This is a genomic window from Daejeonella sp. JGW-45 (assembly GCF_029360805.1).
Lineage (GTDB): Bacteria > Bacteroidota > Bacteroidia > Sphingobacteriales > Sphingobacteriaceae > Daejeonella.
Map to the genome: position 1 here is coordinate 587,643 of NZ_JARKNC010000010.1, position 230,686 is coordinate 818,328.

Annotated in this window: 211 protein-coding genes and 1 pseudogene (2 of these 212 only partly in view); 120 read left to right on the forward strand and 92 right to left on the reverse strand. The window is 43.7% G+C overall.

The genetic code is table 11. From position 1 onward, the window contains the following. Positions 1–2,548 carry the 3' portion of a lantibiotic dehydratase gene (locus P2W76_RS16225; protein WP_276348946.1) on the forward strand. 305 nt of this gene lie to the left of the window's left edge, so 2,548 of the gene's 2,853 nt are visible here — the last part of the coding sequence; the start codon falls outside the window, past its left edge; the stop codon is at positions 2,546–2,548. Here the strand turns inward: P2W76_RS16225 and P2W76_RS16230 are convergent. Both P2W76_RS16230 and P2W76_RS16235 read right to left on the reverse strand, forming a co-directional pair. After that, positions 2,493–3,230 carry a LytTR family DNA-binding domain-containing protein gene (locus P2W76_RS16230; protein ID WP_276348947.1) on the reverse strand — a complete coding sequence of 246 codons (738 nt, stop codon included), beginning with the start codon at positions 3,228–3,230 and terminating at the stop codon, positions 2,493–2,495. The genes P2W76_RS16225 and P2W76_RS16230 overlap by 56 nt on opposite strands. Before the next feature lies 1 nt (position 3,231). Further along, complete coding sequence (locus P2W76_RS16235) at positions 3,232–4,308, reverse strand: histidine kinase (RefSeq protein WP_276348948.1); 1,077 nt, start codon at positions 4,306–4,308, stop codon at positions 3,232–3,234. Between the two features lie 635 nt (positions 4,309–4,943). On the opposite strand from P2W76_RS16235, the gene P2W76_RS16240 reads away from it, so the two are divergent. The 35 genes from P2W76_RS16240 (at position 4,944) to P2W76_RS16410 (ending at position 32,776) form a co-directional block, all read left to right on the forward strand. Continuing rightward, positions 4,944–5,522: a GNAT family N-acetyltransferase gene (locus P2W76_RS16240; RefSeq protein WP_276348949.1), complete on the forward strand. Its 579-nt coding sequence runs from the start codon at positions 4,944–4,946 to the stop codon at positions 5,520–5,522. A gap of 13 nt (positions 5,523–5,535) precedes the next feature. Continuing rightward, on the forward strand, positions 5,536–6,456 hold the full coding sequence (locus P2W76_RS16245; RefSeq protein ID WP_276348950.1) for a helix-turn-helix transcriptional regulator: 921 nt from the start codon (positions 5,536–5,538) through the stop codon (positions 6,454–6,456). A 194-nt stretch (positions 6,457–6,650) separates the two neighbouring features. Continuing rightward, entirely contained in the window at positions 6,651–7,532 is an 882-nt protein-coding gene (locus tag P2W76_RS16250) for an RteC domain-containing protein (RefSeq protein ID WP_276348951.1), read from the forward strand. A gap of 349 nt (positions 7,533–7,881) precedes the next feature. After that, a complete protein-coding gene (locus P2W76_RS16255; protein WP_276348952.1) occupies positions 7,882–8,850 on the forward strand; it encodes a toprim domain-containing protein in 969 nt (322 codons plus the stop codon). 187 nt (positions 8,851–9,037) lie between these two features. Further along, positions 9,038–9,637 carry a hypothetical protein gene (locus P2W76_RS16260; protein WP_276348953.1) on the forward strand — a complete coding sequence of 200 codons (600 nt, stop codon included), beginning with the start codon at positions 9,038–9,040 and terminating at the stop codon, positions 9,635–9,637. A 490-nt stretch (positions 9,638–10,127) separates the two neighbouring features. Continuing rightward, complete coding sequence (locus P2W76_RS16265; RefSeq protein ID WP_276348954.1) at positions 10,128–10,538, forward strand: plasmid mobilization relaxosome protein MobC; 411 nt, start codon at positions 10,128–10,130, stop codon at positions 10,536–10,538. Positions 10,539–10,541: 3 nt separating this feature from the next. Further along, positions 10,542–11,768, forward strand: coding sequence for a relaxase/mobilization nuclease domain-containing protein (locus P2W76_RS16270; protein ID WP_276348955.1), 1,227 nt, complete (start codon positions 10,542–10,544; stop codon positions 11,766–11,768). Positions 11,769–11,786: 18 nt separating this feature from the next. Next, positions 11,787–12,422: a ParA family protein gene (locus P2W76_RS16275; RefSeq protein WP_276348956.1), complete on the forward strand. Its 636-nt coding sequence runs from the start codon at positions 11,787–11,789 to the stop codon at positions 12,420–12,422. Continuing rightward, entirely contained in the window at positions 12,419–12,778 is a 360-nt protein-coding gene (locus P2W76_RS16280; protein WP_276348957.1) for a hypothetical protein, read from the forward strand. The genes P2W76_RS16275 and P2W76_RS16280 overlap by 4 nt, the downstream gene beginning before the upstream one ends. Continuing rightward, positions 12,775–13,119 (forward strand): hypothetical protein, encoded by a 345-nt coding sequence (locus P2W76_RS16285; protein WP_276348958.1) that lies wholly within the window; start codon positions 12,775–12,777, stop codon positions 13,117–13,119. Before P2W76_RS16280 ends, P2W76_RS16285 begins: the two co-directional genes overlap by 4 nt. Positions 13,120–13,173: 54 nt before the next feature. Further along, positions 13,174–13,497, forward strand: a complete 324-nt coding sequence (locus tag P2W76_RS16290) for a DUF4134 family protein (RefSeq protein WP_276348959.1) — start codon at positions 13,174–13,176, stop codon at positions 13,495–13,497. Between the two features lie 38 nt (positions 13,498–13,535). Beyond that, positions 13,536–13,850, forward strand: coding sequence for a DUF4134 domain-containing protein (locus P2W76_RS16295; RefSeq protein WP_276348960.1), 315 nt, complete (start codon positions 13,536–13,538; stop codon positions 13,848–13,850). Next, positions 13,850–14,158 carry a DUF4133 domain-containing protein gene (locus P2W76_RS16300; protein ID WP_276348961.1) on the forward strand — a complete coding sequence of 103 codons (309 nt, stop codon included), beginning with the start codon at positions 13,850–13,852 and terminating at the stop codon, positions 14,156–14,158. Before P2W76_RS16295 ends, P2W76_RS16300 begins: the two co-directional genes overlap by 1 nt. Further along, complete coding sequence (locus P2W76_RS16305) at positions 14,130–16,625, forward strand: TraG family conjugative transposon ATPase (protein ID WP_276348962.1); 2,496 nt, start codon at positions 14,130–14,132, stop codon at positions 16,623–16,625. Before P2W76_RS16300 ends, P2W76_RS16305 begins: the two co-directional genes overlap by 29 nt. Beyond that, positions 16,622–17,284 carry a hypothetical protein gene (locus P2W76_RS16310; protein WP_276348963.1) on the forward strand — a complete coding sequence of 221 codons (663 nt, stop codon included), beginning with the start codon at positions 16,622–16,624 and terminating at the stop codon, positions 17,282–17,284. Before P2W76_RS16305 ends, P2W76_RS16310 begins: the two co-directional genes overlap by 4 nt. Then, positions 17,281–17,940: a hypothetical protein gene (locus P2W76_RS16315; protein WP_276348964.1), complete on the forward strand. Its 660-nt coding sequence runs from the start codon at positions 17,281–17,283 to the stop codon at positions 17,938–17,940. The genes P2W76_RS16310 and P2W76_RS16315 overlap by 4 nt, the downstream gene beginning before the upstream one ends. A gap of 4 nt (positions 17,941–17,944) precedes the next feature. Then, a complete protein-coding gene (locus P2W76_RS16320) occupies positions 17,945–18,607 on the forward strand; it encodes a hypothetical protein (protein ID WP_276348965.1) in 663 nt (220 codons plus the stop codon). Positions 18,608–18,609: 2 nt separating this feature from the next. Then, positions 18,610–19,389, forward strand: coding sequence for a hypothetical protein (locus P2W76_RS16325; RefSeq protein ID WP_276348966.1), 780 nt, complete (start codon positions 18,610–18,612; stop codon positions 19,387–19,389). A 10-nt stretch (positions 19,390–19,399) separates the two neighbouring features. Continuing rightward, positions 19,400–20,542 (forward strand): plasmid transfer protein, encoded by a 1,143-nt coding sequence (locus P2W76_RS16330; RefSeq protein WP_276348967.1) that lies wholly within the window; start codon positions 19,400–19,402, stop codon positions 20,540–20,542. A gap of 66 nt (positions 20,543–20,608) precedes the next feature. Next, on the forward strand, positions 20,609–21,229 hold the full coding sequence (gene traK, locus P2W76_RS16335; protein ID WP_276348968.1) for a conjugative transposon protein TraK: 621 nt from the start codon (positions 20,609–20,611) through the stop codon (positions 21,227–21,229). After that, the gene (locus P2W76_RS16340; protein ID WP_276348969.1) at positions 21,207–21,632 is read left to right on the forward strand and encodes a hypothetical protein; all 426 of its coding nucleotides are present in this window, start codon (positions 21,207–21,209) and stop codon (positions 21,630–21,632) included. Before traK ends, P2W76_RS16340 begins: the two co-directional genes overlap by 23 nt. After that, positions 21,629–22,849 carry a conjugative transposon protein TraM gene (gene traM, locus P2W76_RS16345; RefSeq protein WP_276348970.1) on the forward strand — a complete coding sequence of 407 codons (1,221 nt, stop codon included), beginning with the start codon at positions 21,629–21,631 and terminating at the stop codon, positions 22,847–22,849. Before P2W76_RS16340 ends, traM begins: the two co-directional genes overlap by 4 nt. Positions 22,850–22,859: 10 nt before the next feature. Continuing rightward, entirely contained in the window at positions 22,860–23,693 is an 834-nt protein-coding gene (traN, locus tag P2W76_RS16350) for a conjugative transposon protein TraN (RefSeq protein ID WP_276348971.1), read from the forward strand. A gap of 18 nt (positions 23,694–23,711) precedes the next feature. Beyond that, on the forward strand, positions 23,712–24,482 hold the full coding sequence (locus P2W76_RS16355; protein ID WP_276348972.1) for a hypothetical protein: 771 nt from the start codon (positions 23,712–23,714) through the stop codon (positions 24,480–24,482). A 183-nt stretch (positions 24,483–24,665) separates the two neighbouring features. Further along, complete coding sequence (locus tag P2W76_RS16360; RefSeq protein ID WP_276348973.1) at positions 24,666–26,705, forward strand: TraM recognition domain-containing protein; 2,040 nt, start codon at positions 24,666–24,668, stop codon at positions 26,703–26,705. A gap of 100 nt (positions 26,706–26,805) precedes the next feature. Next, positions 26,806–27,234, forward strand: a complete 429-nt coding sequence (locus P2W76_RS16365; protein ID WP_276348974.1) for a hypothetical protein — start codon at positions 26,806–26,808, stop codon at positions 27,232–27,234. Between the two features lie 49 nt (positions 27,235–27,283). Continuing rightward, complete coding sequence (locus P2W76_RS16370; protein WP_276348975.1) at positions 27,284–27,712, forward strand: hypothetical protein; 429 nt, start codon at positions 27,284–27,286, stop codon at positions 27,710–27,712. Next, positions 27,709–28,245, forward strand: a complete 537-nt coding sequence (locus P2W76_RS16375) for a M23 family metallopeptidase (protein WP_276348976.1) — start codon at positions 27,709–27,711, stop codon at positions 28,243–28,245. Before P2W76_RS16370 ends, P2W76_RS16375 begins: the two co-directional genes overlap by 4 nt. Positions 28,246–28,250: 5 nt before the next feature. Further along, the gene (locus tag P2W76_RS16380) at positions 28,251–28,412 is read left to right on the forward strand and encodes a hypothetical protein (protein ID WP_276348977.1); all 162 of its coding nucleotides are present in this window, start codon (positions 28,251–28,253) and stop codon (positions 28,410–28,412) included. After that, positions 28,399–29,586: a zincin-like metallopeptidase domain-containing protein gene (locus P2W76_RS16385; RefSeq protein WP_276348978.1), complete on the forward strand. Its 1,188-nt coding sequence runs from the start codon at positions 28,399–28,401 to the stop codon at positions 29,584–29,586. Before P2W76_RS16380 ends, P2W76_RS16385 begins: the two co-directional genes overlap by 14 nt. 22 nt (positions 29,587–29,608) lie before the next feature. After that, positions 29,609–30,415, forward strand: coding sequence for a DUF4099 domain-containing protein (locus P2W76_RS16390; protein ID WP_276348979.1), 807 nt, complete (start codon positions 29,609–29,611; stop codon positions 30,413–30,415). Between the two features lie 266 nt (positions 30,416–30,681). Continuing rightward, positions 30,682–31,056: a hypothetical protein gene (locus tag P2W76_RS16395; protein WP_276348980.1), complete on the forward strand. Its 375-nt coding sequence runs from the start codon at positions 30,682–30,684 to the stop codon at positions 31,054–31,056. A gap of 31 nt (positions 31,057–31,087) precedes the next feature. Continuing rightward, on the forward strand, positions 31,088–31,420 hold the full coding sequence (locus P2W76_RS16400) for a hypothetical protein (protein ID WP_276348981.1): 333 nt from the start codon (positions 31,088–31,090) through the stop codon (positions 31,418–31,420). 46 nt (positions 31,421–31,466) lie between these two features. Beyond that, positions 31,467–32,345 (forward strand): hypothetical protein, encoded by an 879-nt coding sequence (locus tag P2W76_RS16405; RefSeq protein WP_276348982.1) that lies wholly within the window; start codon positions 31,467–31,469, stop codon positions 32,343–32,345. A 230-nt stretch (positions 32,346–32,575) separates the two neighbouring features. After that, positions 32,576–32,776 carry a hypothetical protein gene (locus tag P2W76_RS16410; RefSeq protein ID WP_276348983.1) on the forward strand — a complete coding sequence of 67 codons (201 nt, stop codon included), beginning with the start codon at positions 32,576–32,578 and terminating at the stop codon, positions 32,774–32,776. Between the two features lie 180 nt (positions 32,777–32,956). On the opposite strand, the gene P2W76_RS16415 is transcribed toward P2W76_RS16410, so the two are convergent. Then, the gene (locus P2W76_RS16415; RefSeq protein WP_276348984.1) at positions 32,957–33,184 is read right to left on the reverse strand and encodes a hypothetical protein; all 228 of its coding nucleotides are present in this window, start codon (positions 33,182–33,184) and stop codon (positions 32,957–32,959) included. A 231-nt stretch (positions 33,185–33,415) separates the two neighbouring features. Between P2W76_RS16415 and P2W76_RS16420 the strand changes: the two genes are divergently transcribed. The 9 genes from P2W76_RS16420 (at position 33,416) to P2W76_RS16460 (ending at position 44,520) form a co-directional block, all read left to right on the forward strand. Further along, on the forward strand, positions 33,416–33,559 hold the full coding sequence (locus tag P2W76_RS16420; RefSeq protein WP_276348985.1) for a hypothetical protein: 144 nt from the start codon (positions 33,416–33,418) through the stop codon (positions 33,557–33,559). A 192-nt stretch (positions 33,560–33,751) separates the two neighbouring features. Further along, on the forward strand, positions 33,752–34,750 hold the full coding sequence (locus tag P2W76_RS16425) for an ATP-binding protein (RefSeq protein WP_276348986.1): 999 nt from the start codon (positions 33,752–33,754) through the stop codon (positions 34,748–34,750). Beyond that, complete coding sequence (locus P2W76_RS16430) at positions 34,751–37,267, forward strand: S8 family peptidase (protein WP_276348987.1); 2,517 nt, start codon at positions 34,751–34,753, stop codon at positions 37,265–37,267. A 308-nt stretch (positions 37,268–37,575) separates the two neighbouring features. Further along, positions 37,576–39,552, forward strand: coding sequence for an N-6 DNA methylase (locus P2W76_RS16435; RefSeq protein ID WP_276348988.1), 1,977 nt, complete (start codon positions 37,576–37,578; stop codon positions 39,550–39,552). After that, positions 39,501–40,556, forward strand: a complete 1,056-nt coding sequence (locus P2W76_RS16440; protein ID WP_276348989.1) for a hypothetical protein — start codon at positions 39,501–39,503, stop codon at positions 40,554–40,556. Before P2W76_RS16435 ends, P2W76_RS16440 begins: the two co-directional genes overlap by 52 nt. Continuing rightward, positions 40,556–41,263, forward strand: a complete 708-nt coding sequence (locus tag P2W76_RS16445; RefSeq protein WP_276348990.1) for a hypothetical protein — start codon at positions 40,556–40,558, stop codon at positions 41,261–41,263. The genes P2W76_RS16440 and P2W76_RS16445 overlap by 1 nt, the downstream gene beginning before the upstream one ends. Before the next feature lie 214 nt (positions 41,264–41,477). Next, positions 41,478–42,335: a hypothetical protein gene (locus tag P2W76_RS16450; protein WP_276348991.1), complete on the forward strand. Its 858-nt coding sequence runs from the start codon at positions 41,478–41,480 to the stop codon at positions 42,333–42,335. Between the two features lie 16 nt (positions 42,336–42,351). Then, entirely contained in the window at positions 42,352–43,788 is a 1,437-nt protein-coding gene (locus P2W76_RS16455; RefSeq protein ID WP_276348992.1) for a hypothetical protein, read from the forward strand. A gap of 330 nt (positions 43,789–44,118) precedes the next feature. After that, positions 44,119–44,520 carry a hypothetical protein gene (locus P2W76_RS16460; RefSeq protein ID WP_276348993.1) on the forward strand — a complete coding sequence of 134 codons (402 nt, stop codon included), beginning with the start codon at positions 44,119–44,121 and terminating at the stop codon, positions 44,518–44,520. Positions 44,521–44,739: 219 nt separating this feature from the next. Here the strand turns inward: P2W76_RS16460 and P2W76_RS16465 are convergent, their stop codons facing one another. After that, on the reverse strand, positions 44,740–45,012 hold the full coding sequence (locus P2W76_RS16465) for a PAS domain-containing protein (RefSeq protein ID WP_276348994.1): 273 nt from the start codon (positions 45,010–45,012) through the stop codon (positions 44,740–44,742). Positions 45,013–45,505: 493 nt separating this feature from the next. On the opposite strand from P2W76_RS16465, the gene P2W76_RS16470 reads away from it, so the two are divergent. The 4 genes from P2W76_RS16470 (at position 45,506) to P2W76_RS16485 (ending at position 51,678) form a co-directional block, all read left to right on the forward strand. Beyond that, positions 45,506–46,099 (forward strand): TetR/AcrR family transcriptional regulator, encoded by a 594-nt coding sequence (locus P2W76_RS16470; protein WP_276348995.1) that lies wholly within the window; start codon positions 45,506–45,508, stop codon positions 46,097–46,099. A 67-nt stretch (positions 46,100–46,166) separates the two neighbouring features. After that, on the forward strand, positions 46,167–47,234 hold the full coding sequence (locus P2W76_RS16475) for an efflux RND transporter periplasmic adaptor subunit (RefSeq protein ID WP_276348996.1): 1,068 nt from the start codon (positions 46,167–46,169) through the stop codon (positions 47,232–47,234). A 15-nt stretch (positions 47,235–47,249) separates the two neighbouring features. After that, positions 47,250–50,360, forward strand: a complete 3,111-nt coding sequence (locus P2W76_RS16480) for an efflux RND transporter permease subunit (protein ID WP_276348997.1) — start codon at positions 47,250–47,252, stop codon at positions 50,358–50,360. A 43-nt stretch (positions 50,361–50,403) separates the two neighbouring features. Continuing rightward, positions 50,404–51,678, forward strand: coding sequence for a TolC family protein (locus tag P2W76_RS16485; RefSeq protein ID WP_276348998.1), 1,275 nt, complete (start codon positions 50,404–50,406; stop codon positions 51,676–51,678). Between the two features lie 974 nt (positions 51,679–52,652). On the opposite strand, the gene P2W76_RS16490 is transcribed toward P2W76_RS16485, so the two are convergent. Next, positions 52,653–52,994: a helix-turn-helix domain-containing protein gene (locus P2W76_RS16490; protein ID WP_276348999.1), complete on the reverse strand. Its 342-nt coding sequence runs from the start codon at positions 52,992–52,994 to the stop codon at positions 52,653–52,655. A 150-nt stretch (positions 52,995–53,144) separates the two neighbouring features. On the opposite strand from P2W76_RS16490, the gene P2W76_RS16495 reads away from it, so the two are divergent. Together P2W76_RS16495 and P2W76_RS16500 are read left to right on the forward strand one after the other, a co-directional pair. Continuing rightward, on the forward strand, positions 53,145–54,017 hold the full coding sequence (locus tag P2W76_RS16495) for an SDR family oxidoreductase (protein WP_276349000.1): 873 nt from the start codon (positions 53,145–53,147) through the stop codon (positions 54,015–54,017). Positions 54,018–54,067: 50 nt separating this feature from the next. Continuing rightward, positions 54,068–54,424 carry a nuclear transport factor 2 family protein gene (locus P2W76_RS16500; RefSeq protein WP_276349001.1) on the forward strand — a complete coding sequence of 119 codons (357 nt, stop codon included), beginning with the start codon at positions 54,068–54,070 and terminating at the stop codon, positions 54,422–54,424. Positions 54,425–54,760: 336 nt separating this feature from the next. On the opposite strand, the gene P2W76_RS16505 is transcribed toward P2W76_RS16500, so the two are convergent. The 10 genes from P2W76_RS16505 to P2W76_RS16550 form a co-directional block, all read right to left on the reverse strand. After that, on the reverse strand, positions 54,761–54,925 hold the full coding sequence (locus tag P2W76_RS16505) for a hypothetical protein (protein WP_276349002.1): 165 nt from the start codon (positions 54,923–54,925) through the stop codon (positions 54,761–54,763). A 19-nt stretch (positions 54,926–54,944) separates the two neighbouring features. Next, entirely contained in the window at positions 54,945–55,070 is a 126-nt protein-coding gene (locus P2W76_RS16510) for a hypothetical protein (protein WP_276349003.1), read from the reverse strand. A gap of 164 nt (positions 55,071–55,234) precedes the next feature. After that, the gene (locus P2W76_RS16515) at positions 55,235–56,359 is read right to left on the reverse strand and encodes an MBL fold metallo-hydrolase (RefSeq protein ID WP_276349004.1); all 1,125 of its coding nucleotides are present in this window, start codon (positions 56,357–56,359) and stop codon (positions 55,235–55,237) included. A 117-nt stretch (positions 56,360–56,476) separates the two neighbouring features. After that, on the reverse strand, positions 56,477–57,265 hold the full coding sequence (locus P2W76_RS16520; RefSeq protein WP_276349005.1) for a dienelactone hydrolase family protein: 789 nt from the start codon (positions 57,263–57,265) through the stop codon (positions 56,477–56,479). Between the two features lie 118 nt (positions 57,266–57,383). Then, positions 57,384–58,415, reverse strand: a complete 1,032-nt coding sequence (locus P2W76_RS16525) for an aldo/keto reductase (protein ID WP_276349006.1) — start codon at positions 58,413–58,415, stop codon at positions 57,384–57,386. Between the two features lie 276 nt (positions 58,416–58,691). Then, positions 58,692–59,468: an SDR family oxidoreductase gene (locus P2W76_RS16530; protein WP_276349007.1), complete on the reverse strand. Its 777-nt coding sequence runs from the start codon at positions 59,466–59,468 to the stop codon at positions 58,692–58,694. 4 nt (positions 59,469–59,472) lie between these two features. Next, on the reverse strand, positions 59,473–59,958 hold the full coding sequence (locus P2W76_RS16535; RefSeq protein ID WP_276349008.1) for a glutathione peroxidase: 486 nt from the start codon (positions 59,956–59,958) through the stop codon (positions 59,473–59,475). Between the two features lie 14 nt (positions 59,959–59,972). After that, the gene (locus P2W76_RS16540; protein WP_276349009.1) at positions 59,973–60,281 is read right to left on the reverse strand and encodes a hypothetical protein; all 309 of its coding nucleotides are present in this window, start codon (positions 60,279–60,281) and stop codon (positions 59,973–59,975) included. Between the two features lies 1 nt (position 60,282). Beyond that, on the reverse strand, positions 60,283–60,708 hold the full coding sequence (locus P2W76_RS16545; protein WP_276349010.1) for an organic hydroperoxide resistance protein: 426 nt from the start codon (positions 60,706–60,708) through the stop codon (positions 60,283–60,285). Positions 60,709–60,752: 44 nt separating this feature from the next. Further along, positions 60,753–61,181 carry a MarR family transcriptional regulator gene (locus P2W76_RS16550; RefSeq protein WP_276349011.1) on the reverse strand — a complete coding sequence of 143 codons (429 nt, stop codon included), beginning with the start codon at positions 61,179–61,181 and terminating at the stop codon, positions 60,753–60,755. Positions 61,182–61,606: 425 nt separating this feature from the next. Here P2W76_RS16550 and P2W76_RS16555 point away from each other — a divergent pair. Then, a pseudogene (locus P2W76_RS16555) lies at positions 61,607–61,762 on the forward strand (IS66 family transposase); the annotation flags it as partial. 212 nt (positions 61,763–61,974) lie between these two features. Here the strand turns inward: P2W76_RS16555 and P2W76_RS16560 are convergent. The 12 genes from P2W76_RS16560 to P2W76_RS16615 all read right to left on the reverse strand — a co-directional run bounded on the left by P2W76_RS16560 (position 61,975) and on the right by P2W76_RS16615 (position 73,190). After that, entirely contained in the window at positions 61,975–65,160 is a 3,186-nt protein-coding gene (locus tag P2W76_RS16560; protein ID WP_276349012.1) for an efflux RND transporter permease subunit, read from the reverse strand. A 363-nt stretch (positions 65,161–65,523) separates the two neighbouring features. Next, positions 65,524–66,594, reverse strand: coding sequence for an efflux RND transporter periplasmic adaptor subunit (locus P2W76_RS16565; RefSeq protein WP_276349013.1), 1,071 nt, complete (start codon positions 66,592–66,594; stop codon positions 65,524–65,526). Positions 66,595–66,612: 18 nt separating this feature from the next. Further along, positions 66,613–68,031 (reverse strand): TolC family protein, encoded by a 1,419-nt coding sequence (locus tag P2W76_RS16570; protein WP_276349014.1) that lies wholly within the window; start codon positions 68,029–68,031, stop codon positions 66,613–66,615. After that, complete coding sequence (locus tag P2W76_RS16575; protein ID WP_276349015.1) at positions 68,021–68,626, reverse strand: TetR/AcrR family transcriptional regulator; 606 nt, start codon at positions 68,624–68,626, stop codon at positions 68,021–68,023. The genes P2W76_RS16570 and P2W76_RS16575 overlap by 11 nt, the downstream gene beginning before the upstream one ends. Beyond that, a complete protein-coding gene (locus tag P2W76_RS16580; protein ID WP_276349016.1) occupies positions 68,614–69,231 on the reverse strand; it encodes a TetR/AcrR family transcriptional regulator in 618 nt (205 codons plus the stop codon). The genes P2W76_RS16575 and P2W76_RS16580 overlap by 13 nt, the downstream gene beginning before the upstream one ends. Before the next feature lie 182 nt (positions 69,232–69,413). Beyond that, complete coding sequence (locus P2W76_RS16585; RefSeq protein ID WP_276349017.1) at positions 69,414–70,010, reverse strand: TetR/AcrR family transcriptional regulator; 597 nt, start codon at positions 70,008–70,010, stop codon at positions 69,414–69,416. A gap of 130 nt (positions 70,011–70,140) precedes the next feature. After that, positions 70,141–70,374: a hypothetical protein gene (locus P2W76_RS16590; protein ID WP_276349018.1), complete on the reverse strand. Its 234-nt coding sequence runs from the start codon at positions 70,372–70,374 to the stop codon at positions 70,141–70,143. Positions 70,375–71,059: 685 nt separating this feature from the next. Continuing rightward, entirely contained in the window at positions 71,060–71,461 is a 402-nt protein-coding gene (locus tag P2W76_RS16595; protein ID WP_276349019.1) for a glyoxalase, read from the reverse strand. A gap of 11 nt (positions 71,462–71,472) precedes the next feature. After that, positions 71,473–71,922 (reverse strand): SRPBCC family protein, encoded by a 450-nt coding sequence (locus tag P2W76_RS16600; RefSeq protein ID WP_276349020.1) that lies wholly within the window; start codon positions 71,920–71,922, stop codon positions 71,473–71,475. A gap of 83 nt (positions 71,923–72,005) precedes the next feature. After that, positions 72,006–72,383 (reverse strand): DUF1801 domain-containing protein, encoded by a 378-nt coding sequence (locus P2W76_RS16605; protein ID WP_276349021.1) that lies wholly within the window; start codon positions 72,381–72,383, stop codon positions 72,006–72,008. Further along, positions 72,376–72,750: a DoxX family protein gene (locus P2W76_RS16610; RefSeq protein ID WP_276349022.1), complete on the reverse strand. Its 375-nt coding sequence runs from the start codon at positions 72,748–72,750 to the stop codon at positions 72,376–72,378. Before P2W76_RS16610 ends, P2W76_RS16605 begins: the two co-directional genes overlap by 8 nt. Before the next feature lie 11 nt (positions 72,751–72,761). Continuing rightward, a complete protein-coding gene (locus P2W76_RS16615) occupies positions 72,762–73,190 on the reverse strand; it encodes an SRPBCC family protein (protein ID WP_276349023.1) in 429 nt (142 codons plus the stop codon). A gap of 138 nt (positions 73,191–73,328) precedes the next feature. Here P2W76_RS16615 and P2W76_RS16620 point away from each other — a divergent pair, with 138 nt between their 5' ends. The 5 genes from P2W76_RS16620 (at position 73,329) to P2W76_RS16640 (ending at position 78,209) form a co-directional block, all read left to right on the forward strand. Beyond that, the gene (locus tag P2W76_RS16620; RefSeq protein ID WP_276349024.1) at positions 73,329–74,306 is read left to right on the forward strand and encodes a helix-turn-helix domain-containing protein; all 978 of its coding nucleotides are present in this window, start codon (positions 73,329–73,331) and stop codon (positions 74,304–74,306) included. Between the two features lie 174 nt (positions 74,307–74,480). After that, on the forward strand, positions 74,481–75,359 hold the full coding sequence (locus P2W76_RS16625) for a MerR family transcriptional regulator (RefSeq protein ID WP_276349025.1): 879 nt from the start codon (positions 74,481–74,483) through the stop codon (positions 75,357–75,359). A 36-nt stretch (positions 75,360–75,395) separates the two neighbouring features. Beyond that, positions 75,396–76,889, forward strand: a complete 1,494-nt coding sequence (crtI, locus tag P2W76_RS16630; RefSeq protein WP_276349026.1) for a phytoene desaturase family protein — start codon at positions 75,396–75,398, stop codon at positions 76,887–76,889. Continuing rightward, the gene (locus P2W76_RS16635; protein ID WP_276349027.1) at positions 76,873–77,709 is read left to right on the forward strand and encodes a phytoene/squalene synthase family protein; all 837 of its coding nucleotides are present in this window, start codon (positions 76,873–76,875) and stop codon (positions 77,707–77,709) included. Before crtI ends, P2W76_RS16635 begins: the two co-directional genes overlap by 17 nt. After that, a complete protein-coding gene (locus P2W76_RS16640; protein ID WP_276349028.1) occupies positions 77,709–78,209 on the forward strand; it encodes a hypothetical protein in 501 nt (166 codons plus the stop codon). The genes P2W76_RS16635 and P2W76_RS16640 overlap by 1 nt, the downstream gene beginning before the upstream one ends. 61 nt (positions 78,210–78,270) lie before the next feature. Here P2W76_RS16640 and P2W76_RS17930 read toward each other — a convergent pair whose 3' ends face one another. Continuing rightward, the gene (locus tag P2W76_RS17930) at positions 78,271–78,564 is read right to left on the reverse strand and encodes a hypothetical protein (RefSeq protein ID WP_346429840.1); all 294 of its coding nucleotides are present in this window, start codon (positions 78,562–78,564) and stop codon (positions 78,271–78,273) included. A gap of 158 nt (positions 78,565–78,722) precedes the next feature. Between P2W76_RS17930 and P2W76_RS16650 the strand changes: the two genes are divergently transcribed. Then, on the forward strand, positions 78,723–79,418 hold the full coding sequence (locus P2W76_RS16650; protein WP_276349029.1) for a lycopene cyclase domain-containing protein: 696 nt from the start codon (positions 78,723–78,725) through the stop codon (positions 79,416–79,418). Between the two features lies 1 nt (position 79,419). Then, complete coding sequence (locus tag P2W76_RS16655) at positions 79,420–80,202, forward strand: hypothetical protein (protein ID WP_276349030.1); 783 nt, start codon at positions 79,420–79,422, stop codon at positions 80,200–80,202. Between the two features lie 37 nt (positions 80,203–80,239). Here the strand turns inward: P2W76_RS16655 and P2W76_RS16660 are convergent, their stop codons facing one another. Both P2W76_RS16660 and P2W76_RS16665 read right to left on the reverse strand, forming a co-directional pair. Further along, the gene (locus tag P2W76_RS16660; protein WP_276349031.1) at positions 80,240–81,136 is read right to left on the reverse strand and encodes a hypothetical protein; all 897 of its coding nucleotides are present in this window, start codon (positions 81,134–81,136) and stop codon (positions 80,240–80,242) included. Positions 81,137–81,142: 6 nt separating this feature from the next. Then, positions 81,143–81,364, reverse strand: a complete 222-nt coding sequence (locus P2W76_RS16665) for a hypothetical protein (RefSeq protein WP_276349032.1) — start codon at positions 81,362–81,364, stop codon at positions 81,143–81,145. A gap of 128 nt (positions 81,365–81,492) precedes the next feature. Here P2W76_RS16665 and P2W76_RS16670 point away from each other — a divergent pair, with 128 nt between their 5' ends. Continuing rightward, complete coding sequence (locus P2W76_RS16670; protein ID WP_276349033.1) at positions 81,493–82,254, forward strand: DUF4382 domain-containing protein; 762 nt, start codon at positions 81,493–81,495, stop codon at positions 82,252–82,254. A gap of 74 nt (positions 82,255–82,328) precedes the next feature. Here P2W76_RS16670 and P2W76_RS16675 read toward each other — a convergent pair whose 3' ends face one another. The 4 genes from P2W76_RS16675 to P2W76_RS16690 all read right to left on the reverse strand — a co-directional run bounded on the left by P2W76_RS16675 (position 82,329) and on the right by P2W76_RS16690 (position 87,268). Further along, complete coding sequence (locus tag P2W76_RS16675) at positions 82,329–84,584, reverse strand: penicillin acylase family protein (protein WP_276349034.1); 2,256 nt, start codon at positions 84,582–84,584, stop codon at positions 82,329–82,331. Positions 84,585–84,676: 92 nt separating this feature from the next. Beyond that, positions 84,677–85,849, reverse strand: a complete 1,173-nt coding sequence (locus P2W76_RS16680) for a DUF4861 family protein (RefSeq protein ID WP_276349035.1) — start codon at positions 85,847–85,849, stop codon at positions 84,677–84,679. Between the two features lie 19 nt (positions 85,850–85,868). Beyond that, on the reverse strand, positions 85,869–86,822 hold the full coding sequence (locus P2W76_RS16685) for an SPFH domain-containing protein (protein WP_276349036.1): 954 nt from the start codon (positions 86,820–86,822) through the stop codon (positions 85,869–85,871). Positions 86,823–86,827: 5 nt separating this feature from the next. Further along, on the reverse strand, positions 86,828–87,268 hold the full coding sequence (locus tag P2W76_RS16690; RefSeq protein ID WP_276349037.1) for an NfeD family protein: 441 nt from the start codon (positions 87,266–87,268) through the stop codon (positions 86,828–86,830). 209 nt (positions 87,269–87,477) lie between these two features. Here P2W76_RS16690 and P2W76_RS16695 point away from each other — a divergent pair, with 209 nt between their 5' ends. Genes P2W76_RS16695 through P2W76_RS16705 form a run of 3 tightly spaced genes read left to right on the forward strand, consistent with a single transcriptional unit; the run spans position 87,478 to position 89,867 of the window. Then, positions 87,478–88,779, forward strand: coding sequence for a Gfo/Idh/MocA family oxidoreductase (locus tag P2W76_RS16695; RefSeq protein WP_276349038.1), 1,302 nt, complete (start codon positions 87,478–87,480; stop codon positions 88,777–88,779). Between the two features lie 19 nt (positions 88,780–88,798). Next, on the forward strand, positions 88,799–89,560 hold the full coding sequence (locus P2W76_RS16700; protein WP_276349039.1) for a DUF1080 domain-containing protein: 762 nt from the start codon (positions 88,799–88,801) through the stop codon (positions 89,558–89,560). Between the two features lie 22 nt (positions 89,561–89,582). Continuing rightward, entirely contained in the window at positions 89,583–89,867 is a 285-nt protein-coding gene (locus P2W76_RS16705) for a SelT/SelW/SelH family protein (protein WP_276349040.1), read from the forward strand. Here the strand turns inward: P2W76_RS16705 and P2W76_RS16710 are convergent. Both P2W76_RS16710 and P2W76_RS16715 read right to left on the reverse strand, forming a co-directional pair. After that, positions 89,855–90,193, reverse strand: coding sequence for a hypothetical protein (locus P2W76_RS16710; protein WP_276349041.1), 339 nt, complete (start codon positions 90,191–90,193; stop codon positions 89,855–89,857). The genes P2W76_RS16705 and P2W76_RS16710 overlap by 13 nt on opposite strands. A 129-nt stretch (positions 90,194–90,322) precedes the next feature. Further along, entirely contained in the window at positions 90,323–91,018 is a 696-nt protein-coding gene (locus tag P2W76_RS16715) for an SMUG2 DNA glycosylase family protein (protein WP_276349042.1), read from the reverse strand. Positions 91,019–91,039: 21 nt separating this feature from the next. Here P2W76_RS16715 and P2W76_RS16720 point away from each other — a divergent pair, with 21 nt between their 5' ends. Continuing rightward, positions 91,040–91,513, forward strand: coding sequence for a DUF1810 domain-containing protein (locus tag P2W76_RS16720; RefSeq protein ID WP_276349043.1), 474 nt, complete (start codon positions 91,040–91,042; stop codon positions 91,511–91,513). Between the two features lie 13 nt (positions 91,514–91,526). On the opposite strand, the gene P2W76_RS16725 is transcribed toward P2W76_RS16720, so the two are convergent. Beyond that, the gene (locus P2W76_RS16725; protein ID WP_276349044.1) at positions 91,527–92,240 is read right to left on the reverse strand and encodes a DsbA family oxidoreductase; all 714 of its coding nucleotides are present in this window, start codon (positions 92,238–92,240) and stop codon (positions 91,527–91,529) included. A 175-nt stretch (positions 92,241–92,415) separates the two neighbouring features. Continuing rightward, complete coding sequence (locus P2W76_RS16730) at positions 92,416–92,712, reverse strand: Dabb family protein (protein ID WP_276349285.1); 297 nt, start codon at positions 92,710–92,712, stop codon at positions 92,416–92,418. A gap of 203 nt (positions 92,713–92,915) precedes the next feature. On the opposite strand from P2W76_RS16730, the gene P2W76_RS16735 reads away from it, so the two are divergent. Together P2W76_RS16735 and P2W76_RS16740 are read left to right on the forward strand one after the other, a co-directional pair. Next, positions 92,916–94,703, forward strand: coding sequence for a c-type cytochrome (locus P2W76_RS16735; RefSeq protein ID WP_276349045.1), 1,788 nt, complete (start codon positions 92,916–92,918; stop codon positions 94,701–94,703). 77 nt (positions 94,704–94,780) lie between these two features. Beyond that, positions 94,781–95,632: a UDP-2,3-diacylglucosamine diphosphatase gene (locus tag P2W76_RS16740; RefSeq protein ID WP_276349046.1), complete on the forward strand. Its 852-nt coding sequence runs from the start codon at positions 94,781–94,783 to the stop codon at positions 95,630–95,632. Here the strand turns inward: P2W76_RS16740 and P2W76_RS16745 are convergent. Together P2W76_RS16745 and P2W76_RS16750 are read right to left on the reverse strand one after the other, a co-directional pair. Further along, on the reverse strand, positions 95,613–96,998 hold the full coding sequence (locus tag P2W76_RS16745; protein ID WP_276349047.1) for a GH1 family beta-glucosidase: 1,386 nt from the start codon (positions 96,996–96,998) through the stop codon (positions 95,613–95,615). The two genes, P2W76_RS16740 and P2W76_RS16745, sit on opposite strands and share 20 nt — an antisense overlap. Before the next feature lie 9 nt (positions 96,999–97,007). Beyond that, the gene (locus P2W76_RS16750; RefSeq protein ID WP_276349048.1) at positions 97,008–98,033 is read right to left on the reverse strand and encodes a glycosyltransferase family protein; all 1,026 of its coding nucleotides are present in this window, start codon (positions 98,031–98,033) and stop codon (positions 97,008–97,010) included. A 282-nt stretch (positions 98,034–98,315) separates the two neighbouring features. On the opposite strand from P2W76_RS16750, the gene P2W76_RS16755 reads away from it, so the two are divergent. The 7 genes from P2W76_RS16755 to P2W76_RS16785 all read left to right on the forward strand — a co-directional run bounded on the left by P2W76_RS16755 (position 98,316) and on the right by P2W76_RS16785 (position 108,093). After that, positions 98,316–99,662, forward strand: coding sequence for an amidohydrolase family protein (locus P2W76_RS16755; RefSeq protein WP_276349049.1), 1,347 nt, complete (start codon positions 98,316–98,318; stop codon positions 99,660–99,662). A gap of 64 nt (positions 99,663–99,726) precedes the next feature. Then, positions 99,727–102,153 (forward strand): TonB-dependent receptor, encoded by a 2,427-nt coding sequence (locus tag P2W76_RS16760; RefSeq protein WP_276349050.1) that lies wholly within the window; start codon positions 99,727–99,729, stop codon positions 102,151–102,153. Positions 102,154–102,367: 214 nt separating this feature from the next. Beyond that, positions 102,368–103,591, forward strand: coding sequence for a DUF1343 domain-containing protein (locus tag P2W76_RS16765; RefSeq protein WP_276349051.1), 1,224 nt, complete (start codon positions 102,368–102,370; stop codon positions 103,589–103,591). Between the two features lie 99 nt (positions 103,592–103,690). Then, positions 103,691–104,281, forward strand: a complete 591-nt coding sequence (locus P2W76_RS16770) for a TMEM175 family protein (RefSeq protein ID WP_276349052.1) — start codon at positions 103,691–103,693, stop codon at positions 104,279–104,281. Continuing rightward, a complete protein-coding gene (locus P2W76_RS16775) occupies positions 104,278–105,576 on the forward strand; it encodes an MFS transporter (protein WP_276349053.1) in 1,299 nt (432 codons plus the stop codon). Before P2W76_RS16770 ends, P2W76_RS16775 begins: the two co-directional genes overlap by 4 nt. Positions 105,577–105,681: 105 nt before the next feature. Continuing rightward, positions 105,682–106,716 carry a glutamate 5-kinase gene (gene proB / locus P2W76_RS16780; protein WP_276349054.1) on the forward strand — a complete coding sequence of 345 codons (1,035 nt, stop codon included), beginning with the start codon at positions 105,682–105,684 and terminating at the stop codon, positions 106,714–106,716. A 129-nt stretch (positions 106,717–106,845) separates the two neighbouring features. Continuing rightward, on the forward strand, positions 106,846–108,093 hold the full coding sequence (locus tag P2W76_RS16785; RefSeq protein ID WP_276349055.1) for a glutamate-5-semialdehyde dehydrogenase: 1,248 nt from the start codon (positions 106,846–106,848) through the stop codon (positions 108,091–108,093). Between the two features lie 5 nt (positions 108,094–108,098). Here the strand turns inward: P2W76_RS16785 and P2W76_RS16790 are convergent, their stop codons facing one another. The 4 genes from P2W76_RS16790 to P2W76_RS16805 all read right to left on the reverse strand — a co-directional run bounded on the left by P2W76_RS16790 (position 108,099) and on the right by P2W76_RS16805 (position 113,808). Further along, the gene (locus tag P2W76_RS16790; RefSeq protein WP_276349056.1) at positions 108,099–108,878 is read right to left on the reverse strand and encodes a GLPGLI family protein; all 780 of its coding nucleotides are present in this window, start codon (positions 108,876–108,878) and stop codon (positions 108,099–108,101) included. Between the two features lie 5 nt (positions 108,879–108,883). Further along, a complete protein-coding gene (locus P2W76_RS16795) occupies positions 108,884–111,676 on the reverse strand; it encodes an outer membrane beta-barrel protein (RefSeq protein ID WP_276349057.1) in 2,793 nt (930 codons plus the stop codon). Positions 111,677–111,895: 219 nt separating this feature from the next. Beyond that, complete coding sequence (locus P2W76_RS16800) at positions 111,896–113,434, reverse strand: M56 family metallopeptidase (RefSeq protein ID WP_276349058.1); 1,539 nt, start codon at positions 113,432–113,434, stop codon at positions 111,896–111,898. Positions 113,435–113,442: 8 nt separating this feature from the next. After that, a complete protein-coding gene (locus tag P2W76_RS16805) occupies positions 113,443–113,808 on the reverse strand; it encodes a BlaI/MecI/CopY family transcriptional regulator (protein ID WP_276349059.1) in 366 nt (121 codons plus the stop codon). Between the two features lie 202 nt (positions 113,809–114,010). Here P2W76_RS16805 and P2W76_RS16810 point away from each other — a divergent pair, with 202 nt between their 5' ends. From P2W76_RS16810 to P2W76_RS16835, 6 genes are all read left to right on the forward strand, one after another. Next, a complete protein-coding gene (locus tag P2W76_RS16810) occupies positions 114,011–114,601 on the forward strand; it encodes a TetR/AcrR family transcriptional regulator (protein WP_276349060.1) in 591 nt (196 codons plus the stop codon). Positions 114,602–114,646: 45 nt separating this feature from the next. Further along, positions 114,647–115,435, forward strand: coding sequence for a HipA family kinase (locus P2W76_RS16815; RefSeq protein ID WP_276349061.1), 789 nt, complete (start codon positions 114,647–114,649; stop codon positions 115,433–115,435). Next, positions 115,413–115,793, forward strand: a complete 381-nt coding sequence (locus P2W76_RS16820; protein WP_276349062.1) for a DUF3037 domain-containing protein — start codon at positions 115,413–115,415, stop codon at positions 115,791–115,793. Before P2W76_RS16815 ends, P2W76_RS16820 begins: the two co-directional genes overlap by 23 nt. Before the next feature lie 154 nt (positions 115,794–115,947). Beyond that, complete coding sequence (locus P2W76_RS16825; protein ID WP_276349063.1) at positions 115,948–117,777, forward strand: DNA mismatch repair protein MutS; 1,830 nt, start codon at positions 115,948–115,950, stop codon at positions 117,775–117,777. 422 nt (positions 117,778–118,199) lie between these two features. After that, complete coding sequence (locus P2W76_RS16830; protein WP_276349064.1) at positions 118,200–119,699, forward strand: ATP-binding cassette domain-containing protein; 1,500 nt, start codon at positions 118,200–118,202, stop codon at positions 119,697–119,699. A gap of 95 nt (positions 119,700–119,794) precedes the next feature. Then, positions 119,795–121,159, forward strand: coding sequence for an MFS transporter (locus P2W76_RS16835; RefSeq protein ID WP_276349065.1), 1,365 nt, complete (start codon positions 119,795–119,797; stop codon positions 121,157–121,159). Between the two features lie 82 nt (positions 121,160–121,241). Here the strand turns inward: P2W76_RS16835 and P2W76_RS16840 are convergent, their stop codons facing one another. Together P2W76_RS16840 and P2W76_RS16845 are read right to left on the reverse strand one after the other, a co-directional pair. Next, positions 121,242–122,309: a L,D-transpeptidase family protein gene (locus P2W76_RS16840; RefSeq protein ID WP_276349066.1), complete on the reverse strand. Its 1,068-nt coding sequence runs from the start codon at positions 122,307–122,309 to the stop codon at positions 121,242–121,244. A 71-nt stretch (positions 122,310–122,380) separates the two neighbouring features. Next, a complete protein-coding gene (locus tag P2W76_RS16845; protein WP_276349067.1) occupies positions 122,381–123,559 on the reverse strand; it encodes a PAS domain-containing sensor histidine kinase in 1,179 nt (392 codons plus the stop codon). A gap of 382 nt (positions 123,560–123,941) precedes the next feature. On the opposite strand from P2W76_RS16845, the gene P2W76_RS16850 reads away from it, so the two are divergent. Beyond that, positions 123,942–124,379, forward strand: coding sequence for a response regulator (locus P2W76_RS16850; protein WP_276349068.1), 438 nt, complete (start codon positions 123,942–123,944; stop codon positions 124,377–124,379). Positions 124,380–124,397: 18 nt separating this feature from the next. Here the strand turns inward: P2W76_RS16850 and P2W76_RS16855 are convergent, their stop codons facing one another. The 7 genes from P2W76_RS16855 to P2W76_RS16885 all read right to left on the reverse strand — a co-directional run bounded on the left by P2W76_RS16855 (position 124,398) and on the right by P2W76_RS16885 (position 134,303). Beyond that, positions 124,398–125,063, reverse strand: coding sequence for a response regulator transcription factor (locus P2W76_RS16855; RefSeq protein ID WP_276349069.1), 666 nt, complete (start codon positions 125,061–125,063; stop codon positions 124,398–124,400). A 126-nt stretch (positions 125,064–125,189) separates the two neighbouring features. After that, the gene (locus tag P2W76_RS16860) at positions 125,190–125,369 is read right to left on the reverse strand and encodes a hypothetical protein (protein ID WP_276349070.1); all 180 of its coding nucleotides are present in this window, start codon (positions 125,367–125,369) and stop codon (positions 125,190–125,192) included. 117 nt (positions 125,370–125,486) lie between these two features. Further along, on the reverse strand, positions 125,487–126,593 hold the full coding sequence (locus P2W76_RS16865) for an amidohydrolase family protein (RefSeq protein WP_276349071.1): 1,107 nt from the start codon (positions 126,591–126,593) through the stop codon (positions 125,487–125,489). A 56-nt stretch (positions 126,594–126,649) separates the two neighbouring features. Continuing rightward, positions 126,650–127,891, reverse strand: coding sequence for an amidohydrolase/deacetylase family metallohydrolase (locus tag P2W76_RS16870; RefSeq protein WP_276349072.1), 1,242 nt, complete (start codon positions 127,889–127,891; stop codon positions 126,650–126,652). A gap of 496 nt (positions 127,892–128,387) precedes the next feature. Next, positions 128,388–129,710 (reverse strand): RagB/SusD family nutrient uptake outer membrane protein, encoded by a 1,323-nt coding sequence (locus tag P2W76_RS16875; protein WP_276349073.1) that lies wholly within the window; start codon positions 129,708–129,710, stop codon positions 128,388–128,390. Positions 129,711–129,720: 10 nt separating this feature from the next. Beyond that, positions 129,721–132,981, reverse strand: coding sequence for a TonB-dependent receptor (locus P2W76_RS16880; RefSeq protein ID WP_276349074.1), 3,261 nt, complete (start codon positions 132,979–132,981; stop codon positions 129,721–129,723). 149 nt (positions 132,982–133,130) lie between these two features. Next, positions 133,131–134,303 (reverse strand): FecR family protein, encoded by a 1,173-nt coding sequence (locus P2W76_RS16885; protein WP_276349075.1) that lies wholly within the window; start codon positions 134,301–134,303, stop codon positions 133,131–133,133. A gap of 138 nt (positions 134,304–134,441) precedes the next feature. Here P2W76_RS16885 and P2W76_RS16890 point away from each other — a divergent pair, with 138 nt between their 5' ends. Further along, positions 134,442–135,029, forward strand: coding sequence for a sigma-70 family RNA polymerase sigma factor (locus tag P2W76_RS16890; RefSeq protein WP_276349076.1), 588 nt, complete (start codon positions 134,442–134,444; stop codon positions 135,027–135,029). A 104-nt stretch (positions 135,030–135,133) separates the two neighbouring features. Here P2W76_RS16890 and P2W76_RS16895 read toward each other — a convergent pair whose 3' ends face one another. The 4 genes from P2W76_RS16895 to P2W76_RS16910 all read right to left on the reverse strand — a co-directional run bounded on the left by P2W76_RS16895 (position 135,134) and on the right by P2W76_RS16910 (position 140,697). Beyond that, positions 135,134–137,350 (reverse strand): pyrroloquinoline quinone-dependent dehydrogenase, encoded by a 2,217-nt coding sequence (locus P2W76_RS16895; RefSeq protein WP_276349077.1) that lies wholly within the window; start codon positions 137,348–137,350, stop codon positions 135,134–135,136. A 138-nt stretch (positions 137,351–137,488) separates the two neighbouring features. Next, entirely contained in the window at positions 137,489–139,150 is a 1,662-nt protein-coding gene (pafA, locus tag P2W76_RS16900; protein ID WP_276349078.1) for an alkaline phosphatase PafA, read from the reverse strand. 317 nt (positions 139,151–139,467) lie between these two features. Continuing rightward, entirely contained in the window at positions 139,468–139,842 is a 375-nt protein-coding gene (locus P2W76_RS16905) for a polymer-forming cytoskeletal protein (protein WP_276349079.1), read from the reverse strand. A 6-nt stretch (positions 139,843–139,848) separates the two neighbouring features. Beyond that, positions 139,849–140,697, reverse strand: coding sequence for a M23 family metallopeptidase (locus tag P2W76_RS16910; RefSeq protein WP_276349080.1), 849 nt, complete (start codon positions 140,695–140,697; stop codon positions 139,849–139,851). A gap of 263 nt (positions 140,698–140,960) precedes the next feature. On the opposite strand from P2W76_RS16910, the gene P2W76_RS16915 reads away from it, so the two are divergent. From P2W76_RS16915 to P2W76_RS16930, 4 genes are all read left to right on the forward strand, one after another. Beyond that, positions 140,961–141,977, forward strand: coding sequence for a hypothetical protein (locus tag P2W76_RS16915; protein WP_276349081.1), 1,017 nt, complete (start codon positions 140,961–140,963; stop codon positions 141,975–141,977). After that, positions 141,974–142,597, forward strand: coding sequence for a polymer-forming cytoskeletal protein (locus tag P2W76_RS16920; RefSeq protein ID WP_276349082.1), 624 nt, complete (start codon positions 141,974–141,976; stop codon positions 142,595–142,597). Before P2W76_RS16915 ends, P2W76_RS16920 begins: the two co-directional genes overlap by 4 nt. A 207-nt stretch (positions 142,598–142,804) precedes the next feature. Further along, complete coding sequence (locus P2W76_RS16925; RefSeq protein ID WP_276349083.1) at positions 142,805–143,836, forward strand: LLM class flavin-dependent oxidoreductase; 1,032 nt, start codon at positions 142,805–142,807, stop codon at positions 143,834–143,836. A 27-nt stretch (positions 143,837–143,863) separates the two neighbouring features. Beyond that, positions 143,864–145,021 (forward strand): putative sensor domain DACNV-containing protein, encoded by a 1,158-nt coding sequence (locus tag P2W76_RS16930; protein WP_276349084.1) that lies wholly within the window; start codon positions 143,864–143,866, stop codon positions 145,019–145,021. A 58-nt stretch (positions 145,022–145,079) separates the two neighbouring features. Here P2W76_RS16930 and P2W76_RS16935 read toward each other — a convergent pair whose 3' ends face one another. From P2W76_RS16935 to P2W76_RS16950, 4 genes are all read right to left on the reverse strand, one after another. Next, positions 145,080–146,120 (reverse strand): agmatine deiminase family protein, encoded by a 1,041-nt coding sequence (locus P2W76_RS16935; protein WP_276349085.1) that lies wholly within the window; start codon positions 146,118–146,120, stop codon positions 145,080–145,082. A 2-nt stretch (positions 146,121–146,122) separates the two neighbouring features. Next, positions 146,123–147,007 (reverse strand): carbon-nitrogen hydrolase, encoded by an 885-nt coding sequence (locus tag P2W76_RS16940; protein ID WP_276349086.1) that lies wholly within the window; start codon positions 147,005–147,007, stop codon positions 146,123–146,125. A gap of 132 nt (positions 147,008–147,139) precedes the next feature. After that, a complete protein-coding gene (locus P2W76_RS16945; protein WP_276349087.1) occupies positions 147,140–147,526 on the reverse strand; it encodes a response regulator in 387 nt (128 codons plus the stop codon). Positions 147,527–147,609: 83 nt separating this feature from the next. Continuing rightward, positions 147,610–148,149: a hypothetical protein gene (locus P2W76_RS16950; protein ID WP_276349088.1), complete on the reverse strand. Its 540-nt coding sequence runs from the start codon at positions 148,147–148,149 to the stop codon at positions 147,610–147,612. Positions 148,150–148,261: 112 nt separating this feature from the next. On the opposite strand from P2W76_RS16950, the gene P2W76_RS16955 reads away from it, so the two are divergent. Then, a complete protein-coding gene (locus P2W76_RS16955) occupies positions 148,262–149,206 on the forward strand; it encodes an MBL fold metallo-hydrolase (RefSeq protein ID WP_276349089.1) in 945 nt (314 codons plus the stop codon). Between the two features lie 247 nt (positions 149,207–149,453). On the opposite strand, the gene P2W76_RS16960 is transcribed toward P2W76_RS16955, so the two are convergent. Further along, a complete protein-coding gene (locus P2W76_RS16960; RefSeq protein ID WP_276349090.1) occupies positions 149,454–151,880 on the reverse strand; it encodes an outer membrane beta-barrel protein in 2,427 nt (808 codons plus the stop codon). A gap of 204 nt (positions 151,881–152,084) precedes the next feature. On the opposite strand from P2W76_RS16960, the gene P2W76_RS16965 reads away from it, so the two are divergent. Together P2W76_RS16965 and P2W76_RS16970 are read left to right on the forward strand one after the other, a co-directional pair. Further along, a complete protein-coding gene (locus P2W76_RS16965; RefSeq protein ID WP_276349091.1) occupies positions 152,085–153,101 on the forward strand; it encodes a histidine kinase in 1,017 nt (338 codons plus the stop codon). Next, positions 153,102–153,734, forward strand: coding sequence for a LytTR family DNA-binding domain-containing protein (locus P2W76_RS16970; protein WP_276349092.1), 633 nt, complete (start codon positions 153,102–153,104; stop codon positions 153,732–153,734). A 652-nt stretch (positions 153,735–154,386) separates the two neighbouring features. On the opposite strand, the gene P2W76_RS16975 is transcribed toward P2W76_RS16970, so the two are convergent. The 4 genes from P2W76_RS16975 to P2W76_RS16990 all read right to left on the reverse strand — a co-directional run bounded on the left by P2W76_RS16975 (position 154,387) and on the right by P2W76_RS16990 (position 158,225). Beyond that, a complete protein-coding gene (locus P2W76_RS16975) occupies positions 154,387–154,782 on the reverse strand; it encodes a hypothetical protein (protein ID WP_276349093.1) in 396 nt (131 codons plus the stop codon). 372 nt (positions 154,783–155,154) lie between these two features. After that, positions 155,155–156,699, reverse strand: coding sequence for an FAD-dependent oxidoreductase (locus tag P2W76_RS16980; RefSeq protein ID WP_276349094.1), 1,545 nt, complete (start codon positions 156,697–156,699; stop codon positions 155,155–155,157). A 63-nt stretch (positions 156,700–156,762) separates the two neighbouring features. After that, positions 156,763–157,377 (reverse strand): alpha-ketoglutarate-dependent dioxygenase AlkB, encoded by a 615-nt coding sequence (locus tag P2W76_RS16985; RefSeq protein WP_276349095.1) that lies wholly within the window; start codon positions 157,375–157,377, stop codon positions 156,763–156,765. After that, on the reverse strand, positions 157,377–158,225 hold the full coding sequence (locus P2W76_RS16990) for a methylated-DNA--[protein]-cysteine S-methyltransferase (RefSeq protein ID WP_276349096.1): 849 nt from the start codon (positions 158,223–158,225) through the stop codon (positions 157,377–157,379). The genes P2W76_RS16985 and P2W76_RS16990 overlap by 1 nt, the downstream gene beginning before the upstream one ends. 147 nt (positions 158,226–158,372) lie before the next feature. On the opposite strand from P2W76_RS16990, the gene P2W76_RS16995 reads away from it, so the two are divergent. Further along, a complete protein-coding gene (locus tag P2W76_RS16995) occupies positions 158,373–158,549 on the forward strand; it encodes a DUF6496 domain-containing protein (RefSeq protein ID WP_276349097.1) in 177 nt (58 codons plus the stop codon). A gap of 44 nt (positions 158,550–158,593) precedes the next feature. Here the strand turns inward: P2W76_RS16995 and P2W76_RS17000 are convergent, their stop codons facing one another. Both P2W76_RS17000 and P2W76_RS17005 read right to left on the reverse strand, forming a co-directional pair. Continuing rightward, a complete protein-coding gene (locus tag P2W76_RS17000) occupies positions 158,594–160,645 on the reverse strand; it encodes a M56 family metallopeptidase (RefSeq protein WP_276349098.1) in 2,052 nt (683 codons plus the stop codon). Positions 160,646–160,652: 7 nt separating this feature from the next. Next, positions 160,653–161,048, reverse strand: coding sequence for a BlaI/MecI/CopY family transcriptional regulator (locus tag P2W76_RS17005; RefSeq protein ID WP_276349099.1), 396 nt, complete (start codon positions 161,046–161,048; stop codon positions 160,653–160,655). 193 nt (positions 161,049–161,241) lie between these two features. Between P2W76_RS17005 and P2W76_RS17010 the strand changes: the two genes are divergently transcribed. The 14 genes from P2W76_RS17010 to P2W76_RS17075 all read left to right on the forward strand — a co-directional run bounded on the left by P2W76_RS17010 (position 161,242) and on the right by P2W76_RS17075 (position 179,377). Then, complete coding sequence (locus P2W76_RS17010; RefSeq protein ID WP_276349100.1) at positions 161,242–161,619, forward strand: transmembrane 220 family protein; 378 nt, start codon at positions 161,242–161,244, stop codon at positions 161,617–161,619. A 112-nt stretch (positions 161,620–161,731) separates the two neighbouring features. Then, the gene (locus P2W76_RS17015; protein WP_276349101.1) at positions 161,732–162,661 is read left to right on the forward strand and encodes an EboA domain-containing protein; all 930 of its coding nucleotides are present in this window, start codon (positions 161,732–161,734) and stop codon (positions 162,659–162,661) included. A gap of 152 nt (positions 162,662–162,813) precedes the next feature. Further along, positions 162,814–163,800, forward strand: coding sequence for a TatD family hydrolase (locus P2W76_RS17020; protein WP_276349102.1), 987 nt, complete (start codon positions 162,814–162,816; stop codon positions 163,798–163,800). 1 nt (position 163,801) lies between these two features. Then, positions 163,802–164,683: a UbiA-like protein EboC gene (gene eboC / locus P2W76_RS17025; RefSeq protein ID WP_276349103.1), complete on the forward strand. Its 882-nt coding sequence runs from the start codon at positions 163,802–163,804 to the stop codon at positions 164,681–164,683. Positions 164,684–164,742: 59 nt separating this feature from the next. After that, positions 164,743–165,888 carry a 3-dehydroquinate synthase gene (locus tag P2W76_RS17030; protein ID WP_276349104.1) on the forward strand — a complete coding sequence of 382 codons (1,146 nt, stop codon included), beginning with the start codon at positions 164,743–164,745 and terminating at the stop codon, positions 165,886–165,888. Beyond that, entirely contained in the window at positions 165,888–167,099 is a 1,212-nt protein-coding gene (gene eboE, locus P2W76_RS17035; RefSeq protein ID WP_276349105.1) for a metabolite traffic protein EboE, read from the forward strand. The genes P2W76_RS17030 and eboE overlap by 1 nt, the downstream gene beginning before the upstream one ends. 150 nt (positions 167,100–167,249) lie before the next feature. After that, positions 167,250–168,611 (forward strand): nucleotide pyrophosphatase/phosphodiesterase family protein, encoded by a 1,362-nt coding sequence (locus P2W76_RS17040; protein ID WP_276349106.1) that lies wholly within the window; start codon positions 167,250–167,252, stop codon positions 168,609–168,611. A gap of 62 nt (positions 168,612–168,673) precedes the next feature. After that, on the forward strand, positions 168,674–169,240 hold the full coding sequence (locus P2W76_RS17045) for a sigma-70 family RNA polymerase sigma factor (RefSeq protein ID WP_276349107.1): 567 nt from the start codon (positions 168,674–168,676) through the stop codon (positions 169,238–169,240). Between the two features lie 89 nt (positions 169,241–169,329). Next, entirely contained in the window at positions 169,330–170,364 is a 1,035-nt protein-coding gene (locus P2W76_RS17050) for a FecR domain-containing protein (RefSeq protein WP_276349108.1), read from the forward strand. A gap of 96 nt (positions 170,365–170,460) precedes the next feature. Further along, on the forward strand, positions 170,461–174,174 hold the full coding sequence (locus P2W76_RS17055) for a SusC/RagA family TonB-linked outer membrane protein (RefSeq protein ID WP_276349109.1): 3,714 nt from the start codon (positions 170,461–170,463) through the stop codon (positions 174,172–174,174). A gap of 41 nt (positions 174,175–174,215) precedes the next feature. Beyond that, complete coding sequence (locus P2W76_RS17060) at positions 174,216–175,901, forward strand: SusD/RagB family nutrient-binding outer membrane lipoprotein (protein ID WP_276349110.1); 1,686 nt, start codon at positions 174,216–174,218, stop codon at positions 175,899–175,901. A gap of 103 nt (positions 175,902–176,004) precedes the next feature. Then, positions 176,005–177,300, forward strand: a complete 1,296-nt coding sequence (locus P2W76_RS17065) for an aminotransferase class V-fold PLP-dependent enzyme (protein ID WP_276349111.1) — start codon at positions 176,005–176,007, stop codon at positions 177,298–177,300. Positions 177,301–177,465: 165 nt separating this feature from the next. After that, positions 177,466–178,737, forward strand: a complete 1,272-nt coding sequence (locus P2W76_RS17070; protein WP_276349112.1) for an amidohydrolase/deacetylase family metallohydrolase — start codon at positions 177,466–177,468, stop codon at positions 178,735–178,737. 193 nt (positions 178,738–178,930) lie between these two features. Continuing rightward, positions 178,931–179,377: a cytochrome c gene (locus P2W76_RS17075; protein WP_276349113.1), complete on the forward strand. Its 447-nt coding sequence runs from the start codon at positions 178,931–178,933 to the stop codon at positions 179,375–179,377. Between the two features lie 46 nt (positions 179,378–179,423). Here P2W76_RS17075 and dinB read toward each other — a convergent pair whose 3' ends face one another. After that, positions 179,424–180,575, reverse strand: a complete 1,152-nt coding sequence (gene dinB, locus P2W76_RS17080; RefSeq protein ID WP_276349114.1) for a DNA polymerase IV — start codon at positions 180,573–180,575, stop codon at positions 179,424–179,426. 223 nt (positions 180,576–180,798) lie between these two features. On the opposite strand from dinB, the gene P2W76_RS17085 reads away from it, so the two are divergent. Then, on the forward strand, positions 180,799–181,737 hold the full coding sequence (locus tag P2W76_RS17085; protein ID WP_276349115.1) for a sulfite exporter TauE/SafE family protein: 939 nt from the start codon (positions 180,799–180,801) through the stop codon (positions 181,735–181,737). A 17-nt stretch (positions 181,738–181,754) separates the two neighbouring features. Here the strand turns inward: P2W76_RS17085 and P2W76_RS17090 are convergent, their stop codons facing one another. Beyond that, on the reverse strand, positions 181,755–182,087 hold the full coding sequence (locus tag P2W76_RS17090; RefSeq protein ID WP_276349116.1) for a hypothetical protein: 333 nt from the start codon (positions 182,085–182,087) through the stop codon (positions 181,755–181,757). Between the two features lie 291 nt (positions 182,088–182,378). Here P2W76_RS17090 and P2W76_RS17095 point away from each other — a divergent pair, with 291 nt between their 5' ends. Then, on the forward strand, positions 182,379–183,116 hold the full coding sequence (locus P2W76_RS17095) for a hypothetical protein (RefSeq protein WP_276349117.1): 738 nt from the start codon (positions 182,379–182,381) through the stop codon (positions 183,114–183,116). Between the two features lie 15 nt (positions 183,117–183,131). Here the strand turns inward: P2W76_RS17095 and P2W76_RS17100 are convergent, their stop codons facing one another. Then, positions 183,132–184,310, reverse strand: coding sequence for a glycosyltransferase family 2 protein (locus P2W76_RS17100; RefSeq protein ID WP_276349118.1), 1,179 nt, complete (start codon positions 184,308–184,310; stop codon positions 183,132–183,134). Next, positions 184,307–185,221, reverse strand: coding sequence for a glycosyltransferase family 2 protein (locus P2W76_RS17105; RefSeq protein ID WP_276349119.1), 915 nt, complete (start codon positions 185,219–185,221; stop codon positions 184,307–184,309). Before P2W76_RS17105 ends, P2W76_RS17100 begins: the two co-directional genes overlap by 4 nt. Before the next feature lie 207 nt (positions 185,222–185,428). Here P2W76_RS17105 and P2W76_RS17110 point away from each other — a divergent pair, with 207 nt between their 5' ends. From P2W76_RS17110 to P2W76_RS17130, 5 genes are all read left to right on the forward strand, one after another. Further along, a complete protein-coding gene (locus P2W76_RS17110; RefSeq protein ID WP_276349120.1) occupies positions 185,429–185,905 on the forward strand; it encodes a hypothetical protein in 477 nt (158 codons plus the stop codon). A 240-nt stretch (positions 185,906–186,145) separates the two neighbouring features. Further along, positions 186,146–190,534, forward strand: a complete 4,389-nt coding sequence (locus P2W76_RS17115) for an Ig-like domain-containing protein (protein WP_276349121.1) — start codon at positions 186,146–186,148, stop codon at positions 190,532–190,534. Beyond that, positions 190,535–191,467: a type IX secretion system membrane protein PorP/SprF gene (locus tag P2W76_RS17120; RefSeq protein WP_276349122.1), complete on the forward strand. Its 933-nt coding sequence runs from the start codon at positions 190,535–190,537 to the stop codon at positions 191,465–191,467. A 6-nt stretch (positions 191,468–191,473) separates the two neighbouring features. Further along, on the forward strand, positions 191,474–193,540 hold the full coding sequence (locus P2W76_RS17125) for an OmpA family protein (protein ID WP_276349123.1): 2,067 nt from the start codon (positions 191,474–191,476) through the stop codon (positions 193,538–193,540). Further along, positions 193,537–195,765, forward strand: coding sequence for an LruC domain-containing protein (locus P2W76_RS17130; RefSeq protein ID WP_276349124.1), 2,229 nt, complete (start codon positions 193,537–193,539; stop codon positions 195,763–195,765). The genes P2W76_RS17125 and P2W76_RS17130 overlap by 4 nt, the downstream gene beginning before the upstream one ends. Positions 195,766–195,804: 39 nt before the next feature. Here the strand turns inward: P2W76_RS17130 and P2W76_RS17135 are convergent, their stop codons facing one another. Both P2W76_RS17135 and P2W76_RS17140 read right to left on the reverse strand, forming a co-directional pair. Beyond that, positions 195,805–197,133 carry a flippase gene (locus P2W76_RS17135; RefSeq protein WP_276349125.1) on the reverse strand — a complete coding sequence of 443 codons (1,329 nt, stop codon included), beginning with the start codon at positions 197,131–197,133 and terminating at the stop codon, positions 195,805–195,807. 27 nt (positions 197,134–197,160) lie between these two features. Further along, positions 197,161–198,039 (reverse strand): glycosyltransferase, encoded by an 879-nt coding sequence (locus tag P2W76_RS17140; RefSeq protein WP_276349126.1) that lies wholly within the window; start codon positions 198,037–198,039, stop codon positions 197,161–197,163. 88 nt (positions 198,040–198,127) lie between these two features. Between P2W76_RS17140 and P2W76_RS17145 the strand changes: the two genes are divergently transcribed. Together P2W76_RS17145 and P2W76_RS17150 are read left to right on the forward strand one after the other, a co-directional pair. Next, positions 198,128–199,285, forward strand: a complete 1,158-nt coding sequence (locus P2W76_RS17145) for a glycosyltransferase family 4 protein (RefSeq protein ID WP_276349127.1) — start codon at positions 198,128–198,130, stop codon at positions 199,283–199,285. Next, positions 199,282–200,397 (forward strand): acyltransferase, encoded by a 1,116-nt coding sequence (locus P2W76_RS17150; RefSeq protein WP_276349128.1) that lies wholly within the window; start codon positions 199,282–199,284, stop codon positions 200,395–200,397. Before P2W76_RS17145 ends, P2W76_RS17150 begins: the two co-directional genes overlap by 4 nt. Positions 200,398–200,410: 13 nt before the next feature. Here the strand turns inward: P2W76_RS17150 and P2W76_RS17155 are convergent, their stop codons facing one another. The 11 genes from P2W76_RS17155 to P2W76_RS17205 all read right to left on the reverse strand — a co-directional run bounded on the left by P2W76_RS17155 (position 200,411) and on the right by P2W76_RS17205 (position 211,836). Further along, a complete protein-coding gene (locus P2W76_RS17155) occupies positions 200,411–201,304 on the reverse strand; it encodes a glycosyltransferase family A protein (protein WP_276349129.1) in 894 nt (297 codons plus the stop codon). Further along, the gene (locus P2W76_RS17160) at positions 201,286–201,903 is read right to left on the reverse strand and encodes an acyltransferase (RefSeq protein WP_276349130.1); all 618 of its coding nucleotides are present in this window, start codon (positions 201,901–201,903) and stop codon (positions 201,286–201,288) included. Before P2W76_RS17160 ends, P2W76_RS17155 begins: the two co-directional genes overlap by 19 nt. Continuing rightward, entirely contained in the window at positions 201,881–203,113 is a 1,233-nt protein-coding gene (locus P2W76_RS17165) for a glycosyltransferase (RefSeq protein ID WP_276349131.1), read from the reverse strand. Before P2W76_RS17165 ends, P2W76_RS17160 begins: the two co-directional genes overlap by 23 nt. After that, on the reverse strand, positions 203,100–204,530 hold the full coding sequence (locus P2W76_RS17935; protein WP_346429841.1) for an O-antigen ligase family protein: 1,431 nt from the start codon (positions 204,528–204,530) through the stop codon (positions 203,100–203,102). The genes P2W76_RS17165 and P2W76_RS17935 overlap by 14 nt, the downstream gene beginning before the upstream one ends. 202 nt (positions 204,531–204,732) lie before the next feature. Then, on the reverse strand, positions 204,733–205,920 hold the full coding sequence (locus tag P2W76_RS17175) for a glycosyltransferase (protein WP_276349132.1): 1,188 nt from the start codon (positions 205,918–205,920) through the stop codon (positions 204,733–204,735). Next, on the reverse strand, positions 205,920–208,115 hold the full coding sequence (locus P2W76_RS17180) for a lipopolysaccharide biosynthesis protein (RefSeq protein ID WP_276349133.1): 2,196 nt from the start codon (positions 208,113–208,115) through the stop codon (positions 205,920–205,922). The genes P2W76_RS17175 and P2W76_RS17180 overlap by 1 nt, the downstream gene beginning before the upstream one ends. A gap of 1 nt (position 208,116) precedes the next feature. Then, positions 208,117–208,794, reverse strand: a complete 678-nt coding sequence (locus P2W76_RS17185; protein ID WP_276349134.1) for a TolC family protein — start codon at positions 208,792–208,794, stop codon at positions 208,117–208,119. Between the two features lies 1 nt (position 208,795). Next, positions 208,796–209,887: a sugar transferase gene (locus tag P2W76_RS17190; RefSeq protein WP_276349135.1), complete on the reverse strand. Its 1,092-nt coding sequence runs from the start codon at positions 209,885–209,887 to the stop codon at positions 208,796–208,798. Continuing rightward, the gene (locus tag P2W76_RS17195; RefSeq protein WP_276349136.1) at positions 209,868–210,254 is read right to left on the reverse strand and encodes a response regulator; all 387 of its coding nucleotides are present in this window, start codon (positions 210,252–210,254) and stop codon (positions 209,868–209,870) included. The genes P2W76_RS17190 and P2W76_RS17195 overlap by 20 nt, the downstream gene beginning before the upstream one ends. Positions 210,255–210,544: 290 nt before the next feature. Then, positions 210,545–211,021 (reverse strand): rhodanese-like domain-containing protein, encoded by a 477-nt coding sequence (locus P2W76_RS17200; RefSeq protein ID WP_276349137.1) that lies wholly within the window; start codon positions 211,019–211,021, stop codon positions 210,545–210,547. A gap of 35 nt (positions 211,022–211,056) precedes the next feature. Beyond that, positions 211,057–211,836: a sulfite exporter TauE/SafE family protein gene (locus P2W76_RS17205; RefSeq protein WP_276349138.1), complete on the reverse strand. Its 780-nt coding sequence runs from the start codon at positions 211,834–211,836 to the stop codon at positions 211,057–211,059. A 273-nt stretch (positions 211,837–212,109) separates the two neighbouring features. On the opposite strand from P2W76_RS17205, the gene P2W76_RS17210 reads away from it, so the two are divergent. Then, on the forward strand, positions 212,110–212,409 hold the full coding sequence (locus P2W76_RS17210) for a hypothetical protein (RefSeq protein ID WP_276349139.1): 300 nt from the start codon (positions 212,110–212,112) through the stop codon (positions 212,407–212,409). On the opposite strand, the gene P2W76_RS17215 is transcribed toward P2W76_RS17210, so the two are convergent. From P2W76_RS17215 to P2W76_RS17235, 5 genes are read right to left on the reverse strand one after another with little or no spacing between them, the layout of a single operon-like run. Continuing rightward, positions 212,406–213,263, reverse strand: coding sequence for an N-acetylglucosamine kinase (locus P2W76_RS17215; protein ID WP_276349140.1), 858 nt, complete (start codon positions 213,261–213,263; stop codon positions 212,406–212,408). The genes P2W76_RS17210 and P2W76_RS17215 overlap by 4 nt on opposite strands. Positions 213,264–213,272: 9 nt before the next feature. Then, on the reverse strand, positions 213,273–213,665 hold the full coding sequence (locus tag P2W76_RS17220) for a response regulator (RefSeq protein WP_276349141.1): 393 nt from the start codon (positions 213,663–213,665) through the stop codon (positions 213,273–213,275). A gap of 53 nt (positions 213,666–213,718) precedes the next feature. Next, positions 213,719–215,029, reverse strand: a complete 1,311-nt coding sequence (locus tag P2W76_RS17225; protein ID WP_276349142.1) for a TolC family protein — start codon at positions 215,027–215,029, stop codon at positions 213,719–213,721. A gap of 27 nt (positions 215,030–215,056) precedes the next feature. Further along, on the reverse strand, positions 215,057–218,182 hold the full coding sequence (locus tag P2W76_RS17230) for an efflux RND transporter permease subunit (RefSeq protein WP_276349143.1): 3,126 nt from the start codon (positions 218,180–218,182) through the stop codon (positions 215,057–215,059). A gap of 5 nt (positions 218,183–218,187) precedes the next feature. Continuing rightward, positions 218,188–219,276 carry an efflux RND transporter periplasmic adaptor subunit gene (locus P2W76_RS17235; RefSeq protein WP_276349144.1) on the reverse strand — a complete coding sequence of 363 codons (1,089 nt, stop codon included), beginning with the start codon at positions 219,274–219,276 and terminating at the stop codon, positions 218,188–218,190. Between the two features lie 336 nt (positions 219,277–219,612). Here P2W76_RS17235 and P2W76_RS17240 point away from each other — a divergent pair, with 336 nt between their 5' ends. Further along, positions 219,613–221,388, forward strand: coding sequence for a PDZ domain-containing protein (locus tag P2W76_RS17240; RefSeq protein ID WP_276349145.1), 1,776 nt, complete (start codon positions 219,613–219,615; stop codon positions 221,386–221,388). Positions 221,389–221,429: 41 nt separating this feature from the next. Here the strand turns inward: P2W76_RS17240 and P2W76_RS17245 are convergent, their stop codons facing one another. Continuing rightward, positions 221,430–221,903, reverse strand: coding sequence for a hypothetical protein (locus P2W76_RS17245; RefSeq protein ID WP_276349146.1), 474 nt, complete (start codon positions 221,901–221,903; stop codon positions 221,430–221,432). A 531-nt stretch (positions 221,904–222,434) separates the two neighbouring features. Here P2W76_RS17245 and P2W76_RS17250 point away from each other — a divergent pair. Continuing rightward, positions 222,435–224,207: a long-chain fatty acid--CoA ligase gene (locus tag P2W76_RS17250; protein WP_276349147.1), complete on the forward strand. Its 1,773-nt coding sequence runs from the start codon at positions 222,435–222,437 to the stop codon at positions 224,205–224,207. Further along, complete coding sequence (gene ggt, locus P2W76_RS17255; RefSeq protein WP_276349148.1) at positions 224,200–225,900, forward strand: gamma-glutamyltransferase; 1,701 nt, start codon at positions 224,200–224,202, stop codon at positions 225,898–225,900. The genes P2W76_RS17250 and ggt overlap by 8 nt, the downstream gene beginning before the upstream one ends. A gap of 43 nt (positions 225,901–225,943) precedes the next feature. Here the strand turns inward: ggt and P2W76_RS17260 are convergent, their stop codons facing one another. After that, the gene (locus P2W76_RS17260) at positions 225,944–226,345 is read right to left on the reverse strand and encodes a hypothetical protein (RefSeq protein ID WP_276349149.1); all 402 of its coding nucleotides are present in this window, start codon (positions 226,343–226,345) and stop codon (positions 225,944–225,946) included. A gap of 261 nt (positions 226,346–226,606) precedes the next feature. Between P2W76_RS17260 and P2W76_RS17265 the strand changes: the two genes are divergently transcribed. From P2W76_RS17265 to P2W76_RS17280, 4 genes are all read left to right on the forward strand, one after another. Next, positions 226,607–227,038, forward strand: coding sequence for a MarR family transcriptional regulator (locus P2W76_RS17265; RefSeq protein ID WP_276349150.1), 432 nt, complete (start codon positions 226,607–226,609; stop codon positions 227,036–227,038). A 46-nt stretch (positions 227,039–227,084) separates the two neighbouring features. Next, positions 227,085–229,490, forward strand: a complete 2,406-nt coding sequence (locus P2W76_RS17270; RefSeq protein ID WP_276349151.1) for a 3-hydroxyacyl-CoA dehydrogenase/enoyl-CoA hydratase family protein — start codon at positions 227,085–227,087, stop codon at positions 229,488–229,490. A 95-nt stretch (positions 229,491–229,585) separates the two neighbouring features. Next, the gene (locus P2W76_RS17275; RefSeq protein ID WP_276349152.1) at positions 229,586–229,945 is read left to right on the forward strand and encodes a four helix bundle protein; all 360 of its coding nucleotides are present in this window, start codon (positions 229,586–229,588) and stop codon (positions 229,943–229,945) included. Between the two features lie 50 nt (positions 229,946–229,995). After that, positions 229,996–230,686, forward strand: partial view of an acetyl-CoA C-acyltransferase gene (locus P2W76_RS17280; RefSeq protein ID WP_276349153.1) — the 5' portion only. It continues 488 nt past the right edge of the window; only the first 691 of its 1,179 coding nucleotides appear in the window; the start codon lies at positions 229,996–229,998; the stop codon falls past the right edge of the window.

A 230,686-nucleotide genomic window follows, 5' to 3' on the forward strand; every position in this document is an offset into this window, starting at 1 on the left:
CGTTAGCGAGGATGCATTTGAGACACTGGTGATTAAAAAGAGCCTAACTGACCATCATTCCGGCATCTTGTTTGAGGAAAATCACTACAGGGTAAACCCATTTCTATATCCTTATGGGACAGATTACAGAGTTCTGAAGAAGGATGAAAAAGATAGGGGAAACACTTTTTCTATCGCAGAGATCTTTGCCTCTGATGTGATAAGGAACCTGGCAGATTGTAAACACACAATCAGCCGGGAATCACTTTTAGATTTACTTCATAACAGCAGCATTGACAAGAATGAACTCGATTGGTATGTAAATGAATTGATCGCCTTGCAGATCATTATGCCTCATAAATATCCATGTAGATCGTTTCCATATCCGTTAATGCCGGAACATAAAGAGCTTCCCGGATCTTCCTATGATTCTTATTGCCGTGTTTCAGTTACCGGCTCCCATCCCGTTGGTTTAAACCGGCAGCTTCAGGATGCTGTACACTGCCTTGAGAAATTAAGCAGCAGGTATGAGCCTAAGGCTTTGACCCATTTTAAGGATCGGTTCAGAAAGCTGTTTGACAGGAAAGAAGTGCCCCTTCTACAAGCGCTTGACCCGGAGATGGGTGTTGATTATGCAGGTCTGAGTAATGACCTTCTGATTGAGAAACAGACTAAAATGCCGGAACGTATAACCTGGACACCCATGCATGAACTGCTGCTTAGTAAATGGACAATGCAGTCCGGTTATGGTATACCCGAAATTGAACTGATTGATCAGGATCTTTCAAAACTGAACGTCACGCACAAAACTTATCCGCCGGGGGCCTCGGTGGTTTTCTCAGTGATTGGTGACAAGGTGTTCATAAGAGCGGCGGGTGGTGTGAGCGGGCTTAATATGATCGGACGCTTTACGGTTCTCGACCCCGGTATCCTGGATCTTGCAAAAGATATCGCGCAAATAGAAATGAAGCATAACCCGGATGTTCTTTTTGCGGAGATCTCTCATCTTGACAGCGCTAACCTTGCAAGCGTAAAGAGCAAGGCGATGGTTTATGACTATCAGATTCCCTTTTTTGATCATCCTGAAGTTCCTGATGATTTTGTGATAAAGCTGAACGATTTATACATTTCAATTGTCGATGATTGTTTGCATCTCAGATCTGCCAGGCTAAACAAGCGGATCATTCCCCGGTTCAGCAGTGCTTACAATTATCACAACAGTTCACTTCCCATCTTCCGGTTTCTCTGTGATCTGCAATACGAAGGAACTGATCCAATCCTGAATTTCAGTATGACTGATCTGTTTCCCGGATTACCTGCATATCCAAGGATCAGATATAAGAATATAATACTGGAAGCCGCCACCTGGTATCTTGATGCAAAACCCCTTGTTGAATTAAAAAGTTTAGATTCGCATTCCCAGATCCGGGGATTCAGATCAATTGCTGTCGAAATAGGTCTGCCGGAAGAATTTTGCTATGTGATGCATGATCATTTACTTTATATAAAGCTTTCCTGTGAGAAGGATGTTCTTTTATTGCTGCAAGAAGTCCCCTTTTCCGGAAAGATCATACTAAAAGAATATTACAAGGATCAGGAAACTTTGGTTAATGATAAAAAGGGAAATTCCTATACTCATGAATGGATTGCCTTTATGATGAACCGGGAAAAGTCGTATTCTTCTCACATTCACCGTCCGGGATTATTACCGTGGGGTATAACGAAAAAGGATAAGCTGTTCCCTTTTGATGAATGGCTGTATTTTAAGATCTACCTGCATCCGGCAGGGTATACCGACCTTTTAGTGAATTATATACACCCTTTTGTTTCGGAAAATTTCCGACAGGGCAACATATCTTCCTGGTTTTTCATCAGTTACTGCGATCAGAATTTCCATTTAAGGGTAAGACTGAAACAAATGCCGGGAAGAGAAATTATGGTTTTGAAAACATATAAAATACTGGAACAGAATTTTCGAGAATTGCCAAACTTGAAAAGGATTGAGCTATCAACGTATATACCAGAAATGGAAAGGTATGCTGTGATAGGAATTCAACGTGCAGAAGAGCTCTTTGAGTTAAGCAGTGAAATAGTATTATCCAGTCTTCGACAGTTCAAACTATCCCATTATTCGGTACGGGATAAGCTTTTTGTCGCAATAAAACACGTTTTTATGGGCTGTTTGAGTATCGGGCTCGACTATCATAAAATAGAAGAAGTTTCTAAATCAATTTCCTGTCATTTAACCAAAAGCCAAAAAGTTGAATTTGATTTAGAATTCCGAGAACACAAAAAGGATCTATGGGCATTGATGCTCGAAACAGAAAAGGGAATTGTCGAGAAAAAGTATATGATCCGGCTCCGCACAGTAGCAGAATCGCTTGAGCCTGATGAAAAGTTACACTTGATGACAGATCTAAACCACATGCATCTTAACAGGCATTACCTCCATGATCAGCCATTTTTTGAGGTTAAAACCTATTATTTTCTTTTTAAAATGACCAGAATGCTAATTAGCTATCAAACCCCTTTCTACGATCTGAAGAAAAAGTTCTGTTCTTTATCTTGAGATGAAGATTTTTTCTATACATAGGTCCGACTGATAAAACCGCATCGTTTTCCATAGTTAGCTCATTATTGATCATTCGACGTATCCTGTCAAGATTCACCACATAACTTTTATGGATCTTAAAAAAATTATTCCTGTTTAGTTTGAACTCAAATTCCTTGAGGGTCAGATAAGTGACATGCATACTCCGTTCTGTATAGAGCTTAACATAGTTTGACAATGATTCCACATATAGTACTTCTTCGAAATAAATTTTAATCACCTCGCCCTGATTGTTGCCCCGGATGAAAAAGTAGTTTTCTTCTACTACGTGGTTATTTTGTATCAGGCCCTGTACCTTGATGACTGCCTGTAAAAACCGCGAGTAAGAAATAGGTTTAACAAGAAAATCATAGGCTCCTTTATCAAATGCTTCGAGTGCATGCTCTATATGTGAAGTAATAAATATAACAGCCGTATGGGAGTTGATGAGGCCCGCCAGTTCAAGTCCGGTAATACCCGGCATTTCAATATCTAAAAAAGTGATCTTTGGTTTTCCTAGTTTAGTGATTACAGAAAAGATTTCCCTTGGATTAGTGGTAGAAAAAATAAGCCTGAGATCCGGTGTTTGGTTGATATAATCTTGCAAAATTTCAATTGAATCGACTTCATCGTCTACGATATAACAATTATAGTCTGCCATATTATTTGAGATTAATTACGAGTTTGAGATTAAATATATCCTGATCAGCAAAGTATTCAAGCACATACCGGTCCGGGTAATGAAGATCCAGCCGTTTACGTGTATTAGTCAGTCCTACCCCATTTCTTGGTGTGTTATCACCCCTTATATAATTCTTCGTTCGCAACCTTAACTCTCCCTGAAAAGTTAAAATTTCGATAAGTGGAACTGTTTGAGGATTTTGCAGGTCGCCATGCTGAAAAATATTTTCAATTAAGGTGATCAAAAGCATTGGAATAATCTTTAATTCGCAGTCATCAATGGAAGTATTGAAGTTAATAGCCGGGGAATAACGCATTCCTTGAAGCTCTATGTATCTATTAATATGCTCTATTTCAGATACAAGTAAAACTTCTTCTGTAGAATTCCGGGATTTAAGGGCAGAGCGCATGAGTTCGGCCATAGCCAGTAAATATTCAGCGCTGACCGTATCCTTTTTGCGTACACGGTTATAAATTGAATTTAAAAAACTGAAGATCAAATGCGGATTGATCTGTGAGCGCAGGAAGGCCAGTTCCGAACTGGCCAGTTCCATGCGCAGGGTTGCCTTTTCCTTTTCTGCGATCAGGGTTTGTGTATTATAATCGTGAATTCGCTGGCGGTTTCTAATTAGATTCAAGGTGACACGGTACGCAGTGCTCAAACCCATAATATAGATGCATCGGTATACAATTGCTAATTGAAATAATCTTGATGAGCTATCGGTAACATTAACCGGAATCCCTGAAGAAACCAGGAGCTTGTTTATCCCTACGCTAATAAGGTAATAACAGGAAATTACCAGCAGCAAATGCAACAACGACTTCCGGTAGTCGCTAATCTGTTTAAATCGCTTATTTCCGAGTACAACGTAACAGTGGACATAGAATAGTAAAATGTTAAGCAGATAATGAAGGAAGTAATCAGCAAAATGATTAAATCTTTCCCGTATAGCTGCCGCCAAAGTGATCTCGTAGAGTATAAAAATCGTCCAGAATAAAATGTGGTAATGAACGACAGTAATCCTTTTCCCGGTTACATTAAATATAATATCACGCATAACGCTCGCTTTATCACGCAAAAAAATGAGTTGATGTAAAAGATTCTTCTTGAATCAGTGAGAACGCTACTTTAAATAAAAATCTTATAGCTATGAAGACATTGAAAGTAACAAAGTCCCTAATGAAAAAGGAAAACTGCTTCACATTCGGTCAGGTCCGGCAGCAAAAAGCGCCAGGTATAGATCCTACAGTGATTATAACCACAACGGTTACACACATTTTCCCTCAACGTTAAGACAACGACAAAATCTTAAAGCTTCCAGCAGGAGGCTTTATTTTTTTGATCATAAAATAGCGTGGGACATTCAGGCGACCTGCTTCTGAGGTTCCGCGAGGGACCCGTTACACAAGATAAACTGAAGCCCACGCATAGCGTAGGCATACAATCTATTTCCCCTTGTGTAACTTAAAATTTCGCGGATTTCAGAAACAAGTTAAATAGCTATAGCTACTAAATATTTTAGTTCAAATATAGCAATAATGAATAAAATGGAACAAAGGTAATACTGATATTACCTCCTTCAGTGCAAATTGGAAATGTAGACTGGACGGTTTTTATGGCTTAGTCACTTTAAGTAAGGCATTTTTGTCATGCAGCCCTGTTCTGCCACAGGTTTTCATCTAACTAACTATTATGATAAAAGCGACTCTTGAATACAAATCTCTGGTATTAGATATACTGACAGCTTCTTTCATGGACAACAAGAGCGTTAATTATATTATTCCGCAAGGCGATCAAAAGCATAAAAGAATACGTTCGCTCATGGATTATTCTTTTGAGGTATGTTCTCTATTTGGAAAAGTCTTGCTTTCCGATGATCGCAAAGCCTGTGCTCTACTGGTTTATCCCGACCAAAAACGAACAACTCTGAAGTCCATCTGGCTTGACACCAAACTCCTCTTTACCTGTATTGGAATTGCAAACCTGTTTAAGACGATAGGTAGGGAAAGCAAGATCAGTAAGATCCAACCTAAAGAACGAATGTGCTATTTATGGTTCATAGGGGTCAATCCTATTGACCAGGGGTTGGGTATAGGAAGTAAGTTGTTAAAGGAACTCATTATGGAATGTGAAAAGGAGGAACGACCGATTTTCCTGGAAACATCCACCATGAAGAATTTGCCTTGGTATAAAAAATTCGGCTTTGAAACTTACGCTGAACTCAAATTAACCTATACCCTTTATTTTATGAAAAGAAATTTGGACACTTAAAGACTGGATATATATGCTGGTACTTGGAACAGAGATGCATGTAGTGACTTTCATCTTCGTGCTACTAGAACTGATCATGTTCGGTTACCAGCTCTTTCATTATTTGTCCAGGCCGCAGGACAAAGCCAGATTATGGTATCTGATCTTGTTATTTCTCCTGATTGTTTATAATATCACAGGAGGACTATTTCCAGACTCGAAAATTACCTCAATTCCTATAGTTACCCAGAACATCATAGCCTATGGAAGCGGTTTTTTAATGGCTTCCTACTTTCCTTATTACTTTTATAAAGGTTTTGATTTGAAGAAACTTCGCTTTCATGCAATTTATGGAGTTCTTTTATTTTTGATACTACCGTACCTTATTTTCTTTGTACTGGTGTATTCCATTGATAGAAATCTTGATTTTGCTATCAGGAATGGGATAATTGTTCCGTTCTTTTACTCTATTATAGTACTTTGGGCAATTTTAAGGGCTATCCGGTTAAAATATAAGGGTGACAGGAGCAGGGCAACATTCATCGAGGTCGTCGCGGTCTACCTAGCAGTTATTCCCTGGGTGATGATGACCGTAATCGCCTATTTTAATTTAGGACAGTTGATTGAAGTCATCTGTACAAACGGCGGCTTTGTGGTCATCACGATCATGTTCATCTCTAAATCAGTCACCCAGGCAAGACTTGAGTATCAGCAACTGATGGATATTACCATAAACGGAGTGAGGCCTTCTGCGTTCCAGGACAATTGTACAAAGTATAAGCTTACCAACCGGGAAATTGAAATTGTACAGCTGCTCAGACAGGGCAGTAAATATCAAACTATCGGGGAAAAGCTTTTTATCTCTGAACTGACGGTAAAGAAGCACGTCCATAATGTTTTCGAAAAAATGGGTGTTAATAATAAGGTTGAATTGATCCATAAGATGGAACAATAGCCCCTGCCCGTTGCATCAAACCCCTCATTACTCTTATACTTCGCGTGAAAATACTCCTTTTGATGTAGGTAAATACTCCTATTAGCGTATTTATACCCACACCCTATTTACTCAATTTTGTCCTAATATCCTGTCCATTGTGAGAGTTATCGCCAGTAAACAGGCAGGCGGGATTTACTTTAATCTACTGCTATATGTTAATCAAGTACACAGAAGAATTGTATGCTCAGATGGAAGCGCAATTGGAAAACATTAATGGATCATTGAAGGAAGCTATTCAGAATTTAACGGAATCGCTCTTTTGTATTACAACTACTTTAAATCATTTAAAGAAGTTTATACAGGAGCACCCTTTTAAAGATCCCGAGGATGAGATTGATTTTTTTAAGAATATTAAGCCAAGATTTTACTGCTGGTATATTTATGTGATTGAGCTATATCAGATACTTTCAGCCGTACCCAGCGGTACAGATCAGATGATCAGAGATTTTTTTATGGATGAGCTAAAGATCATTAATAGATATTTTACCATTCATCAGTTTTATTACCAGTACTTCCTACGGAGCGAGACCGCGCTGGATGACAGCTATTTTCTGCGTGTCAACCTCGTTCCTTTTCCAACGGGCTCTGAACAGACCGCTGTTGATCCTGAGTTCTCTACTAACCAGGATTATATGTTCTCCAAATTTCGAGCTTACGAGATGCTGAGATCATTCCTGATCAGGAGGCTAAAACTTCTTTACCAAAACCCGGATAATGTTTTTATCGCCGAGTTACTTGCCGGTAAAAGAAAATGTTGGTCTGGTGACAAAGTAGAACTGATTGAAGTTGCCTATGGGATCTATTATACCCATAGACTAAATGAAGGCAAAGCAGAAATCGGGGATGTTATTGAATGGCTGGAAGATAGTCTTCAAATTGATCTAAGCCAGGCTTACCGTATGTTCCTTGATATCCGCAGGCGAAAAACACTTAGTTATACGAAATATCTGGACGAAATGCGTGACTCAATCCACAAGCACATCGATGAAACGAACCGTTATAAACCAAAGACTCCCAAGCGACAAAATATGTAATTGCTTAGCGCTGTCAATAAATCTTTACCAATATTTTGAAGTTGGTAAAGCCCCTTCTGCATCATCCACAACTTTGTTCCCAGTGACAACACGATCTTTGACATTGGGGGACGAAACATTATCCTGCGAGAAGCGGGAAATTTTGCGAAGGTGAGATTATATCAATAATCTGAAAGCGCATTGGCAGGCGAGGGCCCGGTTCGTAGGAACCGACGTGAGTAATCCCGAATATATAGAACCAGTATCCGCATAAATTTGGTGCGGATACTGGGTTAACCAGGGGGCAATTTTGCCCCTTTTGTGTTTATATACTATTCAAAATACTATCAATAAACTTAATTTATATGTTATGTTCTTAAATGCAAATGAGATCCGGGAGAAAGTTTCCCTTGTGGATCTGTTAGGCCGTTTGGGCTATGCTCCGGCTTATAAATCCGGCAAAGAGCTATTCTATCTTAGTATGCTCCGGGAAGAAAAAACAGCATCGCTTTGCGTCAATGAGCAACTGGGATTATGGTACGATCATGGCGGGCCAAACCGCTCCGGTATTAAAGGAGGGAATGTAATCGACCTCGGGCTAGCCTACTGGTTCCCTCTTTCCTTTGCAGAAGTGCTTGAAAAGATTAAGGATACCTGTTCAGTTGAAATTTCAAAAACCCCTGCTCAGAGAGATCTGACTCAAAAAAGCAGGCCCAGGATTGCCGTTAAACTCCCAAATTATAAAATTGAAGAGATAAAACCACTGGGCAGCAATCCCGCCATTACCGGTTACCTACAATATAGAGGGGTATGGGAAACTGCTACGGAACATCTGAAAGAGATTTACTATTATATAGAGGACATGAAGAAAGATCGAAAGCTTTTCTTTACAGCAGGATGGAAAAATGAGAATGGTGGGTGGGAAGTGCGAAATAAGTATTTTAAAGGCTGCCTGGGTAAAAAGGGAATGAGCTTTATTCAGGGAGAAGATAATCGATTAGCCGTTTTTGAAGGATATTTGGATTTCCTAAGTTGGAAACATGAGCAAGCACTAAACAAGCCAACTGTTTTAATCCTTAATTCCTTGTCTTTTATCTCAGCTGCTATTGACCGTGCTTCCAAATTTGAAGTGGTGGATGTGTTTTTTGACCATGATCAATCCGGTAAGCAAGCCACGAAGCAACTGCTATCCGCCATTCCTCATGCCAAAGATCGCTCAGATCTATACAATGCATATAATGATTACAACGAGAAACATATGGCAGATCAAGCTTCGCTATTTCGCATGAAAACCTCCAACGATGTCTTTAAAAACCTTAAAGTTGGTTTTAGCAGGTGATTATTTATAATCCTGTTTTATACGGAAGGGATCAGGCCTTACCAGAACAGTTAGTTTTTTATCATGCAAAGGTATCCCAATCTGCTTTTAAACCGTCAAGGGTAGATAAACCCGATGAAGAATCGGGCCCTTGACATTTTAGCAGATCGCTTCTATACCATGCATTAAAAAACTAAATTTTATTGTTATGGAAAGCTTGATTTTAAACCTTCAGTCAGAAAAAGTAATAAACAATTACATAAACGAGAACCATCTTGTAAAGTATGAGAGGGGGATCTTAAACGAGATCTTAACTGCTATTAATGAAAGCGATTCCGGACTACTTTCCTGGTTTAACGGGTTTGGTACATCGTTAAGACATATCACCATGAATCTATATGCTTACCGTAAGCAACTGGAATTTGGCTTTACTGAAATCAGTTTTGACCAATACGGCTGGTTTTTAAGACCTGAATTTTTAGACCGCGAGGATCTGATCTTTGGAAATCCAGACCGGTATTCAGAGCACAGCATTATTCACTTAGGGAGAGGTATATACCATATATGGACATACTCTCTTAATTATAGCTACGGTATGGCAGGTGGAGGAAGTTTTATATCGGTTTATGATAAACACTTTAAGAACCGTCAGGATGCATTAACCGCTGGGCTGAATGAGCTAAAGGAAATGATGTCATCAAAAGTTGGTAATAGTGATAACTCAAATTACAATCAATCTATACTGACTGCTACACTGAAGGACATTGCAAAGTTTGAGGTTAGTATGATTCAACTTAGCCTGTTTTAAACAGCTTTTGTATTGTTAATTCCTGCTAATCCTTTATACAAGTTGCTGGATAGTCGTATATACGGATAGCTACCTATTTGTATAAACAACTTTTTAAATAGCCTGATAACTGAATAACCATATATACAATTACCGGCTTATATAACTAAGCTCATAGCGATATATATAAATAGATATTTAGAGGTTAATTTATATATCTGTTTATGCCTTAATCTAAATAGCCGATCATAATCATAGCCAGGAAGTCTAATCCAAGCCATAAGAAGAGCCCCAGAAAGCTTTAGCCTTTATATACATTAGCATACCATCTTCTTTAAACGGTATTAGCCCTAGTCTTTGTTTTTTTACCGGCAAGTTGTGTTTTTGGGTACCCAAAAACTCACTTGCCTTTGACCAGCCTAACCCCTGAAGGGGAAAGGCTGGACAAAGGAGTGAAAAACCGCGCAACTTGGTTTTTCTGCAAAGCGCCTTAAAGCCCATCCGAAGCCTAATGAAGAAAGCAACTAAGAAAGTCGGCAGGCCGGAAATGGCATCCGGAAAACGAACTAAGATCATTAAAGCCAGGCTGACAGAAGACGAATTTAATCAGATCTTGATTATTGAAAAAGGCCTCGGTATCACTCGTATGGAACTCATCCGGACCAGAGTGCTTTACAATTCAAATAAGGTTTTGGTTGATGCAGGGGAGCTTTTAAAACAGCTTGATGCTATCGGCGCAGAAATGGGCAGAGGTGGAAATAACATTAATCAACTGGCCAGACATGCTAATATACTCAATAATGAAGGGTTGCTCACTGAAAGCGTAGCCAGAGAATTTAATGAACTTTTTCGATCCTACATTAATATCCAACGAGAATTGGAAAAAGGGATCCGGCAAGTTATTCGACTGATGAAATCTTAATCTATGATTGTAAAAATCCTCGATAAATCCGCAGCCTTTAAAGGGGTAAGTTATAACACCAGCAAGGTCGAAAATGATAAAGGCGAACTCATGAGGGTACAAAACTTCGGGGCTCTACAAGGTTTGGATTGTTTACGGCCACAGGATTATATCAATTACCTTGAAGCTCAATCTGCCCAAAGCACCCGGACAAAGTTTCCGCAATTCCATGGTGTTATTTCGGCCAAAGGAAGATCGCACAGCAAAGAGCAGCTAACTGACATTGCAGAGCAATGGCTTAAAGGAATGGGCTACAGAAATCAGCCTTATCTGCTGATTTTCCATAAGGATACGAAGAACAACCACATACACATGGTTACCACTCGCGTGGGAAAAGATGGCAGGAAGATCTCTGATTCTTATGAAAAAATAAGAGCATACCAGGTATTAAACCGGGTATTAGGGATGGACGAAAACAAGGTTGCGATAGCAGATATTCAAAATGCTTTATTATATAGTTTTTCCACCCGGGCGCAGTTCATGATGATTTTAGAAGCACAGGGTTATGCCCTGACTTTAACAGTAACGGATTATAAGATCAGCAAGTTTGGTAAAGAACTGTCTCAAATGCCAATAAAAAAGATAGATGAGAAAATAGCTGACCATCAAAAAGATAAAGAGCGTATCAGCCAGCTGCGGTCGATAATTGAAAAATACAGGCTAAAAGTAAATCCAGAAATTTATACCGTAACTCATGATCTTCCCGGAGGAAAGAAAAAAACAATAACCGGCTATTCTTCTAACCTGGCTGAAATGCTTAAGGCTAAGTTCGGAGTTCAAATACTATTCCATGCGAAAGATGGTAACTCACCTTATGGATACACCATCCTTGATCATGCGCGGAAAGCTGTTTTTAAAGGTAGCGAAGTCATGTCCTTAAAAGAGTTTATTGACCCTTTACAACCCGGAATAAAACAGGAAACATACCCCGAATTTTCTGAAATAATGAAAGGGATTTCTCAAGACAATCTGTCTTTTGGTGAGGAAACTCTTAAGGAATATTCAAGTGAAAATCAAAATCCAGATGAATCTCATGCTTTGAATGCTGAAACTTCAGCCGATCCGTATGATACAGGAATATCAGGTGAGCTGCCTGAACTGCAAATAGATATTGCTACTGACATTGATGATGAAGCGATATACGGCCGGAATCGGCGCAAGAAAAGAAAATCAAGAACAAACACCCGATAACTTTATAAAATTTATGAAATGGTTATACTAATAGGCAACCAAAAAGGCGGCGCAGGCAAGAGTACGCTCACCCTGCTATTTGCCAATTATTTAGCTACCATTCGCAACCGAAGGGTAACTGTACTAGACATGGATTACCAGCAGTCCATCGTTTCCAAATCTGAAAAAGCGAAGATTTTAGAAAATGAACCGGACTATGAAGTGATCCCCTCAGATCTCAAACATTTTCCCATGCTGCTAAATGTGTTAAATAAGAATAAAGGGGAGATCGTACTCATCGACTTGCCAGGCAAGATGGACGATGATGGCCTGATCCCCGTGTTCCTGGCCGGAGATATGATTTTATGCCCGTTTAATTATGATGAATTTTCAGTAGACTCAACCCTGCTGTTTGCAATGGTCGCCCGGAAAATTAATAATCATGCGCCATTTATTTTTATTCCCAACCGTATCAAAAATACGGTGAAATACGAAACCAGGCTTGAAGTGGAAAAGGTATTACAACGTTTTGGTGTAATTACGCCCGGCATTGCTGACCGCGTAGACTTCCAAAGGATCAGTACGGTACATACACCTCTTATCCTGTTACCGGTAATCCTTCCGATCCTTGATCTGGTTTATGAAGCATATCTTTTGAAGGAGGAACAGCCATGACTGGTATTAAATCCCTTGCCGACGAACTTAGAGAAAAGATCCGATCACAGGACACAGAAAATGCGGTAACCCCGAAAGGAAACCCTCCTGAAAAATCTAAAAAGCCTTTTTCACTTAAAGCAACCGATAAGGAAATTACATCCCTGTTTGGTGCCCTTGATGCGTACGAGCTTTGCGGCTCTGACAAAATGCTTATTCGCCTTGATACCCGGACAACCAATTTGCTAAAGCAACTAAAGCTGGCAAAAGGCATTGACATGAACAAATTCATTGCCTACAGCCTGCAAGTTTTCCTGGAGCAGCATCCCTGGCTCAGCTCTTATATTAAAGAAACCCTTAAAAACACAGACTTATGACATGGACAAATTTTTTATTGATCTTACTAGTGATTTATCTTACCTACTATGGGCTGAATGTAATCTTTGATCTTTTTATGACCCGCAAACAACCAGGGTCCGAAAGTGATCAGGAGGTATTGTTTTTTAATGAAGATACCAGCCCTGAACTGATTACTTATGAAGAAGAGTCGGAAGCTCCAGCACCTCCTTCGGCACCGGAAAACCCAGAGCCGGACGCTCCAAAACAGTCCAACTTTACTTCGGGTCTGCTTAGATCAACCGGAGCCGTGGGCATCAAAGAGCTATTCAATCTGGCAAAGGATGACCTCATCGAATATACCAGAGCGATCCCTTATTAAACTTTATAGCTTATGCGCATGATTTCTTCACGTTCACCTTAATCAAATTCCAGGATGAAAATCATTCCTCAATTTTTGAAGGCAGCTTTGGCTGCCTTTTTTGTTGCCTTGCCTTTTTGTTGCTTTGCTCAACAACCACCAGGTATAAATGAATTCTATCAGGTAAGCGGCGAAATGCACCGCTGGTATTTCAGTCTGTCCGATCTGGTTTTGGTGATCGGTGCGATCAGCGGGATACTCGGAGGTCTGCGAATCTATACCAACTGGCAATCCGGCAAACATCATCACATCGATGCTCAAGTTATGGGCTGGTTCTTTTCCTGCTTGTTCTTAACGCTGATCGGTGCCTTTCTCAGAGCTCTGTTCGGGGTCAATTAACTCTTCATTTAAACATTAACCTTTTAATTCTTACTCTTATGACAGGTAAAACTCAAAAACTGTTATCATTTGCTGCGCTGTTTACTGTAGCAGTACAAACCGTCTTGGCTCAGGGCGGCGGCGGCACAACCGGAATCAATGCAGCAACATCTTCGCTGACAAGTTACGTGGATCCGGTATCATCACTGACCCTTGCGATTGGGGCGGTAGTAGGAATCATAGGAGGTGTACGAGTATACATCAAATGGAATTCCGGTGATAATGACATCAACAAAGAGCTTATGGGCTGGGGAGGATCCTGCCTATTCCTGGTTTTGGTGTCTGTGGTTATTAAGGCATTTTTCGGTGTCTGATGATCCGCAAATTTTCCATATACAAGGGGCTGCAGAAACCCCTTGTATATAAAGGATTTAAAGGAAAGTTTATTGCCTGGGGTATCGGGTCGCTGGCATTAGGGTTGGTATCAGGCGGCCTGCTGGGTGCCCTGACAAATATGTATCTGGGTGGGATCGTAACCATACTGTCCATTACCGGAGGACTTTCCTATACCTTTTTCCAACAGAAGAATGGCCTGCATTCAAAAACTCGCCACAAAGGAGTCTTTATACATCCCATCAATTTAAAAATAAAATATGCAAACACATCAAAAGACCGCATTTAAAATGCCCTATGCCGGTATTGATCCTGATGATGGTCATGCTGTACTGTATGGGGAAAGAGGTGATTTCTCAATGATCTTTCAGATACGTAACCCTGTTTTGCAGTACGGTGCAGATCCTGACGCTTATTCAGCTTACCATCACCTCTTGCTTAACATGATCAAAATTCTGGGTGAAGGATATATCATCCAGAAACAGGATGTATTCTCCCGTCAAAAATATCAGCCTAAGCCTGCCACAGAATTCCTGCAACAGAAATATAATGAACATTTTGAGGGAAGGGAATATACCAACATTAGCACCTACCTTATTCTGACACGTCAGGTTAAAAGAGGGGCATTTTATGTGTACGATAAGAAAGTGCTGAACGATTTTCATCAGCACCGGGGCAAAATATCTGACCTTTTGAACGGCTCAGGTTTGAGCCCTCACCTTTTGAATGAAACAGAGATCAATTGCTATATCACCGCTATCCTGGGTATGGAGTTTTCATCCGGACACGCTGTCCTGGATAACATCCTTTCCGGGGATCAGCAACTAGGAATTGGTACAAGGGCAGTTCGTAGTATTAGTTTAATCAATACAGATACGATAGACCTGCCGGAAAAGCTCGGCACATATACTGAAAAGCATGATGGTAAGAACCTTCGTGAATTCCCGGTTGATAACCTTTCCTTCCTGCATCAGGTACCCGGTTATCAATGCATCGTTTATAATCAGGTGATTGAGATTCCCGGACAACAGCTTACACTGAATAAACTGGAATTAAAACGTAAACGGCATTCCGGTGTGCCTGATCCGGCCAACCTGATTTGTGTGGAGGATATTGATCAGCTTCTTGTTGATGTGGCCAGGGAAAATCAGCTGCTGGTAAATGCTCATTATAATATTATAGTTTGCGCAGAGGCTTCCAAAATTAGCAAGGCCGCCAATTTTATTGAAGCAGCACTTTTCCAGCAAGGTATTATCCCTTCACGCAATGCCTATAATCAACTGGAGCTTTTTCGCTCTGCTCTTCCCGGCAATGCGGTAGAATTGAAAAAATACGACTGGTTTTTAACGACCTCGGACGCTGCGCTATGCTTTTTCTTCAAAGAATCCATGCTGACAGATGAGGACTCGGATTTTCTGATCCGTTTTACCGACCGCCAGGGAATCCCGGTAGGTATAGACCCGGCGGATTTACCGATGCGTACTAACCGAATAAATAATCGCTCAAAATTTGTTCTGGGAGGCAGTGGAAGCGGAAAATCTTTTTTTATGTGTGCGCTTCTTGAACAGTATATGCTTTACAATATGGATGTGGTCATTGTCGATGTAGGCCATTCATATTCCGGTTTGTGTGCCTACTTCGGTGGTAAATATTACACTTATACCGAAAAGAACCCTATTACGATGAACCCGTTCGCTATCAGCGAAAGTGAATATAACATTGAGAAAAAAGATTTTTTAAAAACCTTGATAGGGTTGCTTCTTAAAGGAGCCGAAGGCTCGATTTCTCAGATAGAAGATACCATATTTTCCAATGTGATCTCAGCATTTTATTCTGACTACTTCATACCGGAATCTAAAAAGAAAATAGATGCTCTAAATTTTGATTCCTTTTATCATTATTCGGTAGAGAAGATTAGAGAGATCAAAGATCATGAAAAGATCAGTTTTGACCTTGATGAATACCGTTATGTTTTAAAGAAATTTTGCAGAGGCGGTGAATACGGATCGCTCTTAAATGAAACCTCTGATGCTTCCGTATTTACTGAAAGGTTTATCGTCTACGAAATAGATTCCATCAAGGAGAATAAGGTTTTATTTCCCATAGTGACTCTGATCATTATGGATGTGGTTTTACAGAAGATGCGCCACCGCACAGGACAACGTAAAGCCCTGATCCTTGAAGAGGCCTGGAAAGCTATTGCATCACCCTTAATGGCAGGGTACATTCTTTATTTATATAAAACCATGCGCAAATTCTGGGGGGAACCTATTGTGGTCACCCAGGAGCTTGGAGATATTTTGGGTAATGCGGTGGTCAAAGACAGTATCCTGAATAACTCTGATACCATTTGCCTGCTGGATCAAAGCAAGTTCAAGGAGAATTACGATGATATCGCAAAACTGCTTTCATTAACACCAATTGAACAGAAAAAGATCTTCACCATTAATCAACTTGACAACAAGGAAGGTCGTGGAAAATTTAAGGAAGTGTATATCCGCAGGGGATCAACCGGCGAAGTTTATGGTGTGGAAGTATCGCTATTTCAATACCTGACGTATACCACCGAAAAGCCGGAAAAAAATGCCGTTGAAACCTACATGAGGGCTTACGGATCTTACCAGGCAGGGCTGGAAGCTTTTGTTTCCGATCTGGAGCGAAGCAGCTTGAAGCTTGAAACATTTGTCCGAAAAGTTAATCTGGAAGGGATACTCCCAGTTGGTTCTTTAGAATATTTTAAACCTGATTTTATATGAAAAAGCTAATCTCAATTTTAGGGTTTTGCCTGCTGGTTTTGCCAGGTTTTACCCAGATCTACATCGATCCGGCGACAGCCGGTGCAACGGCAGCCCATTCAGGAATCATTAATGGCCAGCTTAATAAAACCAACGATAACCTGACCCTGATACAGCGCGGACAACTGGCGGTAACAGGGCAACTGGTAATAGTAAACGACTTGCAAAACCAGATTTATAAAGGTTTGAGTGAGGTATCGGGCGTGGTCCGATCATTACTTGCGGTAAAGGATATTACCGAAATCAGTATTGACATAGTGGAAGATGTAAACAAGGCGGTCACTATTGCCCAAAGCAATCCTGCGCTGTTGCTATTTGCGGAAGGGGGTGCCAGGGAGTTTAAAACACGGGCTACAAACCTGGCCGCAGAGGTCAGTTCATTTGTATTACAAGGTGGTAAGAGTAACCTCATGGATTCGGGGGAAAGGGCAAAACTGTTGAACAGGATCGTTAATGAATTGATGATCTTACGGGGTGTGGCCTACGGTATGTACCGCTCCATGTACTGGGCAAAACAGCGTGGGATACTAAATTCTCTGAACCCCTATGCGGGGTATATCAATATCGATAAACAGATCGCTGATGATATTATCCGAAATGCCAAATACCTGAAGCAATGAAATATTTTATTCTCTTCTTGATCTTGTTGGGCATAGTGTCTGAAGGATCAGCCCAGATAAATGTACAACTCTTGCATCAGTTAGTGGCCGAAAGCAAATCAGAGCATAGCAAGCAAGAGGAAGCTAGAAATAAACAAGCCATTACATCTGCAAATGAAGAAGTGAACCGTTCTCAAATGAGCAAGCTTAAAACCAAATACCGCGAATTGCAGAGCCGCTTCCAAACGCTCGGATTGGCAATAGATGCTACACAGATTGGATTACAAGCTGCGCCTGTTATCACAGAAATCATCCAGCAGCAAAACCTTATTTTCCAGCAAGCAGGTAACGACCCATTATTGATATTGCTTGCCTATAACGCTGAAATGGACATGGCTGATCAGGCATATTTACTAAGTAACTACTTGTACGGACTGGCAATAAGTTTCGGTGATCTAAACCAGATGAAATCCAGCGACCGCAAAATACTGTTCAGCCATGTTTTGACAGAGTTGCGTAGGATCGCCGGGGCATCGAGAGGGCTGGCAGCAACGATGTACTACGCCAGCAGGAAAAAAGCACTTCAATCTATAAACCCCTTTGCAGACTTTATCAATGAGGATAAACGATTAGTTGATGACATCCTGCGAAAAGTCGAGCTTCTTAAAAACCCCTGATCTTATGAAACACCTTCTTTTTTTTTTACTATGGGTTGGCTGGTTGTCTGGTTTTGCCCAGGTTGTGGTTTTTGATCCCAGGCACTTTGCAACGGTTAATGAAAACGGAGCAGTCCGCCTAGTAGCCGAAAATACAAACAATAACTACCTGAATACGATCAATAACCGGCTGGATGATATTAACCTTAATATCACTTCCGTTGTAATGGTACAAACGCTCATCCGTAACTCTTTAACTCAAGTAAACCAGGCGCTCAAAAGCGGTTTGACAGTCATACAGATCGGGCAGATCTCCAACGAAATCATTCAGGAAAGCAACGATATGATTGCGATTGCAAAGTCAAATCCTGTATTGCTTTTGTTTGCCGAAGATGTTGCCCGGCAGATGAAATCGCGTGGCGTTAACCTGGTCAGCGAAGTATCCGGGTTCATCTTAAAAGAAGGTGATAATGTTCTGATGGATTTTGAAAAACGAGATGCGCTTCTCCGCAAAGTTATCCTGGAGCTAAGGGTAATGCGGGCTTTATGTTACAGTATGAGTCGATCCATGTACTGGGCAAAAGTGAATGGAGTACTGAAGACAGCCAACCCATACCGTGATTTTATCAACCAGGACACCAGACTGGTAAATGATATCCTGTTTAAATATAACCTCCTAAAAAAATAACGATGAAAATAATACGAATATTAATCCTGCTCCTCTTAGGCTGCAGGTTCGCTTTTGCACAAATGGTGATCAATGATGAATCTATCCGTTATCAGCAAGAGCGGATGGTGTTTAAACAGTGGGATAAGAATAAATTTACTCCAAAACCTGGTTTTTTAAGTCTTAATCCCTTGTACTGGCTAACCTGGGCCTGGTATCCTGATTACCAGAAAAAAGATCTGCGCCCCTTGGGACCAATAGGGCCCCAGACTCAACGTCTGATTTTTGTTGCTGCGATGCAAAACACGGAGAATACTTATAAATTACAAGCAGACACTTTGCGAAATACGGCAGTCACCGAAGCAGTCAACTATTCCGGCATAACCTCTGCTGCCGACCCATTATGGTTGTTGTACTATCGGCATGAATTCGATCCTCTAATAAATCAACAGGATGACGAATTACTAAACGGCCTTACCCAAAAAGAAAAGGATTATCTGAACCGTAGCGGGGTATTGAGTTGGTACCAGGAAGAAAGTCATGCCTTGAATGAACGGCTGGATGCTGCACGTAATACTACTGTAGATAGAGGATCCCGTATGTTAGCTTATCATCGCCTCCTGTCCGAATACCGCAAGCTGGCTGCAGCATGGGACACCAAGAAGCAAAATGCAAGACTATATCTTTCTCTAGCGGAGTCAGCGGATAAAGTTAAAGGGCGGGGCGTCCCGATTGAGAAAAATACTGGGTACAGAACGGATAAACAGATCGCAGATGATGTACTGAACAAATCCAAGCTTTAAACGAATAGCTATGACAACAATCCAAATAATAACCGGCCTCGCCGGTTTTTTTGTGCAGGGTCAGCCCGTGAATGTCCCGGACTCTTTCAAGGATACATTTAATTTTCTACAAGGGAATGGAGTATATGAGGAAGGAACAATGCACTTTTTAAAACAGATGAAGAACACTATGTGGACGCATTACGATGCTTTCGTTGCAGATGCACAGGCACTGTCAGCAATCTTTATGCTCATTTTCTTTGCTATCAAATCGTATGAGATGATGTCGGGCGATAAAAAGCTGGAGATTATGCCGCTCTTACGGCCTTTCGGCCTGGTAATGGTTATTCTCTGGTGGTCGACTTTTACAAGGGTGGTTGCTTTTCCGACTGATGTGATTGCCAATAAAACCGAAGCCATGTTTGACGGTAGCCAGACGGCAGTGAATGACCTTCGCCTCCAACGTGCCAAGCTCATGGTTGAAGTGTCTGATCAGTTGCTCACTATACAGGCCCAAACGGAAACGGCCAAAAAGGAGGCAGATACCTGGTATGAAAATGCTTGGGAATCCGTCAGGTCTTCTGTAAAGGAAGGATTCTCCGAAGTTTGGAACCCGATTGTAGAGATGCGCAACCGTTTACAGGTCGGTCTGCAACTGCTTGCAACTTCCTTATTGGAAACGATTGCTTTGTGGTTCTTGCGTATATGCGTTTATGTGATCTTTATTATCCAGATCATTTTTTCAACAATATTGATCATTCTCGGGCCTTTTTCAGTAGCGGTCAGTATTCTGCCTGCTTTTCGGGATTCGTTTAGCACATGGGTGGCACGCTTTATATCTGTCAATCTGTACTCTGGCATTGCGTATTTGGTAATGTATGTTGCATCCCTTTTTCAGCAATATGCTATGGAAGCAGAAATTACCCGTTACCAGGAACTGGTTGGTACATCAGGAGCTAGCATGGAGAAACTTAGTGTGTTTGCAGGAAATGGTGTCCTCTCTTTCGGGATTGTTATTGGAACGTTTATCATCGGGGCACTGACCATGCTTACCGTTCCCAGTATATCCACATGGATCGTTTCCACCTCTGGTATTACCTCCGCTGCTTCTTCAATGGGTAGAGGAGCATCCAATATGTCCCGCATGATGACCCGCATGATTACTAAAGCATAACACATTATTCTTTAACTCCGATTTGGCTGCTCTAACGGGTGGCCATTTATTTTAAATCCAATCTCGATGATCATCAAAAATATTGAAAGTAAGGTCAGGCTGGCCACATTCCTATCTGCGGGCAGTTTCTTTACGGCTATTATTATGGTATTAATTGTCTGCTTTTTTGCCTACAAACAGGTAGCCGATGCCCGTAAAAGTGTTTACCTTCTGGATGCAAACAGCGTTCCGCTTTTGGCCAGGCAAACGGATGTACAGATGAACCGGGCGGCAGAATACCGGGCACATATTAATCTGTTTCACACCCTCTTCTTTAATCTTACTCCCGACGATAAGTTTATTGAATATCAGATGAAGCAGGCCATGTACCTGATTGATGAAAGCGGTGCTGCCCAATATAATAACTTAAAGGAAAAGGGATATTTTAATTCGATCCTTTCCTCAAGTGCTGTACTTACTGTCCGTACAGACTCCATTTATGTGGATGAAGCAAAAAAGCACTTCCGCTATTACGGTACGCAAAAGATAGACCGCAGAAGTTCAACCATAATACGCTCTCTAATTACCGAAGGCTACCTAAGTGATCTTAAAAAACGCTCGGACAATAATCCGCATGCCGTACTGATTACGCGCTGGAAAACTTTGGAAAACCAAGACCTTGAAAATGTCCAGAAAAGCAATTTCTGAACAGGATAACCAGGTTACTCTGTTCAGTGAACTAAGAAAAGAATTCGCAGGGTACTTTACCCTGCTTTCACAGCGACGAAACCAGTTTTTGCAAAGATATCCAAGGCAAGTTTTTATGGGTATGCTGATCTGCCTCGTCATCTCTGTTGTGCTTGCATTTTCGGTAATGCGTCAGAAGAAGGCATCAACCCCATCAGGGATTGGGAAGGCCGGAGCCGAGATGACTTCCGGGTTGGGACAGATACTAAATACCGGCACTGCCTTGAAAGAAATACTGGAGCTGCAAAGTCAAGTTGAAATTATTCTTAAAAAAGACAGCCTGAATCAGGCCGATAGCCTTTTGTTAAAAGCGGCATTCGAAAGGCTGGAATCCATTAACAAAAAATTAAACCCCAAGCCATGAAGATAGATTTTAAAAAGCCACGGTACATTATACCGCTGATTATACTGCCTTTTGTGTGCATTTTCTTTTATGTCTATAAGAGCAGCTTTGGTAAAGAAACACCACCACAAGCAGGTAAAGACTCCCTGCAAGTAAACCTTGCCGGTGTATCTGATCAGGTCAGAAACCAGGCGCTAACAGATAAGCTGGATGCTTACCGTAATGAGTATAAAAAAGCAGATGGTTATACTGCTATCGGGCAGATCCAGGAAGAGCAGGCAAGTAATCAGGATCCAAATTCTTTATATAATGATAAAGAAAAGCGAATGCTTGACTCTATCGAAAAAGCCATGAACCGAAAATATGGAATGGCCTCACAGGAAAGGCCAATCGGTTCCAATACTAATTTTCCAGATGCTTCCCTCCCGATCAGGAAGTTAAGATCGCCAGAACAGCAGGATAAGGCTCTCGCAGAAGCTTTGGCAAAAATGAACCAACATCCTCCGGTTACCGGTTATCGCCAGACTGCACCTGAACAAACAGATCCTATGCAGCTATTCCGACAGCAAATGGCTTTAGTTGATAGTATGGGGAAAGCCAATGACCCCGATTACAAGGAAAAGCAGCAGCAGAAGCAACAAGCCGAGCTGTTGGAAAAAGACTTGAAGAGTAAGAAAAAATTGTCTGTCAGTAAATCTGATGCTAATGCCCATGTATTTAACACCATAAGTGCCGATCAAAGCGAAACTTTTATTACTGCGATCATTGACCAGGACATTACCGGCTATGCAGGCTCACGTTTAAGGATCCGCTTATTGGAGGATATGATGGCGGGACGCTTTTTGGTTAAAAAAGGCACTTATTTGTTTGCCCAGATCTCCGGTTTTAGTGGCCAGCGGGTTAACCTTACCATTACCACGATCATGCAGGGAAAAAATATCCTGCCCGTAAAACTGGATGTTTATGACAACGATGGGCTTCCGGGCCTGTATGTCCCGGCCTCAGCTTTCAGGGAATTTACCAGGGAATTAGGCGGCAGTACCAGCCAGGGCATTACGCTTCAACAACAAGCTGAAAATAACAATCAATTGGTTATGAGTATGGTTCAGAAAATGTTTCAGTCAACAACAACCGCTGTTAGCAAACTGATTCGCCAGAATAAAGCAAAGCTCAAATATAACACGATAGTCTACCTCATAGATCCCGACGAATTGAAAGCCAATCAAAACAACTATTAAATCTTTTTTTATGAAAACGATATATGTCATTTTACTGGTTGTGTTCAGCCTGTTCCAGGAAGTGTATGCACAAAGCGTACCTGGTATCTACCGAAAAGACTTGCCGGATATTTTTATTAGCGAGGGAATTTCACTTCATTTTATTTCGCCGGAACCTATTATTTATGTAGATATATCTACATCGGGGATAGCAGGCGATCTGCCAGTTAAGAACATACTTCGGATAAAAATTAAAACTGATTCCCTGAATGTTGAGGCAGGCTATATTGGCGTGGTTACCATTATAGGAGAAAGCTTTATCGCACAATATAACCTTCGGTATGCAGGTGTTCTGCATCCAGTGATTAGTTCGAAAGTGCAAATTTTACCAGAGCAAATGAGTCCATTGGACGTGCCAGGTATTAGCCTGACAGGACAGGAAATGAAAGGCTATGCTTTGGCAATATTAAAAGATCACAGCAGGTTTATTGTAAGGAAAGAAAATGCTTACGGGCTTAAAGCCACGCTGAACCATGTTTACACCATAGGCGATGATATATTCCTGGACTTAACGTATAAGAATGAGACGAACCTGGCTTACGATATCGATGAGCTGCGTTTCAAAATTGAGGATAAGAAGATTAATAAAGCTACCAACGTACAATCAATAGAAATTAAACCAGTCTGGCAGCTTTATCCCGGAACCAGCTTCAATAAAACCTTCCGAAATATTTATGTGCTTAAAAAGGTTACGTTCCCTGAAAACAAGGTGCTGAACATCGAGCTCACTGAAAAACAACTCTCCGGAAGGGTGATTACCCTTCCGGTAAAATACAAGGATATCCTGAAGGCAGATACATTCTGAATCCAACATCAAGAAATCATGGATACAAACCCCTTTAATATCTACCTGCCCAAAGTGGTAATCGGCGAACTGGGCGTGGTCTTCCTGATCGATGCTCCGCAGCGTACGCTTATTCAGAATGGAACTTTTCCGCCTAATACCATCGCACTCGACAAGCTACCCAAGTTCAGGGGCCAACACGTGATGATATACGACTGGGAGCAGCACAATCATCTTAGCGACGACCGTGAACTCATTCTGCTTCCTAAAGAATTGACGGCCTTAGCTCAAACGCCTTCGGACGAAGAATGCGACCGGATCAACCTGGAAAGCCGGGAGAACGGCTACGGGTTTCAACTGGCGAACCAGGAGCTGAATGACCGGCTCATGGGGAAACTCCCCACCATAGAAATGGCCGGCCATACCTTTTATATCGACGTTCGGCTCTGGCAATTGAGGCTCAAAGATGATCCGTTAACGTCCATATCCCTGAATGAGATCAGTCCTTACGAACATGATGTAAAAGCGACCTTTCTTTATTCCCCCTCGACGCGATCGGTCTTTCATCCCGACTGGCGGGCGACAGGGATCCCTGACGGGGTTTTGGCAGTACAGACCCCAAGTATTGTCCATTTAGACCCGGTAGGGCTGGCGCGGTACTTTAAAAAACAGGACGGCTATTACTTGGATCGCTATGATTTCCGTGCGGAACAAAGGGCAGCTATCGTTCCGCTGGCCGAGACCAATTTTGCTATCCTTTTTGAGGCGAACCGTGATGCCGGGCAAAACCACCAGCATCCCAAACGGTAAGGCATTACCCTGTGAATCAACCAGGGCGATCCCGGACGCCGACCGCTCCCTGATCGCTTTATATTAACCCTTAACAAATTGACTTTGGGGAACTGGTAGGCACAATAATGTCTATGCATTGGACATGCACCAGCAGCCCGGAAGGGGAATTTAAATTAATCGAACAATTCTAAATCACTTATTATGGAGGAAACAAAAGAGCAGCAGTCACTGCATCGCTTCCTGCAATTCGGTATTTACCTTTCGGTAGCCTTTGACATCCTGCTGTTCGTTTATGCGCACAAGATCATCGGCAATGCCGCGAGCGTGCGCTACGGCCTTTCCCATTTTTTAGAACGCATCGACAGGATCATTATCTACCACCATCCGCTGAACAGCAAACTGTTTACGCTGATCCTGATCTGCCTGGTGTCCGTTGGAACGCTCAGCCGGAAGAAAAAAGACCTGAACCCTAAAAATTCCATTGTATATCCGCTAACCGCAGGCCTGTTGATTTTTATTGGTGGACTTTGGTTCTATGGAAAAACCGCCGGAGTTCCTCTCCCTAACACGAACTGGTATGATATCGGGTATATAGCATCCGCTTTTTTGGGTGCCATCCTGATACATGTTGCAATGGATAATGTATCTAAGATCATAAGCTCCAATTTGGGCAAGGATAAATGGAATGTCGAGGGCGAATCCTTTATGCAGGCTACAAAACCAAAGATTACTCCCTATGCAGTTAATATTCCAACATTATTTTATTACAAGAAGAAAGTCCATAAAGGTTATATCGTACTGGAAAACGTATTTCGGGGAACGTTGCTTTGCGGAGTACCCGGCAGCGGTAAAAGTTTTGGCGTAGTAATGCCTGTGATCAGGCAATTTCTGGCCAATAGCTTCACGTTATGTTTATACGATTTCAAGTTTCCGGATCTGGGTAAAGTTGCTTACTATCATTATTTACTGGCTAAACAAAACGGAAAATGCAAGAATTATGAATTCCACGTAGTCAACCTTAGTGAACCAGAGAAAAGCAGGCGTCTGAATCCCTGGCGGGCAGCTTATTTATCTACCCTGGCTGATGCGTCTGAAACCGCTGAAGGTCTGGTCGAGGCGATGAAAAAAGGAGATAAATCAGGAGGTAGTGATCAGTTTTTTACCCAGTCAGCCATCAACTTCCTTGCCTCGTGCATTTACTTTTTCAGTAAGTATAATGGAGGGCAATACTCAAGTTTTCCTCATGTACTTGCTTTCCTTAACCTGTCTTATGAGGACATATTCAGCACCTTGTTTAGCAATAAGGAACTTGCTTCATTGCTATCCCCTTTTATGACTGCCTATAAAGCTCGTGCTTTTGATCAGTTGGAAGGTCAGGTTGGAACACTTAAGATCTTTATTAGCCGTCTGGCCACTAAAGAAACCTTTTGGGTATTTTCCGGTGATGACTTCGATCTGAAGATCAGCGATCCGGCACATCCGGGAGTCCTTGTACTAGCAAATGACCCAAATACTCAGAGTATAAACTCGGCTTGTTACTCGGTTATTCTTAACCGGATAACCCGGCTGGTCAATTCCAGAGGTAATATACCAGTAGGCTTGGTAATCGATGAGGCACCTACTTTATACTGCCATAAAATCGAAAATCTAATCGCCCAGGCCAGATCCAATTTGACCGCTGTTCTTTTGGGACTTCAGGAATTGCCTCAGCTAAAGCAGCAATATGGAAAGGAAACTGCCGCAACCATAACAGCTGTAGTAGGTAATGTACTTTCAGGGTCGGTACGAAATAAAGAAACGCTGGAATGGTTGGAGCGGCTGTTTGGCAAGGTTAAACAAGTAGGCGAAAGCCTCTCTATTGACAGGACTAAAACATCTGTATCCCTGAACGAAAAACTCGAGCCTTTGATTCCTGCCGGAAAGATCGCCTCTTTAAAAGCAGGAGAAATGGTTGGCATTCTTGCTGCCGATGCGGTAGAAAAGTTTACTGGCCAGTACGAAACCTCCGCTGTTAACTGCCGAATCCATCTGGATTTAAAAGCGATCAAAAAAGAAGAACAGGCATATCGTGAGCTTCCTGCTTACTATGATTTTAAAGGCCGGAAAGAAGAAGTACTGCTACAAAATTTCAATAAGATAAATAGCGAAGTACAGGAGATGGTCAGGCAGTTTAAACCTATGGCAGCGCCTCAGCCTGCCCCAACTTCAAAAGGATCTATGAAGCCTGGCTTCAGAAAATAAGTCTTTTTCCGGCTTAAGATACTCAATCATTTTTCACTTAAAAATTAAAGTTATGGAAGAACGGCGAAGCCCTCCTTCCAACCTTAAAAAACAAATTATCATGGAAGAATTAACTGGTACTGTAGTTCTGGTTCACCCAGAGCTTATGAATGATCCTGTGAACCGTCAGGGTCATGTTGGAATTGTTGCCACAGCAGATCTTGGACAAGATGAAGTATTTGTGGGTTTTGGCAAAGGGCCTTTAGGTCTGTATTCGGTCGATGCACTGCTTGTATTAAAACCACACAATGAAATCTATAAAGATCTGCTAAACCACGTTCAGGAACTGGATGCCCAGGATTTTAAGGCCATGCTACGGATCAGTATGCTCCTGGAAGCGGGTTCACCCAAACAGATTAAAGATGCAATGGAACTGGCTATGACCAGTTATCAGACTTTATCTCACAGCACAATACCCTTACAGGATAAGCTCAACCCAATCAGGGAACAAATCCAGGCTGAAGAGCGGGACTTTGTTCACGCTCGTTAGGTTGTTTTAATTATTAAAACTTATGAACTGCTATAAAGAATAAATTGTTATGGATGAATTGGTAGATAAAGTGGTTATGGTACATCCCAACCTGACCCAGGATCCTGCTAACAGGCAGGGGCAGACGGGAACGATTACAAATGTCGTGCATGAGAATGATGAGGTATTTGTGCGTTTTGATGACAATAATATAGGCTTATACAGCTCTGATGCTTTATTCTTATTAAAGCCAGCATCTTTAATACTGGAAAGCCTTCGTTCCGCTATTTATGGAATAGATTATCTGGACAGTAAGGATATTGTGGGAATTCTTGACGTCTATGCACTGCAAGCTTCAGGTCAGATAAAAGAAGCATTGGAACTTGCTATCAGTAATGAAACGGTGCGTATCGCTTCCATAGTATTCGTAGATGACTGGATCGACCGTGGCTATACCGATGAACAAGACCGTGGTCAAAGTCCAAATATAAGCCGATGAACTGGAACGCTGGGGGTAAAGGCGTTATCAACTGCATTACTTTTCTGCTTCTTTTGTCACCAGTAAAAATTACCGCCCAGGATATTCACCGGCCAGGCGTTCCTGGAGTCAATATCAGTCTGCCCTTAGCACATTTGATCGTCACTTCATCTTTTGGATGGCGTATTCAGCCGATACTTGGCAAACCAGATTTTCACCGTGCGGTGGACCTAGCCGCCCGAAATGACCCTGTTTATAGTATAATGGATGGTATAGTTTGTGAAACAGGCAAACATCCCATTCTGGGCAATTATGTGAGAATAGGCCACGGGAATATTCAAAGCATTTACGGGCATCTTTCTCATTCGCTTGTCAAAACTGATCAGACGATTTTGGCCGGTCAGCCGATTGGTATTACCGGATCCACAGGACGAGCGACCGGGGAACATTTGCATTTCAGTATCGTGTTCGGTGATAAGTATATCCATCCGTTGCTTTTTCTCAAAGGAGCAATGGAGCAACAGGTATCCAGCCCACCATTCACTAAAAACTAAGACTTATGAAACAATATTTAAAGAAAGCCCAGCAATCACTTGAGAATAAACTCAATCAATTGCTAGAGGGTGAAACTATCGATTTAAACCCAGATGAAGCAGCCGTTTATGGTGTAGATCAATCCGATTTTTTGCCCGCAGAAGAGGAGGTAGATGATGGCCGGTGAAAAAGCAAAAGCCCTGCATATTCAGGTCGCCGAAAAATTGATCGAACAGCTTAAGGCAGGAACTGCTCCCTGGCAAAAACCCTGGAGCAGCGAAAATCTGCCAGCTTTTGAATTGCCTTATAATGTCCAGACGGGTAATCGCTATAAAGGCATCAATACTCTAATGTTATTGCTGGCTGAACGGGAGGATCCTCGATGGATGACGTTTAAGCAGGCTGCAGCCAGTGACTGGCAAGTTAAAAAAGGTGAAAAAGGCACTATGATCCAATTTGTTAAAACGACGGATCAACAGACCAAGCGAGATGAAAAAGGGAAACCGGTATTGAATGAACAGGGGCAGGCCGTGAAAATAAATTTAAAACTCGATAAACCGATTATTACTTCGGCCTGGGTTTTTAATGCTGAACAGATAAACGGCATTCCTTCTCTTGAAAGGCAAGACACCAAGTCTTCAACCTGGAATCCTCTTGAGCGTGCAGAAAGCCTTATTAAACAATCCGGGGCTGTCATTCATCACAGGGCAGGAGACCGGGCTTTCTACAGCCCATTAGCTGATCAGATTACTATGCCTCTCCGCGAACAATTTGATGAGCCAAGTAAATACTACGCAACCATCCTGCATGAACTGGGGCACTGGACTGGGCATACAGACCGTCTGGATCGGAGTATCATGAACAGGTTCGGGACTGAAGATTATGCCCGTGAAGAACTCCGGGCAGAGATCGCCTCCTTATTGATTGGTCAGGAACTCCGGATCGGCCATGACCCAGCGCAGCATGCCGCTTACGTTGATAGCTGGATTAAGGTGTTACAAGAAACTCCCTTTGAGATCCATAGTGCAGCTGCTGATGCCGAAAAAATCTTTAACTACCTGAGCAGTATAGAAAGGAAGCAGGAAATAAAAGCAGAAATAAGCACCAAATTCTTATCTATAGGTGATGAAATTCCCTATAAGGAAACTGTATATAAAGTTCAGGGGCATTTAAAACACGGCCGCCTCCGCATGGAAGATCAGAGCAATGGAAACACTTTTATCCTTTCCAGGTCTGATGGTCTTTATGGGTCCTTACTTCATGCTAAACAGGAGTTGGCTACAGGTAAAACCGTCCAAAAAACTATCGAACCACTACAAACACCAGAGCCTGAGATTGCGGCTTATGGCATTAAACGTTAGACAAACCCTTTAATCCTTCTTTATGGAAACTATATTTTTTGAAAAGGAACTGCCAATAACTGATCTGGAAAAGCTGGGGCTTTACCGGGATGGTAGCCTAATACTTGAACGTGAAGATCTGGATGCCTTGCTATCCGGCAGGCGAACAGACCTCATTACTCTTAATGAACTGCAAAGTGATGGCTTTCGTATCGAAAGACTGGACGCCAAACTATCACTGGACAGAACGCCGGAAGGAAAGATAACAATTCAACTTCATCCAATTTACAAAGAAGCGCAGAAACATCCTTTACTGGTAGATGTAGAAGCCGACCAGTTGGAACTTGGTACGCTCAGCAATGTTCAAAAAACCTACCATACACCGGAGGGTAAGAAAAAGTCCTGGGTGATCGAATACGATCCTGAAACCAAGGAATTTATATCCTATGACCCCGATAGGGTCAAAGTACCGGAGAAAGTTAATGGGGAGACACTTTCGGATATTCAAAAGGAACTGTATCGGAATGGCGGCCCCGTACAGCTTTCCGATGGAACATTATTACAGCATCGGGCTAGTGAACGAAAAGGAATACTATCTGACCGTGCCGCACTGGTGCTTTCTGTACTATTAGATGGCGGTCTTTCCTATTTAGTTATAAGAGGTCTCCGGAATATCTTAAATAATCCTAATCCCCAAAAGGACGAATATTCTGAAGCCTATAATCAGGCAAGAAGGGAAATTGAAAAACAACGGATTGAGAACATGCCACCAAATCCTGATGTTCGGCTTCAGGACAATAATCGTAAATCACAGCATAATCGGGGGTACGGACGTGGAACCTCCAGGTAATCATGCTCCCTTTTTTAGCGGCTTTGGGTATCAAGTCCCCAGTGCAGCATTTTTTTGAACCTTGGCTGGAAGTAAGCTCTGAAACAGAATTACAGTTTTCCTATACAGATCAGGCAATTAACCGAAAAAAAAGGGAAGTCATAAATGCATATGGTAGCCTTATTCCGTCAACAACCGGGATTTGGTGTGCGGGTGCTCATCATCCACATACAGTCAAACATAACTTTCTTTTTTATTCAGCGATAGAAGTCCTAAGTTTTTGTAGCATGAATACAGACTGGCTGGCAAAGCCAGGTAACGTTGCATTTTCAGCGCTTGGTCTATGCCCTGTAGCCAGTCAGGTTGAGATGCTCCGATCCAGATTTCCTAACGCCCGTCTGCATACTGTTTTTGGAAATGATGTATTAGGAAGGATCGCGGACTGCAAAGTTGCTTTATGGGCTAAAGGAAAGGATGCTGATTTTCATATGCATCAGGATATAATTATTGCACAGTACAACAGTAAGACTTTCCGAATACCCGAGCCAATATTTTCTCTTCACTTCTTTGAACAGAAATGTAGTCTTCGGGCAGGCATCCGTACCCATAAACCAAAAGCAGGGTTTACCACTTTTCTTGAACTTCTCAAAGAAGCACCTTGATAAAAAGATAACAGCGCTAAACACTAAACTTATGATTCCAGAGCAATTTAAGATCAACACGTTGTTGAAAGTAAACATATTTGGCCATGCGGTTGATGTGAACTATGCCTATTACTGGCCAAGAATAAAAGAAGAGCAACTAAAGCTCAAAGATGAAGGTCCGCTGGTTAGCCACATCGAATTTCGCTCTGACTCTAAAATTATCAGCGAAACTGGATATCGTTCACATTTCTTTCACAGTGTCCTCCTGGAAGATACCACCAATGAAACAGTTCAGCAGCTTGTAACCGAAATTGGTGAGATGCTGGCCAAAGAAAACGGCTATGAGCCTAGATCTCCAACCAATCAAATGAGCCTCTTTTAATCATCACTCAATTTTCTATTTATTCACTTATTAAAATCAAATTATCATGAACGAAAAAAATCTCGATTACCTTAAAAAAGTTCTGGATAACCTGGGTTTTGGAACCCGGCTTAATGATGTCCTGGAAACTGCTATCCGCCGGGAGATTCCCCGGTTTACCTTGGGTTTAAACAATACTCATAGGCCCGCTGAAGTAAAAGATCAGAACATACCAAGAACAGACCATATTCGGTTTGAACTGAATTTTAACAAAGCCAAAGAAAGCGATATGTACTTCCTGAATGATTACCTGGTTACTCTCCGTAAACAAGGAGAGCCTGTGCCGCGCATACAAACATTTGACTTGGAAAGAGATCATCGTATCACGGCTTTACAGGCATGGAAACTATTATCTGGCTTATCTTTTGAAAAGGATGTTTATCCAAAACAGAACAGCGAAGAAAAAAATGCTGAAAAGCCAGAGAAAACAAAGGTGTGGTTTAAATTAAATCTTGACGTTACGGATGCTTACGGTAACCACCCATTACGTACATTCTACCCCGAATATCAATACAACTTGTCGGACAGCCTGGCTAAATATCCGTTGAAAGGCTTAGAAGATGCAATCAAAAAAGAAGAAGTATTAAAAACCTTGAAATATGGCAACTTCCAGGATGCGGAACTTACAATCGGAAAAAAATCAATACCGGTAATGCTTGCAGCTAACCCTCAGATGAAAACCATTGATATCTACGATAAAAACGGGAGAGAGATCCGCGATGAAGAGATCTTTCCTGAACGAGCGGCTGCTCAAAACGCAAAAGCGGAAACTTCAGCTGGGGTAAAAAATGAAAAAAATGCTGTAACCCAGTCAGCTCCGGAAAAGACGGAACAACCGTGGAAGCAAGAGCCGGAACTAGCAAGCGCCAAAACTATAGGGAGGTAAGTCCTAGTAATTTCCCTTGACTTGCAGGAGAGCGGATATCCCTTTGCGCATATGTACCATGTTTACGCTGGGTACGCTTTAGCGCCGGAAGTCCCGCACACCTTCAGGCACCCAAGCCTGGAAAGAACAGCCCTAAACTTCCCGTTTTTCAAACGGCTGGGCTGTTCATGCCAGGCTTTATCATTCCCGCCCGCCTGGACGCTGATCACTACCACTTTAAATCTTATAAAATGAAACGTTTACTACAAAAGGTCGACCGGGTCAGAGCATCCGGAACAGCTACGCTAAATCTGGATCCAGTCTCTCCCTATTATAATTTGTCAGGCAAAAGATTCAAGGTTGAAAGTATGGGTACCCCCGGTTACAATTGCCGGATTACACTGTTAATCGATGATAAGCCAGTGGATTTTACCATAAATGATATCCTCTGACCAAACTCAGATCTAGTTTACACTTAAGTTTTTCCAGCATGGGTACATTAAGATTACGAACTCCCAATAACTATTATGGGCTATGCAAAAACATTGCTCTGGGAGCAACAAAAAACGGGTGCTTACATGAGAAATTGGAAGGTGAATAAGAAAATTATTTACCAGCTAAAAAAAGAAAAATTAATATGAATGACGTTTCTTTTGGTCATAAATCCATTGCTCGAACTGACGCTCTTTCTGTTTACGCTGAGCGCGTTTTTTCGATCTGGAGTTAATATATAACACAAGCAGAAACAATACACCAAAAGCAACAGGTACAGCAATCGTGGAATTTTTCATGCTTATACCGGCCAGCATAATGCCGGTAACGATAATTGAGGTGAGTAGGAAAAGAAGTATTGTTCTCATAGCCTTATTGCTTTAATTAGCTAACCAAATTACAATAGATAACGCTTACTCAAATTTACGAAATTTAGTACAAACAACAAAGTAAATGGCTCATCGATACTCTGATTTTGTATTCTAAGGTGTTTGAAGAAAACAATAATTTATTAGAGACAATGATCCCCAGAGCATTGCCTGTTGATCACAGATACGGCAATGGACAATTGCTATTCAGAAAGCCGCCCCGTTAAATATATGACAAAAGTCTATATCGAAGCTAAGGGTGTTATCGAAATAAATAATCGTTCCTTACAGTGCGTCAATAAACTGTTAATAGCATCGGACGACTGGTATTTATCCCAGATCGCTGTAATAAATAACCCCAATAAGACTCAGTAATAGGCATGTTTACTAAATAAATATTCAGGGTGATAACAAATAAGTTGCGCGCGAAACATAGAAACGGTATTTAAATACTTGGTAATTTGGTCGCGATCTTGACCATTATAAAGTACCTTTGAGCTAGGTATAAAAAGGAAATTTTATATATTTAAAGAACGTTAAAATCATCGCTACAAGAAACATTTTATTATGAACCAGGACTTAATGATCAGATTGTTCCGTTCCATCGATGGGGAGCCAAAGGACGATATAGTTAAAGTCGCCGAGGTTATTATTGATGATGAACGCAAGAAGGGACACATGCGCTTAGCTGACCGTCTAAAAAACATACTTGACAAGAATATTAATTATCACCAGTCTTTTAAAGGTGAACTCAAAAACATACTTGGCAGTCACGTTAGCATCCCTACCGACAAAAGAAACAATATACCCTTAGCCAACGAGATACCCCGTGAGCAGCTTCGTTATGAAATGATCCTGTCTCCAGAGGTTGAAGAAAAGATCCAGCGCATAGAAAAGGAATACGTTGCGCGTGAGCGCTTGGCCCATTTTGGATTAAAACCGAGGAAAAGAATCTTAATGCACGGTTCTCCCGGCTGCGGTAAAAGTATGAGCGCAGAAAGGATCGCCTGGAATATCGGGCTGCCCTTTTTAAAGGTAAAATTTGAAGCCATCATATCCTCTTACCTAGGTGAATCGGCCTCTAATTTAAAGTTGCTGTTTGAAGCTATTAAAAGCTATCCTTGTGTACTGTTGTTAGATGAATTTGATTTTATAGCAAAAGCGCGTGACAACAAACAGGATGTGGGCGAAATGCACCGGGTAGTCAATATTTTATTGAATGTGCTAGAAGATTACGATGGCCCAGGAATCATTATTGCAACTACCAATTTGGAAGGTTCCATTGACAGGGCTTTATTCAGGAGGTTTGACGATATTATTGAGATGCCCAAGCCTGGCAGGTCTGAGATCACTGAAATTTTGAAATCCACTTTAGGATCTATCAAAACGTCCAAAGAAATAAAATGGAGTGTCTTAGCCGGAAAGATGGTTGGCTTCTCTGCTGCTCTGATCGTAAAAATAGCTAATGACGCGGCCAAGCTGTCAGTTATAAAAGGCAATGATAGCGTCGATGCTTGCTATTTTGACGAATCTTTAAAAGAGAATCAATTATATATCAAATCATAAATGGCAGAATTCCCGCATCTGCCATTAGTACAAACCATCACCGGTATCCATAAACCGCCGAAAGGTGGGGGCAACAACGCTCTTGATCCCCGAACCAGCAATAATCTTGCAAACAGAGGCCAGCACGGACAAAGCCTGAAGAACATCACTACGGGGCTGAGGGATGATCGGAGCAAGGTCATCGACGAGCGAAGAGCAGCAGGTTTACCGGACCTGCCGGGGCAGGACGCCATCCCCATATTTTTGCAGGTTGATACCAAGTTGTTTAACATCGAATCCCTTCGCGGCATGGGAATTGAGATCATCGCAGAAGAACTGGATGGATTTATAATCGGTGCCAGCAGTGATGGCTTTACTTCCTTACATGCCAAGATCGATAAATTCATTAACGAAGAAGGAAAATTCAAGAACCAGGCTGCACAGTTATGGCAGATCGTTGCTGGAAACCAATGGCGCGCCCAGCAAATCCTTTCTGAAGAGCTCTTTGCAAAATGGCCAAACATTGCGGACGATGATACGCTTATTGTGGATATCTCCGTCGCGTGTTATATAAATAAACCCCCTCAGCCTGTTATGGAGGAAGGGGAGGAAGAACAACACTACCAGGCGAAGCCGGCAAGATGGGAAGCCAAAATTCAGGAGATAGAGCTTCAGAAATCTGATCTTGCGGATGAACGGGCAGAATCGATCCAGGAATTTTTATCGGTATATAGTGCTGACATCAACCCTGAAAGTGTGCAATTTGAAGATAGCTTTTGTTTTCGGGTCACTTTGCCGGGACAGGCTTTAAAAGATTTTGTCCTGAACTATCCTTACGTCTTTGAAGTGATTGAATACGTTGAGGTTGATGCTCCTTTAATCATTGACGGGGAAGTGGTTGAAAATGATCTGGACATCGTAGCCCCGCAAGATAATGCCCCTAAAATATGTATTATTGACAGCGGGATGCAGGAAAACCACCGCCTGTTAGCACCGGCGATTTTAGCCCTGGAATCTGTAAACTACGATCCTTTTGATGCGACAACGGCCGATTTGGTTGCGCAGGGCGGACATGGTACTAGGGTTACCGGAGCGGTGCTGTACGGCGAGGATATCCCGGCTCAGGGGTCGCACCAGCTGCATTGTTTTATTCTAAATGCCAGGGTGTTAAATCGCGATAATATGATGTCCTCCCAACTTTATCCTCCAGCGTTAATGGGCGATATCGTTTACAATTTTGTTGATTCAAAAATATTTAATCTTTCCATAAATACGACCATACCTTGCCGGTTGGTACATATGTCTCCCTGGGCCGCCGCCATTGATCAGTTGTCGCATGAAGAAGAAGTGCTGTTCATTGTGTCTGCTGGTAATTTAAAAAAATCCACAGGTGTGGTTACTAATCCCGGCATCATGGAACATGTGGCTGCTGGAAGAAACTATCCACAGTATCTGCTGGAAGCAAGTTGCCGAATCGCCGATCCTGCCCAAAGCAAATTTGCCATAACGGTCGGGTCAGTATGTCTTGGTGACTTTGAAGACCCTGACAGGATCTCTTTTGGCCAGCGTGACACAATATCCTCATTCTCAAGAACTGGTTTAGGACTATGGGGTGGTATTAAACCGGAAGTTGTCGAATACGGCGGTGATTGGGTTAGAGAGAAGCTGGGCACTAACCTATCCTATGAAAACTCAATTAATCCGCTGCTAGTACGAGCTGGTGGAACCGGAGTTGACCGGGGAACGGTCGGGACTTCGTTTTCTGCTCCGAAGGTAACGCATATCGCTTCCAAATTACAGGCGGCATTCCCTAATGAAAGTGCATTACTATATAAAACATTAATAATACAATCAGCCAGATTGCCTCAAAACTTATTCAGGACACCCACCCTGACAGCCATGCGGATGTTTGGATACGGTATGCCCAATTTGAACAGAGCAACGGAAAACTCCGAAAGGAGGGTTACCCTTGTGGAAAGTGCAACTGTAAAACCGGGCGTCGCCAACCTTTACACGATTTACATTCCACAGGAGCTCAGACGGCCGGGAGAGGATTTTGATATCCTCATCGAGGTAACATTATGTTACACGGCTAAACCCCGTCGAACACGCAGGAGAACGCAATCTTATTTGTCGTCTTGGCTCAGTTGGGAATCATCAAAGATCGGCGAATTATACGATCCGTTTAAAGCCAGGGTATTGAAACACATGGAAGATCCTGAAGCTGACTCAGTGGAGGATAACAATTCAATTAAATGGTCTGTCTGGTCAAACCCAGGATGGGGTACGGTAAAAGGATTAAAAAGACAAGACAGCGCAACGCAGAAAGATTGGATTGTTGTTAAATCCAATACTTTGCCGGAACAATTATCCTTCGCCGTTATCGGCCATAAAGGATGGGAAAGAGATCTTTTCGAGGAAGTGCCTTTTTCTTTTGCCGTAAGCCTCGAAGTGCTTGATGGTGAACTGGAAATCTATGAACGGATCAGGGCAGTCAACCAGGTTGAAGTTGAGCAGCAAATTCAAGTAGTGATTTGATTTGAAGCACTGCGAGATATTATGCAGCTCTTATTACGTCGTTTTTCTAATAAGTATGATCACAGCCATCTTGCAGCTGTTTGAAAGCTAAAAGCGCCAAACGATTTAAGTACATTACCGACTCCGTTATAGTATGATGTATCCACTAAAATTTCTGAGTCTAGAACTTTTTGCTAAAATATTTAGTTATAAAATCGTAGATTGTCCTGGTTAAAACTCATTATGGTGTAACGGCAAATATTACCAAGCGGGGGATTGTAATCTTAAGAATTAAATTCCTTAAATGTACTTTTGCCAATTTCTAAGATATGCAGAACCCAAACAAAAACGACTCCCTAATAGATACATTAGAAAAACTTGATTTCTCATTTGAGGATCAGCCTTTGCCTGAGATTGTTTTTGTAAATAATATTTCCGAAAATCTTCACCCGAAACACTATATGGCTCTGGAATTTGCTGAGATCTATGATGTTGACGCTGTTTATTTCAGGTATTATGATGATAATAGGTATTGCGTCCCCCAGGTTTATTTTTACGACAATACCCAGAAACAACGGAGCAAAGAGGAAATAGTTGATATACACAAAAAGGTTTACAGCAGTTGTCAAGTTCCTTTAATTTGTTTTATCGATGAAACGCACATTACGATATATGACTGTAGAAAGCCTGTTGTTGCAACCAAGCAAGGTGAAATCACAAATATCTCATGTCTGTTTAAAAAGGAAAGCCTAGATAGCCTCGAAAGCTTAAATAGCTATTTTTCCGCAAGGCACTTAAATTATGGTTTATTCTGGGAAAGTAAGCAGGCATCAAAAAGCTTCCTAAATAATCAATCGGCCTATGAGAAGTTGGTACAAGTCCTCACTGATATCAGAAATGGATTTATAAAAACCTTTGTAAAAAATGACTTCCCACAAGAACTGGCTGATGATCTACTGTTCAAATGTATATTAATAAAATATCTAGAAGAAAACGGTAAAGATGAAAACAACAATTATGCAAGGGATTTTTATAGAAGAAGCAATTTAAAGTTTGATACCTTAAGTGAGATATTGCGGAATGGCGAGATCATAACTTTGCTGGATAAATTGCAAGACCATTTTAGCGGTAATGTATTCAGTTTTGAGGGCCAAGAGAATAGGAGATTACTGGAAACGTTTGACTTATCCCTTTTAGCTGAGCATTTAGATGGTAAATTAAGCAATAACCGTCAAATAGCCTTGTGGAATATATATTCATTTAAAGATATACCCATTGAATTAATAAGTAACTTTTATGAACAGTTCATTCCCAAAACAGAGGAAAATGCAGGAACTGTTTATACACCGAGTTTCCTAGTTAATCTTCTAATAGACGAGTGCCTGCCGCTCTCGAACAAGTGGCAGGATAAAGCATACAATATCAAACTCATAGATGTAAGCTGCGGTTCGGGGATCTTTATTACGTCGGCATATAAGCGGCTTGTACAAAGATGGCGTATTCAGCAAGGTGTAAAGGGGAAACCCTTAGATAAAGCTAACATCCAATTAAAAGATGTGAAAAAAATTCTGTCGAAAAATATCTATGGCGTAGATAAAAATAAAACAGCTGTTAAACTCACAAAATTCAGTCTTCAACTTGCGCTATGCCAAATTGTACCTAACAACGAGCTATGGAACTGGAGTGAAGAAAAAGTTTTTGATGATTTAAATGACAATATCTTTGAGATAGATTTCTTTGATTTTTTGCCAGAAAAGAAAAATCTCCACGGCACGTTTGATTTGGTTATCGGAAATCCTCCTTTCCAATCAATCAATAAAAAGAATATAGATATTTATCAGAGTTATGTGGATAAACTCAAGCAAATTAACTTTGAATTCAAGGCGGGGGTACCAGACCGCCAAATTGCTTTAATGTTTTTGGAAGCTAGTGCTGTACTATTGAAAGATGGCGCTGATTTGTGCTTTATACAGAAATCAACATCGTTTCTTTACAATCAAAATAAAAAATCACAACAATTTAAAAAGGCAATATTAAATAGCTTTTATGTTCATCAGATAATCGATTTCACATTATTGAAGAATGTCCTTTTTGAAAACGCCCTGGTTGAAACAGCTGCCATTTTTTATAAGAAAGAACAGAAGGATGATTACATAGTCAACCATATCATTTCAAGGCTCCTGAAAAATACAAAAGACGGGTTGTTTTTGAGTTTGATTATTATGATTTTCACGAGGTACCTAAAGCTAAGGCATTGGATGATGAAAATATTTGGCGGTGCAATTTACTTGGTGGCAGTAGAGTGAATTATTTGATTGAATCATTAGGTACAAACAATGAGGAGAAAACCGCTTTGAAATCTTATCTTAAAGATCATCTATTGATTGAGAAGGAACGATATGGAGAAGGTTATAGCCGAAGCAGTGCGGAAGGATCGCAGTCCGCGGACTTTATTACATCGCAACCAAATTTGATAGCCAAAAATTTTTCCTCTGAAAATTATCGCTTCGTAAATATTGACTCCAATCAAAGATTCGAGAGACCTAGAAAGAGAATATTATACCAGGCACCCCTAATAACTATTAAGGAGGAAATCAGTAAAACAAAAATCCCTTTGGCTTATCATAATGTTGACACCCCATTTGACTCGCGAATAGTAGGAATTAGTGTGCCAATATCCAAGGAAGATGGTCTGAGGAGACTATTTAATGTCTTAAAAAAAAATCAGAGAATTTATTCGTTACAAACTCTGGCGACATGTGCTCAATTCTTCCTCGGCGACACGTCTGTCATCCAAAAAGGGGATATTGACAAATGGGTTATTCCTTTAAACAAAGAAGATATCGGTCTTTCCACAGAAGAAGCAATAGTACTGAATGATGCTTTAGATTATATATACCCATCTTGGTATGAAGGAGAAGCTGCCATAATAAACACAACTACGGCCGACAAACCGGTTCTTTTGAACTATGCCGGTATTTTTTGTGACACTATCAACTCTATCTATAAACAAGATGATAGAGAGCTTAAGTTAAAGACGATATATGAAGGTAGCGTCTTTTATGCATGTGAATTCTACTACAGCATGCAATCTCATGAATATCGCTTTATCAACAGCGATATAGAAATAAGCGCATTATTGAAGCAACAGTCCGGTTATAATTCCATCAGTAACAGGATAATGCGCTTATACGCAAATAACGACACTATTACTTTTGTAAAGCCCAAAAAGCTAAAATATTGGCTTAAATCTATAGCGTTGAGAGATGCTGACGACACTTTTAATGATATAATAGGAGGTGAAAATTAGTGCAGAAGCCCCACACAAATACAAGCATTGAGAACGCTCTGCCATCAGAGGTAATTTATGGTTCGCTGGTTACATTAATTGATAATAATATTGAGGCTTATCCGGCATTTTTATTAGAAGCTGAAAATGAATACAAGAATGCTAGATTGACAAAAAAGGAAAGGTTGGAACAAGAAGATGATATAACCATTACCTTTGGCCGCTTCTTCAGAAATTTGAATAGTCAGTTTGATTTTGAGCCTCAATCTAAAACCCCAGAAGCCAATGCCACAACAGATATTGGCATAATCGCGAGGAAATATTCAAACCATCGCGTGATTTGTTTTATAGAAGCTAAGAGACTTCCAACTCCTAAACAACCGAAAAGAGAGGACAGCGAATACGTGTGTTATAAAAGCAAGTCCAAGATGGGCGGCATAGAGCGATTTAAATGCGAGAAACACGCAGGTAAGGAAAACCTTGCTTTTAGTATAATGCTGGCATATATACAAGAAAACAATCATATACACTGGCATTCCACTATTAACGACTGGGTTGATGAACAAATAGTGTTAAACTCCAATGATACAATCGTCTGGGATAACTGCGATAAACTTGTGCATGACACAGAATTTAAGAAAAATAAGATTTATAAATATAGTTCAACACATACGCGGCGCACATTAAAGGATATAAGTTTGTTGCATTATTGGATTGAACTTAATTAAGGTAGACTGGACGGAAATTCGTTAAGTAGCTTTTGGTAAAACTATGTTTGAGTCGAGAATCTTAGCGTATCTACTTGTGATTTTGATGATTCAATCACTTTTACTGTGAGAAAATATGTCTATCTCTTTGTACGCAACTTCCAGATTTTACAAACGCTGCTAGGATGTGAACAGAGGTAGTAGGTAATAATAGATGCTGATAACTAGATTCACAATGGAAAAACACAGTGGGGATGAAATAACCGAGCCCTTGGATATTGATTGGCAAGATCATTTGGATCATCATTTTCCCAACCTCGGCAAAGTTTACATCTCGAAAGATAAGATGCAGGAAGTGAATGCAAAACTGACCAGAAGAAACCGGGATATTGAAATTACCAGAGCAAGTTATAATGCTACTTTTTATGACCACTTTATCCAGGTGATTGATACGGTCGGAGGAAATGACAGGAGGAAAAAGGTAGCCTGGGGACTACTTTCATTACTGGAGGCTAAATTGTCTGAATTTTCGGTCCTAACTGATAATGATCCTGTTTTATTCCGCCAACTGAAAGATCAGATGGAAGGACTTTTCTGGGATAATCAGGCGAAATACCTTGATCGTGTAGGCGAACTTCTAAGCACCGTGCAATTGATTAAAGCATTTGCCCCGGCACGCCCCAGCTCTCTTAAACATCATTACATCCACAAAAACGGGATGATCGACAATAAAGGTAAGGATGCGGATCTATTACTGATCCGCCCGGATGGTCAAAAGGTTTTGATAGATATTTTAAATGTCAACCTGGATCACGACCGCATCACTGACCGCGAAGGTTTACGTATCGTCCTCACACACCGGATTGAGAAAAAGTGGAAAGAGAAGAAATTCGATGAACCTCTACTTCATGCCCGGTATGAGCAGATATTGATCCAACCTTTTATCTGGATCTATGATCAGGGTGCCATTGAACAATACCGCGACCTGCTGGCAGATTTCGTTATGCCGGAAGCGCTGCCGTTGCTGATGATGCAACAGGGAGCAGATCCAACAGGTAAAATAATATATCAATGCTTGCCGTTGGGCAGATAAGCATATTAGAAACACCATGATTAGGAAAATCTCCTTACGCCGGTTTAATGCCTTTTGTTATGTACGCCTGCCTTTCCTCCTGTATAGCTTTAAAGAGCTGGCCTGGTACGAAGCCTTTAATGTCAAATTACTGGGAACGGTTGTTATAGACACTGACGGGGAATACTTATATATGATACTGGCTAGGGATAAGCGTAAAATATTCAGGGCCTGGGATTTTGCTAACCATACCTTTGAAACACAGGATGAGGCAGAAGAGGCGCTAATAGAGGCTTTTGCAAAATATGAAAATGACGGGCAGGAGGTTTATGAACAAGGGGATGAAAAGATGCTGCCTCATGAATTTTTGCAGCCACAGGTACCCGTAGACAAGTTACATCCCTATTTCAAATCCTTACTGGATCAACGAGGGCATGAAGGGGCGCGAAACATGATCAATGAGATCGTCTACAGCTTTATGGACGTTGATGGCAACTACATTAAGGATTTCCAGACAACAGGATTTGATGCCAGGTTATGGGAACTGTACCTGTATGTTTACCTGTATTCTGCCGGATTTGATTTTGACAAAAGCAAAAGCGCTCCGGATTACCTGGTATCCTATTACGGAGAAGATTTCGCTATCGAAGCGGTGACGGTAAACAAAAGTACACAGTTTGATGAGCCTAATCCGCAAAATATGACTGATGCCTTTTTACTCAGCCGGGATTACATGCCGATCAAATATGGCAGCTCGCTGATTTCCAAACTAAGAAAAAAATACTGGCTTAAAAACCACGTTTCGGGCAAGCCTTTCATAATTGCCATACACGATTTTCATCAAGCATCCACTCCTGAAAAACTGGGTTCGATGACCTGGTCGAGGAATGCACTGATCGATTATCTTTTCGGCGTAAGGCCGAAATATACACTTGATGAAAATGGTGAAGTAGTGTTGGGAGTTCGCCAAACAAAGCATGGCGTTAGCCAGGATTATGAATCTGTGCACTGGCACGAATGGAAAGGCAAAAAAATAGAATCCGGTTTTTTTCTTTTGCCGGATGCTGAAAATGTAAGCGTCGTTCTTTTTTCCAATAGTGCTACCTTAACCACTTTTAACCGAATGGGCCAGCTGGCAGGGTTAGGGCGTGCGGACACACAGATGATCCGCTTCATGGATGTTTACAATCCCGATCCAAATTCTATTACCCCAATACGTATGGCTAAAAACATAGCCGACGAAGATTATGAAGAGGCTTGGGGTGATGGTCTGGTCATGTACCATAACCCTGACGCTAAATACCCGGTTGACCCGGATTGCTTTCCTGATATCGCGCACATTTTCTATGATAAAAAGCAAATGCTGGTTTACGGTATACCACACCCATTCAGTGTCTTAAATTCACTTACAATGGTCTTGATTCCTCAAAGTGAAGATGAAACTAAGTTTTTTGACAATAGCTCTCCAGAATAATTATGAGTAACGATCTTTTAATTCGAAAGAATCTCTTCTTTATTAATGAGTCGGCACGAGAAACTTTATTTTTGTAATTATGATTGGTAAGTATACATCATCTGAAATAAAACCCAATTGGGAGAATCCTGGCGAGGATCTGCGGTTGCACAACATATTAACAGATCTTTTCCAGCGGGCTACCGATGGTGTATCGCTTTCAGAAGGGGAAAAAGATTTTATCTGTGGATTTTTAAGAACAGCGGAGGGAGACGTCCCGCCTTTTAATGTTGCCGAAGTTTGCTCATCCTGTCTCGTCCTGACATAGCTTGTCATTAAAGCCAAGCATACATGAAAACAAAAACGATTATCAAGGGAAAAGTCACTATCGAAAAACGGAAGGCGTGGGGTAGATTAGACGAGAATACCAAGAGCAAAATTTTAAAAGAACTTAAATTAGGTTTAATTGGTCAGCGGGAAGCAAGCAGAAGATACGGTATACCACGAACTACCATAATTCATTGGCAACGCAAGGACAATTTGGTTACATTGCTAAATGCACAAAGTTCTCGAAAGCCATCGGCTATGACCGAAAGTCAAGAATCAAAATTACTCATCAGGAAGATAGAAGAATTGACTAAGGCACTTGCACACTCCCAATTGAAGAACATTGCACTGGAAACAATGATCGAAGTTGCTGAGACTGACTTGCATATTAAGATCCGAAAAAAGCGTGGTACCAAACAGTCTTAAGAATGAGGCAGAAGCTACCGTAAAACACCCTGTTAGAATTGTGTGCATTGTTTGGTATAAGCCGCCAGACTTATTATTTAGCTCATCATAAGGCCGCTCGAACAAGTATAGCGCATATGATCGTGTTGTCCCTGGTAAGTGAATTTCGCTCAGCTATTCCTATGTTGGGTACACGGAAGCTATTGTTTCTGCTCCTGCCTGAGATGGAAAAACATGATATCAAAATGGGTAGGGATCTGCTTTACGATCTTTTGCGTTTCCAGGGGTTATTGATTCGAAGAAGATTTTTTCCCGGTAGGCTTTAAAGACAGAAAGTTCCTCCGGAGATACAAATTCGTAAACTGACTTGCCCCTTACTTCATCGTATTTATAACCAAGAGTTGACAGCCAGACAGGATTCACTTTCTCGATAACACCACTACCGCTCACGTAGTATATGAGATCGCTCGTATTTTCAAAAAGGTCGTTAAAATATAAATCAGGCAATTCCATGATCATGTGTCTATTAAAGAAAAATACAAAATCCGTCACGACTTCGCTGCAGGATTTTTTATTAACATTTCCTTTGAATTCTCGATTCTCCGGGTTTAGCGAAATATTTCGTAAACACTATTGTAATCTCATAGTTCCAAAAAAGCTCCTGAATGCTCCTCTCCCTTCTTCTTTAGTTCTAAAAAGAGATAGTCTAATAAAACTTAATTAATTAGTCTGGAGTAATAATTTTGCTGATACTGCTGAATCCCTAATTCTAATCCATGAGAATTAGATATACTTGGATAAAGCCCAAGGAATTTTTCTACAGCGAAGTCATGGCGCTTTTTGTACTTTCTTTTAATTTACCCCTATATCCCAATAGAATCTGTTTTTGGTTAGCTCCTTTGTTTATGACTGACAGATCCTTTTACACTAATCCCTAATTATTAAAACAGTCTCCAAATATTAAAAATATATTTTTATTTTTCGACATAATTTATAATTTTGTCGAATGAAATTGGATGCAAATTTTGAGATGGTGAAAGAAAACATTGTGAAGGCTTCGAAAGAAGTTTTCCGGCGTTACGGCTACACGAAAGTGAACATGGATGATATTTCCAAAGCATCAGGAAAAGGCCGTAGCACTATCTATCATTACTTTGGCAATAAAACCGAGGTTTTTGAGGCATTTGCTATTACTGAGTTTACGGGTATTATAAAACTAGCGAAAGAGAAAATAAACCCGAAAGCCTCCTTAGCCGAAAACCTTGTTGCTTACAATCTTGTAAAGTTGAAGCGGTTAAAGGTTTTAATTATGGAATATGGTAATATCATGAAAGACCTGAATGACCAGGAACAATTAGTTTTCACGCTTAACCGGTTGCTATTGGAGGAAGAATTCGATGTTGTGAATGGTATATTCACTTTTGGCGTAGAAAAAGGAGAAATCGCTGAACTTCATCAGGAGGATAAGAAATTTTTAGTGGAAACTCTTGTTATTGCCTTTCGCAGCTTTGAACAGGAAATAGTCCTCTTTAATGGTATGGCTGGCTTAGAAAACAGGCTTAAGTGGCTGGTTGATATCCTTATAAAAGGATTAAAGTAAAAATTTTTGCTTCTAGCTTCGACAAAAAAGCAAAAATTTGTTTAAATGTTTAAATTTATTTGGTTACATGAAATTACTGAAAATTCCCTTAGCAGCCAGTCTTACACTAATTGGCTTGCTAAATACTGCTTGTCAAATGAATCAGGAAGAGACTAAAACCATTGAACCAGTGCGGGTAGAAACAGTGGCTTTAGCTAATTCCCAGAATCAAGGCAGCAACCTGGAATATACCGGCACCATTCAGGCTAATAAAGTAGTGCAGTTGAGCTTCCTGGTATCAGGCAATATAAAATCTGTACCGGTGGCTGAAGGGCAGTTTGTGAAGAAAGGACAACTTATTGCCACGGTAGATGAAACCGCTTACCGCAGCCAATACGAGGCTCAAATGGCTCAGGTAAGATTGGCGGAGGAGAATTATAAACGCATTTCAGAAGTCTTTAAAAAAGGCAGTATTGCCGAAATCAGGATGTTGGAAGCGAAATCGCAATACGACCAGGCCCGTTCTGGGGCCCGGGTTACTTATCAAAATATTGCCCATACCAAACTCTATGCCCCCCAAAGCGGATATATCGGGGCTAAAAATATTGAAGCTGGTTCATTGGCGGCTCCCGGTGCGCCTGCGGTTCAGATACTGGATATTTCCCAGGTAAGTGTCGCCGTGCCCATTCCGGAAGCCGAAATAAATACTCACAAAAAAGGAGATAAAGCACGGGTGACGGTGCCGGCCCTGGGCAATAAAAAAGTGGAGGGTACGGTAGACGAAGTAGCCGTACTGACCGCCGCCGGCACCCCCAACTATACAGTTAAAATTAGCTTACCCAACCCGGGTGAAGAGTTAAAACCCGGTATGTTTTGCAATGTAACCTTTCAGAGTAGCCGCGCAAGCAACGTTAATGCGGCTAATTCCAGCCAGCTTATTGTGCCGGTAGAAGCCGTGCAGGTAGACGTGAACGGGCAAAATTTTGTGTATGTCGCCAGTGCCGACGGCCAACTGGCGTTGCGTAAAAACATCCGGATCGGCACTTTATATAACAACGGTATTCGGGTAACCGAAGGCCTGCAAGGCTCAGAAAATCTCATCACATCCGGCTATCATAAATTAACCGACAGCACCGCCATTCAGATTGTCCGGTAATCAGTCCTTAGGTTTATGAAAGAAAATACAAATATTGTGGAATGGGCTATGCGCTATAAGGCCCTCCCACTCTCCCTGGCTACTGTGTTGGTAGTGCTGGGCATTTATGCTCTTTTTAATATGCCCCGCAACGAATTCCCAAGTTTCACCATCCGGCAAGGTGTTATTGTGGGCGTGTATCCGGGGGCGTCATCGGAGCAGGTGGAACAGCAACTGACAAAAAAAGTAGAAGAATACCTCTTTAGCTTTAATGAAGTAGACAAAACCAAAACCTATTCATATTCCCGAGATGGCATGATGTTCGTTTTCGTGGAAGTAGCCGCCAGGGTAAGGGATAGCGACACCAAAGATTTCTGGAACAAGCTTAAAAACGGGACCCTTTTGTTAAAAGCCCAGTTACCACAAGAGGTTTTGGGCATAGTAGTGAACAGCGAGTTCGGCAGCACCTCCGCTGTGCTGCTGGCAGTAGAGTCTAAGACCAGGCCTTATAAAGATCTACAGAAGCATGTAGAGGAAATGGAGGATCAACTGCGGGGAATTAATAGTCTGGCTAAAATTACCCGGGTGGGCGCCATGAGCGAACAAATTAGCATCTATGTAGATAACAACAAGCTCATTAATTACGGCATTACCTCGGGTTCGCTGATGCAGGCTTTACAGAAGGAAGGTGCCATTAACCCGGCGGGCAGCCTGAACGGCTATGTAATTGACCGGCCTATTCATTTAACCTCCTTCTTTAAATCGGAAGCCGACCTGGCCGACCAGGTTATCCAGAGTAATGCGAATGGCAACGTGATTCGCCTGCGCGATATTGCCACCATCAGACGGGAATACGAAAACCCCGAGTCTTATGTAACAGCCAATGGCACCAAATGCATTGTTATTTCGATGGAAATGGCTACCGGGTATAATATTGTACATTTTGGGGAGGAAGTGGAAGCCCGTCTGCAGCAAATTCAAAGTAAACAGCCTTCCGATATCAATATCACCAAGCTGGCCAACCAGCCGGAAGTAGTAGATGAGTCTATTTCCCACTTTATGAAGGAGTTCGGCTACGCTCTGGTGGGGGTGATCATCGTGGCCTTGTTGTTGCTGCCTTTCAGGGTGGCTTCGGTGGCAGCAGCTACTATACCAATCACAATTGCTGCTACGCTGGCTATTATGTACTTATTGGGGTACGAATTAAACACTGTTACGCTGGCGGCCCTCATTGTTGTGCTGGGCATAGTCGTAGACGACCCGATTGTGGTCATTGATAACCACGTCGAAAAGCTGGATGATGGCTTTTCGGTTTGGGAGGCAGCCAAAAGTAGCGCCGTAGAGCTTTTCCCGTCGGTATTTACGGCCACGCTGGCCATTGCCGCCACTTTTGCCCCGCTTATGTTCTTTATGGAAGGGATAGCGTCCGATTTTGTTGGCATGTTCCCCTTCACTATAATTATTGCCTTATCACTTTCGCTGATTATTTCCATGCTCCTGGTGCCGTATTTTAATACTATGTTCATTAAAAAAGGGCTAAACCATGGCAAATCTATTACCGGAAAACCCTCTATGCTGGATAGGGTGCAAAAAGTGTTCGACCGCCACATCAGTAAGGCCATTAATCATCCGGTGTTAACAACTATTTTTGCTGTTCTTTCGGTGGTCATCGGAGGGGCATTAATGGCGCTTTTGCCGCAGCAGTTGTTCCCAAAGGTTGAGCGCAATCAGTTTGCCATGGAAATTTATCTGCCGCAAGGCTACAATTTGTCGCAAACCGACAGCGTGGTGAAAAAGATGGAAGGCATCATGGCACAGGACAAACGCATTGTTTCGTACACCAGTTTTATCGGAACGTCATCGCCCCGTTTTCACACCCTTTATGCGCCCAACCTGCCGGCCGAGAACTATGCCCAGGTACTGATTAATACCACCACCCCAAAAACCACCGAAGAGATTCTGAGGGAATACGAGACGAAATATAGCAATAGTTTCCCCACGGCTTATGTCCGGATGAAACAGCTTACCATGGTACCCACCCCGGCGCCCGTCGAAGTTCGTATTGCAGGCAACGATATAGCGGCGCTAAAAAAAATAGGCGCACAGGTAACAGAAATAGGGGAAAAACAGCCCGGCATTACCTGGGTCCGGACGGATTATGAGGAAATGAAGGAAGGCATCCGGCTGGAGGTAAAGCACAACGAAGCGGCGCGTTTAGGGCTGACCAAAAAGGATGTGGCCGACATCGTGGCCATAAACATGCAGGGCTTGCCAGCCACCCAGGTGTGGGAAGGCAGCTACCCTTTAGAGGTTAAAATAAAGACCAGCGAAGCAGTAAGAAGCAGTACCGATGCTTTGCTCGACTTGCGAATTCCGGTGAAGCAATCCCAAACCGTATTACCGCTGCGCCAGGTGGCACAAATTTCACCAGAATGGCACCAGGGCCAGATCGCGCACCGCAACGGGGTTCGCACCCTGACGGTGCGCATGGACTTGACCCAAAATGCCGTAGCCAACAACGTACTTGGTGACATACAACCCGCTATTAACGCATTAAACTTACCGGAAGGCGTCAGCATGAGCTATGGCGGGGAGCTGGAAATGCAGGAAGAGAATATTGTACCAATGGGGCTCTCTCTGGGGATGAGCGTGGTTATTATTTTCCTGATCCTGGTCTGGCACTTCCAGCGCATCAAGCATGCAGTGCTTAGCCTTACCACCATGTTCTTAAGTATTCTAGGCGCTTCCCTGGGCCTCATGCTGATGCAATACCCCTTTGGCTTTACTTCTTTCTTAGGGCTTCTAGCCTTGTGCGGTATTGTAGTCCGGAATGGTATTATTCTGATTGATTTTGCCGAAGAACTCCGGGAAAAAGAAGGTCTTTCGGTAAAAGAGGCAGCCCGGGTAGCGGCTGAACGCCGGATGCGCCCTATTTTCCTTACTTCATCGGCGGCGGCCGTGGGCGTTATCCCCATGATTGTGAGCCGATCTACCCTTTGGGGACCGTTGGGAACAGTAATTTGCTTCGGACTGCTGGTTTCAATGCTACTGACGCTTTTTGCCTTGCCTACCTTGTACTGGTTGGCCTTCCGCAAAGAAGATGCTAATAATCCGGAGAGTAACGCCGCACCAGTGTCAGCTACTTAAATATAATGTGGATATTATGAGACTCTTTTTAACGATTATATTTATGTGCCTAGCCTTACTGGCGCAGGCCCAGGAACATACAATTTCCCTGGATAAAAGTAAACAGGCCGCTTTAGTCTATAGCGAGGCAATAAAAAACGGAAAATTAGATATTGCTTCGGCAGAAACAGATGTGAAGGCGGCCAAATCTGCTTATCTGCCCTCTGTGAGCCTTACTGGGGTGGGGGTGTATGGTTTCAAGGATTTGATTGGCCCCATGCCGCCAATGCTTGAACAAGGGATTAACAATTTCTATTTTGCCGGGGCCAGCGCTACTCAACCGGTGTATGTAGGCGGTAAAATCAGAACCACTAATCAACTGGCGGCCCTGCGGCTGGAGGTAAATAAAATCAGGGCTAAACAATCGGTTGATTCGGTTTTGCTGGTCACAGAGCAGAAGTATTGGAATCTGGTCAACATCCAGGAACAGCACAAAACGCTTTTGGCGAACGAAAAGCTATTGGACGGTATATTGAAACAGCAAAATGACCTGCTGGCTTCCGGCTTGATAGCCCGCAACGACCAGTTAAAAGTAAAGGTGCAGCGCAGTAAATTATTGCTCAACAAAAGCAAACTGGAAAACGGAAAGAAACTGGCCTTGCTGGACTTCTGCGTGTACATTGGCATTCCCTACGATTCGCTTTTAGTGATGCAGGATATTTTGGTAACTTCTTCCTTTCCTGCTTTGGTTGCAACGGTTCCAGATACTTCCCTGGCGAAAAATGATTCCTACCGCTTGCTGCAAAAAAGTTTGGAAGCGGAAAAACTGCAAACCAGATTAACCCGGTCAGATTTACTGCCTACGGTATCGATTGGAGCAAATGTGGCACAAATTGGGAGTGTGAATAGTGGTTTGGGTAGCAGTTTTATGCCGGTGGCTATGGGAACGATAAGCGTGCCTATTTCGGATTGGTGGGGCCAGGGAAAGCAGGATTTGAAAAAACGCGTCATAAGCGAACAAAAAGCCCAACATAATTTTGAAGTGGCCCAGAACCAGTTAAAAGTCGGCATTACTAAAGCCTGGTATGACCTGACCGATGCCCGGAAAGAGATTCAGTTTGCTAAGGAAAACCTGGAACAGGCCAAGGAGAACCTCAAAGTAAGCCAGGATAATTACGCCAGCGGCCTGATCGAAATTCCTGAATTAATGGACGCCCAGACTTCTTACCAGGAGGCATCCAGTGCGCATGTTAATGCTTATGCTAATTTTCAGCTTAAAGTAGCTGTTTACCAGTATTTCACCGGAAATTTAGACGGAACGATAAAAATAAACCATTAAAATTCTTTTTACTTATTTCAAAATGTAACTCACTGTGTTAAATATTACTGCCGAAGATACTTTTCAGCTAATGAAACTGTATGGATCATTCCCGCCGATTTCAATCATGTAAAGAAAATAACCTTAAAAAAACTTAACTTAACTACGCAAGATATAAACTGGTTTTTAAACGAATTAGAATGGAAACGCGCAGTAGAAATCCGGGAAAATTTTATTCCCTTGCAACTTACGGTAGAAGCTTTCATTGAGTTGATCCTTGCCCAAAGCAATATACATGATAAAGCAGCCTGATAAACCTAATACAGGCTTATGCCTATACTAATAATAGCTGGTATTTTTTTACTCTGGGACTGGCACGTCATGGTATAATAGTTTAGTTGAATCCCAAAGTAGATTGTAATGCCGCCTCTTGCTTTTTAAGATTGTTTAGTCAGTCCTAAGTTTAACCAGACAACACTTAGTTATTTAAGCCCCTGCTTAAAAGGTGAAATAGCTAAGACATTATAAAGAGATGATGCTGAGATCGTAGCCAAATTCCAAATGTATGAAGGTGCTAAGCTTTGAAATGTTTACTCTTCTGAAAACCAGTCTTAAGGATGGTAGCAGATCATAGATTGGTACCAAAAGACTAGTATTATTGCTTAGCATGTGGTATATTTATTAATTTCAGGGAAGCTTACAAAAATGGGAAGCTTGCAAAATCTTAATTAATCTTCCTGCTGATTCAGCAAATACATTCGACTTTCATAAAGCAGATGAACTGATAAAAGCAGGTGAGATGGCTGCTAAAGAAGTATTTTCAAAATATTTAAATTCATAAACTATAAAAATCTCAGTCTATTTATTTGGCACTACCCATCCCGATTTTTCTATTGGTAAGCTTCGCAAGCAAACCGAAAATTCCATATTTGCCATCGTGCCAAACATTCCTCACCGCGAAAAAAAGAAACATAAAGTGCAAGACTTACTTAGTCTTATCTAAAAATAATATTTCGGTGTTGCTGACCCCAATTGTGTAATTCATTAATCAGTTTCTCTAATGTCCTACCGTATTCTGTCAATGAATATTCCACCGTTACAGGAGAAGTATCAAAAACGGTTCGCTTAACTAATTGGTTTATTTCTAAATCTTTCAGCTCTTTCGATAGCATTTTTCCGCTTATCCCTTTAACTTCTCTTTGTAATTCCCTAAACCGGTGGTTGCCCAAAAACAAAGCAAAAATAATTGGGAGTTTCCACTTTCCGCTAAGAATATCTAGTGCATCGCTCACAGGAAGAAGTAGTTTGTTGCATTCTTCTTTTATTTTTTCAGCCATTCTGTATGGAGTATTTTGAAATGATTTGCAAATATAGTTTTTTTTCAAAGCAGGTTTACCAAAGGATACTAGTATCCTTTGGTAAACTGGTTACAAATATAAACCATATATAGTTAAGTTTGCAAGTAAGAATTAAAAACCAAAAAAATTATGATACTAATTACAGGAGCCAACGGACATTTAGGGTCGGCCACTATTGAATTTTTAATGAAAAAAAATCCTGAGACCCCAATCAGGGCATTGGTAAGAACCGAAGAAAAAGGAACTGCATTCAAAGAAAAAGGAGTGGATATTGCTATTGGAGATTACTTCAACTATGATTCGCTGCTTGCCGCCCTGCAGGGTATTGATACCCTTTTATTGGTTTCATCCAGTTCCATAACCGGACGCTATGAACAGCACGCCAATGTTATAAAAGCGGCAAAGACAAGCGGTATACGCCATATCGTTTATACCAGTGTCCTAAAATCTTCACCTGAATCTAAATTTAGTGCCGGAATTGACCATGTAAAAACCGAAGCTGAAGTTAAAGCTTCAGGCATATCATATACCATCATGGGCAATACCTATTATGCTGATTTTTTGCCGATGCTGCTGGGTGATTTTAAGGAAACCGGTACCATTTATTACAGCTCAGGTGATGCAAGGGTTAATTTTGCCACTCGAAATGACATGGCAGAAGCCAATGCGGTAGTACTTTCCAATCCATCAGCCCATCAGAACAAAGTGTATAATATTACTGCATCTGCAGCTTATACATTTAAAGATATTGCCACTATGCTTTCAGATATTGTAAATAAACCCATCCAATATGTGGAAATTCCTCTGGAGGATTTGAAAAATGGCATGCTGCAACATGGCTTGCCGGAAGATGTTGCTGTTATGATGACAAGTATTGCAGAGACTATGAAAGCCGGTGAATTTGATTATGCTGATGATACCTTAGAAACATTAATAGGTCATAAACCTCTGGATTTAAAGGATTTTCTTAAAACTGTTTATTCACCACCGGCACTTACATAGTTATTTGCTGTAAAACCAGAATTATTCCATACACGAAAAAATATCAAACCATGAATTTAAAAGAAAAAATCGAAGACCTGAATCAAATGATTCTTACAGGTAAACAAATGGATGCCTTTGAAAAATATTATCATGAAGATGTGGTAATGCAGGAAAATAATCAATCTCCTACTGTTGGAAAATCAGCCAATCGAGAGAGAGAAAACCAATCAGTGCAAATGGTGGAAGCATTTCACGGAGCGGAAATAAAAGCGGTTGCTGTTGGCCCAGACGTTACCATGGTCGAATGGATGTTTGACATGACTTATAAAGGAGGTCATCGTGCAAAAATGGAACAGGTAGCGGTACAAAAATGGAAAGACGGACAAATTATTCACGAACGGTTTTATTATAATTCACCTAAATAAATATAAAAACAAGCACTCTAAATCCTTAAATTCTTTCTATGACAGAATTTTGGCGTAACATCAATCGTAACGATTAAACGAATAATCATTACATCCCGGGAGTTTGCAATATCGGGAAAGAAGAAATAAAAAGACGAAAATTCGCTGCTTTAGCATCACTGGTGGTTACCGTTATCCTCATAATGGTTTTATTGATGCTGCCTGAAAACCGACCGTGGAGATTAACGCTGTTTGTTCCAGTTACATCTTTCGCAGTTAGTTTTCAGCTGTGGTATTTCCGTTTCTGCGTTGCATTCGGGATAAAAGGATTATTAATTTCGGAAATCTCGGAAAAAATTACACAGTTGAACAAGCCAACTTCAGAAAGAAAGACCGTGCAAAAGCATGGCAGATGATAAACACAGGCATATTGGCAAGCATAATTGCCGCTTTGATAAATGCGGATTCGATGACGTTGTAATTGGCCTTTCGTCTTCTCTTACCGGTAATTACTTCGCTCATAACATTTTGTAATTAAAAATCATCCAATTCTAAAACTTCTATTGCTGAATGCAGGTAATAGTTCTTCAAAAGTATCTTCAATATTTGCGTTCTCATCCATCATGGCGAACACAGACTTAATATTAGAAAATATATGAGATGTCATAGATTTTGGGTTTACTGTGGCAAGTTTCACCATTGCATAAAATCTTTCCTATTCATATTTAATACTCATTAAATAATAAAACAACTCACAACCTTAAATAATCAGCTTGCCAATTTTAATGTTTTGGATATTGTTTTAGTTTGTGATTCTACTTTTGTTGGCAATTAGTTTATCCCTTTCCACCATTGATCAAATTGTTGTGGAATTTCTTTCAGCAAAACAACTTCTCCTATCTTTGGAGTTATTAATGGAATGTTTGCTTTTTGGGTGTTTTCAAAAGCTCTTATCAGAGGTTCGTTCCAGGCATGATTACCCAAAGCAAATTTTGAGGAATGCACCGTAAAGAGCCGTTTTGCGCTCAAATCGTTGGCAACCTGTACAATTTCCACGGGCAACAGATGCACGTGTTTCCAATTTTCATTGTATTGACCGTTTTCGATAATTGCCAAATCAAAAGGGCCAAATGTTTTTCCAATTTCAGCGAAATGTTTGTCATAGCCACTATCGCCACCAATGTATATTTTCATGGTGGGTGTTTGCAATACAAAAGAAATCCATAGAGCTTGGTTACGTTTAAAACCACGACCCGAAAAATGCCTGGCCGGTGCAGTATAGACCACGGAACCCGGTTCTAAAATTTCTTCCTCATTCCAGTCTTTTTCAATAATCATTTCTTTGGGAAAACCCCAGCTTTCAAAATGAGCACCCGTGCCTAGTCCGCAAATGACTTTTTTGATTTTCGGCTTTAATTTTTTGATGGCATTGTAATCCAGGTGATCCCAATGGTCGTGCGAAATAAAGAGATAATCTATTTCGGGGAAATCTTCCGGAGTATAATTATTGGTGCCTTTGAATGCTTTTATTGAAAATGAAAGAGGGGAGGCGTACCGGCTTAAAACGGGATCAACCAATATTTTTTTTCCGTCAATCTGCATAAAATAGGAGGAATGTCCAAACCACACCAGCAGGTCTTCGTTTTTGTCTAAATGCAACAGGTCGGTTTTTACGGAAGGAATTTCATCAACCGGTTTTACCCTTTTGCTTTTCTCAAAAAGAGATTCTTTCATAATGGTAAAATAGCTAACACCTTCCGACATAATTGGGGTTAGACTTTGGTTTTGAAAAGCACCATCGTGATAGTTGGGCGATTTTTTAATGCGTTCTAATCGTTCTCCTGTAGGTAATTTTCCGAATTGGGGTTGTTGCATAAAAATAACAACAGAAAACACCAATAATACAATGATGACAATGAGTATATACATTTTTTTTATGGATTTGGTATTTTTCATTTTTATGAGTTACCCAATTCAATCCTAAAAAGTTAAAAGGGGTTGAAAATTGCCAAACATCATAGCCCAGGGTTTAAACCGTGGGCTATGATGGAATAAACAACAACAAAAACCGTTTTAACGGTTTTTGTTAAAAATCTCATCAAAAAACTGTTTCATCGCTATCCAGGAACGCTCATCGGCTATTTTGTTATAGGCCAATCCTTTTGATGGATCATTACCATTGTTTATGTTAGAAAATCCGTGAACAGCGCTGCTATAGGATATAAGCTGATAATCTGTTCCGGCTTTGTTCATAGAACTTATAAAGGTGTTGAACTCTTCCGCACTCACAAAAGGATCTACTGCTCCATGGCACACCAATACTTTGGTTTTAATATTTTGGGCATCGTCAGGATTAGGTGTGCTTAAACCACCGTGAAAACTAATCACACCTTTTATCCCAACTCCGCTACGTGCTAATTCCAAAACGGTTGTCCCACCAAAGCAATAGCCCATAGCCGCAATATTGTTGACATCTACTTGCTTTTGTTTTTTGAAAACAGACAATGCAGCCTTGATACGGGAGCGAAGCAGTGTTGTGTCTTGTCTGTATTTGCCTGCATTGGCACCGGCGGACTGGAAGTCGGTAAACAAAACGCCTTTACCAAAAATATCGGCTGCAAAAGCTACATAACCTAACTGTGCCAATTTATTGGCACGGCTCTTTGCATAATCATCTATCCCCCACCATTCGTGAACTACTATTACGCCCGGTTTTGGAATTTTTATAGCATCATCATAATACAACCATCCTTGTAAAATGGTTTCACCGTCTTTGTATTCAACAGCTCTTGAAACTACTTTTGCAGAAACTTGAATACTTGTAAAGAGTATTACTGCAAAAAAGATTACTATTTTTTTCATCTGTATATAATTGTTTTTAATGGTGATGAAGCTTGCATGAGCTTATATTCATATCGCTGAGTGAGCGGTAAGCTCATGCAGGTTTCATTTCTTATTATTTTCTGGTTATTTAAGTTGTTTAAAAAAAGAAATCCCCGTTGGTTCTGTCTGCTGCGGTGAATTGGAGCATCCAGTGCGGATAGATGGGGGTAAGTTTGGTCAATTCATCTAAATGTGCCACATCTTCGGTTGTCATTTCCCACGTAGTCGCTTTAATGTTGTCTTCAATCTGATGTGGTTTGGTGGCTCCTATTAAAACTGAGGAAACGATAGGCTTTCTCAACAAATAATTTAAAGCGGCTTGTGCAATTGTTGCATTATTTTTATTAGCAATTTGCTCCAAAGCATCTACAATGGCATATCCCTTTTCCGGATTAATTTGAATAAAGTTTTGTTCTTCGTTACTTCTTCTGGTACCTTCTGGCATAGGTTGGTCTTTACGGTATTTTCCTGTTAAGAAACCACCTCCCAGCGGCGACCATGGCGTAAGTCCCAGACCCTGATCCTGGAGCAAAGGAACCAATTCATATTCGACATCCCTGGAAATAAGTGAGTATATTGCTTGTAGAGAAACAAATTTTTCAAAATGATTTTCTTTTGAAATAGCCAATGCCTTCATCAACTGCCACCCGGTAAAATTGCTTGCCCCGATGTAGCGGACTTTTCCCTGACGCACCAAATCCGTCAAAGCACTCAAGGTTTCTTCCAACGGTGTAATGGGGTCAAAACTGTGTACAATGTAATGATCAATATAGTCAGTACCCAATCTGCGTAAACTATTGTCACAGCTTTCAATAATGTGCTTACGGGAAAGCCCCACATTATTAATTTCTTTACTCATTCTGCCACGTACTTTGGTGGCAATCACCACTTCATTGCGTTTGTCTTTAAGGGCTTTCCCTAATATTTCCTCCGATTGCCCATGTGAATACACATCAGCAGAATCAAAATAATTGATGCCGGCATCCAAAGCAATATCCACCAGTCGTTTGCTGTCCTTGTAATCTAAACTTCCTACAACACTCCAGTAGCCACTGCTACCAAAACTCATGGTGCCAAAACAAAGTTCAGACACTAATAAACCAGATTTACCTAATTGATTGTATTTCATTACCTTTTTTTTAATTGTACGTTAATTGTTTTAAGATTTAACAGATAGTTTCCGTTAAAATGGGTTTCAATTCAAAAGCATTTGCCAATAATTCAAATGATTTTCTGCGAGCTTCATAGTCAACAGCCATAGTGGTTATCATAATTTCATCGGTTCACGGTGGCTGTAAAATTCAGACATGCCCATACAACCAAGTCCTACAGCAGACACTTCTAATCCTTGATTTTCTAATTTTTTTTTCATATGCTTTTATTTTTAACTGAATTTATTTTTCCCTTACTTCAATTTGCTTTTCCATGCTTCAAATTCAATGGCCACAATTCGCTGACCTGTTATTCCGTTGCTTTCATCGGACGAAAGAAATACAATTGGTGCAGCCATCACATTGGGGTTTAATAACTGAAAATATTGAATAATTTCTTCCCTAAACTCATTTGGTATCATGCCTGTTTCAGTAGCACCTCCAGGCAGCAACATATTAACGTCAATATTTTTTTCCTTTAAATCCTCTGCCATAATCAGTGACAACGATTCAGCACCTGCTCTTGATGGGCCATAAGGCACAAATCCTTTGCGGCGCATCGTTTCGTAGTTCATAGAGATGTTTATGATTTTTCCTTTGCCGGCTTGCAAAAAGAGGGGTACAAAAGCTTTGGCAACCAGAAAATACCCGGTGAGATTGGTGTCGATGAGGTTACGAAATCCTTCGGCAGTTACTTTATAAAATGGCTCTGGCTTTGATAAAAACGAAGGATTCACCGTGCGCATACCAATACCTGCATTATTAACAAGCACATCTAGTATTCCCCATTTATTTGTTACCCACTGTACGGCGTTTTCTATTTCGGTTTCGTTTCTCACATTCATCATCAGTCCGTATACTTCTGCATTAAGCGCTTTTACTTCTTCAACAGCGTTATGGATTTTTTCTTCCGAGCGCCCGGTAATTAGAACAGATGCACCTGCTGCAGCCACAGCTTTTGCCATGGCTAAACCAAGGCCTGAAGTGGCTCCTGTAATAATAATTTTCTTTCCTTGAAGATTGTCTGACATTATTTTAATAATTTATTATTTTCAAAATATCTTTTTCAATGGCTTCCGGCTTAGTGGTTGGTGCATATCTTTTTAGCACTTTTCCGTTTTTATCAATCAGAAACTTGGTGAAGTTCCATTTGATTTTGCTTCCCAAAAAGCCGCCTTTCTTACTTTTTAAGTAGGTGTAAACAGAATGTTCATTATTACCGTTTACATCCACTTTTTCAGTAAGTTGAAAGGTTACTCCGTGATTTATTTTGCAGGCTTGTTCTACTGTTTCATTTGTCTCCGGTTCCTGGTTCCTAAACTGTGCCGAGGGGAAACCCAGCACTACCAAACCTTTGTCTTTATATTTTTGATGTAGTGCCTCCAGCCCTTCAAACTGCGGTGCCAGTCCGCATTTGGTTGCCGTGTTTACGATCAATACATTTTTCCCTTTGAAATCTTTCATTTCCAGGATTTCTCCATTGGGCTTTTTAGCCTGCAGAGTATAAAATTCTGTTTCCATAATATTTTTTCCCATTACATTTTTGCTTTATCTAAAAAAACAATACTTAGCATGATGCTGATAGCCACAATCCCCAAAAAGAAAACAAGTACAGACATTTTGTTTTGAGAATTGATTTTGCTGTATCTAAAAAGCAGATAACCAATAACGATGTTAAACAAGCCCCACAATAGGTTTACTATTGGCACCGAAAGCCCTTTGCCTGGGGGATCAGCAAATGGTGAGGGAAAGGGGTTTCCGGAAACACCATTTACAAAATGGGGTACTGCATTGGCCAGGAACATGCCAGCAAAAAAGGCTGTCAAATAATGGTACCATTTCATATTAATCATGATTAGTTGATATTAATTCTACTTCAATGTTGTTTCGGGTTGCATTGGAGTACGGGCATACCTGATGCGCCTTTTCAGCAAATGCTTTCGCCTGCTCAAGATCAATCCCGGGTATGTTTATATTCAATTTCACAGCCAGTTGAAAACCGCCTGTTTTGTTTTTGAAAATGCTCACATTTGCTTCAACTGTAGTAATGCCGGTTTTTATTTTTTCCATCCTTATTACTCCGCTCAATGCACTGTCGAAACAGGCAGCATAGCCTGCAGCAAACAATTGTTCGGGGTTTGTGTAATCGTCATTAGCGCCACCTAATGCTTTTGGAAAACGGACTTCCAGGTTAAGTACATTATTGTCGCTTTTTACGTGTCCGTTTCTACCGCCAGTTGCAGTAACAGTGGATGTATAAAGTATTTCCATTTTGTCTGTGTGTTTTTTGTTGTTTATTAAATTGATTTGGTAGATTACTGATAAATAACACCCGTTACTTCCTTTACTAATTTTTGTAGGTATTTAGGATTAACATTGCAGCTTTTGATGTGTTTACTGAACTGCAGCGGAATATTTGCGGCTTGCTCCTCCATTTTCTTTCCCTGTTGAGTAAGTGATATGATCACGATCCTTTCATCCTTATCGCTTCTCGTCCTAGTTATAAGTTTATTTTTCTCTAACCGTTTTAAAAGGGGAGTAAGCGTGCCACTGTCTAACAACAGGCAGTCGCCCAATTCCTTTACGTTTACACTCTCCTTTTCCCAAAGCACCAACATCACCAGGTATTGGGGATAGGTAATGCCCAAGTTGGCTAAAAACGGTTGATACATACTGGTAATCTTACGGGACAAAGCATAGATGTGAAAGCATAGCTGGTTCTCTAATTTCAGAATTTCTTTCATCAAATTAAGTTGTTGGATTTGAATTGCAAAGTAATTAATTGTACAAAATTAAGTTGTACACAATTAAAAAACAAATAACTTTATACTTTTAAATTTAAGGGAAAACAATATTTTTCTTAATAATGAAATGGTAACTTTATAAGGTCAAATGCCACTTTGCGGATTACCTGCTTTGAACAGGAGAGGATTTTTAGGAAATATTTAGACCCTCTGCTCTAAAAATCCCCTTAAGTAGCTCTTATTGTCATTCTAATTTCATTTGATATTTATATCTAATACCGTTTGAATAGAATCGTCCTAATGATTCAGCTTGTACCATCACAACTGTAGTAGCGCGCTCCATTAATAAATGAGCTTTTCGAAGTATTCATTTGATCTGAATAACTGAACTTAGCGTCTCTCACCTAGTACAAGGCTTGGCTGTAGCTGCGCAGCGTGCCGCCATGATCTATTCCTTCTTCGCCATCTGTAAAAAGCATGAGGTTAATCCTTTCCAGTGGCTCAAATACGCCCTCCAGAATATCATGACTATCAATCATAAAGACATCCGGGACCTTTATCCACAGAACTTTAAGAAATTAATTAAAGTTCTGGAGATGGGGTTGGTCGGGCGGATACGTCTATACTTTGTTTTTCTGGTGAAATATCTTCCTTTCATTTACTACCACACTTTTAATGTTTCGCTTCTAAAAAGATTAGCCTTTAAATACAACAATTAGTGTGATCGTCAATAATAAGCAGGGGGGCATTTGCCCCCGTTATAACTAAACCAAACTCCGCATCCAAAGCCTTACTACACATGAGATGGGTTAAACTCTGCTTCCTCATACACCTCATGAAACTCCTGTGGCTCATAATCTTCCACCATCAATTCCTCTATGGGCTGTTTCTTCTTCTTACTAAACTTAGCAATCAACTTATCGAAGATGGCATACATCACAGGTACGACAACAAGGGTCAAGAACAATGAACTCAACAATCCACCGATAATTACCCATGCCAAACCATTCTTCCATTCTGCACCAGCACCGCTTGCTAGTGCAATTGGTAGCATACCGATTACCATGGCTATAGTTGTCATCAATATTGGACGAAGGCGTGCATGGTTAGCATCGATCAACGCCTGATAAGTACTTTCACCTTCAGCCTTTCTCTGGTTGGTAAAGTCAACCAAAATGATCGCGTTTTTAGCAACTAATCCAATTAACATTATTAAACCAAGTATGGTAAACAGATTAAGTGAATTATTAGTTAACGCCAATGCAAGCAACGCGCCTACTACCGACAAGGGTATAGAGAACAACACCACCAACGGATAAACGAAGCTGTTGTACAACGACACCAGGATAAGATATACCAGTACTACTGCTGCTAATAATGCAATACCTAGCGAACCAAAACCTTCGCTCTGGTTTTCCATGTCACCACTCCATATTGTTGTTACACCTGTAGGCTTTCTTAGCTTTTCTAAAGCTACCCCCCACTCCTGTGCTACAGAACCTGATGGACGACCAACAGTTTGTGCCTCCACGGTAACAGACGTGCTCTTGTCTCTTCTCTCCAACATGCTTGGACCAGAACCTTCACTGATAGTAGCGAATTGCGACAATCGAATTTGTTGACCAGTATTATTCGTGAACAAAAGATTACTTACATCCTGTATACTTTGCCTGTTAAAACTACCAAAGCGAATATTTATATCGTACTCATATTCCCCTTGCCTGAACTTACTATCTGTATTACCACTAAATGCAGTACGCATTGTTTGTCCTACAGTTGCAAGGTTCAATCCAAGCGCTGCCATCTTATCTCTGTCAACCTGAACATTGATTTCAGGATTACCTGCTTCAACAGATAATCGCATTTCAGTAGCACCTTTTATCTTTCTTAATTCTGCCATTGCAGCGTTAGCAAAAGCTAGAGCACTATCCAACGTTGGAGCAGTAACAACTAAAGCAAGAGGTGCCCGTTCTGCTGAACCCAAAATACTAATAGGTACTGTCTTCACTTTTGCACCAACAAGCATTGGTTGTAACTCTTGTTTAATCTTTGCAGCATAAATACTTGCTTCATCTGCCCTTTCTTTTTTAGGAACCAATTGCACATTTATTTCTGATTTGTATGCTGTTGCCTGCGTAGCACCCATACCATCACTAGATTGGCCTACAGTGGTAATAAGCTTTGTAACCTCCGGCTTTGTCTTCAGGTAGTTCTCCGCTTTTTGTGTAATAGCATTTGTTTGTTCAATAGAAGCATCTTTAGGCAGCTCAATCTGTACTAAAAATTCACCTCTGTCACTCTTGGCAAAAAACTCTGTACCAATAAACCCTGCTCCTACTAAAGCAAATGACGCTATCAGCAAGCCAAACACTAACGCCAATGTTGTTTTCTTATGAGCTAACGACCATTTCAAAATATTCGTAACCCAGTTTGTGAATTTGTGCAACCCTTTTTCGAAAGCAAGAATTATCCTTCCAAAGAAACTATTACCTGTTATACGTTCAAGCTTACCAAACCTGGATGACAACCATGGAACAATTGTGAACGATGATAACAGTGATAGCAATGTAGCTATGGATACCGTTACACAAAACTGCTTCAATATATCTGCAGCCAGACCTGTACTTAGTGCGATAGGTACAAACACCACCACAATAACCAATGTAATTGATGTAACAGTAAAACCTATTTCTTTTGTAGCATCATAGGCAGCACGAACACGGTTCTTACCCATTTCCATGTGCCGATAGATGTTTTCCAACACCACAATCGCATCATCCACCAATATCCCTACCACCAGTGATAGTCCTAACAACGACATCAGGTTTAGCGAGTAGCCAAGCAATGCCATAAATATAAATGTTGCAATTAACGATGCCGGAATGGCTACCATTACAATCAATGCGTTTCTTAAGCTATGCAGGAAGAACAACATAACAAAAGCTACCAGTAAAATCGCAATAAATAAGTCGAATATAACAGCATCTGCAGATTCTAACGTGTAGATAGAACTGTCATTCACTACATTCATCTTCAAGCCTGACGAAGCATAATCTTTTTGTAGTTTTTCTATTGCTGCACGTACCTGCTCACTTACGGCAACAGCATTAGCATCTGATTGCTTAATGATTTGTACGGCAATTGCACTGGTTTGGTCTACACGTGCTAACTTCTCGACATCTTTCTGGGTATCCTGTACATCTGCCACCTCCATCAGCCTAACCTGTGCACCGGCAGGAGAAGTAGCAATCACAAGATTACTTAACTCATCTATATTTTTATACTTACCGGTAAGCCTGATGAGTATATCCCTTTCCCTCGTTTGAACACTACCTGTTGGGAAGTCGAGGTTGCTTTGCAAGACTGCATTTTGTACCTGCAATAATGAAAGACCGTTTGCTTCAAGCCTGTTTGCGTCAATGCTTACCTGTATCTCACGCTCTTGTCCACCAATCAGGTTCACCCTTGCAACACCTTCGACTCTGGATAGTATAGGCGCAATCCGCTTATCCATAAGGTCGTAAAAAGTAGCCTCATCAACATTACCTGTACCTGACAACGTCATAACAGGTAAGTCATCCAGCGAAAATTTAGCTAACGAAGGCGGGTCTACATCTTCTGGTAAGTCCTTTAAAATAGCGTTCACCTTACGTTGTGCATCGTTTAAGGCATAGTCTACATCGCTGCCGCTTTTAAGCGTTATAATTACCGTTGATACACTTTCAAACGACTTCGTGTCTAGCTTCTTAATGTTCTCCATTGAAGACACTGCATCTTCAATCTTCTTCGATACGGTATTTTCAACTTCGCTAGGAGATGCACCCGGGTACACCGTTGTAATAGATACGACGGCCGGGCTGAACTTCGGTAACAACTCGTAATTAAGCGAAGTATAACTTAACAACCCTCCTAATATAAGTACTGTAAAAAGTACTATCACCAGCGTTGGGCGTTTTATAGATATTTCTGCAATTTTCATTTTTCAAATTATTTATAATCTCTCTTTCAGTTCGTTTTTTTTTGTGTAGCACGCTTTAGTAGCTCCGATTAATCATCCGTTGCGTCGCACTCTGGTGCTGAAGAAAATTCTTTGTTGTTGCGGGGAACGAAGCAACAGCTCTACTGATTTTAAATCTTTTTCAATTCAATCATCAGATTGCTTCGTCGTACCTCCTACCATTGACGTTTACTTTTGTTCTTGACTTCGTATTAATTGAAATATATAAACTACAGGAACAAGCAAGTGGCACAACGATATCTAATCCTTATCCCGTTGCCCGTCCCCAAAAAATCGTTCTAACAAATCATGTTTTCTTAAAGCCTATTTAAGGGTTGTGGTCCCTTAAATAGGCTTCACTTTACTTCCGTCAACAAGGTTTATCTGACCGCTTGTAATAACCTTATCGCCTGTAGTTAAACCTTGAAGTATTTCAACCTGCTCGCCAATAATTCTGCCGGGAATAACCTTGCGTGTTCTTGCTACGTTACCTGCATCAAGTACAAACACTTTATTGCTGCTTACGCTACCAACAAAGGCGGCACGTGGCACAACAACTACAGGAGTTTGACCTGGAAAATCGAAGATGGCAGTCCCATACATGCCCGCCTTTAGCTGGCTGCCTGCATTTGCTATCTCAATCTCAACAGGAAAGTTTAAAGCAGCATCAGCCTTTGCTGCAATAAAGCTTACACGACCTGTAAAGGTTTTATCAGGAAACACACTTGCTTTTACCTGTACAGGACTACCAATTTTTAACTGAGCAACCTGGTTCTCGTTTACATTAACTGTAAGCTTTAGCTTCGATACATCTACAATCTCAAACATTTTTGTACCAGGAGAAACATAAGCTCCAGGCTCTATGTAACGCTTGTTGATGATACCGTTGATGGAAGCTCTTGCATTAGCATCACCAACACGAATACGTGATTGAGACACGCGTGCCCTTGCATTTGTAACGGCAAGTCTTGCCTGATCGAGTTGTTGTTGGGTAACACCTCCGGTTTTAAAAGCATTCTCGTAACGCTGCAGGTCTCGTAGTGCATTTTGAAGCGTTGCCTGTCCACTTTCTAAATCAACATTTAGCGTACCTGCATCAACTATAGCCAATGTTTGACCTCTCCTTACACGACTACCTTCATCCACCAAAACCCTCACAACACGACCTGCACTTTCAGAAGCAAAATCCATTTGCGCTGCAGGTGCAAAGTTTCCATTAACAGCAAAATCTAAATCAAGCGTTTGTGTTTGCACATCGGCTACCCTAACAGCCACATCACTGCTTGATTGTGCAACTACAGCCGTCTTAGCTTCGTTCTTCTTTTTGTTATTTGTAAGAATCCAACCTATCAGCGCAACAGATCCTGCAATGATTGCTACGGTTAATAATGTTCTTACTACAGACCTCTTTTTCATTTGTATTTTTTTATTAGTTTAGTTTAGTAAAGATTTAAGTGAACCTTGTGCTTTTATCAATTGTATTTCGGCAACTCTATAATCGAGTAACGCTGATGAATAATTTGTTTGTGCTTCTGTTAATGAGTTTTCTGCATCAATCAAATCGGTTAATGTTGCAAGACCATTGTTGTAGTTGTTTAGCGTATTTGAGTAAACCTCTTGCGCCAACCTTACGTTCTCCTGCTGGTTGTTCAGTGTAATAACACTGTTGTTGATTTGTGTTTTTGCATTCTCGTAAGCAAGGTTTAACGACAACTTTGTCTGAGCTATATCTTCGTTCAACTTACTGATTGCTACATCAGCTTGTTTTATTCTTGCTTTAGTAGCACCGCCATTAAAAATCGGCACACGAAGGTTTAAACCCACTGATGCAACATCAAACCAGTTAGCACCTTCTGACTGACCTTTAAATATCGGGAAACTGTTACTCAAACCTTGGTATGAATAGGAGCCTGATAGCGATAAGTTAGGCAAGTACTCACTCTTGGTTGACTGGCGCTGGTACTCCAACAATGTTCTTTGAGTTTTTAGTACTGCCAATTCTGTTCTGGTCGAAACATCTACAGTATCTGTTTGTAGTATTGCCTGTGCTCTTATTGTAGCCAACTCAACATCAGGAACTGTAATAGGTGTTTCAATAGGCATTCCTATGTAAAACTTCAACTGATTTTGTAACAGCTCTACAGCGTTCAACAGTTGTTGACGACGGCTTCTTAGGTTAGATACATTTACTGCTATCCGGTCTACATCTATCTTTTTGGCTAAGCCATTGTCATACAAACTTTGTAATACGGCCTGCACCTTCTGTGTATTCTTGATGGTGCTATCAATTAAGCCAAGTTGCTGTCGTTGTACTAATACCCGGTAGTAACTGGTGGCTACCTGTTCAATAATCTGCTCTTCGGTTAGTTGCTTATTTAACCTGTAAAACTCCACTGTTGTACGAGCAGCCTTTAACCCTGTAAATACAGAGTTATCAAATAATGTTTGGTTAAAAGATACCCCAGCATTTGCATTCCACTTTTGACCAAATGCCACTAATACAGTCTCACCTGGACGCCCAAAAAAGTCACCGGGTAGAGCACTTTGTTGAAGAATTGGATTATAAGTTAACCCACCTGAACCGTTTATCTGTGGTAAAGCTCTCGCCCTTACTTCATCAATTCTGTATTGACTGTTCTCTACATCCAGGTTTGCCTTTCTTGCATTCTGGCTTGCTTCTAAGGCATACTTCAATGCATCTTTTAAGTAAAGCGTAGTAGGCTGCTGTGCGTTAGAAGTGTTGAGGAACATTACTGCGATGAACATTAGCAGCAACTTCCAAACACCCCTAGATTGTCTCAGGCGCTTTTTTTTGTTTGTTTGTTTCATTTCAATTCGAAAACTATGTTTCATTATCTGCTTTTAAATATTTAATTATTAAACTTTTTCCCTTTGGTGTTGCAATTGCATGCAGGTAGAACTCGGTTAACTGCATCAGTTTGTGCAATTGCATGGGTCTTCCTATAAGAGTTCTTGCATCGAGAACTGTTAGTATTTGCTGTAGACGTATATCTACTGTAAAAGGAATATTTATATCAGGACGATATACTTCTTCATTTATTCCTTGTTTCAAGTTTTCGGTAATGAACGGGAGTAGCCAATTCTTTTGAAAATCTTCTATCCTTCTCCAGATGACTGGGAAGAATTTCTTAAGTTGATAGAAGAAAGATGCACTGATATTCGCAACTACATCAGCTGCCGCTGCTGTGAAAAGAACTACCTCTTCAATCGGGTTATTAGCGTGCTTTCTACATTCAGAGGTCCGGTCTTTAAAACCTTCAATTAAATCCTCCACTATCCGTTCAACCAGTTGGTTTTTATCTACAAAACATTTATAGATTGTCTTTTTAGATACAGCCACACCTTTGGAGATATCATCCATCGATACGCTCTTTATGCCATTCGAAAAGAACAGCTCTCTTGCTTTGGATATAATCAGTTCTTCCATTCGTTACTTTTCAATCCGTTTAACAAAATTTGCATTACATCCTTCTGCTTATCAAATAAGGCATCCATATCCAGGTTTTGTAGAAACGGTGACTTGCCTTTGATACAATGGTCAAAAGCCTGGAGGGTTTCAAGTAGTAGCCGTGCTGTCTTTTCGGTATCAAGCGGACGAAGTGTTTTAGCCTCTATTCCTCGCTTCAAAAAATCTGATACGATTCGTTCTTTCCTTAAATGAGATTGTTGGATAAAATGCGTGAATTGCGGAGACAACTTATTCATTTCAACACTTTCGGACTGGAGTGCTAACATCATGTACTTCTTAAAGAACTGTCTCTTAACTTCTATTAAAGCTAACAAACCATCTTCCACAGAACTTACCGAGCTTAATGCTGAATTAAATCCTTCCAAAACCTCGTTTATTATCTTTTGTCCAACAGCCTCAAGCAGTGTGCCTTTATCCTGGAAATAGTAAAATAAGGATGCTTTTGAAATACCTATATCCTCCGCTATTTCCCCAAGCGTTGTCTTATTGATACCAAAATGTGTAAACCTTTTGATAGCAGCCTCTACGATGTGGTCCTGCTTCACCGAAACCTCTTCTTTCATTTCGAGTATTTGACTTAATTAATTACTGACTTTTTTGCTTTAAAAGTCAAAGTTACAACAAACAAGACTTCGTTCCAAATTTTTGTAGATTTTCAATGCATATTAATTGTTAAACATGGGCGTCAACGGCAACCACGAAGAGCGCCCTCGTGAGTTTTTTTCCGAGTTGGAGGTAGTAAAGTTTAGCAACTCAAGCCTTTAACGAAGATGGCAGCAACTTCCTTCTCCCTTATTAGAAGTTTGTAAAACTGCCCTTGATCAGGAAAAAAATTTGCTTTACGGCCGAAAGTAGCATGTCGCAGGCCGTCAAGGCATTCAATTAGTAGTTCGGCTACTTTTAGTGTATCCTTAATTTTTAAGCCTTGTGCTTTTGCGTTATTAGAGAGGATGGTAGCGATAAGATTAATATCCCTGCTCCTGCTTGCAATAAAGATGGTTTCAAGTTCAGAGGGAAAAGAGGTACCTATTGTTTTGAGGTACTCAAGGATGTTATAGTTCTTGATGATAAACTCCGTTCTTGTTTCTAAGTATTTATTAAGCGCATTTAACAGGTATTGTTCGTTTAATAAGTCACGTTCATTAGCCCGTTCGGCTTCAATGCTCCCTTGCAAGACTGCAGCATACAGATTTAGCTTGTCAGGGAAGTAGTAATATAAAGACGCCTTTGATATAGACAAGTCATCCGCGATCTCATTCATAGTTGTTTTCGCAACACCAAAATGTGAGAACCGCTTTTTCGCTGCTTCAATTATTTCATCTCTTTTTTTGTCCTGTGCCATTGTTTCTTACCGTTTTTCTTAATCGCGTGTTGAGTGTTAAATGTTCACGGAAAAGTAAGTAAGATATCAAAAATAATTTCTCCTCCTAATCTTTGCCTTGCTCTTTCGTGTTGGCTATTAACCTTGTTAATTAAGCTTTTCCCGGAATATGCAGTGTGGGGTTTGTTAAAGCGTATTCCATTACACTGCTAACTACATTGTTATAAGCGGTCGAAAGTTCATCTTCACTCTTTTTTCTTTTTTCGTTTTGGAGTTTTTCATTCTCTTCTAAAATAGTTATTCCTAGATTGTCAACATGAACTAGTTCATGGAACTGGCATGTTATACAGTTATCAATTATGAAATCTCGAGCTTTTGCTTCCAACTGTATACCGCTCCACGCAGCTGTAGTGTGTGGCCATTTATTTCCACATTTGACTTTTGTTATAAGGATTTAAGCGATGACGAGATAAGAATAAAATTAAATGTTCAGTTCTTAAGACGAATAATCTAAGATACTTACTAATAATTTTAGTAAACTAGCAGATGTATTTTTGTTGATAACGACTGCCTTTATTAAAGAGACATAAACAATTAAACTCCTATTTTTACCCTATATGGGAAAACCATTTGTAAAAGAGCTAGAAAAAATAAGTGATACCTTTGGATTGGGCGCTCGATCAATCCGACGGTGACATCCGTGATGAAATTCTCCATAATAGTGAAAAGCCACTTTTTGTAGTAGGTTCAGGAGGTTCATATTATTTAAACTACTTTAGTAACTTTATATCATAAGTTTTGCAGCTAAAAGGTGAAACAACGTAGTGAGTGATTCGAAGAGTAAAGAATTTCCGACTACATAAGACATTAACAACCAGTAGGTTACGAACAAGGTTTTAGTTCCCTACGGGCTACGATCCCGCTTTACCCATGGTAAAGCGGGATTTTTATTTTAAGGAAAATTGCTCCCTTCTCAAAGTGGTCAAACTGTAAGCTTCGCTGAAATCAACATAAAAGCCGTTTTCTTTGCTAAGAGAACGGCTTTTATGTTTTGAGAAAAAATGATACCGTCAAACTCCGAGTACCCATCTCACATCAAAGGCATCTGTTATCTCGACCAGTTTTTGCTCGTCGTTATGCATCGCGGGGAGATCCTTGTGACCTGGCCTTAATTTTGTAATGAGCGCCCTCCTGGTGTTCGCATTTTCACACGGAAGAAAGACTGAAAGATAATTTCCGATCTTCCTTCCTTCATTGTGTGCCAGATCTGAACCGTGAATAACTATATGATCAGAAAATAAAGAACCGCAAACAACGGGTGTTTCTGTATAGCCACGAAGTTCTTCATCAAATGTTTCAAAGTGCAGGGTTCCGCCAAAGCAATCCTGGTAAAACGAAAGTGCCTTCCTGCAGTTTCCCGAAAACGTGATAAAAACCCCGCTGCTTATTTGATTGCTGTTTTGAACTAACATAGGCAAATGGATCAGGCATCCGGAATTTCAGGTTCAACCAGCCTTTTCATTTTATCGAGCGATTCCTGCCATCCCAAATAACACATTTCCGCAGGTATGGCTTCGGGTATACCTGTCTGCACAATCTTAAGCTCTGTACCGCACATCACCTTTTTTAGTGATACGGTCGTTATGATCTCGCCGGGCAGGTTAGGGTCGTCAAACCTGTCGCAGTATCTAATATACTCATCCGGCTTAATCTCCAAATATTCTCCGCCAAATGAATGCCTGTTACCTGTACTGAAATTAATGAAGGACATTTTAAACTTGCCCCCTACTTTAAAATCCATTTGGTGTACTTCGCATACGAAGCCATAAGGAGGGATCCAACTTGAATGCGCAATTGGGTCAGAAAATGCACGGAATATCTTTTCGGGGCTAGCTGTAACTACCCGGTGCAATGAAACGGTGTTATCTTTCATTTCTTCGTTTTTTAGTGATTAATTCTATTTATTTTACTTTTTGCCTTCCGGAATCAGGTTTTTCTTCAGCTGTGACCTAATCTTTATTCTTTGATTTTGTTCTTCATTTCATTCTCCTTTTTCCGGAATGCAACGATGTCTCTAACCAGCTTTTCAGGGAAGGGTTTATCGGCAGGGATCTGGATAACAGACTTACTTGTCTTATAACCTTCCAGGTCGGTTTTAAAATGTTCCCAAAACGCTGTACTAAAAGGGTGTGACAGCGACATGTGGTTGGGAAATGCGCAATAGTAGATCAGGTAACCCTTATATTTAAAGCAGGGGATCTGGTAACTGATGCTTTCCTCGACGGCCGGTACCAGGTCATGAATGATCTTTCTGACCGTTTGCATTCGTGACAAGCTCTCACCGCTGAATCCCTGTTGATACTCGTCGATCGTCTGGTAATTTGTCTTAGCCATTCGCGTATATTTTATCGTTGTAGATGTAGGAAACTGCAAGAATTGCCAATACGATTAGTGGTAAGGCCATGTATGTTACATTTTGATCTACAAAGGCGTGGCTGATGAAAGCATAGATTAAATTAAATGTTAGTCCTGCATAAGCCCACTCCTTCAGTTTAGCTGGGGTTTTAGGATAAGAGATTGCGATAACGCCCAGTGCCTTACAAATGATAAGCGTATAAGCGAAGTAATCAGGATAGCCTAAAGGTTCCGTACCTACGGTCGCGTATTCCGGCGCGAATAGCAGGGTTCCAAGCGGCATTATACCTTCCCATAGTACGATGAAAATAGTGGCTGCCCAAAAGATAATTTTATTCTTCTTCATTTCTTTAATGACTAGTTGATGCTCCTTGTTTCTACGTACTTCACGAAACTGTTTAAGATAGCCTGCCATCCCTGTTTCTGGATTTCAGGATCATTCTCTGTTTCGGCGTCGAAGGTTGTTGTGAGAATGGTCTTGCCGTCTTTCTCTTCGAACACCGTGCTTGCGGTTCTGCCGTCGGACATAGTATAAGCTATTTCCTTATGCAGATCGACCTTGTTATAGGTGCCTTCAAAATCAAACCCGAAGCTGCCGTCTTTAGCCTCCATCCTGTTTTTGAATTTGCCGTTTATCCGGAGATCGTTTTCGCTGCTTGGTGTATGCCAGCTTGGGTCTGCGGTATTCCATTGCATGATGTCGGCCGGATTATTCCACACCTCCCATACCTTTTCTACGGGCGCATTTACTGTTGCTTCGACCGTGATTTTTGTTTGTTTTGTCATTGATATTTATTTTTTAGTTTTAGTTGTTATTTATAATACAAAGATGCAACTGGGCTTAAATCCCGGCCTATTGTAAAAGCGACAAATTAAGGGTGGATTACGACAGGGTATCCGTACCTTTAATTTAAACAGAATTTTATGCAAGTTTCAGTTTTTGTTCCGCAATACGGAGTAATAGAAGCTATTTCTCCGGCATTCAGGACCTTTAATACAGCTAATGAATTTCTAACAGCATTTGGTAAAGCGCCGGTGTTCAATGTAGAATACGTCGGATTGAATGAGTACGTACCTGCCAACAATGGCGAATACACTGTAAAGACAGACCGCTTGCTGAAAGATGTGAGTTATACCGACCTGCTTATTATACCGCCTACGTTTGGAAATACCGACACAGGCATCCAGGCTAATTTAGCAGCCATTCCCTGTTTCAAACATCTCCATCAGAACGGGGCCAGTCTTGCCAGTTTATGCATAGGCGCTTTTCTGCTGGCCGAAACGGGATTATTAGATGGGAGAAAGTGTTCGACTCATTGGGCGCATGTAAACGAGTTCCGGGAAAAGTACCCCAAGGTGGAAGTGGAGGACGGAGCGGTTATCACTGAACATGACAATATATATAGCAGCGGCGGTGCAAGCAGTCTTTGGAATTTAATATTGTACCTTGTGGAGAAGTTTTCGGACAGGGAAACAGCTGTAATGATATCCAAATACTTTGCGCTTGATATTGGCCGGGACAGTCAGTCTCAGTTTGCCATCTTCAGGGGGCAGAAAAATCATGGTGATCTCTGTATTCAAAAGGTTCAGGATTATATTGAGGAAAATTATGAAGATAAAATTGCCATTGAAGACCTGGTAAACCTGATCAATGTTGGCCGTAGGACATTTGAACGTAGGTTTAAGGATGCAACAAACAACAGTCCTGTAGAATACATACAAAGGGTAAGAATAGAAGCAGCAAAGAAGTTTTTTGAAGCCTCCAGGAAAAACGTCACTGAAGTTATGTATGGAGTAGGCTATACCGACACCAAAGCGTTCAGGGATATTTTCAGAAAGATTACAGGCCTTACACCTATAGAATACAGGAACAAGTTTGCAAAGGTAGCAACCGAAGTATAACAGCATTACCTCCGGCAGAACTGCCCGTGTTGCAATGCGGGCCGGATCTCCTTCTCACCTCAAGCCCGCCAGTTTCCGGCGTCCTTCCGTTTTGCATGGCAAGCCAAGGACAGATTATCAGTGCATCTTGCCAATCTCATTTTGTTTAACTATTTTTGTTTAAAGTTAAACAAAATGAATTCCCTAACAATTGCCCAGCTGGCTCAGTTTTCAGGCGTTAAACCTCATACCATCCGTGTTTGGGAGCAGCGGTATCAGGCCCTGAGTCCTGCGAGGACCCAGGGTAATACCCGGACCTACAGTGACCTGGACCTGAAGCGCTTATTGAACATTGTGAGCCTGATGGAATCTGAATATAAGGTCTCTGAGCTCTGCGGTATGAAAGATGATGCACTGAGCGAGCTGATCGAGAATATGTATTCCCTGGAGACGAATGAAAAGCCTAACCCATTTGTTTCACAACTCATTTCTGCAGGAATGGAGTTCAATGAGCGTTCTTTTCAGAAGATACTTTCCCACTGCTTGTTGAGGTTTGGTGTTGACGGGACATACCGCGATGTGATCTATCCCTTGCTTGATCGTGTGGGGCTCATGTGGTCTGCAGATCTGTTGCCGCCTGCACATCAGCAGTTTATGTGTAACCTGATTCGGCAAAAAATGTTGACGGCCACAGATGCTTTGCCATTCCCGGCCCCAGATAGCCGGAAATGGCTATTGTTTTTACCGGAAGATGAGTACCATGAGATGGGATTGCTGTTTGCCCATTACCTTCTGCGTAAGAACGGCGAAGATGTAGTTTACCTGGGATCAAGCGTGCCTCTGGGTACTCTGAATGTAGCGATTGAAACTGTTAAACCGGACTGTCTTCTGCTGTTTTTTGTTCACTATGATTTTCCCGGCAATGTGAGCTCTTATTTATCAGATATAGCAGGGATCTTTGATAAGGGTACGATTTTTATTAGTGGAAATGAGAAATTAATTGAGCAGGTCAGCTTGATCGATCAGGTGACATGGCTAAAAAAGGTGGATGACATGGAACGGATTGTCCAATAACTATTGTTTAACTATTACAGGAATTATATAAACGACATGGCGCGTATCGCAATCATTGGATCAGGGTTTTCAGGATTAAGTTCAGCATGCTATTTATCCAAAAATGGACATGAGGTGCATATCCATGAAAAAAACTCTACCGTTGGCGGGCGTGCCAGGCAGTTAAAAACGGCGGAGGGCTACGTGTTTGACATGGGTCCCAGCTGGTATTGGATGCCCGATGTTTTTGAACGGTTCTTTGCGGATTTCGGATATTCGGTAAGCGAGTTCTATCAATTAAAATTACTGAACCCTTCATTTGATATTGTATTTCCGCAGAAGGAGGTAATGCATGTCCCGGCAGACTACGCTGAGCTATGCGCCTTGTTCGAATCCATCGAAGCAGGAAGCGCAGACAAACTTCGTCAGTTTATGGACGACGCCAGGTTCAAATATGAAGTAGGGATGAAGAAGCTGGTGTATAAGCCGGGACTCTCGGTTTTTGAATTTTTTGATCTGGAACTATTAAAAGGCGCTATGCGCCTGGAGATCTTTTCATCCTTCAGCAAACATGTACGCAAATATTTTTCTCATCCTAAGCTGATTGCTTTAATGGAGTTTCCTGTATTGTTCTTAGGTGCAATGCCCGAGGACACACCTGCGCTTTACAGCCTGATGAATTATGCCGGAATGAAACTGGGCACCTGGTATCCCCTTGGCGGATTCGGAAAGGTTATCGAATCTATGACTAAACTGGCTGAAAGGCAAGGTGTGCAGCTTCATCTAGATTCGCCGGTAGAGCAGATCGTTCATAAAAGTGGGATCGTTTCAGGGCTTTTAATTAAGGGAGAGGAGATATCTTATGATGCGGTTATATCCTCAGCAGACTATCATCATACGGAAAGTTGTCTGTTACAAAAATCTGACAGGAATTATACCGAGGGATATTGGGCTAAAAAGACTTTTGCACCCTCATGCCTCATATTCTATTTAGGAATAAATAAAAGAATTCAGAATATAGAACATCACACTTTGTTCTTTGAAGAGAACCTGGACCAGCATGCACGCGATATTTACAAAGACCCTAAATGGCCGGACAAGCCGCTGTTCTATGTTTGCTGCCCGTCCAGATCGGATGATCAGGTGGCGCCCCCGGGACACGAGAATCTCTTTCTGCTGATGCCATTAGCTACAGATCTTCCTGATAACGAAGATTTACGGGAGAAGTATTTCAAGTTGATGATCAAACGGCTAGAGAGCCATATAAACGAAGAACTGAGCAGCAATATAGACTATAAGAGGAGCTACTGTGTGGACAACTTTAAGCTAGACTATAATTCTTACAAAGGCAATGCTTATGGCCTGGCAAATACTCTTATGCAGACGGCTAACCTGAAGCCAAGGATTAATAATTCCAGGATCAAAAATTTATTTTACACAGGACAATTAACTGTGCCAGGACCGGGTGTTCCTCCTTCGATAATTTCCGGGAAGCTCGCTGCAAAGCAAATACTCATTTACCTAGATAAGCGATATGAAACAGTTGTTTGATGATCTGTCATTAGATGTAAGTAAAATGACGACGCGGAAATATAGCACCAGTTTTTCGCTGGGTATTTATTTTTTAAGCCCTGCTATCAGGGATTCAATTTACGCAATTTATGGATTCGTAAGGATCGCAGATGAAATTGTCGACAGCTTCGAAGGTTTCGACCGGAAGCAATTGTTAACGAAATTCCGCGTGGAAACTTATGAGGCCATTGGTCAGCGCATTTCTACCAATCCTATCCTTAACTCTTTCCAGCGGGCAGTTCATAATTACGAAATTGACCTGGAGCTGGTGGATGTTTTTTTGAACAGTATGGAGATGGATCTGCACCAGATTGATTATAGCCGGGAGAAATTTGACCTGTATATTTTAGGATCGGCCGAGGTGGTGGGCCTGATGTGCTTGCATGTTTTTTGTCAGAAGGATATGGAGACTTTTGAAAAGCTGAAACCGTATGCTATGAAACTCGGTGCGGCATTCCAGAAGGTAAATTTCTTAAGAGATCTAAAGGATGATTATGAGCTCCTGGGAAGGAATTACTTTCCGTCAGTCAATTTTAACGAATTCAGGGCACATGAGAAATCGCAGATCGAAGAAGAGATCGCGCAGGATTTTAAGGAAGCGCTGATCGGGATTAAGATGTTGCCTTCTTGCTGCAGGGGGGGCGTCTATCTTGCTTATGTCTACTACATTTCTTTGTTCAAGAAGATTAAGAAGCTTCCTCCGTCCAAGATTTTAGCAGAGCGGGTTAGGATTAATAATACACAAAAGCTTGGCCTGATGGTAAATAGTATGGTACAATATAAAATGAATTGGATATAATGAAACTGCTGCTCGCCATATTGTTCCTTTTTTACGCTGAAACACCTGTCTTTGAGAACAGGGCAGATATTAAAAAGATTAGGCAACTTTATAAACGATCTGCTACCGATGGTAAAGCTTGTAGGGAACTATTCGCGTTGCTTTCACCGGTCGATGCAAAAAGGCCGCTGTTGCTGGGATATAAAGGCAGCAGTTCTATGATGATGGCCAAATACGCAGGCAACCCGTTCTCTAAACTATCTTACTTTAAGAAGGGGAAGCAAATGCTTGAACGCGCAATTCAGCTGGATCGAATGAATGTTGAGTTGCGGTTTCTGAGGTTTATGACCCAGGCTAACGCACCGTCGTTTTTAGGTTATAATGCTGATGTCGAAACGGACAAAGGATATATTCTAAACAACATATCAAGTTTGAAAGAGGCCGGATCAAGAGAGTTTATTACCACAGCTTTAAAGAAAAGTAAATATTTAAACGCTGAAGAGAAGGGACGAATGGATTAGATTAGAGATCCGGCGCAAACACAAAGACGTAAAATGATCTTTTAAATTAATTATCATGGTTTTACTTAATATTTTGATCGTGCTGATGGCCTTCCTTACCATGGAAGCCGTAGCCTGGCTCACCCATAAATATGTTATGCATGGTTTGTTGTGGACTTTGCACAGAGACCACCACAAAAAAGAGTCTGCCGGCTTCTTTGAACATAATGATTTTTTCTTTCTGATCTTTGCTGTTCCCGGTGTCATCGCCTTGTATCTGGGTTTGCAAAATGGTTTCAACTTTCTTTTTTGGATAGGCCTTGGGATCACTCTGTATGGCTTCGCTTACTTCCTCATACACGATATCTTTATCCATCAGAGGTTCAAGATATTTAGAACCTCTGACAAGACTTATTTTAAAGCATTAAGGAGAGCGCATAAGATGCATCACAAGCACCTGGGCAAGGAAGACGGCGAATGCTTCGGTATGTTGTGGGTGCCGTTTAAGTATTTCCGCGAGGCTAACGATAAACTATGAAGGTTCTTTATTTGCTGGTGAATCTTTTCACCATTATTATCCCTTTTTTATTCTCATTTCATCCGAAAATACAATTTCATAAAACCTGGAAGGAGTTTTTTACAGCTTCCGTATTGGTTGGTGTGGTTTTCGTCATATGGGATTCGGTCTTCACATCCATGGGCGTTTGGAACTTCAATCCACAGTACCTGCTGGGCGTTTATCTATTCGGGCTACCGTTGGAAGAATTGCTGTTCTTTATATGCATTCCCTTTTCCTGCGTATTTACCTACTTCTGCCTTGATAAGTTCTTTAACCTGGCATGGAACCGACAAGCAGAAAATATATTTTGCATCTTATTTGCTGTGGCTTTGATAGGAGTCGGAACCTATTTTCACGATAGAATTTATACTCTGGTTACCATGTATAGCACGGCTATCGTGTGCCTGTATTTACAGTTTGGCGCCAGGGTCGATTGGCTTGGTAAGGCTGCCTTTGTGTACACTATTTTACTGATTCCCTTTTTTATAGTTAACGGCGTATTGACTGGATCGGGAATTGACGAGGCTGTAGTCCGATACAATCCGGCTCATCATATAGGTTTCCGGATACTGACCGTACCTGTAGAGGATGCTGTTTATGGCTTTGAGCTGATCTTACTGAACCTTTATTTTTATAAATTATTTCAGGCACGATTTTTTAACCGCAAATGACATGAAGACATTATTCCCAGCCATCAATGGTATAGCCCTGGTTATCACGATTGTCATTAATTATCTTTCAAATTCAGGGATATTGAATGGCAATACGATGAAAACTATATCGGACAAATACTTTAACTATTTTACTCCCGCAGGCTATGCATTTTCCATTTGGGGCCTTATTTATCTGGGCTTATTGGGTTTCGTAGTTTATACGGGACGAAGTATTTTCACAAAGCAGGGGTCTGATCCGATATTATCGAGGATCGGCTGGTGGTTCACGCTTTCCTGCGTAGCGAATTCCCTTTGGGTGATGGCATGGTTGTATGAATATACCGGTGCCTCTTTTCTTATTATGGCCTTTCTTCTTTTTTGTCTTCTTAAGATAGTTGTGAATACCCGCATGGGACTTGACTATCATCCTTTTAAGAGCTATGTCTTTATTTTTTGGCCATTTGCTCTATACAGCGGATGGATCTCCGTGGCGCTGATCGCCAACGCTGCTGCGTGGCTTACTAAAATAAACTGGAGCGGCTGGGGACTTTCGGCTTCTGTCTGGACTATTATTATAATATGCGCAGCAACCCTGGTCAACATCTTTATGATCCAAACCCGCAATCTTCGCGGGTTTGGATTTGTAGGTATCTGGGCGCTTATGGCTATTTCTGTTTCAAACAGCGGTTACCAGGGCACGTCTTCCATTATTTATACCTGCTATGGATGTGTCGCGATATTGTTGGTTACAATAGTAATCAACGGCCTGAAATACCGCCAGCGTTCTATAGACCACGTGTAATCAGTAAAACGCGTGGGCGAGCCAGCAAATTGAATACTTATAACATTATATTGATATTGACCCCGTCCGTTCTTTGTTGAGTCGTTCTCAATTGATTCTCTAAAGAATTGATATTGTTTTGCAATTCCATGATGAGGACTTCTTTGCGCTGGATCTCTTCAGGGCTTAAGGTGGCACGCTGGGTTTGGAAATTGCTTCTTATTCCCAATAGTCTCTCCGCGGCATAGCGAATCAAGGCCTCGCTGTACGACATAGTTTCCCAGGTGTTTTCATAGGCGTTATAGACGTTTTCCCTGGTCCGGAGATAATTAACAGGCCAGAGATCTGAATAGCCATTTCCGCAATCGCCAAGCTGATCCCCGTGGTTAAGGTGCGCTTGCATCGCATTTTCGGATACGGATATGGTAACCGGATGATTATCACTTCCCGTATTATGGCAGATAGTTACTTTTTTAAAGTCTTTAGGACGTTTCCGGCTTGAAAAATCCTCGAGTCCCCATTCGATATTATCATCCCGGTCCCATCTCACCGTTTCGCGTTTTGATTTTCCGTTACCATTTCCCTGGTTGTTTCCTTTCCCTTTGTTGTCCTTAAAATCGTCATTATTACCGCGGTTGTCGCCTGAGCGTCCGTTTCCGGAGTTCCCGTTGTTGTCATTATTGTTGTTCTTATCCCGGCCCTGGCCTTTACCTTTATTCACATCTTGTTTGTTGTTGCTGTTTCCCTGGCCGTTATCGTCTCTGTTTTCATTGCTGTTGTTCCCGCGAGCCTTGGATTCGTTGCCTTTGCCCTGATTTCCCTTGTCATTTTGGTTCTCACGGGCTTTTTCTTTATTTGAGCTATTTCCTTTATCGTTTCCCTGAGGCGGCTGTACCATAAAGGATAGTAAAAATAGGAGCGGCAGGATACTGATCCTGAATATATTTGTTTTCATGATTTCTTATTTTGAGGTGTTAAATTCCTTTTCTGCCTTTTCAAGGGAAGCTTCCAGTTTTTTTGCCTCCTCTTCGAGCTCTTTATTCGTTTTTTCCAAGTCAGTAGATACGGAGTCCATAGCAGTTATCTGCTGTTCATCGGTTTTCGTGTTAGTTGAAGTGCAGGCTGTTGCGGTCACTCCTATGGTCAGAATGACCATATAACAGTACAATAGTGGGCGTTTCATATTTTTTTATGGCTTAGTTTATAGGTTAGTACTGAGCATTTTACGTGCCAAACCACGCAACATCAGTAAAAACAGCTTTCCAGAGGCAGGGTTTTTGAATACGTGCGTAATACATTAACCATAAAAAAATGAAAAAACTATTGATCATTGCATTTGTAGGTCTTGGTATTGGACTTAGTGCGTGTAACAAGAATGAAGGGTCTTCTGGAATGACCAAAGTCAGTGTGAAGCTTACAGACGCCCCCGGCGCTTACGATGCGCTTTATCTGAGTGTAAAAGAAATCGAGGTGCTCTCATCAGGAGGACGGTCTACCCTGGCTGTAAATTCTAATCCCTTTGATATCTTAAAATTCAGAATGGGTAAGGATACGTTGATTGCAACCCAGGATATTCCATCCGGTCAAATACAGGAAGTACGCCTGGTGTTAAATGATACCGGAAATATTGTAGTAATTAATGGAATTTCTTATCCTTTAACTACACCAAGTGGTCAGTCGTCAGGTGTAAAACTAAAGGTGAACGAAACTCTCGAGGCAGGCGTTGCATACACTATGCTGCTCGACTTTGATGCAGCTAAATCCATCGTTCAGACCGGTAATGGCAAATATATCCTGAAACCGGTGATCCGCGCAATCCCTAACGCTGTTTCAGGATCTATAACCGGCGTGATCAGTCCTGCTGCGTCTAATCCTAAAATATATGCAATTGCCGGTACAGATACACTGGGTACCGTTTCAGACGCCAATGGTAAATTTTGGTTCCCGGGAGTGGCAGCAGGAACATACAAAGTGGAGATAGTCCCTGTTAGCCCTTATGTGATGAAAACCATTGATAATGTGGTGGTGGTAACAGGCTCCACTAAAGATCTCGGTACGATTACAATCAATTAAACTAAACAATCAACTAAACTAAACAATAAGAAGGGTAAGGCAAATGCCTTATCCTTTTTTATTATTCTCAATAATTATTCTTTCCCTGGCCGGTACTCTTTGACCAGTCCCTTTTTTATCTCAGCTTTAGAAAATGCAACAGGTTTCATTTTCTTATCTGCATAAAGCTCTAGTTGATCAGCAAAATAAGGCGAACCTTCTTTATTGCTCTGGCCGTAGGCCAGTACTGAATACGCGCGTGGTTTTTTCCCGAATTCTACTGCTATAACCCAGCCGTCGCCACCCCTGGTTTCGCGTTTTAGTTTGTCTGCTTTATGAGGAACAAACCAAAGCACGCTGAAGGTACCCAGTTCACCAGTAGCACCACTGATGGGTATGTCTTTACCCGCGATCCTTGCCCGATTCACATCACCCCAGGGCAGATCCCAGCTGCCATAACGTTTTTTTGCAGTTTCTACAGCTTGCTTGAATGCTTCTGCTGCCCTGCCAGCGCTTGCCAATCCTCGGGGTGTACCCGCAGGGTTTGCCGGCGACCAGACTTCAGCAAATAGTGAATCTGCATGAGCCGGGAAGTTTGTCGATTCCGCGGTACCAGGTAAGCGTTTCCCGGCGTTTGACAGGGCTACATAATGTTCCCACCAGATTTCAAATAAGACCCCTCCCTTACTCTCACGGTTGACGGTATTATCCCATTCCTCCATTTGCTGTAGCGCAGCTGCAATTTCGCCTGTCGGAGCGGTTTTCCGGACGGCTGCGATAAGATCGGACTTTACACGCTCGGCAAGGAGCATGCGCTGGCTATATTTGAGCCTAACGACATCTTCGAGTGAAAATTTCTTCTTATTGGCGATCATGTCGAGGGCGTGCTGGCTACGAAGTCTGAGCATTGGCTGCGAGAAGTGCGGAGGGAACTTAGATGCCGGAATTACTTCATTCAGGTTGGTATAATGAAAAGGATCATTTTCATTATGTACGTAACCACCCTTGGGATTCAGAAGTTGGGGAAGTGAATCGAAGGGAATGATCTTCTTCCAAAGCTGGTCGCTCCTGGTCACCGCTATTGCGGCGGTATCTCCGCCCGATGCGTGCGGCAGGTCCGGTGTCATCGCATTCCAGACATAGTGAATATTTCCATCTGCGTCTGCATAGGTAAAGTTTGAACTGGTCTTTGCCTGGATGCGCATAGCATCCTTGTATTCTTTGAAGTTGCGGGCCTTCATCATCATCAGGAACTGTTCTCCCAGGCGGTATTCACCCTCACCGGCATCACGGATCACATAGATCTTACCCTCGCCGCGGTGGAATACCGGGCCGAAAGGGGTAAACAGGAACTCCCGTGCTTCTTCGCCAAGGCCATTTCCGTTCTTGAACTGTATAGTAACCCGTTTTTTCTCAAGCGGTACCGATGTTCCATCGACCATAAAGTGGTCGGGCTGCGATGTCGAAACCTGGAAAGAGTAGATCTCATCTGTATCAGGATCATTGTTGGTGGTCGAAAAACCCAGCCGTTCATTATAACCGCCAATAGTTATTAGTGGGCCACCAATCCGGAAATCACCGTAAAAGTTCAAAACGCCGGGTATTTCCAGCTGAGCTTCGTAATAGCCTGCGTTCCAGCCCAGGTGGGGGTTCCGGAGCAGGATAGCTCCACCTGAAGTTGTCCGGCTGGGTGCAAGCGCAAAGGCGTTTGAACCCTCGTCAGGGTGTGGTACTTCATAATGATCTGCTAAACGCGCCCAGACGGTGCTCCCTTCTGTGGAGAGCATTCCCGTACGATCGGGGTTGCGAGCGGCTGTCGAGCGTTGAAGTGTGCGCATGAACGATGATACTGCCCCGGCATTATGGCCGCCAATATCGTTGGCATGAACATCATAGGCGGTGAAGTCTGGTTTGATCCACTGCGGAAATTCATCCCCGTGGCGCTCAATATACCGGTTCATCCCGGCAGCAAAGCCAATTAAAATATCCTGGGTCTCCTTTTTCAGCAATGGAAATGTTTCTACCGCCCGGGCATATCTTAATTTAGCGGAAGCGTCCCTGTCTATAGCCGGACTTCTTTCCTGGGCCGTGAACTCGTTATACTTGCTCCACTCGCCGCGCGCCCGGACCATACCGTCCACAACTCCGCGGCCATAATCTTCTAACTGCACATAAGCCAGTGCATATCCCGCAGCCTGCACGTTGTCTGCGGTAATATGAGGCACGCCGTATGCCGTTCGGCGGATGATTACCTGGTCTGACAGATCCTGGGCACTAACAGATGGCAAGCCTATCGCTCCAAGGATAATTAAAAGGCCCGGTAGTGCCGGATGAATGAAACGTGATCTCATTAGAAAGAATTTTTAACTCCACAGTTTCGCCGCTTTGACGCTCTTACCCTGAATTTATAAAAATTTAAGGTGGTAAGAATTTGTGAAGGATGTTATTTGAACTTTGGTATCAAGGGCGAAGCCAGCTTCTTAGAGAAATCACTAAGGTATTTGTCCCATTCATCAGCTGTTTTGAAATGGCCGCTTTTTCCCCAGGCGTATCCCGCATAAAATGTTGATTCATTTCCTGTCAGCTTGGTAAAAACAAGCAAATGGCTCTGATTTTTAGCCTTCGTCCTGTAATCTTTGAAACTGCTAACGCTCTCCGGCACAGCCACGATAGCGGTTCCTAACCATGAATCGTTGAGAGGCTCCCAGTATCTGTACCATCCCTCTTTTTCATTTACTTTCACCTGACCTTTCTTATCATTAAGAGAGATCCCTGCTGTTATACCAGGTAAAGGCTTATCAAAGTTTATTATTTCGGTAACCCGGCTCAAATTGCTGCCAAGGTCCAGGCTAACCCTTTTTATTTCTTTGATTGTGCGGCCATTAGCCTCCCATGGTGCGAAAGTAAGCTCGAAAATTGTTCTTAGCGGTCCCACAGCAATTGTTTTAGAGCTGATAAAGTTCGCAGAGGTATACAGTGTGTCCCTGTCCCAAATACCGATACCGCCAATTCCCCTGCTGTCGCCTATCAGGTAGGGATCGTGCCCTTCGCCTGTGTCGATGTGATACGCACCTTCTTTTTCAGCATTATTCTTGTACCACCGGTCGATGATCGGATAGCTAACACGCTTCATAAATGCATCGACACCCCCGCCCGTTGGCCTGACGCTGACCCTGCCGGCAGCTGTACCATAAATGCGGAACGCAACACGGTCGTTTTCCCAGGCGTAATCATTTTGCCGCTCGGGAACGAAGCGGGAGAAAGTAGTCAGGCCGCTTTTTGCTGTTTGAGAAACCGTTTTTGTTTCTATAAAAAAAGTCTCTGTCTGTTTTGGTCCGAGCGATGCCAGAAACAGGATCTCATCTGTTTTACCATCGAGGTTATTGTCCACCTGTTGAGTCAAAAGATAATCCTTTCCGTCTTTCTGCCTGATCTGGATCTGCGAGATTTTATCCCGGGGGACTTTTTTTAGAAGATCCTTTACCTGGATGCTGACAACCTCAGCTTTTCGGGCGATGTCGAGCCTGTTCGTTACAGTAAATACCTGTGCGTTACCCGGCTTAGCCGGAAAGCAGGTTGCGATAAATGTAATAAGGTATAAAAAGTGCTTTATCATACGTATAACGCACAACGTCCTACTTCTTCGCCGGAAGGATTGTCGTACCCTCGGGCAAATTCGATTTATTTAATACCGTAGTGATGCTTGAGATCACACCAGCGATGTCTGAGAGGTCTGCCGGTACGATCATCGTATTATTCGTTTTCGCAAGCTTCCCAAATTCGTTGAGGTATTGCTCGGCAACACGGAGGTTAACCGCATTCATTCCTCCTTCTGCATTGATAGATTTGGCTATCTCGGTGATTCCTTTCGCGGTTGCAATGGCCACCATTTCGATCTCCGACGCTGTACCGCTGGCCTCATTGATCTTGCGCTGTTTCTCGCCTTCAGACCTGGCGATCATTTCCTGCTTGTCGCCTTCCGCCCGGTTAATTTTAGCCTGTTTATCACCCTCAGATTCAGCGATCATGGCCCGTTTCTCACGTTCTGCGCGCATTTGTTTCTCCATCGCATCCCGGATACTTTGCGGCGGAGAAATATTTTTAACCTCATATCTTGAAACCTTGATACCCCACGGCTCACTGGCTTTGTCAACCGCACTTACTATCGTACCGTTTACAGTCTCACGTTCTTCGAAGGTTTTATCCAGCTCCATTTTACCGATAACGCTTCTCATGGTAGTCTGGGAGATCTGGATCACTGCAAAGCGATAGTTGTCGATACCATAAGAAGCTTTCTGAGGGTCCATTACCTGCAGGTAAAGGATACCATCCACCTCGACGGCGATATTGTCCTTAGTGATACAAATTTGCGACGCAACATCTATAGCCTGTTCCTTTAAATTTTGCTTATAAGCGATTTTGTCAATAAAAGGAATTAGAATATGAAAGCCTGCATCGAGTGAGCGGCTGTATTTACCAAGACGCTCAACGATAAATACCGAACGCTGCGGCACTACTTTGAAGGTAGAAAGAAACGCCACGAGGACGAACACTATCAGGATGACTAAAATAACGGTGGAGGATGTCATAATTTCTAAGTTAGTTTTACAATTAAGAGAATACTTCTTGTTTCTATGATCTGCACCTGCTGGCCTGGTGCAATAGTATCTGCAGAGGAGGCATCCCAACTGGTACCTTTAAAGTCAACTTTGCCGTTCCTGCCCGGGGCAATTTCAGTTTCTGCTATCGCAGTTTTACCGATGAACTCATCTTCCAGTATTTTCGGCGTTTCACGGTACATGCCCAGCCTTTCTTTTAAATATTTCCGGAAAAGAGCCACGGTGATCAGGGCACTTCCCAGGAAAATCAAAAGCTGGATATCAAGGCTAATGTCAATGAAGAAAGTCAGGATAGCTACGATCCAGGCGGCAATGCCGAAAAAGAACAAAATAAACCCTGGTACCAGGAATTCCAGCATAAAAAGTACAAATCCGATGATAAACCAAAGCAGGGAAAGATTCATGAATTTTTCCATATACGAATTAAAGTTTCGTACAATATAGTAAAAAAATGGCGTAACGATGAGGGGTTTTGAGTGTAATTATGGAAACCGGTTATGAAGTCTTTCATCGCAGGCAAATCCATCTTCGTTGACAGTTTCTGTTAATCAGAATAAAATTTATATCTTGATTGCGTGAACGCAAAGAGCACATTTCCCATCAATCTGTAAGAAAATAATCCCATATGAAAAAAGATAAGCCTGAAGCAACAAATCGCAGATCATTTCTCAAAACCACCGGAGCAGTAGTTCTCGGCAGCAGCATGGGTTTAAACCTGGTTCTCCCCAGCACCACTTTTGCTCAAAGTAAGAGTGTATTAAAAGTAGGCCTGATCGGCTGCGGGGGCAGGGGTACCGGAGCTGCGAGCCAGGCTTTGAATGCCGACCCGAATGTGATTATCACCGCGATGGGTGATGTATTTCAAGACCGCCTCGATAAAACCTACGAGATATTGCTTAAGATGCATCCCGATAAGGTAAAGATTGCCAGCGAGAATAAATTCATCGGATTTGATGCCTATCAGCGTGTCATTGATTCTGGGGTTGATGTGGTACTGCTGACCACACCTCCGGGCTTTCGCCCTGATCATCTTGAAGCAGCTGTGAAGGCCGGGAAGCATATCTTTTGTGAAAAGCCGGTGGCTGTGGATGCACCGGGTGTGCGCAAGGTGCTGGCAGCTGCAAAAGCTGCGAAAGAAAAGGGGCTTTCGCTGGTTTCAGGATTTACCTTTCGATACGATCTACCAAAAAGGGCTTTATTCGGTAAGGTGCTTGATGGTGAAGTTGGGGATATACGGACCGTTACGTCTACCCGGAATGGGGGTGGACTGTGGTATTTCCCGCGCCAGGCTAACTGGACAGATATGGAATATCAGATGCGGAACTGGTATTACTACAACTGGCTTTCAGGCGATTTTATAGTTGAAATGATTGTCCATAGCCTTGATATGATGACCTGGGCCATGGGCGGCAAACTTCCGCTTAAAGCCACGGGGACAGGTGGCAGGCAGGCAAGGGTTGCCGAGAAATGGGGAAATATATACGATCACTTTGCGGTCGAATTTGATTACGCAAACGGCGTAAAAGGATTCAACTTCTGCAGACAGCAGACGGGATGCTCAAACAGAAACTCAGTGGAAGTGATCGGATCACAGGGAAGTGCGTTAGTTGAAGGAAGTGTTCATAAAATTACCGGCAAAACAAATTGGCAATACCAGGGCGAAACCAAGGATATGTACCAGGTGCAGCACGACGAGCTGTTTGCATCTATCCGGAGCGGCAAGCCACTTAATGATGGAGAATCTATGGCTAACAGTACTATGATGGGTATTTTGAGCAGGATGGCTGCGTATAGCGGGCAAACCCTCACCTGGGACCAGGCGCTCAATTCGAATCAGGTTTTGGGACCGGCTTTTAATCAGTATAGCTGGGATTTTAAATACGCGGTTCCCGACCCTGCCATACCTGGGTTTACTAAAGTTGTATAAATAATTAGAAGAAATACATATGAAAAATCTCCTCACAAGGATTTGCACAGTCCTGTGCTTTTTACTTATATCCGAAGGCTTATCAGCTCAGGCAACAAAAGCCATGTTTGAATTCGGTAAGCTCACGAGTTTCGATAATGTAGCGGCAGACAGGAAAGATAAAGGCAGCCCATTGAAATGGTTTGATGTGAACACCAGCAACGAGACCTGGACAGTAAGGAAAGATGGCTCTTTAATATCTACAGGTAAGCCTATAGGAGTGGTAAGATCTGAAAAGCAGTATGAAAATTTCATCCTGCATGTAGAGTGGAAACACAACGAGCCGGGAGGAAATTCCGGAGTATTTGCGTGGAGCAGCGCCGTCCCTGGATCAAATCGTCTTCCTGACGGGGTCGAGATTCAAATGCTGGAACTGGATTGGGTGAACAGGAATATACGCGATGGAGTGAAGCCACCAATTGCCTATGTTCATGGTGAGCTGTTCGGGGTTGGGGGTGTAAAAATCGTTGCCGACAACCCGAGAAACGACCGCAGTAAGTCGATTGAGAACCGTGCCAAAGGAAAAGGAGAGTGGAATACCTATGATGTGATCTGCATAGATGGTGTTATTAAACTTTCCGTAAATGGTAAATTCGTGAACGGCATCAGTAAGTCGAGTCAAAAGAAGGGATATATCTGCCTGGAAGCTGAGGGTGCGGAGATCGAGTTTCGTAATTTAAAGGTCATCGAGCTGGCGCCGGGTGTAACCTCTGCTGAACAGACTGCGCCCTTGCTGCCATAAAACAGACAGAGTCTGAATTTGAATGAAACCACTGATCACCATCGAATATTGCCCGAAATGTGGCTGGATGCTGCGTTCTGCATATATGGCCCAGGAACTTCTCACTACCTTTACCGGTCAGATCAGGGGTGTTACGCTAGTTCCGGCTGAAACGGGCGGCACCTTTCTGGTTTCCGTTGATGAGAAACTGATCTTCGACCGGAAGGATCGGCAACGTTTCCCCGAGATCAAAGAATTAAAGCGTTTAGTGAGAGACGTGGTGAGCCCGGATATGGACCTGGGACACACGGACCGTCATGGCGACTGAGTAGCCTCCGGATTCTCCCTTTCTCCTCCATCCGTTTTTTCGCCCTGGCTCAGACCGGTTCCGGGGCCAGTGTGATAGGGTGCCTCAGGGTCATTAAACTCACTGCCCGGCTTTGATCCGGGTCCGGTATACTGGCTGATATCGAGTCCGCGTTTATCATCTGTAGGTTGCCCGCCTATCAGGCCAATCGTTTCTGCTGGGTGGGGATGGCCGGTTTTCTTAGCCTGTGAAAGCTCAGGATCTTGATTTTCTTCCTTCTCCTGTTTATTGCCTATATTTTTCCGGTTGTCGTGAAACTCACCTCTTGTCTTATTTTCAAAAGTCATGATCGTGAAATTAGTTCAATACTAATAAGACGCTTCGGGTTGAAATGTTTTAGATATAGTTAAATAGTGCTTAAAGATATCCCGTGCAGATCGTAAATCAATATTTCCCCGTAAATAGGAATATTTTTGTTATCCTGCCGAGGCAAATGCCTCCAGGTATTTGTCGATATAAAACTGCTTGCTTTTACTCTTATATTGCATGATAAACCTGGGATGTTCCAGGGGGATTATCTTTCTGAAAAAGCCATATTCGGCGTTCAGCTTACTCAGGAACTTCTCATTCTTGCCCGTGCCGAAACAGAAGCAGATATCGGTTTCGAGGCCAAGGCCGATCAGCTTCTGCAGGCTTTCAACCATAAATCCATAAACGGCGTTGACCAGGTCTTTGCTGTCGTAGTAATTATAGTTTGTTTCCTTGCCGTGCTTATCTATGGAAGTAAAACCTAAAGGGCATGGCGAATTGATATAGAACTTATCATAAAACGCCGCAGGCCCGCCGAATGCTTCGATAACTTCATATACAAAGACCGATGAGGGCTCGTGAGCCATTCTGCCGGTATACTCAATCTGCAATGCACTTTTCAGACGTTTGGGATCGGTAAACGGGATCCCTGTTAAGCCTGCACCAAGCCTGCTCGGGTTGATTCCGAGAATGATATGACGCAAATTATAGTCGTTATAATATTTATGATAAAATGATTCAACTATATCCATCGTGCCAGCAAACTCCTGGAATGGATTCATAATGCGGATCCCCGGGGGCAGGGACTTGCCGGTATAAGTTATCTCCCTGTTGAATTGAATAGCCTTTTCTGCAAATGTCATAGAATAAAATTAACGCTTAATATGGAAAATCATTTTTCAGGCGTTGTTGTTATCAGATATATGCCCGTGATGATAACCCAGGAATTCGAACATTTTTATGTAGCCCAGAAACATAATTTTACCCGTGCGTTTAGTGAGATAAAAGACGGCCGGAAAGCCAGTCACTGGATGTGGTTTATTTTTCCGCAGCTCGCCGGACTCGGTTTCAGTGAGATGGCTCGGCAATACGCTATCCGTGATATTGCCGGAGCAAGTGTTTACTTGAAAGATCCGGTACTGGGCGAACGGCTGGTAAGTATAAGCAGGCAGCTGCTCGCTCATGGTGATAAAACCGCTCATGATATCTTTGGATCGCCGGACGATATGAAACTGCGTTCCAGTATGACGCTTTTCAGTTTAGTCCCCGATGCCGATCCGGTGTTTCAGGAAGTTCTCAACCTCTTTTTTCAAGGTGAGCGAGATCCCAAAACCCTGGAGTTCCTGCAGCGCGGCTAATTTAAGCTGTGTCTTATTTGCATTCGCCATCCGGCGTGCATGATGGCCCTTCACTGACTTCAACAGTTATTTTTGGATTGGCCATCCTCCATTCTGAATGCGATTTTTCAAGAACCTGGGCAAATGACTCCGCGGGCTGAGCACCGGAAACGGCGTATTTGCCGTTGAATACAAAGAATGGCACCCCAGTGACGCCAATTTGCCTGGCCCTACGGATATCCTCATCCACCTGAACAGCATATTTACCGTTAGCAAGCGACTCTCTGACATCGGCTTCAGATAATCCTATCTTCCCGCCAATTTCAATCAGTATGCCTGTATCGCTAAAATCTTTCCCCTCTGTAAAGTTGGCATAAAACAACTGTTCTTCAGCTTCGTCGCCTAAACCCTTTTCTTTTGCCATCTGTAAGAAGCGATGCGCCTTGAAAGAGTTTACCATCTGGGTTTTGTCCATGTGATACTCAAGACCTGCTGCTGCGGCCATTTGTGTAACCTGCTCGTGCATCTGCACAACGTGGTCGCGGCTTATTCCTTTTCGGTGTGACAGATATTCAGCAGCCTCCATGCGTTCTTCGGGATCTTCGGAGATATCGGGATCCAGTTGGAAGCTTTTCCATACCAGTTCAATATCGTTTGAATCTGCGAACTGCTGCAAACCCTTTTCGTAATTTCGTTTTCCTATATAGCAGAATGGGCACATAACGTCGCTCCAAACTTCTACTTTCATTTTATTATCCATCTTACTGCAGTGTTTATTGCTTAAGGCGAGGTTTATTTCTACAAAGATCCTTAAAAAGCGGGCAGGCCGAAACCTGCTACTGTCATAAGGCGAAAGATTGCAGAATAATGATAATAAAAACGAATCAGTGCCAGGATTAGAAAAATGGGTTTAAGAAAGCGCCTTACTCCGCATCATAAATAACAACCCTTTCGAAGAACGCCCTGAACTCTTCCAGGAAAGCCTGATGAAGCGCATGCCCCTGGTATATATTGTGTGCATCCAGGTCATCGAATGCCAGGAACAAGCTATAAGTATAGCTGGTATCAACTACCGCACGCTCGATAGGGGCAGGAACGCCAACGTGGAAGAATTTTACAACTTCAATGTTCTGCAATGTTTCGAGGCTTTTACGGAAGGCAGCTTTCTGATCAGATGTAGTGTCGGCTTTAAGCCAGAATAGTACGTGGTGGGCTATCATATTTTTAGATTTTTTCAAATATAATCATTTAACGTGAGCCTCTGCAGGCGGTTTTTTAGCCTGAATCGGGGAGCTTTAATTTTCTCACTCATAATGTTACAGTCGATCAGGATACACTCAGGTTAATTTTATCAATTAATTTCTAAATTTAAATTGTCATAGCTCCCTCACGGGGAACGTTCAATCACAAAATCAATAGTACGATGGATAAGGTTTACCAGTCTCTTAACACCCGCCGCATGCCGAAGATCTATCTCGCGGCTTTTATTATTTTCTTTGCAGTGTATGGCTTTACGCATTATCAAAGCAGTAAGCTGCCTCCTGCTGATAAGAACAACGCCGGTCTTTTCCTGCCGGATGGGTTTGAAGCATTGGCAGTGGTAGACAGCCTGCCCGGATTTGCCCGCCACCTGGCAGTAAACGCCAATGGCGATATCTATGTTAAGACGAGGCTGCACGCCAGAAACAATGGTTATGGGAATATAGCCATGCGGGATACCGATAATGACGGTAAAGCAGATATTATCACCCCTTTTAACAAATACGAAAGCAGCCAGTACGGTACAGCGATGAAAATCCATAACGGGTATTTGTATTATAGCTCCAACCTGATAGTTTATCGCCAGAAACTGGAGCCTGGGAAATTAGTGCCCGAAGGAAAGATCGATACCATCGTTTGGGATATGCCACCGAGTCACGCACATCAGACCAAACCGATAGCATTTGATGGAAAGGGTTATATGTACGTTGGATGGGGCCAGGGAAGTGATGTTTGTACGAACGGACGCCCGGGTGCGATGGGTGCCGGGAAAGCTGATCCCGAAATACCTGGCGAGGGCTGCCCCGGCCTGATAGATCATGGCGGGATCTGGAAGTTCAGTGAAAGTACGCTCAATCAAAAGCAGGAACATGGTAAACGCGTAGCTACCGGAATGAGAAGTATTGTGGGTATGGACTGGGATAAAAGCTCTAATGCATTATACGCTGTAGTGCATGGCCGCGATAACTTCCGGATGTTATGGCCAGGAATGTACTCAGCCTGGGAAAGCGCTGTGCTTCCGTCAGAGGAAATGTTTAAGATCCATGATGGTATTGATGGGGGATGGCCATATTATTATTATGATCATATCAGGGGCAAAAAATACTTAAACCCTGAGTACGGCGGCGACAAAATGAAAGAGGGGAACGGTGCGAAACTTACCAAGCCAATTCTGGGCTTCCCGGGGCATTTCGCGCCAAACGACCTTTACTTTTACAAAGGCAATCAGTTGCCGGCACGTTATAAAAAGGGTGCTTTCGTGGTGCTTCACGGCTCAACTATCCGTCAGCCTTATCCGCAGGGCGGGTATTTCGTAGCGTTCGTCCCAATGGAAGGCGGTAAAGTTACCGGCCCATGGGAAGTGTTTGCTGATGGCTTTATCCAAACAGATCCGGTATTAACTGCAAATTCTGCCGGTTACCGCCCGATGGGGATTACCGAAGGGCCGGATGGATCGCTTTATATAAGCGAAACTGAAAAAGGAAAGATATGGCGCGTAATGTATAAGGGCGATAAAACTAAGTTCGGCCCGGCACAGCTCGCAAAAATGGAGATCCGCAAGAAAACCGCCAGTAACATCAAAGATCCTGACCCGGTTAAAGACGATCTTGACAGGGGCAAGCCGGTCGTTGCTTCAGCGGTTTATTCTATGTATTGCGCAGCCTGCCACCAGAGAGATGGAAAGGGTGACGGCAGCCGTTTCCCGCCTCTGAACCAATCTGAATGGGTTAACGGTGAGAAGGGAAGGCTGATCAGCGTAGTGCTGAGCGGATTGTCAGGGCCAATCAAAGTCAAGGGGCAGGACTATAACGATCCTATGCCTGCGCACAATTTTCTTAGTGACGCTCAGATCGCAGAGGTGCTGACCTACATCCGCAAAAGCTGGGGAAATAATTCAGATGCAATTAGTGTGGACGAAGTTGCAGCAATGAGAAAAGCGACGAAGAGATAGGAAGATATTACCAAAAGATAACTCCGCGTTAACATTCTGGTTAACTCCTATGCCTTCCTTTGGAAAACCACAACTGAATGGCGAAACGCGAAGTAGACCTCGTAGTAATATCCGACATCCACCTTGGCACCTATGGTTGCCATGCGAAAGAGCTTCTTTCTTATCTGAAAAGCATTAGGCCTAAAAAGATTGTCCTTAATGGCGATATCATTGATATCTGGCAATTCAGTAAATCATACTGGCCGGAATCACACATGAAAGTCTTGCGACGCCTGATGAAGTTTGTTTCTGAAGGAGTGCCTGTCTATTATCTGACGGGTAATCATGATGAAATGCTGCGTAAGTTCGCCGACCTGAAGGTCGGGAGCTTCCGGCTTCTCAATAAGCTTGTTCTCAATCTGGACGGAAATAAGGCCTGGATCTTTCATGGCGATGTGTTTGACATCACCATGCAAAATTCCAAATGGCTGGCCAAGCTTGGCGCCGTTGGCTATGATTCGCTGATACTGCTTAACAGCTTTGTAAACTGGTGCCTCACTTCGATGGGCCGGGAGAAGATGAGCTTTTCGAAGAGGATCAAAGCCCGGTTTAAGGACGCTGTAAAATTTATTAATGATTTTGAGATTACCGCCTCCGAACTCGCAATTGATCAGGGCTATAACTATGTGATTTGCGGTCACATTCACCAGCCCGAAATGCGCGAAATAACAACTGATGAGGGTAAGGTACTGTACCTTAACTCAGGCGACTGGGTTGAGAGCCTGACGGCGCTTGAATACCATAAAGGACAATGGAACATCTATACTTACCAGCCTGAACATTTTACTGAAAATGTACTGGAAAGCGAAGATCTGCTGGATAGTCAGGATCTGGAAGCATTGCTTGATGTTAAGTTGCTTTTCTCCCAGTTTAAGGCAAATACGGTTTAGCAGGATCAGGCGCCTGCCCCAGGAATTCAGCATACCAGTTTCCCGAAGATTTAACTATCCGTTCCTGGGTCTCGAAATTTACGTAAACCAAGCCAAAACGAGGGTGGTACCCTTCCGTCCATTCAAAATTATCGGTAAGCGTCCAGGTGAAATAGCCTTCTACATTCAGGCCCTCATTACGTGCTCTCAGCACCTGTTTCAGATTTTCCTGTATATAGTTAGTCCGTTCTACATCGTCGATCCGGCCATTAATCACGTGATCTGTAAACGAAGCACCGTTTTCAGTAATATAAAGTTTTTTAACACCTTCGTAAGCGTTAAATTTCCTGATCATCTGATAAATAGACTCCGGGTACACTTCCCATCCCATGGAGGTGAACGGGACATTCCTGTATTTTGCTTTTATCAATGAAGCCCTTACATAAGGCGTGAAAAAGGAATTCTTTACGATTTCGCGTGTATAGTTCTGAATTCCTATAAAATCAAAGTCAAATGCCATTTTATCCTCATCACCCGGGTGATAATATTTTTTGATCTTCTTTAAGAACGAAAGTTCAGTTTCGGGATAGCCCAAACCAAGTACAGGTTCGATAAACATGCGGTTGAGCAAGGCGTCGATGCGTTTAGCGGCGCCAACATCCCTCGGACCATTGCTGTATGGTTCCACAAACGAACACGAAAAGGTAGTTCCTATTTCAGCAGACGGCAGCATGTCCCGTAGGATACGCCCACCCTCACTTATACTCAGTACAGTGTGGTGAACGGCAGGTATGAAATTTTTGGCACCCGTTCTTCCCGGTGCATGGACGCCCAGGAAATATCCCGCTCCGGTGAAAGCCATCGGCTCATTCATAACCATCCAATGTTTTACCCGGTCGCCGAAATGTTTTGCACAAACCGTGGTGTATTCCCCAAACCAGGAAACGATATCGCGGTTGGTCCAGCCACCCTTTAATTCAAGCGCATGTGGCAGGTCCCAGTGATAGAGGGTAAGCCATGGGTCTGTACCGTTTTCAAGGCAGGTGTCAATTATCCGGTTATAAAAGTCTACCCCCTTTTGATTCACAGTTCCTGCTCCTGCCGGAATGATCCTCGGCCAGGATGTCGAAAACCTGAAATTTGGGATGTTAAGCTTTTTTACAAGTGCGAGGTCCTGGGGATAGCGGTTATAAAAATCACAGGCAATATTTCCGTGATGGCCGTTCAGGATCTTATTTTTCCGGGCGGAAAACACATCCCATACAGAGCGGCCCTTGTCGTCGGCATCATGTCCGCCCTCAATCTGGTATGCAGCAGTTGAGACGCCCCACTTAAAGTCTTTACCGAACAGATCCCGCTTCAGTTCGTTGTCCGTACCATTTCCCATTCAGCCTCTTTAAATAAACATAGCTTCGTTACTGTCAAAGGTAGTATCAGCCTGATGTTTTTTAACGATCATGTCGATAATTTCCTGAGTAATATCAGGATAATTAACAGGAATCCGTTCATTATTATCCAGCCACTCAGAAATTACCGGGTAATGTTTGGGCTTCAGGCTCCTGACCACCGGTACGCCCATAGCCCGGAGGGCAGCAGCATTAAGGTACTGTTCATACTGGTTTTTCATAGGTATCACCAAAAGTTTCTTGCCCAGAAACAGAGCTTCTGCAGGAGTTTCAAAGCCCGCACCGCAAAGTACTCCCGAAGAAGAAGCCATACTCGCTGTGAACCTTTCATTGTTTATCGGCTGTATGAAAACGTTCTTGGTTTTGAAGGGTTTAGCGTTATGCTTTGAAAATACATCCCAGTTAACATTCTTAAATTCTGACAAGCGTGAAATTAGTCTGCCGTCATCATAGGAGGGCAGGTAGACAGTATAATGCCCGGCGTCGCTTATCTCGCGCTTTCTAACCTGATAACGGATCACCGGAGTGAAAACACTTTCGTTAGATGCCGAAAAGTGAAAACCATATTGGAAACTTGAAGGCGCATAGTTATTCAGGATAAGCTTGCCGAGCATATCGGTATGTTCCGGTTTAGGAAATCCACGGCTGAGGACCGCAGACTGGTGGCTAAGAGCGATACATGCTTTGTTTTTAAAATAACATGCCCAGGCAGAAACCGGTTCGAAATCATTGATGATGAGGTCATAGTTTTCTACGGGCAGGTTTCTTATAGATTTAATAAGCTTGCGCAGATTGGTACGCGTAAAGGTTTTCCAAAGATTAACTCCGCCGGTCTTCCCGAAGATAAAACTAAGCCCCGACAACTTATATTTTACGGGAAATGGCAATGTCAGGTCGCCCTGGATGCCGCTGACAAGGATATCCACCTGTCCGTGCTTTTGAAGGCAGGGGATGATATCAATCGCCCTGCTTAAGTGGCCGTTCCCGGTTCCCTGGATAGCATAGAGGATACGCATACTCAGCTCACCCCGTTTTCGAACACATAAGCGTCTCTTTTATGGACCACATGTCTGAAGGGGGAGTAAAGCGATTTCATCCTGAACCTGAAAAGACCAAGTGAAATCCAGCGGAACCAGCTGTACGGATTTATGTATTTACCGATATTCATGCTGCAAGTTAGCTATCGAAGGTTACCCCAGGGTTTAAGCGGTATTACCAGATTGTTAATTAATTCCATCTTATCCTTCATAACGCGTCCCTGATTTGGTATTTTTACTGTTGTACCTTGTGATTTAATTATGAAAAAGCTCAGTTATCTGTATCTGTCTTTGTTAGCTGTCTTGTCTGTTACTTCCGTCCAGGCACAAAGCCGGGAGAGGACACTCCTGAAGGGCATGACTCTGATCGACGGTAATGGCGGCCAGCCAATTAATAATGCCGATATACTTATTGAAGGCGGGATCATTTCACAAATCGGCAAAAATATAAACTCCTCAGGGGCGCTTGTCATAAACCTGGAAGGTAAAACTGTAATGCCCGCGCTTATAAGCTCTCATGTTCATGTAGGGGTAATAAAAGGCAATGAGGGAAGTGGAAGGTTCTACACCCGGGAGAACATCCTTTCGCAGTTAAAAAAATATCAAAGCTACGGACTGGCTCATGTTCTGGCCATGGGTACCGACAGGCCATTGCTTTTTGAAACAGGCCTGCGCGATTCATCTGTTAACGGCTTGCTGCCTGGTGCCAGGCTGCATTCGGCAGGCTATGGTTTTAATGTGCCGGATGCTTCGGTAAGCCCTGACTCTTTTATGGGTAACCTTTACCGGCCGGCTGCGGCAGCCGAGGTTCCGGGAATGATGAACAGGCTGGCTCAGCTCAGACCGGAGATTGTGAAGATATGGGTCGACGGTTCGCCGGAAAATAAAATGAAGCCCTCAGTTTACGAAGCCATCCTGAAGGAAGCCCATGCTCATAATCTGAGGGTACTGGCTCATGTTTACTATCTCTCCGATGCGCGTAAACTGGTAGATGCCGGAATTGACGCTTTTGGTCATAGCATTCGCGATAGCGTAGTGGATGACCGGCTTGTCGCACGGATGAAGGTGAAAAATATTCCTTATATACCAACTCTTACCCTGGATATGTTTGCCCATGCTTATGCCGGTAAGCCTGATTGGATGAACGATGAGTTTTTTAAAGCGTCGCTTGAGCCTGGCGTTTATGAAATGCTCAGTTCGGAAAAATACCGGAGCGACCAGAAAAAACTGGCAGCGAATGCACGCAGTGCAGCAGCCTATCAAATTGCACTGAAGAACGTAAGGAAGCTCCATGAAGCGGGTATCATGATTGCTCTTGGCACAGATTCGGGTGCTTTTCCGATACGGGCGCAGGGCTTTGCAGAACATCTTGAGATGGAATTGCTTGTGCAGGCCGGCTTAACTCCCCTTGAAGCGATCACTGCCGCTACCCGCAATGCCGCCAGGGTGCTGAGAATTGAAAAGAGCTTTGGAACACTGGAAAAGGGTAAGTCGGCCGATCTGATAATCCTGGGTGATGATCCTTCCGTGGATATCAGAAATACCAGGAAGATTGAAGGAGTTTATAAAAATGGTAAAGAGGTTAGCAGAGGGATAACCAGCAGATAGTCTTTTTAATCAGCCTAAGCCTTTATATTAGCTCCGAAATTACATCGCCGCCATTAGCTGATTCATGACCGGATACATCAAAGGTTTTCTGACAACCCTGCTCTTCATTTACTCTTTTTATTCATTTTCCCAGCCAAAGGTTTTTCATTTAAAGGGGCAAATTGTCGATGAAGCAAATACGCCTCTTCCATCCTCTACGATAGTGCTTCTCGATCAGCAGAATAAGGAGGTCGCCAAAGTCTCAGCTGACAGCAGCGGATATTTCGATCTTTCTTATTCCATTGCGGGCAGGTACGTACTTAATATTAGTTTTACAGGATATAGCAGCTACCGGTCGGCAGTATTTGAATTAGCCCACAAAGATTTCGGCCTGATCAAATTGAATCCTGCCGATAACGCCCTTGCCGAAGTGGTGGTTCAGGCGAAGCAGGACCTGGTCGAATTAGATGGCGGGAACATAATTTATAATGTCTCAAAAAGCATCGATGCCCAAGGCGCAACAGCGCTGGATGCTATTAAAAAAGCTCCGGGCATCTATGTAGATAACGACAATACCATTACGCTCAATGGCAGGCAGGGAGCTATGATACTGCTGGATGGCCGGCAAACCTATATGTCGGGAAAAGAGCTGACCGACTTACTGCGTTCCATGCCTTCTTCGGGGATCCGTTCCGTTGAAATAATAAACAGCCCCACCGCTAGATTCGATGCCGCTGGTTCTGCAGGTATCATCAATATCAGAACAATTAAACCTCAAATCAAGGGCTTTAACGGTAACCTGACAACGGGACTTGCTTATGGGATGAATGTCAGGCAGAACCTGGATATTTCACTCAATTACCGCAGGAATAATGTAAACGTTTACGGTACCTATAATCATTTTCTGGGCAGTTATTCTTATCTCTACGGGTCAGACCGGATCCAGAACAATAAGACCTATGATAGTTTTACCGACGACATTGACAAGCGACAGAGAATGGGATCGCGGCTGGGTGCGGATCTGGCCCTTAATAAAAGAAATACACTGGGCATCTTGCTGACCGGCAATTTTATTTTCGGGGGAGGCCTCACAGATACCAGGACGGATATCGGAAATACATCGTCGCCGGCGGTTTTGCAGGTACTCGATGCGGTGAACGATTACTACCAGCAGCAGACCCAGCGTTATAACATGAACCTTAATTATAAATATGAGGATACGCTTGGGAGAATAGTTAATGTCGATGCCGACTATGGTTATTTTCAAAAAACAAACGGTAACCTGCAGTCCAATATTTACTCCGGCGACCGGAATAATGTAATTAGCAGGAGCTTTAACCGTACCCTTAATGCAATCAACATAAACCTTAAGGCATTCAAGTTTGATTATACAACAAGGCTTGGTAAAGCTATCCTCGAAACCGGCCTTAAGCTGTCTGACATCAGGGCTGACAACGATTCGAAATTCCTGCATGTCCTGGCCGCCCGGGATAGTCTTGACGACAGGCGTTCTAACGCGTTCGGTTACAACGAACAGATTGCGAGCACCTACGTTAATTTGAAACGATCCTTTAAAAGGTGGAATGTGCAGGGCGGGCTGCGCCTGGAGAATTCCTCTTCCAGGGGGGCACTGTTCTTCAGGTCGGCAGGAATAGATTCCGCAGATAACATCAGAAGGACTTATCTAAACCTTTTTCCATCAGTCAGCGCCTCATTCAAAGCATCAGCTAACCATAATTTTTCACTGGGGTATTCAAGGAGGATCGACAGGCCAGCCTATCAGGACCTGAATCCTTTCGTCTATATGCTTGACGAACTGAACTTCTGGCAAGGCAATCCATTCCTGCAGCCTCAGCTATCGCACAGGGCCTCCTTCACCTATGCTTATAAGAGTTCAACTATTCTGGGGCTGACCTTCTCACATACCGACCAGTTCAGTACGCAGATAACAGATACGCTTGATCTTAATAAAGTCATCATGGTTTTTCGTAATCTGGGAGTGCAGAATAACGCCGCACTTTCGATCACTCAGCATATCTATCCGGCCAAATGGTGGGACATTACATTTAATGGAACGCTGTACCAGCTTCGCAATAAGATCTCGTTTGATCAGTACCGTGATTTTGACCTGAAGCAGGCTGCAGCCCGGATGAACCTTCAGCAAAGCTTTAAGCTTCCATATAAATTCAGAGCTGAAGTCTCCGGCACTTTCACTTCCAGGCGACTCACCGGCGCTAATAATATAAGCCGTGCGGTAAGCCAGGTAGACCTGGGCCTGCAAAAGAGCCTGTTTAAAGACAAAGGTGTGTTACGGCTCGTTGTAAATGATATCTATCAGGGAAACAGGGGGAATGCTGTTCAGAGTTACGCCGGGTTTTATCTAAGGAGCTACAGTTATTATGAAAGCAGGCAAGTAAGGCTTAACTTTACCTATAAGTTTGCAGATTCAAGCGTGAAGGGACCCAGGACAAGGAATTCGGCGCTGGGCGATGAGAATGGCAGGATTAAATAGTTGAAAGTTGAAAGTTGAAAGTTGAAAGTTGAGAGTTGAAAGTTGAGAGTTGAGAGTTGAGAGGCAAAATGAATGGGGATACACCAATACGAATAGATTTGCGTTAATGCAATCATAGACCATCAATGGTTGACGCAACCCTCAGAGATAACTGCCAAGTCATGCGCGATCTCCGGCGGCAGGTTTAGCACCGTAAAAGACAATAGATAATCAAATGAAAAATTTAGTATTCCTGATCTTACCCCTTACGCTATTGACGGCCTGCAGTAACAGCGCCGGTACAAATACAAATAAAGATTCTGTGTCATCAGTGTCTGATACCAGGCCGGATACAGGTATCGTTACCGGTGCTCAGCAGGTTGATAAATATTTGCCCTTGCTGGCAGGTAAAAATGTAGCATTGACTATAAATAACACCTCTGTCATTGACGGGAAGCTGAGCATGGATACCTTGCTGAAGCGCGGAGTGAAGATTGTCAAAGGCTTTGGGCCGGAACACGGATTCCGTGGTGAGGCAAGTGATGGCGCGAAGATCAGTGACGCAACAGATGAGAAAACAGGTGTTCCGCTTATCTCACTGTATGGTGCTAAGTATAAGCCAACAGCCGAAGATATGAAGGGCATCGATGTGATGATCTTTGATATCCAGGACGTGGGTGTGCGCTTTTATACCTACCTCTCGACCCTGCATTATATCATGGAAGCCTGCGCTGAGAATAATGTGGAACTGATCGTGCTCGATCGCCCCAATCCGAATGACGGCTATATCGACGGTCCGGTGAGGGAACCAGACCAGGAATCGTTTGTCGGGAAACACGCCATTCCGATTCTGCACGGACTAACCTTTGGTGAATATGCCGGTATGATAAACGGCGAAGGCTGGCTGCCTGGCAAAGCTAAATGCAAGCTTACCGTGATCAAGATGGAAAACTACAGCCATGGCAAGCCATATACTCTGCCCATTGCCCCATCACCGAACCTGAATACCCAGCAGGCTGTGCTGCTTTACCCTTCTTTATGTCTCTTTGAAGGAACTGCTATCAGCCAGGGCAGGGGAACCCAGCATCCATTTACCGTCCTCGGAAGCCCGGAACTTAAAGGGAAATACGAATTTTCATTCAAGCCGGTGTCCATTCCTGGCATGAGTGATAATCCGCCGCACAAGGATAAGATATGCTACGGCGTCGATCTCAGAGAATATGATACCAGTGTTTTCGTTGAATCCGGACGGATCAACCTGGCCTGGCTGAAAGAATTTTATGCCGCATATCCAAACAAAAAGGCGTTCTTTAGTGCTGCGCGCTTTGACCGCCTTGCAGGTACAAGCACGCTCAGGAATCAGATCATAGCCGGTAAACCGGAAGAGGAGATCCGTAAAAGCTGGGAGCCAGGCCTGGGACGGTATAAGGAGATGAGGAAAAAGTACTTACTTTATTAGACAGTTGATTGTCTTGTCATCGTATCTTAATGCTGAAATAGGCTGATTTTCTTTGAATGCAACTTTATTGTTATTTTGCTGAAACATATCAGCAAAACAATGATCACAAAAGGAAGACTGGAAGCATTCAGTGATGGGGTTATCGCTATCATTATTACTATTATGGTACTGGAACTGAAGGTTCCTCACAACACAAGCCTGGAGGCCCTCGAACCGCTGATCCCGGTATTCATAAGTTATGTTCTGAGTTTTATTTATATCGGCATTTACTGGAACAACCACCATCATATGCTGCATGCCGTCAGATCAGTGAACGGCAAGATCCTGTGGGCTAATATGCATTTATTGTTCTGGTTATCGATGATCCCTTTTGTAACCGCATGGATGGGAGAGAATCATTTTGCCATGTGGCCGGTGGTATTTTACGGGATTATATTGCTTCTGAACTCGATCGCTTACTTCATTTTAGCACAAACCCTGGTCAGGCATCACGGAAAAGATTCCCTGATAGCCTTCGCTATGGGTCGAGATTGGAAAGGTAAGTTGTCAACAGGAATATATGCCGTCGCGATCGCCTTGTCTTTTATCAATGCCTGGATCGGAATAAGCCTTTATGCAGTCGTTGCCGCAGTCTGGTTGATTCCGGATACGAGAATTGAGAAGATATTGATCGAGGGGAAAGAGAATTGAATTCCCAAATTTCAAAAAAGCGTCTCCGCGCGATCTTCGGCGGCTCCATCGGAAACCTGGTTGAGTGGTACGACTGGTACGCCTACTCCGCTTTTGCCTTATATTTTTCTGCATCTTTTTTCCCCTCAGGCGATAAGACGGCGCAACTGCTGAATACCGCAGGAGTTTTTGCACTTGGTTTCCTGATGCGGCCGATCGGGGGCTGGATGTTTGGGCGGATAGCTGATAAGGTGGGACGGAAGAAGAGCATGACTCTTTCGGTATTGCTCATGTCGTTCGGATCTTTGCTGATCGCTTTCGTCCCTACCTATAAGGATATCGGTCTCATCGCGCCCGGCATACTTTTAGTTGCGCGCTTGCTGCAGGGCTTAAGCGTTGGAGGAGAATATGGCGTTTCAGCCACCTATCTCAGTGAAATGGCGAGCAGGAACCGGCGCGGCTTTTATTCCAGCTTTCAATATGTGACGCTTATCGGCGGACAACTCATCGCCCTGGGCATCCAGCTTATCCTGCAAAAAGTATTATTAACAGACGAGCAGCTTCACGAATGGGGCTGGCGTATCCCTTTTATTATTGGCGCCCTGCTATCCTTTATTGCTCTGTACCTCCGGCAAAGCCTTTATGAAACTCATGCATTCGAGGCACAGAAGAATAAACCTGACGATCGCAAGGGCACCATCAAAGAACTGCTGAAGCACCCGCGCGCACTATTCACCGTAGTGGGCTTAACACTGGGAGGCACCCTGGCTTTCTACACCTACACTACCTACATGCAGAAATTCCTGGTGAATACGGTTAACCTGAGCAAGGGCGAATCTACTCTCATCTCCTTCTGGAGCATGCTCATCTTCGCATTGATGCAGCCCGCTTTCGGGGCTTTGTCCGATCGCATAGGCCGCCGCCCTCTGCTTATCGGCTTCGGCGTTTCAGGGACGATCTTTACTGTTCCCCTGCTCAGCACCCTCAGTCATACCCAATCACAGTACCAGGCCTTTTTCCTGCTTCTTGCAGGCCTCATTATCGTCAGCGGCTATACCAGCATCAATGCCATTGTAAAAGCCGAACTCTTCCCTGCCCAGATCCGGGCGCTCGGAGTCGGCCTACCATACGCCCTTACGGTTGCGTTGTTTGGCGGCAGCGCCGAATACATCGCGCTATGGCTTAAAGGGATCGGCTACGAGCCTTATTTCTATTGGTATATCACAGGCTGTATCTTTTTGTCGCTGATAGTTTATGTGACGATGAGAGATACGAAAGAGACTTCAGAACTGGAAAAGGAGCTGAAGAGTAATTGACAACGAAGGCGTAGTCCCAGACTAATGGAAACTTGGCCTTATAATAATCTACTACTCTCTCTTATTTTATGCCTGTTTTTATAGATTTGTGCAAACAAAATCGCTTTGGCAAAACCTATACTCGTATTAAAATTCGGAACAGCATCCATTACCACCGGCAAGGGGGAGCTTGATGAGATCGTCATCGCGGAGATTGCGCGACAGGTAGCGGCTATACACGAGCAGTACAACCTGGTGATCGTATCGTCAGGCGCAGTGGGAGCAGGAAAGAAATTCCTGAAGAATTATACCGGCACGCTGAATGAAAAGAAGGCTGCTGCTTCCATTGGCAACCCGCTGCTGCTTAATACCTACGCGCGTTATTTTTCGCCTTATGGAATTGCCATTGCGCAGAGTCTTTGTGAGCGGCACCATTTTTCGAACCGCGACCAGTTCCTGCAGTTGAAAAAGACCTATGAGAAATTATGGGCAAGCAATATCATCCCGATCGCCAATGAAAATGACGTGGTAAGCAGCTTGGAATTAAAGTTCTCTGATAATGACGAACTGGCTACCCTGATAGCGGCCGGCTTCGGGGCGGAGCAGCTCCTGTTCAGCACGTCAGTGCCCGGTGTGCTCAACGCAGAAGGGAAAGTTATACCGGAGCTGGATACAGCTGATAAGAAAGTCCTCCTGTTAGCCAATAAAGAAAAATCGGCTGTCGGTTTAGGGGGAATGACGTCGAAGCTCAACTTCGCGCGCATGGCCAATGTGATGGGTATCGGAGTCGTGATCTTCGGCGCAAGGACGGAGGACGGCATACTGAAAGCCCTTGAGGGCAAGACAGGTACGTTATGCCTTGCTCAGAAGATCAACCTGCCTGCACGTAAAAAGTGGCTTGCGAGCGGCAGCCTGGTCAGCGGCCGGATCCAGATCGATGCAGGCGCGTGCAAGGCGCTGCTGAAACGGCACAGCCTGCTCGCGGTTGGTATCAAAAAGATCCTTACGGGATTTGAGAATGGCGAGATCATCGAGATCCTGGATGAGGAGAACAACGCGATTGCCGTTGCGAAGGCTAAGATCGCTTCATCCGCGCTGGGGAACGATCTTAAGGTGAGGAATCTGGAGGTGGCGCACGCGGATAATATTGTGCTTCTTTAATTGAGAATGGGGAGTTGAGAATCGGCACTTCGATTCTTACATTCATATTATCCAACCTTCCTTTTAACATCATATATTTGGCTATCGAACAAGCACAATGGAGATCTTTCTCCATAATTTATTATTCACATGGAAAATATTCAGGCTCTTCTTGAACAGGCATCTCTCGCCACTACTGCCGCGCGGGGGCTAAGCGATGAAAAGAAAGGGCTGATCTTAAATTCCCTGGCAGCTAAGCTCAGGGATAACGCAGCGGCTATCATCAGGGAAAATAAGAAGGATCTGGACAAGATGCCGGATACGGATCCCAAGAAGGATCGCCTGCTGCTGTCTGAAACAAGGATTAACGATCTCGCTAAAAGCGTGGAAGAGATCAGTTCTTTGCCCGACCCGTCGGATCATTTGCAATATGAGAGTACGCTGGCAAATGGCTTGTCGGTGAAAAAGATCACCGTTCCTTTGGGAGTGGTCGGAATCATTTATGAATCGCGTCCGAATGTTACCGTGGATGTAGCGGCACTATGCATCCGATCGGGAAATGTGTGTGTGCTGAGAGGCGGTACAGATGCGTTTTTTACGAATAGCTTCCTGGTATCACTGATACAGGGAGTTCTTACCCAATACGGTGTTAGCGAAAATATCGTTCAGCTTTTACCAGCCGACAGGAAATTTATGCCTGAGCTGTTGACGGCTACAAAATATGTGGACATCCTCATCCCGCGCGGTTCGCAGCAACTGATCGACTATGTACGTGAACATGCTTCTGTGCCGGTAATAGAAACGGGGGCAGGGGTGTGCCATACCTATGTGGAAAGTACTGCAGACCTGGTTAAAGCAGCAGATATTGTTACCAATGCGAAAGTGAGCCGGCCTTCTGTTTGTAATTCGCTGGATACGGTGCTTGTTGATAAAAAGGTAAGTGCTGACCTGCTGGAATTGCTTGCTCCAAAGCTGCTCGGTTATAATGTAGAGATCTTTGCAGATGAGCTCAGTTACAGCATACTGCATGGGTTGAATTACCCGTACCTTAACAGGGCCGTGGAGGAAGACTTCGGCCGTGAGTTCCTGGATTTTAAATGTTCTGTTAAAACCGTTGAAAATGCTGATGAGGCCTTGAAGCACATCCGTAGCTTCTCGTCCAAGCACTCCGAAGCTATAATCTCTGAAAATAAAGAGCTCTGCGAGCGCTTTCTTAAAGAGGTAGACGCCGCGGCCGTGTTTGCCAATGCTTCCACCCGCTTTACCGACGGTGGTGTCTTTGGCCTCGGCGCCGAAATAGGCATCTCCACCCAGAAATTACACGCAAGAGGACCTTTCGCGCTGGAAAAATTGGTTACGGAGAAATGGGTGGTTAGAGGGGATGGGCAGGTCAGGTAAATTTCTCAAAGCATATACGCTTTCAACCTTCCATGCGCCCAGTCGCCCCAGTTTTTCATAACCGACTTCATCGTGGCCATTAATCCGTTATTATCGGTCGGTTTGCCTTTTTTAGGAGGGGTCATGGCATTAGCCGCCAGCGCTTTCGGGTTTACCATCTTGGCAAACCAGGTGACATTCTCATGCGGCAGCGCAACACCGAGTATCATGCCCGGGAGACCGGTAAAAGATTCAGGGCCGCCTGATACCGGGATTTCGTCGGTATAGAAAGCAACAACATAAATAGAATCCATGATAATGGCATTTGCCCTGCGGCAGGTGTACCCGGCGATATCACGCGTTTCCGAGGTTATCTTCCAGTTGATCTTGCGGACACTGTCTGTAACCAGGAAGTTCTCCTCATAAATTTTCTTTTGAGCAATGCTCTTGCTGTTTGAAAGATCGGTATAGATAGTATTGTTTTGAGGAGCTATTGCTACATTCTCGTTAAATAGGTTTCGCGGGCCAGCTTCAGGTTCGATCGGAGTAAACAGGGTTTTGTCTTTGGTAAATAACAGGGTGCTTTTTAAGATCCTGAATTGTGGTTGTGTTGTTTTGTACTGATCAAACGCCGGACGAAGAAAGGTTTCGTTATCCTTGGTCATCATCCTGGGGATCTGCGCATGCATATTGACGCTTTTCTCAAAATCAATAGATCCTTCAAAAGCAAAATTTGCGTGCTGGGCAAACCCTGTATTCACTAAAGTGAGAAGAACTATAAAAGGGATATATTTTAGAACTTTCATGATTTCTATTTTTTTGGTTGAGGGCCGCCCATTTTACTCAGGTCATAAATAACAGAGAACATCGCATACCGGCGGATCGTGGTATAGCTGTTCTGAGTGATCATATTACTTGTCGCTCTTCTGTTAAAGCCTGTATTTTGATTGAGCAGGTCGTTGCCGGAAAGCTGGAGCTTAAGACCCTCACTCTTCATAAAGCTTTTGGTCAGGGTGGTGTTTATCAGCAGGCGATCGAAATCTTCATTAAACGACTGAGTTCTCTCCTGGAAAAGATAGTTGCCATTCAGGCCGATCTTGATCTTGCCCGGAAGCTCCCAGTTGGCACCGAAATAGGAGTTCACCACCCAGCCATTATTATTGACGTTTTTCTGCAGATCAGACTGGCTTTTGTTGTAGCCAGGGCCGATGCCTATGTAAAAATCATATTTTTTAGGTACGTATTTATTGACACTAAGCTGGGTACTGTAGCTTGCAGAAGTAGTTTTATTTAATATCGAATTGATCATGTTGTAATATGTATTAAAAACAACATTAGCATTTAATCCTACGCGGATGTCTGTTGTCGGTATTTTGCGACCAAAATATCCATACACAAACATATTAACGGGCGACTTGCCATTTAAGTTAATAGACTGGTATGTACTCTTTCCTGCAGCGTCTGTAATTGTATTGCTGACAATAGCATTGGATGTAAATGAATAAGACGTACTAACATAAATACTCCGATCAGATATTACCTTATAGCTGTTGAAGTTTATGTTAAACCGATTATTGAATGAAGGTCCCAGGTCCGGATTTCCAAGAGTAATATTTAATGGATCCGTATTCACGCGGATCGGCTGTATCTGACTCATATTAGGCTGGGTTGTGTTTCCATTATATCGGATACTAAATGATTTCTGGGTTGAAAAGTTATACTGGTAAGTTGCCGTAGGGTTCCAGTTCATGAAATTCCTGTCGTACTGTTTCTTAGTATACAAATCGGTTTGATCAAAGTTTACGAAACTGGCTTTTGAACCGAAAGTAAGAACCGTTTTCTTTTGCCGGTAGCTAAAGACTGCACCTGCCTGGTTTGATGTCTGAGCCAGGTCAAAGTTATTGCTGAACTGATTATCGAGAATATCGTAATTGCCGGTTACCGATTTATTGAAGGATTTCCTGTCGGAATTGCTCTCAGAATAATTCAATCCATAGTTTACGATCACCGATAATACTTTGGACAATGGTTCGGTATAAGCCAGGTTGGAATTGAACCCTGACATGGTCATCAGGTTGGTCTTATACTGATCAATATTCTGGATGCTGTCGATGGATCCGGCGGTATTATAGAACCTGTTGCTGGAGCTCAGATAGCCGTCATTATCCTCGTTACTATACCGCTGACCAAGACTCAGGGATAAGGTCCGGCCTTTTTTCTTTAGCTTTTTATTCCAAAGGAGCGAGGAGTTAAACAAGCGCTGGTCGCCGGCTGTAGTCACTGAACGCGTGCCTCCGTTTAATGCGGTTCCGTCCCCCCTGAGACTCGAAGACAAATAGTTACTTTCCGTAGTATTATTCTTAAGCGTGCCGTCGGCCATTATCTTTATTTCTGAAGTCGAGTCGACCTTGACGATATACGTGGCATCGAGCTTGTGCCTGAACATATAGTTGTCAAAATTCTGCCCTGAATTGCTGTTGATAATACCCGTTGGAAGGTTGTTCTGGTTCAGGGTATTGTTGGAGCCCGCAACGCCGATCGAACCTATTTTATAATTAAGGTTGATCGATTGTTTATCCTCTTTCCATTTGGTATCGTAATGAACGCCGCCGCTCCGCGTTACAGGTATCCCCTCGCCATTAAAGCGGCCATCGTAAGAATCGAGGTCATCGCTTCCCCCGCCGCCGAAATATATATAGCCCTCTTCACTTACCTGGGTAGAACTTGAGCCGTACTTACTGCTTTCTTCCCAGCCCAATCCGGTTTTCGCAGTGTTCCCTACTGTTCCATATGCCGATAATTTTTTCTTTCCCTTAAATACATTGAACATGGCTTGACCTTGGTAGAATTCGTCATTACCGCCGCCCGCTTCAGCTTTTCCGAAGTAGCCGCTTTTCTTATCCTCCTTGAGCTTAATATTTATGGTTTTCGTCTTTTCGCCGTCGTCAATCCCGGTGAATGCCGCCTGATCGCTCTTCTTGTCATAAACCTGGACTTTATCTACCATGTCGGCACGGATATTTTTAGTTACCAAAGTGGGGTCATCACCAAAGAACTCTTCCCCGTCAACCAGTACCTTATTAACCGTCTGACCCTGGGCAGTGATCTTTCCATCCTTATCGATCTGCATGCCGGGCAGCTGTTTCAGGAGGTCTTCTACCTTTGCGTTCGCCTCCGTTTTAAAGGCTGCCGCATTGAACTCCGTGGTGTCGCCCTTGATGACCATTTCCGCGACTGTGCCTTTGACGATCACCTCCTGCAAAAGTCGGGCGCTCAGTATCATCCGGATCTTGCCGAAATTCATAGCGCTTTTTGCGGCATCCAGGCTGAAGTGCTCAACGTAGTCGGCATAGTCAGGATAGGAAACCAGTAATATGAACTTGCCTTCCTTCAGGTTGTTAATACTAAAGTTCCCATCGCTCCCGGCCCTGGTATATTTAACCAGCGTAGAGTCTTTGGAATTCAGGATTACGATACTTGAATTAACAAGAGAGACGTTAGATGCGGTATCGGCAACCGAGCCCTTTACCGAATAGGAGTTCTGGCCGTATGAATAGGCAGCGCAAAGGCAGATGAATGCTATTGCCAGGAAAAGTTTCCTCATTTGGACAATGAATTTGTGTTCGTTTAATTATACCTCAGTTTATTCCTGTCATTGCCCTTACACGGTCAGCAAGTTACCTATTTGCCTTATTATTTCTTATCCCTAACACCGGTGATTTGGTTAAAAAGTGTTAAAGATCAGTATGGTTATGTTAAATGATGCAAAAAATGCCCGGATTCCATAACACGGGAAATACATATTACTGCTAAGCAGCGAAAGTCAGTCCTTTTTTGTTTTGATTACAACGACACCATCTTTTGCTTTTTCACCATACCGGTCAACAGCTGAATTTCCCTTAAGCACATTAATACTTTCAATATCTGCAGGCTTTATTCCCGCCAGCCGGATTTTGTCAATTTCTTCTCCGTCCAGGATCAGCATTACGGCCGGATCCTGAACGGCCGTAATGTTTCTGCTTTTATTGTAGTTATAAGATATTGCCGGTATCTTTTCCGTATCCGGACCTTTATAGGATTTGGTTTTAATATCGATAATATCATTCTCCACTTCAAGCTCATTAATAGTAGCTTTTCCCTGGACCCTGTAGACATTAACGGTTGCAATGCTGTCGGGCTGAATAGCAATTGCATTCTTGAGCGTACGAGCACCATCAATAATATAAATGGGCTCTTTGCCATGAATTCCGGGCTTGCTCAAATCCTTTATCAGTTTTTTTACACCGTAGGGATCATCTGACGTTCTGATGTGAATTATTTCCAGTTTGTTGGTATCGGGCTGCTGCGCAACCCTGCGGACTACCGGTTTTGCAGTATCCGGGTTGCTGGCTTCTGGCGATGCGGATATATAACTATCCGTACTTGTAACGGATGGCATGTCTTCCGCTGAGAAGGTGAAATTTTCTAATGCTTTCACCAGCCTGGTTTCATTCAGTCTCGCTTTTGAGTTTCCCACCACTAACATGAATAGCATGGCTACGGGCAACAGGAGGTACTTGCCCAAGTTGAGCCTGTTCGAAGGTTTTTTGTTGATCATAGCAATTCTTTTTTTAATGGTCAGGAAATTGAAGTTATTAACAGGTATGGGATTCTGTGGAAGGATATGAGTTTTGAGCATCGCGTACTGGTATTCTTTGCTATCGACACCCGATCTCAGGACTTCCCTGTCGGTGATATATTCAAGATTGGCTTTTATCGCTTGTTTCATCAGCCATACGCCAGGGTTAAACCAATAGAATATCGTGCTGATCTCGGCCAGCAATACGTCTGCCGTGTGAAGCTGCCTGACGTGAACCTGCTCGTGTTCCAGTATTGATCGGAGCTCAGCGGTTTCATGACATTCGGGATTAAGGTAGATCGTGCGCCAGAATGAGAATGGATTTACAGCTTTTGAGACCTTGCGGAATCTGAAATTATCTAGAGTGAAGGCGCATGATTGAAAATGCAGGATTAAAAGAGATATTAATTGGATCAGCAGGCGGAGCGACATAAACGCTACACCCACCCAAAAGATAAGTAATAGTATCTGCCAATAATTTCCGGTGCTGTCTTCAGCTTGGCCGATTGCATAAGTTACCGGGCTCTGCCAGTCTGGTGTGAGCGAACTGATCTGTTGTGTCAGCTGCTGATTTTGGTTTAGGATCTTTGACAGATCGATAAGCGGGTAAAAGGCCGAATAAATGAGTCCCGTCAGCAGGTAGAAACGGTTGAGTGTATGAAAAGTATAACGCTGCAGTAAGAAGCGGTAACCTGCATAAAACAGGAGCAGGGCAAGGTTCACTTTGAGCAGATAAAGGATCATTTCCGGCATCATGGCTGTTTCCCTTTCTCAATCATTTGAATGATCTCTTTCAAATCCTCTGCACTGATCTTTTCCTGGCTCGCAAAAAAACTAACCAGCTCTTTATAAGAATTGCTGAAATAATTATTCACGAACGCTCCCATAAAGGTCCTTTTGTATTCCTCTTCTTTGATAAGAGGGGTATAACAAAAGGTGTTGCCTATCTTCTTCCCGGCAATGAATTTTTTCCTTTCGAGATTTTTTACTGTAGAAGCCAGGGTGGTATAGGGAGGCTTAGGATCAGGTATCAGTTCTAAGAATTCTTTAATTGTTCCTGTCTCCGAATTCCATACAGCCTGCATTGCTTCTTCTTCATTTGGGGTTAGCTTTTCCATATCTACGAACTTTTCGTAAATGTATTACGAAAGTTTCGTAGATGCAATTTTTTTTGTTTTTATTTTTAATTATTGAGTGACTATGGGTGTTAGCCCGTTTCAGATGGCTTGTTAACCTGCGTTAAAATTGCTGGTTGATTAATAAATTATATAATGTAATTACTTGATATTTCGTAATTTGTATTGGATACTAACCGGTATTATGATAAAATCTGTCAGGACGCGGGAAAGCATTATAGAGAATGCATTCGATCTGATCTATTTAAAAGGCTACCAGGCTACCAGCATAGACGATATTCTAAGCAGGACAAAAGTAACCAAAGGGGCATTTTATTATCATTTCAAGAGCAAGGATGCTATGGGTTTAGCTGTGATAAGCGAGATCATTTATCCTGAGATTCATAATTCTTTAATATTGCCCATAAAGAATTCGTCAAAACCTGTGAAAGATATTTACAGGACGATAGAGCAGACACTCTTCAAGGCTTCATTTTTTAAGGCGAGCCTTGGCTGCCCGCTTTCGAACATGATCCAGGAAATGTCGCCACTGAATGCCGATTTCGTTCTTGCTCTTGGCAAAATAAAGGAAGAATGGCGGGAAACATTGATGCATAGTATAAGAAGTGGAAAAAAGGCAGGCAGGATCCGGCCGGGATTGGACGAGTCCGGGATTGCAGATTTTATTATTTCGACGTATTGGGGCGTAAGGAACCTGGGCAAGCTTGAAAAAAGTGCAGTCTGCTATATCCACTATCTGGACGAGCTTAAGCGTTATTTGAAATCCCTGCAGTAAGCGGTCCTGCTTGTTCATCTCCGAATTTTACCCGACTTTAGCGTCATGTTATCACCCCTCAGATCTGTTAATGTTACGCGCTACGTTACCCCGCTTCGCGAAGGGGGATCTATGCCGGCTATTGCCGAGGCAGACGATGAGTTTTTGTATGTAATAAAATTCAGGGGTGCGGGGCAGGGGCCGAGAGCTCTGATAGCAGAGCTGATCGGTGGCGAAATCGCCCGGTTACTGGGGTTCAGCGTACCCGAGCTTGTATTTGCTACTCTTGACGAGGCCTTCGGCCGTACTGAGGCAGACGAGGAGATCCAGGATCTGCTGAAGTTTAGTGTGGGCTTGAACCTTGGCCTTCATTATTTATCGGGTTCAATAACTTTTGATCCGGTGGTTAATGATGTCGATCCACTATTGGCCTCTAAAATTGTCTGGCTCGACTGTTTGCTCACCAATATGGATCGTACCTGCCGCAATACAAATATGCTCATCTGGCACAAAGAGCTGTGGTTGATAGACCATGGTGCTTCACTCTACTTTCATCATTCCTGGCTAAACTGGGAAGAGCAGGCAACCAAGCCTTTTGTCCTCATTAAGGAGCACGTTTTATTATCGCAGGCTTCAGAGCTTGATGCGGTGGATGCCGAATTCAGAAAACTGCTCAGCCCGGATATCATCCGCTTTGTTGTGTCGCTTATCCCCGATGAGTGGCTTGATGACGAAAGTAAATTTAAAACCAAACAGGAATACCGTGATGCCTACGCACTTTTTTTAGAAACACGTATTGCTCATTCAGATATTTTTGTAAATGAAGCCCAAAATGCAAGAAAAGCACTTATTTGAGTACGCTGTTATTCGTGTGGTGCCCAGGGTAGAACGCGAGGAATTTCTGAATGTGGGAGTAATACTCTATTGCAAGGATAAAAAGTTCCTGCAGTCGAAATGCTACCTTGACGAGGAACGCCTGACAACTTTCTCTAAAGATATAGATGTGGATGGCATCAGGGAAGGCTTGCGGGCTTTCGGTCAGATAAGTGCAGGCAAAGAGGGCGGGCCTATAGGAAAGCTTGATAATGCCTCGCGATTCCGGTGGCTTACCGCAACCAGGAGCACCATGGTTCAGACTTCCAAAGTGCACCCCGGTTTTACCAGCGATCCCGAGAAGACGCTGGAGAGGTTATTAGGTGAATTGGTTCTTTAGCGATCTTTCAATATAAGAATTAGAGTCTCACGCTGGCCCCGGAGGAGCCTCCTGATAACAGGCCTTTCCTGAATATCAGTGATTGTCCATTGCAATTGAGGTTCCCATAATAATAAGGTACCTTCACTGTCTTATTAAGTACGCTCACACAATCATGAATATAGCCATTACAGATACATACAGGGCAAGTATTGCAAGTTGCAATACAGAAATTAAAAGGTATGAAGCATTAATAAACAGGTATTCAGTTCTTAGGCTGCTGGTTATTGGAGCAGGCATCTTTTTGTTTTACCAGTCCCTAAAGCCAGAGCAAACCTGGATCCCGGTACTGGTTCTTTTTACAGTAATATTTATTTTTTCGTTGCTGGTCAGGCAACAGAATCGTTTCGAAAAGAAGCGCGACTACTACCGGGACCTTGCTGCTGTCTGCCAGAACGAAAATGACAGCATCGACGACAGAAAGAATATTTATAAGGATGGCTCTGAGTGGATGGACGAATTACATCCATACTCGGCCGACCTGGATATCTATGGCAAGCGATCCCTCTATGAACTTATAAACCGTTGTGCAACCAGCCTGGGGACTGCAAAACTTGCGGAGTGGCTGGGCATGAGATCTTCTGCTGTCGTCATCAGAGAACGGCAGGCTGCTGTAGAAGAGCTTAGTGAAAAGCAGAATTGGAAATTTAATTTTCAGGCGGTCTTGCTTTTTTGTAACCGGGATAAGGAAGACCAGATACAGAATATCTTTCGTTATCTGCGTTCGGCTCCCGGAGAAGGATCAAATTTTGTCAGGCGTTATATCACCTGGATTCCCTGGGTATTTCTTATTTCTGTAACCCTTGCCTGGTTTTATCCAGTGTTCACGCTCCTGGTCATTGCTCTCGTTATTATTAATTTATTATTGACTCAATCGTACAGCACCGTGGTAATGAAGACAGACGGGCTTATCGGCAAAGTTAGCCGTCTGCTAAACACGTTTTCTGAGGCTATGGAGGCCATCAGAGCCGAAGACTGGAAGTCACCACTTTGCCGGGAGCTCGCTGCAGGTCTGAAGGACAACCAGCATGGCAAATTGCCACAGCAGATAAAGCAACTTTCAGTACTGATCAACCAGCTCGCTTTCGGACTTAGTTCAATAGGCCCTGTGTTAAATGCGGTAGTGGCCTGGAACGTCAGGCAGTATTTCGCGATAGAGGACTGGAAGAGAACAAATCAGGTTAACCTGGAAGCCGCCTTCGATGTTATCGCGGATTTTGAGGCTCTTGTCAGCCTGAGCAGTTTGAAAAGTAACTATTCCGACTGGGCTTTCCCGGAAATTATAGAGGGCGAACATTACACATTAAGCGTGCAGGCAGCCGGTCACCCGCTGATCCGGTCTGATCTGCGAGTAGTTAACGATTACACGCTTAATAATGAGTTAAAGATCGACATTATAACTGGCTCTAACATGGCGGGAAAAAGTACATTTCTCCGGACCTTAGGGATAAATACAGTGTTGGCGTTATCAGGTGCCCCGGTGTGTGCCAGGCAGATGCGGGTTAGCTCCATGCTTGTCTTTAGTTATATGAGAATAAAAGATTCGCTGAATGAAAGCACTTCTACCTTTAAAGCTGAGCTAGACAGGCTTCAGGCCCTGCTAGGCATCCTGAAAACAGAGGACAAGGTGTTCTTTCTGATCGATGAGATGTTACGGGGTACTAATTCAGTCGATAAGTACCTGGGCTCTAAGGCGGTTATTGAAAAACTGATCGCACAGGAAGCTGTAGGTATCATTGCTACACACGATCTTCAGATCGCCGAACTGGAAGCACAGTACCCGGATTACATCCGGAATTTCTATTTCGATATCCAGATTGAAGGTACGGAGATGAGGTTCGATTATAAACTTAAGAAGGGGGAGTGCAAGACGTTTAATGCTTCGATATTGTTAGAGAGGCTTGGGATTTATTCTGAAATCGGAGGTCCAAGGCCGGGAGCCTGAGGTCGCAAGCCTGATGGATTCCGGCATCTGATGGACTGAAGCTTTGATATATATCTTCCCCGACTGGATCGGGGATCTCGTTATGATACCGCGGCTTCCGCCGCAGGTATTACCGGGACATTCAGCCTGAGCGTCTAGTTCACTTTCAGCTTTCAGCTTTCAGTTTGAGATCCCCGACTAAATCGGGGAAGAGTCTCTCCGGCGAGATCCTTGTACAGCGTCTAGTTCACTTTCAGTTTTCAGTTTGAGATCCCCGACTAAATCGGGGAAGAGTCTCTCCGGCGAGATCCTTGTACAGCGTCTAGTTCACTTTCAGTTTTCAGTTTGAGATCCCCGACAAAACCGGGGAAAAGTCTCTCCGCCCAGTTCCGGCCTCCGACCCCAGGCCCAGACTTCAATTGAAAATTCATAAATTACGCTCCGTGACTAAGATTATACTTTCATTCCATAACATCTCGATCCGAAAATATGATAAACTGGTTTTTGAGAAGATAGATTTCGTGCTCAGACCGGGCGAGCACTGGGCGATCATCGGCAAAAGCGGCTCGGGGAAAAGTGTCCTGCTGGATGCATTCGCAGGGAAGTGCTCCTTTCCGCAAGGTGAAGCCAAGTACCCTGGCTTTGATCTTTATATTGCTGAACGTCAGTCGGGCGATCCGCTTTTTAACCGGTATAAGTTAATTTCGCAGGTCTCCTCACGGCACAGCTTTACCAATCTTTCCCATACCACCGACCTTTACTACCAGCAGCGATTTAATTCGATGGACTCAGAAGATTCGCAGACGGTAAAGGAATATTTAACGGACATAAAAACACACAGCCCTGAAGGATATTGGACATACGAGCGGGTAGTCGACAGCCTGAAGCTTGATCATCTGCTCGATAAGCAGCTGATCAAGCTGTCGAACGGGGAGACCAAAAGAACTTTACTCGCTGCGGCGCTAAAGCGGAACCCACTGCTGCTGCTGCTCGATAATCCATTAACCGGCCTGGATGCCAGGTCAAGGGCAGAACTTAATCTGTTGTTAACAGAAGTAGCCTCGTCGGGTACCAGCATCATTATTGTAACTTCTCCCACAGAAATCCCCGATGCAATAACGCATGTCGCCAGCGTGGGAGACGGAAGAATGATCCGGCAGGAAAGTAAGGCAGATTTTAAAGCTGAACAGGATGAGGGACATTATAAATCGTTTAATAAAAGCGAACTTGAGGAGCTTTTATGCCTTACGCCAATGCCTGAATACAAGGTTATCACGAGTTTGGAAAATGTAACGATCAGGTACGGCAGCAAAACCATTCTTGACAACATAAGCTGGCAGATAAAGCAGGGCGAGCGCTGGATGTTGGCAGGCTCAAACGGGGCAGGTAAATCGACTCTGCTGAGTCTCATAAATGGTGACAACCCGCAGGCATTTGCCAATAAGATCGTTCTTTTCGACAAGCCTAAAGGCGCTGGAGAAAGTATCTGGGATATAAAAAGGAAGATCGGGTTTGTATCGCCGGAGCTGTTCCAGTATTTTCCTACAGGAATTTCGTGTATACAAGTGATCGAGTCAGGATTCTATGACACGATGGGGCTGTTCAGGAAACCCGTTGAAAGCAAAACAAACCTGTGCAGGCGTTGGATGAAGTTGCTGGAGATAGACCATTATGAAAGCACGTTATTCAGAAACGTACCGGTCAGTATTCAACGGCTCTGCCTGCTTGCCCGGGCGTTGGTAAAGAATCCGCCGCTGCTGATCTTTGATGAGCCCTGCCAGGGCATGGATGCCGATCAGCAGGAGCGGTTCAAATACCTGGTTGATGAGATCTGTAAAAGAAGCAAAGTAAGCCTGATTTATGTAAGTCATTATGAATCGGAGCGGCCCCGGTGTGTTACAAAATTGTTGCGATTGCAAAACGGGAAAATAATCGCCGGTTGACACAGGGGTGGATAAAGCTCCATTTAAGACTTAAGCTTTAAATAACAGAAAAAATTTATAATTTACTTTCCGATTTATATTTTCCAAAAGAACACATGAGCGAAGCAGTAGCCCTCCCCCCTGAAAAGAAGAATAATCTGAAGCTGGTAATTATAGCTTCCTGCGTCGGAACGCTGATAGAATGGTACGACCTGTTTCTTGCCGTGATCCTGGCAAGTATATTATCGACACAACTATTCCCCGAAGGCGAGAACAAGTTCATTGAAACTTTGGCGATAGTAGCTACAACCTATTTGATCAGACCTTTCGGTTCCCTGCTATTTGGAAAGATGGGCGATAAATCCGGTCGCAAGCAGTCCTTTTTGATCTCCCTCCTGTTAATGGGAGCAGCGACATTTCTGATCGGGTGTATCCCAACCTTCAATCAGGTCGGGTGGCTTGCACCTATCATGTTCCTTGTTCTGCGTTTGGCTCAGGGATTGGCAATCAGCGGGGAGTATTCAGGTGCGGTAATTTACGTTGCTGAGCATGCACCTGAGAATAAGAGAGGTTTCTACACCGGATTTATTCAGACAACTTCCTCCATAGCGCTGATCGTTTGTCTGGTAGTTGTTTTTGCAACAAGGAGCGTTATGTCTGACGAAAGCTTCACATCATTCGGCTGGAGGATCCCGTTTCTGTTTAGTGCCGTACTTGTTTTTATCAGCTATCTTATCCGCAGGAAACTGCATGAGAGCCCGGTGTTCGCAGAGCTTAAGAAAGAGGGTAAAACCAGTAGCGCACCTATTAGAGAAACGTTCAAAACGAAAAAGAATGTAGGCTTGATCTTATCGGCGATCTTTGGTGGCAATGCTGCTCAAAGTGCTATACAACAAACCAATCAGTTTGTTGCTTTATTCTTCCTGCAGCGAACGGTAAAATTAACCGACACCACCTCCATTTTGATACTCGCTGTCGGAATCCTGCTTGCAGGTCCTTTGTTCCAGATATTCGGTGCCCTGAGTGATAAGGTCGGACGGAAAAAGGTGATCCTTGCAGGACTCTTTCTGGGGCTGGTCACTATCCCGCTTACATTTTATACCTTCCTTGAAATGGGCAACCCGATGCGTTTGGATACCATCCAGCATATAGACACCCAGACCACGCTGATCTTTATTGGCCTGACCTTCCTGCTCACAGTAGCCAGTGCTCTGGTATATGGCCCGATGGGCGCTTTTCTGATGGAGCTTTTCCCAACCAAGATCAGGTATACCAGCATGGGCTTTACATATAATGTTGGTAATGGTGCGATAGGCGGTTCTACCCCCGTTATTACGGAACTGATCAGGTCGTCGGTCGTAATCAGTTTTGCCTTTGCGCCTTATACAGGATTAATTTACCCCCTGGCACTGATCGTGATCGGGATATTTGTCAATATTTTCTTTGTAAAAGAGACAAATATGAATAACCTGAGGGATTGAGTTGAGAGTTGAAAGTTGAGAGTTGAAAGTTGTCGGAAATCCAGAGCTCATATCTCACATCCCAGAGCTCATATCCCATATCTCACATCTCATCATGCCCGTAAATATCGTCCCGGAAGTTGACAAGTCCCGAGCTGTCGACCCAGGCGGTATAATAAATTATCGATACGGGGATCTTATTAAGGAGCCTGACCCATTTCTCAGTGCCGGCATTCATGGCTGCCCTGATCTCGCTTTCATCCCATCCAGGCTGATCTTTAAGAAGGTATTGAGCGAGTTCAAAGGGTTGGCTCAGGCGAATGCAGCCGTGGCTGAAAGCGCGGTTCTTCTTATCGAATAAACCTTTGGCAGGCGTGTCGTGAAAATAGATGTTATACTGATTGGGAAAAAGAAATTTGACTAATCCAAGTGAATTGTCTGGACCTGGCTTTTGACGAATGACAGGAAGCCCGTCAACCTTACCGGTAATCTCCATATTGTTCTTCTGCAGATAGGAGCTGTTTTTGCTTATGGCCGGCAGGATCTCATTTCTTACGATACTGGCCGGAACATTCCAATAGGGACTGAAAACAATATTCTCTAGAGTGTCAGAAAAAACTACCGTCGGGTTGCTGATCTTGCCTACGACAATATCCATCGAAAGGACCTGGGTATTTTTTTCGTAAACGTAAAGTTTGTAGTTGGGTATGTTAGCAATTATCCTCGTTCCATTCATCTCGACGGTGTCCATCATGATCCTGTCCAAATTAGCACTCATTTGTGTGATACGTTTCCCGAGGGGAATATTCAGCGCTTTCATAAATGCCGGTCCGATGATTCCGTCATCTTCAAGCCCATGCCGCAGCTGGAACTGCTTTATAGCATCTTCGAGCCTGTCCGTATAAACATCGTCATCGCGTACGCGGCGAAGGTCACCAAGTAATTTGAGGCGTTCTTTAATTGCGGGGAGGCTGGATGACCTGTCGTTGAGCCTAATGACAGGTTTATCGTTAAGGTTTATTTCAGGCCAGTTGTTTCTGTCGTTAAGTTTTTGATACTCTTCAATTGCGGCCTGCAGCGCTTTTTGTTGCCTTTCTTTAGGCTCCTGGGAATAAGCCGGAAAAACACGGGAAAGTGTGGTCAGGAGCAGGAGTATCAGGTAATTTTTCATGCCGTGAATTGATATGTAAAAATATCAATTTTCAAGCCAGCATTGTGTGCCTGTTTTTTTGCCTGTAATATTCAACAAACCGTACCCGAAGGGTTCTCATGCAGTTTTACAGATATGATCGCCCCTTTTGCCGGTTCTGATTTGACATGGATGCTTCCACCATAAATGCGGAGCCGGTTTTTGATACTGCTTAATCCCGAACCAGTTGGGGCATGTTCCTGTGCTTTTACATTGAACCCCTTTCCATTATCTTTTACCACTATCAGAATGTATTGGCTCCTGGTGACCTCAACAGTTATCTGGCTGGCTTCTGAGTGTTTCATGCTATTGTTTACCAGTTCCTGGATGATCCTGTAAATATTTGTTTCCAAAAGGATGTCCATTCGTTTCAAAAAGCCGTTTACCTGTACTTTGATCTTTAGGTTCCTGGAGGATAGCCTTTTTGCCAGTTCTTCAAGCGTCGCACTTAAACCAAAGTCGGTCAGTATCGAGGGGGCAAGTTCAAAGGATATATTCCGTGTTTCATTGATAGCCTGATCCAGCAGTTTTCTAATCGTTTTAATGCCTGACGCCTGCATTGTTTTTTCCAGCTGATCCAGTTGCATCCTAACCCCATAAAGAAGCTGGCTCACACTGTCATGCAGTGAGCTGCTGATCCGTCTCCGTTCATTTTCCTCAACATTTATCATGGCAGCGGCAATCTTTCTCTGATATTCTTCGCGCAGCATTGTGGACGATCTCTCCATCTGCGTTTTCTCAGTTATGTCAAGCATTATTCCCCCAAAGCGCTCATGAAGGTGAGCGGACGGAATAACGTGTCCGCGGATAACAGTATAGCATTCTTTGTCTTGCGGTTGTCCGAAGCGGCAGGTCAGGTCGATTTCTGTATGACTGTTTATTGATTTGCGAAAGCGGTTTTCCACTTCTATTCTATCAGCCGGATGTATAAGCTCAAGAAAATCATTGAAGTGTCCAACAAATCCACCCTCAGGCATATTGCAGATTTTTTGGCAGTTCTCATCCATGAAGAAGCTCATTGTGCTGAGGTCAAGTTCCCAGGTTCCGGCGAGTGACACCTGGAGAGAAAGCTCAAGCCGGTCTTTAATTTTGGCCAGCTCCAGTTCGGCATTGATCCGGTCGTTTTGCTTTTCCAGATCTGCCGGGTGGACCTGCAGCTCCTGGAAAAGAGTTTTTATATCTTTGTTTTCTGGTGCAGCCCGGATATTAGATTTCTTTACTTTCCTATTCATGATTCGTTAATTACAATCATTATCAGTACTATCCTCTTTGGATTTTCTATCAACAAACGGATTCGCAGTTAGTTCAAAATTTTTTCCGATGATCACCTTAGTTGCAATAGTGGATGTATTTGCAGTCGATAACTATCACACCAGATAATGGGATGTTCTTAAAGCAAAAAAGCTTCATCAGGGGGAACTAATTGTCAATTTAGCTTTTTTGTTTGATAAACAGGTATTTAACACCGAAAATTTCGTGACATAACACAGGGAATTTCTCCGTTGCTTAATGTAACTTTGTTATGCAGCCCAGCTCGCTATCATTTTATATTTCCATGTGACCTCATCGTTCAGGCTGCCCCGTTTCGCTATTCTTCTACCAAAACTGCGCATTATGGGAAAGAAAATTCTAATTATGGATGATGATAAGGATGTCCTCGAAATGCTAAAGGAGGTACTTACCTATGAAAACTTTGAGGTTGACACCGTCTCCGATCTGGCGCTATTCTTACAGTACTTTGAGGAGGGCTGTCAGCCAGATCTGGTTATTATTGACTATCTCCTGAGGGGTATCAATGGCGGAGAGGTTTGCTATCAGTTAAAGGTCAATGAACAGACCTGCAGGATACCTGTTATACTGATGTCTGCATATCCCCAGGTGTTTAATTCGCTCGGCGATTACAAGTGTGACGAATTTATAGCCAAGCCTTTTGATCTGTATGACCTGGTTGAGACCATTCATAGTCGTATCAGGGTGGCGGAATCCGCAGCCAATCCTCACAGGCTCCGGAAAAGCAAAGGAGCCCGACGGTTCACAGCTTTTCGGGCATAGTCATTTTGAGTGGCCGGCCTAGCTGACAATGCCACGAAGTACGGCATAACGGATTAGGGCCGCCGAATTTCTTGACTGAGTCTTGTCAATTAGATTTTGACGGTGACCTTCCACCGTGCGTTTACTGGTAAAGATCTTATCAGCGATTTCCTGGTTTGTATATCCATCTGCGATCAGGGACAAAATTTCCATCTCGCGCTTAGATAGATCCACTTCCGCAGCATCGCCGCTAACTGCATGCGACCGCCCTAATTGGCGGTCGAGAAGTTCGAGGGAAAGTTCCACACATAAATAGCGGTTCCCGGTAGAAGAGATGTGTCTGATCCCGAAGAGGAGCTCTTCCGAACTGACATTTTTTAGCATATAACCTTTAGCGCCCTCGTTGAAAGCTTTCAATACATATTTTTCATGCGAAAGCATAGAAAGCACTATCGTATTCAATCCCGGGTACGTTTGCGCCAAACCAGATAACATATCAATACCGTTAATACCAGGCATATTGATATCTGTTATTAGAATAACCTCGTTAGCATCAACAGCACCACTTTTAAACAATTCCAGTAATTCAGCTCCATTGCAGGCTTCACCTACAATACTGATATCTGCTTCATTTTCCAGCAACGATCTTATACCGCTTCTAACTATTTTATGATCTTCAGTTAATACAACTTTTATTTCCGGCATTTCAGTCCAAAGGTTAATCAGGTAAATGTAACCCTATTAATTTATACACTCCTATACACGTATTTATACGGGATTGTTTGCTCTTTAACAGAAATGATGATTAACAGAAATATTAAACGGGTTTTTCTACATGGTATCTGTAAGAAGAGTATCTCTTACGGCTGTGGTATCAACAATTACGCTGTCGACCGGCATAATCGTGTCTACGATCGCTGAATCGGTAACCTGGTCAGTCCTGCTGTTTGAGTTGCATCCTGCGAAAGCCGTCCCGGCCAGCGACAGGATAAATATGATTTTCAGTTTCATATGTTCCTTGGGTTAATGCATCTTAATTGGCGTTTTGCGACACCGGTGGAGCGTCTGCAATCTTCCTATCGTATAACAAACAGGTCTGATTAGGGTTTGATAAAAATATTCAGCTTGCTAATCCGGAAACTGACTTTTATCAATCCCGGGAATAATCCGGAGTGCATTTTTATAGTAAATTTTCTTCAGCACCTGGTCGCTTAAACCCATACCATACATTTTCCAGTATGCATGGTACTTTTTATGGTATGGAAAGTATTCATCTTCTGTTTCCAGCACCCTGAAATAGGTTGCGTACTCTGCCGGCACCCAGCTGTCCTTCCCGAAAAGAATACGGTCCTGGTATTTTTCAAAGAACTGCTTAGCCCTGCGCGGCTGACGTCCCAGTTCGGCAATGATAGCGCCGAACTCGACATTAAAGTTCGGGTAGGTGTCGAGTAGTTTACCGAGGTGGTCGAGATCATTTGCATACCATCCAAAATGTGCGATGATAAACGTTGTCTTAGGGTGCTTTTTCACCAGATTATGCTGCTGCTGTATAAGCTGTTCCCATGAATAGCCGTCAGACGCACTGCGGTTTCTGCCCGGCTGTGTTAAAAGCTCGAGCCAGCGTTCGTTGTTCGCATCGGGTTTATCCCAAAACTGTTTAGGGTCGGCGGTATGGATGAGTACGGGAATGCCGAGCTGCGCACATTTCTGCCATATCGGATCAAGCCTGGCATCATCTACCGCCACGACTTTCCCGGTTTTGTCTTTGACCGAAAAGCCCAGGCTTTTAAATATTTTCAAGCCTTTCGCTCCTGCTTTCACATCATCTTCCAGTTGTTTTACTGTTTTCTGGATCCAGCCTTCTTCACCAAGTCCATCGAATGACACATTTGTGAAAACCAGCAGACGGTTAGGAGTGACGCCAGCAATATTCTTTACTGAAGACGCGAGATACTCGCCTCCCCGGCCGCTCAGGTTGACCATCACGCGCATATTTAATTTGTCCATTTCAGAAAGCAGATTGCTCAGGTTTTGCGATGCCATATTATTCTGGTGATTGTGCACATCAATAAAAGGGAATTTTGCACGGGTAATCACATGTTCCGGTACCACCAGGGAAGAAGGAGGGTTGTATGTCTCAAAGTAGATCCTGTTTTTATCTGTTTGAGCCAGGCTGCAGTGACTGAACCCTATCAACGCAACAAAATAGAAGTATTTCATTTTTAGGATGTTCATGATAAACGTTTAATGATATATGAAATAAAATATGTTAGCGACACAACGGGTATAGATTACGGATTTTGACCGCGGCGGGTAGTGACTACGACCGGGTTTGTTATCCCGTTGAGGTTATAAACGATCTTCCCTGCGCGCATTGTCAGTTCGCATTCCAGTTTCTTGTTTGCGTTCATTTTGTGACCGGTGTAATCCCAGAACCCAAACCTTCCTTCTCGCATATTAAATATGGCAATGTCGGCTATTGATCCTGCTGAGAGTGTGCCGAGATCCGACCGGTTAATTTGCTCAGCCGGATTCTGCGTGGTTGCCTTTACTACCGCAGGAAGGTCCATTCCCATAGCGATAAACTTCGACATCACATCCAGTATGTTTTTCATTGCCCCGTTTGTTGCGCCTTTATTCATGTCGGTACTGATGGAGTTGGGATAGAAGCCCTGTTCAAGGGCTGGGATCGCCTGCGAATAGGCAAAGCTTATCCCACCGAATCCAACGTCAAAGAGGATTCCCCTCTTTTGTGCTTCTACAACAAAAGGTTTTATCTTTTTAGTTTTCGGATCGACTATACTTTCTCTCGACGCGCCAAGCTCGGCAAAGCAATGGGTAAATACATCGCCGGGACGAAGATGCTTAAAGAAAAGCTCCTCGAGAGAGTGCGCCGGTACCGTACCTCCGAAATCTACCATTACCGGGATATTTGCAACTTTACCGGCACCAACAGCCCGGTCTACAGCAACCCAGTCGGGCCGGTTGTAGTGAGCGGTTTTGATCCCCACGATGTATTCTTTGTTTTTAATAGCGAACTCACCGGTGAGTTTTGAATCCATGTCGTTATTATCCTGTTCGAATGCTCCCCCTTTATAGCCTTCGCCGACAATATTAAGCCATGCAAGAACCCTGGTTTCTGACCTGTCGATCGTTTCGGCTTTAAATCGCGGGAACGATTTCCGGCCTGAACTTCCTGCATCAACGGTGGTCGTTATACCGGTTCTGAATGTAAACCCATCCGGCACCGGATCGCCCGCCCTGATTCCATGGAAATTATGAGAGTGTATATCAATAAGTCCCGGAGTTACGTAAAGTCCGGCAGCTTCGACAAGCTGCCTGGCAGATTTCGGGTCGATGTTCTTCGCTACCCGGACGATCTTGTCGCCGCTGATAGCAATGTCCATCACTTCGTTTATATTGTTTACAGGGTCAATAACGTGGCCTCCTTTGATAACTATGCTGTAGGTTTGGGCATAGCCGGAGAGTTTGAATGCACAAACTGTAAGTATTATAAGGAATAGTTTTTTCATTTCAGATCAAATCGATTAATCAGAGTTCAAGATAAACATTTGACTCTGTTTCAATTGATGGCTAAATGTCTCAATTTAGATACTATAGCTACTGGCCTGAGCTCATTGCCTTAATTTTTAATACGAGTCAGAACCGTGCGGCGGGAGGTTGTTCCCCGATTTATTCGGGGATCTCGTGCGGGCATGCGTAGCATATGCTTGGCGAGAGATCTGAATGTAGCAGCTATTAAAAGTCCAGCGCAGCCGCAAATCAGGTACACCAGACTGTTGCGGTTAGTTTGTATGCAATTCTTTGGAAACTTAAAAGGCTTCCTGACCCAGCGGCTTTAGCCGCGTGTCATTAAGGAGATCCCCGACCCAGTCGGGGAAGGGTCTCCTTAGCCACGCCTCTTAAATCGTCTTTGAGACATATAAGTTGGTTTCAGCGGAACCTTAATAAAAAAAACGCAGCACTTGATCACTCAAATGCCGCGTTCGATAAAAGAAAAAATTACTACTAGTACCCCGGATTTTGAGGCAATAATTTAGGGTTACGTGCGATCTCTGCAGAAGGCACCGGCCATATGGATTTGTTGTTGTCCGTAATGCCAAGAATCTGCTGGAGTCTTCCGGTCCTTACAATATCGAACCACTCGTGTCCTTCAAAGGAAAGCTCAAGTCTTCTCTCTTTGTAGAGGGCGGTTCTGAAATCAGCTAAAGTAGCCGGGGCTATGGCTCCCAATCCCGCTCTTCTTCGAACTTCGTTTAGGAGTTTAAGCGCATCGGCGTTAGGGTAGCTGGTTTCTGCGAGTGCTTCAGCTTTGCTTAACAGTACTTCTGCCAGGCGTAATACGATGATATTATCATCTTTTGTACCTGGCCTGGAGTACTTTTTAAGATAATTATCAGCATTTGCGAATCCCAGGGTAGCGTCTTTCCTTAGATCACCTGTTTCATAAGCTGCAACAAGGTTTGGATTGATCTGGATAGTACGTGTTCCGCTTAAACTGGCAGGTAAAAATGTAGTTGCCAGGTTGTTTTGCAGCTGGGTGTCGTAATTTATTTCGAAGATAGATTCAGCAGAATTCTTCGTAAGGAATAAATTAGCATACGCTACGCTTAACGTTTCGCCTTTTCTTGAAATTACCTGATTTGCATCAGCAATAGCCAGTGCCCAGCTCTTTCTGGTTAGGTATATTCTGGCGCCCAGCGCGTATGCCGCTGCCTTGGTCGCACGGCCGGTCCGGCCAAGACCTGCATGAGTTTCAGGCAGGTTGAGCTTGGCAAAATCCAGGTCTTCCAGGATCTGCTTATAGATTGCATCAACAGGAGCACGCGGAACCTGAAGAGCTGCCACATCAGGGCTTTCAGTAGGGCTTGTGATCAAGGGTACAGGACCGAAATACCTGACCAGGTTAAAATAGGTAAATGCCCGCAGAAAGCGAGCTTCCGCGATAATTGCATTTTTAGCAGCATCCGCCATTCCCGGGATCCCGGGAACCTTAGCGATCACTACATTAGCCGAATTTACCAAAACGTATTGCTGATCCCAAAGTATGCCGAACTGAGAATTATCCGCCACGAAGATCAGGTTATTCATTTGCTCAAACTGCCTGTTTAGAGCATTTCCAACCGTGTTTTTTGTGGGAAGTTCAGCAAATACGACATAATTAAGTCCGGTATTTGCCAGGTTGCGGTATGTTCCCACTATTGCAGCTTCCGCATCTGATGGCCGTACGAATAGCTCCTGTGTGGAAACTGCATCTATCGGCTCCTGCTCAATTACGTCGCATGACGCAACAGTCAGGTATATACAGAGTAAAAGAATTATTTTTTTCATGAGTCTTGATTTAGAATGTTGCGTTTAAGCCTAATGAGAACGACCGCGCCTGCGGATATGAACTCATGTCAAATCCAAAATTGGTATCATTACCATACGCATTAACTTCAGGGTCGTAGCCGCGATATTCTGTCCAGGTAAAAATGTTTTGTCCGGCGCCATAAATCCGGATGCTCTGGATCCCTGCTTTGCGCAGTGCTTCATTTTTCAGGTTGTAACCAAGACTGATATTTTTCACCCTCAGGAACGAGCCGTCCTGTAACACCCGGTTGGAAACAGAACCGTTCCGGTTCGGATCAGCCCATGCGGCACGGTGCAGGGTCGTAATATCTCCTGGCTTTCTCCAGCGTTCTCTCGCCAGGGTCGATGAGTTAAACCAGGTATGAAGCCTGCCGTACGAATACTCCGCCTGATTGAAGATCTGGTTCCCGTAAACAAAATGTAAGAAAACCGACGCGTCGAAGTTTTTGAACTGAACGGAGTTAGTGAAGCCTCCTGTAAATTTCGGCTGTGCGCTGCCCAGTACCTGGTTGTCTTCAGTCGTAGACGTTAATGGAATGTTCTTATCTCCATTGATATCAACGAAGTCATAGTCGCCTGTTTGGGGATTTACCCGGATGATCTTCCAGCCATAGAAGGTGCCCAGGGGATAGCCTTCTTTAACAATACTGGCGTAACCATTAAAGCCAAGAGGTATTTGCCCTCCCGGCAAGTTGGTTACCTTGTTCTTATTGAACGAGATATTAAAATCGGTTGACCACTTAAAGTCAGTTTTGTTAATATTTACGGTGTTCAGTGAAAGTTCAACTCCCTTATTCTCAACGTTTCCGACATTCTGAAGTGAACTTACGAAGCCCGATGACCTCGGCAAAGACACAGCAAGCAACAGACCTGAAGTGTTCTTTTTGTACACGTCTGCTGTGAAGTTTAGCCGGCCCTTAAAAAAGCTCAGGTCTAACCCTACATTCGTTTGCTCGGTGCTTTCCCAGCTCAGGTCAGGATTCGCTAATTGCGTTTGGGCCAGCCCGCTTAAGCCTATATAATTAAAGCCTCCGCCGAATAATCCCCTTGAGGTGAAGTTACCGATCTCCTGATTACCCGTCTGGCCCCAGCTTGCGCGGATCTTCACGTCTTCAACCCAGCTGAGATCTTTCATAAAACCTTCCTGTCCGAGACGATAGGCTGCAGAAATAGAAGGGAAGCTTCCATATTTATTGTTTTCACTGAAACGTGACGAACCGTCTACCCGGTAGCTTGCGGCAAGGTTAAACTTATCCTTGAATGAATAATTCAACCTGCTGAAGTAAGATGTTAATCCCCAGCTACTGCCTGTAGAAGTAGAATTTTTTATGGATGCAGAACCCAGTGTCTGGATCGCTTCAAGCGCGAAATTCGTTGCTGAGGCAACGGTACGGCTGAATTTTGATTCCTGGTTAGAATAACCAAGCAGGAGGTTGAAACGGTGGTTTTCCGATATGCTCTTGCTGTAGTTTAAAGTATTTTCGTTGATCCATCCAATATCCTGGGTCATGCTGTTGGTTCCGGATCCGTTAGTTGCCCTTCCTAATACAGTTAATCTGTTTGGCGGTACAAAATATACCTCTTCTAAACTCAGGTAATCCAGGCCGATGCTGCTTCTTAGATTAAGGCCTTCCAGGATCTTAAATTCAACAAATGCATTTCCCAGCGCCCTGTTATTAAATGCATCGTTGGTAACCTGGTCTGCAATGATCAGCGGGTTGTCGATATTGGCAATATATGGATCGTCAGGGTTGAGTGAACCATCCGCATTCCGGGCCGGCACTGCCGGCGACTTTACGATAGCCACAGCAACGATTCCATCACGGTCGCCCTGACTCACCCGGTCGGTTTTAGACCGGTTCATGCTTACGTTAATTCCGGCCTTCAACCGGTCGTTGATCGTCTGGTCAAAATTGAACCTGAAATTCCCCCGGCTGAATCCGCTGCCGATAACTACCCCGGTCTGACCTAAGTAGCTGCCTGACAGGAAGTATCTTGTTTTCTGGCTTCCGCCCGAAAGAGATATCTCATTGTTATGGATCGGCGCTCTTCTGAAAATTTCGTCCTGCCAGTCGGTAGTTGGCAACGCAGACGGATTAGCGATCGGTGCCGGCCGGCCTACATTGGTGTTCGCCTCATTGACAAGCTCGCCCCACTCCGGACCGCCTAAAAGCGGGATCCGTTTCGCAACTTCCTGGTAACCCACATAAGCGTTATAACTGATCTTCGTCTGGTCTTCTTTACCTCTTTTTGTTGTGATCACAATTACACCGTTGGAAGCTCTTGATCCGTAGATTGCCGCCGCTGATGCATCTTTTAAAATGTCGATACTTTCGATATCATTCGGGCTGATATTTGACAGCGGGTTCTGAGGCATGGAACCAGCTGCGGCACCGGCATAATTACCGGTATTCACCGGGATGCCATCAATAACATAAAGCGGGTCATTACCCCCGGTGATTGAGCTCGCACCCCTGATACGCACCGTCGTGCGGCCACCGGGGGTACCCGAATCCTGGGTAATGTTCACACCGCCAACCCGGCCCTGCAGTAATTGTTCAGGACTGGTGATCGGAAGGTCAGCCAGCTTTTTGTTTGCTACAGAAAGTGAACCAATAGCACTGGACACATCCTTTTTGTTCTGTGTACCGTAACCAACTACGATAACCTCGTTCAGGGCCTGCTGATCTTCTTCCATTGTCACATCGATAGCCGTGCGGGTGCCTGAAGCTATTTCCTTCTCGAGGAATCCTAAGTAACTAAATACCAGTATTCCCGGTTCCGGTATCGTAAGCGTATAATTTCCTTCCACGTTAGTTGTTGTACCGATCGTTGTATTCTTTAACCTTATACTTACGCCCGGCAGGGGTGCACCTTTCGAATCCGTTACGCGGCCCTTTATTTCCTGCGGAGGGGCGGGCGCTTCCATAATTTTCTGTTCCCGGGCCATAACAGGTTGCTTCCGTGAGATGATGATGGTTTCATCAACGATCGACGAACTGAGAGCCTGGTTTTCAAGAACAGAGCGAAGAGCCTCCTCAAGTGATGCGTTGCTGACGTTAACGCTGACGGGCTTAGCCATCTGAAGCATCTGGGTATTATACAGGAAAGTGTATTTTGTTTGTTTCTGTATCTCCCTGAATGCTTTTTCAAGTGGAGCATTTTTCATTGAAAGGCTGATGCGCTGAGCATAACTGGCAGCATTCACCTGCAAAAGCGCGGTGAGCAACAGAATAAACGCAACTTTCATAACCCTTATGAATTTAAGCGGAATGCAGGGTATTCTGCATTTTAGTAATATATTGAGTTTCATACATTTGAGTTTGGTTGAGTGTTGATTGTAGTTACTAAAGGCCAATCTCCTGCACTATCTTTCCGGGCCTGAATATATCTGGTAAATTATGGCATAACAGTTATCCTCCTTCCTTTGCCCGAAGAGTCTTCCTGGACAATTTTAAAATGAATAGCGCCTGTTAACTCAAGCATCCGTAATAATTCAGAGACATTTTTATTCCGGGATATCGTACCTGTAAAATCCTTATTGCTCATATCCCCTTTATAGACGACTTCCACATCGTACCATCTGGATACTTTCCGCATGATGCTTTCAATGCTCTCGTCAACAAAAATGAATTGCCCGTTTTTCCAGGCCACAGCCTGGTCAGGATCGGCGGCTGCAACTGTTATTTTCTCAGTAGCCTTATTTAAAGTTGCAGACTGGCCCGGTCTGATCATTACTTTATCCGCTCCCTTCAGGATCTGCACCGAGCCTTCCAGCAGGGTAGTGCTCATTTGCTTTTCATCATCGTAGGCCATTACGTTAAAATGAGTTCCCAATACCTTGATCTCAGAGTTATTCGTCACGACTTTAAAGGGCATTGCGGTGTTCCTGGCAATCTCAAAATAGGCCTCACCTGTAAGTTCCACTTTTCTTTCTGCGCCGGCGAAAAGTGTGGGGAAGCGTAATGAGGATCCTGCATTAAGCCATACGCGGCTGCCATCGGGAAGGGTGATCTGGAACTGCCCGCCGCGCGGCGTCGCTACGGTATTGAATCTTACTCCGGCACCGGCTTTTGGTATGCCGGAAACATAGTGCAGCTGGCCGTCCGGCAATTTTTTGATCGTTGTATTGCTCTCATGTGCTATCAGGCCGCTGGCCGCATCGTCAAGGTTTATACGGGAACCGTCGTCAAGGATAAGTATCGCCTTATTTTCACCCGGCAGGATATCATCGCTCACAACCGAGGGTTTATCAGTTCGCGTAAGCCCAGGCTGTTCATTGTCGATGCTCAAATAAATGGAAACAGAGAAAAAAAGAAATATGACAGACGCAGCAACATACCAGGTTTTCAGGCTCACAACCTTCCGGCGTTCTGAACGCCTGATACTCCTTTGCAGGTTCTTCGCGATTTGCTGCCTCGCATGTTCGGACTTTCCCATTTTGTCTTCGTCCCAGGGAGCGTTGCTTAGCTGAAAGGAATCTGTGTATTCCTCCAGTAGTTTGCACTCTTCTTCTGTGCAATCTCCCGCGATATATTTTTGGTATAAGACTTCGTATTCGTTTCTGGTCATAGCGCCACTTTGTAGTATAGAGACATTTGAGAGGAACAACACACATGGATTTTCGAAAAAAGCTGGTTGATCACCTATTCTTTTTCTTACTTATTAGTCTTAATTTTAGGAGAATATAAGTGTGACAACCGCTAACCTATGATCGATAGATCGTCTTCCGATGAAATATTGGTGGAAGCTATGAAAAATGGCGATCCTGTTTCATTTGATATCCTTTTTAACCGGTATTGGCAAACCCTTTATACCACAGCCTATACCATTTCCCGGGATAATGAAGCTTCGTCAGGAATTGTCCACGATATATTCCTCAACCTTTGGTTAAAGCGCGAAAAGCTGCAGATCGGATCATTTAAGGGATATATTACTGCCTCTGCACGGTACCACGTTTACAGGTACATGAGGACGGTTAAGCGAAATATGCTGGAATATCGCGATGTATTGGATGATGATAACAGCATATCGGTGAACGATGGCGAGCTGCTTATCCGGCAACAGGAACTGCAGCGAAAGGTTGAGCGGCATCTGGAAGGCTTGCCGAAACGATGCAAAGAAATTTTTACCTTAAGCAGGAGAGATGAGCTATCCAACGATGAAATAGCCAAGCGCCTGGCGATCTCCAAGCGGACCGTAGAGAATCAGCTGACCAATGCTCTCCATCATTTGAGGCTATCGCTGAAAGACATCTCGTGGTTTTTAATTCTGGTTGCTTTGGGTCGCTACTTCTAAACAATCGGGCATACGTAAAAAATAAGCGGCCATCCATTAAAGATGGCCGCTTTATAAGTTGTCCCGGTGTTTAGTTTGCCGCCTGAAACAGGTTGCGAATGTTATTATTCCGCCAAGGCGAAAGCCATCATATACCCGGCTGGATTAGCAGCGTCTCCAGCTACAGAAATTGCTATGTATTGCTTGCCGTTGCTCCAGTAGGTGCTCGGATTGGCATTAGCGATCCCCGGAAGGGTGTATTCCCAAACTACTTTTCCTGTTTTTTGGTCGATCGCCCTCAACTTGCGGTCGCGTGTGCTGCCGATAAATAATAAGCCCCCTTTTGTGACCAAGGGACCCGCCGAGCCACTTGCCCCGGTTTCGGGTGCTCCAGGTAATTGGCTGTCAGGCGTATTGCCCAGGGTTATGGTCCACTCAAATTCGCCTGTATTTAAATTGATAGCATGCAGCTGTCCAAAAGGAGGTTTAATACCCTGGCGCCTCTGATTATCTGTAAACTGTCCGTAGGCTGTAAGGTTTAAATACTGGTCGTCCGGTTTGATATCGGCTACTTTGTTGGCAGCGTTATTTGCCTGAATTTCCTTAAGAAAGCTTTGTTCCCTTCCGGCGCGCGGCGCTGCAGGCTCCTTTTCAAAAAGGAAGGAAATAATCCCTTCCTCCTTGCCGGCGATAACACTTGCAAAGGACGGCATTTTGCCGCCGCCTCTTTTAATCTTATTAAGGGCGTCCTCACGGCTCATCCTGTTTTCGATTCCCACCAGGGAAGGATTGCCGGACTCGTCGCCATTTTTATCAGGCATGTGGCAGGCAACGCAGTAGGTCATGTACAGCGCCTTGCCCTGCTCAAACTTTGAAAGATCGGCGGTTTCCTGGACCACCTTTTTCATGGTAGCAATCTCAGGCGAATCGTTTGATTTTACATAGATGATGCCTTTTCCGGGATCAACAGCACCGCCGCCCCAGCTTGAACCACCACGACTTCCGGGCATCATAAACGTACCTTTAATGGATGGCGGGGTAAACGGCCCTTCGTATCGGAAAGACCGGAACCGTTGAAGCAGGCTATCATGAGATCCCTTAGAATAATTAGCTATATCGGCCTCTGTAATGATCTGACGTGAATAAGGTTTTGGCTTAGTAGGAAATGGCTGGGTGGGAGATGTCACCTCACCCGGAATGTCTGATGCAGGAACAGGGCGTTCCTCTATCGGCCACAATGGTTCCCCCGTGTCCCGGTTAAAGGTATAGATGTATCCCAGCTTAGAGGTTTGAGCTACTGCATCGATCTTTTTACCATTATGAACGACAGTGATTAAGTTAGGTGCTGCCGGGAGGTCATAATCCCACAGGTCATGATGGACAGTTTGAAAATGCCATTTGTATTTACCGGTCCTGGCGTCAAGTGCTACTACAGAATTCCCAAACAGATTGTCGCCTGCCCGGTCTTTCCCATAGTAATCATAAGTAGGTGATCCTGTGGACAGAAATACCATTCCCCGTTTTTCGTCGAGGCTTATCCCTCCCCAGCTATTGGCCCCGCCAACATACTTCCAGGCATCCTTAGGCCATGTTTCATATCCAACTTCTCCCGGTTGCGGAACCGTGTGAAAAGTCCATACCAATGCACCGGTTTTTACATTATATGCCCGGATGTGACCGGGTTCGGCTCCATAAAGCTCAGAAACTTCATTCCCTATAATATACAGATCCTGGTATATAGTTCCGGGCGTGGTAGGTATAACAGAGATTTTATCCGGGTCGCCGCGCATCCCCACATTCATGCTGACTTTGCCGCCCTTGCCAAAGCTGGTTATCAGCTCACCTGTAGCTGCATTTACTGAAAAAAGCTGATCGCCCCCGGTGAACATTATCCGCTTATCCGCCCCATCCTCATAATAAGTGACGCCTCTTCCAACTCCGCCGCCGGCAGCTCCGTCAAAGGGGTCAAAGGCCCATATCTGCTCGCCGGTAGCTGCATTCAGCGCATATACCCGGTGCCTGGCAGACATGGTATACATCACACCATCTATGATAATAGGGTTGCTTTCACTGTTCCCGCCTCTCGATCCCTGAGGCGCATCGCTGAACTTATGCGACCAGGCCAGTTGAAGCTTATTAATATTGGAGAGGTTTACCTGATCGAGAACCGAATAGGCGGTACCTTCACTGTCGGCTTTATAAATGCTCCAGGTGCGGTTGATATCAGCGGATTTCCCCCCTGCCAGTTCTGGATAAACCTTGCATCCGGTATAGATCAGGGTTGCTGTGAGCGCTAACAGGAATGCCGGTCTCTTGCTGAGCAAGGTCTTGGGATTAGTCATTTTTGATTTTAATTTAAGGGTTCAATTTAAGTAAGAATTCATCATAAGCCCTGAGGGAGAGGTAAAATTTATCTTACAATATCCATAAAAAAAGGCGATACTTAAATGCATCGCCCTTTCTAAATAATATTCGAAAGCTTACTTATAGGCTTCAATAACAGCCTTCCCAATATTCCCGTTCGGCTCCTGGATCTTCAGCAGCCCGGTAATTGTTGGAGCAATATCTGACATGTTATAAGGTGTGTTAGTCTTCCCCTGCTTAATACCCCAGCCCATCAATACGAAAGGAATATGGGTGTCATTGGGACTGAGGGTACCATGGGTTGCACCTGTACCCCCTGATCCTGAATACCAGGCCGGTTTAAGAACGATCTGGATTACGCCGCTCCTTTCACGGTTGTATCCGTTAATTATACGCTCCCTGTAGTTTTCAGGGATATTTGTTGTCTGGGCTTCTTCCATGTCAACGACAAAAGCTACGCCTTCCTTTTTCTGAAGGAACTCAATGATCCTTTTTTTGATATCAGCCAGACTGCCTTTTCCTGACTCTATAGCAGGGTAATTTAAGCTTACGTTGTAATTGCTGAAGCTTCGAACAGCATTTTTTACTTTAAACTCGTTCTCCAAAACAGTATTCAGCTCGCGCATAATTGCGGATGTCTGGAAAAACCCGGCCGGCATCTTATTATCCAGCATATAATTAGCATTCTGTTGTACTGCATGGTCAGCAGTAAGGAATGCAGTGTAATTACCTTTCCCAACCTTAGAATCCAGGTATGCGAAGAAAGCTGCCAGGTCGCGATCCAGTCTTAAATAAGTATCTTCTACTTCAATAGAATTCGGTCCAAACTGATGCCCTATATAATCTGGTGGGGATACGCTTATGGCAAGGAAGTCGGTTATCGCATCCGCACCGAGCTGCTCATTCTCAACAGCTGCTTTCGCCAGATCAAGTGTTAAGCTTGAGCCATAGGGAGTACTTGTAAGGATACCGAAACCGCGATCTATCATCGCAGAAGTTTTTACAGGAAATGTGGGAGTTGTGGCTCCGGCAAACTTCCCTTCGTAGCGTACATCGTCTTTCGTGCTCTGCACATACGTGTCAATAGGATAGAGGGTATTCCAATCTTGCTTCAGATACTTTTCAGGATATTTCTGTGCATTAAAATTACTAACCCAGGCGGGAAGCTCATTCATATAATAGGTACTGGTGATCCAGTTACCAGATGGGCCATCATACCAGTAGGCAGCATTGGCTGTGTGGCCGCCGGGGAGTATACTGCCCCGGTCTTTAGAAGCAACGGCAATTACCTTCGACCGGTAATTCGTAGCCATCCGCAGCTCATCAGTCATCGTTGTTACAAGAAGATTGCGTGGCGACATCTGGCCGGCCGCAACCGTACTGCTTCCAACGGTTGATACCGTTGAATCTCCTGCACAATACAGGGTTTTGCCTGTGGCCTGAACTATAAAATCGTTACCGGCTATACCATGAATGGCAGGTACAGAACCTGTATAAACCGTGCTGTGCCCGATCCCGGTTACACTTGGGAGATAATCTATATAGGTGTTTTCTACTGAAAACCCTTCATTAAGCATCCTCTTAAAGCCGCCGTTGCCGTAACGCTCATAAAAGCGGTATAAATAATCCCAGCGCATCTGATCAACCATGATGCCTACCATCAGTTTAGGACGCGGTACCGCGTTGCCTGCTGTCGTGGCAAGGGGCTTTTTCTGTTGAGCGCTAGCCGATAATGTGACAATAGTGAATGCAGAAATTAAAAGAGTCTTAATTTTCATTTGTTTGTAATAAGTGCAGGGTAAATTAGAAAATTAGTATTAATTAAATAGTGCCAATGTGAATTATCGTATGATAGTTACAATGGGGGTATTTAGTAATCGGTAATCAGTAATCAGTATTTAGTAATCGGTAATCAGTAATCAGTGGTTACGCCAAGTGATCAGTATTTAGTAATCAGTATTTAGTAATCGGTAATCAGTGATCAGTGGCTACGCCAGGTAATCAGTATTTAGAAGCTCTCTTAACCGTTAGGTACGTTGGCACCGATTACCGATTACCGATTACCCATTACCGATTACCCATTACACATTACCCATCACTTAACCGCTACCAGATGCTCAATGGTGGCTTCTTTTGCCATACTGACGGTACCGGTGTAAACAGCACCTTTCTCTACCTGAAAGGTTTTTGTATGGATCTCGCCAAGAATCTTTCCCGAGCTCTTAATATCGATAGATTCGGCTTTTACAGTTCCGTTCACGGTGCCATAAACTACAATTTCCCTGGTGTTAATATTACCTTCAATCAGGCCATCTTCACCGACTATTAAACCCTCTCCAATGAACAGGTCTCCTTTTATATGGCCGTCAATCCTGACAAAAACGTCAGACTCTATTTTGCCTGTTACGACACAGCCTTTGCTGATAAGAGTAGGTGTTGCCGAAGAGTGTCCGTTCTTTGGATTTGCCATGGGTTTCTAATTAAAGCTCAGGTAACTTCCGGGGTTGACGGGTTTTCCGTTCTTCCGTACTTCATAATGAAGGTGATTCCCCGTAGAGTGTCCGGTCGATCCGACCCGCCCTATTACCTGTCCGGTGCTTACCATCTGGCCAGCTTTAACATTTACTTTTGAAAGGTGACCATACAGGGTTTCGAGGTTGTTTTTATGACGTATCTTAACGCACTTTCCGTAACCCTGGAACCATCCGGCAATTATGACTTTTCCGTCGGCAGTGCTTTTAACCGCATCGCCCCGGCGCCCTTTAAAATCTATGCCCGGGTGGAACTCGACGCGCCCCCGTCTGATCGGGTCGCTCCGGTAACCAAAGCGCGAATTTACCGCAAAATTAGATGGATAGCCTATAGGCGTAAAGGCTACCCCCGAAAGGATGTCCTCCAGCCGTTCGTTATATAGGGCATAAGTTTCTTCAGGGCTAAGGTCTGTATTGGCGTCGTCATTTCCGCCGATATCATTTGTAGCAAATCCTTCAATGCCCCGCTTTCTTAGATACTGGTTTATTTTTTTTAGCTTATTTTCTATATTCTGGATATAGTTCCGGGCCTGGGTAGTGTCGCTGGCCACAGGTATCTGGCTTTTCAAATGGGCTATCTCACGATGATAAGCCTTTCTTTCCTCATTGATTTTGCTGACTTCAAGAGAAAGAAAAACAATGGCAACCGTCAATAAAAGTAAGGTCAGGCATATCGTGAACGCATATTGTCTGATCCTGTTAATATGTTTAGTTTTTATGCGAAGAGACTTGGTTTCCCCCTTGGTGGTGCCAACAACTAGTACCGTGCTGAAGTCTGATTTAGGAAATATCATCTTTGAAGTTAAAAAAGAGCCTGGTAGATGCACTTCTAATTACGAAGCTATGATACTACAATTTATTGTTTTTAAAAAACATTTTATCATTTTAATTGTATGTTTACCCCAATTCAATAATAATATCTATTTTAGGGTTCGGTTGTGGGAAAAGTCTGCTCAATAGCCTTTGAAAGTGGGGTTGATATTAACTTAATATTGAGACCGGAATATTAAAAATATGTCAAATTAACGTAAAACATACACTTTAAACTAACCTGATAATGTTTGCAATTCAGTCTTTTTCAAGCTTAATAGAAAACAGTAACGCCAATTTAAGCAATACGTCAAAGGACCTTTTGAACGGTTTGAAGATCTTCCACGAAAACCAGTGGTACATCTGTGGGAACCTGGCAATAAATGAAGGCCAGCTGCCACATAAGTTTATTAACTCTTCGCCATCCGACCTTGATTACCAGCTGCTGGTTAAATCGGCGCTTTTGCTGGTTGCAGACTCTGTTGAACAGCCGATTACCATTACCACCGGGTTTCCATATTCTACATATAGGATTTATAAAGATATGGCAACCGACTTCCTGAGAAAAACCCATATCATAGAATTTGACGCGTCGACGCACAGCAGCAGTACTAAACGCTCAGTGATCCTGGATGTTCAGAATGTTGAGGTGATCCCGGAGATCGTTGGATGTACGATCGCTCTTAGAAAGGGCGAACAGCAGGCCGAGGGCAGCTTCTTCGTGCTTAGCTGTGGTTTCGGAACCTTCGAATCTGTTTTAAGCATGGATTCAGGTATCGTGGAACAAACGATGGTAAGTACCCACGGAATGAAATATGCGGTGAACATGCTTATAGCTGAACTTGAGAAAACTCACTACCTGGGTTTCAGGAATGCTCATTTAATAGACGAGGCATTCCAGAAAGGTTATATCATTTTGAACAGGAAGAATGTTGATCTGAGGGAAATGAGAAAAAATGTGCTTCGTTCTTATTATAACGAAGTGATCTCCCCGAACCTGCGAAACGTAATCAATGACCAGAATTTAATGAAGACCAACAAGGTCTACCTGTGCGGGGGAGCAATGTACTACCAGGATCTTGTGGATTGCTTTAAAGAGGAGTTTGGCGATGTGGCACAACTTGAGTTTGTAGCTGAACCGGCAAGCCTCGCCAGTAAAGGATATGCACTGAACTCACTCCGGGTTTCAGGTGGTAAAAAGAATTCGTCCGTAGGCCTGGATATCGGTAATGCAACAACAGTAGTAACTACAATAACAGCATGATCGGAAAGGCGGTAGGTTTTATTCAGAAGTTTCTAGATAAAAAGGACAGCCGGCAGGAGACCATTGCAGATTTTCATACCACGATCATACGCGTGGATGATAATTTTATTTCATCGAGCTCCATTATCCTTGATGAAGTTTTAGTGGGTAATATTTATTCACTTAAAGAGGTTATCGTTGCCGGCACAGCCGAAATTTCAGGAAACGTGACATCCCGGATCGCTTCGATCAGCGGGAGGGTTTATGGGGATATCATCTCAATAGATTATGCTGACATAAAAAAAACTGCAGTTATTAGCGGGAGTATCCGCGCTAAGTCTATATCCATTGAGCCGGGTGCTATTATAAATGGATCGGTCCGCGTAGAAGGAGATATTGATGAACGCGATCTCCTTGAAAAAGTTGGGAACAGGCTTCCTTCCAATACTTCCAGGGAGCCTGCTTTTGTTACCTATATACTTCCGGAAGAAACGGTTAAAGAACCGGGTGTTAAACCCGAGATCAGGCCTGCTGAAATCAATAAGCGGGTTGCTGCGTCTGCCGCTCCGAAAAGCAAGCCGGTTAAACCAGCTGAACCTGAAAAGGAAAGCAAAGCGGCTGCACCCAATAGCTGGTATTAAGATCAACCTGAACGCCGCCTGTATGAAAATGCATAAATTTCCCAAACTGCGGTAGCAGATCATGCCTGCTCCCGCCCGCGGCAATTTTACATTTTGCGGGTTTTATTTTTACTTTCAAATTATACCCTTTCCCTGCTTTGGCCTCCCTAAGTCTTATTTTTGTAAGCTAACATTTGGACCGTCTTCAGACCGATCTTTTAAAATTTTATGGCTTCAAATTCACAAGACAGCAGCCGGCTGCCTTTATCTGTACTCGACCTGGTTCCTGTGGTTTCCGGTAAGACTCCCGGCGACTCGTTTAAAAATACACTTGACCTGGCCCGCCATGCGGAGCGTTTGGGGTACACCCGCTATTGGATGGCCGAGCACCATAATATGGCCGGGATAGCAAGTTCGGCAACCTCCGTTCTTATTTCTCATGTTGCCGCCGGTACATCAACCATACGCGTAGGCTCTGGCGGGATTATGCTTCCCAATCATGCCCCGCTGGTTATCGCTGAGCAGTTCGGTACATTGGAGTCGCTATATCCGGGCAGGATAGACCTGGGATTGGGCCGGGCGCCCGGAACGGACCAGCTTACAGCTATGGCGCTACGCCGTAACCTGGAGGGTGCTGGCGAAGACTTTGCGCAGAATTTAGCAGAACTAAGACAGTATCTTTCCATTGAGAATGCAGGTTCTAAGGTAAGGGCTATTCCGGGTGAGGGCCTGGATATTCCAATATGGTTGCTGGGATCAAGTACCTATAGCGCTCAGCTGGCAGGACTGCTTGGTTTACCCTTTTCTTTTGCCAGCCATTTCGCCCCCAATCTTCTCTTCGCTGCTTTACAGGTTTACAGGGATAGCTTCCGTCCATCCGGCGTACTCCGCGAGCCTTATGCTATGGCCTGTGTTAATGTGATTGCTGCCGCTACAGACAAAGAAGCTGAAAGCATTGCAACATCGCTATATACAGCTTTTCTGAATGTTATTAAAGGAACAAGGACGACCCTGAAGCCCCCGGTTGAAAACATGGACTCTGTGTGGAATGAAGCTGAGCGTTATGCCGTGCAGCAAATGTTGAGTTATACTTTCGTTGGGTCGCGGGAAACAGTAAGAGCTAAAATTCAGGCGTTTGCGGATGATACCCGGGTGGATGAGATCATGGCAGCCGGAATGATCTATGATCATGATGCGAGGTTGAAGTCGTATGAGATATTGTCAGAATTGAATCTTCAGAAAAATGAAGTGTATATTTAAACTATAAATCAGTTGCAGAGCGTAAATATGTCTGAAGTAAATACCATATTCGGCGAATCAACTTATAAAGCTGCCGCGGCGGTTTCCGGTACTGTTGAAAAGATCTTTACAAAGCATTTGAGTGATGCGGTTGATAGAGGCGAGACCGATCTGGCTTCCGTACCCTGCGCCCAGCATATCGAATATATGCTGGATACTGCTTTTTGGGCGAGCCTGCGGAGAGAAGAGGGCAACTCGCCAAAGATTTCCCTTGCATTTCTATCGCCTGAGCAGGCCGGCCTGCCTCTGCGTTTCGAACATAAGCTTACTTTCAGCCCGAATGTACTCACAAAGCTTGGCCCCGGTGTAGAACGCCCTGGAGTGCACTTGGGCGTCTGGTACGACGACAATGGCTTATATATATGGGGTACCACTCACAAAATCCCGAATGGATGTTTTGTGCTCGACGTATCTGAGCCGGGGCTTCTGGTTATTAAACATCGCGGGGCAACGGGCTTTGGCAAGTTTACCAACGTGGTGGTATTAATCGGCGACCAGGTAAAGATCGTAGACGGCAATTCCCGTAATTTGCCTGATTGTCCTTTGCTTCTGACTTCCTTGCTTGGATTCAGTCCTGACTCAACAGATCATTCAGTGAATGTCCTGATACAGATAGCGACTTCCATGCGTGCTCATAAGCACGGCGGCTCTTTACTCGTAGTTCCCTCGGGCAGTACCTCATGGCGGAATTCCATTATTCATCCTATAAAATATTCAATTTACCCGGCGTTCTCAGGGCTGTCGGAACTGATGAAGCAGGGCAGTGAGAACTGGACTGATGGGCTATGGCAGGGAGAACTTAGCCGGGAGATCGATAGCATTGCAGGGCTTACGGCTATAGACGGGGCTACGATTATCACGGACAGGCATGAGGTGCTTGCTTTCGGTGCAAAGATCAGCCGCATTGAAGGAAACCCGAGAGTAGAGCGGGTGCTCAATACCGAACCGATCATAGGTGGCGATGGTGTTACCTTAAATCCCGCAATGAACGGAGGCACACGCCACATGTCAGCGGCACAGTTTGTTCACGATCAGCGCGACTCGATTGCCCTGGTTGCCTCGCAGGATGGTATTTTTACGATCTTTGCCTGGTCGCCGTGTGAGAACATTGTGCACGCACACAGGATTGATAGCTTGCTGTTGTAGGGATCAGGCAGCAAGTATCACCCTACTTAAATTGGCACGCTTCGCTCGCAATGACAAGCTATTCTGGTATTTGTTGAGATAGACAATGTAGCGTCCCAAAACCCCATATTAAGTCAATGGCATTTATAGGAATGATCTCTCGATCCGGAAAACAATCTGCTATAATATTTAACGCATGCCGGTCATTCGGGTCGTTAAAAACCGGAACCAGGATGCAGTTATTCAGGATCAGGAAGTTCGCATAACTCGCCGGCAGGCTGAGATTTTCAAATTCCAGCTTTTGCGGCATGGGTAACTGTACGATCTTTGGTTTCCTGCCTGTCTCAAGTTTTGAATTTTCCAGTCGTCTTAAGTTATCCTGCAATGGTGCATAGTTGTGTGATGAAGGGTCAGACTCGACTACAGTTACGATAGTATCCTCATTTACAAAGCGGCAAAGATCATCTATATGTCCGTGGGTATCGTCACCCTCGATACCGTCGCCCAGCCAAATGACGTTCGTTACTCCAAGATATTCCTTAAAGACCGCTTCATAATCGGCCTTAGTGAACCCCGGATTCCTGACCTGGATCCGCGGATCCATCAGACATTCTTCGGATGTCAGTAAGGTTCCCTTTCCGTTCACATCAATGGCTCCGCCCTCAAGGATCACCGGTTTACCTTTATACATCACCTGGGTTAATGGAACCTTCAGAAATTCGGCAACCTTAGCCGGTACATGCCGGTCGAGCTGATAGTTTTTATATTTCGCCCAGCCATTGAAATTGAAGTTCAGTGCTTCCCTCTTACCGTCGTTATAAACTAAGATCGGACCAGAGTCTCTCATCCAGCTCCGGTTGGTACGATGGACAATAAAGGAAACCTTCTTAAGATTAATATGCGCAGCTTCAAGTAGTGAGGTAACACCATTCTGCTGTTTTTGATCAGCAACAATGAGAAATACCTGTTCAAACAGGCTGACCTTTTTGATGAACTCAACAAAATCCCACTTGATAGCTTCGTATTTACCCGGCCAGTCTCTACCGCTGTGGGGAAAGCAAAGCAGGATGCCCTGCTGTTTCTCCCATTCGGCAGGAAATCTTCTATTCTGAGCGCTCATATTCAGCGTGCTCTCTTAGTTATGTCTTCGTACGAGTCAATCCTGCGGTCTCTGAAGAACGGCCAGTTTTGGCGCACATTCTCCTGGACGTCGAGGTCAACTTCAGCGATCAGGATCTCTTCCTTATCTTCCGATGCCTGTGCCAGGATCTCCCCCTGCGGTCCGCAGATGAATGAAGAACCCCAGAACTGGATGCCATCTGTTCCGGGAACATACTGTTCCAGCCCAACGCGGTTGGCAGCCGCGACGTAAACGCCATTTGCAACCGCATGGCCTTTCATGACTGTCATCCACGCATTTTGCTGCTTCTCTCCGTATTCAGCCTTTTCTTTGGGATGCCAGCCAATTGCCGTCGGGTAGAATAAGACATCTGCACCCTGCATCGCCGTAAGGCGTGCCGCCTCCGGATACCATTGGTCCCAGCAGATCAGCGTGCCGATCTGGCCTTTATTGGTAGGGAATGTTTTGAAGCCGATATCACCCGGAGTAAAGTAGAATTTCTCGTAAAAATGAGGGTCGTCAGGAATATGCATTTTGCGGTATAATCCCGCTTCCGTGCCGTCGGTATTAATGATGTAAGCACTGTTATGATAAATGCCTGCCATTCGTTTTTCAAAGAAGGGAACAATAATGACTACGCCCAGTTCTTTAGCCAGTGCGCTGAATGCGGTGAAAGATGTGCTGTACAATGGCTCAGCCAATGCGAACGCATCGGTATTCTCATCCTGGCAGAAGTAGTGCCCGCTGTAAAGTTCAGGGATACAAATGACTTCAGCGCCCTGCGATGCGGCATCCCGAACCCATTTGAGACATTTTTTAAGATTGTTCTCAGGAATATCGTTCAGGCCAACCTGGACCACAGCAATTTTATATTTCTTATTCGGCATAATGATCTGTACTTACAAAGAGTACAAAATTACTCAAAATATTGTTTGGGGAAAGTCATATCAGAAGGAGCCAGGATTGAACGGCCGTAGACGATTTTTATAGGTTATAAAAATCATTTTTATTAAGCCCTGTTATTCCTCCTTCACTTCCTTAACCCCCTTCGCAAGACAATCTTTAATAACCTTCATGAACTCATCCAGCTCAAAGGGCTTGCTGATAAACGCATCGCTCTCATACGTGCCAAGCGACTGGATGACCTTGGGGTACCCTGAGAAAATAATGACGGGCAAATGTGATGTAGAAGGCTCAGATTTGATCATATGGCAAAGCTCTCCGCCGTTAATACCGTAAAGGAGGTAATCTATAAGTATGAGATCAGGATTCTTTTCCCGGATCATTTCAAATATGTCTTCGACTATAGGGCTGGTCTCAACAGAATAGTTTTCCATTGTGAGCGCAGCCTCGACTGCTTCCAGGATATCCTGATCATTGTCAATGACAAGAATGCGTTTTTGCATGGATGTGAATTTTATAGCTTAACAAAGCCTTTCGGTATTTGTTAGCATACACACAAAAAAGATACCCAGGTATGACAGAAGGGCTATTTGAAAGTGATACCCAACCCGATACGATAGGAGCCCAGGTTAAAGCTCTCCTGGAAAAAAGTGGACGGGAAATCGATCTGCTGGTAATTATACCCGGTTTGCAAGCCAAGGTTCATCCCTTTGTTCACCGCTACAGAATAGGAGAGCCCGGCACCTGCAGTAAGACCCCGGTTAAGGTTGCTAAATAGTTTTATTGCATAGCCCCCATAGACGTCCGCTTTTAAGCCGGTGAATTCGGGGTTGAAGTAATATGCTGCGGTTAAGGTCAAAGGAAGTGTATTGTAATTTCCGCCGCTGCTTTTTTTATAGTTATCTGTACCGAGGGCAAAGCCCAGGCCATAATGCTCCTGGATGATCCGGGTAATTCCCGTGCGTGTCCTGAAGCCGTTGAACTTAGAATTGTCGCCTATGGTATTGCTTTGATGGATCAGGCCGCCTATCTCTGTATAGTTGATAACTTTCCGTTGCGAAAAAGAGCTCAGTGCCGAAATGCATAAAAATGTAGTTAACAGGTATTTAACGAAAGGATACTTCATACGGCGTTTGTGATAATTTTACGAATATAACACTGATGGCTAATTTATTTAGTAGTTTTTTCTATAATTTTATAGCGTCAGATAATATACGAAATCCGCCGGCTGTTAATTTATGGCATTATACATCACATCATTAAATTCGGGAAGCAATGGTAATTGTTATTATCTGGCTAATGAGGACGATGCTATCCTGGTAGATGCAGGATTGAACTGCCGTGAAACGGAAAAAAGGTTGGCCAGGCTGGGGCTGTCGATGACTAAGGTCAGGGCGATCTTTATCTCTCACGAACACTCAGATCATATTCACGGCCTTCCGGTCATAGCCCGTAAATACCAGTTGCCGGTGTATATTACACCCGGTACGATGCACGGCGGAAGATTAACTTTGCAGGAAGATCTTGTCAGGACGTTCAAAGCCCACGAATATATTGCCATTGGCGAGCTCAGGATAACCGCATTCCCCAAACTTCACGACGCTTCAGAGCCTCATAGTTTTATAGTGAGCTGCAGGGAGGTTAATGTGGGAGTTTTTACCGATATCGGATTCCCTTGCGAGAACCTGATCCGTTACTTCAAACTGTGCCATGCAGCCTTCCTTGAAGCGAATTACGATGACGACATGCTTGAGAGAGGCAGGTATCCTTATTTTCTTAAGAACCGGATCAGGGGAGGAAAAGGTCACCTGTCCAATAAGCAAGCCCTTGGACTTTTTACCGGCTGCAAGCCATCATACATGAGCCATTTATTGCTGTCACACCTTTCCCGGGATAATAATTCCCCCGATCTGGTGCTTGATTTATTTAAGCGATGTGCGGGCGACACCGAGGTCGTCGTTGCATCGAGAGATAGGGAAACTGAGGTTTACTATATTAAAGAAGTGGAAAGCGGGCTTAGAGCTGAAGATGGAAACCCGATAGTTATCGGGTTGAAAGTTGAAAGTGGACCGGACAATAAAGAGAGGACAGAAGCACCGGCGATGATCGTCCCGGCGCAGGAGCAGGTTCAGTATCGCTTTTTTAGAGAAGAAACTTATAGAGTTATAAGTTATACGTTGTAGGTTATAAGTTTTCCTAAACGCTGCTTAATGGAAGTTATAGGTTGTACGTTTTACGTTATAAGTTTTCCTAAACGCGCTTAAGGAAGTTATACGTTGTACGTTTTACGTTATAAGTTTTCTAAACGCCGCTTAAAGGAAGTTATACGTGATACGTTTTAGGTGTAATAAGTTTTCTAAACGCTGCTTTATGTCGTAAGTATCGGTGTGTACGCCAGCAACTTATAACGTACAACGTATCACGTAAAACTCACTTCTCTATTGCGTCATCATTCACAATACTCCTCTTATTCTTAGCGATCTGGCTTTTCAGTCTGCCGAAGCGATAGTTAAGCCCTGCCGCAAAGCCGCGGTAATAATTCCTGCTGTCATTTACCTGTGTAAATCCGGGGCCGAAACGCTCTTCGCTGTTCATGCGATATTTAGTAAAGGGGTTTGTGATCAGTGTTGTAAAGGTCAGTTTGTCTTTTACTAACTCTTTGTTCAGGCTGAAGGAACTTGCCACATACCCGTTCTTACTATCCTGGATACCGACCGACCGGGTGTTTGCTGTTAAATTGGCGTTCACCCGCCAGCCCTTTTCAAACCGGTAGCCAGTGTTGATATTGAGATAGGCCATCGCACCATTGTTAGTAACATACTCGCCGTCAACTAATGTTGCTGACCAAAGGTATCTGATGTCGGTATTAAATGTCAGGCTCATCCGTTTGCTGATTGGGTGGCTTATATAAATATTTGATCTTAAAACATTTGCTTTATTGATGTTCTCGAAACGGGTATTTGTAATCTTTTGTACAGGATCATATACCGATACCTGGCTCACCAGGTCGTCCATAAACATGTACGCCGCAGCCAGGCTCAAGGTTGTTTTCTTAGACCGGTTGTAGCCCATGTAAACCATATTTGTGAAAGCAGGACTCAGGTCCGGATTGCCGGAAACATAGAATTCAGGATTGGAGCGATCTGTAAAGGGGTTTAACTGGGCTATTCCAGGCCTCTGCATCCGGGTGGTAAACGTAAGGCTCATCACGCTCATGTCTTTGAATTTCCTGCTGACCGCTATGGCCGGGATCACATTCAGGTAGTTTTGTTTCACGATCGAAGCACCGGAAGCCAAATCGGCATTTACAAGCGTATTTTCTATTCTCGCGCCAATTTTAAAATTCAGTTTTCTTACAGCGAACTGGTAAGTATTATATACTGAGAAGATATTCTGGGTGTTCTCATAAAAATTGGAGAACTCAGCCACCTCCTGGTATGAACCGCTTGCCGGATCGAGAGAGCTGTAAATAAAGGCGCTGTTATTTTTCCTCAAAACCGCTTTCAGTCCCGCCTCAACACTTACTTTCTTTATGGGATGCACATAGTCTATCTGAACCGTTTGCTCCTGCGCCGATCCAGCATTCGCCTGCCTATAATCAGGTCTTGCATAGTTAACCCGCTTGGTGATTTCAAGCGTGTTGTCCTGCTTATTATCGTATTCAAGAAAACGATAGGAGAATGTCAGTAGCCTTAATTTGTCAGCCCTGAATCCCACCTGGTAATTCAGGGCAGCATCAGCGCTGCTCCCATTTTCTGCGATGTCATTGCTAAGGGTATAGCCCTGCAGAACGGCGGCAGTATTATTGAGGAGTGATTGCTGCATCCAGTCGCCGGTCAGCCTGCTCCTGCTGATATTGAACTGTCCGGATATCAGGTTAAGGCTATCGAGTTCATAGCTTAACTCGCTTCCGATGTAAGCGTTCTTTGCGTCCGACTTTCTGCTGCTGCTCTGGACCAGGGTTGTTTGGTTAATTCCTGTAGTGTTCCTGTTGTTATACGTGTCTGCCAATGGAGAAAGATACTGGCTTGCGCCTCCCACCGCAGATAAACCAAATTTCCCCTGCTTGAAAGTGAATGATCCGCCGGCAGCTGGTCCTCCGAGAGGGAAGCGCTCGCTCAAATTTAACGAGCCGTTATATCCATTGTCAACCCTCTTATCGGTTATGATATTGATAATACCAGCTATCCCCTCGGCATCGTATTTTGATGACGGGCTGAAGATAACTTCTACGTTTTTAATGCTTGCGGCCGGCATGCTGCGAAGTATGTCCTTAGCATTTCTTTCCATCATGCCTGATGGTTTTCCGTTTACCAGTATTTTGTAGCTTCTGTTTCCGTTCATCAGCAGGTTATCATCAGCATCAACAGAAAGCAAAGGCACCTTGCGCATAATTTCCAGCACAGTACTTCCTTTGCTCTCAGGGTCGGCTTTCATGTCATAGCTAATGCGGTCGGTTTCCTGTTTAATGATAGATCTGTCGGCCGTGACGGTAACCTCCGATAGCTTGTAGCTCTGTGGACTTATCGCCACTGAGCCCAGATCTTTATCAGTTCCGTGTAATTCAACCGAAATGATCCTCGAATTATAACCCACACTGATTAATGTAACCGTGTAACCCGCGTCAGGCAGCTTCTCAAAAGTAAACGAGCCGTCTGCTTTGCTTAAAGTAGTTTTAATAACCTCCTTAGCTTCATTTTTAAGACTTACCGTTACAAAATCAAGAGTTTTATTTGTAGCTGAATCCGTAACGATACCAAAAATGCTGTGAAATGGGGCATTCGGCTGTGCTTTGGCGGCCATGCTGCCTGACACAATCAGTATAGTAAGAAAGATTAATTTTTGGAGAGGTTTCATATCTTAAGAGTTTCGTTTTGATTATCGAAACAAATGTATCCCGCAGTAAAAAGGCGATGAAATATTAGGGGCAGACGTACACTAATGACTGATGAAAGGCCATATTCCAGGGATTAAAATGTTTATCATCCCGGATCGCGTTTCTGTCAGGCGTTTTGAGGTGTTTGTAATATATAATTAGCTTTACCACAGAAAGCCGGATCTTTGAAGAAAAAACAGAAATTGACACCGACCAAACTTCATCTTCTAGTCTCTGCCATCGTCAGCATCCCTGTTTTCTGGGCGGCGGAAAGCTATGTGAATGTATTTCAACCACAGGAGCATGAAGCAGTAGCAACGGGAGTAACTATTTGTTTTTTTGGTCTGATCTTTACGGGACGGTACCTGGCTCTGAAATGGAAGGACAATATTCCATTTCCCCTGAAAGCTCAGTATTCGATCCTGAGTGGTATTGTCGCCTGGGCGGCACTCTTCCTGTTGATCTACCGTGACTTCAATACGATGCACAGCAGACCAGGGATTAACCTGCTGCTTTATCTGGTACCGTTTGTTATTCTCTCTCTGTCTCTTGGGATGCTTATTAAACTGGTACGTATCAATGACAGTGAGCTCAAAGATGCCCGCTTAACGGCAAACCAGAGTCAAAGCGAACTTAAGCTTCTTCAATCACAAATAAGCCCGCATTTTCTTTTTAATACGCTAAATAACCTTTACGGGATATCATTGACCCGGCATGAAAAGATCCCGCCGCTTTTGTTGAAATTGTCCGAATTGCTGCGATACTCTGTGTATGATGCTAAGGAATTATTCGTCCCGTTAAGTGATGAACTGGCGTACATCAATAATTACATAGAGTTCGAAAAGATCCGGATTGGTGACCGGCTTGTAATTAATACGGAATTTGATGAGGCTGCTGAAGGTACCCGGATAGCGCCAATGATATTGATCATATTTGTAGAAAATGCGTTCAAGCACTCCAAAAATTCTACGGATCAGAATATTTACATAGATATCGAATTGAAGAGCTGGGCAAATTCCATCCTGTTCTCTATAAAGAATTCATACCAGGAGAATCAGGAAAAGGGTTTTGATAAATACAGCGGTTTTGGCCTGGACAATGTAAAAAAGAGGCTTGAACTACTCTATCCCGGCAAGTACGACCTGAAAACCGAAGTAAAAGACGATTTCTATAAAGTGATGCTCCAGCTTAAGGTAAAATAGATGAGTAAATACACCTGTCTTATAGTCGATGACGAACCTATTGCAAGGGAAATTGTACAAACCTATTGCAGCTATTTACCCTTGTTACAGGTTGCCGGCCTTTGCGGAAATGCCTTGGAAGCTAAGGCTATCTTACAGGAACGGAAAATAGATATTTTATTCCTGGACATTAATATGCCTGTTCTGGATGGGATTGCATTTCTAAAAACTTTAAAGAATCAGCCACAAGTGATTTTTACTACTGCCTATAAAGAATATGCAGCAGATGCTTTTGACCTGTCTGTTTGCGATTATCTGCTAAAGCCCTTTTCCCTCGAGCGCTTCATAGTGGCGGTTGATAAAGCCATTGATAGATTACTGGGCAGCTCACCATTGAAACCGGTATCACAAGATAAAAAGGAAGAGGATTTTATTTTTATCCGTGCCAACGGGAAGATATTTAAGGTGCTGTACAACGATCTTTTGTACGCGGAAGCCAGCGGGAACAATACGAAGATCATCACTTCAAACACCACCTTACTCCCCGCTATGACCCTGTCAAACATGGAAGAAATGCTGCCATCCTCTGTGTTTTTAAGAACCCACCGTTCATTTATAGTAAACAAATCAAAGATCACCCCATATAGAAGGTAACAGGGTGTTCATTGGCTCTAATGAGATCCCAATTGGAAATAACTACAGGGACGCATTTCTGAAAGACCTGGGATTTTAATCTGCATCGTAATTCGCCTGGCGACACTACATTCCATAATATAAACTACCGATTCCCAGCACGCCGGAGCTCACACAGATAAATTTGGAATTTTCATAGTAATTTCCTAAATTCACATATCTCATTCATCCGGAAATGCAAGCCGGTTATCATAGCAGCCGGATCGGTTTTTAACTATTAGTAAAAAACACACCGGGCATTTCAGGATTCAAATCAGAGCAAATTTAGCTAAGAATTTTCACGAAAACGGAAGGAGACGGCTTCGAGACTGGTTCGACTTTCGTCCGTGACTCCTTCGTACAAGTTCCGGGACAGTTCCGAGACAGTTCCGGGAAGGCTTCGGGAAGGCTTCGGGAAATTCTCGAATGCGTCCCGGATCTGTACCGCATGCATCTCAAATCTTTTACGGATCTTTCTGCCTGTAAGACATAACACATCATGAACAGGAGGCAAGCAGTTCCTTAGGTAACTTTGACAGGAAAAATGAATGGGGGTATCTTTGGAAGTTTCGTTAAACGAAAATAGTGAAAAGATTCTTTTTTGCCAAAATGAACCGGACGCGTTCCATGTTAACTAGATCTTTCTGTTCTGTCCCGACATCATCCAGGTAGAGTTTACTTTTTCATCGTCATCAGGTTTTAACTCGTCTGGATAAGGATTTAATTCATCTTCGTCTGCATTTTCAATATTGACGTCGTTATTAATTGCTTTTTTTTCAGGGTCTATTTCTCCCGGAAGCGGGTTAATACCATTGTCGGCCGACCGCTGATCATCTCCCGAGCCGCCGCCCTCGCGATATTCCTTTTCTTCCGTTTCCGGAAAATCCCTGTCGGGATCAAAATCCGAAACGCCCGCCCCGCTTACACTTCCCATACTCAGATCGTTTCCAATATCGAGCTCATCGTCCTGACGTTCTGCAGCTGAAGGATTTTTCTGATCCTTCGCCGGGTTATTCTTATTCTCACTCATAATCCTGCGTGTTTTATATAGATAACAATCATGAGAAGAACTTGGTTTTAGCAAGAAGCACGTGTTTGTGAGGTATTTATACGTGTTTAGCTGGAACTCTGCGACCTACTATAGAACTTCCTGCAAACAGCATATTTAAACGCAAAGGTCAAAAAGTACACGCGAAGGGCGCTAAGTTAAAAATACTGTTGGTATAAATTCAGCCTGCTTTGTGCCCTTTGCGAAAACCTTCGCGACCCTTGCGTTTAAAAATATCCCGCCAAAGTTCTCTTTAATTATAACATAAGGCTTGCCCTATATCAGACTTCGCGCGTACTTCGCTTACTACTCTGCGTTAAATTTATCGTGATGATGTAAACTGATTTCGTGCTATCAGCCTTCAAATTCAATCTTCGGCAAATTCTTCTCAGCCGGCCCGTTCAAAACACTTCCATCCGTACCATACCGCGCGCCATGGCAAGGACAGTCCCAGCTTCTCTCTTCCGCATTCCAGTTCACGATACAGGCCGCATGCGTGCAAACCGCATGAAGCGCATGAATCTCACCATTCTCATCCCGATAAGCTGCAACTGTTTTTCCGTCAAATTTTACAACCTTCCCGGTTCCTGGCTTTAATCTTTTCAGCGAATCTGTTTCGTGAACAGAGAGGCGGTCGGCAACGAAATGGTAAGCCACATCGGCGTTCTCTTTTACAAATTCGGTAAACCCATCAATTGGTTTTATCCTTGTTGAGCTCAAAAGCTCCGCGTAGGGATGCTTTTTCCCGGTCACAAGGGAGCAAAGGATCTGGGCTGAAATGCTTCCAAGCATCATGCCGTTGCCATTATAGCCGGTTGCACAGTAAATGCCCTCTGCGTAGAACGGTATTTGCCCCACATAGGGAAGGCCATCAACGGGAACATAATATTGAGATGACCATTTATATTTTATGGCTGACACACTGAAATGCTCCCGGGCATATTTCCCCAGATCTGCAAATGCTTTTTCCGGATCAGCATGTCCGGTTTTATGATCGTTGCCGCCGATGAGCAGGAGTTTCTGCCCCTGTATCTCATGGGTCCGGAAGTAATGATATGGATCTTGCATATCGTAGATAAGTGCGTCAGGATAGGCATCTCCTTTCAGTTTTACAGCTATGACGTAGCTCCTGTAGGGAGCGCAGCGAAAACTGAACAGGTTAATTCCGGGAGGGGTGTGGGTAGCATAAATTATATGATTTGCTCTGAAGCTTTGATCTCCCGACATTGCGGTATGAATACCCTCACTGGTATCGATCTTATCGATCTTAGTGTTTTCGATCAAGGATCCCCCTGCGCTCAGATAAGCCTGAAGAATACCATGCAGATATTTCATAGGGTGAAACTGGGCCTGGCCATCGAACATTAATGCTCTTTTAAAGGGAATGGGAATTGGTAAATTCTCCGTGTAGTGTACCTGTACACCCACCTTCACCGTTCCTTCGTACAGGTCGTTAAGCTGTTTTACCTGCTCGTCGTCTTCGGCATATACGTATCCCGGTTTTTCTTCGAAGTCGCATTCAATATTATAGGTTTTAATATTTTCCCTGATAATATCGAATCCCGCATTGACAGCGCCGGCGAATAGTTTCGCTCCTTCTTCGCCGAAGGCACTCTCTGCTTCCTTGTATGTCGTGTCTGCAAAAGTGTTAATGTGGGCACTGGTGCCTCCGGTTGTTCCAAAGCCTGCATTGTGGGCGTCAATAATCAGCACGCTCTTGCCGGCCTTCTGAAGCATCAGCCCAGCTGAAAGGCCGGTTATACCGGCTCCTACTATAATGCAATCATATAACTTTCCGGTGCCTGCAGCATTCGCCGAAGGGCTTTCTTCCAGATTTACTTGCCAGGGACTTACGTGTTCCCCGTCCCTCGCGATCGCTTTATTCTGCATACTTTTCATAACCAGGTCTTTAAAAAGTATACAAAGAAAGGACGGGGAAAGTTTTACATCTTACGCCTTACCTCAACCTCTGTTGTCCACAACATAGGTCCTGAAAGTCAGATTCACCCGCGGTGTCTTTACCTTTTTGGTCTTTGGTAAGCAATGCAGCCAGTGCGTTTGAGTAGTTCCTTTCATCACGAGTAAACTGCCACTCTCCAGGATAATTGAGACGGTCTCTTTGCTTTCGCGATGTTTAAGCATAAATTTTCGTTCAGCACCGAAGCTCATCGATGCAATGGCTGTATCTTTCCCGAGGGCCTTTTCATCATCGCTGTGCCAGGCCATTCCTTCGTCGCCATCATGGTATAAATTAAGGAGGCATGAGTTAAATGCAGCCCCTGTGAGTTTTTCTGTCAAAGACTTGAGTTCCAGGAGTTCTTTTGTCCAGGGCAATGAATGTCTGGTAGTATTAGAATAGGTATATGAGTAATGGCCATCACCATACCAGGCGACTTTTCTTTTCGTGATAATATGCCTGCCGAATATTTTAGCTTCATCATTCTTCCAGGAGATCGTATTAAGCAAAACATTCAAGTAGCGCTGGTTGTCAGCCAGGTCCACTATTTTCCCGAAATATTGGACTATGCCACTATGAGGCAACAGGTTTGCCTCTATGTCGGTATTAAAAAGATCCATTATACCTCGGGATTGATACGTGCGGCTTCCCAGCCTATGATCGCGCTTTTCCGCGTTAAGCCCCACATGTAGCCACCGGGAGCTCCCCCTGATTGAATAACACGGTGACAGGGGATCAAAAATGCAACGGGGTTATTCCCAATGGCTGTTCCCACGGCCCGCGATGCGTTAGGCCTTGCGATCTTACCGGCAATACTGCCATAGCTGGTCAGCTGTCCGAGGGGGATTTTTAATAATGTTTCCCATACTTTGAGCTGGAAGGAAGTCCCCTTGAGATGTAATTTGACATGGCTGAGCTTCGTCCAGTCGCGGGTGAAAATATAAAGGGCATTTTGTTGAATAGGATCAAGGACTTGTCTGTAAGAAGCATTTGGAAACTTACTTTGCAGATCATTAAACGAGGTGCTTTCATCATCCGTAAAAGCCATGTAGCAAATCCCCTTTGGTGTAGATGCCACAAGCAGGTTTCCGAAGGGGCTCGGAGCGAAACTATAATTTACGGAAAGCCCTGCGCCGCCGTTCTTATACTCTCCGGGTGTCATGCCCTCGATTTGTACGAACAGGTCGTGTAAACGTCCTGTGCCCGATAATCCCGACTGATACGCAGCATCAAAGAGGGTATTTTGCTGATCCTGGAGAAGAGTTTTCGCGTATTCTACGCTGATGTATTGAAGAAACTTTTTGGGACTGACGCCAGCCCAGTCGGTGAACAGGCGCTGGAAATGGAACGGGCTCAGATGCACCCTTTCAGCGATTTCGTCCAGCGTTGGCTGCTCTCTGAAATTTGTCCTTATATAATCGATTGCATCAGCGACCCGTGTATAGTTTATATGGCTGGTGTCTGTCATGTTATTGCTTTTTATACTACAAAGGTATGTCGGTTTCGTTTACGGAGAAACCCGAAACTTGCTCATTTTTCCCAGGCTTGTTTTTCATTAAAAAAGAAAACCCATTGTTACGTCAGGTTGTTCTTTAAAGAAAATCACATCATCAATATGGCAAAATATTCAGAGAAAGCCGGCGAGAAAGTTGAGCAGGCTATGCATGAAAAGAAAAAGGGAACTCTCAAAACCGGGAGCGGCAAAAAAGTAACGTCCAAAAAACAAGCAGTAGCGATCGGCCTGTCTGAGGCGCGCAAAGAAGGCGCCAAGGTTCCTAAAAAGAAGGATTGAAAAGCCAGGTTAATTAACCTGGCTAACTACTGGAAATAAATGGGCTACTGACGCTTGCTATAGGTGAGATCGATCTTGTCATCAGCGCTTTTCAGCACTTTCTTTATAATATGATGGTGCTGGTCGATACTTTGCTTCACCCCATCAATTATAAGCTCATCATTATTGATCTTATAAGAAAAGTTGCGGGAATCCTTTACCAGGCCCTGCTTTACCAGCTCCTGGTTAAGTTCGCGGGTAAATTCGTTATGTTTAATCTCGATTGCGGGTTGTGTTTTTGGCGCTACGTTAATAGCGGGACTGACATCGGGAGTAACATGAACCTCGATTGCTGGTGCGACAGCCGGGCGCACTTTAATCGCAGGTGTGGATTTGAATACTTTTCCCTTGTTTTTAAGTGCAGGGGTGGCTTTCATATTTTCACCTCTTTTGGGAGGTGCTGGCGGCGCCGGTGCGTTTGGAGATACTGAAGGAGCTGAAATTTTAGGAGCCGGGGGAGCAGAAGGTGCTTTAGGCGGCTTTGGCAATATTGTATCCCGCAAAGACTTTAATGCCTCAAGCCTTGCTAAAGCTCTAAGAGAAGACATTTCTTTTTTTAATGCCATCGCCTGGGCGCGGATCTTATGATCGTCTTTTGCAAATTCCTTAAGTGCGATCATGTTCCCGGCCAGATCGAGGTCGCTGTTCATTGAACGCAAAGCTTCCAGGGCACTCTTCTCCTCGATAGCTGCGAATTTAAGTTCTTCAGCCTGTTTCTTTTGCTCCCCGGCTGCCGTTTTCATGGCATCAGAAAACGTGAAGATCTCAACCATCGCTTCGGTATGATGGCCTATTTTGTCCTGAGGGATTTTCTGATTGTTGATATAGAGCTCGGTAACCTCGTCTTCTTTCATTACAATGCGATAAGTTTTCCCCTGGTGAACGGTATTGAAGGTGGTTAAGCCTCCCTTTACCATGGAGATCTCGCGGATGCCGGACGCCGGTATGGTATCAGTTGGCGCAGCAAAAGATTTGCTTGTGACCGGTAAGTTTTGGCTGATTATTGAAACTACTGGTTTAAAGGTCTTGCTTATTTTTTCTTTGCCCTCATTGGTGAAAGCAAAGCTCAACAAGCCTGAAAGCACCAGGCCTGAGGTTAAAATGAATTTTTCCATGGAGTTTAAGGTGTTATTTTGGTTGTGAATGATGCGTCGTGTGCGTTTTAGTAATGTATTTTCAGAACCCGTTATTGCTATTACTATTTGTGGCCGCTGAATACGATATTCCTCAAATGAAATAAGCGCCCTTACATAGTTTATTTTGCTGCTGCTGTTTGCAATAGCAATATCATCGCAACAATTTTCGCGTTCAGCTCTGATCAGAGAGGAAAGCCACCAGATGGCAGGGTTGAAAAAGAACAGCAGCTCTACAATACTCTGGAAGATATTGATGAAATAGTCTTTCCGTTTTATGTGTGCCAGTTCATGCAGTAATATGGCCTCAACCTGATCTGCAGGTATTGCTGTCAGCATACCAAGAGGAACCAGTATCACCGGTTTTAAATAACCAACTGTAAGCGGGACCGAGGTTAACGCTGATTCCAGCAAAGCCACTTTCCTGCGGATACCAAGAGTTTCACAGAGCGAGTCAGCAAGCCCTGTCCATTTTGTTCCCGGATTGGAAACTTGTTTTGTTTTTAGATCGGATACATGCTGCAGGCCAAAATAAAACTGGAGGCTTTTCAAGCAAATGATTAAGAACCATAGCAATACGATACGACCGGAATACGCGCTTAAAAATGTGAACAGCTGGTCGGCTGGTGATATAAAAACCTTGCTTGTGTACAAGTTTACCGTAGCTGCCGAGGGTATAACCGGACCTCCGAGCGGGGGTAAGGACATGAACTTAATAAATGTCACGATGGTGCACAAAACAAAGAATCCCATGCTTATTGCGAGGAAATTGTACCGAGACACTGCCGACGATCTTTTACTCGCCAGAATAACTATTCCTGCCAGGCCCGCTATTGCCGCACCCTGCCAGAGTGAATGAAGCAGCGTAAGATAGATCGCTTTAACCAAATGTTCAGCTGCCATGATGTCCGTGATTACGCTCATGATGAGGTTATTTATTGTCGAGGTCTTTTAATATTTTCTTCAATTCTTCCAGTTCCTCTTTGGAGGTTTTCTTACTGCCAAGGAGCTGCATCACCAGTTTGGAGGCAGAGCCGTTATACAGGGTGTTTACAAAACGGTCAAGCAGATGGCTTTTAGTTTTAGTCTCTTCTTCTGCCGGTCTGTAAATATGCTTCATGCTGCTTTCGTCACGCAGAACAAGATTCTTTTCAGTCATGATCTGCATAAGCTTTAATGTCGTCGTATAATTTACTTCGCGCTGTTCGTTCAATTTATCGTTCACTACCCTTACCGTAGAAGGCCCGTTTTCCCAAAGAACCTGCAGAATTTCAAGTTCAGATTTGGTGGGTTCAGTTTTGAGGATTTTAGATCGTTTGTCTTCCATAAACTAAAGGTAGGAAACTTTTCGTACGAAAAAATGCATAGCTCGATTTTTTTATGTTAAATAATGTTAAAATTGGGTTTTTGATAGCTTAATTGATGTTTTTCGGATCCGGCCGGAACAATTAAATTCTTGCTGTTTCTTCCTTGTTCTCATTCCAGGAAGATCCTATATTAGCCTACTCAATCTGATCAGTATGCTTATCATTGGCCTAAACATTATTTTCTGCCTGTCCTTCCTTCTTTTCGCCTGGTTCAATCTCAACGATAAGGACTCATGGTTGTGGGTTCCGATCTATCTGGCGGCGTCAGCGTGCTGTGCTCTGGCTGCATTCGGCTTATTTTATCCGCTGATATATCTTATTCTCATCGCATTCTACCTGATCTATGCCGTCATCCTTTTCTTTGCCATGGATGGTGTGCGCGATTGGATAGTTAAGTATAAGCAGCCCAGCATTACCGAAAGTATGCAGGCCACGAAGCCCTATATTGAAAAGACAAGGGAATTTTTTGGGTTACTGATCATAACAGCGGCGCTGGTAATCAACTATTTTATATCCGGGGGGCTTTCCTGACTATTATTTTCGTTACAATGCCGCTTTGCCTCTGCCACCTTCTGATTGTTAATAGTTTTTGCTAATTTTCGCAAGTTTAAGGCTCCTGTAAGGGATAATTCAATAAGCGGATATGTTTGATTACGATGCAGAAAGAGTACGGGCCGTCCTACTGGAGATTACCCGTGCTAATATCTCTCCCGACGCCGGCGATTGGTTCGAAGCTAATTTGAAGGCGAAGGCTCTGCCGGCGATAAACTCAACCTTTTCGGTCATGCCCAGGAAGACAGGTAAGGGCGTGATTACGGTTCAAGAGCCGGATTTTGGAACGATATCCCAAATTAAACCAGGCTTATCTTTGCAGGGTTGGAGTGCCGACCGGCTTGCCCGTGTTTGCTTCCTGATCCATCTAGACCCATCAGATAAGGATACCTATCTTAAAACTATTGAAAGCCTGTTTATGGCGGCAGAGATGTCAGAATTGACGGCTCTTTATTCATCGCTTCCTCTGCTGGCTTACCCTGAGGACTGGAAGATGAGATGCGCCGAAGGGATCAGAAGCAATATTGCAGATGTTCTGGAGGCGGTCATGTATCACAATCCTTATCCCGCAAAGTACCTGGATGATAAAGCGTGGAACCAATTGGTTATGAAAGCTGTGTTTACGGACAAAGACATTAACCAGATATATGGTATCGATGAGAGGGCGAATGCGGAACTGGCGCTTATTCTTTCTGATTATGCTCATGAGCGCTGGGCTGCTGGTCGAAGCGTTAATCCTTTACTGTGGAGGCCAACATCGAAATTTATTGATGCCAGGATATTGAATGACCTTCGGAAAGTACTTTCGGAGGGGGCGATGGAAGAGAAGGTGGCGGCGGCGCTTGCCATTTACAATTCTGATTCGGATGAAGCCAGGGCTCTTCTGTCAGATTATAAGCAACTAGTATCGATGATAGAGAACAGGGATTTAGCCTGGGACCGGTTATATGGGGTACGAGAAACGGGATACGAGATGCGAGATACGAGAAGCGAGATACGGGATACGAGAAGTGAGATATGAGATACGAGAAGTGAGATACGAGATATGAGATGGGAAATGAGCTGCTTTCTCGCTTCTCGTATCTCGCTTCTCACATCTTTTCCCAGCAATAAATATTATTATTATACCCAATAGTATTATTAAAATAATACGCCATTTTAGATATTACGACTATGTGCTGTACTCATTCATTCGAAGATAGGAGACCAATAGACGCTGTAAGCGAAAAACTGGATCTTGAGAACATAAAGGGAATGAAGTTCTTTGACCCTCATGTTCACATGACTTCCCGTACAACTGATGATTATCAGGCTATGGCTGATGCAGGTATCGTTGCGTTAATAGAGCCGGCATTCTGGCTCGGGCAGCCCCGCACCGGTATAGATAGTTTCCGCGATTATTACAGCAGCCTGATCGGATGGGAGAGGTTCCGGTCGTCTCAATTTGGTATCAGGCATTACTGCACCATCGGACTTAATTCGAGGGAGGCAAATAACGAGAAGCTGGCCGAAGAGGTTATGGATATGCTGCCCCTGTTTATTTATAAGGAAGGAGTGGTAGGAATCGGGGAAATAGGTTTTGATGACCAGACTGCTGCCGAGGAAAAATATTACCGCGCACAGCTTGAGCTTGCTAAGGAGTCGGGCCTTCCGGTGCAAGTACATACCCCACATCGTGACAAGAAAAGAGGCACTCTAAGAAGTATGGATATCGCTTTGGAACATGGACTTGAGCCGGGAAAAGTTATAATTGATCATAATAATGAAGAAACCGTAAAGGACGTTCTGGACCGCGGATTCTGGGCCGCATTTACTATTTACCCCTTTACTAAAATGGGTAATGAGCGGATGGTCGAAGTAGCTAAACAATATGGGCCTGAGCATATTATGATTAACTCTGCGGCCGATTGGGGGATTAGTGACCCTCTGGCTGTTCCGAAGACTGCTGCCCTGATGAAGATCAAGGGTATCAGTGATGAGGCTATTAAGCTAATAACCTATTCAAACGCTATCGCTGCCTTTGCGCAAAGCGGTCAGATCGATGAGAAAGACTTTAATGTAGCCGTTTCTGTAGATCAAAGTCAGAAGTTTGAAGGCAATACTATACTTCGCGGCGGTCAGCAGCCAAGAACCGATAAATCTTCTATTATTATAAGTTAGTTTGGCGAGCATCAATACCTATCTGCGTTTAGTACGCCCGGCGAATGTAGTAACATCTGTGGCGGATGTGTTGGCTGGTATCGCGATATCCGGATATTTCCTGGGCGGGAACGTGAATTACTTCTCCGTTTTGCTGCTGTGTATTTCTACTATTTGTCTTTATGCGGGCGGGATAGTATTCAACGATGTTTTTGACGCTGAGCTCGATAGATTCGAGCGTCCGGAGCGGGCAATCCCAAGCGGGGCGATCCGTATTGGCCAGGCTGGTTTGTTTGGGACGGTGCTTCTCCTCATTGGTATTGGATCGGCCTTTGCTTTCGGTATTCTCTCGGGGATCATTGCACTGGGTATTGCTATCGCTGCACTGATGTATAATAAATTCAGCAAACATTATTCCCTTCTCGGGCCGTTTAATATGGGTGTATGCCGGGGTTTGAATTTGTGGCTGGGGCTGAGCATTCTTTCATACGGTTTTAATCAGTGGCAGATCCTGGGGATGATTCCCCTGATGTATATCTTTTCGATCACAATGATAAGCCAGGGGGAAGTACATGGCGGGAATATCCGTAACCTGTACATCGGCGGCATATTATACCTTTTGGTGATATGTTTTATCTTAACAGTATCTAAAATACAGGACAATGTAGTGCTAACATTGATTTTTTTACTGCCTTTCGCCTTTATGATACTCAAGCCCTTATTTGAGGCTATCCAGGAACCAGTGGGAAGAAATATAGGTAAGGCTGTAAAAGCCGGCGTAATTTCTTTGATCCTGATGGATGCAGCCTGGGCGGCCGCGTTTGGATCGATATACGCAGCAGTATTTATTGCATGCCTTTTACCTGTGTCGTTATGGCTGGCAAAGCGTTTTGCCGTTACTTAATTTATAAATAATTTACAGGATCATCCGGTTTACGTGCCCGGCCCTGACCCGCTCTTATTATGGAACATCTTCAGCAGTCTTTTAATATCAGGTTTGAATACAAAGTTTATTTTACGTCGGGGCTTTTCGACACTTCAAATAAACTTTTCAGTGATTTTTTAAATAGTGCCGCGGTTGCGGGAATACCTAAAAAGATCCTGTTCGTTGTTGATCAGGGTGCATTTGATGTTGCGGCCGACCTTAAGGAGAAGCTAAAAAAATATTTCGACACCTATAAGGAAGTTCAGCTGGTACAGGATATTATAACCGTTCCGGGTGGGGAAGTGGTTAAAAACGAAACAAAGTATTTCGATGAGATACTGGAAGCTGTAAATGACCATAAAATAGACAGGCATTCATATATCGCTGCTATAGGCGGCGGTTCGGTGCTTGATTTGGTCGGGTATGCAGCTGCGGTTTCACACAGAGGTATAAAACATATTCGTATTCCTACTACAGTTTTATCGCAAAATGATTCCGGCGTAGGAGTCAAAAACGGTATCAATTACTTCGGAAAGAAGAATTTCCTGGGAACTTTCGCGCCTCCCGTCGCGGTATTTAATGACGAGCTTTACCTGACAACGCTTAGCGACCGGGATTGGCGATCTGGAATTTCGGAAGCCGTGAAGGTGGCTCTTATAAAAGATCCCGCATTTTTCACCTGGCTTGAAGAAAACGCCGGTGCCCTGGTAAGCCGCGACCTGAAAACTATGAATTATCTGGTGCGCCGCTGTGCTGAACTTCACATGCAACATATTGCTGGCCTTGACCCGTTTGAAACGGGTTCTTCCCGTCCCCTCGATTTCGGTCACTGGAGCGCTCATAAATTGGAGCAGCTTTCTGCGTTTGAAGTTTTGCATGGAGAGGCCGTCGCTATGGGTATGGCTCTGGATACAGTTTATTCGAATTTGTCGGGCCGGCTTTCTGACGGTGAAACCGAGAGAATTATCGGTCTGCTGCAAAAGTTTGGTTTTGAGTTAACCCATCCCCTGATGGAAGTTGAGGATCCGGAAAGTGCCATTCTGCGTGGTCTTGAGGAGTTTCGCGAGCACCTGGGTGGGCGACTAACGATCATGTTATTAAACAGGATAGGATCCGGAACGGAAGTGCATGAGATTGATACCGATATTTTAAGGCTGTCAGGTATAAAACTAAAGACTTATTAATGGAACTGAGTGCGGGACATTTAACTTACTGTACTAACATTCATGCAGGCGAATCGTGGGATGCCCACTTCGAATCGCTTAAGAAAAACTTCCCGCTCATAAAGGCCCATGTGTCTAAGGATATGCCTATGGGGATAGGTTTGAGATTGTCGAACATCGCCAGCATTGATCTTCAGGACAGTAGTAAGCTGCAAGAATTTAAGTTGTGGCTGCAAGATCATAGCGCCTACGTTTTTACAATGAACGGATTTCCCTACGGGGATTTTCACCATGCGGTTGTTAAAGACAAGGTTCATGCGCCAGATTGGTGCACGACCGAACGCCTGGATTATACCCTGCGATTATTTGATACCTTAAGCAAGTTACTTCCTGAAGGATTAAGCGGAGGTATCTCTACTTCTCCTCTTACCTACCGGCATTGGCATCCCTCAAAGGAGCAGTGGGAAAAAGCCATGATCGCGTCGACCCTGAATATTGTTTCTGTACTCCGGGAACTCATCCTGATAAAGCGGAACAAAAATATTTCGATGCATCTGGACATTGAACCCGAACCAGACGGTATGCTGGAAACCGGCCGTGAATTCATTGACTGGTACCAGGGAGTATTTCTCCCGATGGCCGTTGAAGATTTGAAAGTAAGCTTGAATATATCTGCCGAAAACGTAATCGCAGCTGCCAAAGAGCACATCTGCCTGTGTTATGACGTTTGTCATTTTGCAATAGGATATGAACCGCACCGGCAGGTTATAGATGAACTCGTTGAAAGTGGAATAGCTGTTGGAAAGATTCAGATAAGTGCGGCTTTGAAGGCCCGCCTGCCTGATGATGTTGAGAGCCGAAATCTTATTGCCACAGAATTTTCCAGGTTTAATGAGCCCACATATCTGCATCAGGTGGTTGCAAAAAAAGAAGATAACAGCGTAATTCGCTACCGGGATCTGCCCGCAGCGCTTGAGGATATACAAAATCCTGAAGTCGCAGAATGGCGGGCGCACTTTCACGTTCCTGTTTTCGTTAATGAAATGGGACTGTTAAATTCAACCCAGTCTGATATTGTAGAAGTGTTGAACATACAGAAGAGTTCCGCTTTCACATCGCATCTTGAAGTCGAAACCTATACCTGGGAGGTACTGCCTGAATCCTTGAAAGCTTCGATAGACCAGTCGATAAGCAGGGAATTAAATTGGGTTAGAGGGGTGTTGGGGGATTAGGAACCAAGAACCAGGAACCAGGAACCAAGAATCAAGAACAAAGAATCAAGAACAAAGACCAGGAACCAGGAAAAAAGCCGGCGGCAAGAAGCTGATAGCTGATAGCTGATAGCCCATAGCCCATAGCCCCCATAACCCATATCTCAAACCATGAAAAAGACTGTCGTAATAGATGTTGTAGGATTATCAACTTCGGTGATTGGAGAAAATACGCCTTTTCTCAAAGAATATATCTCCCGTAAACACCTGGTTAATATCGAGCCAGTCCTGCCGGCTGTCACCACTTCTGCTCAATCCACATACATTACCGGTAAGTGGCCCTCGGAAACAGGGATAGTTGGAAATGGATGGTATGATCACACGGATTCTGAGATAAAGTTCTGGAAGCAATCCAATAAGCTTGTAGGGGGTGAAAAGATATGGGAAAGGGCAAAAAAAGAAGATCCTTCCTTTACCTGTTCAAAGATGTTCTGGTGGTATAATATGTATTCATCTGCAGATTATGCTGTAACACCGCGTCCTAACTATCTTGCCGATGGAAGGAAGATGCCCGATTGCTATTCTCATCCTGCAGAATTAAGGGATATCTTGCAGGAGAAACTCGGTCAATTTCCACTGTTCCAGTTCTGGGGACCGGGTGCTAATATTAAATCTACTAAATGGATCGCGGATGCCTCAATGCTGACCGATGATCTGTATGATCCGACGTTAACCTTAATTTATCTTCCCCACCTCGACTATTGCCTTCAGAAATTTGGGCCCGACCTTTCGAAAGTGGGACAAGAGCTGAGTGAGGTGGATGAGGTGATCAGGCAGCTCGTCACGTTTTATGAAAAGAAGGGCGCTGAAATAATAATATTGTCTGAATATGGGATATCGCCGGTAAGCAGGCCTATTCATATAAACCGGATCCTGCGGAAAAATGATCTGCTCAACATCCGTGTTGAAAGAGGACTGGAACTTCTGGATGCGGGCGCATCGAAGGCCTTTGCAGTTGCGGATCATCAGATAGCGCATATTTATGTTAATGATGGTTCAACTTCAAGCCAGGTCAGGTCATTGTTGGAAGGTATCCCGGGTATCGAATTGATATTAGATAAAGAGCAGCAAAAGGCATATCATATCGATCACGAGCGCTCGGGTGATTTCGTCATAATGGCGGACAAGGACAGCTGGTTTACCTATTATTTCTGGCTCGACGATGCTAAAGCACCTGATTACGCCCGCTGTGTGGATATTCATAAAAAGCCGGGCTATGATCCCGTCGAAATGTTTATGAGCTCCAAGCTTCGCGCAGGCTATAAATTACTGAGAAAAAAAGTGGGATTTCGTTATGTGATGGACGTAATACCACTCGATGCAGAATTAATAAGAGGCTCTCATGGACGGACAGGGGTTGAGTCTAAATACCAGCCGGTGTTGATATCCGACAAAAAAAATCATGGGCAAGCGCTCCCGGCTACGGAAGTTTATAAGCTGATTTGGGAGATATTAAGCCGCAATAAATTCTAGATCTCTTTGATTTATTTATTGTAAAATTTCTGCTATCTTACACTTGGTTATATCCAATTTAAGTGAAACAGCGATTTGAAAATCTTCCGGATATTGTAACAAGGCTTGCCATTTCAGGTAGTGAGCAGGCGTACAGGGAATTGTTTGACCTCTTGTATATACCTGTGAAAGAGTTTGCTTTTTGTATCCTGCGTTCAAATGAAGAGGCTGAGGAAATATCTGAGGATGTATTGATCTCCCTGTGGAATAACCGGAAGAAATTACCTGAAATAGAAAATGTTCATGTTTATGCGCTTGTAATTGCAAAAAATCTTTCACTGAATCTTTTAAAGAAAAATTCAAAAACTAAGACAAGCTCTATCGACGAAGTTGACATGAATTTTTTCTTCGACGGATCAAGCCCTGAACAGATCATCATTGATGAGGAACTGAAGAAGAGGCTTGAAAATGCGATACAATCCTTACCTCCCAAATGCCAGTTCGTTTTTAAGCTGGCCAAAGAAAATAATCTTAGTTATAAAGAGATAGGTCAGATCTTGTCGATCTCGGCTAAAACTGTTGATGCCCATCTGGTAGCGGCTACACAAAAGTTGGCCAAAATCTTTAAGTCCGAGTTTCAAATTAAATAGCGTTGAAAATATATTTCAATGCAGGCTAGGGAATTCCTCTTTTTTTATTGTCCTTAAGTAAATATGGATCGGCAGAGTCTGAGACTGATATGGACGAACAACGCATTGTTGAATTAATAACCCGTAAGATAGCAAAGGAAGCCACGGCCGAAGAGCTTGGTGAACTGTCATATCTTTTGACAAAATATCCTGATTCGGTTTATTACGAAGCATTGCTTGAGCAGGTTTGGGAACTCGGTCAACCTCAGGCAGAACCCAATCTTGATGAAACCTTTGAGAAGCATAAGCTTAAGTATAAAACGGATCTTAATTTCAAACGGGATATCGCCTTTTATAAACGACCCGCAGTACTTTTGACAGTTCTTGCCAGTACTTTAATTCTTATTGCGACTCAGTTCATCAAGAATGACATTCTCCGACCAAAGGAAGAGCGGGTTGAGATTATTGCTAAAAAGGGTATCCGGAAAGAATTTAAACTCCCTGATGGAACAATCGTAGTGCTGAACAGCGGGAGTACAATATTGTACGATCCGGATATGACGAAACGCGAATACCGGGAAGTGGGTCTGATCGGTGAGGCTTATTTTAAGGTTGCTCATGATAAATTACACCCTTTTATTGTCAAGGCCGGTAAGGTTGCAGTAAAGGTCTTAGGGACCGAATTTAATCTGAGAGCTTATCCGGATGAATTGGAATCAGAAACCACGTTGATTAAAGGAGCTGTTGAGTTGACAGTTAATGACCAGCCAGATCAAAAATTTATTCTAAAGCCTTCGGAAAAAATTGTCCTTCTGGAAAAGGCAAAAAAAGAAGGAAGCGTAAAAGTCAGTTTTGTTGCGTCAATTGAGACTGTTTCTCCTGTCAGAGTTGGTGAGAACAAGTATATCGAAGAGATATCATGGACAGAAAACAAGTTTGTCTTTCAAAACGAATCATTTGAAGAACTTATCCCAAAACTGGAACGCTGGTATAACGTGCGGATAGTATTGGAAGATCCCAGAATCAAATCTTACCGGTTTACCGGAGTTTTTATTAATGAGAATATAATACAGGCTTTACAAGCCATGCAATTAATCAAATCATTTAACTATAAACTCAATGAAAATGAAATAAAGATCTACTAAATAAAAAAGCAGGAAATGCGCCAACATTCCCTGCCTTCAAAATCCAATCGTAGTCCAACTACATATCAGATTATTAACCTTGTAATTCACAAAAGTATGAAAAAACGAGAACTAAACAATAAAGTTCTGTTGCCTGATTTTACGACCCAAAAACTCTTATTAATGCTAAACTGGACAATAATATTAACGTTCCTTCTTGTCCTGGAAGTATCAGCGAACAGTTATTCTCAAAATGTCAAAGTAGATCTGGATTTCCAAAACGTGAAATTTAAGAGAGCCTTTTCCATTTTAGAACAAAAGGGGAATATCAGATTATTATACAGCGAAGAAAGCCTGCCCGCCGACAGATCTATTACCCTTGCTGTGAAAAACACTCCCGTAATGGATGTCCTGGGGATGATATTGAAAGATACGGAACTCAAGTTCCGGGTATTAGAAAATGGCTTAGTAGTGATCTCCCCCCAGGACAATGAAATAAAGGACATTGTTGTAAAGGGTGTGGTTACAGACAGCAGGGGCGAAACATTGCCGGGAGTCAGTATCAAACTTAAAGGAACGTCGGTTGGGGCAACTACTGATGTAAACGGAAAGTATTCAATTAATGTGCCTGATAATGTCACCGTACTTGTGTTCACCTATATCGGTTTTAATACGCAGGAAGTTGCAATTAATGGTCGCAATACACTAAATGTGCAGCTTGAAGTTTCCAATAGTTCATTGAACGAAGTTGTTGTAACGGCTTTAGGCATGTCTAAAGAAAAAAAGAGCCTCGGGTTTTCAGTTACTGAAGTAAAGGGCAGTGATCTGGCTGCTACTCAACAGTTAAATCCGGTGAATTCATTGATGGGAAAAGTTGCAGGCGTGCAAATTGATCAGAGCGCATCAGGACCTTTTGGAAATTCAAGAATTGTGATCCGTGGAAATTCAACTTTAAGCCAGAATAATCAACCAATATTCGTTATTGACGGAGTGATTGTTGACAACGAGTCTGTTGCTGGTGGCCGCGATTTTGCAAATGACCTGTCGAATCTAAACAGCGAGAACTTTGAAAGTGTTTCGATATTGAAAGGGTCTTCTGCCGCAGCTTTATACGGCTCAAGAGCAATTAACGGAGTTGTTCTTATCACTACAAAGAAAGGTAGTAAAGCCAATGGAATTGGTGTTGATGTTTCGCAAAATTTTATGGTATATGATCCATACAAAGGTCCCGAATTTCAGAATGAATTTGGTGGCGGTAGCGTTGGTGCGTTCTTTACAGATGCCCGCGATAGAAACTATCAGTCAAATCAAATGTGGACTACAAAGGTGTTTCCGATAAATCCTATTACCAAGGAACCTTATATAGATCCGGCAATTAATCGTGAGAATGAAAACTGGGGACCGAGATTTGCCAACCAGAAAGTACGTAATTATGATGGTACCTGGACCGAGTATAAAGCTGTGCCCAGTAACTACCTTGATGCTTTTCAAAATGGCACGTTAAGTACTACCAGTGTTGCTTTTTCCGGAGCAGGCGATAAAACCACCTATAGGTTCTCCGCGACGCATGACGATCAGGAAGGGATCACTGTGGCGAATGAGATGAAGAGAGATAATTTCAATTTAAGGATCACCCATAAGCTGGCTGATTGGTTGAGTACCGATGTAAGCGGAGGATATACAGCAAGTAATAATACCAATCCTCAGAACCTCATATGGGCTGATTATGGTGATACATTTGCAGGAAATAACTGGGGAATTGCCTATATGTGGATGTTCCCGCGTAATTACGATACAAAATACTGGAATCAACCATCGAGATATACAAGTCAATTATTCGGAGGGTCACCAAGAGGAACAAACCCACTTGAGACCAACAAGGTGATGGCCCCGGAATTTTGGTTTAACATGAATAATACTGTTGCCACCATGGATAGCAGAAACTTCATGGGGCGATTCGCAGTAAATGCGAAGCTGACCAAGTGGGCTAATTTTACCGTTGAGGGTAATATGAATAATAATTATGACAAATATGAGAATAAGGCACTGGGTCAGTTTACCGACTTTAGCGGAGGTTCTTATACCTTAAATCAGTCAAAGAAAGAGAGCAATTTTGTAAAAGGAATACTTTCATTCAATAATATCAAAGTAGTAAAGAATGTAGGATTTACTGGTTTTGCCGGAGGTGAAATGTACAATTCAATTAGTTCATTTACACAGGGAATTACTTCAGGCGGGCTAATGGTTCCGGGTAATTATTTTATTACCAATTCAGTAAATTCGCCAATTGTCAGCGGCGGCGTAAACTATAATAAGAAGATCAATTCTGTTTATGCAAGTGCCGATTTTGATTATAAAAATCAGATCTATCTGGCTACAACATGGCGTGGTGACTGGTCGTCAGCTTTAACATATAAAGATGGAACCGGGAATAATTTTTACAATTATCCTTCAGCCAGTCTTTCATGGATCGCATCAGAAACATTCAAACTCCCGAGTGTGATAACCTTTGCAAAGTTGAGAACTAACATTGCGGCCCTGGGTAAAGACACAGACCCGTTTGTGATCAATCCCGGATACAGATTTGCGGGAAAGGTGATTGGACTACCGGGTGAACCTACCCGGGCGGGATTTAGTTCAAACAGCACTTTATCATCAAATTTAAAGCCTGAAAGAAAGATCTCCAAGGAAGTTGGGATGGAAATGCGTTTTCTAAAAAACCGCCTCGGTTTTGACATTACTTTGTATCAGGATAATACTTACGATCAGATCGTTGATATTTCGACACCTATTGAATCCGGAGTTTCCGGGGTTAAGATTAATGCCGGTAATATTCAGAACAAAGGTATTGAGATATCATTAGATGGAACCCCGGTGCAGACAGAAAACTTTCTTTGGAATTCCCGTTTAACTTTCTCAAGGAATAAGAATCTGATCGTTTCTCTTGCGGAAGGAAGGTCAGATTACTCACTTGGCGGGGCAGCTTTTGACGCTAGTTCATGGGCGGTTGTGGGAGGGTCTTATGGCACTATCCGGTCTACTACTCAGTCTTTAAAGTATGTCAATCCTGCGAATGCGGCCGATCCGAAAAACGGGATGACTGTACTTGCCTGGAGGAATGATGCCCGTGCTGCTTTCCCTCAGAGAAGTAATAAATATCAGGATATCGGTGATATCAATGCTAAATTCAGAGGTGGTTTCTCCAATGATTTATCTTATAAGAACTGGTCACTGAATGTGTTGTTTGATGCAAAAGTTGGAGGCGATATGGCTATGTCCTCTATCAGGTCGGGGACTCATACCGGGGTACTTCCTAATACATTGTTTGGTAGAGATGCTGAACACGGTGGAATTACATGGACCAGTAAATATGACGGAATCACCTATGATGACGGGATGATTATTGACGGCGTATTTCCGATAGGACAAAAGGTTACCTTACCTAACGGTACTACTGCTGATGTTGGAGGTATGACCTTTAAAGAGGCTTATACAGCTGGATTGGTTGAGCCAACACATGCTCCGCAGTTCTATTACCGTTATGCTTCTTCTTCTACAGGAGTGTCTGATTTCTGGATCAAAGAAAGTACCTGGGTTGCACTTCGTCAGATAGCAATATCGTACAACCTTCCAAAAAGTATCGCTACCAAGCTGAAGGTTAATGGGATTTCTGTAAGTGTTATAGGCAGGGATCTGGGCTATCTGTACAACTCTTTGCCTTATGATCTTAATCCTGCATCGTTAAACTCCAATTTGACGTCAGCAGTAGGTGAAGAAGGCTTCTTACCGATGATCCGCTCAATTGGCGGTTCAGTAAAGATCCGTTTCTAGTAATCTTTATTGGTTATAATACATATTTAAAAAGAACAGAAATGAAAAGGAATTTTTTATATATCATAATAGCAGCGTTCACCAGCTTGTTTATTAGCTCTTGTACTAAAGATTTTGAGACGGTAAATGTTAATCCCAATGTTGTTACTGATGTTGATGTAAGGTTACTCTTTACATCATCACTGGTGCCAATGCAAACTTCCCGCGGAGGTGAATATTGGAATGAAGGTTTTACGCATTTTTTGTCGGCATGTCAATTAGTAACCGGCCAAAGTTATGCTGTGTCAACCACTGGCGTGAACAGTCGTTATAATCTTTTTTACGGTAGTGTGCTTCCTAATTTAGTGGAAATGCGAAGGATCATTGCACTTAAAGCCGATAAGGAGAAGTATGAGCAGATCAATGCTATTACCTATATTCCTCAAGTCATGATGGCTTTAAAGGTAAGCGATATGAATGGGTCTATGCCATATACCGAAGCTAACAAAGGAAGGGACGAAGCTAAATACAGCCCTAAGTATGATAACCAGGAGGCTTTATATACGGTATGGCTGAAAGAATTGTCTGATGCGATCACTACTCTTCAAAAGAATTCGGGCAACCAGGTTTCATTTGGAAATAATGACGTCTTTTATAGAGGTGACGTTACAAAATGGATCAAACTTGCTAATTCTCTGAAGTTAAGGATTGCCGCCCGGTATCAGAATCAGGATCCTGCAAAGACAACTCAAATATTCAAAGAGGTGATGGCAGATGCTGTGGGCCCGTTCAGCTCGACAGCTGATCAGTTGGTTCATGCAAATCCGACTTATTATCCTTTCGGAATTGATGGTTACAATATAGATATTTATAGCCGTCATTTTGCAGTTGGAACTGCTGTAGAGTTCCTGAAGTCGTCCGGCGATCCGCGTCTCGGGATTTATTATGACAAAAACTCTTTGACAGGAAACTTTAAAGATACGCTGGCAAAATACAATAAGGTATTACCATCATGGATAAATACCAGTGATCCAAATATTATGTATCAGGGTGGGCCGGCTGATTTTCAGTCAAATCCGCCTGTAAGTTCCTTTTTCGTAAATCCATTTAATGGTGGTGGCGCCAACAGGTATCAGCTGATCTCAACTGTTAACCGTAAATTCTTTGCACCAACAGTGGATAGAGGAAGCGGTACAGTTATCGATGTGTTGTTTTCGTATGCAGAGGTTTCTTTGCAGATAGCAGAATTTATTCAAAAAGGTTACGGTGCCGGAGTTAATACCAGGGGGACTGCAGCCGAATGGTACAATAAAGGAGTTCGTGCCTCGGTAAAGACTATGAATGAAATTGCTGTTGCTGCCGGTTCAACATCCTATGCAAATATCGATGCAATGATTGATGCTCACCTGGCCAACGCAAAAGTAAAATTTGATGGGACAGCCAGCGACCTGGAGAAGATTTATATTCAATCACTATTGAATTTTTATCGTGATCCTAACGAGGCGTTTACACTGGCACGCCGTACAGGTTATCCAAAGTTTAATTCAACTTTACTTGCTCGTGAAGTTATAAGCGATGTGTTGCCAAGAAGATGGTGGACGCTGGACCCGGGACAGGTGAACAGCGCCAATTGGAATGCGGCCATGACAGAACAGGGCTTTACGCCAAACGATTTTACTGTTTCAAAACTGAATACTGAAAGGATCTGGTTTGATAAGAAATCTCCGGATTATGGTAAAGGGAATTGATGTATAAATCAACTCAATAAAATCTAACTAGTGGTTTGAAAGATGGATTGTTTATTCATCTCTCAAACCACTTTTCGCACTTACAAATTCTATTCTAAATACAATGTCAGGACGTAAACAATTCTTACAACAGTTGGGCTTAATGGCCGGAGCATTCTCCGCAAATAGTTTGTTCAATCAATTGCATGCTGAGGAGATATCTTTCGCTAATAATAAGATCAAGCATCTTTCACCGGTCCAACTGGCTGCAGATGAAGACTACTGGAGTGTTATTCAGCAGGCGTATACTGTAAGCCCTAATTTGATTAATTTAAATAATGGCGGCGTTAGTCCTTCACCACGGGTTGTTCAGGAAGCAGTTGAGCGTTATAATAAATTAACCAACGAAGGCCCTTCTTACTTTATGTGGGAGATACTGGATCAGGGGAGAGAACCCTTACGTGAAAAACTAGCGGAACTTGCCGGATGCAATAAAGAAGAAGTTGTGATTAATCGTAATGCTACTGAATCTTTGAATACGGTGATCCTGGGTCTTGATCTTAAAGCCGGAGATGAAGTTATTGGTTGTAAACTCGATTATCCGAATCACATGAATGCATGGAAGCAAAGAGCCATGCGGGATGGGATCATTTATAAGCAGCTTAGCTTTAACTTCCCAATCGAGAATGATGAGGAAATTGTTGCAGCATTTGAAAATGCGATCACTCCAAAGACTAAAATAATCCACGTAACTCATGTGATTAATTGGGTGGGGCAGATCCTGCCGGTAAGAAAGATCAGTGATATGGCACATCGTCATGGTTTAGAGGTAGTATGTGATGGTGCACATTCTTTCGCATTACTTGATTTTAAAATTCCTGATCTGGGCTGTGATTATTTCGCTACTTCGCTTCATAAGTTCCTGAGTGCTCCTATCGGCAGCGGTATGATGTGGATCAGGCAGGATAAGATTTCTAAGATCTGGCCATTACTGGCAAATGGGGATCCTCGTGGCACAAATATTAGAAAATTTGAGACACTGGGTACCCGCAGTTTTCCTATCGAACAGGGAATCGGCGAAGCGATTAATTTCCAATTGGCCATAGGGAATAAGCGAAAAGAGGAACGTGTAAGATATCTTAAAAACTATTGGGCAGAACGGGTGAGTAATATTCCCAAAGTTAAGATCAAGACATCTCTCAAATCGGCATACTCGTGCGCTATTTGTGGCGTGAGCATCGATGGAATAACTCCAAGAGAGCTGGAGCGGATTCTTTTTAACAAGTATAAGATCCATACTGTGCCTATTGAATATGAGAATGTTAGCTGTGTGCGCGTAACTCCTCATGTATATACACGTTTGCCTGAGCTCGATAAATTTGTCAGGGCGATCACAGAAATATCCGTCAAGGGTAAATAAAGAGAACTCTCAACGTATTGAATTGGAATGCGGGGCAAGTTCGCTTTGCCCCTATTACATTGAAAAAATTACAGACCCAATCTGTCTTTTTTCAATTATTTTGATAACATTTAGACCTGATTATATTAAGTCTAATTGATATTTAACATTCTTTAAATCAATACAATGCAAAAGCTCTTATTCTTTTTTTTTACCTTATTAAGCCTTAGTGCGGCCGCTCAGAACGTCCAGCCGGCCTACGCGATCATTATAAAAGGCGGTCATGTCATGGACCCTAAAAATAGTATCGATGGCGTTATGGATGTGGCCATTAACAAAGACGGCAAGATTGCAGCAGTTGCTAAAAACCTGGATGCCAAGTCGGCGGTAAGGGTTGTAGATGCCAAAGGCCTTCTGGTGATCCCGGGAATAATAGACATGCACACCCACAACTTCGCTGGCGTTGAACCTGACAGATATTTAAGAAATAGTTATTATGCGAACATGCCTGACGGCTTCACGTTCCGTGTTGGTGTGACCACTGTTGTGGATGCAGGTAGTGCAGGCTGGAAGAACTTTGAGAAATTTAAAGATCAAACTATCGACAGGTCCCGAACCCGGGTTCTTTCCTTTCTTAATATTGTTGGAGAGGGCATGCCCGGCGGCAAGTTTGAGCAGGACAACAATGACATGGACGCACGTAAGTCGGCGGAAATGGCTACCAAGTACCGTGATCTGATCGTGGGGTTTAAAGTGGCTCATTATAACAAGCCTGACTGGGTGCCTATTGACCGTGCTATTGAAGCCGGTAAAATGGCCGGTAACCTTCCTGTGATCGTTGACTTCGGTGGCGGCGGTCTATCGCTTGAAGAGTTGGTTATGAAGAAGTTCAGGCCTGGCGACATATATACGCATACTTATGGTGGCGGCGGCTCCGGCCGTGAGGCAATTACAGATCCGGTCACCAAACAACTTCGGCCGTTTGTTTTTGAGGCACAAAAGAGAGGTGTGATCTGGGATGTGGGTCATGGCGCAGCCAGCTTTTCTTTTGCTCACGCTATACCGGCAAGCAAAGCAGGATTCTGGCCTGATGTGATCAGTACCGATCATCATGGTGGTAGCATGAACTCAGCAATGAAGGACATCCTGAATGTGATGACCAAGATGAGGGCTTTGGGCATGAGCGTGCCAGCTATTGTTAATTCCGTTACCTGGAAGCCTGCACAGGTTATCAATCACGAGGAGCTTGGCAACCTGTCTGTTGGCTCGGAGGGTGATGTAACCTTGCTTCGTCTTCGTAAAGGTAAATTTGGTGTGTTTGACCAGATGGGACAGAAAGTTTCTGCCAGGCAAAAGTTTGAGTGCGAAGTCACCATCAAGGGCGGCCGCGTGTTTTATGATCTGAACGGCTTAACTACTCCAATACCGCGTGTTGCCGGAGGGTTGCCTGCTCTCTAAGTTTGACGGCTTTGAATTACCAGGGTCGGCTTAAAAATGTGGACTTTTCGACCCCGAAGGCGGTCGTATGTAAGAATTTAAGATACATGCGACCGCCTTCGGGGTCGGGGATTACGGTCGTATGATTTTCCTATAAATATGTGACCACCTTCGGGGTCAAAACTTATTTGTGTTCTGGCGGGGAGATATTATCATGTTTAAATTAAAATATATCGTTTTCATTATTTGTGCCGGCTTTTTCGCCCTTTCGTTCAATACCAGGTACGTCAGGCTGCAGGAGCGCTGGGAAGCCCCGGCTTCTGCGGACTCACTGTTCAACCCCTATCTCATTGAGCCGCTGACCCTGCCCCAGGCGCAGGAGGTGTATACGATCTATTGTGCTTCCTGTCACGGGCAACAGGGAAAGGCTGATGGAATAGCAACAAAGAACCTCGATGTAAAGCCTCTGCCTTTTCAGGATAAACGGGTTAAAGGTCAAACACCGGGCGCTTTGTACTGGAAGATCCGTGAAGGAAGGGGTGAAATGCCGTCCTTTAGAGACCTGATATCCGAGGAACAGAAATGGCAATTGGTAGAATATGTGAAAGACCTGTCAAAGCCATACGAGCAGCAGATGAATCCTTTTAAAGTTGAAAATTGAAGGTTGAAAGTTGAAAGTGGAGATCGGGTGTAGAAACGAAGTTTGTTTAAAGCCGGATATTCATCGTAGAAGCCAGCTTCACGGATTTCTCGCCGAAGCGGTCCCTGATATTATCCAACGCCTGGTATAATTTATAGCGTTCTTCGGATGAACTAAAAAGACCGATCTGTTCATGGCCGCTTATCAGCCCGGATAGTCTTACTCCAACAAGCCTGAGCGGTTCTTTAGGCTGGTAAACTTTGTCGAACAGTTCTTTCGCCCGATCGATGAGCAATGAATCGAGGGATGTATAAGGAATCTTAAGCTGTTGCGTATGCGTCTCGAAGCCTGAATACCGGATAGTCACGGTTATGCACGACGTTAGTTTCTTTTGTGAGCGCAGCTGGTAGGTAAGCTCCATAACCATGGACGTCAGGAGCTCCTTTACGCCCTTAGTATCGAAGCTATCGGTATGAAAGGTGCTCTGTGTGCCGATTGATTTCCGTTCCCGGTAAGGAGCAAAGGGTGAGTCATATATTCCGTTGGCTTTCTTCCAGAGATCGATGCCATTCTGCCCGAAGAACCCGAGGAGTTCATCCGGGGATATCTTAGCCAGCTGCCCTATTAACACTATCCCGCGTTCGCTGAGCCTTGCATATGCGGATTTTCCAAGCCCGGGAATCTTCTGAATAGAAAGCGGGTTTAAAAAAGCCTGCGCTTCGCTTCTCCTGATCTGCAGCTCCCCGCTGGGTTTGCACTCATTCGTAGCCATCTTAGCCAGTGTTTTATTAACAGACAGCCCGAAAGACAGCGGGAGCCCCGTTTCTTTCATTACGTGCCGCCGCAGTTCGCTGGCAAACTTCATCGTGTTGTGGAAACGGTCCATGCCCGTCAGGTCGATGTAGTGCTCGTCGATAGATGCTTTCTCCAGGGCCGGAACTCTTTCGCGGAGAATATCAGTGACCATGTGAGAGTACTTGCTGTAGTCGGCCATATTACCGCGGACAAATATGGCGTGGGGACACAGCCGGGCTGCCAGTTTGGAAGGCATGGCAGAGCGAACACCGAATTTCCTTGCTTCATAGCTGCAGGAAGTAACAACTCCTCGTTCAGCGCTTCCGCCTACTATCACCGCCTTGCCTATAAGGGCCGGGTTCTTCAGAAGCTCGACCGACACGAAGAAGGCGTCCTGGTCGATGTGAACTATCTGTCTATCCATTTCTCTTTTATGATCAGGACAAATATATGCTAAAGTAATTAGTAAACAATGTGGAGTCAATGCTCTTTACCTGCCGGCCTCCCCGGCACTACAGAAGAGTGTAATCTGGCACTGCATGCAGCCTTCCAACGATGTTTTTTAAAATAAATTAACCCTTAACGGAAAATCTTTTCTATCATTGTCGACAAATTCCATAGAGATTGTATCTGTGGTATCCTGATTAATGCAAGCACCAGAGAACGTAGCCAGTACTAAAAAGCACTCCGACAGGTTCCAGGAGAAGAAGTGGAAGAAGATAGCCTATTTGTCGCTGTTTGTGCTTGCTGTATTGTTCATTGGCTATGCAATATATGCGTACGTATCTTATCCTTCGCTGATAACTATCGGCAAAGACCTGTATTCGCAGATAGACGATAAGTTTATTTGGATGCTTGTGGTAGGTTTTTGTGCCCAGATGGTAGACGGTGCCTTAGGGATGGGATACGGAGTGATCTCCACTACACTGCTGCTTTCCGGAGGTCTGAATCCTGCGGTCATCTCAGGGAGTATACATACAGCAGAAATGTTCTCGAGCGGTGCTTCGGGCTTTAGCCACTACCGTTTCGGGAACGTAAATATGAAGCTTTTCAAGACACTGCTCTTTCCAGGGGTTGCCGGGGCGATTGTGGGTGCATTGCTTCTTGGCTACGCAGGTGATAATTCGGCATGGATCCGGCCTGTGATATCGGTTTACACACTGCTTTTGGGGATCAAGATCCTCATCAATGCATTTAAGGAAAAGCGTAAGCCCCAAAAGGTGAAACGGGCAGGCTGGCTTGCAGGTGCCGGCGGCTTCCTTGATTCATTTGGCGGTGGCGGCTGGGGGCCGCTGGTAACCAGTACGTTAATCTCGAAGGGCCGTACACCTAAATACGTGATCGGCTCGGTCAGCCTGACGGAGTTCTTCGTTACGATGGCAAGCGCGCTGACATTCTTCATTATCCTGGGCGTAAGCCATTGGCAGTCCATACTAGGCCTTATCATAGGCGGGATCATTGCGGCGCCCTTTGCGGCCAGGTTAGTCGGAAAACTTCCCCTCAAAAAGATGTTTATCGGTGTAGGCACTATCGTAATTATCTCGAGTGTAAGGATAATCTGGAACTCTATCGATAAGCTGTTCTAAGCTGAGCCTGTTAAGTATCAGGCTTGAGAAAGCCCACCTTCAGAACCTTCTTCCCCTTTCGCATTTTTAGCAAAATAATCCGCTATAGCGGCATGATAGACAGTTTTACCCTCGGGTAGCACCGACCGGTATGCTGCACATTTAGCCGGATCTTTTAATACCTGCTGTGCATACTTAACAGCTTTCCGGAATGCACCATTGCTGTTTTTTTGTTTCTCGCTGAGGGTAACCTTACTGCGGTCAGGTAGTTTGGATACCACGGTTCCATAGCTATACTGCTTAAAAATAAGCATGCCGGCCAGCTTACCGGTTACCCCTTTCATAACTACGTTAGTTTTTTGTCGTGCCATGATGTTTGCAACTTAAGACTTCAGGTAATACGAAACCCGCTTTAAGAAAGTTACATTTACCGTTTATTTGCCGTTCATTTGCCGTTCATTTGCCGTTGATCACTTAACGGTGATGGTTCAGGGAGAGCAAAATGTATTTTGTATTTCATTATTCTGATCGCTAACTTTAAATAAGAAGGAGGCGATGAAGCCGTTTTGATTTTGCCGAACCCGCAGGGTTACGACTATTGATGATTTGCCTGCCTGGTTTCGGTCTGGTGCATTCCTATTTGACAACAAAAAAATAAGCAGATGAAAAAGTATTTTAAGATTGCGTGCTATGCTCTTCCGGCTGTTGTGCTGGTATGTCTGATGAGCTTTTCATTTAAGGCTTTGCAAAATAACAGTATCATTAACGGGGCATACAAATTACAGAACGGACCTTTGGAACAGGTACTGATCTTTAATGACGGCTATTTTATGCACACTACTTTCGACAGGTCGAAGAAGCAGCTGATCCAGACAAGGGGCGGGGCATATAAATATGCAAACAACCAGATCGATGCGACCATTGAGTTCAGCCCGAAGAATAAAGAGGAAATAGGCCTTACAAAGAAATATTCCTTTGCGATCAACAAAGACCGCCTGGCCTCAGATATTAATGGCAGGAAGGAAGTCTGGACTGTACTCGATAATGGTAAAGGCCCTATGGTTGGAACCTGGAGAAGCTCAGGCCGGATGCAGGACGGAAAGGTAGTGCTTAGTCCGCCGCGTGCACGCAAGACCTTTAAGATACTTAGCGGTACCCGTTACCAGTGGGCGGCAATCAATGCCGAGACGAAAGAGTTTTTCGGAACAGGCGGGGGAAGCTATACCTTCAAAGATGGCAAATACACCGAGACCCTTGATTTTTTTACCAAAGACAGCACTAAGGTTGGCGTGTCGCTTACGTTTGACGGTAAAGTAGAAGGTGACCTCTGGCACCATTCGGGCTTAAGCTCGCAGGGCGCTAAAATGTATGAGATCTGGAAGTTGGAGCCGAAGCAGTAGTGCTACGCCTGCGGATCAGGAGCCTGCCGTTTTTCTCACTGCCTTTTCCCAGATTGCGCTTTGCCTGCTGGTAAAATAGCGGATCATCCCGCTTATAACGGCATAATTCATCACGCAGAAATAATAAGGGATAAAAAATACTTTTATGCGGATCCTCCGGTTTGTTAAAAAGAGGCCGGCAAGTGCAAGGCTATAAAACAATAGCTGAGCCAGCAGCATCAGGGTATATACAGGGGAGTTTGTCTCCAGAACGATCAGGATATTCATCAGCAGCACAGCAACCAGTAAGAAAGGTGCGATCGTCCATCGCAGTACACGGTGGCTTATATACTGAAAGCTCAACAGGCCGTAGCGGAATAGGTTGAGAAGCGGCAGAAGCCTCAGGATAGACTGAATGCCACCGGCAGCGATTCGGATCTTGCGTTTCAGTTCTTCGTTGATATTATCTGATGCGTATTCCATGGCATAAGCTTCAGGTTCGTATACTACCCGTTTGTTCCTGGCGGCAATCAGCATGGAGATCATAAAATCATCAAGGATGCTATCGTTAGGGACGGGTTCATACAACTCGCGGCGTACGCTGAACAGTTCGCCGGCAGCTCCCACAACGGTATTCAGTTCAGAATCCCATCGCTTTAAAAGCGACTCATATTTCCAGTAGAAACCTTCACCTGCCGTACCCGCATCCGCTGCACCGGCCACCCTTATCCTCTTTTCTCCGGCTACGGCACCAACTTCCGGATCGGCATAATGGCGGGCCATATTTACCAGAGCCTTGCTATTCAGGATGGTGTTAGCATCGGTAAAAACAATGATCTCTGAGGTAATGGTTTCGGCCGCTCTGTGCATGGCTGATATTTTGCCCTTCCGTTCAGGACTATGCATCAGTCTGATCTGCCTGAACCCGGATATAATACCGGGCGTGTTATCGTCTGAGCCGTCGGTCACAAAGACAACTTCCAGTTTACCTGTCTCATATTCCAGCTCAAGGGTATTGGCTATTTTTTCCCTGATGAAACTTTCCTCATTATAGGCGGCTATCACCAGTGAGCAGGAGGGGAGACTATCTGGCGATAGAAATGCACGGCGCCCCTTTATAAACCGGCGGATACACACCATAATAAACAGTACCAGGCCATATCCCAGAAAGGTATAGACTATTATTGCAAGAGCGATCCAGAAAGTAACGATCATGTATGCCGGTTTGGACGATCAAAGCTATCTTTTTTATGCGTAAGGTTCCACCAGACGGCTCTGAAAAATGAGCTGGCCAAGTCCCGGCGTTGAGTCGCTACATACTTCGCTATATTTCGCGGTGATACCACAAATGCAAAATAGAGATAGAATACCAGGGCCGAGATCGCGGGCGCATTTCTCCGGATGAATACTACCCGGTTACGGATCATATAATATTCCTTAAGCGGACTTGCAGCTCCAACCGACCGGGATTCTTTATGACGGATCACCGCGCGGGGCTCCAGCCATACGAAATATCCGGTGCGCCTGATCATTTCGCACCAGTCGAGTTCTTCATAATATAGAAAGTAGTTTTCCGGCATCGGCCCGGCCGCCAGGATCGCTGCTTTTCTGACCATCATTGCCGCGCCATGGGCGTAAGCTGTAGGGCCCGGGCAAGTATCATACTGGCCGCGGTCCACCTCAAATTGCCCGATACACTTATTCCGTGCGGTATTGTAATTCATGGGTGTGAAGCCTGCATACTGGATAATTTCGGGGCGGTCATAATAAACGATCTTAGGGCTGACAATTCCGACGGAGGCATCATTGTCGAGCACCGCTGCAAGCGGGCTGATCACATCATCAACAAACTCCGTATCGTTGTTAACGAAAAACAGGTAATCGCCGGTAGATTCTTCAATCCCAAGATTATTGCCCCCTGCAAAGCCCAGGTTCCTTTCTGAGCGGATATATTTTGCTTCGGGGTACCGCTGCGACAGCCATAGCGCCTGGTCGGTCAGGCTCCCGTTATCCACCACTATAATTTCTACATCCGGAAAGCGTGTAAACCTCGCGACCGAACGAAGAAATTCCAGCGTCGTGTCTGGCTGGTTGTAGTTAACGGTAATAACAGAGACTTTTTTCAAGTTTGACCGGGAATAAGGGGAGTAAAATAAAGAAATTACCCGGAAGTTGAAACGGGGTGGGCCGCAGCGCTGCAAGGATGCTTGCCGATTAAGCCGTACAATTGATCTTAGCGAATATGTAATATCATTATATTTGCGGGGACTTGTCATAGCAGCTGCGAATATTCCCCGCGGTTAGCAGGTGGAGGCTTATAAAACGTTAATAATTTGGAAAACTTCGGACAAAAAGGTTCACACGCAGGTGATATGGCAGATCATTCTAAGGAGGCTGTTGAGAAACGCCTGAACGAACTGATCAGTATTTTATCAAAGACCAGGCTGGATGAACATGCGGTGAGTCAGCTGCAGGAGAAGTTAAATATCGCCAATGAGCTTCTTACGCGTGACGCAAGTCATACAGCATTTCCAAACCTTAAACTCAAGAGCCCGAAGGCCAGAAGATACACTTTTGCGCGCAAGCTTTCGCGGGTGCTCAAACTGCTCGTTTCCCTGCTTTTAATATTATTGGGATTCGGGATGATCATTATGCCGGCTCCTGAATATTTTGAAATGTTCACCCTCTTTTATCTGAATCCCAACGATGGGGTAACCATCATGGATGTGATTTCCCTGATCGTTGCTTTTACGGGGGTATCCCTGCTGATAACTGGCTTGATCAGGTTCAATAACGATCCCCTGAAATGAGGAACTTGCTCCCCCTTTTGGGGCGTCGATTCCACAGAAAATACGCTCTTTCTAACACCCTTTCACAAAAATAAAGCTGTTGCCCTTCCCAGCGGGGGACATCAGGTAATATCATGCCATGGCCTAATATTTGACTATTCACACGCGAAATAAGCAGGCAGGTTATTAAATCCTGTCAGTGCGACAGCAAGGGGCATAAGTTTAACTTCTGCCGGGGACAGTTAGGAGGCGAAATTTTTAATGAGGTTTATAATTAATTTTCTGTTATTCTTTGTGCTGGCCTGTGGCAGCAGTGCCTACGCGCAATTTCCGTATTTTGACAGCTTTAAAAACTCAACTGCGCCTACTGCCCGGTTTGGAGGGAGCCCGTCTCCTGCAAAGCTTACTGCTGGTAGTATAGATCCTGAGGGTGGAGGCTACCTGCGTTTAACTGATTCTGCCCTGGTAGGGTCGGGAGAGTCTGCTTTCGCCAGGAACATTACTAAATTTAATTCGGATAGAGGGCTGCTGGTTACTTTCGAATACTACAGCTGGGGGGGCAAGCCGTTAAATAACGAGGGTGACGGAATTGCTTTTTTTCTGTTTGATGCGTCTGTTGTGAATGACCTGGCTGATGGTACCTACTCTACAGATGGATTCGTAATTGGCGGTGTAGGCGGCGCACTTGGCTATGCTAATTTTGACGGTACACCGGGTCTTAGGAAAGGGTATCTGGGAATAGGCTTTGATGAGTTTGGGAACTTCGCTACAAAAGATCACTCCAAGCAGACCGGTATCGAGATCATTGAGGCCGGTGTTCCAGGCCGAAGAAGAGAAAATGTCACTTTGCGTGGTGATGGAAACGGGCTTGGTAACCCGCCCACCAATTATGAGTTTATAGAACGCGTAATCACCACGGAGCTTTCTCCGGGATTTACGGTGCAGGGTAAGGTTGACGGTCGCACCAAGGGACCCGGTGGCTTGACACCTACTGATCTTGGTTATCGAAAAGCCACTATAGAGCTCGTTCCCAATACCGGGCTTACCGGTTATATAATAAACGTCTGGATTACAGAAGGAGCGCCGGGCGGAGCGAAAGTCCATCATGTGATCAAGAACCGGGAATATATATCGGACAGCCCGAAGCCGGCGCAGTTAAGCTATGGTTTTGCAGCGTCTACGGGAGGTTCAACAAACTTCCACGAGATCCGCAGTATCGATATCGTTATCCCGCCGAGCCAGAGAGCTGATCCGGTGGCAGTTAACGATACTGTAACAACTGCTGAAGAGACCGTTAAGGCATTTAACATCATACAGAACGACTACGATCCAAATGGCAATCGTACCCTGGACTATGCAAGTATCGATCTTGATCCCTCAACTCCCGCGATAGATAAGACCAGGGAAGTTTCAGGGCATAAATATGCTGTTGATGATCAGGGTGTCGTAACTTTTACTCCAGCCGCTGATTTTACAGGTACTCTTAATACACTTAAATATACTATACGGGATACAAGTATTTTTCGGGGGGTGAGTAATGAAGGCACCCTTGTTATAACTGTCACCCCCGTTAACGACCCGCCTATAACCGGGGTCATCGACAAGAGCGGTCCCGAGGATGTAGTGCTTAACTTCACATCCGCAGACTTCACCGGTAAATTCATTGATGTCGACAACGATGCGCTCAACAAAATCAAAATAGAAAGCCTGCCCGCTAACGGTACCCTGCAAAAAGGCGGAGTTACTATCACAGCTGGCCAGGAGATTCCCTTCTCAGAACTTGCCACTATCACCTTTACACCAACGTTAAATTTCTTCGGAGCAACCAGTTTTCTTTGGAGCGGCTCAGACGGAACGGTTTATTCCGCTGCTAAAGGAACTGTCAATATTACCATTACGCCGGTAGATAATGATCCGCCGGTTGCCGTTGACGACCTGGCCAATACCGAAACCAATACACCGGTTACCTTCAGTATTATAGCGAACGATAGCGACCCGGACGGAAACGCGACCCTCGCCCTGGCCACCGTCGACTTTGATACCGCTCCCGGGATCCTGACAACAATTACGGTACCCGGGCAGGGTACCTTTGTCAGCAATAATAATGGTACCGTTACATTTACCCCGGTTAACGGCTATGATAGCGGCCTGTTTACCACTGCTCCTGTTTCCTACACCATTAAAGATAATACGGGGCTGACCAGCAACACAGCTACGATCGCTGTCAAGGTGAACCCGAAAACCCCTCCCATAACCAATCCGGATGAAGTAACAACCCCGGAAGATACCAACGTCACTTTGAACGTAATCGCTAATGATACAGATATTAACGGTAATAACACCATTAATGCTGCGAGTGTAGACCTTGATCCAAACACTGGCGCACGGCAGAATTCTTTTACGGTTGCCGGACAAGGAACTTATACTGTCAGCAATGCGGGGGTGGTTACATTCGTGCCAGTCCCTAATTACAACAGCGGGGCAGGCACAGCTACGCCAATATCGTATACCATAACTGACAGGGATGGTATGCAGAGTAATGTCTCATCCATCACGATAACGGTTACACCTGTAGCCGATGCGCCGGTTGCAGTGGCAGATGCCGCTACAACCAATGAAGATAATGCAGTAACATTTAATGTCATAGCCAATGATACCGATGGAGACGGCAATAACACGATAGACCCGGCAAGTATAGATTTTGATCCTGGAGCGGGAGTTAAAACCGTTTTGACGGTTGCTAACGAAGGCACTTATACTGCCTTGCCAAACGGAACGGTCAGGTTTGTTCCGCTGGCAGATTACAACAGCGGGCAGGGAACGGCTACACCTGTTACTTATACCATAAAGGACAATTCCGGCTTAACAAGTAATCCGGCGGTGATTACCGTCACCGTTATGCCGGTAAACGACCTGCCTTTAGTTTCGAATATTTCCAAAAGCGGTAACCAGGGGCAAATAATAACTTTTACGGATGCTGATTTCAAAACGAAGTTCACCGACCCGGAAGGTTCTACGCTAACGCGCATTAAAGTTGTTACCGTTCCCCTTAACGGGGCACTGAAAGTTTATGGCCTGGCGGTAACTGCCGGCCAGGAAATCCTGGTGGGAGACCTGGAGGGAATCACATTTGTACCTTTTACCGGCTGGAGCGGCACAACCAGTTTCTCCTGGAACGGATCGGATGGCAATGCCTATGCTGTTTCAAATGCAACAGTAGTTATTAACCTGACCGGGGTAAACAAACCGCCTGTAGTATCGGCGGTATTTAAAAATCAAACGGGTACCCAGCCGGTCGCTTTTACAGCTGCCGACTTTACCGGTCAGTTCAGTGACCCGGACAATAACGCATTAACCAAGATCCAGATTGTCAGTCTTCCTGCGGCAGGTACCCTGAAGCTATTTGGAGCAGACATGACAGCCGGTCAGGAAGTAGCTTTAGGTGAGATTCCCGGGATCACATTCGTGCCTCCTGCCGGCACCGGCGGCACCTACAGCTTTAAATGGAATGGCTATGACGGCACCGAGTACGCCGCAGCGTCGTCCACCGTTGCGGTCACCATCACCTTGCTTACCCTGCCACCTGTAGTGAGCGATATCAATAAAAGCGGTACAGGCTTTATTCCGGTTGCATTTACAGCGGCTGATTTTACATCAAAGTTCAATAACACCCTGGTGAGGGTAAAAGTAGTAACCCTGCCGGCTAACGGGACTCTCCGGCTAAATGGCGCAGCCATCCTCGCAGGCCAGGAAATTGCCGTGGCAGATTTAGGCCAGCTTACCTTTCAACCGGCGCTTAACTGGGGCGGGACAACTTCGTTTTCCTGGAATGGTTACGACGGGAAAGAGTATGCGGTGAACAATGCCAATGTGAACATCAGTATTTTGCTGCCCACCGATCCTAACGCAAAGATTGGCCTTGCTAAGAAACTTTCATCTGTTACCGACGGGATCAATGGGAGCTATATCTTAAAGTTTGTTTTCACCGTGGTCAACTATGGTCCCAACAGTATAGAAAGTATAAGCCTTAAAGATAATTTAGCGCTGGCATTTGCTGGCACGACGTTTACCGTGAAGTCGTTGGCAGCTTCCGGAAATCTTAAAAGCAACACCTCATTCAATGGGAACTCCGATACCGAACTCCTGCTTCTTTCAAGCAAGTTAAATGGAAATGAGGAAGCCCGGGTTGAACTGGAGATAGAGGTTCGCCTGGTCACCAATTCAGGGAAGTTTTACAATTATGCCTTTGTTGAAGGCAGTTCGGCGATAACCGGAGCAAGGATACAGGACAGGTCTACAGACGGCCTTAAACCAGACCCGCTTGTTAATGGCGACGTGAGCTTGACAGAAACAACAGAGATTGAGCTTGCTCCAAGGCCTACTTTTGTTCCCCAGGGCTTTACCCCTAACAACGACGGAATAAACGATTTCCTGGTGATTCAGAACACTATGAACCAAAAGGTTGCCATCGAGGTGTTTAACAGGTGGGGAAACAGGGTCTATAAGTCGGTCGATTACAAGAACAATTGGTCGGGACAATGCACTGAAGGGGTATTCATCGGACAGGATATTCCTGACGGGACTTATTTCTACGTTGTGGTGATCGCAGATAAGGATAAATATATTGGTAGTTTAACGGTGCAGCGATAAATGGGGAGAAATGTAAGAGCGGTATTTTTTTGCCTTTGTTTGTTATTTTTAGGCTCCGGCTATGTCAATGCCCAACAGAATGCTATGTATTCGCAATATGTTTTTAATACCCTGGCCTACAACCCGGCCTATGCCGGCAGCAGGAATGCGGTATCAGTCAGCGCTTTATACCGGAACCAATGGGTTGGGATCGAAGGTGCGCCGAAAACTGCGACACTCACTGCTGATGCTCCATTCAATCGCGAGCGGATAGGTTTGGGGATTCAGATCATCAGCGACGAGTTGGGCATTACTAAAACTACCGGCGCTTCGTTAAGCGGGGCGTATAAGATCACGTTTAACAATGAGGGAAGGCTGTCTTTCGGCTTGCAGGGAAGTGTAAGTAAGTTCCGGGCGAACTTTAGTTCGCTGGATCTGGATAATGGCGCCGGGGGAAGTGACCCTGTTTATATGCAGGACGTTAATAAGATCCTTTATAATTTTGGTTCCGGAGTGTATTATTCAACAGAGCGTTTTTATGTGGGGCTATCGGCTTTGGACATGTTAAATAATCGCCTTGGAGCGGATACCACGTCTGCAGCCAGGCAGGTAGCCCATGGTTATTTTGCGACAGGTTATGTGTTTCCTCTGGGAGATGACTTCAACCTGAAAACCGCGGTTCTTCTGAAAGGAGCAAAAGGCGCGCCTGTTCAGGCCGACCTTAATTTAACGCTATGGATCAAGGATGTGCTGGCACTGGGAGGAGAGTACAGGACAAGTGCTGACATATCTGCTTCGATGGAAATGAAAGTTACACCGAATGTTCGTTTAGGCTACGCGTATGATCGCAGCACTACCAGTTTAAAAAGTTTTAATAAGGGCAGCCATGAGTTTATGCTCAGATATACATTTTCATTTGATCAAAATAGTGCTTTATCACCCAGATTTTTCTAAGCAGCAATGAAGAAAATTAGCGTATTACTCTTAGTCGTCCTGATTCATCTTACTTCGGTAAGATGCTTTGCTTTTTTTCAGGAAGAGGATAGCCCTTTGCTGCAAAAGGCAATCAAAGAATATAATGCGCTTCGTTACGTGGCGGCTATACAGGAACTAAAGCGTGTCATAAAAAAGGAACCTCTTAATGTGAAAGCGCAGGAGATGCTCGCCTCCAGTTATCGTAAAACCAAGGTATATGATGAAGCGCTGTTTTGGTACGGCGAACTTACCAATCAAAAGAATATTAAGCCTGAGTGGGCTTTATATTATGCTGAAGCGCTGGCTAACAACGAAAGGTACGAGGAGTCGGAAAAGTGGTATCGCAAGTATCTGGCATTAAAACCCGGCGACCGCCGGGCAGAGGCATTCAGTAAAGCAAACATAGAGGAGCTCAGCAGGGATGAAAATGTCTGGAAGATCGAGTTCCTGAACATAAATTCAGATGCGTCAGAATACTCCCCGATGTTCTACAAAGATGGCCTGCTTTTTATTAGTAACCGGCAGGAGAAGTCGCGTTACATGTTCGCCTGGGATCAGACGCCATATACGGATATGTTTGTGGTAGATCATCTGGAAGATATTCACGAAAGTGATGAGTCATCTGTAGAGCGGCGCCTGAAGGGACAGAATGATAAACCTAATTCGTTGTTGACCCTGCTATTCAGGAGTAAAAAGGCAGACAGTGTGGGCGCCGGTGAGATAGCCAGGCTGCTGACCGGCAAGATCAGAACAAGCTATCATGAAGGACCGGCTGTAAAACTTCCTGAGGGCTCGCTGATGTTCACGAGGAATAATTACAATAATAAAAAGGCAGGAAGCAGCAGTTCTGGTATCAATAAGTTAAAGATGTATACTGCGATGGGCGAGAACTGGGAAGAAATAGTCGAGTTCCCCTATAATAATGACGAATATTCAACCGGACATCCGGCAATCAGCGCCGATGGTAAGGTGTTGATATTTGCTTCCGATACACCACGTGGTTATGGGGGTACCGACCTTTACTATAGCGTCCGGACGTCCGAGCGCGGTAACTGGGGGAGGCCTGTTAACTTAGGCCCGCGAATAAACACAGAAGGGAACGAGCAGTTCCCGTATATCGATAAAAACGGAAAGTTATACTTCGCATCTACCGGCTATCCTGGCCTGGGCGGGCTTGATATCTTCGAAGTGACGCTTAAGGATCTTAAGCCTGTTGGTAAGCCGCGTAACCTGGGTGCAGGTATTAACTCCCCGGCAGACGATTTCGGGCTGATTAAGGAAGATGGTACCGAGGCTGGTTATTTCAGTTCTAACCGCCGGGGGAACGATGATATATACCGCTTTACCAAGCAGGCATTTGTCGCCAAAGTGCAGGGGCTTATTCTTGATTCGAGAAACAATACGCCGGTGGCAGGAAGTAAGGTTTTAGTTAAGCGACGGGGTAAAGTAGACACTATACAGGCAAACCCTTTTGGTGAATTTATAATTCCCTTCTCAACGCCGGATGATTACGAGTTGAGCGCAAGGTCGCTTGGATACGTCAGCAGGGGGGAGTTCATCAGCACAAAAGATCTCGATAAGGATACTACCCTCCGGGTGATATTTAAATTGAGTAAGGCGGAAAATATGCAAAAGTGGGTGATGGATAACTGTGATTCCCTGGCAAGGACATTCGCGTTTGAAAACGTATACTATGGCCTCGATAACGCGGAACTGAGGATCGAAGATCTGCCGGTACTTGACAGGATAGCAGCCGTAATGAAGAGCAATCCTCAGATCAATATTATAACCTCCAGCCATTGCGATAGCCGCGCATCAGAGGCTTATAATAAAGCATTGTCGCTAAAAAGGGGGCAGGCGGTCAGAAGTTACCTTGCTGCGCGGGGTGTCAGCGCCGATCGTATCGAAGTTAAGTATTACGGTAAAAGCCGCTTGTTAAATGCGTGCGTTGAGGGGATGAATTGTTCAGAATCAGACCAGGCATTAAATAGAAGAACCGAGTTTGAAGTTGTGATAAACGGCGTTAACCTGGCACAATTGGAGTGCAAATGAAGATAAACACCATTGAAAAATACAATACTATTAAATTAACATTAACCCTCAAAGAAATGGTAAACAAACGACTTGTTCTAATGACGATTTTAGGACTCTTCTTGTTCTCGTGTAAAAAGACCGGGCAGGAAACCAGCGACCTGGATAGTATTGATAAGCTGGTAGTTCCCGCCGGTTTTAACTGGGAAAACTCACGGGATGTAAGTTTTGAAATCAGTGTTACTGATACGCGCTTTCAGAGCGCGGTGCATGTGATCTCTATCTACGATGGCGATCCCATGTTAGGTGGAAAGCTGCTTTCCAAAGGTTCTGCGTCAATAGGTAATTCATTCGCTACGAAAATTTACCTGACGAATGGAGTGAAGGAGGTCTACGTAGTTAAAACTGCGCCCGACAGTTCGACCAGCACGCAGAAGATAGAAGTAACGGATAAGGCAAAGATCAGCCTTTCTCTAAGTGCGCTGAGTCCGAAAAATACAAAGGCAGAGCTTGGTGATGTTAAAATTTCAGGCCTGGATGATAGCCCTGATTGTAATACCGGCTGCACCCAGACTGTTACCACATCCAATACCAATCTGAATCTGAATAATGGTGACGTGGTGTGTGTAACGGGTAACAATATTACCGTTGGATTCAACGGTAACGGCGGCACCATCCGGATTTGCGGTACAAACGTTACCGTCCAAAATGCCTCGTTAAATAACAGTGCGAAGCTTATTATTACTAAAACAGCAAGCGTAACGTTCAGCAATCTAAACGCTAACGGAACGTCTTCTGAATTTTTGAACTATGGCACGGTTACTATTAATGGGTCTTTTGCTCCAAAAGGAACCTTTACCAATGAGGGTATATTGACTACTACGGGTGATCTGGACCTGAACTCGCAAACCCTCTTCAAGAATTTTGGAGTGATCAACGTAGGGGCTACCATGAACGTAAATACGAATAGCGTGGCTACGAACAATGGTAAGATAACCACCAATCAGCACTTTCAGTTGAATAGCCAGAGCGACTTTATTAACAATTGTTTTTTATGGGTTAAGGGAAACTACAACCATAACAGTGATATGTTCAATTATGGTCTTATAAAAGTTAATAATACCACAACGGTGAACGGCAATGATATTATTACCATGTATAACGGAGCTATGCTGTCTACCAATGAACTGAAATTAAATGGACAGATTATTGGAGTCGGTTCTACTTCATTGGTGAAGGTTAGTGCAGGGTCAGTTCTCAATGGTGGTAGCGGTATAAAAAATGCACTTCAGTTTTGCGATCTGAATGGAATTGAGACAAATAACACCACATTCAGCGGCGGTGCATCCCTGGGCTGTGATTTATATGTGCCGGTAACGAACTGTAACACTGAAGGTAACGGCGCTGCTCCACCGGTTGATACTGACGGAGACGGGGTGGTAGACCCGCAGGATGAATATCCTGCTGATCCCACTAAGGCTTATAATAACTATTACCCCTCTTCGAGCCCGGCAAGTGGCGCTACCCTGGCTTTTGAAGATCAATGGCCAAAGAAAGGTGACTATGACATGAATGACCTGGTGATGTCTTACCGGTATAAGATCGTGACAAACGCACTGAACAAAGTTGTTCAGGTGGTCGGCGATTATAACCTGGTGGCAATAGGAGGGAATTTCAAGAATGGGTTTGGAATTGAGTTTCCGGTAAGCCGTGGAAGTGTTAGCGGCGTGACAGGAGGGACACTGGAAACTGGTCAGACAAACGCGGTAGTGGTATTGTTCAATGATATGCATACGCAATTGGCAAACCTGAATACCCGGCCGGGTGACCCTGTATCTGCGCCAAAGAGTTATACCGTGAGTTTTGATATAAGCAACGGGCCTCTTCTCAGTGTATTCGGACTTGGGTCCTATAATCCCTTTATCTGGAACAGCGCGATCCCGAACGGACGTGGGTATGAGATCCACCTTCCGGGGAAGACTCCTACCAGTTTAGCTAACACATCGTTATTTGGTACGAGCGATGATAGTACAAATCCTTCATTGTCTAAATACTATGTTACGTCCACAGGTTTGCCCTGGGCTATAAGCATCCCGGTAAAGCCTTTGAAATATCCTGTTGAAGGTGCAGAGATTGGAACTGCCTATCTTAAATTTTATAGCTGGGCTCAATCAGGAGGAACACAATTTGTTGACTGGTATTCAAACACTACCACAGGTTACCGGAATAACAGCAACCTGTACTAAGTTCCGGCAATTTGCCAGATAAACAGATATGTCAGGCCTTCAGAAACGAGGCCTGACATATCTGTTATAAAACTCCGGATAGAACGCCAAGGCATACTTCAGGGTGTTTGCTGTCTGAACATTTAATTCTCTTTTCAGTATATACTGGCTGATGACAAAGCCGATGACACTGGAGCAAAGTGTGGCGTATGCTGCTCCCATCACACCAAGGCTGCTAATGAACATGTAGTTCATTGCGATATTAATGATTGCCGTTGTTAGTACGATATAAAAATTAAGCTTTGGCTTACCGATTGAATCCAGGATATTTCCGAATTGCCTCGCATACGGCATCAGAAGACAATAAAGCAGAACTACTTTCAACAAAGGTACGGCGTCTTGATATCTTTCCCCGGCAATAAGTTCCACTACCAGATCCGCAAAAATAAATAGCACCACGACAGCAGGTATGAGGATTGCCATCAGTACACCGACAGACTTTTCATAGAGGTATTTGACTGCTGGTTTACCGTCCGTTTCAATCCGTTTTGCGCTTTGGGGGAATACAATTACAGCTATTGCATTAGTTGGAATATCGATCAGGTTGGTAATTCTGACTGCAATATTGAATGCGCCTGATGCCACTGGCGATAAGATGGCGCCCAGCATCATTTGATCAATGGTTGATGACAGGATAGAACTTAGGGAAGTGCCAAAAGCATATTTTCCGTAATTAAAGAGCTTCCGTATCCACTGTCTGTCGACTCTAAAGTCTAACTTGTAATACCTGCTGGAATAGAGATAGGCAATAATTGCACTTATAAAGAAGGAAGCGAACTGTGCGTAGACGAGATTGGTTAATATGATTTCTTTGCCAAGACCAAAGCATACAAGAATATAAAGAAAGAATATCCCTTGTCTTGCAAATGCTCCGGCGAATACCCCTTTAAATTCCAGGTTGGCCTGCTCAATAGAATTAAATACTGTAAGAAATCCCGATATGACGAACACCAGGCTGTAAAGGTGGAAGATCTGTAATAGTTCAGGTGCCTGCCATAATTGTGTCAGAAGGCTTGCCATCCCAAAGTTAAGGGCTATGCAAACTGCGGTAAGTGCGCCGTTAATGATAAGGGATGACGAAATGATCCTGGAATGTTCTTCCGGAGTCTCAAACGAAAGATATTTTATCAGGGCGTTCTGGATCAGTCCCCCTCTCATGAATTCTAAAATGGTAACGGTGGACATAAACAGGGCCCACACCCCAAACTGATGTTTATCTAACATCCGGACAAGGAGGTAGAAGCCGCCAAATGTAAAGGCAACGCCTGTTACGTTCTGGAGGATGGTGTAAAACGCTGAACTCATCCAGTAGCCGGCTTTTGCACTCATAACCTAAAGAGCATTATGCGTTTGATCTTACGGGATCCTGAAAAAATGAATGTCATAATTATATTTTAACTGCCTGTATATATACCTTGTAACCCGGACAAGGAGGTTTTGACTATTTGTCCAGCTGCGGCGGCTCATCGTACTTGGCTCAGTTTCCGAATTACGTTGTGTAAAAAGAGATTTATAATCATCAAAGAACAACCCTTTGCCTTTCTTTTGAATGAAGGATAAACACATCCTGTATTCCGCACGGTCTCCCTTGATACCTTCCTGGTATTTGCCGAATTTTTGCAGAAAGGTTGACCTCCGCAAATGCGGGTGATCACTGTAAAAGTGAACTTTGTAGTAGTTCAGGTGCCACGGCTTTATGATCATTTCTGAAAAGCCTTTCTTGTAAGGGATTAAATAAGGATATCTGCGGTAAGCGTAAAACCTGATAATATCCAGATCAGCCTTTTCCCTTATCAGGTTCACGGCATCTGTAAGGTGTTGAGCAAATGTATCAGAAGGGACAAAATCTTCCTGGATATATAGCGTGAAAAGTGTGTTCACTGCGTTCTGGCCTTTGTTAAGGTTGTGTGCCAGTCCCTTGTTTGTTGGACTGGAGATCAACCTGAACCCGAAATCTGCCTGCAGTTTTAAGATTGAGTTCAAATGCTGATCGCTGCTTCCATCATCTGATACAACGATGTCTTCGAATGTACACTGGCTGTCTTTAAACGATTGTAATAGTCTGTATAAGGAGTCGCTTCTGTTATAATGAGTGACCAGTAAGGTCAAGTCTTTGAAATAATTGATAGATGGCATGTCCGTTACAATAGCGAAGGACCTTAATCGTCTTCCAGCCAGTGAATATAACCATTTCTTTAATTTAACATGAGCCGGTAAAGGCAGTTTGACGAACAAAAGTACCCGGATTATTAATATCTTAGAAGCTTCCAGCTAGGAAGACCATGCAGCTATTGGAGCCTTTCCAGATTTCAGGCTTTCATATATGAATGAACGATTAACAATTTACATTGTAGGTGATTTCAGATCGGGTGCAGCCGACGGGCTCGCGGAATTTAATTATCAGAATGTGAAACTGCTGGAAGACACTTTTCTGTTTGAGTTTATTGAATTTAATAGGGCGAATAGCACCGATTATTATCGTAAGGAAACCCGGGAGGGTATAGAAGTGCACTGTTTCGGAATACAAGGTCTGCACGTGTATAAACTTTCATCTCTGTTCCGTGATTGGCTGGCGGGCCTGAGTGCAAATAATATGATATTTCATTTAAGTCATATTTGGAATATTAACAACTATCTCATAGCCAGACAACTTGTTAAGTTGAACATCCGTTATCTGATCACGCCGCATGATTCTTATGTGTATGGAAGGCTATATAGCAAAAGCAAACCTTTCCTTAAACGCCTGTACAGGAAAGCCTTCGTTCGTATTTTTGATAAATATGTATTAGATCACGCCCAAATTGTACATGCGCTGACCGCTCAATGTGTGCCATCGTTGCGATCAATAACATCTTCGAAAATTTCGGTTGTGGAAAATCAAGTTAAGGATGTCGGGATCTCGCCGACGTTTTCTCAAATTAAGCCTCAGGTGTGTTATATTGGAAGGCTGAGTATATTTCAAAAGGGGATTGACCTGGCACTGGCGGCCTTTGCGCACTTTAAAAGTACTTATGGATCTGCCGCATCTTATATACTGGTCGGACCGGCAGAGAAAGAGGCATCAGAAGCCTGCGGTCTTATTTGTGAAAATTCAGGCCTTACGCTTGATGCAGATGTAGTTCTTACAGGAAAGCTGCCTGAAAAAGAGAGGAATACAGTTTTGGCTGAATCTAAAGTTTATTTGCAATTGTCCAGATATGAAGGCTTCGGACTGAGCGTTGTCCAGGCATTGTCTGCTTTTAAACCAGTAGTTGTCTCGACCGGTATACCCATTGGCGGAGTGATTTTGAGTTATAAGGCAGGCTTTGTCGTTCATAATACGCAAGAGGCGTCAGAAGCTCTCAAAAAGTTATTTTCGATGCCTGCTGACGCGTACGAAGAAATGGCGAAGAATGCCCGGCAATGTTACGAGAAAGAATTTCACCCGGACGTAATTAAACCGGAGTTAATAGAGCTTTATGAATCTGTTGTCTCCAAATGAACGAATCAATGGTTGTTCCTAAATATGGCTATTTAAATGCGTTAAGAGGCATTGCAATTATCCTTGTCGTTATTCTCCATGTGTCGCAGACTGTAGAGGCTCTTCCACCGGCGGTATTTAAATTGTTGGAAAGAGGTAGCTACGGTGTGCAGTTATTTTTCATCGCAAGTGCCTATACGATTTTTTTATCCTATGCGCGGAGGAGTCAAATTGAAGGAGAATATCTCATAAAGAACTTTTTTATACGGCGGTTTTTCAGAATCGCTCCATTATACTATCTCGCTGCAATTTTCTATACAATTTTCTATTATTATCACCCGGATGGTTTTCAGGAGCCTGTAAACGTACTTAAGGTTATCCCGAGTGTCCTTTTTATAAATGGATTCTTTCCGGGTGCGATTAATTATATCCCGCCGGGAGGATGGTCGGTTGGCGTTGAAATGGCGTTTTATTGCACTGTTCCTTTTCTTTTTCAAAAGGTCGACTCACTTAAACGCGCTATCCGTTTATTTGCTTTACTTTTCCTGGCCACCATGGTCATTAAGTTCGCGCTCAGGTTTTTAATGATCTATTTTTTAGATATGAATTACCTCTCAATGGAGGGGTGGACACTTTATTTCTGGTTCCCCAATCAGATCGTGATCTTTTCCTTTGGCATAATCCTGTATTTTCTTGTACCGAAGTTTACCTTGAAAAAGCAGTGGCTTGGAGGGATATATCTTTTATTTCTTTTCGCACTGCTTATCCTGTTGTTTATTCTTAAAGATAAATACGATAGTTACCACGTCATTCCTGAACACGTATTAGCTGCTGCTATTTTTTCAGTTGTATTCCTGATCATGTCTAAAGCAAAAGTGAAACTGCTTAATAATCAGGTAACCCGATTTCTGGGTGAAATAAGCTTTAGCCTGTATCTGGTTCATTTTGTGATTGTCTACTTTACGGATAAACTCCTCCTGGGTTTTACGAATCCGTACGTGGAACTGATGACAAAATTAGTCATCGTGCTATTCTGTGGTGCGATGATATGTTATCTTACCTATACAGGTATTGAAAAAAGAGGAATTGCGCTTGGCAATCGAATAATTAACAGAAGGATGAATGAACAGTAATAAAGTAAAGTCGCTAATGCCCTGAAATATACTCTCGTAATCTTGTGCTGTGTAGTTTTCCCCGGCTTATAAACGCTTCCAGGATTCCGCCGTCAGCATCTAACCTGCGGGTGGATGTAAAAACCCTGGCCTTCCTGTCAGTAACGAGTTTCAATTTCCCCGTCTTCATCAGGTTTAGTGCCATCGTCCCATCTTCAGACTCGTCAACAAATGATGATCCCGGTGCATTGTCGAATTTTCTAATGTCCTTTACCTGAAACCCGCCATTGTTTCTCCCAATTTCGGTGATAAAGCCCATATTGAAACCAAGCACATTTACAAATTCACGTTTTAGTCTTCGCAGCCGGATCAGCAATCCTGTGATCTTTTCGTAGAAAAAAAGTATTGGAAGGTCTTCGGTGTTGCGCGGCAGAAAAGAATATCGCCCGTAAACGCCTACAATGTTTGGGTCTTTACGCATTGGTTTGACCATAAGTTCTATCCAATCCGGCGGGTACAATGTGTCTGAGTCAGCACACAGATGATACTGGCCCCGAGCTTTCGTAAGACCCAGTTGTCGGGCAAACGCAATACCCTGCTGCGATTCCGAAAAGTTCCTCACGCCGAGACGTTCAAGTATCTCCTGTGTTTTGTCTGTCGAGTTATTGTTTACTACGATGATCTCTACCTTATTGGGTATTTGATTTGAAGCGAGCGATGAAAGTGTCCTGAATAAAGTGTCTTCTTCATTCCATGCAGGAATTACCACCGATATATCGGGCTCTTCAGTCGTAAAACGGGCCAGGCGGTTCTTAAGTTCCTCTATCAAATTATCGCTCAATTCCTCAAATTTCTTGTGAGAATAAAGGTGCGGCTTTATCCAGACCGGGAGATTAAAGAAAAATGACATTAGCCTTCCCGCTCCCATTTTTTATGTTCAAAATTGTATCTTTTGATAACCCTCGCAGGATTCCCTGCCGCAACCGAATACTCAGGGATGCTTTTAGTTACCACACTGCCGGCACCTATTACAGAGTGCTTGCCTATGGTGACTCCAGCTGTAATGCATGAGTTTGCGCCGATCCAGACGTTGTCTCCCACATCAATCTGTTTGGTTGAGACAGGCTGTTTTACAGGCGGGACCGCCGGGTCTTCGTATCCGTGATTCATTCCGGACAGCACCACGTTCTGGGCCAGTATGGTGTTTGAACCAATACTTACGGGTCCGATGATAACATTTCCTACACCGATAAATGTATTATTCCCTATGATAATATCACCTACAGCATTGTTTAGCGTCGAAAAGCTTTCGACCACAGAATTAGCCCCTAATTCGAAGTTCCTGAAGGGGAACAGATCGGTTTTGGAAGGCCTGCGTATAACAGACCCGGATCTGCGTGTATGCTTAAAAGGGTTCAGGAAGACTTTCACCCACCAGCGCGGGCGATATTCGTTGGCTGGGATCAGCGTCCACAAAGCGAGCTTCTTTAAAGCCGGGTCTGATTTAATTCTCGAAATTACTGACATCTTTGTTCTGCTGGATATCTAAAATTGCCCCGTAAATTTCAGCAACACTATTCTCCCATGTATGGGTTGAGGCAAATTCCCTGCGGACCCTTTTAAGTTCCGGGTTATCTTCTCTCAGTGCTTTTTCTATTAATTCTACGTAATCGTGCGTATTAATAGCAAGATAGCAGTAATTGGCGAAAATTTGCATTGCTTCGGTTTGCGTGGCGACCACGGGTTTTCCCATCGCCAGGTATTCGTCTATTTTTCTTGGATAATTTCCTTCGGTAACGGCGTTTAATGATTGAGGATTTAAGCATACATCGAAGGCTTCGATGTATAGAGGCAGTTCATCAAGTTCTTTTGGCCCTGTAAAGAATATGTTTTTGTAGGTATGCAGTCCCGAATTTTTAAAAACATCGTCTTCCGGACCAACAAGCACGACGGACCACTCCGGCCGGCTGAGTGCAATGTGTTCGATGATCTTAATATTTATACGTATGCTTTGCAGGGCCCCGACATAGCCTATAACAGGCCCGGTCACATTTTTAAGGTCTGAAGGTGTTTGCTTAGAATCTGACGGAATAAAAATGCTTAGATCACATCCTTGTCCGACATTATATGACCGTTCATTATATTGCTTGCAATACCTGGCAAGGAAACTGGAATTTGCTACACAAACGTCACTCCCTGCAATAAGTTTAGGCTCGAGCCTTCGTCCGTGCCTCGACCAATAATCAACTCCGAGCAGGAAGTCTCTCGAGTAATATATGCTTACAGTTGATTTGAGAAGCTCCCTGAGATGGAAGCTTCGAAATATATCGTTATCATTAAACAGAATTATATTATTAAACTGCAATTTGTGGAGAGCGCGCTCAATGCATCCTGCAAAGGTTTTATTGTTACGACGGTTAAGTTTGTCAAAAAGCCAGGGCAGGCGGATCCAGTTTATAGACTCAATTATTTTTTCCGGATAAAGCTCCCATATATTGTGCGCTACTTTTCTCAATCCATCTTCTTGCCCGCGGACAATTTTTATACGCTTACGCACTTTTTCATCAGTACCTTGCGTAAGATAAGTTTTCCTATCCAGGGGTGAGTTTACATAGAGAACCCGGTTTGATTTTGAAAACACAAGTGCGATGTTCTTGCAATTACTGCCCAGGTCGACATCCCACGGCTGTAATCCTACGATAACAATATCTCTTTTCTGAAGGCTAGGCTTGTTCATTCGTTTGCTTCCTCTTTTCCAAATCCAGGCGGAGTGTAATGTTGATCAGTGCCACGACCAAATAAAAATATACGTTAGTTGGGAACTGCACCAGGGCTTCCTGGGGGTAGTTGCCGATATTCAATGCAAAAACTATAAGCGTCATCGCTAAGCAATAGCTTTTGAGTTCAAGGTCTTTGATTAAGTAATAATTGTTGATTCCCGTTTTAAGTATTATGAACATCAATGTGCAGAATAGAAGCAGGCCTACCCATCCAAGCTCAACGGCAACCCTTACGTATCCACTGTCGGGAGGAAACGACGCCAGGAATGAACCAGGAGAAAATTTAGCTCCCCACACCCCCGTCGACCCAAGACCTCCGCCCATAGGATGGCTTTGAATATAGGGCTGTATCATTTTCTGGTTATTGGCCCTCACACTAAAGGACGCATCTTCTGAGGGTTTGAAGGCAGACTGGAACCTGTAGAGGGTTTGATTGCTGGTGGGAATACTGATCAGAACAAAAATCACGATTGCCCCAAGTGCAGTAAGTATAAGAACCTTCTTGTTGAAGATGAGCACAGCAAGTAATACCATTGCAGCGGGAAATAGAACATAAGCTCCCCGCGTGCCTGAGTATATCATGTTAAGGAGAAAAAAGCCAGCCATGATTGCAAGCAGCCATTTTTTTTTAACAGACAAGGGGCCGAATATTAGCCCTATACATAGTAATGCGCTTATAACCATGTTATATGAGAAGGCAACCGGGTCGGAGAAGATGGAAAACTTCCTCCACACGCCTCCAATAAATAATAAGTTTGCGATCAGGGGGTCTGAATTAAGGTAGTTCTCTTCAAAACTAAAAAAGCCAAAGTGCTGTTGTTTGAAACCATACATTGCGGCGAAGACGCTCAGCCCCAGCCATACCTTTATGATAAGCCGCAGGAACTCGCGGGTGCGAATATGATAACTAAATATGAAATAGGTTAGCATGATGATCGCGACGCTGCGGATAGTGTACATCCATGCCATGCGCGAGCCACCGCTTGGATTGATTATCTGTAGAAAATTATAAAGAATCCATAATATAATTACGGTGCTTATCGGTCCTCTGAGAATTGTCCAGTCCGGCTTATATTTTTGTTGAATGAACATGCCCAGAATTAGCAGCGCGAGAAGTCCATCCATCAGTGTGCCCAATGGAAATGCAGTAAGATTCATGCGCATAATCCACATGATCAGGTATGCGGCGACAAGTAAGACAATGGTACCGAATCTGGGATGAGCAATAACGCCGTAAAGCACCGGGAGCCCTATAGCACCTGTCAGAATAAGTGCGCCAGCCTTTATACCACCCTGGTAAATCAGCAGCGCTGAGCCGACAGAAAAAATCAGCAACAGAATGGCTATGAAGGCTTTGGTATAATTGTTTTTCATCCCCCGGATTGTTGTCTTTATAGAAAAACGATTTTAACAAAGAAGAAAAAAACACTGATAAACGAGATAATAATCGCGATGATCCGGGTCAGATTCTGAACCTGCTCTTGCTTCGTTTTTCTAATCTTTAGATCGACTGTTTTCACGGATAATAGATTTTATAAGTGTTGATGGCAAATACTGGATAATCACAAATTCTTATCTAGCGAGTGTTTTCCAGCTTTGATGTATAGGTATGGTGGGTGCTCGGGGGCCGCTTGCTCACGGTTTTGATTTTAAATAGTGATACTATCTGGTAAAAGATAAACTTTGGGATGCTGGTCAGCGATCGATAGATTTTGCGGTCAACCGCAGTGTTAGCCATTGCTATTGCGAAACCAATTATAAAGGATGCTAAAGCGAAAAGCCAAAGCACCGCCGCCAGGCCAGATCCTAAAAGCAGGTTGATCAGCATGAACGTAAAAGAAAGAATCAGGAAGATAAACAGCGGTGGTCTCAGTAAAACAATTCCGAATAGAAACTGGTTCCATTGCAGGGATTTCAGACCAGAATAAATGAGCGTAAAGCCAAACGAGAAATATCTGAACCAGGTTTGGATCCACCGCGAGCGCTGATTTACTAATTGAGCGCGTTCGGCAGTTTTTTCATCGTAAACGATAGCTTCCGGGATAAATGCAATCCTAAGCCCCTTTTTTACAAGTGCAAATTGTAAAACCTTATCGAAACCTGCTCCGGTAATATTATGATCATCCAAAAATGATTTATAAATATCTGTCGTAAACGCCATTCCTGATCCGGAAAGGGTGGCAGACGACCCCAGTCTGAACAGGATTTTCCCGTCATAGAAATGATAATATATGTCTCTTGCTGCATCCAGGCAGGCGTAAGTGGTATTTAGATTTTTCGCCAGTCTTCTTCCCTGGACGGCATCAAACCCTTGCTTGAATCCTTTTTCCATTTCGTTAAGAAACTCTGGATGGACGATATTATCGCTGTCAATTATTGTGATCCTGTTATGTTCACGTTTAAAGTGTTGAATTGCATATAAATGAGATTTTGTATTGCTTGCAAGAATTTGCTCCGGGTGTAAGACGATAACACGGGTATCGGTGATGCCCAGACCGGAAATGTCACAATTGTCTGCAACAACATATACCAGATAGCGTTCGTAATTAACCTTAAGAATTGAACTAATGACATCGGGCAATTGCCCGGTATATTTAAATGCTGTTACGATAACAGCGTAGTCGCCATTTTTATGGACCGTGCTATTCAGCCGGATTGGTTTTACAAGGCAATAAGCAAGGAACAGCAGCAGTGGTACTACAAGATTATATCCAACAGTCAGCTGGACAAAAATCCATAGGTAGTCTGTTAATTCTTCTAACATTATTCCACGACAGTGGCTATTTCGATATGCTCGGTGGGTCTTCCTTCAGGTTTTACTTTATTTAGCACCCAACCGATGAATTTGCCATTAATAGTTGATAAGTAATGTATGTGCTGTTTCTTAGTAGGAGTTAGCGACTGATCAGCCTGAAAGACACTCAAAGTTTTGTCTGAGTAAGAGATCCACTCTTTTGCTTTATTAAGGGATTCCAATGAGGGGGTTTCTACTATGATAACATCAAAAATAGACTTTAAATGTTCCAATCTTTCCTTTATTGTGTGTTCATCTGTAAGCTCGTACAAGGATTTGTCGCCCCCGCGGTTTCCCATGACCATAATTCCTGTAGTAAAATCAGAGTTGGGTATCTCACCAGTTTTAAAATAGTCTTCAATGAACAGGTTTGTGACCGAATTTTGAGTTATTGAGGGATGATCAAAATTGCCGTCGATCAATAAAACTTTTTTGCTCACCATTACATACGTGTAGGCTATGCAAGCTGCTATTAATGTTTTTCCTTCGCCCTCGCTTATACTTGTTATATTAAGGATGTTCCCCCGATTGCCGGAAACGGACAGTTCCCGGTTAACCTCAAATCGTGTGGACCTTAATTGCTTCTTGAATTCGCGCATTTCCGCTGTGCCATGAAGGTTCTTCCAAATTCCTTTCAGATCCAGTGTGGAATTACCAACCAGATGCAAAAAACCAAGTACTGGTGTCTTTGTGGCCACAGCAAGTTCCATTGGTCGTCTTATGCGGTCGTCAAGATAGAATATAACAAAGAAAACAATTAAGCAGAAGGCTGCACTTAAAATTCCGCTTAATAACACAAGCAACATCTTCTTTGAAGGCTCTGGCAGTCCGGGCATCGCAACCAGGATCTGCCGAAGTTTAACCGGGAATTCAGACTCCATTTTTATCTGGTTGTACTGAGTCAGGAGATCCTGGTATTCCTTACTTACCGTTTCAATGTCCCGGTCAAACGATTGAATGACTGCCTCATGCGGCACAAGGTTGTCGAACTTACTGCCTATATAGTTTAGGTGCCGCTTTAAGGAATTCAGGCCATAGGTGGCCAGGTCTAATTGCAGCTGTAGATTCAATTTTTGTTGAATCAGATCCTGCTTAGTGTTTAGCGGATTGGTAATGTACTTATCCGACTGGCTGTTAATTTGTGATGAGAGAATTCTCTGCAGTGAGTCAATAGATTTTTTATAAGCATCGTCAAAATCATTTTGTATGTACTTATCATACAATGAGTGGATCTCAGAGCGGGTTGATAATATGCTTTGATTAATATCTGTCAGCGTCGACTCAAAATACTGTCGGTCGAGAGGATTAAATCTCTTGTCGATATTCGATATAGCGCCGCGATAAGAGATTATATCTTTTTCTGCCTGCTGTATACGTAATTCATAATCTGCACTTTGACCCATTATTTGAGACGATTGTTCGTCCAGGTTAAGAATCCGATTCTGGATCTTATATGAGCGAAGCCGGGAAATCCGATTCTGAAGTGTGTCTGCTTTCTGCTTTAGAAGGTTTTCAAGGAAATTAACCGACGAACGCTGATTGGCCTTTACCAGTGTTGTGTAATAGCTAGTAAACTCATCGCTCAAAGTATTTACAACAAATGCCGACAGGTTGGGACTTTCTGACGTATAATCTAAATTGATAAAATCTGTGGCGCCCAGCCGATATACGGAAAGTGCTGACTTTAAAGACTGGTCATCATACTCCATTGATCTTAAAACAGCGTAGAGACCATTTTGATCCGGGTCACGTAAGTTTAAACCTTCTTTATTTTTATACTTTTCACGAAATACCTCTATAGCATGCTTTATGGCATCACTGTTCAACTCCTTAAGGAGAGGGCTTTTTTCTTTGAATGGCTTAGATGTTAAATCATGTAATATTATTTTGTAAGAAACAAGATTAAGCATGCTCTTGGATCGCATAACTTCCGTCATGTTCACAAACTTCTGGTTAATCCGGGAATCCTGTAGCATTGCATCGTCTGAAAAAGACATTTGCTGCGTCTCGTCAACAATTCCCGTTGCGATCTGAGCTTCAGCCCTGTAAGAATCGGGTAGATTCCGTACGATAAAGAAGGTGATCATGATTGTTATCAGTGGTACGATAACAAGTATGAGTCTGTACTTCCATACTAAAAGAATAAATTTCTTTAATTCGTCCATACTAAAGAACTTCTTCTATCTTTTTTGTCAGGAGCTCTTCCAGTAACGCTTTAGCGGAAAGGAAATTAGATTCTATCGCGATCTTATTTTGAATAGCTGCGGAAAGAGAGCTTTGGCTTTGACTATACAATTCAAAACTGATTTCACTTTTTTCATATTTTGACCTGATATCGCGGCTCATATTCTGGATATCAGATACGAGTTTTGATTGCAATTTAAGGGCGTTTAATTGCTGCAGATATGAAAAATAACGTCGTTTAACTTCACTTTCAATAGTAAGATTGTATTCCTGCTGGTCGTATTCAGCTATTCTATGTTCCAGTTTAGCTTGTTTGACATTTGCAGGTTTTTGGAAGAGGGAGCTAAGATTGAATGAAACTGCAGCCTGATATCCATTGAAGATGATAGGATTCTGAAGATCTACAGTGTTCTCCGGTTTATAAACATATGTAAAGCTGAAAGCATCAAGCCATGAAAGCTGTTCTTTGGAAATATTACTTTTTGCAATGTCGGTGCGGGCCTTAAAAACGTCTAGTCTCGGGTAGTTATCCTTTGCTGTAGCAATTAGTTTTTCCAGAAAAACATACGAAACTTCAGGCATCATTGATTCCTGAGCCGAGGCTGAACGGATGTGAAGGAAACATCCCAGGAAAAATAAGAGAGCGTATTTTTTGTTCATATTAAATTTTTTCCTTGTAAAAGATCACAGGCAAGGTTTTAATTAATATCTCAACATCAAACCAGAACGAATATTTCGAAGCGTAAAAGTTATCAAATTTTTTCCGTTCGCGGGCAGATACATTATTTTTTCCCCTGCTTTTTATTTGCCACAAGCCGGTAACGCCGGCCGGGCCCAGAAACCGCTGCGACCATTCGTTGGATGTGAGCATCTCGGCTTCATAAAGTGGTAAAGGCCGGTTTCCAACCAGCGACATTTCACCTTTAAGTACATTAAATAGCTGCGGCAGCTCATCTATGCTTGTCTTTCGCAGGAGTGCCCCTAACCGGGTGATTCTTGGATCATTTTTTAATTTAACAAATGCCGGTTCTGTTTCGTTATTTTCATTCGGCATGCGGTATCTGTTTAATTCTGCAAAATTCTCTAACTCGGTGTCAGCGTCCTTTCGCATAGATCGAAATTTGTAGAAGTCAAAGATGTTGTATCCAGTTCCAACTCTTTTACTTTTATAAATAACTGGTCCTTTGGAATCCAGCTTTATTAATAATGCTGTCAGGAGCATAACTGGCGACAACAGCACTATGCCCAAAGAAGAAAAAACAAGGTCAAATAATTTTTTCCCCAAAGGAAGTTTATAAGTAACATCGGCATTTTCAAGCCATGAAAGTTGAGGTTTAACCAACTTGAACTTAACAAGGAAATTAAGCCTCTCCAATAGGTGATCAATAGGAAAAGGCACTATGTAATAGTCATGGATTTTAAGCTGAAGAGCCCTAAGCTTCCAATCACGATTCTTTTGATTTGCAATAACTACGATAATAAGATCACGCCAAAGGGGATTGGTCTTTATTTTTTCTATAAGGTCAAAACAGCTGCCCTGAGGGTCTGTTTCTATAAGAATAATATCAGGAAGGGTTAGAATCGACTGGTCGCTAAGATATTCATAGAAACCCTCAGGCGATGGAAAGGCTTCAATAGTGTAATGGGAGGGCAGTTCGGCCAGGATTGAGGCACCCTGTTCTGTACCCATAAACGCGATGCTAAGTTGTAAGCTTTCAATCTGGTAGCTTGGCTTAACTGTTTGTGAGCTCATGTTGGAGAAGCGATGCGGTAATAGAGGACTTGAGTTCTGCCGGATTAAATGGTTTCCTGAAAAAGTAATCTGCCCTGTATGGCATTTGTTCTACTATTGTTTCCAGGTTATCAGCTCCTGAAAGTAAAATAACAGGTGTATCGCGATAAAATCCGCTGATTTTTAGATTGCGTATAAAAGACACACCATCAATATATGGCATTTCCAGGTCGGAAATAATTAATGCAGGGTCATTCCCATCTTCCAGCCATGTTATAGCATCAGCGCCATTCTGTTTAATAACGAGATCATAATCTTTGGATAATATAAAATTCAGCAGTTTAAGGATACTTAATTCATCGTCAACAATCAGAATTTGTTTTTTCATATAATTCAAAAAGTGTGTCTCTCAAACAATGATAAGTCTCGTTTAACTGACTGGTAGCTTTACCCGGATTTCCGACAGGAATAACCCGGTATTCAAGATGCCGGGTTAAAACACCAAACGATCCATATCTATTCATCAATACCTGACAAGCCTGATGCCAGTTAAAAATATCTTCAAATTTCAATCGCAGACGGGTTTTAAAGAATCTATCCTTTGCGCAACGAGGAAAATATTCTACAACTATGGGTAAAATATTAACCACAATTTTCCCCGTAATATTGGGGAGCAAATTAGCCTTGCTTAGCAGTGGCTGAGGCTTGCAGCGGATATCCCTTATTGATCCAATTTTGCTTCAGGTTAACGGGGATATTAAGAAGCCGCCCATTTGTAAAACCCATGCTTTTCATAAGGTTGAAGGCTGGTCGAATGTTGGGACACTTATCAAACGGGCAGCAGCCACAGTAAATTACGATAAACGAGTTTTTTGGGAGATTCCTGAGATTGTCTTTCAACAGATTCAGGCTCTCGGTTTTGCTGGCTGCGCCGATATTCTTTGCTCCGGCAATATCCTCAACAACGCCAATATTGAAAATAACCGGCCTGTCAGACTTCTTATTGGTAAGGATTGCTGCCAGGTTGGCTGGCTCGATCAGATCTTTCTTCGTCCAGAGGTCTTGCTTATCGAGGGCCTTCGGTGTGCTTTGTAAAGTCTGCCCCTTTAGGCCGAGTGCAGTGAAAATAAAAATGGCAATCAGGATATTTTTCATAAAATACATTGGATGGTTAAAAATACGCAATACTTCTAAAACAAAAGTTCATTCATTAGAATAAATGCACCGGTTAGAAGAATAAACCATCCAAAGATCTTTTTCAGGTGCTCGCCTGGTAGTTTCCCTGAAAGCCAATGGCCGGCGAATGTTCCCGAAATTGCCAAGCTGCTGACCACTAGCAATAGTTTCCAGCTAAGCGGGTGGTGCAGTAAGTCGCCAGCAAAACCTACCAGCGAGTTTACCGCTATAATAAGCAAGGACGTGCCCACGGCAGCCCTTACGTCCAGCGGTGCATAAAAAATTAAAGCAGGGATAATTATAAATCCGCCTCCTGCTCCGAGCAGCCCTGAAACAATTCCAACCACGACGCCCAATAGTATTAATCCCTGCGTCTGGGGAAGTTTGGGTCGGCTAATTCGCTGCGGTTTTAGGATGCCTATCGCTGCACCTATCATTAACAATGCAAACAATACCAAAGTTAATGTGCCCCTGTAAACTACAATATTATCAGAACTGTAGAGAATATCCGGGATGTATGGGATAAGGAACATCCGGATGAGGTAAACTGTTAATAAAGACGGGAGGCCGAAAATAAATGCAACCCTGAAGTTGATTTCTTTTTTTAGGACTTTTTGAAAAGCACCAACTGCACTTGTCGAGCCCACTATAAAAAGTGAGTATGCGGTAGCAAGTACAGGTTCTACATGAAAAAAGTAAACCAGAATTGGAACGGTTAGTACCGATCCTCCGCCGCCGATCAGGCCAAGGGAAATCCCGATAAACAACGAAGCGACATATCCTGTGAGTTCCATTTTGCTGGCTCAAAGATGACAAGAAAAATCCAACTAAATTCTGTGTCCCAACTTTCTTATTAAGGGTCTTGCTCAAACGAAGTATCTGATTCTGTGATAACCGATGTACTTATTTCCAGACCAAAGCTAAAGTGCTGTATTACAGATATTCATAAATTAAAAAAAATAATAATCCTTTTTATTATGTATTGGCGGTTTTTGACAAAAAAGGGAATAGCCGTCAGATTTTTGGCTTGGTTTTCGAGGGACCCAATCACTCAAAAATTACAGGCCATGGCAAGAAGTAAAATAACAGCTATTAAGAACTGGATAAAAAAGATGGGATTCGAGCTTATCAAGTCTCACGTTATCAATGGTAAATCCACCCGAATTAATTACTATAGCTTAGGTAGCTTTGGTATTTACGAAGAGATCTCAAAGGGTATTAAAGGCGGAAAAAAGATGGCAGGGGATAAACTTAGATTTATCTCATGGACTCCGTGGGGAGTAGACTTTGAAGTAAATTCTGTAAATGATCTGAGTAAAGCTTATCAGGACTCAATAAGCTATAATCCAGACGTTGTGATCGGCTAAAGGTTTTTTACTTCGTTATGCAAAATAAAGCTCGACAGTTCGTCTATTGGATGCTTTAGTATTTTACCAACCCGAATTCCTTTTGTTTCGCAGATCTCCTTCAGCAAATCTTTAAAGTGAAATGCTATCGACCCTACAAAATGGCAAATTTGCCTTTTGTGGTCCGGATAGGATTTTATATTAGTCTCAACGAACTCGTCAAATCCATTTTTTAACAGATCGACTATAAATGGATGATCTATATGATCACTCATAAAAGGGGCGAACGATGCCAGGAATGAATTAGGAGAAGCTTGCTGATATATCCTTTTAATCACCGATTCTTTGTCAATGCTAAACTTTCCCCCAAAGGGCACCGACAATTCGGCTGGCATTGTCCCGTATAAGAATGATGTGATAAGTTTCCGGCCAAAATATGTTCCTGATCCTTCGTCACCAAGAATATACCCAAGTCCGTGCTTACTGTCATGGATCTTTACTCCATCAAAATAAGAGATATTGGAGCCGGTACCCAGGATGCAACATATACCCGGATCGGAGCCGCAGGTTGCATAAATTGAAGCAATGATATCAATATCTACACTAACAAACGCGTTCTTAAATACTTTCGATAAAGCATTAGAAATTATTTCTCTTCGGTCGGGGCTGGAGCAGCCTGCACCAAAGAAGTAGATCTCTCTAACTTCATCTACATATTCCTGGACCTCAGGCGCATTTTGAAAAACTTGTATAATGTCTTTCTCTGATAAAAAAAAAGGATTGATGCCTTTGGTTCTGAAATGGATAGCCTGATTATCAGATCGGGTTAATATCCAGTCGGCTTTAGTCGAACCGCTGTCTGCAACTAATAACATATTATTATCTTAGATTTCTTCAAGTATCTGGTTGGTAAGAGGCTTGCCTATGAATTTAGACACCAGATGGTTTTCCTTGATCCTTTTTATGTCTTTGGGATCCAGAGATGAAGAAAGCACGAAGATTTTCATTAATTCAGGCTTCAGATTAGGAAGTTCCACAAGCGACTTTAAAAATTCAAACCCATTCATTATCGGCATTCGCAAATCCAGGAAAATAACCTCCGGCATATTACTACCTGTAAGTAAAGAGTTGCGTACAAAGTCAAAAGCTTCTTCGGGAGAATCAATCACCGTGATCGTTTCCGCATAATTAGCATTATCCAATATCTTACGATTGATCAGATTATCGATGTGATTATCGTCAATAAGAAGGACATTTTTATATCTGTACGCATTCATCCAACCAAAAATACTAATTCTTTGCGTTTTCGCAAATAGCAGATTCTCAACAGCTATTGAAGAGACAGGGTTCCGGCAAGCTGTTGAAGCGATACTTCGGCTAATTTTGCCTGGTATTGAGCATTGGTGTAACGGGCGCTGGCGTCGATGTAATTTCTTTGAGCTTCCCTGAATTCGAGCGGCGCCACGCTCCCCAGCCTGAATTTCTCCATAGTTATATCAAGGTTTTGTCGTGCAACTTCAAGATTCTGCTGTTCAAGCTTAACCAGTTCCAGGTTGGTCTGAAAGGTTTGATACAAAGAGGTTAGCTGGGCAGAAATATTCTGGTTAAGCTTATTGTACTCAATTCTGGCATTGTCTATCTCAATAGCGGCGGTCTTCTCGTTTCTGTTCTGCAGCATGCCATTGAAAATATTTATGGAGGCGGTCATGCCATAATTAAAGCCCCTGCCAACGGAATTCCTGGCAAACCCGAGCTCGGACGTCGACTTGTTGAAGTTATATCCCGAGTTCAGCGATACCGTAGGATACCGGCCAGCTTTTACCTGTTTCAAGTTCAGTTCGGCTATCCGCTGGTTTATTAACGCAGATTGTAAGGCGGGGTTTTGAAGACTTGCTGCTTTCTGAAGTTCAGGCAGCAGGAGCCTGTTTTGAATAATAATTGTATCCGACACCGTGAAATCGGTCGTAATATCCCGGGCTAATAATTCATTCAGTCTTATTTTAGTGCCGCGATACACATCCTGCTGTCTAAGCAAATTGGTTGTGTCTGTGTTCAGGTCAACCGAGGCTGCGAGGACTTCCAGCTTTGCTGCACGGCCTATAAGGTACCTGTTTTGTGAGTTTTTAAGCCTTAAGCGGGAAATATCAACTGCCCCGTTTAGCGCCTCCAACTGCTGCTGCTGCTGAACAAGATCGTAATAGTTACTTACTACATCTGCCAGGGTTGTCTGAACGGTTAATTTGAAATTGCTTTCGCCCAATTTCTGAAGTTCTTTTAACTGATCGTACCTGGCAAACATAGCCATACCATCAAATATCTGCCAGTTCAATACCGGACCGTAAGCCAGGTTGGAGTTTCTTGCGCCATTCCTTTCTTGCGATTGCCCGCTGGAAAGCGTTTGCTTAGTGTTTGAAATGGTGTTGTTTGTGCTGAAATTTCCTGTCACCACCGGAAGTATCCCCGCGTTAGCCCTGCTTACGTTAGTTTTAGCTATTTCAATATCATTCTTCGTAAGCTTGATATCGTAATTGTTCTCAAGAGCGATCTCCACGGCTCTTTCCAGGGTGAGCCGCTCCTGTGCTTTTAAGCTTACTGAAAACATTGCAGCAAGCAGGTATAACGTTATTCTTTTGAAATTCATTAGTATACGTGTAGAACCCGTTATTGACTATACATGAGCGAGTTCAAGTTTTTCTTCTTTTGATTTAAGTTCACTCTGATCATCATCGTGGAAATCCGGGAGTGGTTTATGCTCCTTTGACCACATGGAGTAGATTGCCGGAATGACGAACAATGTTAATACCAGCGAAAATAATGTACCGCCGATGATGACAATACCCATGCTCATCCTGCTTTTGGCCGCCGCTCCGAGGGCCATAGCGATAGGCAACGCACCAAGCGCAATGGCCAGACTAGTCATTAAGATAGGCCTTAACCGGGCAATCGACGCCTCTACAATGGCCTTCTGTAAAGGTACACCCCGTTCTTTAAGCTGGTTTGCGAACTCGACGATGAGTATACCATTTTTCGTGACGAGTCCTATAAGCATGATCGTACCGATCTGACTGAATATATTCCAGGTCTGTCCGAAAAGCCATAAGGACAGGAACGCCCCTGCTACCGCCATTGGAACAGTGATGATGATGATCAATGGATCTATGAAACTCTCGAATTGAGCCGCGAGGATAAGGTAAACAAGCAGCAGCGCCAAGCCAAAGGCAAAGAGCGTGTTTGACGAGCTTTCCTCGAAATCTCTGGATTCCCCTCCTAAAGCTGTCGTAAAGGTGTCGTCTAAAACTTTATCTGCTATCCGGTCCATGGCCTCAATTCCATCGCCGATACTCTTTCCAGGCGCAAGTCCTGCCGAAACTGTAGCTGACAGAAACCTGTTATTATGATAAAGTTGCGGCGGACTGCTGATTTCTCTGACCGACACCAGGTTATCCAGCTGAATAAGTTGCCCCTGATTGTTTCTGACAAATGTTGAAGTCAGGTCTAAAGGATCGTCACGATCACTTTTGGCATATTGCCCCAATACCTGGTACTGCTTGCCATTCATAATAAAATAGCCGAAACGCTGCCCGCTTAGTGCCAGTTGGAGCGATTGGGCAACATCGAGTACAGAAACGCCAAGACTCTGAGCCTTATCGCGATCAATGCTGACATTGATTTCGGGTTTGTTGAATTTGAGATTTACGTCGCTGCTTGAAAAAGTTGGATCCTGGGCTGCTTCAGTCATGAATAGCGGAATTTTTTCCTGCAACTTGGCGAAGTTAGGTGCCTGGATAATGAATTGTATCGGTAATCCCCCCCTCCGGTTCACTGAAATGGTAGGCTGCTCGGTTACAAGTGCGCGACCGGAAGTGTACTTCCTGGTCATCTTTGTAAGAGAGCTTGCAATTTCCTGCTGGCTGCGCTCGCGTTCGCCCGGTGATGACAGGCCAATACGCATAAATCCCGAGTTTGCAGATCCGGTGCCGCCGAATCCGGGAGATGTATAAACTATATTCACCTCTTTCTCCGGTATCGAATCATTCACCAGCTTTGCCAGATCCAGCATAAACCTGTCCATGTACTCAAAGGTTGCACCTTCTGGTGCACTGGCCTGTACACTGATAAAACTACGATCGTCATAAGGTGCAGTTTCTTTCTGCAGGGTAAACCAGAAAAGCACGATCATGCCAATACATACCGCTATGATAGGGAAACTGATCCATCGTTTAGACATAAAACCTTTTAAGGCGTCACCGTATCCCGTGGTCATCTTTACGAAGTAAGGTTCAGTCATATCATAAAACTTAGACTTCTTCTGTACTCCCGCTTTCATCAGGTAGGCATTCAGCATAGGGGTAAGCGTCAGCGACACAAATGCGGAGATAAGTACTGCTGCTCCGATGACTATTCCGAATTCCCTGAAGAGCCTGCCAACAAAGCCCTCGAGAAATATAACCGGCAGGAAAACTGCGGCAAGGGTGACCGATATCGATATGACGGCCCAGAATATTTCGTTCGATCCTTTTATAGCAGCCTCCATAGGCGACATGCCCTCTTCAACCTTTTTAAAGATATTTTCTGTTACAACTATCCCGTCATCTACAACCAAGCCTGTTGCAAGTACAATAGCTAAAAGCGTCAGTACATTCACCGAAAAGCCGAAAATGTACATGATGAAAAAGGTAGCTATCAGAGAAACAGGGATGTCAATTAAAGGCCGGAATGCGATGCTCCAGTCCCTGAAGAAAAGATAGATGATCAGGATCACCAGAATAAGCGAGATTAAAATTGTCTCAGCTACCTCTATAACCGAATTCTTAATAAAGATGGTGTTGTCAATGGCCGGTTTCAGCTCGATATCCTTAGGAAGCTCCTTTAAGATCTGTTCATACCGTTCATTTACAAGTTTCGCTATCTCAAGATAGTTGGTGCCGGGTTGGGGCGTTATGGCAAGTCCGATCATAGGCGTTCCCGACTCCCTCATGACACTCTCCATGTTTTCAGGCGCCAGGATAGCTTCACCCACATCGCTAAAGCGAGTTATCCGGTTTGAGTCTGTTTTCAGGATCAGGTTATTAAAGCCTTCAACCGTGTTTAAACTACCGATAGTCTTAATTCCAAGCTCTGTATTCTCACCGGTAAGTTTACCCGACGGGAGCTCCACGTTCTGCTGGTTCAGTGCATTCCGGATATCAATAGGAGTAAGGCCATAAGCCGACAGTTTGTTTGGATCTATCCATAACCTCATCGCGAACCGTTTTTCGCCGTATATGCGCAGGCTACTAACTCCCGGAATGGTTTGAAATCGGGGCACTATCGTATTGTCGGCATAGTCACTCAGCTCAAGCGCACTCCGGCGATCACTTTTCATGGTAAAGATCACGATCGGCTGTGAGTCGGCATCTTGCTTGGATACAACCGGCGGCGAATCAATATCGTCAGGAAGGCTTCTTGCCGCCTGTGAAACCTTATCCCTTATATCATTTGCAGCTTCTTCCAGATTCTTGTCGAGTGTGAATTCTACAGAAATATTACTGGACCCCTGGCTGCTTTGGGATGTAATGTTCCGGATGCCATCGATTGAATTTATAGCCTTTTCCAGTGGTTCCGTAATCTGGGACTCAATAACATCCGAGTTTGCGCCAGCATAACTTGTCCTCACGGAAATAATAGGAGGATCTATTGAGGGAAATTCCCTGATACCAAGAAAGGTGAAGCCAATAATCCCGAAAAGAACAAGCACGAGGTTCATGACAATAGTCAGAACCGGTCTTTTTATACTGGTAGATGATAAGCTCATAACATTTAGTTTGCTGTTATTTTTACTCGTACCGGACTATCCCGCTTTAATGCCATGATACCCGTTGTTAAAACGGTGTCGCCTGCTTGTAAGCCCGATGTAACCAGGACTTCTTTTTCCGTGCGGGTGCTGGTTTCGATGATCACCTCTTCAGCTTTGCCATTCCGGCTCACAAATACTTTTTTGCCCTGTTCCACCGGGATAATTGCTTCAGAAGGTATCAGGATGGCATCGCTGATGGTAGCAAGCGGGAGGATAACTTTGGCGAACGAGCCCGGTAACAGATCGCCGGCCGGATTACTCGCCCTGGCCGCTATCTGGAGCGTTCGCGATGTGGCGTTTATGCCTGGATTAATGGCATAAACCCGCGCAGATTGCTGCTTATCCGAACCTGCAGCGGTGAACTGGATCTCAGATCCGTTGCGCATCTGCTGTGCGTACTTTTCCGGTACTGAAAAGATCACTTTGATAGGATCCATACTGATCAGGCTGGCTACAACGGTTGCCGGTGTGATGTATCCGCCAACGGAAACCGACCGAAGACCAATGCGACCGCTGAAAGGTGCAACTACCACGGTCCTGGATATCTGTGCGCGAATCAATTGTGTGGCAGCTTGCAGTGCCCTTTTATCAGCAAGGGCAATGTCGTACTCTTCCTTACTTATAGCTTCTTTTTTTAATAACAGTCCGGCCCGGTATTCTGTTTCGGAAGCCAGTTTCTCACGTGTCAGGGCTTGCGACAATTGTGCCTGAAGTTCAATATCATTTATTTTAAGCAGCACCTGACCCCTTCTTACATTACTGCCTTCCTGGAAATTAAGAGCCTTGATAACCCCCGCAACCTCTGCTCTGATTTCAATTTGTTCGTTAGCTTCAAGCGAGCCGGTTACAGAAAGCGAGTTGGAAAAATTCTTAGGTTGTACTACTATACCGTTCACCGGAACCGGGGGAGCTGCAGCGCCACCGGGAGCCCCTCCTCTGGCTCCACCTCTGCCGCCAGCGCCAGCCTTTTCACTATTAGCTTTAATTCTGTAGGCTACAAAAGCTCCGAAAAGAAGAATTAGAAGTGTATATACGATATACCTGGTTTTCATATAAGGTGGTTGTAAATTTGAGTTGAGCGGAGTTGGTTAGGTACAATATTTAAATAATTATCATGGTCTAGTTCCGTTGAAACTAAAACGTACTGATAGCTGTCTATAGATAAATGAATCAAGCCTTCCGAAAGCTCACCAAAGTGCGTCTTCGCAACAGATGTTAAGGCTTGGGCAAGAGGCTTTTCCATATACTATGTATACAAAGCTATTTGTAAAGATGTAAATTAAGTTGTTGTAGCAAGTATTTTACAGCTTTGTTCCGGCGTCGATTTTAAAACTTAAGCTTAAAGGCTAATTTTGAAAATTATGAGATCTGTAACTTTAATTATTTGTATGTCAATAATGACAATTGCCCTAAACGCCCAGGAAAAAATAGCTTTTAAGGTTTCATTTCCAGCCCCTCAAACTCACTATGCCGAAGTTGAGATGGAGATATCAGGCTTGAAGGGCGACTATATAGATCTTAAAATGCCGGTATGGACTCCCGGATCCTACCTCATCCGGGAATATGCAAAAAATGTCGAAGCTTTCGGTGCTGTTGGCCCCGGAAACAAGCCCCTGACTTTCAATAAGGTGAATAAGAACACTTGGCGGGTCAATACTTCTAAAAGCCAGTCAATCAAGGTAAATTACCGGGTATATTCATTTGAAGTTTCCGTCCGAACCAGCCTGGTCGACGAATCTCACGCATTTCTATCGCCTGCCGGCCTGTTCTTATACCCTGCAGGGAAACTTAACCTGCCTTCAACCGTAACTGTCGTGCCCCATTCGTCATGGACTAAAATATCGACCGGACTGGATAAGGTTCCCGGTAAAAGCAATACGTTCGCCGCAGCAGATTTTGACATCCTGTATGATAGCCCTATTGAAGTAGGTAATCAGGATATTTTTGAGTTCTCCGCTGCCGGCGTTTCACATGAGGTAGCCATGTATGGGGGTGGAAATTATGACAAGGAGGTGCTGAAACGTGATATGGCCAAGATCGTTCACGAACAAACAAAGGTTTTTGGCGTGAACCCGAACAAGCGATATGTATTTATTGTACACAACTTCAATTCGGGTGGCGGCGGACTTGAACATCTGAATTCGACCGTACTGGGTGCATCCCGAAATGCGTACAACACAGGGCCGGGGCTGCTCCGGTTTTTGGCTCTGGTCTCACATGAATATTTTCATTTGTGGAACGTCAAACGGCTAAGACCCATCGCATTGGGACCGTTTAATTATGACGAAGAAAATTATACAACCAATTTGTGGATCGCAGAAGGATTTACGGCCTATTACCAAAACCTGTTTACTACCAGGGCTGGGCTTCAAACTCCGGAGAGTTTTGTTGCCGGACTTGCCACAGCCATTAGCTCTGTTGAAAACCAACCGGGCAATAAGGTACAATCTGTGAGTGAGTCGAGCTTTGATGCCTGGATCAAGCAATATCGCCCTAATGAGAATTCTGCAAATTCTACGATCTCTTATTATAGCAAAGGTTCTTTGATAGCACTCATCCTGGACCTGGAGATCATAAAATCTACGCAAGGCAGGGCTGGCTTGGACGAGGTGATGAAAGCGATGTACGATGAGTATTACGTCAAACAAAAACGTGGTTACACTGACAAAGAGTTTAAAGATATGGCCGAGAAAATAGCCGGCCATTCCCTGGATAATATTTATAACGATTATATAAACGATGTGAAGACCATCGATTATAGCAGATACTTCGAATATGCAGGCCTGAAGATCACGAACGCAAATGCTCGAAGCAATGAGCCTTACCTCGGTGTCACAACCTCCCTAAGAGACGGCAAAATCATTATCACCCAGGTTGCCCGTGGAAGCGGAGCTTGGAATGACGGATTGAACGTTAATGATGAGATATTATCTGTTGACGACTATAAGGTCAAAAAGACGACCGCCGGTTCAAACGAGCTGTTTGCTTATATTACGGACAAGCGTGTTGGTGACAAGGTGAACGTTTCGGTTATCCGCGATGGAATTGAAAAGACCATGGAGGTTTCTTTGTTAAGGAGCCCGGCGCTGCGCTATGTTATTTCAACTGTTGAGAAACCTTCGGACGCACAGCTGGCCGTGAGGAAAAGATGGTTAAAGCTTTAATAAAAAAAGCAGCTTTAAGCTGCTTTTTTTATTATATATCCTTAAAACGTCAGGCGAATAGCTAAGCCTACGTCACCAGTCCAGAAGTTTGTATCCGGTGTAAGTGCCAGACGCGGACGCCAGTCAACTGCCAGGTTTAGAGGAGCACCGTTAATCTTATAGTCAAGGCCCAAAACGCCGTCGGCGCTTAAAAACAATTCGCCGTCAAAGTTGTCTGCTTTGTAAGATCCAACACTCGCACCACCACCATAATACCATAATAAGCCTGGTGCTCCGCCAATTGGATTGTGAACTTCGTAAAGTCCCGTCAGCAGGACACGCCTGAAATTATTGTTGCTTCTGACAGCCAGCGTAAAATCGAGCGCTTTGTTGGCTTGTATAAAGGTTTTAAAACTTACTCCATTGTAGGAGCCTACCCTCACCCCAATAGCATTTTCATAGGATTGGGCGTTGGCGTTTGATCGCGTAATCAATAGCAGCCCGGCAGTCAGGCATAGTAGTAATAACTTTTTCATAATATGTGTTTGTTGTTTTTTGCACTGCCTTTCAAATACAATGCCAGTGCTTAGAGTTTGAATTAAATTTTTTCTTTATAGATAATAATTATACAACGCGGGTTAACTATTAATGGTATTCTCTATATGCAGAAAACCTGAGCTTTTTTGCTTCAGATCCGCCACCCATATTTATCACGGAAATATTTTTTTCAGTGCCGGGTAAGGTAATGGCTATTAACTCGTTGGTAACTGAGTCAAATATACTTCGGGATATATACGGAATCTATTCGAATCTTATTCGGTATTTTCCCTGTTATGTCCGAAGAACATCCGAATAATGTCCGAACAATGTCCGAAGAATAAGCTGATTATTTAAAAAATGTTTACCTGTAATGTGAGGAAAAATCTTTGCGGAAAGCGGGTAGATTTTATGGAATGAGATTTATCAAGGTTTGCAATGAGCTGAACTAAATTTCAGATCAAATTTCTCATACACTTGCTAATTTTCATTAAATTGCTACATTTCCTTTATCAAGCTAGGTATACGCTATGACTGAAATAACCCGGGTTTTCGATCTCCTGAAGCTTTCTGTTGAAAAGTTCGGCAAGGAGGATATAGTTGCTGCTAAAAAGAATGGCCGGTGGGTTAAATATTCAACAAAGCATTTTGTTGATGAAGTGGATGCCATCAGCAGGGGCTTGATCGCCAAAGGGATCAGGAAAGATGACAAAGTTGCCATCATGTCGCCTAACAGGCCTGAATGGAATATATGTGATTTCGGGATCATGCAGATCGGGGCTACTCAGGTTCCCATGTATCCTACCCTGGCAGAGGGCGATATCAAGTTTATTGTAAAAGATGCCGGGATCCGCATTGTATTTGTTTCTGACAAGGTGCTGTACGATAAACTGGACCTGGTAAGGACCCGGGATCAGGTTGACTTTGAGATCTATACATTCGATGAGGTGCCAGGGGTTTCACACTGGAAAGAAATAGTGAACCTGGGTCGGGAAAATGCAACCCTAGACCTCGAGGCATATCGTAGTGAAATTAAGCCGGATGATCTGTTAACCCTGATCTACACTTCAGGCACAACCGGAACTCCCAAGGGAGTTATGTTAACCCATAATAACCTCGTAAGTAATGTGCGGGAATCGTCCAGTTTATATCCTCCAGAATTTAAAAAGGCCCTTAGCTTTTTGCCTCTGTCGCATGTATTCGAACGCATGGTGATCTATATGTACCTTTACCTGGGTATTTCCGTTTATTACGCTCAGAGTACGGAAACAATTGCAGCAGACATAGCGGATGTTAAACCACATGGCTTCACTACGGTTCCGAGGTTACTGGAGAAGGTGTACGACCGTATTGTGGAAAAAGGATCGCAATTAACCGGGATCAAGCGTAAGCTGTTCTTTTGGGCCCTGAACCTTGGGCTTAACTATGAAATGGACGGAAAAAACGGCGTATGGTATGAACTGCAGTTAAAGATCGCCAATAAGCTGATCTTTAATAAATGGCGGGACGCGCTGGGTGGTAATATCTTAGCGATCGTTTCTGGCGGTGCGGCTTTACAGCCCAGACTGGCACGGGTATTCTGGGCGGCTGGTATGCCTGTGCTGGAAGGTTACGGCCTGACAGAGACCTCTCCTGTAATTAACGTAAACGGTCTCAGGAAAGGAGAAGCAAAATTTACAACGGTAGGCAGATCGATCAAGGATGTTGAGGTTAAGATCGCTGAAGACGGGGAGATTCTTTGCAAGGGGCCAAACATAATGAAAGGGTATTACAACCGTCCTGACCTGACTGCAGAGGTGATAGATAAAGATGGGTTTTTCCATACCGGGGATATAGGCGAAATAGTAGATGGTCAATATCTTCGCATTACAGACCGTAAAAAGGAAATATTTAAGACTGCAGGTGGAAAATATATTGCTCCGCAGATGCTGGAGAATAAGTTTAAAGAATCTATTTTTATCGAGCAGGTAATTGTGATCGGTGAGAACCAACGCTTCCCTGCAGCTCTGGTATTGCCATCGTTTGCAACACTGGAAAAATGGTGTGAACGGAAGGGAATTCCCTATACGGTGAACAAGGAAATGATCGGGGAGCCCAGGGTTATTGAGAAGATCTGGTCGGAGATAGAAAAGTACAACCAGGAATTCGGGCATTGGGAGCGGGTAAAAAAGATTGAATTGCTTTCAGAGGAGTGGAGTATCGATGGGGGCGAGCTTACACCAAAATTAAGCCTCCGGAGAAAAGCTATTTTGGAAAAGTACAGAACACAGGTAGAGAAGTTATATAAAAATGCAAGTGAATAAAAAGAAGTCTTCCAATAGTTTAAAAGCGATTATTCTGGCAGTTCTTTTTCTTACGTCATGCGTAGGCGGACAAGTAGGAAGGAATAATAGTGAAGAGTACAGGAATGGAATGGTTGTCTCAGCCCATCCCTCGGCTTCAAAAGTGGGTATCGATATTCTGAAAAAGGGCGGGAATGCGATAGATGCCGCGGTTGCTGTGCAATTTGCGCTCGCGGTAGTTTATCCTTCTGCGGGAAATCTGGGTGGCGGAGGTTTTATGGTGTACCGGTCGGCAGATGGCGAAATTGCAAGCCTTGACTTCAGGGAAAAAGCCCCGGGCAAGGCCAGCAGGGATATGTACCTCGACGAAGCGGGTAATCCCATTACAGTCAAAAGCCTTTATGGTCATCTGGCTGCAGGGGTCCCTGGAAGCGTCGATGGGATGGTTAAAGCCCACGCAAAATATGGTAAATTGTCATGGGCCGAGGTTATTCAGCCGTCGGTAGATCTGGCAAGACGTGGGTTTCCCGTTACTGAAAGGCAGACACGTGATTTTGTAGAAGAACAAGAAGATTTTAAAAAATACAACCCGGGAAAGAGCTATTACATCAAAGACAAATGGGTGCCCGGGGAGCTCTGGGTACAGGATGACCTCGCTAATACGTTGGAACTCATACGCGACAAAGGCCGTGAAGGCTTTTACGAAGGGCCGGTTGCCGATCTTATCGTGGCCGAAATGCAATCGGGTGCGGGTATAATCAGCAAGGAAGACCTGAAAAATTATCAGGCTGTGTGGCGTGAGCCTATAACAGGGAATTATAAAGACTACAAGGTTATTACAGTGCCTCCTCCGTCAAGCGGCGGAATTGCCTTGCTTCAGTTATTAAATTCGGTAGAACCATTCCCGTTAAGGCGCTGGGGATACAATTCAGACTCTACTGTCCAGGTAATGGTAGAGGCCGAGCGCCGCGTGTATGCCGACAGGGCTTCACACCTTGGGGATCCTGATTTCTATAAGGTGCCCCAGAAATACCTGATATTACCTGTGTATTCTAAATTTCGCATGAGTAATTTTAATTGGGATAAGGCTACTCCAAGCACTGATATTAAAGCAGGCGAGGTACCCATGGAAAGTGAGGAGACCACACACTTCTCAATCGTGGATAAAGCCGGAAATGCGGTATCAGTTACTACAACGATAAACGGCAGCTACGGGTCAAAGGTATTTGTAAAAGGTGCCGGTTTCCTTCTCAATAATGAGATGGACGATTTTTCGGTCAAACCAGGATCTCCCAATATGTATGGGCTTTTGGGGGGCGAGGCTAATTCGGTTCAGCCGAACAAGCGAATGCTGAGCGCGATGACACCAACCATCCTGGAAAAGAATGGGGAGCTATTTATGGTTGTGGGTACACCCGGGGGCTCGACCATCATAACTTCGGTATTTCAAACCATTTTAAATGTTATTGAATTCGATAAAAGTATGCAAGCCGCGGTGAGTGCCAAAAGGTTCCACCATCAATGGTTTCCTGACGATATTGCTATGGAGCGGAAGGCGCTTGACAGCATGACGGTTGTGCGGTTAACACAAAAGGGGTATAAATTTAGGGATAGAGGACCGATAGGACGTGTTGATGCAATCCTGAAAACTAAGTGGGGATATTATGAAGGTGGCGCCGATCCGCGGGGAGATGATACTACATTAGGCTGGTAAAATAGATTAACCTAACTTATTGTGACAAGGCATATTCAATAAATTAGTTTCTATAGGGATGTTGCTGAAAGGTAACCTGGCTCATGCCATCCTTTTCATAGATAGCCAGGCAATGCTCTTCTAAGCCTGCACTTATATTCTTGTCGCCCAGAGCCAGATGAGCTGGGTAGGGTTTGCCCTCAGGGAAGAAATATATTCTTGTAGTCCCGTATTTTGTGTGTGGCATATAATTTCCATACTGCTGCATTTCGGCCCAGGGCTCCCCCTTTACCGTCACAGCATATATCCTGATGACCGGGCCTGAATTTTGTTCATTTCTAATGAATGCGACTTCTTTGAAATTACCGTTCAGGTCTTTTATTCCCGGCTCGTTCGCTACATTCCAGATCATAACGGCGATTATTACAAGAACGGCAAGGATTATATAAGTTTTCTTGTTTTTCATGGGAGGTAGGTATTAGGTATTAGGTATTAGGTGTTAGGTGTTAGGTGTTAGGTGTTAGGGTTGGTCCTGACGTCTAAAACCAAATCCCCTAAGATAGAAGTTTAATTTCATATCGCTGTTGTTTATAGGCGTTAGGTTTAGGTACAGTTCGGTCCTAACATCTATTGCCTAGAACCTCATACCTAATAATAAAATCCAATAAAATCCTTGCATATTAAATTTCTATTTATAAATTTGTTATGCTTGCATAGCAATTGATGAATGAGACCGGAAGAAACTGTTGATTATTTTTTGAAGATCGTTTGGCAAACCGTAGCCAATAAATACAATCAGATAGCTGCGGAGTATGGTATCACACAAGCACTTGGCTATATGCTCATAAACATTCATGAAGAAGGCACAACAGTTTCCCAGATAGCAAGTCTGTCGGGAGTGAAGTCGACCAGCCTTTCCAGGATGTTAAACAATATGCAGGATCTGGGATTAATATACCGTGAGACAGATCCGGAAGATAAAAGATCCGTAAAGATCTTTTTAACTCCATTCGGCGTTGAAAAGCGGCAGATAGCAAAGGATGTGGTTAAGAAATTCAATGAATACCTGAACGCACATTTATCCGACAAAGAGCGCCTTCAATTGATAAAAAGCCTTAATAAAATAAATCAACTAACCTTTGATTATAAACCTCAGTAATGCTATCCGCCGCCCGGTGGATAGTATTACTTGAAATTAAATTAAGATGAAACGATCTATCAGAAAAGTAGCGGTGCTGGGTTCGGGTATTATGGGCTCACGGATAGCATGCCACTTTGCCAATATAGGGGCAGAAGTACTGCTGCTCGACATAGTACCTAAAGAAATTACAGAAGAAGAACAGGCGAAGGGAATTACACTGGACAATAAGACTTTCAGAAATAAGATCGTCAATGCAGCTCTCGAGAACACAATAAAATCCAATCCTTCAGCTATTTATAGTAAAAAGGTTCTTTCTAATATAACGACCGGCAATTTCGAAGATAATATGAAAGATATTGCTTCGTGCGATTGGGTGATTGAGGTCGTTGTGGAGCGGCTCGACATTAAGAAGCAGATCTACGATCAGGTTGAAAAATTCAGAACCCCTGGAACCCTCGTTAGTTCAAACACCTCCGGGATACCCATTCACCTCATGGCAGAAGGGCGTTCTGAAGATTTTCGTGCTCATTTCTGCGGGACACATTTTTTTAATCCGCCACGTTACCTGCGCCTGCTCGAGATCATACCCGGGCCGGAGACTAAACCCGGGCTTATCGACTTTCTGATGCATTACGGTGATAAGTTTCTCGGTAAAACCACGGTTCTCTGCAAAGATACTCCGGCCTTTATTGCAAATCGTGTGGGTGTATATTCTATTATGGCCCTGCTTCACCTGGTAGAGAAAATGGACCTTACGGTGGAGGAAGTCGATAAATATACCGGCCCTGCTCTCGGGCGGCCGAAATCTGCGACCTTCAGAACAACGGATGTCGTTGGGCTTGATACCATGATCAATGTTGCGGGCGGTCTGTATAATAACCTTCCCGACGATAAGGCGCATGAATTGTTTGAGCTGCCCGGCTATGTGAAGAAGATGCAGGAGAATAAGTGGTTTGGCGATAAAACCAAACAGGGCTTTTATAAGAAGGTAAAGGGTGAAGATGGTAAATCAGAGATCCTTGCGCTTGACCTGAAAACATTTGAATATAAACCACAGCAAAAAATAAAATCGGCGACGCTGGATGCCACGAAGTTGGTAGAAGATCTCCGCGAGAGGATGAAAGTGTTTGCTAAGGGGACTGACAAGGCCGGCGACTTTTTCCGGAGCTCATTCTTTGGACTATTTGAGTACGTATCTGACCGCATACCTGAGATTTCTGATGAGTTATACCGGATTGACGATGCGATGCGCGCCGGCTTTGGCTGGGAACTCGGGCCATTTGAGGTTTGGGATGCTATAGGCGTTAAAGAATCAATTGAAGGAATGGAGAAGTATGGCCATCATGCAGCATCGTGGGTACATGAAATGCTCGCCGGGGGCAACGCTTCATTTTATAAGGTGGAGAATGGCAGGAAGCATTATTACGATATCCCTTCAAAATCATATAAAGCTGTCCCGGGAACTGATGAATTTATTATTCTGGATAACATCCGTGAGAGTAAAACCCTGTGGAAAAATTCCGGCACCTCGGTCATCGACCTGGGCGATGGAATACTTAACCTGGAGATCCATACCAAGATGAATACGATAGGAGGAGAGGTGATCCAGGGACTAAATAAAGCGATCGAGCTTGCAGAAAAGGACTACCGCGGCTTAGTTATTGGGAATGATGGCGCAAACTTCTCGGCGGGTGCAAATATTGGGATGATCTTCATGGCTGCTGTAGAACAGGATTGGGATGAAATAAATATCGCCATCCGGATGTTTCAGAATGCGATGATGCGGGTCCGGTATTCAGCTATACCCGTTGTGGCTGCTGCACATAACCTGACGCTTGGGGGGGGATGCGAATTATGCCTGCATGCAGATCACGTTCAGACCAGCGCCGAAACATATATGGGCCTGGTGGAGTTTGGAGTGGGATTAATTCCGGGAGGAGGAGGTTCTAAGGAATTTGCTTTGCGGATCTCCGATGAATTTAAGGAAGGGCAGATCGAACAGATGACACTCAGGGATCGTTTCTTAACCATTGGAATGGCAAAGGTGTCTACTTCTGGTGTAGAAGCCTGCGAACTCGGCTATCTGCAGAAGGACAAATATAGCATTACCATGAACCGCAGCAGGCTCATTTCTGACGCTAAAGAAAAGGCCATAGAACTCGCTGATGCGGGCTATACTAAGCCGGTTCAGAGAAAAGATATCCGGGTTTTAGGAAAACAGGGAATGGGTATCGTTTATGCAGGTGCAAACTCAATGTTTGCCGGGAATTTTATTTCTGAACATGATAAGAAAATCTCTGAGAAGCTGGGTTACGTATTATGCGGTGGTGATTTGTCAGCACCGACACTGGTTTCAGAACAGTATTTACTTGACTTGGAGCGGGAGGTTTTTCTGTCGCTTTGTGGGGAAAAGAAAACACTTGAGCGGATACAGTCGATATTGACAAAAGGAAAGCCGCTGAGGAATTAGTACATAGTAGTTAGTACATAGTAGTTAGTACATAGTAGTTAGTACCGAGTAGTTAGTACAGAGTATTTAGTACGTAGTAGTTAGACACACTGACGATGCATAAGTATAAGGAATTAAAATTATGGCAAAAGTCCATTGACTTGGTAACGAGAGTGTATGCTTTGACCCGTAATTTTCCTCAGTTAGAAAAATTTGGCCTGGTGTCGCAGATCAATCGCTCTGCTGTATCCATTCCTTCTAATATTGCCGAGGGGGCAGGGCGTAACTCTGATAAAGAATTTGTCCAATTTTTGGCTTTTGCACATGCATCATCCTATGAACTTGAGACCCAGTTGATCATTTCAAATAAACTGGAATATATATCGTCTGAAGACCTGGTTGATCTTACGGATCAGCTCACAGAGCTTCAAAAAATGAATTTTGCTATACAATTAAAGCTTAAGCAGAAAATTTAGGCACAGTACTAAGTACTAACTACTAGGTACTAAATACTAAATACTATACAATGGAAGAAGCATATATAATAGCCGCCTATCGTACAGCAGTTGGCAAAGCCCCAAGGGGAGTATTCCGCTTTACCCGTGCTGATGATTTAGCGGCAGAAGTAATAAGAAACCTGGTTGCCTCGGTCCCTAACCTGGACAAGGAGCAGATCGACGATGTAATTGTGGGTAATGCTACCCCGGAAGCGGAGCAGGGTTTAAATGTTGCCCGGATGATATCCCTGATGGCACTGGATACCGATAAGGTTCCAGGCATGACGGTTAACAGGTACTGTGCTTCAGGCCTGGAAACTATAGCTATTGCTTCGGCTAAGATCAGGAGCGGTATGGCCGACTGTATTGTTGCAGGGGGGGTAGAAATTATGTCCGGTATGCCTTTCGGCGGATGGAAGCTGGTGCCCAACGCTGATGTGGCGAAAAATCATCCGGATTGGTACTGGGGAATGGGGCTTACTGCCGAGGCTGTTGCTAAAGAGTATAAGGTAAGCAGGGAGGATCAGGACGAATTTTCACTCAGGTCGCATCAAAAAGCTATTGCAGCGATTAAGAATGGACATTTGAAAGAAGGCGTTCTTCCAGTTACTGTAAAAGAGAACTACCTGGATGAAAACCTCAAAAAGAAGACCAGGGAGTATATTGTGGATACAGATGAGGGGCCGAGGGCGGATACCGCGCTGGATAAACTGGCGAAGC

Bases quoted from the DNA above. Each gene is read 5' to 3' on its own strand.
- P2W76_RS16315 (WP_276348964.1), top strand. From the start codon at position 17,281: ATGAAATATTTTATTCTCTTCTTGATCTTGTTGGGCATAGTGTCTGAA.
- P2W76_RS16670 (WP_276349033.1), top strand. From the start codon at position 81,493: ATGAAAAAACTATTGATCATTGCATTTGTAGGTCTTGGTATTGGACTT.
- P2W76_RS16380 (WP_276348977.1), top strand. From the start codon at position 28,251: ATGAAACAATATTTAAAGAAAGCCCAGCAATCACTTGAGAATAAACTC.
- P2W76_RS16950 (WP_276349088.1), bottom strand. From the start codon at position 148,149: ATGAAGTATCCTTTCGTTAAATACCTGTTAACTACATTTTTATGCATT.
- P2W76_RS16550 (WP_276349011.1), bottom strand. From the start codon at position 61,181: ATGAAAGAAATTCTGAAATTAGAGAACCAGCTATGCTTTCACATCTAT.
- P2W76_RS16865 (WP_276349071.1), bottom strand. From the start codon at position 126,593: ATGAACATCCTAAAAATGAAATACTTCTATTTTGTTGCGTTGATAGGG.
- P2W76_RS16370 (WP_276348975.1), top strand. From the start codon at position 27,284: ATGGATGAATTGGTAGATAAAGTGGTTATGGTACATCCCAACCTGACC.
- P2W76_RS16415 (WP_276348984.1), bottom strand. From the start codon at position 33,184: ATGAGAACAATACTTCTTTTCCTACTCACCTCAATTATCGTTACCGGC.
- P2W76_RS17040 (WP_276349106.1), top strand. From the start codon at position 167,250: ATGAAAAAGACTGTCGTAATAGATGTTGTAGGATTATCAACTTCGGTG.
- pafA (WP_276349078.1), bottom strand. From the start codon at position 139,150: ATGAAAATTAAGACTCTTTTAATTTCTGCATTCACTATTGTCACATTA.
- P2W76_RS16970 (WP_276349092.1), top strand. From the start codon at position 153,102: ATGAGTAAATACACCTGTCTTATAGTCGATGACGAACCTATTGCAAGG.
- P2W76_RS16235 (WP_276348948.1), bottom strand. From the start codon at position 4,308: ATGCGTGATATTATATTTAATGTAACCGGGAAAAGGATTACTGTCGTT.
- P2W76_RS16740 (WP_276349046.1), top strand. From the start codon at position 94,781: ATGGCGAAACGCGAAGTAGACCTCGTAGTAATATCCGACATCCACCTT.
- P2W76_RS16770 (WP_276349052.1), top strand. From the start codon at position 103,691: ATGATCACAAAAGGAAGACTGGAAGCATTCAGTGATGGGGTTATCGCT.
- P2W76_RS16760 (WP_276349050.1), top strand. From the start codon at position 99,727: ATGACCGGATACATCAAAGGTTTTCTGACAACCCTGCTCTTCATTTAC.
- traN (WP_276348971.1), top strand. From the start codon at position 22,860: ATGAAAACGATATATGTCATTTTACTGGTTGTGTTCAGCCTGTTCCAG.
- P2W76_RS16620 (WP_276349024.1), top strand. From the start codon at position 73,329: ATGCAAGTTTCAGTTTTTGTTCCGCAATACGGAGTAATAGAAGCTATT.
- P2W76_RS16515 (WP_276349004.1), bottom strand. From the start codon at position 56,359: ATGAAAAATACCAAATCCATAAAAAAAATGTATATACTCATTGTCATC.
- P2W76_RS16375 (WP_276348976.1), top strand. From the start codon at position 27,709: ATGAACTGGAACGCTGGGGGTAAAGGCGTTATCAACTGCATTACTTTT.
- P2W76_RS16605 (WP_276349021.1), bottom strand. From the start codon at position 72,383: ATGGCTAAGACAAATTACCAGACGATCGACGAGTATCAACAGGGATTC.
- P2W76_RS17115 (WP_276349121.1), top strand. From the start codon at position 186,146: ATGAGGTTTATAATTAATTTTCTGTTATTCTTTGTGCTGGCCTGTGGC.
- P2W76_RS16505 (WP_276349002.1), bottom strand. From the start codon at position 54,925: ATGAGCGAAGTAATTACCGGTAAGAGAAGACGAAAGGCCAATTACAAC.
- P2W76_RS16660 (WP_276349031.1), bottom strand. From the start codon at position 81,136: ATGAAAACAAATATATTCAGGATCAGTATCCTGCCGCTCCTATTTTTA.
- P2W76_RS16325 (WP_276348966.1), top strand. From the start codon at position 18,610: ATGAAAATAATACGAATATTAATCCTGCTCCTCTTAGGCTGCAGGTTC.
- P2W76_RS16395 (WP_276348980.1), top strand. From the start codon at position 30,682: ATGAATACAGACTGGCTGGCAAAGCCAGGTAACGTTGCATTTTCAGCG.
- P2W76_RS16510 (WP_276349003.1), bottom strand. From the start codon at position 55,070: ATGACATCTCATATATTTTCTAATATTAAGTCTGTGTTCGCCATGATG.
- P2W76_RS17060 (WP_276349110.1), top strand. From the start codon at position 174,216: ATGAAAAGGAATTTTTTATATATCATAATAGCAGCGTTCACCAGCTTG.
- P2W76_RS16995 (WP_276349097.1), top strand. From the start codon at position 158,373: ATGGCAAAATATTCAGAGAAAGCCGGCGAGAAAGTTGAGCAGGCTATG.
- P2W76_RS16460 (WP_276348993.1), top strand. From the start codon at position 44,119: ATGAAAACAAAAACGATTATCAAGGGAAAAGTCACTATCGAAAAACGG.
- P2W76_RS17200 (WP_276349137.1), bottom strand. From the start codon at position 211,021: ATGAAAAATATCCTGATTGCCATTTTTATTTTCACTGCACTCGGCCTA.
- P2W76_RS17075 (WP_276349113.1), top strand. From the start codon at position 178,931: ATGTTTAAATTAAAATATATCGTTTTCATTATTTGTGCCGGCTTTTTC.
- P2W76_RS16305 (WP_276348962.1), top strand. From the start codon at position 14,130: ATGCAAACACATCAAAAGACCGCATTTAAAATGCCCTATGCCGGTATT.
- P2W76_RS16580 (WP_276349016.1), bottom strand. From the start codon at position 69,231: ATGAAAGAAGAGGTTTCGGTGAAGCAGGACCACATCGTAGAGGCTGCT.
- P2W76_RS16400 (WP_276348981.1), top strand. From the start codon at position 31,088: ATGATTCCAGAGCAATTTAAGATCAACACGTTGTTGAAAGTAAACATA.
- P2W76_RS16480 (WP_276348997.1), top strand. From the start codon at position 47,250: ATGAAAGAAAATACAAATATTGTGGAATGGGCTATGCGCTATAAGGCC.
- traK (WP_276348968.1), top strand. From the start codon at position 20,609: ATGATCATCAAAAATATTGAAAGTAAGGTCAGGCTGGCCACATTCCTA.
- P2W76_RS17930 (WP_346429840.1), bottom strand. From the start codon at position 78,564: ATGGATAAAGATATCGTGTATGAGGAAGTAAGCGAAGCCATACAGAGT.
- P2W76_RS16705 (WP_276349040.1), top strand. From the start codon at position 89,583: ATGAAACCACTGATCACCATCGAATATTGCCCGAAATGTGGCTGGATG.
- P2W76_RS16275 (WP_276348956.1), top strand. From the start codon at position 11,787: ATGGTTATACTAATAGGCAACCAAAAAGGCGGCGCAGGCAAGAGTACG.
- P2W76_RS16295 (WP_276348960.1), top strand. From the start codon at position 13,536: ATGACAGGTAAAACTCAAAAACTGTTATCATTTGCTGCGCTGTTTACT.
- P2W76_RS16355 (WP_276348972.1), top strand. From the start codon at position 23,712: ATGGATACAAACCCCTTTAATATCTACCTGCCCAAAGTGGTAATCGGC.
- P2W76_RS16470 (WP_276348995.1), top strand. From the start codon at position 45,506: ATGAAATTGGATGCAAATTTTGAGATGGTGAAAGAAAACATTGTGAAG.
- P2W76_RS16935 (WP_276349085.1), bottom strand. From the start codon at position 146,120: ATGAGCGCTCAGAATAGAAGATTTCCTGCCGAATGGGAGAAACAGCAG.
- P2W76_RS16535 (WP_276349008.1), bottom strand. From the start codon at position 59,958: ATGGAAACAGAATTTTATACTCTGCAGGCTAAAAAGCCCAATGGAGAA.
- P2W76_RS17265 (WP_276349150.1), top strand. From the start codon at position 226,607: ATGAGACCGGAAGAAACTGTTGATTATTTTTTGAAGATCGTTTGGCAA.
- P2W76_RS16700 (WP_276349039.1), top strand. From the start codon at position 88,799: ATGAAAAATCTCCTCACAAGGATTTGCACAGTCCTGTGCTTTTTACTT.
- P2W76_RS16835 (WP_276349065.1), top strand. From the start codon at position 119,795: ATGAGCGAAGCAGTAGCCCTCCCCCCTGAAAAGAAGAATAATCTGAAG.
- P2W76_RS16825 (WP_276349063.1), top strand. From the start codon at position 115,948: ATGAATATAGCCATTACAGATACATACAGGGCAAGTATTGCAAGTTGC.
- P2W76_RS17175 (WP_276349132.1), bottom strand. From the start codon at position 205,920: ATGTTAGAAGAATTAACAGACTACCTATGGATTTTTGTCCAGCTGACT.
- P2W76_RS16820 (WP_276349062.1), top strand. From the start codon at position 115,413: ATGCAAGAAAAGCACTTATTTGAGTACGCTGTTATTCGTGTGGTGCCC.
- P2W76_RS16715 (WP_276349042.1), bottom strand. From the start codon at position 91,018: ATGACATTTGCAGAAAAGGCTATTCAATTCAACAGGGAGATAACTTAT.
- P2W76_RS16565 (WP_276349013.1), bottom strand. From the start codon at position 66,594: ATGAAAAAGAGGTCTGTAGTAAGAACATTATTAACCGTAGCAATCATT.
- P2W76_RS17150 (WP_276349128.1), top strand. From the start codon at position 199,282: ATGAACGAATCAATGGTTGTTCCTAAATATGGCTATTTAAATGCGTTA.
- P2W76_RS16915 (WP_276349081.1), top strand. From the start codon at position 140,961: ATGTTTGCAATTCAGTCTTTTTCAAGCTTAATAGAAAACAGTAACGCC.
- P2W76_RS16695 (WP_276349038.1), top strand. From the start codon at position 87,478: ATGAAAAAAGATAAGCCTGAAGCAACAAATCGCAGATCATTTCTCAAA.
- P2W76_RS16490 (WP_276348999.1), bottom strand. From the start codon at position 52,994: ATGGCTGAAAAAATAAAAGAAGAATGCAACAAACTACTTCTTCCTGTG.
- P2W76_RS16240 (WP_276348949.1), top strand. From the start codon at position 4,944: ATGATAAAAGCGACTCTTGAATACAAATCTCTGGTATTAGATATACTG.
- P2W76_RS17260 (WP_276349149.1), bottom strand. From the start codon at position 226,345: ATGAAAAACAAGAAAACTTATATAATCCTTGCCGTTCTTGTAATAATC.
- P2W76_RS16230 (WP_276348947.1), bottom strand. From the start codon at position 3,230: ATGGCAGACTATAATTGTTATATCGTAGACGATGAAGTCGATTCAATT.
- P2W76_RS17125 (WP_276349123.1), top strand. From the start codon at position 191,474: ATGAAGAAAATTAGCGTATTACTCTTAGTCGTCCTGATTCATCTTACT.
- P2W76_RS16435 (WP_276348988.1), top strand. From the start codon at position 37,576: ATGCAGAACCCAAACAAAAACGACTCCCTAATAGATACATTAGAAAAA.
- P2W76_RS16330 (WP_276348967.1), top strand. From the start codon at position 19,400: ATGACAACAATCCAAATAATAACCGGCCTCGCCGGTTTTTTTGTGCAG.
- P2W76_RS16960 (WP_276349090.1), bottom strand. From the start codon at position 151,880: ATGAAACCTCTCCAAAAATTAATCTTTCTTACTATACTGATTGTGTCA.
- P2W76_RS17000 (WP_276349098.1), bottom strand. From the start codon at position 160,645: ATGAGCGTAATCACGGACATCATGGCAGCTGAACATTTGGTTAAAGCG.
- P2W76_RS16725 (WP_276349044.1), bottom strand. From the start codon at position 92,240: ATGAAAGTAGAAGTTTGGAGCGACGTTATGTGCCCATTCTGCTATATA.
- P2W76_RS16530 (WP_276349007.1), bottom strand. From the start codon at position 59,468: ATGTCAGACAATCTTCAAGGAAAGAAAATTATTATTACAGGAGCCACT.
- P2W76_RS16450 (WP_276348991.1), top strand. From the start codon at position 41,478: ATGGAAAAACACAGTGGGGATGAAATAACCGAGCCCTTGGATATTGAT.
- P2W76_RS16925 (WP_276349083.1), top strand. From the start codon at position 142,805: ATGGCTTCAAATTCACAAGACAGCAGCCGGCTGCCTTTATCTGTACTC.
- P2W76_RS17230 (WP_276349143.1), bottom strand. From the start codon at position 218,182: ATGAGCTTATCATCTACCAGTATAAAAAGACCGGTTCTGACTATTGTC.
- P2W76_RS17250 (WP_276349147.1), top strand. From the start codon at position 222,435: ATGACTGAAATAACCCGGGTTTTCGATCTCCTGAAGCTTTCTGTTGAA.
- P2W76_RS16890 (WP_276349076.1), top strand. From the start codon at position 134,442: ATGATCGATAGATCGTCTTCCGATGAAATATTGGTGGAAGCTATGAAA.
- P2W76_RS17095 (WP_276349117.1), top strand. From the start codon at position 182,379: ATGAAAAAGTATTTTAAGATTGCGTGCTATGCTCTTCCGGCTGTTGTG.
- P2W76_RS16755 (WP_276349049.1), top strand. From the start codon at position 98,316: ATGAAAAAGCTCAGTTATCTGTATCTGTCTTTGTTAGCTGTCTTGTCT.
- P2W76_RS16405 (WP_276348982.1), top strand. From the start codon at position 31,467: ATGAACGAAAAAAATCTCGATTACCTTAAAAAAGTTCTGGATAACCTG.
- P2W76_RS16320 (WP_276348965.1), top strand. From the start codon at position 17,945: ATGAAACACCTTCTTTTTTTTTTACTATGGGTTGGCTGGTTGTCTGGT.
- P2W76_RS16500 (WP_276349001.1), top strand. From the start codon at position 54,068: ATGAATTTAAAAGAAAAAATCGAAGACCTGAATCAAATGATTCTTACA.
- P2W76_RS16675 (WP_276349034.1), bottom strand. From the start codon at position 84,584: ATGAGATCACGTTTCATTCATCCGGCACTACCGGGCCTTTTAATTATC.
- P2W76_RS16255 (WP_276348952.1), top strand. From the start codon at position 7,882: ATGTTCTTAAATGCAAATGAGATCCGGGAGAAAGTTTCCCTTGTGGAT.
- P2W76_RS16860 (WP_276349070.1), bottom strand. From the start codon at position 125,369: ATGAAACTGAAAATCATATTTATCCTGTCGCTGGCCGGGACGGCTTTC.
- P2W76_RS16360 (WP_276348973.1), top strand. From the start codon at position 24,666: ATGGAGGAAACAAAAGAGCAGCAGTCACTGCATCGCTTCCTGCAATTC.
- P2W76_RS16905 (WP_276349079.1), bottom strand. From the start codon at position 139,842: ATGGCAAATCCAAAGAACGGACACTCTTCGGCAACACCTACTCTTATC.
- P2W76_RS16800 (WP_276349058.1), bottom strand. From the start codon at position 113,434: ATGATCCTTTATCTGCTCAAAGTGAACCTTGCCCTGCTCCTGTTTTAT.
- P2W76_RS16855 (WP_276349069.1), bottom strand. From the start codon at position 125,063: ATGCCGGAAATAAAAGTTGTATTAACTGAAGATCATAAAATAGTTAGA.
- P2W76_RS16250 (WP_276348951.1), top strand. From the start codon at position 6,651: ATGTTAATCAAGTACACAGAAGAATTGTATGCTCAGATGGAAGCGCAA.
- P2W76_RS17180 (WP_276349133.1), bottom strand. From the start codon at position 208,115: ATGGACGAATTAAAGAAATTTATTCTTTTAGTATGGAAGTACAGACTC.
- P2W76_RS16455 (WP_276348992.1), top strand. From the start codon at position 42,352: ATGATTAGGAAAATCTCCTTACGCCGGTTTAATGCCTTTTGTTATGTA.
- P2W76_RS16540 (WP_276349009.1), bottom strand. From the start codon at position 60,281: ATGAAATGGTACCATTATTTGACAGCCTTTTTTGCTGGCATGTTCCTG.
- P2W76_RS17935 (WP_346429841.1), bottom strand. From the start codon at position 204,530: ATGAAAAACAATTATACCAAAGCCTTCATAGCCATTCTGTTGCTGATT.
- P2W76_RS16635 (WP_276349027.1), top strand. From the start codon at position 76,873: ATGAAACAGTTGTTTGATGATCTGTCATTAGATGTAAGTAAAATGACG.
- eboE (WP_276349105.1), top strand. From the start codon at position 165,888: ATGGAACTGAGTGCGGGACATTTAACTTACTGTACTAACATTCATGCA.
- P2W76_RS16245 (WP_276348950.1), top strand. From the start codon at position 5,536: ATGCTGGTACTTGGAACAGAGATGCATGTAGTGACTTTCATCTTCGTG.
- P2W76_RS16465 (WP_276348994.1), bottom strand. From the start codon at position 45,012: ATGGAATTGCCTGATTTATATTTTAACGACCTTTTTGAAAATACGAGC.
- P2W76_RS17050 (WP_276349108.1), top strand. From the start codon at position 169,330: ATGGACGAACAACGCATTGTTGAATTAATAACCCGTAAGATAGCAAAG.
- P2W76_RS16895 (WP_276349077.1), bottom strand. From the start codon at position 137,350: ATGACTAATCCCAAGACCTTGCTCAGCAAGAGACCGGCATTCCTGTTA.
- P2W76_RS16990 (WP_276349096.1), bottom strand. From the start codon at position 158,225: ATGACAGACACCAGCCATATAAACTATACACGGGTCGCTGATGCAATC.
- P2W76_RS17245 (WP_276349146.1), bottom strand. From the start codon at position 221,903: ATGAAAAAGTTATTACTACTATGCCTGACTGCCGGGCTGCTATTGATT.
- P2W76_RS16270 (WP_276348955.1), top strand. From the start codon at position 10,542: ATGATTGTAAAAATCCTCGATAAATCCGCAGCCTTTAAAGGGGTAAGT.
- P2W76_RS17205 (WP_276349138.1), bottom strand. From the start codon at position 211,836: ATGGAACTCACAGGATATGTCGCTTCGTTGTTTATCGGGATTTCCCTT.
- P2W76_RS16525 (WP_276349006.1), bottom strand. From the start codon at position 58,415: ATGAAATACAATCAATTAGGTAAATCTGGTTTATTAGTGTCTGAACTT.
- P2W76_RS16975 (WP_276349093.1), bottom strand. From the start codon at position 154,782: ATGAGTGAGAATAAGAATAACCCGGCGAAGGATCAGAAAAATCCTTCA.
- P2W76_RS16430 (WP_276348987.1), top strand. From the start codon at position 34,751: ATGGCAGAATTCCCGCATCTGCCATTAGTACAAACCATCACCGGTATC.
- P2W76_RS16910 (WP_276349080.1), bottom strand. From the start codon at position 140,697: ATGATATTTCCTAAATCAGACTTCAGCACGGTACTAGTTGTTGGCACC.
- P2W76_RS16560 (WP_276349012.1), bottom strand. From the start codon at position 65,160: ATGAAAATTGCAGAAATATCTATAAAACGCCCAACGCTGGTGATAGTA.
- P2W76_RS16625 (WP_276349025.1), top strand. From the start codon at position 74,481: ATGAATTCCCTAACAATTGCCCAGCTGGCTCAGTTTTCAGGCGTTAAA.
- P2W76_RS16720 (WP_276349043.1), top strand. From the start codon at position 91,040: ATGGAAAATCATTTTTCAGGCGTTGTTGTTATCAGATATATGCCCGTG.
- P2W76_RS16685 (WP_276349036.1), bottom strand. From the start codon at position 86,822: ATGACATCCTCCACCGTTATTTTAGTCATCCTGATAGTGTTCGTCCTC.
- P2W76_RS17215 (WP_276349140.1), bottom strand. From the start codon at position 213,263: ATGTTATTAGTTGCAGACAGCGGTTCGACTAAAGCCGACTGGATATTA.
- P2W76_RS17005 (WP_276349099.1), bottom strand. From the start codon at position 161,048: ATGGAAGACAAACGATCTAAAATCCTCAAAACTGAACCCACCAAATCT.
- P2W76_RS17085 (WP_276349115.1), top strand. From the start codon at position 180,799: ATGCAAGCACCAGAGAACGTAGCCAGTACTAAAAAGCACTCCGACAGG.
- P2W76_RS16840 (WP_276349066.1), bottom strand. From the start codon at position 122,309: ATGAAAAATTACCTGATACTCCTGCTCCTGACCACACTTTCCCGTGTT.
- P2W76_RS17225 (WP_276349142.1), bottom strand. From the start codon at position 215,029: ATGAATTTCAAAAGAATAACGTTATACCTGCTTGCTGCAATGTTTTCA.
- P2W76_RS16795 (WP_276349057.1), bottom strand. From the start codon at position 111,676: ATGAGGAAACTTTTCCTGGCAATAGCATTCATCTGCCTTTGCGCTGCC.
- P2W76_RS16805 (WP_276349059.1), bottom strand. From the start codon at position 113,808: ATGGAAAAGCTAACCCCAAATGAAGAAGAAGCAATGCAGGCTGTATGG.
- P2W76_RS16850 (WP_276349068.1), top strand. From the start codon at position 123,942: ATGGGAAAGAAAATTCTAATTATGGATGATGATAAGGATGTCCTCGAA.
- P2W76_RS16710 (WP_276349041.1), bottom strand. From the start codon at position 90,193: ATGACTTTTGAAAATAAGACAAGAGGTGAGTTTCACGACAACCGGAAA.
- P2W76_RS17185 (WP_276349134.1), bottom strand. From the start codon at position 208,794: ATGAACAAAAAATACGCTCTCTTATTTTTCCTGGGATGTTTCCTTCAC.
- P2W76_RS16735 (WP_276349045.1), top strand. From the start codon at position 92,916: ATGGATAAGGTTTACCAGTCTCTTAACACCCGCCGCATGCCGAAGATC.
- P2W76_RS16390 (WP_276348979.1), top strand. From the start codon at position 29,609: ATGGAAACTATATTTTTTGAAAAGGAACTGCCAATAACTGATCTGGAA.
- P2W76_RS16570 (WP_276349014.1), bottom strand. From the start codon at position 68,031: ATGAAACATAGTTTTCGAATTGAAATGAAACAAACAAACAAAAAAAAG.
- P2W76_RS17220 (WP_276349141.1), bottom strand. From the start codon at position 213,665: ATGAATGCGTACAGATATAAAAATGTCCTTCTTATTGACGATAATCAC.
- P2W76_RS16870 (WP_276349072.1), bottom strand. From the start codon at position 127,891: ATGAAAAAACTATTCCTTATAATACTTACAGTTTGTGCATTCAAACTC.
- P2W76_RS16985 (WP_276349095.1), bottom strand. From the start codon at position 157,377: ATGGATCTTTTTAATACCGACATAGAGGCAAACCTGTTGCCTCATAGT.
- P2W76_RS17165 (WP_276349131.1), bottom strand. From the start codon at position 203,113: ATGAACAAGCCTAGCCTTCAGAAAAGAGATATTGTTATCGTAGGATTA.
- P2W76_RS17145 (WP_276349127.1), top strand. From the start codon at position 198,128: ATGAATGAACGATTAACAATTTACATTGTAGGTGATTTCAGATCGGGT.
- P2W76_RS16260 (WP_276348953.1), top strand. From the start codon at position 9,038: ATGGAAAGCTTGATTTTAAACCTTCAGTCAGAAAAAGTAATAAACAAT.
- P2W76_RS16940 (WP_276349086.1), bottom strand. From the start codon at position 147,007: ATGCCGAATAAGAAATATAAAATTGCTGTGGTCCAGGTTGGCCTGAAC.
- P2W76_RS16665 (WP_276349032.1), bottom strand. From the start codon at position 81,364: ATGAAACGCCCACTATTGTACTGTTATATGGTCATTCTGACCATAGGA.
- P2W76_RS16750 (WP_276349048.1), bottom strand. From the start codon at position 98,033: ATGCGTATCCTCTATGCTATCCAGGGAACCGGGAACGGCCACTTAAGC.
- P2W76_RS16575 (WP_276349015.1), bottom strand. From the start codon at position 68,626: ATGGAAGAACTGATTATATCCAAAGCAAGAGAGCTGTTCTTTTCGAAT.
- P2W76_RS16765 (WP_276349051.1), top strand. From the start codon at position 102,368: ATGAAAAATTTAGTATTCCTGATCTTACCCCTTACGCTATTGACGGCC.
- P2W76_RS16745 (WP_276349047.1), bottom strand. From the start codon at position 96,998: ATGGGAAATGGTACGGACAACGAACTGAAGCGGGATCTGTTCGGTAAA.
- P2W76_RS17210 (WP_276349139.1), top strand. From the start codon at position 212,110: ATGGCAAGAAGTAAAATAACAGCTATTAAGAACTGGATAAAAAAGATG.
- P2W76_RS16385 (WP_276348978.1), top strand. From the start codon at position 28,399: ATGATGGCCGGTGAAAAAGCAAAAGCCCTGCATATTCAGGTCGCCGAA.
- P2W76_RS16650 (WP_276349029.1), top strand. From the start codon at position 78,723: ATGAAGGTTCTTTATTTGCTGGTGAATCTTTTCACCATTATTATCCCT.
- P2W76_RS16285 (WP_276348958.1), top strand. From the start codon at position 12,775: ATGACATGGACAAATTTTTTATTGATCTTACTAGTGATTTATCTTACC.
- traM (WP_276348970.1), top strand. From the start codon at position 21,629: ATGAAGATAGATTTTAAAAAGCCACGGTACATTATACCGCTGATTATA.
- P2W76_RS16475 (WP_276348996.1), top strand. From the start codon at position 46,167: ATGAAATTACTGAAAATTCCCTTAGCAGCCAGTCTTACACTAATTGGC.
- P2W76_RS16945 (WP_276349087.1), bottom strand. From the start codon at position 147,526: ATGCAAAAACGCATTCTTGTCATTGACAATGATCAGGATATCCTGGAA.
- P2W76_RS16640 (WP_276349028.1), top strand. From the start codon at position 77,709: ATGAAACTGCTGCTCGCCATATTGTTCCTTTTTTACGCTGAAACACCT.
- P2W76_RS17065 (WP_276349111.1), top strand. From the start codon at position 176,005: ATGTCAGGACGTAAACAATTCTTACAACAGTTGGGCTTAATGGCCGGA.
- P2W76_RS16875 (WP_276349073.1), bottom strand. From the start codon at position 129,710: ATGAAAAAAATAATTCTTTTACTCTGTATATACCTGACTGTTGCGTCA.
- P2W76_RS17195 (WP_276349136.1), bottom strand. From the start codon at position 210,254: ATGAAAAAACAAATTCTGATTGTTGACGATGAATTAAGTATCCTTAAA.
- P2W76_RS17020 (WP_276349102.1), top strand. From the start codon at position 162,814: ATGTGCTGTACTCATTCATTCGAAGATAGGAGACCAATAGACGCTGTA.
- P2W76_RS17235 (WP_276349144.1), bottom strand. From the start codon at position 219,276: ATGAAAACCAGGTATATCGTATATACACTTCTAATTCTTCTTTTCGGA.
- P2W76_RS16495 (WP_276349000.1), top strand. From the start codon at position 53,145: ATGATACTAATTACAGGAGCCAACGGACATTTAGGGTCGGCCACTATT.
- P2W76_RS16520 (WP_276349005.1), bottom strand. From the start codon at position 57,265: ATGAAAAAAATAGTAATCTTTTTTGCAGTAATACTCTTTACAAGTATT.
- P2W76_RS17190 (WP_276349135.1), bottom strand. From the start codon at position 209,887: ATGAGCTCACAAACAGTTAAGCCAAGCTACCAGATTGAAAGCTTACAA.
- dinB (WP_276349114.1), bottom strand. From the start codon at position 180,575: ATGGATAGACAGATAGTTCACATCGACCAGGACGCCTTCTTCGTGTCG.
- P2W76_RS17010 (WP_276349100.1), top strand. From the start codon at position 161,242: ATGCTTATCATTGGCCTAAACATTATTTTCTGCCTGTCCTTCCTTCTT.
- P2W76_RS17070 (WP_276349112.1), top strand. From the start codon at position 177,466: ATGCAAAAGCTCTTATTCTTTTTTTTTACCTTATTAAGCCTTAGTGCG.
- P2W76_RS16600 (WP_276349020.1), bottom strand. From the start codon at position 71,922: ATGAAAGATAACACCGTTTCATTGCACCGGGTAGTTACAGCTAGCCCC.
- P2W76_RS16885 (WP_276349075.1), bottom strand. From the start codon at position 134,303: ATGACCAGAAACGAATACGAAGTCTTATACCAAAAATATATCGCGGGA.
- P2W76_RS16280 (WP_276348957.1), top strand. From the start codon at position 12,419: ATGACTGGTATTAAATCCCTTGCCGACGAACTTAGAGAAAAGATCCGA.
- P2W76_RS16845 (WP_276349067.1), bottom strand. From the start codon at position 123,559: ATGAATAGGAAAGTAAAGAAATCTAATATCCGGGCTGCACCAGAAAAC.
- P2W76_RS16265 (WP_276348954.1), top strand. From the start codon at position 10,128: ATGAAGAAAGCAACTAAGAAAGTCGGCAGGCCGGAAATGGCATCCGGA.
- P2W76_RS16545 (WP_276349010.1), bottom strand. From the start codon at position 60,708: ATGGAAATACTTTATACATCCACTGTTACTGCAACTGGCGGTAGAAAC.
- P2W76_RS17015 (WP_276349101.1), top strand. From the start codon at position 161,732: ATGTTTGATTACGATGCAGAAAGAGTACGGGCCGTCCTACTGGAGATT.
- P2W76_RS16290 (WP_276348959.1), top strand. From the start codon at position 13,174: ATGAAAATCATTCCTCAATTTTTGAAGGCAGCTTTGGCTGCCTTTTTT.
- P2W76_RS16585 (WP_276349017.1), bottom strand. From the start codon at position 70,010: ATGGCACAGGACAAAAAAAGAGATGAAATAATTGAAGCAGCGAAAAAG.
- P2W76_RS17120 (WP_276349122.1), top strand. From the start codon at position 190,535: ATGGGGAGAAATGTAAGAGCGGTATTTTTTTGCCTTTGTTTGTTATTT.
- P2W76_RS16920 (WP_276349082.1), top strand. From the start codon at position 141,974: ATGATCGGAAAGGCGGTAGGTTTTATTCAGAAGTTTCTAGATAAAAAG.
- P2W76_RS17130 (WP_276349124.1), top strand. From the start codon at position 193,537: ATGAAGATAAACACCATTGAAAAATACAATACTATTAAATTAACATTA.
- P2W76_RS17275 (WP_276349152.1), top strand. From the start codon at position 229,586: ATGCATAAGTATAAGGAATTAAAATTATGGCAAAAGTCCATTGACTTG.
- P2W76_RS16595 (WP_276349019.1), bottom strand. From the start codon at position 71,461: ATGTTAGTTCAAAACAGCAATCAAATAAGCAGCGGGGTTTTTATCACG.
- P2W76_RS17055 (WP_276349109.1), top strand. From the start codon at position 170,461: ATGAAAAAACGAGAACTAAACAATAAAGTTCTGTTGCCTGATTTTACG.
- P2W76_RS16485 (WP_276348998.1), top strand. From the start codon at position 50,404: ATGTGCCTAGCCTTACTGGCGCAGGCCCAGGAACATACAATTTCCCTG.
- P2W76_RS16930 (WP_276349084.1), top strand. From the start codon at position 143,864: ATGTCTGAAGTAAATACCATATTCGGCGAATCAACTTATAAAGCTGCC.
- P2W76_RS17100 (WP_276349118.1), bottom strand. From the start codon at position 184,310: ATGATCGTTACTTTCTGGATCGCTCTTGCAATAATAGTCTATACCTTT.
- P2W76_RS16655 (WP_276349030.1), top strand. From the start codon at position 79,420: ATGAAGACATTATTCCCAGCCATCAATGGTATAGCCCTGGTTATCACG.
- P2W76_RS16610 (WP_276349022.1), bottom strand. From the start codon at position 72,750: ATGAAGAAGAATAAAATTATCTTTTGGGCAGCCACTATTTTCATCGTA.
- P2W76_RS16410 (WP_276348983.1), top strand. From the start codon at position 32,576: ATGAAACGTTTACTACAAAAGGTCGACCGGGTCAGAGCATCCGGAACA.
- P2W76_RS17240 (WP_276349145.1), top strand. From the start codon at position 219,613: ATGTCAATAATGACAATTGCCCTAAACGCCCAGGAAAAAATAGCTTTT.
- P2W76_RS17155 (WP_276349129.1), bottom strand. From the start codon at position 201,304: ATGGGAGCGGGAAGGCTAATGTCATTTTTCTTTAATCTCCCGGTCTGG.
- crtI (WP_276349026.1), top strand. From the start codon at position 75,396: ATGGCGCGTATCGCAATCATTGGATCAGGGTTTTCAGGATTAAGTTCA.
- P2W76_RS16680 (WP_276349035.1), bottom strand. From the start codon at position 85,849: ATGATAAAGCACTTTTTATACCTTATTACATTTATCGCAACCTGCTTT.
- P2W76_RS16880 (WP_276349074.1), bottom strand. From the start codon at position 132,981: ATGAAAGTTGCGTTTATTCTGTTGCTCACCGCGCTTTTGCAGGTGAAT.
- P2W76_RS17270 (WP_276349151.1), top strand. From the start codon at position 227,085: ATGAAACGATCTATCAGAAAAGTAGCGGTGCTGGGTTCGGGTATTATG.
- P2W76_RS16340 (WP_276348969.1), top strand. From the start codon at position 21,207: ATGTCCAGAAAAGCAATTTCTGAACAGGATAACCAGGTTACTCTGTTC.
- P2W76_RS16955 (WP_276349089.1), top strand. From the start codon at position 148,262: ATGGCATTATACATCACATCATTAAATTCGGGAAGCAATGGTAATTGT.
- P2W76_RS16815 (WP_276349061.1), top strand. From the start codon at position 114,647: ATGTTATCACCCCTCAGATCTGTTAATGTTACGCGCTACGTTACCCCG.
- P2W76_RS16365 (WP_276348974.1), top strand. From the start codon at position 26,806: ATGGAAGAATTAACTGGTACTGTAGTTCTGGTTCACCCAGAGCTTATG.
- P2W76_RS17160 (WP_276349130.1), bottom strand. From the start codon at position 201,903: ATGTCAGTAATTTCGAGAATTAAATCAGACCCGGCTTTAAAGAAGCTC.
- P2W76_RS16790 (WP_276349056.1), bottom strand. From the start codon at position 108,878: ATGAAAGTTCTAAAATATATCCCTTTTATAGTTCTTCTCACTTTAGTG.
- P2W76_RS16810 (WP_276349060.1), top strand. From the start codon at position 114,011: ATGATAAAATCTGTCAGGACGCGGGAAAGCATTATAGAGAATGCATTC.
- P2W76_RS17090 (WP_276349116.1), bottom strand. From the start codon at position 182,087: ATGGCACGACAAAAAACTAACGTAGTTATGAAAGGGGTAACCGGTAAG.
- P2W76_RS17030 (WP_276349104.1), top strand. From the start codon at position 164,743: ATGGAACATCTTCAGCAGTCTTTTAATATCAGGTTTGAATACAAAGTT.
- P2W76_RS17135 (WP_276349125.1), bottom strand. From the start codon at position 197,133: ATGAGTGCAAAAGCCGGCTACTGGATGAGTTCAGCGTTTTACACCATC.
- P2W76_RS16785 (WP_276349055.1), top strand. From the start codon at position 106,846: ATGGAAAATATTCAGGCTCTTCTTGAACAGGCATCTCTCGCCACTACT.
- P2W76_RS16615 (WP_276349023.1), bottom strand. From the start codon at position 73,190: ATGACAAAACAAACAAAAATCACGGTCGAAGCAACAGTAAATGCGCCC.
- P2W76_RS16425 (WP_276348986.1), top strand. From the start codon at position 33,752: ATGAACCAGGACTTAATGATCAGATTGTTCCGTTCCATCGATGGGGAG.
- P2W76_RS16730 (WP_276349285.1), bottom strand. From the start codon at position 92,712: ATGATAGCCCACCACGTACTATTCTGGCTTAAAGCCGACACTACATCT.
- P2W76_RS16980 (WP_276349094.1), bottom strand. From the start codon at position 156,699: ATGAAAAGTATGCAGAATAAAGCGATCGCGAGGGACGGGGAACACGTA.
- P2W76_RS16420 (WP_276348985.1), top strand. From the start codon at position 33,416: ATGACAAAAGTCTATATCGAAGCTAAGGGTGTTATCGAAATAAATAAT.
- P2W76_RS16300 (WP_276348961.1), top strand. From the start codon at position 13,850: ATGATCCGCAAATTTTCCATATACAAGGGGCTGCAGAAACCCCTTGTA.
- P2W76_RS16310 (WP_276348963.1), top strand. From the start codon at position 16,622: ATGAAAAAGCTAATCTCAATTTTAGGGTTTTGCCTGCTGGTTTTGCCA.
- P2W76_RS16690 (WP_276349037.1), bottom strand. From the start codon at position 87,268: ATGGAAAAATTCATGAATCTTTCCCTGCTTTGGTTTATCATCGGATTT.